Here is a 230,686-nt window from a genome sequence, read left to right on the forward strand (position 1 = left end):
TTTGAGTACTCCGGAAGGAATGATCAGTTGAATGAGAATTCTCTGAATACCGGCGGAATGAAGATAATTTCCAGTAAAGTCATTTTTGATGATACAAAATATGAATATAATAAAATACCATATGAAATTTATGATTTTAACTGGCTTGGTGATATAAGTGAAGAAAATATTGTTGGGCTTCGCTATAATCTTGTCTATTCGGAATAATGATGTAAGTTTTGAATGTCTCTTTTTAAGTTGATTAAACTTATGAAGAACTATATACTGTATTTAAGATTGTAAACGTTTCTAACAGCGTTTGATGGAGAGAAGTGAAAAAAGTCTTTTTTTTATTAGTGTTTGTTTTATATGCAAATCACTATGTATCAGGAATATCTTTTCAAATTTGTCCTTTCTCAGGTTTTGAGTTTGGAAATATATCTGAACTTGTATACGAAAATAATGTTGAAGTAAGTGAACTTGAATGGACCCAAATAACTCCCTATATTGGAATTACTACAAAAATTAATCTTTGGAATTTTTTATTTGATTTTACAATTAAAAATGCAATTCCTGTAGCACTTGGAAGAATAACAGATAAAGATTTTTCAAATGCTGGAAGTAGTTATGTTTCCCTTTATTCTGAACATAATTTGATAACTGACAAAGATTATTTATTTGATTTAAATATTGTTTATTTATTTAAAATAAATAAGTTGGTTGCCGGATTAGGTATTTCTGGTTTTTATTCAAATTTAAAAATGGAAGCAGTTGATGGTTATCTTCAGTATCCAGATGATAATACAGTTTGGACAGGTACTGAGAATAAAGACTATTTGAATGGAACTTCGATCTCATATGAACAACAAAAATTTGCCGGTGGTTTTTATTCGATTGTCCAGACAAACTTACAAAAATTCAATTTAGCTTTTTCATTCAATATTTATCCATTCATTAAAGTGGATTGTATAGATAATCATTTTTTTAGATCAATTCAATTTCTTGATAATATGACAATAGGATATTGTTACAGAGTTAATGTAATTGCAGATTGGAAAATTAGTAAAAATTGTATTTTATTTTTCTCTGTAGATTATTTTTATTTAGAAGCTTTTGGAACGACATCTATAAATCCATTAGGGCAAATTAATTATGGGACTCGTGAAACAAAAGACTCAAATAATTCTGCAACAAATGAAAGTAATTTTAATTTTAAAGCAGGCTTTAAATTATTTTTATAAATATAAAGGAGAAAGTTATGAAAAAAAATTGTAACTTAATTTTTTTAGGGTTGTTGGGATGTATAGTTGTTTTTACAACTTCATGTTCATTTCAAAGTAATTTATACAAAAATGAATTAAACATCACAGATATTTCTGAAAATACTACTTATTCAGAAATTATAAGTCAGGGGTTTATGGGAGGTTCTCTGATTTATAATTCTTCTGATAATGCTTTAGGACAACTTAAAGAAGGGGTTACCGTTGCAATTCGTTTAAGCAATGCAGATCGACGGGAAGTAGATGATTCCGAAGCAGTATTCAAAGAATGTAATGACTCGGCAGTTTATGGTCTTATAATTATCGATAAAATTAATACAAAAAGTATTTCATTTGAGTCAAAACTTTTTAATTTTGACGGAAGTATTCTTTTTCAAAAGGAAGTGTTATTGAATGAAAATGAAAATGCAGATTTGAATGACGACGGACATCCTGATATCAAATACAGTATGTCAAATTTAAAAAGAGATGGATATGAACAATCTATGTTTTTGTCTTTCTTGAGCTCTCAGGAAGAGTTAAATATTACTATGTATTCAGTTCTTAAAGAACAATACCCAGGGAAAAACTATCCTAATGGAATTGTAGGAATAAACAATGATAATCGTTTTATAGTTCAGAAATATACAAATACCGAAACAGCAGAACGTAGCGTAATATCAGGTATTTATAAAGGCGATTTTGTTATTGATAATCTGAAAAACAAGTATCAAAGAGTTATTAACAACAAATATGCAAGGTATGCAAGAAGCGTAAATGATGAAGACTTGGAAGACCTTGATGAAGACTTAGCCCTTGATAACGAAGTCTTCTATTTTACGGATAAAGATTTTGCTTTTTCTACTCCAGATGATTTTTTGAATGTTCTTCCTAAAGAAATAACCGATTTATATAAAGAATATTCAGGAATAGACAAAGCAAATAAAATACTAGAAGAACCTGAACTCATGAAAATAATTGATAATACTCAAGGTTCAATTCTTCCGTCAGACGAAAAAGAAGATATTTTTAATCAATTTGGTTTACTTTCTCAAGAAGAAGTTGTGCAAATAAACAGAGTCTTTCTTGAAAAAAACTTTCCTGTAAGTTGTCCTCAAAGAGTTACTGTTTCAAATGTAATAACAGAAGTTCTACCTCTTTCAAGTGTAGTTTTCACAAGTGCAGATGCAGTTGAAGATATTATTGATGATGCCTCACATTGTGCTTCAGATGCAATTGTGTCAATTGATAGAAATGCTTCAGCATCATTTATTGGGTGCAAATCTGTTGAAGAATATGAAATTAGAGAAGCGGCTTTAGAAAAAGATTATTCTAAATATAAAAGTTTATTTAAGATAAATGATTTTGAAATTCCTGTAAAAAAAATAAGTAATGATGATAAAACTGTAAATGCGAAAACATCTCTTTTATTAAAGAATTCATTAATTTCAATTGGTTTGAAAGGTTCTTTTTCATCTACATGGGGAAGTGTAAAATCCAGTCTTGGTGCAGCAGCATTTTTTAAGGTAAATGCAGATGTCGGGATAAAATTATACAGCGATTATAATAAATCATTTGATGAAACTTTTGAAGGTATAAAGGAAGAGACAAGCGAAGCAACTATTAAAACAGGAAGAGAAATAAAATTACCTTTAATCAAAAAAACTGTGAATTTGTATGAATTTGAGTTATGCCAAGCAACTAATATAGCAAATTTTTGTATTGGACCTATTCTTATTGGAATAAATCTTGATATGGGAATTGGTTTACCTATAACCATGGATCTTGAGATGGATTGCAATCTTTCGTATTCTGCATACATGACAGGTTTAGCCAAGACAGGCGTTTCTGTAGGAGTAAATTATGGTGTTACATGGAAAAAGAAATGGTTTATTAAAGTACCTAACCCTTATGTGGATTGGAGTGGAAATGCCTCTGCTTCTGCAGATGCAATTTGTTATTTTGATCAGAATATGGATACATTAAATTTTGAAGTATCTAAGTTAAAAGTAGGGGTAAGTGTTGCCCCATATATAAAAGCAGGATTAAGTATGAGTGTTGCTACTGTTGTACATGCAGGTTGTGGTATCAAATTCGGTGTTAATGGGTATGCAAATTTTGGATATTATGATCCTTATTTACAAATTTCATATGGTTTAAATGATACTTCATCAATTTATGCTAATGCTTATTTAGGTCTTAAGGGTGTAAAATTTTTAGGAATAAATATAGGAAATATTGGTAAGGGTTGGAATTGGGAACTACTTGATATGGATAAAACAGTAATACCAGAAACAACACTTTTTCAATATAAAATTAATTAAAAGAGGAGCATAAAATGGAAAAAAAAATTATTTTCTCAATTATTTTGGGTATAACTTTTTTTCTTACAGGTTGTCTTTATTCCGGAGGAGACCCTCAAATTGTTTCCATGAATTTTATTGGCGATGAAACCCTCGAATGGGAAACAACACAAGGAGATGATGGAAGAAGGTGTTCAAATGTAGGCTCTTGTTCGTTTTCTCCGAATAACGGATATAGTCGCAAGTATTGCGAATTTTCGTGGAGAACAGGGAAAATTTATTTTAATAAAAAAATCGCAGACGGCTGCACTGTTACTGTTGATTTTAAAGATGAAGATGGAAAATATATTTGTACAGAAAGTATCGTCAAAGGGCAGTAGAAAGTTGCGTATAAACAACACCTTCCGCTGCGGAATGTCCGTTTTGGAAGGTGCTGTGTTATTTTACAAAGTGTAAAATGAAATTAAAGCGGAATGTTTCCGTGCTTTTTGGCCGGTGAAACGTTCTGGCTCTTTCCTTCAAGGAACTCAAGGCTGCGTGCAACACGCTGTCTGGTTTCTTCGGGATTTATAATTTCACTTATGTAGTCGCGCTGTGCTGCTACAGTCGGCGTCATGATAGTATCTTTGTATTCCTGAGACTTCTGTGCTACAAACTGTGCCTGTGCGGGATCTTTCATCTCTTTTGCATAAAGAATCTCAAGTGCACCCTCAGCTCCCATAACTGCAATTTCTGCTTTGGGCCATGCATAAACAAAGTCAGCGCCCAGGTGCTTTGAACACATTGCAATATATGCTCCGCCGTAAGCCTTGCGTGTAATTACGGTTACTTTGGGAACAGTAGCTTCGCTGTATGCGTAAATTACCTTTGCTCCGTGTCTGATAATTCCCTTCTGCTCTTCCTGCGGACCCGGAACAAAACCCGGAACATCAACAAAGTTAACGAGAGGAACATTATAGCAGTCGCAGTATCTTACGAATCTTGCAATTTTGTCAGAAGCATCGCAGTTAAGAATACCGCCCAAACCGACAGGATTGTTGGCAATAATTCCAACCGGCTTTCCTTCTATTTTTGCAAAAGCAGTAATTGCGTTTGGAGAGAATTCCTGCATTACTTCAAACAGGCTGTCGTCATCAACTACGCAGTCAATAACGTCGTGCATGTCATAGGCCTGTGCACTGCGTTCCGGAAGAATTTCGGGAATCTTCTTTGACTTTTTTCTTTCATCGTACTTGAATTTTTCTGCAACGATTTCTTCACCGTAGTAGTGCGGAATGTAGTCCAGAAGGCGGCGTACCTTTTCGTAGCAGTCAACTTCAGACGGGCAGCGAAAGTGTGCAACACCGCTCTTCTGTGAATGGATTGAAGAACCGCCCAGATCTTCTGCAGAAATATCCATGAACATTACGCTCTTTACAACTTTTGGTCCTGTAATGAACATCTGGCTTATTTTGTCTACAGCAAAGATAAAGTCTGTAAGTCCGGGTGAATAAACTGCACCACCGGCACATGGACCTGCAATAATGCTTATCTGCGGAACAGTACCGCTCGCACGTACGTTCTGGTAAAAAAGATCACCGTAACCGCAAAGAGAGTCAACGCCTTCCTGAATTCTTGCTCCGCCTGAATCGTTGATTCCTATAACAGGACAGCGAGCCTGAATTGCCTTGTCTATAAGTTCTGCTATTTTCTGTCCGTGAACTTTACCAAGGCTTCCACCCTGAACAGTGAAGTCCTGTGCATAGACAGCAACTTTTTTTCCGTTGATTTTTCCGAATCCCGTAATTACACCGTCGTAGGGAATGTCTTTCTTTTCCATTCCGAAACTGGTGCAGTTGTGGCGGGCTGCCGAATAGATTTCATAGAAACTGTCTTTGTCGCAAAGCTGGTTAATGCGTTCAATTGCGTGGAACTTTCCCTTTGCGTGCTGTTTCTCAAGATTATAATTGTTTGTTGCCATTTTTATACCCCTGAATTCCAGTGATAGAAAGATTTTAGCAATATTTTCTTTTATAGTCAATATGACAAAAAGTGTAAAATTGTCAAGAAAATAAAGACAGTCGCTGCATAACTGTCTATGTCGTTACTTATGATCCGAAGATTCCGTTTTGCTCTATATCTGCTGCCGCTTCTTCGAGTTCAGACTGTGAAGGAACCCATTCGTATTTTGCATGGAGCAGTTCGGCTGCTTTTTTTGCGTCATCAGAAGAGTCTTTCATTGCTTTGGAATAGTCGGTGTAGAATTCAGTTTTTGAAATTTTGTTTTCTTCCTGAACTGTATCTGTACTTTTTATAAGCCAGCGGTTTTTCTTAAAGACGAGGTTAACTGTTTCGTCAATTTTTGTTACAAACATTTCATCGCTGCCTTCTGTTCGCAGCATATAGAATGAAACAGCGTATGTTTTTGTATCTCCGTTTTTAAGCGGAATATTGTTTTCCTGCGTAATTGCTTTTGGTGCGTGTTTGCGTTCGGCGCCCTTTGTGTAAAGAGTTGCCGGTTGTCCGTTGATTTTAAAATCCGCAAAGCCAAAAATATTGAACGTCGTCTGGTTGTAGCAGAACCATTTGGCCGGAGTCAGGCAGGTAAGTTTTGCATCAAAAAGTGCGCGGGTTTTTGTAGAAACATAAATGTTGCTCAGAATATTTACGCGGCCCTTCATTTCACCGCCGGCAGTACTGTTCTGTGCCGATTCTATGTCCAGACGGTTGGCGGCACCGTAATGCATTTCCACTGTCTGCTGTGAAGTAAGGCCTCTTGTCGTGGGTTTTTCCATCTGGCTGTCAAAATATGTTCCTAAAATAAAAACAGCAACCGCAGTAACTGCAAATGCCGTGGTAAGAGTCGCTCTGTGTCTTCTGAACCATCTGTGCCTTTTTACTGAATTTTCTTTTTTTGCATATTCTGCAGAAGTTGTCAAATCGCAAAGTGCAGGTTCTTCAGTCATTGTCTTTACAAAAGCTTCTGCCGGAAAAAGTGCCGCCGGTTTTTGTGATGATTTTTTCTGACGCGGAACAAGTCTGAGCGCGCTGTCAATTGTTTTTGCAAGCTGTTTGTCTGCCTGCGGAACAAGTAGTTCCAGTGGCTTGAAGTTTGCATCCAGAATATCTTCGCTTCTTTCTTTTGTATTTTTTGAAGGGAAGGGGAACTGGTGTGCAAGCATTCTGTACGCTATGACGGCCTGTGTAAATGCAAGCGAATCATCTTTTGTAAGATTTGCGTTTACATAAAGTCCCTGCATGTCACTGAACATTTCGTCTCCAAGACTTGAAGCCGCGGTCGTAAAGAAAACCTCAGGGAGAAAAATAATTTTTGTGCAGTCAGACGAGATAAAAATTCCTTCACCGCCGTTGTGTTCCAGATTTATCTTTTGAGCGCGCGCGCCTTCTATTGCGCTACAGACTGCCGCCGCTACCCCGCGCGCGCGTGTTTTGTTTTCATCAGAGTCATTTTCTGTGCAAAGAATTTCGCGCAGTGTATTTCCGGGGAATGCTTCTGCGGTAAAAGAAACTGTTCCGCCTGGAAGGTCAGAAAGCTGTGTTTCAGAAAAACTCCAGGGTTCAAAATTCCATGAGCTGCCGTCTTTTGATGCAATATGTCCGGAAGTTCCGATTTGTTCAGAAAAGCGGGACTTTGTAAATGCACTTTGAGTCATGCAGGTGTCGAGAATGAGTTTTGTTCCCTCAAAAAATACAATGCGTTTATTCATATTAGTTTCCGTCAGATGCGTAAAGGTATTTAAAGTAGTCCATGTTTGTACTGTAAGTTGTGTCAAAATTGTTCATTGTTTTCTTATAAGATTCCATGGTTTTCCAGAATTCATAGAACTGCGGGTCTCTGCTGTAAGCTGCTGTATAAATTGCCGCCGCTTCTGCATCTGCCTTACCTTTTGTTTCCTCACTTTTGCGGTAAGCTTCACTTTCTATCGTGCGCTTTTCGTTTTCGAGTTTTCCGAGCCATTCAGCTTTTTTACCTTCACCGAGGGAACGGTATGCCTGTGCAACCTGGTTTCTTTCCTTAATCATGCGGCTGTAAACGCTTTCGGTAAGCTCGTCGGAATATTTAATCTGGCGCGGAACAATGTCTATAAGTTCAATTCCATATTCGCCGACCATTTTGCGGGCTTCGTTTGCCATTTCCTGACAGAGTGCGCTTCTTCCTTTTGTTACGATTTCGTTGCTGCTGTTTACGTTTACAAGGGCTTCGAGTTCGGCACTGTCTTCTCCTTCTATTCCTGCAAGCTGGGAGTCGGCCGGAGTTGTGCGTTCGTTTATTCCGTTGCTGCTGCGTACAATTTCGCTCAGTCTGTTGCGAGTAATAATTGTTCTTGTAGAAGAGTCAATTATGTCGCTCAGTTTGTTGTAAGCCGCGTTGAGTGTTTTGAAAGACTGGTAGAAAAGCGCTGGGTCAGAAATCTTCCATCGACTTGTAGTGTCTACAATTATAAACTGGTTTTCCTTTGTCGGAATACGTGCATTGTCTCCGTCAAGAGAAAGTACGAGGCTGGGGTAAAAAGTTACAGTGTCTACAAAAGGAATTTTGGGGTAAAGACCGGCTTCTGTATGTGAAGCAACAATCTGTCCGAATCTTATTACAACAGCCTGGTTTCCTTCGCTTATAATATAGAAGGGACCTGCCGCAAAAAACAGAACCACAGCCGCAACAACAGCTGCCAGTCCCAGATAAAATTTTTTCATGGATTTCATATATTTTCTTGCTCCTATAATAGAGTTTGTGAAACAAACTTTAAGTAAAAAAAACTTATACTATTGTTTTGTTGAATCAAGATTCTTGAACGGAATTACATTGTCGAGTTTGCCGTCAATAAGAACCGGTTTTTTTCCGCTTTCGTCCGCAGAGAAAATTTCTTCCATTGTTTCAAGGTAGAGGCGTTCGCGTGTAATTGCCGGAGCTTTTCTGTATTCTTCGTAAACTGAATTGAATCTGGCAACATCACCTTTTGCCCTGTTAACGCGTTCTGCAGCATAACCGTCTGCAATCTGAATCTGGCGGTCTGCTTCACCCTTTGCCTTTGGAATTTCAGAATTGTAACTTTCCTTGCCTTCATTGATGAAACGGTTCATGTCCTGTGTAGCTTTGTTAACGTCTTCAAATGCATCCTGAACACCGGCCGGAGGAACAATATTCTGCAGTTTTACGGCAAAGACATTTATTCCCATTCCAAGTTGTTCAAACTGTTCATTCATCATTGTTACAGCAAGATTTTCTATGTTTGAACGCTCTGAACCCATTACGTCAAGAATTGCGCGGTCTCCTACAAGAGTATTTATTACCGAACGGCTTATGTCGCGTATTGTCTGCTGTTTTTCGTGAACGGTAAAAAGCCATGCGCGCGGGTCAACGATTCTGTACTGGATAATCCATTCAACATCAACAATGTTCAGGTCGCCTGTAAGCATTGTAGATTCTTTGACAATATTATTTTCGTACTGGTTTGAAGAACCGCTTTTTACTGTCTTGAACCCGAACTGTTCAGTCTGAACAACTTTGTTGCCAGGAACAATAAATTTGCGGTCTATTCCGAGAGGAAGCTTGTAATGCAGTCCCGGACCAAGGGTTTTGTAGTAGCGGCCGAATCTTGTGATTACAGCCTGCTCTGCCTGGTCAACAACAAACAGGCTTGATGCAACGGCTCCTGCAAGAATAACTGCGATAATCGCCAAAATTATAACAGACGGTCTTAAGATTTTTTTTACACCAGATTGCTCGGACATAATTCCTCCAATTTAAAAGTATTTTAAACTTAAGAAAATTTGTGTCTGCGGGCAAATTTTTTTAAACAGCTAGTTCTTCCCAGCGCGCATAGTCTTTTTCTAGTTTTTCGCACAACTGCTCGTATTCTTTTCCTGCTGCAGCCGACTTTTCGTAGTCTGAATCTGCCATCTGCTGTTCAAGAAGAGGTTTTTTGTCTTCTAGTAAGGCAATTTCCAGTTCCAGTGCTTCAAATTCTTTTTGTTCCTTAAAAGAAAGTTTGCGCGGTTTGTCTTCATTTTTTGTTTTCTGGGCAGGCGGTTCTTCTTTTCTTGCAGTTTCTTTTTTTGCCTTGAGTTCTTCTTCCTGAAGGGCCGTTTTTTCGCGTTTGTATTCTATATATTCGCTGCATTTTCCTACAAAACCGCTTATGCTTCCGTCGTCTTCCATAATAAAGAGCGTATCTGCGACCTTGTCCATAAAGTAGCGGTCATGGCTTACGATGAGAATGCATCCCTTGAATCCCGCAAGAAAGTTTTCAAGAATATTCATTGTAAAAATGTCAAAGTCGTTTGTAGGTTCGTCAAGAATAAGAAAATTCGGGTTGGAAATCAAAAGCCTTACCAGAAACAGCCGTTTACGCTCACCACCGCTTAGTGTTTCAAGAGGTGAGTGCAGAATTTTTCCTTCAAAGCCGAACTGTTCAAGAAACTGCCCCGAACTGAGCGTGGTTCCGTCATTCATGTGGATTATTTCTGCAGCTTCCTTTATGTATTCAAGAACGGTCATATTGAGGTCTTTGAAAACCGGATTCTGCATGTAATAGGCAATGGATGTGTTTTCGCCGCGCACAATTGTTCCGCTGTCACACGGAATATCGCCGGTGATTATATTAAGCAGTGTCGACTTTCCGCTGCCGTTGTCCCCGAAGATGCCGATTTTTTCGCCTTTGTTGAAAGTGTAGCTGAAGTCTTTTATTACCGGGGTGTTTTTTTCTGACTTTGAGTCGGCGTATCCTTTGGGAAAATTTTTTGTAATGTGATGGAGTTCAAGAATTTTTCCGCCGAGTCTGCGTCCTGCAACTTCAAAAGTAAATGCTTTGTCTGCACTGAATTTTTCGCGGTTAATAAGCTGTTCGTCACGTTGAATTCTGGCCTTTGCCTTTGTTCCACGCGCACACGGTCCCCTCATAAGCCAGTCGCGTTCAACCCTCAGCACCGACTCAATTCTGCGCTCTGTGTTGGCTTCAATTTCGCTTTCTGTTGTCTTTTTGTCCAAGTATGCGGAATAGTTTCCTACATAAAGTTTAATTTTGTTGCGGAAAAGTTCGTAAATGTTATTGCAGACGGCGTCAAGAAAGTAGCGGTCGTGGGTAACCATCAGAACAGAGCGCTTTGTCTGGGCAAGATAATCCTGCAGCCACGAAATTGTCGTTATGTCCAGGTGGTTTGTCGGTTCGTCCAGAAGAAGCAGTTTTGTGTCTTCTACAAGAACCTGCGCCAGTGCAACTTTTTTTACCATTCCGCCCGAAAGCTCACCCATTTTGCGGTTAAGGCTTCCTATTCCGAGTGTCGTTAAAATTGAACTAACCTGCGATTCGTAGTTCCACAGGTTTTCTTTTTCCATGCGGTTGTTCAGTTCGTCAAATTTTGTCTGAATCTGCGGGGTTGTTTCATTCTGCATGCGCTCGCAAATTTCTTCATATTCGCGTATTACTTCGAGCTTTGGTGAATGTGACTTGAATATGTGCTCGCGGATTGTATCGTCTTTGTTGTAGGAAGGGTTCTGTGGCAGGTAAGAAACACCTGCACTTGAATTTATTACTACGCTTCCTTCATCGGGTTCAAGAATTCCCGCTATTGTTGCAAGCAGAGTCGATTTTCCTGTTCCGTTGCGGCCTATAAGAGCTGCCTTGTCGCCTTCGTTAAGTCCGAATGTTACACCGGTAAAGAGCGGCTGTTCCCTGCCTATTCTTGATACATTACTTACAGATAGAAGATTCATGCTCTTATTGTATCAGATTGTACAAAAAAACAAAACAGTGTCTGGCGTTCCACTTGGTCGGCGTTTCGCTCACTTCGACTCCTGTTACTGACATTTGTTTTTTTTAAATAAAAAAAGCTTCAGTTTTTGAACCGAAGCTTTCTTTTACTAACTGGAGATAATCGGAGTCGCCTGAAATTGCAAAACCTCCTGTTTTTCAATTTCAGGCCTGTTCGCTGCACTGCCGCCGGCATCCGTGCCGGCTTTTCCTCCCACCTGGTCGGCGTTTCGCTCACTTCGACTCCTGTTACTGACATTTGTTTTTTAAAATAAAAAAAAGCTTCAGTATTTGGACCGAAGCTTTCTTTTTTTACTGGAGATAATCGGAGTCGCCTGAAATTGCAAAACCTCCTGTTTTTCAATTTCAGGCCTGTTCGCTGCACTGCCGCCGGCATCCGTGCCGGCTTTTCCTCCCACCTGGTCGGCGTTTCGCTCACTTCGACTCCTGTTCTTTACACTTGCTTTTTAAAATAACAAAAGCTCCGATTTTTAACCGAAGCTTTCTTTTTTTTACTGGAGATAATCGGAGTCGAACCGACGACCCTTTGATTGCGAACCAAATGCTCTACCAACTGAGCTATATCCCCTTGATTTGTTTTGGTAGGATATAGCTTTTTTCAAATTTTTTCAAGTGGGCACTTATTTTGTGGTCAGTTTTCCGCCCTGGTAAATCATGTTGGCTTTGGACAGGTAATCTTCCGGAATGGTTATACCGCATTCTTTTGCTGTATCCAAATCGAACAGAAGGTCAGAATCTTCGGGTTTGGTAATGAACTTTACAGGAATTGACGCGGGTTTTTTTCCGCCTATAAGTTCGGCAATAATGTCTGCTGTGGCAAGTCCCGCTTTGTAGTAATTGAAACCGCTGGCCATGAAAATTCCGCCCTGCTGTGCGCCTGTAACATCTCCTGAGAAAATAGGTTTCTTTGCTTTGTTGAATACGCCGATTACAGAAGCAAGTGCGCTGAATACCGTATTGTCTGTTGTGAGGTAAAGTCCGTCTACGCGTGAAACAATTGAATCTGCAGCCTGTTTTACTTCATCTGACTTTGTTATGCTCTGTGAAACAAGTTTAATTCCTGCCTGCTCACATCCTTTTTTTACCAGTTCAATACTGCTTATTGAATTGGCTTCGTTGCTTGTATAAATGTAACCGAGTGTTTTTATTCCGGCTATCTGTGCAAAGATTTTAATGTGTTCAACGGTTGGAATTGCGTCGCTCAGTCCTGTTACGTTTCTGTAACCGCTGTTTACGTCTGTTACAAGTCCTGCTCCTACAGGGTCGGTTACACAGCTAAAGATAACCGGCTTGTTTTTTATTGTATTTGCAAGTGCCACGGCAACAGGTGTCGCGATTCCGACTGCATAGTCTACTTTCTGTGACTTGTAGAGAGCTGCAATCTGTGCTGCTGTTCCTACATCACCGTTTGCATTCTGCAGATTATATTCTGCTTCAATTCCAAGTTGTGCAAGCCTGTCCTGAATGCCCTGTTCAATTGCGTCAAGTGCCGGGTGCTGTACAATTTTTGCGATTCCGATTTTAACTTTGGAATCTTTCTTTGCCTTTGCCGTAAGCGGTGCAAGTGCCGCAAAAACAGCCATAACCGCAACAATAATTTTTTTCATATACTACTCCTGTTATCTAGGTTTGTTTTTTTAGACAAGTTTGCGAAGCAAACTTGAAGTTATTGAAACAGATGCTCGCATCTGTTTCAATATACGTTACTCTTTATAGAAACAAAGATACTATATAGAGAAACGTTTGTCAACTACCTTCTTTAAAAAAAATGCGTTTTATGCTAATATCTGCGTGCCCGTAAACCGCCGGGCAAAAAAAGAGGTATTCATGAACACTCCAAAAATTTGTCTTACGCTTACAGGAAAAACTCTGGCAGAAGATCTTGCAGTCCTTGACCGTTACCGTGATTACGTTGACATTGCCGAACTCAGGGCCGACTTTCTGGACAGTGACGAAAGACTGCGCGTAAGAGATTTTCCCGAAATGGCAGGAATTCCCTGCATACTTACACTGCGCAGAAAAATCGACGGCGGCTGTTTTATAGAAGGAGAGGCGGCCCGTACAATTCTTTTTGCAAGGGCACTTTCCTTTGCCGCAGAAGACAAGCGCAAGAATTTCCATTACGTGGACTTCGAGGAAGATTTTCATATTCCAAGCCTTCAGGATGCCGCTCTTGCATTCGGAACAAAAATAATCCGAAGCGTACATGACATGAAAAATCCTGTTTCAAACATCTGCGAGCGCCTTGCTGCCCTTAAAACAACAGGATACGAAATTCCCAAAATTGCGTTTATGCCGCACTCACTTGACGACGTAAAAAATCTGTTCGAAGAAGCAAAAAAACTCAATGACAACGAACACATTCTTGTGGCAATGGGACCGCTGGGTGTTCCTTCACGCATACTCGGTGAACGGTTAAAGAATTTTCTTACATATACATCTGCGCCCGAATCTGCACAGGGACTTCCGTCTCTTTCACATATGGACCCGCGCACACTTTGCGAAGAATACAACTTCAAATCAATCAATTCAGAAACAGAACTTTTTGGAATAACCGGCTGGCCTCTGACTGCAACTTCAAGTCCGGCTCTTCACAACGGCGGTTACAAAAAACTCGGAATGAACTGTGCCTATATTCCCATGCGCGCAGAAAAATTTACGCAGGCGCTTTCCTTTGCAGAAGCAATCGGTGTAAAAGGAATGTCAGTTACGATTCCGCACAAAGAAGCCGTACTTGACTGTGGTTTCAAAACAGATGCAGATGTAGATAAAATAGGTGCAAGCAATACAATTGTACGGAACGGAGATACATGGAATTCCTACAATACCGACGCCTACGGGTTTGCAAAATCGCTGCTTGAATTTACCGGACTCAAATCGCTTGCAGGAAAAAAAGTTGCAATTATAGGAGCGGGCGGAGCAGCCAGGGCAATTGCGTATGCAGTTAAAAAACTCCGCGGAAAAGCATGTGTTTTTAACCGCACTGTAGAAAAAGCCGCAGAACTTGCCGAAAAATATCACTTCAAATATTCTGCACTCAACGCCGATGCAGTTTCGCTTTTGAAAAAATATTCTTCAATAATAATCCAGACTACTTCTCGCGGAATGAATTCGAGCGGCCCTTACAACGAAAAAGATGATCCTATTTGGTTCTACAATTTTAGCGGAAAAGAAATTCTTTTTGACATAGTCTATGTTCCCGAAGTAACACCTGTTATGGGAAGAGCCGCGGAAGCCGGATGCCGCGTCTGTAACGGTTACGATATGCTTCGTTACCAAGGTTACCGCCAGTTTGAACTTTTTACCGGAAAAAAATACGAAGGCTGAATAAAATAAATAAAAGAGGTGGAAAATGATTTCAAAAGATGAACAGAAAGTTCTTGCAGCGCGTACTGCAGTTGATGTTCTTGTAAAAAAGGGCAGAATTTTCAGCGGAATGAAAATCGGTCTCGGAACAGGTTCAACAGCAATGCCTGCCGTAAAAAGAATTGCAGAACTTATTGCAGACGGCACGCTTTCTGGAATTAAGGCTGTCGCTACAAGTTTTCAGACAACGCTTGCGTGCGAAGAGTTTGGAATTCCGGTTTACACAATGAATGACAAAGCCATAGGCGGAACCCTGGATCTTGCAATTGACGGTGCCGACGAAATAGGAAAGGGCAACTCTCTTATAAAAGGCGGTGGTGCTGCTCTTCTGCGTGAAAAAATAGTTGCTTATAATTCAAAGGCATTTGTTGTTGTGGCAGACGAATCAAAAGCCGTAGAAAACCACGGAACAAAGTTTCCGCTTCCTGTAGAAATAATTGCAGAAGCGCGTGTCCCTGTTGTACAGAAACTCGAAAAGCTTGGTGCAAAATGTGTTCTTCGTGAAGGTGTAAAAAAAGCAGGCCCTGTTATTACCGACAACGGAAACATGATAATTGACTGTACGTGGGAAAATCCTGTAGATGCCGCAAAACTTGAAGACACTATAAATGATATTACAGGCGTAGTTGAATGCGGTTTCTTTACAAAAATCCGCCCGACGGCATTTATTGCACATTCGGACGGAAGTGTAGAAGAGCGTTCTTAAAAAGAGACTGCCCTTTAATTAATGCTGAGGTTCTGCGTTTCTGTTCCAAGAACGTAAAGCCTCAGTGTTGTTCCTTTCTTTACTTCATACGGAATTGTAAGTTTCTGTCCCGGATGATTGAATGAAATAAGTGTAGAAACTTTTCCGTCAGAAGAAATTGCATCAAGCTGAACCGGAACGGCATACGGATATTCCGGAAGGTCATATTCAAAAATTCCCTGAACAATATCACTGTCTGCACTTTTTTGGCTTAATGCAAATTCTGCGTTGAGTCTTGTAAATGCAGGTGCTTCATCTCCTGAAACTTTGTCTTGGTTTGTTACCGTTCCTGCCTTTTCATTTTCTGCGGCAATGTGTGAGGTAAAGTCAAACGTAATTTTGTTTTGCGCCATTGCTTCAAGAACCTGCTTTATGTTAAGGCCTGCAACCGACGGCACTTTTACTGTTTCGATCATTGAACCGCTGCTTACCACAAACTGAACTTTTACCGGATCAACAATCGGCATTCCGGCTTCGGGGTACTGCGCAATAATTGTTCCTTCTGCTGAATCGTCGCGTACAAAAACCGGCTGCGCGACTATTACAAGAGGATGCTCGCCGCTGAACAGAACGTCCAGCTTCTTTTTGATGTCATCAATATTTTCTCCTGTGTAGTCTGCGAGCTCGTCAATGGCAACACCGCGGCTTACCGTAAGGGTTACGCGCCTGTATGCTTTTACGATTGCTCCTGCGTCCGGTGACTGTTCAAGAATTGTTCCCTGATCGCCGGGCAAATCAGAATAGCGTAACTGGATTTTTCCGTAGAGTTCCTTGGACTGAAGATCCAGAAGTGCGTTTGTAAGATTTTTTCCTACTACATTCGGAACCATGACTTTTTCTGCACCCTGAACCGTAAGAAAAAATACTGCCAGGAAAGCGAGAATCATTATGATAAACGCAACAATAACCGTTATCACAAGAGACTTTCCTCCGTTTTGAATCTGGGAAACCTGATCCTTGAAATTAAACCGCAGCTTTGAAAGTGCACCTGTTATTTTTTTACCGAAATTCTTTTTTTCTTCCATGCTGTTTTCCTTTTCAGTTTGAACCAAGAACTGTTCCGATAAAATTTCTGGAACCGTTCATGAATGATTTATAATCCATGGCTTTTTTTGCCTGCCATTGAAGTTCTGTTGCAATAAGAACACCGTCACCTGTTTGAATAAGAATTCCCCTCTGCTTGTTGAATTCAATTACTGTTCCCGGAGCAAGGTCTGTGTTCTTTTTGATTGAATTATCTTGGACTGCAATTTTAAGTGCGTCTCTTGCCTTTAGAATTTTGAGCGTCTGTCCGTTTGCGTATGTAAAACATCCGGGCCAGGGTGTGTATGCGCGAATCTGTGCGTCAATTTTTTCGGCACTGTCATTCCAGTTTATGAGACCGTCTTCTTTTTTTATTGTTGTACAGTAAGATGGTGTTCCTGCTTGCGGAACTGCGTGCGGTAAGTTTCCTGTTTTTGCAGTCTGTCTCAGGACATTTGTTATAGATATGGCTCCCAGAAGGGCGCTCTGGTTAAGAAGCTGCTCGGCGGTTTCTGTCCCGGTAAGTCTTGTTTCCTGCATATAAAGAATGTCACCTTCATCAATTCCGAGCGACATCTTTTGCAGCGAAAAGCCTGTTTTTTCATCCCTGTTCAGAATTGCAGAATTAACAGGAGTCGCGCCGCGGTATTTTGGCAGAAGAGAAGGGTGCAGGTTTATTCCGCCGAATTTAAAAAGAGAAAAAAACTTTGGTCCAAGAATGTGTCCGTATGCAAAACAGACAAAAATATCGGGATGCAGTGCCTCAATGGCAGTTCTTTCGTCCTGCTTTATGTGTTCCGGCGTAAGAATTTTTATATCATCACCGCGGGCTTCGTTCCATATTCTTGCATAAGCTTCCACTTCTGTCGGAACAAGCTCCTTATGGCGTCCCTTTGCAGACGGCGGGTTTGTAAGAACACCCACAATCTTGTACTGCTCGTCGGGAACAGAAGCAGACATGGCGCTGTCTTTAAGGATGAGTTCAAGAGACTTTGCAGATGCGGCGGGGCTTCCTCCGTATAGGACTCTGAGCATATTCTATTTACCTTTCTTTGCTTTTTTTGCAGCAATTTTTGCTTCTATGCTGGCTTTTTTTGCTTCGCGTGCGGCAAGTTTTTTTGCATTGCGTTCAACTCTTTTTTTGAACTGCTCTTCTGTCTGTTTTGCAAAATCACTGTCACCACGATCAATGTAAAGGTATCCGTCAAGATGATCGTTTTCGTGCTGGATAATTCTTGCAAGAAGGCCGTCTGCATTTTCTATTACAAACGGTTTTCCGAATTCGTTCAGGGCCGCAACAGATACTTTTACCGGTCGAATGATTTTTTCAGAAAATCCCGGAATGGAAAGGCATCCTTCTTCGTATTCAGAAGTTTCTGCAGAAGTTTTGGTTATCTCTGGATTTATGAATACGCGTTTTACATCGTCATCGGCAGTGAGTACAAAAAATCTTTTTGCTATTCCGACCTGCGGTGCGGCAAGACCCACTCCATTTGCGCTGGTCATCGTTTTGAACATTTCTTCAAAAAGAGCGCGCATTTCGTCGTTTATTTCTTCGGCCTTTACCGGCTCGCATTTCTGGCGGAGAATTTCTTCACCAAGTTTATAAATTTTCATATCTTCCTCTGTTTATTCAAGTCTGAGTCTTGCAGCTCTTGCGTGTGCGGCAAGTCCTTCTGCATCACCAAGATAACCTGCAGCGCGTGCAGATTTTTTTGCACCTTCAAGTTTATTGTCTGTTCTGAGGGTCGTTACGGTCTTAAGGAACATCCTTACAGAAAGTCCGCCTGTGAATCTTGCGCTTCCTGATGTTGGCAGAGTGTGGTTGAGTCCTGCAGAATAGTCTCCGAAAACTTCTGCTGCCCCGTGTCCTATAAAAAGAGAACCGTAATTGTGCACGAGTGAAACAACTCTGTCTCTTTCGCTTCCTTCATCCATTGCAATTTCAAGGTGTTCCGGGGCTTTTCTGTTTGCAAGTTCAGCGGCCTGTTCAAGGGACTGTGCGATGATTATTCTTCCGCAGGTGTCTATACTTTGTCTTGCAGTATTTTTTGTAGAAAGAGTTTCGATCTGTTTTTCTATTTCTTCTGCCGTGCGTTCTGCCAGAACTTTGTCTGTTGTAACCATAACCGGCTGGGCAACAACATCGTGTTCGGCCTGTGCAAGAAGGTCTGCTGCAAGCCATTTTGGATCGGCACTTGAGTCAGCAATAATGAAAACTTCTGTTGGTCCTGCAATCATGTCAATTCCTACTGTTCCGTACACAAGCTTTTTTGCTTCTGCAACGAATTTATTGCCCGGTCCTACAATAACGTCTGTACGCGGAATAGACTGTGTACCGAAAGCCATAGCGGCAATTGCCTGACTTCCACCGCAGGCGTATGCTTTTGTTACACCGCAGATGTAGGCCGCTGCCATTATGTTTTCATCGGCGTACGGTTTTCCGCCAACGTATGCATTTCCCGGTGTTCCCCTGCCTTCTGCATTTTTTTTGTCATCAGGGTGAACCCTCGGCGGTGTACACAGAATTATTTCTTTTACACCTGCTGCAGCGGCCGGTGTTACGGTCATGACTACTGTAGATACAAGCGGGAATCTTCCTGCCGGAACATAAACGCCTGCCTTTTCTACTGGAATATTTTTCTGTCCTGTAAAAACGCCGCTTTCAAGTTCAGTTTCAAAATCTGTAAAACATTCCTTCTGTTTTTTTGCAAACTTCAAAGCCATGTCGTGAGAGTAGCAGAGTGATTCATAAAGTTCAGGCTCGTTTTTTTTCATCTTTTCTGCAGCGGCTTTAAGTTCCTCCTGCGGAATAAGAAATGATGCCGGAGCCGATACGTCAAATTTTTCACTGTATTCATGCAGTGCAGAATCTCCGGACTGGCGCACATTGTTGAGTACTGTACGGACAGTGTCTATTGAGTCGCCAAAATCGCGGCCGTTAAAAAAGGAATCTTCAACCTGATCTGCACTTTGTATCTTAATCATAAAATATCTCCTGAAATTGCCGCTATTCTTTGTGTCTTCTGTCCAGTTCGTCGTAGACATCTTTCCAGGAAACACCTTCCTTGTACATAAGAACGCTTACAAAATAAAGAAGGTCTGCGGCTTCCCAGATTACATCTGCCTTTGTTTCGGCTTCGTCGGTAAGTTCTTCTGCTTCTTCCATAACCTTTTCGCGCACGCGCTTGTCGTTGAGTGTTGCCGTGTAACTTCCCGGCCTTGGGTTTGCAAATCTGTCTGCGATTGTAGAATAAAGGCGCTCCATGCTGCTCTTTGCGTCGGGGTCAGAACCAAAGCAGGTAAAGCTTCCCGTATGACATGCGCCTCCGTGCGGAATTACAGTTGCAAGAATTGTGTCTCTGTCGCAGTCTGCACGAAGTTTCTGTACTTCAAGAAAGTGTCCGCTTGTTTCGCCCTTTGTCCAGAGAACGTTTCTTGTTCTGCTGAAGAAAGTAAGTTTTCCGGTGTCAAAGGTTTTGTTGAGGGCTTCTTTGTTTGAATAACCCAGCATCAGTACTTCGCCGTCAGTGCTCTGTGCAATAACAGGAATCATTCCGCCGGTTTTGTTCCAGTCCAGGCATGCTGTAAAGCTGTCTTTAAGACTTACGGCACCTGTATAGAGGGCCATTCCAAGCTGAACGTCACAGCCGATTTTTTCGAGTTCTGCAATCTGTTCTATGGTATTTACACCGCCGGCTGCAACTACGCGGCATTTTACTGCTGCCCTGAGAGCGCGGCACATGTCCATGTCTGTTCCCTGCATGCAACCTTCTTTTTCTACGCAGGTAAACAGAAGTTCGCTGGCATATTTTTCTGCCTGAACGGCTCCTTCAATAAGCGGAATGCCCGAAGTTTCTGTCCAGCCTTTGAGAGCAATGTTTCCGTTTATGGCATCTACAGAAATAATAATTCTCTGGCGGCCGATTGCCTTTGAAAGTTCTTCAAGAAATTCAGTGTTGAGAACACATTCACCAGGTTTTGGGTTTGGTTTCCAGGCTGCAGAACCTATAATTACTTTTTCTGCTCCGAGTGAAACAAGCTGTTTTGCTTTTTTTACGTCACGGATTCCGCCGCCGACACGAACGTTTCCCTTTCTTAAAAGAGATTTCAAAAGTTCAGTATTGGCAGTGTTGCCTTTTTCGTCTGTATGTCGCATTGCTGCGTCAAGGTCAATTATTGCTACTTCTCCGTATCTGTTGAATTCAGTTATGAGGTTTTCTGCATCATCACGCTGTAGAACCAAGTCTTTTCCGTTCTTTAACTGGACAACGTGTCCGTCCTTTAAGTCTATAGAAGAAATTACCATGCAAAGATTGTAGCAAATATTGCCATTATTTACAATAATATACAAAAAGTTGTAGAATAAGGCGCATGTCACTTTTGGAAATTAACAGCGTTGAATATAAATATCCCCAGTCCTCAAAAAAGGCACTTGATAACGTAAGCCTTTGTGTGGAACGGGGTGAATACATTGCAGTACTCGGCTCAAACGGTTCAGGAAAAAGCACTATGGCCCGTCTTATGGCAGGTTTTTTCAAGCCGGACTCGGGTACTGTAAGCCTTCAGAAAGATGTACTTCCCGGAATTGTATTTCAGCAGCCCAAAGAGCAGATTGTAGCCGGAATTGTAGAACGTGATACGGCGTTTGGTCCGCAGAATCTTTCAATGACAAAGGGCGAAATTGAACTCAGGACAATAGAGTGTCTTTCTGTAGTTGGACTTGCAGACAGGGCTTCTTCCAGAACTTTTGAACTTTCACTCGGTCAGACGCAGCGTCTTGCCTTCAGCGGAATTCTGGCTCTTTTTCCTGACCTGCTTATTCTTGATGAAGTTACGGCAATGCTGGACCCGGCTTCAAGAAATGAACTTGTTGAATTCATAGACCGCTGGAATAAAAAAGGGCATACCGTTATTCACGTAACACACGACGAAGATGAAGCCCTTCATGCAAAGCGCATAATTGTAATGGAAAGCGGGCGTATTGTTTTTGACGGTTTGCGCGAAGAATTTATGGCCAGTCCACATGTAATAGAGAGTGTTTTTGGAAAAGATGAAGTTTTGCCAGAAAAAAAAGTTTCTTCTTCAGAGGAATCACTTTGCGTAAAAGATCTTTCATTCGGCTACCCTGAGCGAAAAATATTCAGCGGCCTTAACCTTTGTCTCAAAAAAGGAACGCTTACGGCTCTTACCGGACCAAGCGGCTGCGGAAAATCTACGCTTTTTGAGTGCCTGGCAGGTCTTAAAACTCCACAAAGCGGAACTGTCAGCGCAGTTTCAAGGCCGGTGCTGGCCCTTCAGGAAAGTGAGGCCGCTCTTTTTGAACCGTGCGCCGCCGATGATGTTGCGTTTGGTCCTTTGAATGACGGGCTTTCGGGAAAAGAACTTCTTGAGCGTGTCAAAGAGTCCATGCAGCTTGCAGGAATTCCGTACGAAGATTTTGGTGACAGGGCAACTTTTTCTTTAAGCGGCGGTGAAAAGCGAAAGCTTTCTCTGGCGGGAATTATTGCTTTGGACAGGGATATACTTATTTTTGACGAACCGACTGCGGCGCTTGATCCTTTGTCAAGAAAAAATGTCCTTCGTACAATGAAAGAACTGGCCTCACGCGGAAAAACCGTCCTTTTCAGCACGCACCGTTTTGAAGAAGCACTGTATGCCGACGAAAGCATAGCGTGGCAGGATCTTCTGGGCGGAACAGCTGCTTCTGAAGGCCGTGAACCTTCCGGAACAAAACATCAGGACAGTCCGGAAAGTGCAGGCGTAAATGAAACCGCTCCGGAACAGAAAAAACTTTCGGTACAAATGCCGCTTACAAATTCAAAGATGATAGAAAGTATTGGAAAAACCGCTGCAGCTTTTATGGCTCCGGCAAAAATTCCGCATTCTGCAGTGAGCGTACTTCCTGCGGCACTTAAATTCATTCTTTTTGCGGCAATTCTCTGTGTTTCGGTACTGGTATATTCACCTGCGGCCGGAATCTGCATGCTGGGCGTGAACATACTTTATGCTGTTCTTGCAAAGTATCCGATTAAAAAAGCTGCCGGTGCCTTTGTAAAACTTTTTCCGTGGCTGCTTCTTTTTATAGTTTTCGGAATGTTCTTTTACCCGACGCTGCCCGATGACAAAGTTATTTTTTCATGTGGAATATTTACTCTTTCGACAGGTCGTCTTGCCATGACAGGACGTACTTTTTTACGTGCTGCCTGCGCACTTATTTCTGCCGGAACATTTCTTTTTACAACTTCCGAGCGCGAAATTATGGACGGACTTACGGTTTTATTAAAGCCACTTTCTGTCGTAAAAATTCCGGTAAGGTATTTTGTTCTTGTAACCGGCATTATATTCCGCTTTGTGCCCATGCTTCTTGACGAATTCTGCGGAATTATAAAGACACAGCTTGTACGCGGCGCTTTCGGTGAAGCAAGGGGTCTTTCGAAACTCAAAATTCTTGTTCCGCTTTTTGTACCCCTTATTTTGCAGACTTTCAGAAAGGCGCATTATCTTGCCGACGCTCTGACTGCCCGTTATTTTTCATAAACGTTCTGAAAATTCTATTGACAAATAAGGTATTCTTATTTTACAATTTACGGGTAAAGTTAACTTTTAAACACAATATCAAAAGGGGAGTAGTTCCTCTCTGGAATCAACAGCCGGTTCTTTTCAGAATCTGGTTCCGGGGCTTCGCAAGAAGAAACAAGACCTTTTGCTTGAAGACAAATGCTCTTGCATTTTTTTTCAGGTGAAAGGTCTTTTTTTATGGAAAACTTTCTGTAAGGTGGTAAAAAAATGGAACAGCTTAAATGGGTTGTGCTTGCAATTGCAGTCGTTATGTATGCGCTCGTAATTGCATTTCAGAAGAAAAAAGTCTGGTTCACTTCAATAGCAGCCATACTTGTAATTATTCTGGGAATGATTTTTCCGGGTGGAATTTTCAGTATTCCCGAAGACATACTTGCGCTTGAGGGTTCGGCTCCTGCGCACATGTATTCGCTTGTCCATGCCTTTTTGGACATAATCAACTGGAACGTTATTCTTATTTATCTTGGCAGTATGATAATTGCCGCTCTCTTTATCTATTCCAAAGTTCCCGTTAAAATCGCCGATGCAATTGTAAGTGGCTGCAAAAATACCGGAATTGCGATGGTTGCTATTCTTGCCATGACCGGAATAATTTCTATCTTTGTAGAAAACGTTGCAACTGTTCTTGTAATGGCTCCCATTGCGCTTGCTTTGTGCAAAAAATTAAAGATAGACCCGACTTTCTTTATGATAGGACTTGCTGTAATGAGTAACCTTGAAGGAACTGCAACTCTGGTTGGTGACCCGCCGTCAATGATTTTTGCAAGTTACGCAGGTTACAGCTTCAACGACTTCTTTGTACACCAGAATACACTTTCAATATTCTTTATTGTTCAGACAGGAATGCTTGCAGGATGTATTTTCTTCTACTGCTTCTTTGCTAAAAACGGAAAAAACAAAATCGAAAGCGAGGGAGAACCTGTTGTATCCTGGGTACCGCTTGTACTTCTTCTTCTGATGATTTTTGGTCTTGCCGGTGTTTCTTTTATTCATACAAGCTTTGAATACACGAGCGGAATTCTTGTTGCAATTCTTGGACTCATAGGATTACTCTGGTACAAGTTCGTGCAGAAAAAATCCGCAGATGATGTACGCACTATGGTAAAAGAGCTTGACTGGGAAACAATTTTCTTCCTGCTGGGAATTTTTGTTGTCATAGGCGGAATCCGTGAAACAGGACTTCTTAACGACTTTGCGGTCTTCCTTGCGGGAATTACCGGCGGTTCAAAACTGCTCGGCTTTGTAATAATACTTGTTGTTTCTATCGTTATAAGCGGCTTTGTTGACAACGTTCCCTATATTATAGCCATGCTTCCTGTAGCAGAAAGTATGGCCAAAACTATGGAACTTAAGCCCGAACTCTTTATGTTTGCTCTTCTGGTTGGAAGCTGCCTCGGCGGAAACCTTACCCCGTTCGGAGCAAGTGCAAATATTGTAGCAATGGGAATTGTAAAGAAAGAAGGCTATCCCATGAAGTTCAGCGGATGGCTTAAAGTCGGTGTTCCGTTTACTTTGATTACTACAACGGCTGCGGCTCTTCTTCTGTGGGTTCTGTGGTCTTAGTCTGAATTATGGATTGCTTCAGGCAGAAATAGAAACTACTGTTCCTGCCTGGGGCAAGAGTCCGGTAAGCCCGTAATTGTTTGCGGCTGTTCCGGCTGCCACGGCATTTTTTATCTGCTGCTGGTAAGTTTTGATAAGTTCGTCTTTCTGCGCGTCTGTCATCTGTCCAATATCTTCCTTCGACAGCGTATCCTTTTTTTTCATTGCCACAAGCTGGTTTATGAGCGTGTTTAGAATACGCACTCTGTTTATGGGAACACCGTTCTGTCCTGAAGAAGCCGCTGTTCCGCGCACATAGTCAAACTGTGAATAAATAACGGCACTGGGCTTAACCGGAACAAACAGCGTTCCTGATGAGCTTGAAAAGAGATTTTTGTAAGATGCTGCATTAAGTGTAAGTCCGTTTGAATACATACGCTTCCTCATTCATATTATCGGAAAATAAAGCGTATGTTTTAGTAAAATCAGCGGATTCTGCTAGAAAAATTGCTTTGTCCAGTCGGAAATTCTTTCCTGAAGTGTTGCCGGCTCTTTCTGCGAGTCGGTGTTTGTTGTTTCTGTCAGATACGGAATAATTACGTTTGCCTTCAGGTTGTTCCAGCTGTGCGGAAGAATTTTTGGCATGGACAGATATTCCTCTGAAGGAAGATTTCCCAAAAGCTGTCTGTAAAAATTGGGATAATATTTTTCGTTGACAACCTTCAGCGAAGAAAATCCGCCTGCGATTCCAAAGTTTACGGTATCCAGCTTCATGTTTTCTGTGCGTTCAATAAGCTGCTTCTGGGTTCCTTCGTTGATAAGCCATGCAATGAATTCTTCGGCTTTTGATGTGTTTTTTGAATGTTTGTAAAGTCCAATAGAAACAATGTCATCTTCAACCGGAATTGTTCCGTCCTGTTCAATCCAGCGGAATGTAAGCCCTGCTGACTGTGTGCCTGTAAGCGTAAAAAATTCATCGCTCGGAATATAAACGAACAGACAGCGGTCGGTTGTAACCTGTCTGTACTTTGGCATGTAAAGGTATCTGAACTGGAAGTTCTGTTCCGAAGTAGTGTTTGTGTTTTTTTCTGAAGTCCAGTCTTTTATTTTCTGAATGGAACTCTGGAGGGCTTCGTCGTTCCATGTAAAGCTGTTTCCTTTTTCCATGTAGCCTGTGCCGTTAAGTTTTGTTACAAGATAAAGGAATTCTGTGTCCCACGAAGGTGCGTAACCCATTGAACTGTAGGCACCGGATTTGTATGTTTTGTTGAAGTTTCCCGCAAGGTCTCGTATCTGGTCAATGTTAAGAAGATGGTTTGTTTTTATAAGTTCTTCATCTTTTTTGTTAAATACAATTGCCGGCAGATTGAAACTGAGCGGAATAAGATACTGTTTTTCGTTGATTACGCCGTAATCTATTATCTTGGAATAAAAGGATGCGCGTGATATGGATTTTTCCTGAATAAGATAATCCAGCGGGGTAAAATATTTTCTTGTTCCTGAATTTTTGAGAAAAGGTGCAATCAGAATGTCTGGCTGAACTTCATCCTTTGCAGGCGGAAGTGAATGTGCCGGATCTTCCTTGTAAATGACAACGGCTTTTTCATTGTCATGTGAAAGATTGAAAAGTTCTACGTAAGAGACAATTTCGGGATTGTCAGTCCAGATGACAACGGGATCAGTTCTTTTGGAACATGAAACCGTTGTCACAAGAACTGAAGCTGCAGCAAACACCGCTGCAGTTCTTTTTATAAAATCAATTGCGGGCAAGTTCGTCCGCCGTTTCGTAAATGGCCTGGTAAACAATATCTATTTTATCCTCTTCCAAACTGGAGAATGCCACGCGCAATGTGCGGCTGTCAATTGATATTGTACCGATTCCGCGCTCTTTTAGCAACTTCTGGCGCAGAGTCTCTGCATTGACTTTTTTTGTGTCAAAGGCCATGAAGTAACCCGAGTTGAACGGCAGCGGAGTTATGTTTTCGCTTGTGTGGGTTGTCGTAAACTTTTTTACAAGTGCATAGCGTTTTTCAAGTACAGCGCGGAATTCTGCCTTTTCTTTTTCTACCTGAGCCGGATTCTGGAAAGCTTTGAGCAAAAGTGACTGTGGCGGGGTAGAAGAACATGAAACAGACGAGCGGATTGCTGCCATGAGTTTTTTTACAAGGGCATCGTACTGCTCTTCTGTAAGTCCCTTGCAGCCGAATGTAATGAAACCGCAGCGGAATCCCCAGGCGAAATCTTCTTTTGTGGGACCGTCAATTTTTGCTGCAAGAACATTCGGGCTCAAATCGCACAGGTGTGCAAAGAGAGACTGACTTTCGATGTCTTTTTCGTAGTTAAGGCCAAAATAAGCATCATCGCACCAGACCATTACTTTTGTTCCGGCGTCGGCCAGACTCTTTATAATGGAAACAATCTGTGCAGTTTCTGCAGAAGTTGGGCTGTATCCTGACGGGTTCTGCGGAAAGTTAAGGAGTACTCTTACAGAACCGGACTTTGCCTGTTCGCGCAGAACTTTTTCAAGTCCTGGAATGTTGAATTTTCCGTCTGCAAACATCGGAAACTGTACAAATTCTGCATTGCGTCTTGCGTTTGCGATAAGAACATAATTGTCCCACGAAGGGTCGGCCGCTACAAGAGGCTTTGTTTCGTCAAGAAAGAGATCTGCAAGGTATGAAATTCCTGCTGTAAGTCCTGGAACAACTACCGGAAGGGAGAATGACTTTCCTTCAAGCGACGGATTCTTTTTTATAAGAGCCTGTTTCCACAGTTCGCGCAGATCAGGGTTTCCGGCTGTAGGTGCATATGCAACAAGTTCCCTTGATGAAAGGTCGGGAATATATTTTTTTACTGAAGGAAGCATTACGGGTGTTCCGTCTATAACGGTCATTCCGATTGTTCCGTTCGCGGTTTTGCCGAGCTTTTTTGCTTCACCGCTCTGTGCAATAATTCCCTTGGGGAAATAGAGTCTTGTTCCTACATCTGAAAGAAGGACTCCTGGTGTAGTTCCTTTTAGCGTTTCGTTTAATTCTTGTGCCAATGCGTTTATCATGATAATTACAGTATCTTGAAATTGAAGTTGAATGTCAATAAATTTACTGTATATTTATGCATTTTCAGCCTGTTTTCATACATTCAGGGCTGTATTCAATTTAAGAAAAACTTTTCTTAAAATAAGCATAAAAGTTTGCAGTTTTACATACGGAATTATATGCAGATTGAAATATAATTGAATAATTTATATAATTTGCATACTATGAACAGAATAATTACAAAAGCAGAAATAGATGAGTGTGCGGAATATGTCAAAATCTGCCGTACAGAAGTTGCCAAACGTGTTGTAGGACAGTCAGAGGCTGTCGACGGAATTCTTGCGGCTCTTATTGCAGGCGGACATGTTCTTCTTGAAGGCGTGCCGGGTCTTGCAAAGACTCTTGCCGTAAGAACTTTTGCAGATGTTTCTGGACTTGAGTTCAAGCGCATTCAGTTTACACCGGATCTTCTTCCTGCAGACGTAAGCGGAACTTTGATTTACGAGCCGGGAAGCGGGCGCTTTAATGTACGCAAAGGTCCTGTTTTTGCAAACCTCGTTCTGGCAGATGAAATAAACCGTGCGCCCGCGAAAGTTCAGTCTGCGCTTCTTGAGGCAATGGCCGAACACCAGGTTACAATCGGTGAAACTACATACAACCTTCCGAACCCATTTTTTGTTCTGGCTACACAAAATCCAATAGAGCAGGAAGGAACATACAATCTTCCCGAGGCTGAACTTGACCGCTTTTTAATGAAGATTGTGCTTTCTTATCCTTCTCCCGAAGAAGAAATTTCCATTGTGCGTTCCAACGGATGTGCTGCAGATATTCCGGTCAGAAAAGTGTTTTCTGCTGATTCCCTTGAAAAATGCCGCAGTGCCGTAGATGCAGTTACTGCAGATGACAAAATACTTGCCTACATTGTTTCTATTGTAAATGTAACGCGTCCTGAGTCAGAAAAACGTGATGTGAAAAAACTTTCTGTTTCTGCTGCTGTACGCAAAAATGATATTCAGCATTATATTTCTTTCGGTGCTTCTCCGCGTGCAGGAATAGCCCTTCTTAAGTGTGCGCGTGTTCAGGCTTTGTTTGCTGGCCGCAGTTTTGTTCTGCCCGAAGATGTTCAGGCTGTGGCTACCCGTGTTCTGAGACACAGACTTGTGCTTAACTACGAGGCTTCTGCTGACGGTGTTGGCGCCGATGAGCTTATTGCAAAAATCATTGACCTGATGCCGGTTCCGTAAGAGAAAGCTAATGAACCGAAAAAATCTATCAAAGAGGGCAGAACTTCTTCATCTTAGTTCGGTTTCTCTTGCAGAAGGAATGCGCAACGGTACTTTCCGCTCTTTGTACAGAGGTACCGGTGTTGAATTCAGCGGAGTGCGCGAGTATCTTGCAGGCGATGATGTAAGGGCAATAGACTGGAACGTTACTGCAAGAATGGGAAAACCTTTTGTAAAAATATTTGACGAAGAAAAGGAACTCGATGTCTTTCTTGTTGCAGATAAATCCTTTTCCATGGACACAGGTTCCGGAATCCAGTCCCGCCTTGAAACTGCAATGGAATGTGCCTCTCTAATTACGCTTGCTTCCCTTCATAACGGAAGTCCTGTAGGTGCCGTTACTTTTGACGGTCGCATCGATTTTTCATGTCCGCCAAAGTCCGGTAAAAACAACGCAATGATGATGCTTTCACACTTTGAAAAAGGCGCATCTGATTTTTCAAGCCGCATAAACGGTTCGGCACTGGACAGCGCTCTTTCGGGTGCGTGCAGGCTTTTGAAAAAGCGTACCCTTGTAATAGTTATTTCTGACTTTCGTGTAGACGGCTGGCAGGATTCTTTTGCAAGGCTAGCCCATCATAATGACGTTGTTGCAATCAGAATTACTGATTCCGCAGATGAAAAACTTCCGCAGGTAGGTTCTGTTCCTTTTATTGATCCCGAAACAGGAGCCGCGTGCATTCTTCCTACTTCTTCTGCAAAATTTGCAAGAGCCTGGCAGGAAAATTACGAAGCAAAAACTGAAGAGTGGAAAAAAAACTGTTTGAGACACGGTGCTGTTCCGCTTTCAATAAGCACGACAAAAGATCCTGCCGGAGAACTTATTAAATTTTTTACGGCAAGGGAACGGTATTGAATATGAAGCGTGCTGCTGTTTTTTTTATTCTTTCTGTTTTTTCATTGTTCAGTGCGGTGTCCCAGAGTGCAAATTCAGATTTGGACTCAATAAGCCAGGTAATGGTTCCGAGAGATGTTTTTATTGGTGACAGCGGACAGATTCAGTATTCGTTCAGAAGTCCTGTAGATTTGTTTGCAATTGCACCGGAGTCAAAAAAAGATGCTGATGTTCTTGAGTTGAATTTAACTGCAGATGATTTTGTAACCGACCCGGAATCATGTACTGTAACGCGTGCAGTTCTTACACGTAACGGAGTGAACTACAATCTTTGCATAACAATAATTCCGTGGAAGGTAGGCGGAATAGAATTCAAAACTTTTGACCTTGCATCCTTTTGTTCTGCCGCGGGTGAAAGTTCCGGCAAAAATACTGGGGTTCAGGCTGCTTTTCCCATAACGCTTTCTTCGGTAACAATAGCTTCACTTTCTGAAAAGCTTCAGGTTTTTTCAATGAAAGAGCCGCTTTCTCCGGTGTCGCTTCCGGGAACAAATTACGCGGTTTGGGGAGCCGGAGTTTTAATTCTTCTTATTCTTATAGGAATTTGTTTTGTTCTTGCAAGACTTTCTTCAATAATTGAATTTGTTTCTAATCTTAAAGAACGTTTCGGAATGTACAGGAATTTATGCTTTGCAAAAAAAAGTTTAAAGTCCCTTCTTCGCAAAAAAATAGATGACTGCGAATTTGCAAAAAGATGTCAGAATATTTTTCGTACCTATCTTGAAAAAAGATTCTGCAGTTCTTTTGCTTCTGTTCCTGCCGCACGTATTGTTTCACGCATTTCTTCGCTGACAGGAAATTCATTGTCCGGCAAAGAGAGTGAAACTTTGGAAAAATTAAGCGCACTTTTTTTGCGTACAGATTACATTCGCTATGCCGCCGGTTCAATAGATTCCATGCTTCTTCCTGCAGAGGAACACAAGGCAGAATTTATTGACGGTGAAAAAAAATCTCTGATAGAAATGTCACTGAACATTCTTGACGGACTTGAGTGCGGTACAACGGAGGGTAAGTGATGTTTGGCTTTGACAACCCTGCAGCTTTCTTTCTGCTGCTTTTTATTCCGGTAATTTATTTTTTGCGTTATCTGAAAATCCTTTCGGGAATTTATTTTCCTCTTAATCTTGGTGACTGGAACGGCCGAAGTTTTTTGTGGAACAAAGGCTTCAGAAAAATTCTTTCGGCAACAGTGCGCGTGTTTGTCATGGCAGCTTACGTTCTTCTTGTGACAGCCCTTGCAGATCCTGTTATGAGAATTACCGAAAAAGTTTATACTTCGCGCGGCTCGGATATTGTTTTTGTAGTTGATGTAAGTCCTTCAATGGCTGCGAGGGATATTGGTTCGGGACAAAGACTTGATGCCGCAAAAGCCGCAATAAAACAGATTGCAGCTTCAAACAGCGGTGACAGTTTTGGTCTTGTAGAAATGGCTCAGACTGCTGCACTTGTTGTTCCGCCTACAATGGACAGAAAAAGTTTTTTTTCAAGACTTGACTCACTTGCCGTTGGAGAACTTGGTGACGGAACAGCAATTGGAACAGGATTGAGTTGTGCTGTTTATCATCTTGAAAATTCTTCTTCACCAAAAAAAAGTATCGTCCTGATGACCGACGGTGAAAATAATTCCGGGTCTGTTCATCCTCATACTGCCGCAAAATTTGCTGCGTCAAAAGGAATATCACTTTATGTACTTGGAATAGGAAAGAGGGGAACTGTTCCGCTTGAATATTCTGATCCCAAAACAGGACACGTTTATTCGGGATATCTGGAATCTGAATTTGATGGAACATCCCTTTCAAAAATTGCAGCAGAAGGCGAAGGAAAATATTTTGAAATTGATTCAATGCAGTCCCTTTCGCAGTCTGTTTCTTCTGTAAGTAAAAATGAAAATGTCGTTCAGACTTACTTTATTAAAAATAACGACAGAAAACTCTATTTTAATTTTATTGTAGCAGCCGCAGTTTTGTGTCTTCTTGCGTGGATTTTAAGAAGACTTTTTCTGCAGGAGGTTTTATGAATTTCGGAATAGAAAGACCGTGGATTTTTCTGTCACTTCCCCTGGTTTTTGCTGCTCTGGTTTTTACTCTCAAAAGATATAAGTTGCTTGAAAAAACACTGACTGAACGCAATGCAGTTCAAAAAGGTTCAACTCAGTTTGGAAGATTAAAACGCTGTTTTTATGCGCGTACTTACTGCCGGCTTGCAAGTGTTTTGTTTGCAGTAGCAGCGGCAGCAGGAATTTCGTGGGGACTTAATGTTGTTCCGGTGCAGAGAAGCGGACGTTCTGTTTCTATGGTTTTCGATATTTCTTACAGTATGGAAACTCCCGATGCTCCGGGTGGAATGACAAGACTTAAAGCCGCCGCAGATTATGCAGAAAAGCTGATTGAAAAACTTGACGGAACAAAAATTTCTGTTGTGCTTGCAAAGGGTGACGGAGTTATTGCCCTTCCTTTGACTGAAGACATGCAGGCTGTTGTTACACTTTTGGAAAATTTGTCACCGCAGTTAATGACAGCTGCAGGAACAAGCCTTGGTTCCGGAATAAAAGCAGCAGTCACTTCTTTTCCTGCGCAGTCTTCTGACGCAAACTTTGTCTGGCTTTTTACAGACGGCGATGAAACTGACGGAACTTTGTCTTCTGCTTTGTTTGAATGTGCAGAATACGGAATTCCCGTAACAATAATCGGATTCGGTTCAGAACGAGAAAGTGAAATTCTTGCCGGTGACGGTAAAACACGTGTGCGTACTGCCTTGCGTTCTGCTTCTCTTGAAAAAACACTGGAAGCTGCAAAAAGAAAAATTTCAGGGGGAAAACATTCAGATGAACTTCCTTCAATGGAATACATAGATGCTTCTGAGATGAGTTCTGCATGGAAACTTTTGGACAGTCTGAGTCTTGAAAACCGCAATGCCGTTGTGTCGTACGAAGTGCAGCGTGTAGAAAGAAGCAGTCTTTTTATTCTGCTGTCTGTTCTTCTGTTTGTTGCTTCTGTTATTGCCGGAGAATTCGATGTTAAATTCAGCCGGTTAAAAGCAGCTTCTGTTGTGGCGTTATGTTTTATGCTTACCGGTTGTTCTGAAAGATTCAATGACGGTCTTCTTATTTTAAAAGGCAAAATTGCATGGAACGGAAAAAATTACCAGCAGGCCGTGGCAGATTTTCTTACGGCTGCAGAAAATGCTTCTGAACGCAAAGACGATCTGGTTTATAATCATGCTGTCTGCAACCTTGCCACAACTTATCTGATGCAGGATGAAAATTCAGCGGCAATGGCGCGTTTTTCAATGATTTCAGATTCAGCACCGGACAATGTAAAATTTTCAGTTTATTATAATTCTGGCATAATCGAACACCGCAACGGAAATTATAAAAAAGCTTCTGATTATTTCAGAAAGGCTTTGGAAATTGACAGTACCAGCACTGATGCAAAAATAAATCTGGAACTTTCACTGAAAGAAGATGTTTCACAGCCGGCAGAAAATGTCCAGAATATGGTTCCTGTTTCTGAAAACTCACGCGAGCAGACTTTGGAAAATGAGTTGTATTCAATTATCAAGGAGAATGAACAAAGACAATGGAAAAACCAGCAGCAGAATTCCGAAAGTTCTTCCGCAGATTACTGATTTTATTTTTAACAGTTGTAACCTGTACAGAACTGTTTGCAAAATCACCGTCATGGGAATATATTCGTTCGCTCAGATTCAAAAAGGCACAGAAATATACATTTACCCAGTCCGACAGTTCGTTTTATCTTGATATAAAAGATGTGCGTCCCGAAAATGTACAGGTTTCTGTAAATGCACTTCCCGAAGGTGTCAGTTTTATTTCGTCAAAAAAAGAATTTCTCATGCCTTCAGAAGAAAACGGAGGCGACTTTGAAACAGGAACACATCTTGTTATGTGGTTTAAATTTTCAAAGACCGGACATTACAGAATACGCCCCGTCGATGTTGTTGTAAACGGAATTTATTACCGCATTCCGTTCGAGACAGTAGAAGTTTTTGAAAATCCCAAATTTATTGAGCCTGAACTTTCTGTCAGATTCGACACAGAAGGAATTCCGCAGAATGCAAAAAGAATTTCCCTTGCAGCCGGAACCCATGTTGTGTTTACTGTTTATGTAAAATATGCAGTAAGGATTCTTGACTTCAGCTGGAACATTCCCGAAGATTCTGTGTTTACTGAAGTTGTGCGCTACAATACTGATGCAATCAATGAAAAGGGTGCAAATGAATTTTCTACAAAAGAATATCCTGTCGCGACTTTTGACTGGCAGCCTCTTGTAGACGGAAATTATTCCCTTCCGCAGGTTTTTGTTGCAGCTACAGCCTACAGCGGAATACGTTTTGATCTGGCTCTTCCTGGAATTGAATTCAAAATTCAGCCTGCCGCTCCTTCAGATAAAAATATTCCTGAAGAAAAAGACAGTGCCTTTGCTTATGCATTTGCCGAGCCGCCAAAAAATACAACCGCTGTAAAAACAGATACCGGTTCTGAAAAAAATATTGAATCACTTCTGGCACTGTATAAAAGGGAAAGAAATGAGTTTCCCCTGTTTTCTGACGCGTACAATCAGCGTCGGCATCTTGAAGTAGAAATGGGACTTAATCCGCCGGGACGCCAGCTTAACAAATCTCTGCTTGTTATTCTTGGCATTGCAGCTGTTCTTCTTCTTGCTGTGTCTGTTGTTTTACTTGTGCTAAGAAAAATTCCTGCGGGCGCGGCTCTTATGTGCGTGTTTGTTCTGCAGGCTGTCGCTTTTTTGATTTATGGATATGGCTTTTCAAAAAAAACTGCTCTGTATAAAGGAGGTGAATTTCTTTCAATCCCCGAAGAAAACGCTCCACGCGGTGTTCCAGTTGCGGCAGGCGCCCTTGTGAATATCAGAACCAGGGCAGGTAAATGGCTTTTGGTAAACAGAGGCGACACTTTTGGCTGGGTTCCCGAAGATGACCTCTTTTTGATACAATATTGACAGGGTTAAAAAACGCAAGGCAGGTTAAATAAAATGAATTTCGGTGATATTTTGAATCAGTGGGATAATTCGCAGGTACAAAAAAAGCCTGTTCAGAAAGGGCCTCAGGTTTCGCACAAAAAAGCAAATGCTCCGACTGCCGAAGAAAAAGCAGCAGCAAAACAGGGCTACACTTACGAACAAATAATGGAAGCCGACTCAAAGCGCCGTGCCAACCCCATGGATGTCTGGCTTAACCGTTACGGAACCGTAGACAAGGACAAAATTGCAGATGATGCAGCGCAGTCAGAAAAGATGCACAGCCTTGAGTATTTGAAAAGTCTCAGGCCAGAAGCAGTGCTTGACCTTCACCAGTTGACGCGCGATGAAGCGTGGGAACGCCTGTCAGGTTTTGTAACGGACTGCTGCAGAAGGAATTTGCATAAAATACTTATTATCCACGGAAAAGGAAACCACAGCCATGGAAGTGACCCTGTTTTGGGACCAATGGTAAAGACTTTTATAGAACAGGACAGGCGTCTTGGAACTTCTGGGCATCCTGACCGCAATAATGGAGGAAACGGAGCAACCTGGGTAATTATTAAAAATTGATTTTAAAAAAATTAATTTAAACTTGTAATTATTCGGCTGTTTGGTTATTTTTATTTACAGGAAGCAAATGGAAGATTTATACAATACTCTCGGAATACAAAAAACTGCTACGGCAGAAGAAATAAAAAAAGCGTATAGAAATCTTGCCTTTAAGTATCATCCCGACAGAAACCAGGGTGATCCTTCGGCAGAAGAAAAATTCAAAAAAATCAACGAAGCCTATTCGGTACTGGGTGATGAGTCAAAGCGCCGCCAGTATGATATGTACGGCTCCCAGTCTGCACAAAATCCGTATTCTTCTTCTGGATACAGTGCCTCTTACGGTGCCGGACAACAGAATGCATCTTCTTACGGTTATTCAGGGGATCCTTTCTGGGATTTCTTCAATGACGCACAGACAGGCGCACAACGCAATGAACAGCCGCGCTACACTTACACATACACTTCCAGAAAGACAGAAGCGCCTACTGGAAGAAAAGCATGGCCTTTGTTCTTCAAGAGCCTGTTCCAGATGGCAATATCGGGTTTGGCTTTTGTAACAGTGGGATATTATTTTTTCCTGTTAAGAATAATCTGTATAATAGGATTTTTCAGAGGGGCTGTAGATATGGTTAATTCCCTCATGCTGGTATTCAAGGCCGGTCAAAAGCACCGCGCATAAGGCGATTGGCTTTTAACATACGGCTTAAGGAAGTAAAATTAGCGCTCGCGGAAAATAATACGTCCGCGGTTAAGATCATACGGTGACAGTTCAATTTTTACGCTGTCGCCCGGAACGATTCTTATGTAATGCTTGCGCATTTTTCCGCTCAGGTGTGCGAGTATTACGTGCTGGTTTTTAAGTTCAACACGGAACATTGTATTGGGAAGAGCTTCCTTAACAATACCTTCGACTTCAATAGCTTCGTCTTTATTAGCCACAATTCCTCCAACGAATTCATTTGCCTTTTTGGGAATTTATTCGTATACTAGTTAATACATTTTTGGTATTTTCCAGAAATGTTGTTATGGTATAGTGTATTCTATGAATCCGTATCTGGTTTTAGAGATTTTCTATATTATGTACAAAACTTAAAAAACTGTCAACAAGGGGTAAATTATGAAAAAAGACTTTCCTGACAAACAAAAAAAGAAGCTTATTTCGCAGAGAAACGAGATACTGGACGCTCTTGCAGGCCGCAACGAACAGCTTACAAAGCTTGTAGAAACAGTAGAGTCCGGTGATGATGCCGATATCGCTTCTGATGCAATAGACAGAACACTTTTGAATTCTCTCGGAGAGGCAGACCAGAGACGTCTTCTTATGATTGACCGCGCTTTGGACAGAATCCGCCAGGGAACATACGGAATGTGTCTTACCTGCGGAAATCCTATTCCCGAAGCAAGACTTGAAGCAATTCCTTATGCTGCTCTTTGCGTAGAGTGCCAGTCAAAGGAAGAGCGTCGCAACCGCTAGGTTTATATCTTCTGAAACTTAAGTTCGCCGGGTACAAGGTACGAAAGTTCTGTGTATCCGGCTTTTTTTGCATATGTTGCTGCTTCGTCAAATGCATAATCAAGAAAGTCAGGACTGTGTGCATCGGAACAGAGTATAATTGGAACGCCTTCTTCGTGCAAAAGTTCAAGAAAGTACGGTGACGGGTACGGTGTGTTCATATAGCCGCGTGCCATTCCGCCTGTATTGATTTCTGCACAGGCACCTGCTTTTAAAATGGCCTTTGCAGTTGCCTTGAGTTCCCTTTTGTACCACAATTCATTTTCGTCAAAAAAACGGCTTTTTGAATTCTGCTTTCGAATAAGATCTGCATGTCCTATGATAGAAAAGTTTCCTTTCTGAAGCATTTCTCGTTCAAGAGCAAAGTATTTTTGGACTGCAAGTTTTGTGTTTCCCTTTAAAAGAGATGCAACCTGCTGCCTGACCTGGTCCGGGTTTCCGTCGGCTTCAAAAAAACCGTCTTTGCACGGAATAAAATGTACAGAGCCTATAAGATAGTCGGGATTGAATTCTTTGTAGCAATCAAAATCGGGTGAGCATACTCCAGGAATATAGTCGGCCTCAAAACCAAGCATTATCTGCATTTTTGAAGCGTACAGTTTTTTAAGCCTTTCTATTTCTGCACAATAAGCGGAATGTTCCCTTGAAGCAATATGCCAGTCGCTCGAAAAAGGATACATCGAGTGGCCGCTGAAGCCAAGAATATCAAATTTTTTTTCAAAGGCAATGCGTGCAGTTTCTTCAGGAGAAGCCTTTCCGTCGCAGAATGTTGTGTGGGTGTGGTAATTGCATTTCATAGTGATGATTTCCATTTTTCTACAATATCTGTAAGCCTCAGAAAGTCCAGCGCAAATTCGGTGCGTGTAGCTTCAAATTCAACCATGTTTTTTTCTGAAATACTTTTCTGCATTTTTTGCGAATAAGAAGAAAATTTGTTTGCACTTACACTCATGCTGCTTCCTTTGAGAGTGTGAAGATACAGTTCAATTGTCTGAAAGTCGGGGTATTGTTTGGCAACTTCTTCCTTTAATTTGACAAGAATTGACCGCGTCTGGTCCATGTATTCGTCCATGACAGAAACCGAAAGTTCCGGGTCGTTGCCGGTTGTGTCCATAAAGTCAACGACATCCCATAGTTTTGACGCCATGTTGTAAACAGAAACAAGTGAAAGAATATCATTTTTGTCCTGAAATGTAAGAAGTGAATTCCACTTTTCTATTGTCTGCTGAATCTGATCTTTTTTGAACGGCTTTATAAGAATATCGTTGATTCCGATTTCTTTGTAGGAGTCAAAAATTGAAGGGTCGTTGTTTGCAGTGCAGGCGACGATTATTCCGCGGTAACCTTTTTTTCGTATTTCTACAGTTGCATCAAGACCGTTTTTTCTTGGCATGAGGATGTCCATAAAAATCATGTCTATTTCGGGATGGCGCTCTGTCTGTTCTACCGCTTCTATTCCGTCTTCGGCAAGGAAAATTTCTGCACCAAAGCGCTCGACAAATGTCTGCAAAAGTTTGCGGTTTACGGGATGGTCTTCTGCAATAAGAATGACAAGGCCTTTTGCAATTTTGGGGAAGGGTTGTGAACCGAACTGTTCCTGCGCCGTGTGAATTTGCATTGAGTTTTCGTGCGACAGAATATTTTTAAGCTGTTCCCTTTTTATGGGCTTCCTGATTACTCCTGAAAAAAATCCGCGTATTCCCGGAATGGAACGTGTTTCATTTGTACCTTCCGGAACCATCAGAAGGAATTCTGCATTGCGCAGATGTGGTGAGCACGAAAGATTGTTTGCAAGAAGTGCAGACTCTTCATCTGACTCGGGCAAAACAGAAAGTGCCGTGCTGAATTTTACATCGTTGTATTTTGCTTCGCTAAGAATGTGTTCTGCTTCGCTGCAGTTTTTTGCGCATACAACCATTCCTTGCGTGAGAACTGAAAGTTTTCTTGCCAGAGCCTTTCTTGCAAGTGCGCTCGATTCAATTACGAAAATATTGTCTTTGAGAGAAGGCGTTTTCTGTTCATCTGTCTGTGTAATTTCGGCACTTTCAAAAGGAACAGAAAACCAGAAGTTTGAACCTCCGCTCGGATTCTGAAGTACACCGATTGTTCCGCCCATCATTTTGACAAGGTTGTGGCATATTGCAAGGCCAAGTCCTGTACCGTAAGAGCGCCGCGCTGTACTGGAGTCTATCTGATAAAATTCATTGAAAACAAGATTCTGCTTTTCTTTTGGAATTCCTATTCCGCTGTCAATTATTTCAAAAAGAGCTTTTGCTTTGTTTACAGAAACTCTTACAAGAATAAAACCTTTTTCGGTAAACTTTACGGCATTTTTTACAAGATTCAGAATTACCTGTTGGATTCTTACGGGATCACCCATTATTGACGATGGAAGGGCTGGATCAATGTCTGTAATTACTTCGAGCCCTTTTTTAAAGGCTTCCATGCAGACTGTGTCAACAACGCGTTCTGTCAAAGTTGCCGCGTCATAGGGAATGCATTCCAGTTTAAAACTGCTGGTCTGCATTTTTGTAAAGTCAAGAACATCATTTGCCAGCTGAAGAAGTGCGTTCGCGCTTAATTCAATCTGCCTGGTGTATTCTGTCTGTTCTGTGTTCAGGGATGTTGCTTCCAGAAGTTCTGCAGAACTTATTATAGTCTGAATAGGTGTTCGTATTTCGTGCAGTGTGCTTGCAAGAAGTCGGCTTCCTGCTTCTATAGAATTTATATCCATAAAATAATTTGATTACGAAGCCGACGAATGCAGGACCTTAACAGCCCGCCTCAAAATTTCTTCAGGCTTTTTGGGTTTTTCTATAAAGTCTTTTGCGCCAAGACTCATTGCCTGGAAAATCATTTCGCGCTGTGTTGCCTGTGAATAGATGATGACCGGTGTCATAACATTGTGTTTCTGCAGTGTGCGTAGAATGCTCAGGCCGTCCATGTCGTTTATATAAAGATCCAGAATTATAAGATCAAATTTCTGTCCTGAAATAATTGCCTTTACAAATTCCGTGCCGTTCTGGTAAAGCGAGCAGTCACCGCTGATTGCAGAAAATGTACTCTGAAGAATCTTGCGTACAATAACATCGTCGTCAACAATTGCAATTTTAAGCAGGTTTCCGGTAGAAGCAGAAGTATCTTTTGTCTGTTCACCGAATCTGATTTCTGCACCGCCGTCATCTGTTCCTTTTTCTGACATAAGAATTTTGTCCGAAACAAAGTCAGTAATATTTGTTCCCGAAGAACGGCTTCCGTCAACCAGTGAATTGAGTATATGCTGCAGGTTGTGGGCCACTTCTATTCCGTGGTACTGCGGGTGCCCTTCTATAAGGTCTGCGACAAAATCATCGAGTGAAAGAACTTTTATATTCCGTTTGCTCAGGCGCTCATCGGCCGTAATGTTGTCAAACAGAAGTTCCAAGTTTGCGCCGTCAACAAAACTCAACTGAAGATTAGTGAGCATAAGGATTACTTTGGGATTGACAAGTTTGTGCAGCGTAATTATTTCTGAAATTTTGTATTTGATTAAAAAAAGTTTTTCCCTGTTGAGTCCGCGTGCTATTTCTACGAAAATAAGGTTTCCGTTAATGTGAATGTCAAGAATACATGGCGTTTCATCAAATGAAAAACTCTGTCTTAAAATTGAACCAATTGCTTCAAAGAAAACATCAAAGCGGATTGGCTTTGTGAAATATTTTACGACGCCGTATTCTACAAGAGTGGCGGCTTTTGAACGTTCAATTGTTGGTCCAATAAGAATAACCGGTTTGCGTCGTGCATTTGGATCATTACGTTTTTTTTCAAGAAGATCCATAATATCTGAATTCAGGCTGTCGTTTGCTTCAATTATAATTAACGATGGAAGCATTGTGATTATTTTAGTGTATGCATCCCTGTTTCCTGTTGCATTTTCCAGGTGAACCTGTTCTTCGGCAAGTTTTTCCTTGAGAAATTCACGGAACAGATGGGAGCCGTCTATCAGAAGAACTTCTTTCATATGTACATACTACTTTATTAAGGGTATAATTTCAAGGTGATTTTTTATGGGAGGAATAAATATGAAAGACGGAATAAAGCGTGTGGCGGTGCTTCTTGCAAACGGATTTGAAGAAATAGAAGCGCTGACTCCTGTGGATTATTTAAGAAGAGCAGGCGCAGAAGTTTCTCTTGTTGCGACAGGAACTTCATCGCGTTCGGTTACAGGTTCACACGGAATAAATGTTACTGCAGACATCAACCTTGATTCTTACCTTGCTTCGTTAAGGAACAGTCTGCCCGATGCAGTTATTGTTCCAGGTGGAATGCCGGGTTCGGTGAATGTTTCTGAAAGCAGGCGGGCTCTTGTTTTGATTAATGAAATGTTTAAGGCAGGAAAACTGGTGTGTGCAATCTGTGCTGCGCCCGCCGTTGTTCTGTCACGTACAGAAGTTCTTACCGGCAAGAAATGGACGTGTTATCCCGGCATGGAAAACCATAGCGAAGAGTCAAAGAAATATGCAGCCCTTCATGAAGAAAATGTTCCTTTTGTTGTAGACGGCAATTTGATTACTTCACGAGGTCCTGGTACTGCAGAACAGTTTGCAATGAAAATTGTAGAAACCCTGTTCGATGCCGCAACTTCACTTGAGATAGCAAAAACTGCAGTTCAGCGTTAAACGGCTGTATTGTCTTCCAGAACAAAGCTTGTGTTGTTGTAAATCATCAGAAATTCAACGCGGTCTTTTACTTCGAGAATTTTGTAGAGTTCCAGCATACGGGCTTTGAGTTTGCTTTCTGATATGTTGTGGAATGCAGCTATTGCGCTGTATTTTTCACCTGCCAGAACCCTTGTCAGAAAGTCAAGATCCTGGGGTGTGCATAAAGAAGAATCTATTTTTTTTTCAAAGTGCTGTGTTCCGAGTTCCTTTAAGCGCGGGTAAAACAAAAGAAAAATCAGCAGCATCATAAAAAGGGCGCCAAGAATGTGCATTGCAGAAATCCAGAACATGAGCTGGCCTTCGAAAAAAATCTGCATAAAGACGCTTGCAACCGGAATAATTGAAAATGCAATTATTTTAAGAACCATGTGTTTTTTGAAAAAGTTTATAAAATAAAGAAATACAGCGCTTGTAATTATACAGATAAGGCCGAGTACATTACCGCCGTCAAGAAAGTTTCCTATCCCGTAGACGTAAAAAACAATGACATGTGCTGTAAAATGAAGCGGGTTCAGCAAAAGATAAAGGTAACCTACGAAAGCTACAGTATTGATTGTAAGAGAGTCAAATCTTGTAACAAGAAAAGGTTCATTGATTTTATAGCTGAAAAACTGAAATATGCTTATTACAAGACATGCTCCGGTTATAAAAGTTCCTGCAATGGAAACTGTTTGCCATATTTTCTTTTCTTTTTGATCCATTTTTCGGTCCTGTAGTTTTCATGAACAACGCTATTCAAGTTGTTTATGAAAAACGTTGATTTTTTCAGGCACTCTCCGTCATGGATATAACTCTCTTTGGCTTTGCAGAATTATTTTGTATCTGCTATTACCTTTGTTATTTCTCCTATATACATTGTGTGAAAGTCGTTTTTTCTGTAATTCTGGTCACAGATATGTTCGTCAGTAAAAGAGAAAGGGTTAAGTTCCTGTGCATAGAGTTTTCTGCAGAAGAGAACAAGCCTTGCCTGTTTTATCCACGGTGTTCCGTTCATGTATTCTACATCGAGTTTTGCAGGGCGAAATTTGTCTCCGTCGCGGCCTGAATGACATCCGCAGTAGTCCAGTGCATTTTTGAATTTTTCGCTCAGAACGCTCAGTGAAAAAGTGTCTGTCTGGTCAATAATTTCTTTTGTGTAGCGTGTAGGGCGTATATAAATTGTTGCGACGGGTTTGTTCCACAGAATGCCTACACCGCCCCAGCTTGCTGTCATTGTATTCGGTCTTCCTGTGATGATTTTCCCGTCTTCGTCTTCTCTTTTTGTGCAGGCTGTAACAAGCATCCAGTCTTTGCCGATCATTTTGAACGGATTGTCTGTAAGCGCTTCCGGACGGATATTCTTCATCATAACGGGACTCCTACACCTCTACGTGTAAAATAAAAAAGGCGATTTGAACTTAATCAAACCGCCTAAAACGTGGAGATGAGGGAAGTCGAATCCCTTACCTCTTGCATGCCATGCAAGCGCTCTAGCCAGTTGAGCTACACCCCCATAGTTGTTCCAGTATACCCAAAACTGCCGTTTTTGGTCAATAGGGGGAAAGGCTCTTTTGTGGCTATTTTAAAAGTTGCGAGAAAGATTCGGCAAGTGAATTAATGCGGTCAAGGGATGAATCGTCACCGGAAAGAGTAAAAAGTTCTCCTTCACCGGACTTTGGATTTTCCATGACAATTTTCTTTCTTTCAAGAAGATGAATGCTCATTATGTCGCATACACCCGAGCAGAACCACTGTGCTGCATCAGGAATGAGCTCTTTTTTTACAGAAACTGTTCCGGCTTCAAGAAGTGCTTCGAATACTTTGCAGGTTTGCGCAGTTATTTTTTCGCGCTCGTCTTTTATAATCTTTGCGGCTTCGGGAGAAAAATATTTCTGGCTTTCAACAAAAGTATAAATCTGAAAAAGGGGTGATTTTTCGTGCATTTTAATATAGCGGCTTACAATTCCCTTAAGGACTGTCTCGGGAGGATACCTTTTTGCAACGGAATCTATGTCTGCCGGAATAAAACTGATTGAAGCCAGATATTCGGCACAGGATTCGGTAGTGCGCAGAATAAGGTCTTCCCTGCTTTCAAAGTGGTTGTAAAGGGACGCTTTTTTTATTCCGAGTGCGCCTGCTATGTCCGAAAGGCTTGTTCCGCTGGTGGAATGTGCAAAAGCCATATCCAGAAGAGCCTTGATTATGTCGTCTTTTTTGATTTTTTCACCCATTTTGAACCTCTGACTACCAAACGTTAGTTTTATTTTACAGCAAGGACGGCTGCTTGTAAAGGGCATGACATGTTAGTGAAGCATGTTGTCGACTTAAATTGAATTTTGTATTATCTTTACTATATGAGTATTCCGAATTTTCCGGAATTTGTTCCTTTGGACATGTCTTTGAAGGAAGAACTTGTTCCGTTTTTTAAGAATATCAGTAGCGGTATGTGCGAAAACACATTCGCTTCTTTAATTTTGTACAGCAGTTATTTTAATTACAGAATCAGCCGTTATTCAGATTTGACGCTGATTGTAACGTGCGAACCCAAAAACAGTGAACCGTTTTTTTATATTATTGGAAAATTTTTGCCGGCAGCAGAATATATTGAACTTTGTTCTTCTCCTGCAATGGAAAAATACAGAATAATGAGAAACGCACCTGCAGAAATTGTTCCGCAGTATGGGGAGGAGCTCTGCAAAGCCGGGTTTACCGTGGAACTTGACCGCGACAACTGTGACTATCTGTATTCCAGAAATGATCTTGCTCTTCTTAAGGGCAAGGCTTTCCATAAGAAAAAGAATCTTGTAAATCAGTTTTTAAAGCTTTATGATAAAGATGTACGTGAACTGGATGATTTGACAACAAAAGATGCTTTTTCTGTTCTGGACAAATGGAAACAGCACCGTTTGGAAGAGGGCGGTGATGACGGTGACTTTGAGCAGTGCACTCTTGCGCTTAAAAACCGTGTGTTTTTGGACTTAAAGGGTATTGTTGTCTATGCCGGCGGAATTCCTTCAGGATTTTGTCTTGGGGAATTTTCTTCTGATGAAAAAATGTTTATATGTCATTTTGAAAAGGGAATTCCCAAAGTTCAGGGAATTTATCAGGCAGTAAATAAATTTACTGCAGAATGGCTTCCTGAAAGCGTAGAACTTATTAACCGGGAGCAGGATCTTGGCGATGAAGGTCTAAGACATGCAAAAATGTCGTACAGGCCGTGCGCTATGTTGGAAAAATACCTGATTTATAGAGGTGAAAAATGCACTTTGTAAGCACGAGAGATGAAAATAATAAAGTCACATTCAAAAAGGCTGTCCTTGACTGTATGCCTTCTGACGGCGGGCTTTATGTTCCTTATGACACCGGGGATTTGAGGCGCTGGATTCTGTATGCAGACGAAAACACCAGTTTTGCAAGCCTTGCAGGTTCTCTTACTTCGGCAATGATCAATGACGAGTTTAGCCCCATAATATGCGAGGCAATTGCAACAGGAGCGTTTCCTGTAAATCCTGTTCTGAGGCCGCTGGATGAAAATCTGTTTATGCTGGAACTTTACCACGGTGCTACAGGTACCTTCAAGGATTTTGGCGTTTCCTACCTTGCGTCGGCACTGGAAACAATACTCAGAATGGACGGCGAAAAGGCAATACTTCTTGACGCAACAGCCGGTGAACTCGGTGCGTGTATGGCTGCGGCTCTTCGCGGAAAAAAGCTTGTAAAGTCGGTGCTTTTGTGTCCCAAAGGCAGGCTGCGCGGAATGGACGAAGCCGATTTTGTCTGGAACGGAGGAAACATTTATCCTGTTGAAGTAGACGGAAGTGAAGAGGACTGCCACAATCTTGTACGCAGAATCTTTGCAGACAGAAGCCTTTTAGAAAAGTATCATCTTACGGTGGCAAATACTGCAAATATAGGACGTCTTCTTCCGCAGGCATTCTTTTATACATTTGCATTTTCGCGCTTAAAGAAAATAGTAAGCGGCGATATTTTTTATGCTCTTTCAGCAGGAAATTATGGTAATCTTGTTTCAGGCCTTTACGGATGGAAAATGGCGCTCCCCGTAAACGGATTCGTTGTTCCTTCCACTGCAAATCTGCGGCTTGATGCACAGGGAGCATGCATGGTTTTGGACAGCATGGTTCCGCTCAGCAAGCGAACGCCGGCAGATCCTGCAGACCCGTCAAATATAGAGCGTCTGGAACAGATTTTTAATGCCAATTCCCTTATGTTAAGAAGTTTTGTATTCCCAGCTCCTGTAAGTGAAGAAGAAAAGATAGCAGCCTGCAAGGAACTGTTTATAAAGTACAAAGTTTATGCAGACAGCGATACTGCCAGTGCCTATGCTGCGGCAAAAAAACGTGGCGATGTTGTATGCGGTGAAGATGGAACGGTTGTGCTTGTTGCCAGGGATTCCCCGTGTCTTGACTCAAAGTTCATCAGGCGCAGTATAGGGGAAGAGCCGGAAGTAACAGAAAATGTATCCGGAGCATTCAGGCCTGTTTCGCTTACAAGACCTGCTATTGCTCCGGATGATATTGATTCCCTTGTTTCAGTGCTTAATTCTTTGAATCTTTTGAGGATTTTTTAGAAGCAAGTGCTGAACCAGCTGATTTTGTTTTACCGGTCGCCTTTGTTTTTGCAGGGGCGGCCTTTTTTGCGGTAACTTTGGCAACTTTCTTTGGTTTGACCGACTCTACAAAATTTTCGCACTTGTATTCTGACTTTTCAAGTGCTGCGCTAAGGGTTCTGTAAAGACGGAACATCTGTTCCCTTAAGATTTTTGCGCTTGCTGTTATAAGAACTGTTGTTCCGTACCAGAGCGTTTCTTCCATTCTCTCTTTGTTGAACCATTTTGTTCCGCCAAATTCATTTGCTCCTGAAAGAAGACCTGAATGTTCAGATAAGGCAAGAAGTTTTGCTGTTTCGTACGTTGACTTTACAAATCCCGATGCAGCGAAGTTCATGTCCCTTATTCCTGTAAAAGTAAAGATTCGCTCGAGAATATTTGAGGCATAATTTTCATCAGTGCCGGTTTTTGAAAGAATCTCTGCGAGTTTTCTTGTGTATCCCCATTTAAGGCAGTTTTCATTTCCGGCGCTCAGAACAGCAGCACTTGCAACAATTATTGCAGGTGCATCCTTGTACAGGTTAAGGCCTTCTTTTATAAGATCTGCGAATGCTGTATTTGCTTCTGTTGTTTTGTCAGAAGCCTTGTCTTTTGCAACAGGTTTTACTGCCTTTGCAAGGAATTCGACCTGTTTGCAGAAAGCGTCAAATCTTTGTTCCGCAGTTGTTTCTGTAATCTTTGCGGTTTTTCTGGTCTTTTTCTGTGAGGCTGTCGTGTCATCTGCAGAAATTTCCTTTGATGCAAATTCTGCTTCAAGGGTGTAGTATTCAAGGGCTGCTTCTTTTACTGCTGCACAGACAGTTTTTGCAGTTGCATTCTTCTTTTTCTTTGAGCCGCCCTCGGTGTCACTTGCAAATATTTCCCTGAGGGCGCTAATGAATTCCGCCGTAAGGAATTTTTTAAGAGAAGCATAAAGTTCCTTGTAGCGGTATTCAAGCCATGCAGCGTCAAGGTCCTTTGTTCCGCTTCCGTTGAGAAGTTCGTTGAGTTTTGCGTATTTTCCGTCTGCTGTGTCTTCTACCTGCTGAACGTCAAGATAAACCTGGTATTCAAACCCGTTAAGGCCTACAAACATTCCGCCGTTTATGATGTCATCGCTTTTTCTTACAAACCAGAGGCCTGCCTTGTGTTCCCTGAAGATACAGAAGTGGTTCTGACCGTAAGTAAGTCCCATTGCTTCTGAAAGGGATTTTGACTCTGTTCTTACATCACTTTCTCCGGGACCTGTTTTTACCGCATATTCGCAGGACTGTTTTATCCAGCCGCTTGCGCTTTCGTATTTGTTGTTATAGAACACGATTGTGCGCTCGTTACCTACGCTGTTTGAATAGGCAAAAATATTTTCGTTGACGCTTCCGTTGTTCCACACGTCGTAGAAAAGGAAGTTTTCTATCTGTGCAAAAAGGTATCTCTTGTGAAGGAGCGGGAATATGTCATGGCGGTGGCGCTGCATGAGCCCTTCATCTGGCTGTTCGTCTTTGTAGGCCCTGGTATATTCCATTCCGTATTTTTCTTCAAAGCCTTCGAGCTGTCCGTGGCCGAACATTGGAAGACCAGGCATGGTTATCATAAGCGTACATACGCCAAAATATTTGTCCCCTCGTCCAAACTGGGCAACTGCAGTTTCTTCGTCCGGATTGTTCATGAAGTTTACGAATCTTTTGAGAATCTGAGGGTCGAACTTTATTGTGTTCTTTATTGTGTCGCGGTACTTCTGGTTTTCTTCTTTTTTGAGCATATTCATGAATGCACTGTTGTATACGCGGTGCATGCCCAGTGTTCTTGTAAAGTAACCTTCCATCATCCAGAAAGCCTCTGCAAGAAGAAGAGTGTCGGGCATTTCGGCGGCGCAGCGGTCTACAACTTCGCGCCAGAATTCGTTCGGTATGCGTGCTTCGAATTCCTGCGAAGAAAGTGCGTAACGGCTGCGGCTGGCAATGTCTCCTCCGTGTCCGGGTTCGGGATACCAGAGGCGGCGTATGTGCTTTTTGGCAAGAACCATGGCTGCGTCAAATCTGATAATCGGGAAGTTTCTTGCAACTTTAAGAATCTGCTGCATTACCGCTTCACGGGCTTCGGGATTCAGGAAGTCAATCTGGGCTGTGTCATTCCACGGCATTCCAGTTCCGTCGTTACCGTGGTAAATGTATGTAACGTCGCCTGTCTGGTTGTCTACTCTCTTGAAGCAGACTGCGCAGTCACTTTTTGAATAGTAGTGGTCTTCAAGGTAAATTGAAACGCGACTATCCTGACTTAAGTTTTCTCCGTTGAACGTATAACTGGGGAACGGGCATTCCTTTGTTGTTATAAACAGATCGGGATGTTCTATGACCCATTTTCCGTCCATTCCGGTGTGGTTTGGTACCATGTCGCTTGCGAGTCTTATTCCGCGAACCCAGCATCTGTAGCGCAGATTTTCAAGTGCAGGCCATCCGCCAAGGTTTGAAGCAATTTCGTAGTCCAAAAGACTGTATGCAGAAGCCGCCGCTTCGGGGTTTCCGTTAATCTGCTTTATTCTTTTGCTGGCATAACTTCTTTCCCAAAGACCAATGAGCCAAAGTCCCGTAAAGCCTTCGTCCCTGAGTGCGTCCAGTTCTTCGTCAGGAATCTGGTCCAGACGGTTAATGTCGCGGTTGTATTTCTTTGAAAGCTGGTAGAGCCAGACAAGAACCGTTTTTGCCATGAGAACGACCTTTGGCATCCATTCGCGGTCGGGGCTGAACCTTTCGTATTCCTTCATGAGATTGTCGTAGGAATAAGGCGCCATGTCAGGGGAACCGCCGTTTGTCGGGTGCCAGGCAGCCTTTTCTTCTTCGCTGATAGTATCCATTCCGGCAAGAAGAAGTTTTATGAGCCATTCGCCAAGAAGTGTAGTCCAGTGTGTGCGTATATAGTCGAGCTGTCCTTTAAGAGAAGTAGGGGAAGCAACAACAGGTTCCTTAAGCATTGAAATAAGATCATTGTTTTTGGGACCGAACACCGGCTGTGTAAGAAAGAAAGCTTTAATCTGATTCCATGTCTTTATATAATCTGCATTCTTTGAAAGTTCAGTGTCATCAAAAAGAATCTGGAACGGGTGGAATGCGGGGTTTTCGTTTGCAAGATGAAGAAGCACCAGTTCTTCAAGAACCTGCTCGCGGTTGGTGCGCGGCTTTTTTGTTCCTTCGTCCATGCATGTCTGTGACAGATAGTCCTGTGCAGTAATTTCATTGCGGTAAACTGCAACTGGCGGAAACTGTTCCATGAATTCAAGAAGAAGGTCGTTTACTTTTTCTGAGCCAAAATAAGTGTCCAGATCTTCAAGAAGATTTTTGAATGAATCGGGTGCCTTGTCCCTTCTGAAAATCATGCATACGTAATGGAAAATTTCATCAATTAGACCCATTGCGTTAAGACTTCCTGCGGAAACTTTTTTCTGCGGTTCGCCGTTTTTGTCAAACAGGCTGTTCAGTTTGGTCTGGAATTCCTGTACAGCCTTTAAGTTGGCGAAAATAACGTTTCCAGAAGATGAAAACATTGATTCAGAAAATGCACATTCCTTTCGTACCTTGCGGCTTATGTGGAATTCATTGTAGGATTTGTTCATTGGTTTCCTCCGTTTTTTTCATTATCATGTATTTTTACAATTTCATTGATTTTATTGAGAAGAGCCTGATTCTGTTTAAGTTCTTCTATTGTACAAGGAATTCTGTATGTCCAGTTGAATTCGTTTACCGAACCTGGAACATTTATGCGCTCGTCCTGTGTATTTTCGAGATAATATTTGTGGTCAAGATACAGAAAGTCCTGCAGCGGATTGATTAACCAGCGGCTGTTGCAAAGGGCAGCCGTTTTGAGCGCAAATTCCGCAATTCCAGGGGTAAAGACTGAACGTACAGACGGCGGCTCCGGGCATTTTGCTGCATTTACAAAAGCCTGTACTGAATTTTTTTCATCATTCCACCACTGGCGTATTGTAGAACTGTCATGGACTGATGTTGTAGCCACGCTCTGTTCGGGGTATTCTTCAAACGGAATATAAGGTTGTCCGTCCCAATTCCATCTGCGTGTCCATCTTATTACTTTAAGCGAAAGAATGTTTAGCCGGGAAAGAACTTCGGGCATGCATGAAAGGCTTACACCAAGATCTTCTGCGCAGGCTGTCATTTCTGAAGCTTTTGTAATGGGGGTCAGGACAGAAAGTGCCTGGTTTTTCCAAAGTTCATCTTCGTTTTTCTGAAGGTCTGCAAAAAGTGAGTGCAGCCTGTTTTTTTCATCATCAGAAAGGGAGAGCCAGGCCGTTGAATTTTCGTATGTGTAAACCGGAACAAATTCATTTTCCTTAAGCTGAATAAGCGCACGATCGTTCCATTTACGGCCAAGAACTTTTTTTACCGACGAATTTTTTGCATTGTCGGAACAGAATTCGGTTCCGTATATTTTTTTGTCACCGTCAATTTCTTTTTTGAACAGCCATAGCTCTTCGTTCCCGAGTCTGTCGCAAAGTTTTGAAAGAAAACTTACGGCTTCGTCATAATTCCAGGTAATGTCCTGAATGAGCCCTGTAGGAATGTGCGGCTGGGAAAGCCATCTTATGCGCGCGTCATCAAAGCCAAGCGAATTAAGTGTCTGTCTTGAAACGGTTGCGCACGGGGAAGTATGTCCCAGATATGCAGTAGTGTTTTTTTCACTTGTTACCCATATTCTGAAAAAGCCCAGAATGTGGTCTATTCTGAATGCATCATAATACTGTGCAGCTGTCTTTATGCGCTGTGTCCACCAGGAATAATTGTCTTTTGCGATATTATCCCAGTTGTAGCTTGGAAATCCCCAGTTCTGTCCCATTGGATTGTCGCCGTCTGGAGGGGAACCGGCCCTTAGTTCCTGGTTAAAGTATTGCGGACAGGACCAGCAGTCGGCACTGTCTTCGTTCATAAGAATGGGAATGTCTCCTTTAAGGGTAATTCCCTTTTCGCGCAGGTATTCTGCCGCTTCTGAAAACTGTTGTGCAGCTCTCATCTGGCACCATACAAAAAAGTTGTGGCTTGACTTTAGAACACGGTTGTTCCAGCGCAGGTTTATCTGTTCTTCTGTCATGTGTGCAAGGGAATCTTCCCATGATTTCCATGAAGCCTGCATTGCAGAGTCTTTGAGATTTTTGAACACGGCGTATGCAACAACCCACGGATTTTTTTTTGCAAAATCTTCTGTCTGAAGCCGGACTGTTTCGTATTCGCTTATCTTTGACGCGGAAGAAATCTTTTTTTCTATGAAGTTGTACAGAAGGTGAAGAATATTGATTTTTGCAGAAGAAACTGCGTTGTAGTCAAAACGGGGTGAATATTTGAATTCTTTCTGGAATTTTCTGTATGCTGCGGCAAAGGTTCTGTCGTTTTTGAATGCAGCTTCAAATTCGGGAAGGGCTTCGAGCCTTATGTAAAGCGGGTGAAGGGCAAATGCCGAAAGTCCGCTGTACGGTGAAGAATGTGTTCCCGTGTCGTTTACGGGAAGAATCTGAATTACGCTTAGTCCTGACAGAACACAAAAATCTGCGAGCTGCTTAAGCGCCAAAAAATCACCTGCAGCTGGGCATTCCTTTGTAAAAAGGGCTGCAAGTGGAACAACAACACCAGTCTTTTTCTTCATAAATATACCTGCTTTTATATAACAAGTATATCATATCGCGCCCCATTTACCAGTTATTTTTTATTTAAATTTTAAAAAACAGCGTATATAACAAAAGTATTCATATTTAGGCTAGAAATCCGTTCTTCCAGTGCCAGACAGGGGTGGCAAGCGCATTGCTGAACGGCTGGGTACGGTTAAAGTCAGGCAGCCAGCTTGTGTCGTCACTTAAATCCTGATAGAAAAGATATTCGAATCCGTATTCGTCAATCATTTTTCTTAAATGACTGTCTTCTTCTTTGTTGACAAGCCTGTTTTGAAACGAAAGAAGCGATTTGTTCCGCTCACAGAGGCTGCCTTCATCTTCTGAAAAAGGAACAGGCGTATACTGCGACATAAGTGAAATGCAGGCGCGTCCGTCAGCGTGGGTCTTGAGCCAGTCAAGCGTAAGTTTTGTGTCGCCCTCTCTTCCCGGAAGAAAAAGATGTCGTATGATTACGCCCGAAAGCATTTTTTCCTTTGAGACACCGTTTTTATTTTCTTCTATTATGTTAAGGGCTGAATTTTCTATCATCCACCGTACAGCGCGCTTTGCAACCTGCGGATAGTCCGAGGCTTTGAAAAGTTCGCTGCTCATCATCGGGTTAAGAGTCTTAAGGTCCGGCAGCCATATATCAACAAGCCCTTTGAGAAGTTCCAGCGATTCAACCGACTCGTATGAACTTGAATTCCATGCAACAGGAATTTTAAGTCCCGAAACTTTTGCCGCCTCTATAAAATCGGCTATAAGCGGAATATGATGGCTTCCTGTAACAAGGTTTATGTTTTCTGCGCCCTTGTCCTGGAGTTTAAGGCATATTGAAACAAAGTCGTCTTTGCTTACAGCCTTTCCCATTCCGTGCTGGCTTATCTGGTAATTTTGGCAGAAAGCGCATCTTAGTGTACAGCCTGTAAAAAATATTGTTCCGCTGCCGCCGTGAACGGTAATAAGGGGTTCTTCGCCAAAGTGCAGGCAGGCAACAGCAATTTTGAGTTCCCGGGTTTCACCGCAGAAACCTGTTTTGCCTTTAGAACGTGCAGATCCGCATTTTCTGGGGCACTGTTCGCAGCGGCTGTAAAAAAGGCCGGGTTCTTCGGTCATCAGAAAACCTGCCTGTCTACAAAAATCATCATCAGTGAGTTAAGAACGTCAATCGGAATATCTTCGGCTTCCATATTTACAATCTGGCAGAGTTCCTTTAAGTCTTTGTCCGAAAGAGCATTGATCTGCTGGCCGTCATTGTCCAGAAGTGACTGCATTGCCGCGAGTGTATCAAGATTTTCTGATGTAGGAAGAGATTCCTGATCTGCGTTGCCAAGAATGTATGTATCCATCCAGTACTGTGCAAAAGCCGCTGCCAGCTGTTCAAAAGTTCTATTGTTGCGAATAAAAAGGTCACAAATCTGCTCGCAAACGGCTGTTCCGCTGTATTTACCGGGGTGTTCGGCCCTGTAATGCTTTTTTATTTTTTCTGCATCTGAAAGGAATTTCTGAATGTTGTCCATGTTTTTTAATATATAGAAGATAATGTAAAATTACAATTAAATTTGTCAAAAATATCTTTTTTTCCTTGACAAATTTATCGACTAAACATAAGATAGAAACTATGGACTTAAGAACAGTATTAACACCTGACACAGTAGATCTTCATCTTAAAGGATCTACAAAAGAAGAGATTATTGACGAACTCCTCGAAATCCTTGTAAAGGCTGGAAAGGTAACAGATAAATCTGCTGCAAAGGAATGTGTGCTTGACCGTGAGCGCAAAATGTCTACCGGAATGAAGCACGGAATTGCAATTCCGCACGGAAAGACAGACACAGTATCTGATTTGGTTGCATGTATCGGTATTTCTGACAAGCCTGTTGATTTTGACAGTCTGGATCAGGAACCCTGCCGTATATTTATTATGACACTTTCTCCGGTAAACAAAACTGGACCCCATCTTCAGTTCCTTGCTGAAGTGAGCCTTTTGTTCAAGTCCGCCGACAAGCGTGCACAGATTTTGAACACTCAGGACAAAGCAGAAGTCATTAAGATTTTGACAGAATAGTTTTGTAGATTGAGTTGGCAAAGCTCCTGACCTGACTGGCGGGAGCTTTTTTTGTTAGAGGTTGATTTTATGAAATTTGAAGCCAAATTCAAGGCTGAAAAAAACAAACTTTATACTCTGGACGGAACTCCGGTTGCCGCAGAGGGCTGCAGAATAATTACGGCTCGTCCCGGTGCTGCACTTGACTTGAATGACGGTGAGTTTGCCGGCCTTTGCGTAAACTGGAATGATGCAGGCAGGGACGAAGACAGCTACAATGAAGAATTTCTTGCCGGATTGCGTGACCAGCTTAAGGAACTTGAGGAACGGCATATTTTTGTATTTATTATTCCTGTGGCGGGCAGTAATGAGCCGGGATCGGCTGAGGAGGATGCGTTTATTGCGTCTTTCAAGCACTGCGCCCGCCGTATAAAAGACTGCGAGTGTGTTGCAGGATTTGCCGTTCCGGAGTGTGTAAATGCCGCCTGCTTTATTTCCGAACTGAGTGCAAAGCACGGACATTATATTTTCTTTTCAAAGAGTGATGCTCTGCTTGCTGACGGTGGCATTGTGCGTTACTAGACGGTATTATTCTGGTAAAATAAAAAAGGCCGGCCGTTCCGAATTGAACAGCCGGCCTTTTTATTTTTATACCCGCAGGTTTATTTTTTGAGCATCTGTGTTACTTTTTCAAGTCTTGCAAGAGCTTTTGCTTCTGCTTCGTCTGCATTCTTACGGAGCTTGTCTGTTACTGTATTGATATTGTTTACCATATAGACAGGCTGCAGTGTTGCATCAAGACAGTCGCGCCAGAGAGAACTTTCGGGGTCTACAATATTGCGCTTGAGGGTTGCCATTGAGATTGGAATGTGTACGTACTTGTCATGAACAAGGCCAATAACAATCTTTGTCTTTCCAGCCATTGCTGCATGTACGGCGTTGTTTCCAAGACGTTCGCAGTAAATTGAATCATTGGCTGTAGTAACAGCAGCGCGTACTTCGTATCCAGGATCAATATACTTGAGGTTGATGTGAATCTTCTTTGAAGCGAAATATTCAGTGATTCTGTCGCGAAGATAAATTCCGATGTCTGCAAGCTTTTTGTTTCCTGAAGCATCGGTCTGGTTTGTAGAAGTAAGAAGTTCCTGTCCTGCACCTTCTGCTACAACAATTACTGCATGATGGCGCTTTATAAGGCGCTGTTCAAGGTGTGCAAGAAGACCATTCGGTCCGTCCATATCGAACGGTACTTCAGGAATAAGACAGAAGTTTGTTTCGTGGCTGGCAAGGGCTGTTGCAGTTGCGATAAAGCCTGACTCGCGTCCCATGAGCTTTACAAGACCGATTCCGTTTATCTGGGAATGTGCTTCCATGTGGATTGAATTAACAGCCTGTGTTGCCTTTTGTACAGCTGTTTCAAAACCGAATGAACGGTCAATGAATTCAAGGTCATTGTCAACAGTCTTTGGAATTCCGACTACGGAAATTTTGAGCCCGCGCTTGTCTATCTCGTTTGCAATGTCGAGTGCACCGCGCTGGGTTCCGTCACCGCCGATGATGAACATCATGTTTATTCCAAGGCGCTCTATTGAGTCAACAATGTCATTTACACGGTCTCCGCCGCCTCTTGATGTTCCAAGGAAGGAACCGCCGATTTTGTGTATCGTATCTACATTGTCGGGGTTAAGGTCTATTGTTTCATAGCCCTGTTCGGTAAAGAAACCTTTGTATCCGAACTGGATTCCGCGTATTCTGCGCACACCGTAACGGTTCCACAGGCAGCGTACTACGGCTCTGATTACATCATTGAGTCCCGGGCACAAACCGCCGCAGGTGCAGATTCCGGCTGTGACATGGGCAGGATTAAAGTAAATGTACTCACGAGGACCGGCTTTTTCAAGATTGTTGGCCTTTGCGTCTTCTGCATCATCATTATCTTTGAAAACATTTACCTGTCTGCGCACAAAGGAACTGTCCTTTACGTAAGCTGCACGGAATGTACCATGGTCGAGGGAAAGTTCAATAGGTGATTTTACCTTGCATTCCCCAAGATTTTCTACTGTGAAGTCATATTTCATGGTGCTCATAATAACCCCTGAATTGAAAAAGTGACGCGTGTAAAATGACGCTATTATTAGAATATCTTTAAATTTCAAAAAATTCAATAGATATCTTGTAATAATTGGCTTTAGAGGAAGTCAAAAAATTTTGCAAATGCGCTTTTATTTGCTATACTTTAAGCATGAATAAATTCAGAACTTTACTTGCCGCGGTGGTTGTTTCGCTGACTGCCGCTTTTATGTTTACCGGATGCGGATACAACGGACTCGTTGAGCAGCGTGAGGCTGTTGATGCGCAGTGGGCCAATGTAGAAAACCAGTACCAGAAGAGAAACGATCTTGTTCCGAATTTGGTTGCAACTGTAAAAGGATATGCTTCCCATGAAGAGGGCGTATTTACTTCCATTGCAGAATCAAGAAGCAAACTCGGCGGAACTGTTGCACTGGACAGTTCTATAACAGAGGATCCTGAACGCATGGCTCAGTTCCAGAGTGCACAGAATCAGCTTGGGGCAAGCCTTTCAAGACTTCTTTCTTTGACTGAAGCCTACCCCGAACTCAAGGCAAATGAAAACTTCAAGGATCTGCAGAGTCAGCTTGAAGGAATTGAAAACCGTATTTCTACGGAACGCAAACGCTACAATGACAGTGTGCGCTCTTACAATACGGCAATTTCGAAATTCCCCGGAATGATTACTGCAAAAATGTTCGGATTCAAGTCAAAGGCTTATTTCAAGGCCGATGAAAGTGCTTCAAAGGCACCGGTTGTTTCTTTCTGAGCGGCCTATGAGAAGCGGAAACGTTGTTAAAAAACTGGGACTTTCCGGACAGGATTTTGAAGAAATAAAGGCTGCCGTCAGGGAAGCAGAGTCTCGTACTTCGGGCGAAATTGCGCTTGCCGTTGCTTCGGAAAGTTCGTCCTATGCATTCTGGGAACTGATTGCTTCAATTCTTACGGCCGGAGTTATGTTTTTGTGTCTTCTTCCTGCATCTTCGCAGATTTATGAGTGGATGTCCGGTCTTTTCTGGGGTGTAAAGCCGTGGTATCTTCTTGTATTTTATGCAGTGGCCTGCGGTATTGTCGTTTTTGCACTTTATTTCCTATATAATATTCCTGCTTTGGACTCGCTTGTGATTCCGTCTGCGGCAAAAAACAAGGCTGTTACAGACAGAGCCTTCAGGTATTTTTCTGAAAGCGGTGTCTACTGTACAGAGAACCATTCGGGAATACTGATTTTTGTTTCTTATCTTGAAAGGCAGGTCAGAATAATTGCAGACAAGGGAATAAGTGTAAAGATTTCGCAGGATTTGTGGAATCTTGTGGCCGATGAACTTACCGACTGTATTGCCGGCGGCCGTGTAAAAGACGGATTTCTTGGTGCGGTAAAAAAATGCGGGGAACTTCTTGCAGACAATTTTCCGGCTCAAAATGAAAATCCCGATGAACTTTCTGACGGACTTGTAATTCTGGAGGACGAAAAATGGGTATAATTGCACCTGAACGCAAAGCTGCAAAAAGTTCAAATACACCGGGCTTCGTCATAATGTTGCTCTTCGTTGTCGGAATTCCGCTTCTGGCAATTCACGGGGTAATGTCTTCTTCAAAGAAAGATGTTTCAGAAAAGAGAGCTGCGGTTGAAAAAACTGTTCCTGCGGTTTCGTACAGCTATGAAGATACGGCGGCTGCGTTTGAGACACAGAATTTTTCGCGCAGTTATTTAAAGGACAAAAACGGGCTTTACGAACTTACCGGTCCTGTTGTGGATGCGGCAAACCTTTTGTCTGACTCTGAGTACAACAGTTTGAGCACTTTTCTTTCAAAGTTAAGCCGCGATACGGGCGTTCAGATTGCTGTTCTTACCGTTCCCGATATGGGCGGAAGTGACATTGAGTCTTTCAGTATGGAGCATGCAGAAAAATGGAAACTCGGACAGAAAGGAAAGGATAACGGTGCTCTTCTGACTGTTGCCATGGATGAACATGCTGTGCGTATAGAAACCGGCTACGGAACCGAAGCGTCTCTTACCGATGCAAAAAGTTCGCGGCTTATAAGAAACGTGGTTGTTCCGGCTTTCAAAAAAGGAAACTATTCTGAGGGAATAATTGAATGTGCACGGAGCATGGCTGGAATAATTACTTCTGACCCCGAACTTGTTTCTGCGGCTGTTTCAAAAGATTCGTCTTCAGATGAACATTCTGAAATGCCTGTTCCTGTTCTTTTGTTTATGATTGTGTTCTTTGGAATTTATATTTCGCTTTTTGTTTATGCAGTTACGCGTTCAAAAAGAAGAAGACGCGGTCATTTTACTGTTATCCCACCTTTTGTGCCCCCTGTATTCAGGTCGGGAAACCGTGGCGGTTTTAGCGGCGGATTCAGTGGCGGTCACGGAGGATTTTCCGGTGGTGGCGGTGGATTCGGCGGCGGCGGTTCGAGCGGAAGCTGGTAGTTTTGTAATGAGGGGAATTTGACGGCGTTCACTCACAATTTGTTCCGTACTTGAGAATTCCCCCGATTTGCGGTATTCTGTAAAAATGGCATATGAAGTTACAGCGACCAGAAGAAGGCCGCAAAATTTTGAAAGTCTTGTCGGACAGGAATTTGTAGCAGAAACGCTTAAGAATTCAATTCAGTCCGGAAAAATTGCACATGCATATCTTTTCTCGGGACCAAGAGGTTGTGGAAAAACTTCTACCGCGCGTATTCTTGCCCGTGCGCTCAACTGCGAAAAGGGACCTACGGCAAGTCCGTGCGGACAGTGTCCGGCATGTCGTGAAATTGCAGCCGGTTCTTCCCTTGATGTTATAGAAATTGACGGTGCTTCGAATACCAGTGTAAACGACATAAGGCAGATTAAGGACGAGGTTCTTTTTCCGCCGAATTCATGCCGCTACAAGATTTATATAATTGACGAAGTTCATATGCTTTCTACAAGCGCCTTCAATGCACTTCTTAAAACAATTGAAGAGCCACCGCCATACGTTATTTTTATTTTTGCTACAACTGAACTTCAGAAAGTTCCCGCGACAATAAAATCACGCTGCCAGCAGTTTAACTTCAGGCTTGTTCCTGTAGAAAAAGTCAAGGAACAGCTTGCAGCCGCTGCTTCTGAAGCCGGAATTAAAGCTGATGACGAAGCTTTGTATTGGATAGCACGTGAAGCAACAGGAAGTATGCGCGACTCGTATACTCTTTTTGACCAGGTTGCGGCATTCAGCGACGGTGAAATTACTTATGAAAAGATACGCGACAAACTGGGGCTTGTTGGCGTTGACCGTCTTAACGAACTTTTTTCTCTTTGTGTAGATTCAAATTCAACTGATGCGCTTTTAAAGCTTGATGAATATCTTCAAAACGGAGTGAGCATTGAGCAGCTTATTTCCAACTGCACTGATTACCTCAGGAGTCTTCTGCTTATAAAGAGCGGCGTAAAAAAAGAGTCTCTTTTGGGGCAGTCCGCCGAGAGATATTCTGAAAAAGTTATTTCTGCGTGGAACAGTGTTCAGATGGAGCGCGCACTCGGAATTTTTCTTCAGTTATACCGCGATATAAGGTATTCGCTGAGTCCTCGTTACGAATTTGAACTGGCAGTGAGCAGACTCTGCTGGCTTAAGGATTATGTTTCTGCGGTCGAAGTAAAAAAAGCGGTGGACGCGGTTAAACCTTTGCTTATGAGAACAGCGGCTCCTTCTGCTGCTGTACGTAAAGCGGAGCCGGCGCAGTCCCAGACTGTGCGTCCTGTTTCTGCCGCGAAAATGCCCGGTGGAATGCCGACGTTCAGCGCTTTGGATGAAGAATCTGACGAAAGCGGGCCGACCGGTGAAAGTGAAGGCCCTTTTGATATAGGCGGAGCTGAACCGCCTGAAACAAATTCAGCCCGCGGTTCTTCGTGGTCCAATATTTCTGACAGTGAAGCCTTTGTTTCTGATGAAGCCGCTCCCGAAGATATGCCGCCTGTTTCTGAAGAGACTGTGCACGCGTCCGGAATTGATGCTTCAAGTGTGGAAAAGCTTCGTGAAACTTTGATTTCAGATCTGTCGGTTACGGACGGAATGCTTGCGAGTAATCTGATGCAGACGATGGACTGGAAACTTGAAGGAGATGAAGTAAGCGCCGTTACCGAAAACAAATTCGAGCATATGCAGATAATGCAGTCGGCGGCAAAAATTGCAGACTGTATTTCACAGGCATACGGAAGGCGCATTTCGTTCAAGATTTTATACCGTGAAAAAAGCGTGCAGAATTCCGTGGGAAAACTTCCTGAAGAAGTCGAAATTCTGCGTGATGTTTTTAAAGGCTCTATAATTGGCGGGGCATGATTTTAGTTACAGGAGATTTATATGAATCCGTTTGAGATGATGAAAAATCTGGCAGGAATGCAGACTCAGCTTAAAAATGCGCAGGAACAGCTTTCAAATATAACTGCTACCGGTTCTTCGGGCGGTAATATGGTTGTTGTTACACTTAACGGAAAATTTGAACTTGTTGATATTAAGCTTGATCCTATCTGTGTGGATAACCGCGATATTCCGATGCTTCAGGATCTTATACTCAGCGCTTTTCATGATGCAAGCCAAAAAATTCAGGAACAGATTAAATCTTCCCTTGGACCAATGCTTGCTGGAATGAACATGTAAGGGATTTCAAATTGAACGCTCTTGATGAAATAACTGAAAGTTTTTCGAGACTTCCCGGAATAGGAAAAAAATCTGCAGCCAGAATTTCAAATTACCTTTTGCGCACCGATGCTCTTTTTATGGAGCGCTTTTCGCAGCAGATTGCGAATCTTCAGAAAAGAATCAGGCCGTGTTCTGTCTGCGGTTCGTGGACAGAAAATGATCCCTGCCCAATCTGTTGTGACAGTACAAGAGACAGATCTGTCGTTTGTGTCGTAGAGCAGCCCCAGGATGTAGCAACAATTGAATCTTCGCATGAGTTTCACGGTCTGTTCCATGTTCTTGGCGGTGTAATTGCACCTCTTGAAGGAATTGGTCCTGACCAGTTGAGTATTCCGAGGCTTTGTGAACGCGTTAAGTCTGAGGGAATAAAAGAAGTAATTATTGCAACGAATCCGACTGTTGAAGGTGATACGACTGCCCTTTACATTCAGCAGATTCTCAAGGACAGCGGTGTGAGTATAACAAGACTGGCCAGCGGGCTTCCTGTTGGCGGTGACCTTGAGTATGCTGACAAACTCACGCTGGCAAGAAGTTTCCGTGGCCGTTCAAGTTTTTAATAGACCATGTATTTTCCGCTTAGAATAAGAAGGGAAAGAAGGTACTGCGTGTTGTCGTAATAGCGGTGCTTTCCGTTTCTGAGCGGCGTGTTCCAGAATCTTTCTACTGCGGCTCTGGCTTTTTCACGCATTTCGTTTTCTATTGGAGTTCTTCTTCTTTCAAGAACAATTGCTGCCTGGGCTATTGCCGAACAGAGCGCGACAGGGTGGCGTGAATGTCGTCTTCTTGGTGTTCCGTCGATTTTGTAGTCCATAAAGTCTGAAACCTGTTTTTTGTCAAAGAAATTGATCAGGTTTCTGGCTATTGTTTCAAAGTCGGGGCTGTCACCAAACCAAAGTGTATACAGGCTTATGTTTGAAGCAACAATGTAACTGTGTGTGAAATAAGAGCCGTGGTTCTTGAGAGGTGCGGGCATTCCGTTGTACTTAACGTATTCAGGTGACATTCCTGTTTTTTTGTTGCAGCATCTTACAATGAATTCCCTGCTGGCGGCTGCGGCTGTGCTCCAGAAATCTGCATCGGCGGTATCTGCAAACATGGCGAACAGTTCGTAAAGATGCGGCATGTTGTAGGAAATATCGCTTAAATCTTCATCGATTTTGTTTTTGATAAGAAAATTTTCTTTGTTCCAAAGCGGTTTTTTCGAGTGGATCACGTTATGAAGTATTTCAAGTGCCTGCTTTTCGTAGTCAAAAATTCCGTCTTTGCTGCCCCATCTGTGTGCCGCAAAAAGCAGTGCAGCGGCTATTGTTTCTTCGCCATCGGGGCGTGGGTTTTTGTATTTTTCTGTTCCGTCGGTATGGCATGCAAATCTGAAGTATCCCTTGAGTTCACCTTCAGAAATATACATGTAAGTGCGTGTCCATTTCCAGAGACGGTCAAATATCTGCTGTTTGTCCATCTGTACGCACATCATCATTCCAAAACCCATGGATTCTGTTCTTACGTCGTCAAAAAGAGTTTCGTAAATGTATCCTGTTTCATCAGCGGCCTCAAAGTAAATGCGCTGCGCTTTGTTGCCTTCAAAAAGTGTTTTCCATGTCTGTTCAATGCGTTCGTCAATCTGAGCGGCTGAATAACCGTATTCTTCCAATAGATTCATATTTTTTATACTCCTCCTAACTTTAAAAAATCCTTAAAACAGTCTTTATTATAATACGGTTTGTTGTTTTCTGCAACTTTTTTGAGGAAAAGGGCTATCGTATTGACATAAGTGAGGATTTTCGTTAACTTATATTTCCTTATGGTTAACGAGAGCCTGTCTACAAAAAATAAAGTTCTTGATATCCTCAGAAATTCATCAGAGTACGTTTCAGGCGAGCTGCTTTCACAGAAAACGGGTGTATCCAGGGTTTCTGTCTGGAAAGCGGTCCAGGTTCTGCAGAATGCCGGGTACGGAATTGTTTCTGACCGCAACGGATATTTTTTGCAGCAGGATCTTAAGGACAGTCTTTTTCCGTGGGAATTTGGAATCAGTGAAGGTGCATTTACCCATTTTTTGGAAACAGAATCTACAATGCGCGAGGCAAGAAAAATAATTCTTTCGGAAGAAAAAAAAGATTTGCCAAAAATAACTGTTGTTACCGCTGACCGCCAGACAAACGGGCACGGGCACGGGGATCACGGTTGGACTACGACGAAAGGCTCCCTTGCCTGTACTCTTGCAGACAAAGTTTCTGTTTCTTCTGCAGAAGCTTTCAGAATTTCCATGTGTGCACAGATTGCCGCGGTAAATGTTTTGAAAAAAACGGGCGGCAGGAATTTTTATGCAAGATGGCCTAACGATGTCTGGAGCGACTCGGGAAAGGTATGCGGAATTCTTGATGAATATCTTTCTTCGGGACAGAGATGCGAATGGGTAAATATCGGCATCGGAATAAATATGTATGCACGCCCTAAAATTCAGAATACAGACAAAGTGTTTGATTCAGAAAACGCTGCTTCCAGAAAAGATCTGCTTTCGTCTTTGTGTGCTGAATTCCTGCGTGTTGAAAAAACCGCCCTTGAAGATTCGTGTGCGCTTGAAAATCTTTGGAACAGTCTGTGCTGCGATGTAGGAAAAAAAATTATTCTTGAACAAAGTGGCGAAACGTTTACTTTTTGTGGAGTGAACGCATACGGATGGGCTGTTCTTGAAAGTGTTGACGGCAAAACAAAAAAAATCATTCCCCCGGGAGTGAATGTTTTTAAAAAATAAATGAATTTATTATGCGAGGTTTGAAATGAGTTCAAAAAAGAAATTGTCAGGAGTTATTCTTTCTGCATTGTTTGCCGCACTTATTTGTGCAGGATGTTTTATACAGATTCCGCTTCCTGGCGGAGTTCCTGTTGTGCTTCAGGATATGATGGCAATGCTTACCGGAATGCTTCTGGGACCAGTTTACGGAACTGCTGCCGTGTTTGTGTTCCTGGTTCTTGGTTCAATAGGGCTTCCTGTTTTTTCGGGCAAGGCTGGAATTTCTGTAATTCTTGCAGGACCTACAGGAGGTTTTCTTGTCGGCTATCTGCTTTCTGCTTTTGCTGCGGGAATTTTTCTTTCGCTCCTTCTGTCAAACAAAAAGGATAATTCAAATACAAAAGCGTGGCTTTTGATTACAGCCGCTGCACTTCTTGCAACAGTTGTCGTGTTTGTCTGCGGAATTATCGGCTTTATGCGTGTTACACATGCGGGAATTGCGAAAACTCTTTCTGCAGTTCTTGTTCCGTTTATTCCCGGAAACATTATTAAAATTATCGTAATGGTTCCTCTTGTAAAAAAACTGCGTCCGCTTATTTATAATTATATAGGCTGAGTCCGGGAATTGTTATGCAGACAAAAACCGCACTTGAAATAGAGCACGTGACAAAAATTTTCCCCGACGGAACAAAGGCTCTGGAAGACATAACTTTTTCTGCAGCCTGCGGGGAATTTATTCTGATTGCAGGTTCAAACGGTTCGGGCAAGAGTGTGCTTATGTCCCTGATTGCCGGACTTGACGAAGCTACTTCGGGGAAAATTTTTTGCGGTAATGAAAAAGCCGGGCTTGTTTTTCAGGATGCGGACTCTCAGATTCTTGGCGAGACACCGTGGGAAGATGTCGGCTTTGGTGCAAAAAACTGTGGCTTAAAAAAAGATGCGCTTAACGAACGTGTGGCTTCTTCTTTGGCAGCGGTCGGCCTTTCAGAAAAAATGCACTGTCCTGCAAGGCTTATGTCGGGCGGTGAAAAGAGGCGTCTTGCGGTTGCCGGCATTCTTGCAATGGACCGCAGTATAATTATTTTTGACGAACCGTTTGCAAATCTTGACTGGCCGGGTGTAAGGCAGGTTTGTTCAATTTTATCAGAGTTAAAGAAAAAGAAAAAAACTGTAATTGTTCTTACACACGAAATAGAAAAAATACTTGCCCTTGCAGACAGATTTATTGTTCTTGACAAAGGACGCATACGTTTTGACGGAACTCCCAGGGAAGGACTTGAACTGCCACTTGAAAACTGGAGCATAAGAAATCCACTTGTAAATTATTCAAGCGCGGAGGATATGCTGTGGCTGTAAAATTATTTTCTTACCGAAGAGGAAATACGCTGCTTCACAGAATTCCTGCAGGAATAAAAATTCTTTTTCTTATGGGAATAAGCATTGCAGTGTTTGCAGGAAAGCATGTGAATGTTTCTGTTACCGTAATTTGCGGCGCACTTTCTTTGATGGCATTTTTTTTGTCGGACGCAAAATTTTCTACTTTAAAATCCGTAACATTTGTTTTTGTACTCGGCGCGTTTGTAACTTTGTTTTCGGCTTTGGTTCTTCTGCCGCACGAAGGAGCAGTTGCCTTTTGTTCGTTTGCTGGCATAGATCCTGTTGGAATAAAATACGGGGCTTTGTATACCGTGCGTTTTTTTATAACTGCACTTGCAGCACAGTGTGTGTTTGAAACAACATCTGCACTTGAAATACAGAATTCTTTTGAGTGCGCACAGAATGCTGTTGCAAAAGTTTTTAAGCCTGTAAAAAAAATGAACCCCGCGCTTGTTCTTTCACTTGCAATAAATTTTATTCCGGAAGTTTTTGCAACATGGAACCGAGTGGATCTTGCAGTAAGGGCAAGAAGTGCTGCCAAAGGAAAAAACAAATTTTCTTTAAGAATACTAGGCGTAAGACTTACTGCATTTTTTCTTTGCCTTCTTGAGCGCGCGGAATCAAAACGTATGGCTGTTCTGAACCGCGGATAAGTTCATTCCGGGCAGAACATTTCAGTTGAAAAATCCCATTATAAGATTGTGTGCAACGGAACCTCGTTTTGGAATTTCGGGAAGATTGTCCCTGCTGAACCATTTAGCGTCATCAAGTTCTGATTCCTGAATTTTTATTTCACCCGACTCATAGTCAGCAAGAAATGCGAGCATGAGCTGGTCAGGAAAAGGCCACGACTGGCTTCCGGTGTATCTTATGTTTTTTATGCAGATTCCCGTTTCTTCAAGGACTTCACGTTTTACAGCCTGTTCAAGTGTTTCTCCAAGTTCAACAAAGCCCGAAACGCAGGCGTATGTATCGTATTTTCTGTTTTTGTTTTTTACAAGAAGTACTTCGTTTCCTTTTGAAACAAGAACAATTACTGCAGGTTCAATACGCGGAAAAAACTGTCTTTTGCAGCCGGGACAGACTTTTGCAGAAAATTCCGTATCGTCTTCGAGTTTTTTTCCGCAGGTGGGACAGAAACGGTGTGTTTCCCTGAGACGCAGAAGTCCGTGTGCACGTGCAGCAAGTGTTCCCAGATAAGACGGAATTCCTTTGCTTTGTTCTTCTGCAGTTTTTGTTCTCCAGAAAAATTCCCTCAGAGCAATTGATTTGCAGCCGCAGGGAAGGGGTGATTCGTTTTCGAGCATAAGTGCACTGTAGTTAAGGTCGGGTTCTGCAAACCAGTCGGATGCTGTCTGGTTGTTAAAAAATTTTCGGAGTATCTGTTCATCAGGCAGATTTTTTATGTCAAGAAAATTGTTCTGGTTCTGTTCGTTGCAGATTAGTATATCGTTTCCTGAAAATACAAAATGATGTTCACAAAAAAAATTGTTTGGATTACTTATTATCGGCATAATTTATTGTAGCACATAAATTTGTTTCGTGCCATAAAAATCGGATGAATTCAGTTTGTTGAATTTCCGGCGGTTTTGCGGTATATTTTTATGAAAATCCTGGTATTTTATCATATAACCCAATAAGGAGGAAATATTTACAATGAGTAGTCTGATTGACGAGTATAAAAGTTTTTTGAATGAAGGAAAAACCGAGCGCGAATGTGTTCATGTTATAGAAGCAGAGGCTTTAAAGAATGGATACAAAAATATTTGTGATACAGAAAAACTTTCGCCCGGAGACAAAGTTTATGTTTCCAAGTTTGGAAAGGCAATTGCACTTTTTGAAATAGGAACATCCAAAATAGAAAACGGAATGAATATTCTTGGTGCACATATCGATTCACCGCGCCTTGACGTAAAGCAGAATCCTGTTTACGAAAAAGATTTTATTGTTTACATGAACACGCATTACTACGGCGGAATAAAAAAATACCAGTGGCTTACAATGCCTCTTGCAATTCACGGTGTCGTGTGCAAAAAAAACGGAAGCGTTGTAAATATCTGTGTCGGTGAAAAAAGTGATGATCCCGTTTTCTGTATTTCTGATATTCTTCCGCATCTTGCACAAAAGCAGATGAAAGAAACCGCAGCAGATTTTATTCCGGGTGAAAATCTTGACGTGATTGTTGCAAGTGACTGCCCTTCTTGTGAAAGTGACAAAGAAAAGTCCAAAGAAAAAAATCCTGCAAAAAAAGCCCTTCTTGCACTTCTTAAGGAAACTTACGGAATAGAAGAAAAAGATTTGAGTTCTGCCGAACTTGAAGTTGTTCCGGCTGGAAGTGCAAGGGATCTTGGTTTTGACCGTTCGCTTGTTCTTGGTTACGGACAGGATGACCGTTCCTGCGCATTTACTTCTGTTAAGGCAATGTTTGAAACACGTGCGTCGGTTCGTACAAACTGCTGTGTATGTGTAGACAAAGAAGAAATAGGAAGTGTAGGCGCAACCGGTATGGGAAGCCACTTTTTTGAAAATGCTGTTGCCGAAGTTATTGCACGTCTTGAAAATTATTCTGATCTGACTTTGCGCCGATGCCTTAATTCCAGCAGTATGCTTTCGAGTGATGTCAATTCTGCCTTTGACCCGCTCAATGCAGATTTGTATGACAGGGAAAATGCTTCTTTCCTTGGCGGCGGAATTGTGTTTAACAAATATACCGGTGCACGCGGAAAGTCCGGAGCAAGTGATGCAAGCCCCGAGTTTATTGCAAGGCTCAGAAATGTTCTGGACCGTGACGGCGTTAAGTACCAGATGGCAGAACTTGGAAAAGTTGATCAGGGTGGTGGCGGAACAATTGCGTATCTTGCCGCAAAATACGGAATGTATGTACTTGATGCAGGCGTTGCTGTTTTGAGTATGCATGCACCATGGGAAATAACTTCCAGGTCAGATATTGAACAGGCCTTTGCAGCATACCGTTCATTCCTTACTTTGGAGTAATAAAATAAAAGCTGTCCCGGAAATGCGGACAGCCTTTATTTTTTTAGTTTGATTCTGCGGCGCCGGGAAGGCCTATGTCTTTTCTGTAGAACATATCCTTGAATTTTACGGCACCCATTGTTGAGTAGGCTTTTTTCCATGCTTCATCAAAGGTGTCTCCGTATGCTGAACATGCAAGAACGCGTCCTCCGCTGGTAACAAGGGATGGGGTTCCGTCTTTGTGTGCACAGCGTTCTTCAATTGCACCGGCAACAAATATCTTTGCGTCAGAAGCAATCTTTGCCTTTGCAATTTCTATCGGAATGCCTTTTTTGTATGACTTCGGATATCCTCCGCTTACGGCAACAGGAGCTACAACGTATCCTTTTTTCCATTTGAAGTCAAAAGATTTGAGTGAGCCGTCTACAATTGCGTCGCACATTTTTTTGAAGTCAAAGTCCATGAGCGGCAGAACAGCCTGTGTCTCAGGGTCTCCGAGACGAACGTTGTATTCAAGACATTTTGGTCCTTCGGCAGTAAGCATGAGACCAAAGAAAATGAATCCGCGGTAGTCATAGCCTTCTGCAACAAGTCCTTTGAGTGTAGGCTCAAGAATGTTTTTTTCAAACTGTGACATAATCAAAGGAGTTACGTCGTCTACAGGTGAGATTGCTCCCATTCCGCCTGTATTGGGGCCCTTTGCACCGTCAAGAAGCCTTTTGTGGTCGCGTGCACTCAGGAACGGAACAATGCATGCTTTTCCTTCCTTTGCATATTCAGGTGTAACACTTACGGCAGCAAGAATTGAAATTTCGGCACCGCGAAGGTACTGTTCGATTACAAGTTTTTTTCCTGCATCACCGACCATTCCGCCTTCCATAAGTTCTTTAACTGCATCTTTGGCCTGCTGTACTGTCTGGGCAACAATTACGCCTTTTCCTGCTGCAAGACCGTCTGCTTTTACAACAATTGGAGCGCCTTTTTCTTCTATATAAGTAAGTGCCTGTGCTTCATCTGTAAAAGTTTTGCTTTCTGCACACGCTACACCGTATTTTTGCATAAAGTCTTTTGCAAGGTCTTTGCTGGCTTCGAGCTGTGCGGCTGCGTATTTTGGACCGACTGCAGGAATTCCAGCTTTCCAGAATGCATCTGCCATTCCTTCTGCAAGCGGATTTTCGGGGCCTACAACAGCAAGTGTGCAGGAATTGTCCTGTGCGATTTTAACAAAGACGTCGTTTCCGGAAAGTTCACCGGAATATGATGACGGATCGATGTTTGTGCATTTTTCCTCAAGAGCTGTGCCTCCGTTTCCGGGAACGCAGATTACATCTGTAACGGAACTGCTTTGTGCAAGCTTCCAGGCTATGGCGTGCTCACGGCCGCCGTTTCCAATGACGATTACTTTCATACCTGGTCATAATAAATTAAATTCTCTTGTTTTTCAACAGTATAGGTGCAAGTAAACAGTGGCTCTTTTCTCTTGAAGAGTTGGTGCTTTTTATGTAAAATAATGTTATGGAAAAATTGAAGATTTTGTTGGCCAAAGGCAGAATTTACGAATCTGTCTACGAGCTTTTAAGTGATGTGGGAATTTCTATTAATCTTCCCGACCGCACATATTTTCCGACTACAAACCAGAAGGATCTTGCCTTTCAGGTAGTAAAGCCCCAGATTGTAAGCAATTTGATTGCCGGTGAAAAGGCAGATGTTGGATTTTCGGGAAAAGACTGGGTTTACGAAAATGGTGTTCAGGATGAAGTTATAGAAATCATGGATTTGGGTTTTGATCCGGTAAGAATAGTTGCCGCAATTCCTGATACATTTGACTATGATAAGGTTGTGTCTGCGCCGGTAACAATTGCGACAGAATACCAGAACCTCAGTGCAGGATGGGTTGCCGCAAAAAAAATCAAGGGAACAATTTTCCGCACGTGGGGAACAAGCGAAGGTTTCGTTCAGGATAACGAAGAGTCAATAGCGCAGATTCTTATTGACAACACAAGTACAGGTTCTTCACTGCATGCAAATCACCTTAAGATTGTTGACACTCTCATGGAATCTTCTACACGCATGTATGCTTCAAAGAAAGCCATGGCAGACCCCGAAAAAAAGCAGAAGATTCTTGAACTTAAGATGCTGTTCGAGACGGTACTCAATGCCCGTTCACGCGTAATGCTCGAAATGAATGTTTCCGAAGAAAAGTTTGAGTCTCTGGTAGCAGGACTTCCTTCAATGAGAAGCCCGACCGTAAGCCCTCTCTTTGGCGGAAACGGTTATGCCATTAAAATTGCAGTAAAGAAAAGCGATGTACCTGTACTTCTCCCGAAACTTCAGTCTCTGGGTGCAACAGACATTGTTGAATATGAACTGCGCAAAGTAATGATTTGAGGATTGCGATGCGAACAGCAGAAATCATAAGAAATACTTCCGAAACACAGATAAAACTTGCCCTCAATCTGGACGGAACCGGCCGCTGTGATGTTAAGAATCCGCTTGGTTTTTTTGATCACCTTCTGCGTTCCTTCTGTAAACACGGAATGTTCGATCTTACAGGTGAACTTAAGGGCGACCTTCATGTAGATGAGCACCATTTAATAGAAGATACCGGAATAACCCTTGGCATGTGTTTTGCAAAGGCTCTGGGTGACTGCGCCGGTATTTTCAGAAGCGGTTTTTTCATCTACCCGATGGACGAAAGTCTTCTTTCTGCGTCTGTGGATTTTGGCGGAAGACCTTATCTTTTTTGCGAAGCCGGTCTGTCAAACATTCCGCTTGTGTCAATGAGCCCCGAAGGCGTTCAGTCTTCTTTCCAGACAGACTGTTTTGAAGACTTCTGGCAGGGCTTTGTGTCTTCGGCAAGATGCAATCTGCATCTGGAAACACTGCGCGGAAGAAGTGATCATCATAAAATGGAAGGATTGTTCAAGGCTGCTGCCCGCGCAATCCGTTCTGCCGTGGAAATTGATCCGCGAAGAAATGGAGAGATTCCGTCAACAAAAGGACTTATTGTCTGAGAATCAGCTGCAACCGGAGGTAAATATGGACTGCTCTGAGGAAATTCTGAATCTTTTGCGTGATAATGCGCGCATCTCTATAGAAGATATTTCTGCAATGACAAAAAAAACGCCTGATGAAGTTAAGGCAATCATTCAGAAACTGGAAAATGACGGCGTAATAATGAAGTATGCTGCCATCGTTAATCCCGAAAAAGATGCCGGTGAAAAAGAAAAAGTCCGTGCCGAAATTGAAATTCAGGTTGCCCCTGAGCGCGAGCATGGTTTTGACGGTATTGCCGACAGAATTTACAGATTCCCGCAGGTAAAGTCCCTTTATCTTATGAGCGGCGGTTACGACCTTAAAGTTATTATCGAAGGCGAAACCCTTCAGGAAGTTGCACTTTTTGTTGCCAGAAAACTTTCTACGCTGGAAGGCGTTCGCTCTACAAAGACACATTTTATTTTAAAGACATACAAAGAAAATGACATTGTCTATGTAGAACAAAGCTCTGACAGTCGTGAGGGAGTGACTGCGTAATGAATACCAGACAGGACAAATTCAGCCGCTCAATGGTGGAAACTCCTCCAAGCGGAATAAGAAAATTTTTTGAAATGCTCATAGGCCATGACGATGTAATTTCGCTTTCTGTAGGAGAACCTGACTTTCCGACTCCGTGGCTTATGCGTGAAGAAGCGTTTTATCATCTTGAACAGGGACACACAAGTTATACAAGCAACTGGGGCCTTCTTGAACTGCGCGAACAGATTGCTGCCTATCTTGAACGATATGACCTTTACTATAATCCGCGCAAGGAAATTCTTGTTACTGTAGGAGCCAGTGAAGGTGTTGATGTTACGCTCAGGGCAATTCTTAACCCGGGCGACGAAATTATTGTCTGCCAGCCCTGTTATGTAAACTATACGCCGCTTGCTCATCTTACCGGAGCAAAGGTTGTTGAACTTGATACAAGTGTAAACGGCTTTTACCCGACCGCAGAGCAGCTCGAAAAAGCATGTACTCCGCGTACAAAAGCGGTAATGATGTGTTCGCCCAATAATCCGACCGGAACAATGATTCCGCGTGAAGAACTTGCAAAGATTGCAGAAGTTATAAAAAAGCATCAGATCTGGTGTATTTCTGATGAGATTTACTGCGAGCTGGTTTATGACGGAGCCGAGCATGTTTCTATAGGAAGTTTCCCGGGAATGAAGGATTATTCCATTATTCTGAACGGATTTTCCAAGTCTTTTGCCATGACAGGATGGCGCATAGGTTATATAGCCGCGCCTGATGATCTTATGGCCGAGATGGTAAAACTGCACCAGTACAATACAATATGTGCGCCTATAATGAGCCAGTATGCTGCAGTTGAAGGCCTTAAAAACGGCTGGTCAGAAGTAGAAAAAATGAGGCTCAGTTACCAGCAGCGCCGCAATCTTATGCACAGCGCTTTCTGCAATATGGGGCTTCCTGTTCCTGAACCGACCGGCGCATTTTATATGTTCCCTGACATTACTTCAACCGGAATGTCAAGCGAAGAATTTGCAACCGAGCTTTTCCGGAAGCACAGTGTTGCCGTTGTTCCGGGAAGTGTTTTCGGTGCCTGCGGTGAAGGGCATATAAGATGTTGTTATGCTACATCTGTTGACAAAATAAAAACTGCCCTTGACCGCATTGCAGAGTTTGTTGATGAATGCAGAAAAGGCAGCACACACTAACCAAAACGGCGTTTATTGCCGATAATTCATATTATGGATAGTGGAATATTTTCGTACCTGATTTCAGGCGTTGTTGTTATTGCCGTAGTCTCTGTTCTTGTCCTGTTTATGGGCCGCAAAAAGAATTCGTCTTCGGAAAAGCGCAGTTCAAAAAACCAGTCGCAGGTGATTCGTGATGCCAACAGAAAACTTGCGAAAGATCCCAATGATCCTGCAGGTCTTATTCCGCTTGGTGACATTTACTTTGCCAATAAACTCTGGGACAAGGCTTATCCTGTTTATGACAAACTTTCCAAATTTTCGATGGACAATCCTTCAATTGATGCACTTACGTCCTGGCTGCGGCTGGGAATATGTGCTGTAATGCTTAAAAAAAATCCTGAAGGAATTGCAGCACTGACTTCGGCATATAAAATTGACCCGCACGGTTTTGAAGTAAACTACTATCTTGGAAAAGCGTGTTTTGACAGCGAACAGTACGAAAAGGCAATTCCCTGCTTTAAGAAAGCGATTGTAGCGCGCCCTGAGGCAGAAGGAGTGTATCTTCTTTTGGGACAGAGCATGTACAAGTCTCACAAGTTCAGGGACAGCCTTCCGTGTTTCAGAAAAGCGCTGGACGAAGATCCTTCCAACAAGGAAGCTCTTTTTGACATGGCAGATGCAATGACCGAAGAAGGACACGGCGAAAAGGCAATCAAAGTGTTTATGCATCTTCGTCCCGATCCTGTGTACGGCGCGCGGTCCTGTCTTGCAGCGGGACTTTTTCATTCAAAGACAGGGGATTTGGAAAGTGCCATTCAGGATTACGAAATAGGTCTTAAGCATGAAAGTGCACCTGTTCAGACAAAGCTTGAAATTTCCTATAACCTTGCAAGATGCTATTTTGGTGTTTCTAACATTGCAAAGGGTGTTGCTCTCTTAAAATCTATAAGGAACATAAATGAAAATTACAAGGACGTTAATGCCCTTATAACACGCTATCAGGAATTGAGCCAGAATAAAAATCTTCAGATTTATCTTTCTTCGAACAGCAGTGACTTTGTTACCCTTTGCCGCAAGTTTATTGCAAAAAAATATTCAGGCTCGTCGGTTAAGATTCAGAGTATTGATGTTGACCAGCTTTTTACAGATATTCTTGCCGAGATTTATACGCCAAAGTGGGAAGATGTGGTGCTGTTCAGATTCTTCAGGACAAGCAGTGTTACAGGCGAAATGTATGTGCGCGATTTTCACGGCCACATGCAGGACGTTAAGGCAGCGCGCGGTTTTTGTATTTCTGCCGGAACTTTTACAGCAGAAGCCCACAAATATACAGAAGGCCGCCCGCTGGATCTTATAGAAAAGAACGATCTGTCAAAAGTTCTTAAGCAGATTTCTATCTAGACTGAACCGGCCACCTTTTTCTATGCACGTGGATCTTCTATGACAACAAGATTGCGCTCGTGGTCTTCGAGATACGGAACTTCGAGCGGGATTTTTTTGTATTCCGGAACCATCATTTTTATTTCCTGCATTTCGGCTTCAATTTTTTCACTGCGGGCTTTGTATGCAGCAAGTGTTCCGCCTTTTTTGAGCATCCTTAAAAGAAGTTTTACAATTTTTTTGTCAAAGGGATGAAATGCTCTGAATACTTCAAGGTCAAAGGACTCTGCCTCAACTGCATCTGCTGCAGAACAAAGAACCTTTACGTTTTTAAGCCCCATCTTTTTTACAGCATCTTCAAGAAAGACGCAGCGTTTTTCCATACGTTCAACAAGGGTAAAGGAAACCTGCGGAAATACTGTTGCAAGCGGAAGTCCGGGACATCCTCCGCCACTGCCGATGTCTGCTACCTGTACCGGTCTGTTTTGTGTCTTTGATTCAAGTCTGCTTACAATCTGTGCAAGTGGTGAATATGCTGCAAGGCTATCCAGGACGTGGTTTACTGCGATTTCGTCTTCTGTGTCTGCCCTTACCAGATTGTATGTTTTGTTGAATTCCATTACTGCATGAATGTAGGCTTCGAGGGACTGAATTTGACTTTCGTCTGCGTTTATTCCGAGTCTGTTTATTCCGTCAATGAGTTTTTGTGAATGTGCAATCATTTTATTGTCCTATATCAATTAAAAATTCCATTTTCCAGTCAGGATCTTCTGTACGCATCGTTACAAGATTGCCGACCCTTACGGCCTTTAAATCTTTTCTTTGAGAAAGCTGGTACAAAAAAGAGTATTTGTTTTCGTAATCCTGGCTTACAACCGCTGCCGCCGAATAGTTTGTAATTCCGTTTTCACCCGGAGCCGTTTTGAAAAGAATATGAAAGGTTTCTTCGCGCATCTTTTTGTCGCTGGTGTAGCGTCTGTCACCGGTAACAAGGAAGGCTCCGTTCGGCTGTACGTCTGAAATAAAGATCCGGCGGCATGTAGAAAGAATGTTGTATCCGTTTACCGTAAAGCGCAGAATATGCGGAACAGGACTCTGTGTGGAAGCTGCAGTTTGGGAAGGAACTGCAGCTGCAGCCGGGTGCTGTACTGTTGCATTTGTTTCTGTTTTCTGCGCGGTTTTGGAATCTTCTTTTATTGTTTCTATGTTGTCAAGAACACGTTCAAGAAGAACTTTTGTTTCTGCATCGTTCTGTGAGCGGTAGTCCGTGTCCATAATTTTAAGAAGACCCGAACTTTTAAGGGACAAAAGGTCTGTTGCCGTAATTTTTTTTGCAGCAGAAGATGAAGTTTTTTTTGTATCTGTTTTCTGCGTGCTTTCTGTTTTTTCTGATGCAGATTTTTCGCGGACGGTATTGTTCTGCTTTAAAGATTCTGCGCCGGTGTAAAAGTCAGGGGTGCCCGGTGTGTAAAAACTGCGTCCTATGGACGGGGCTGCAACTGACGGCATTGAAGGAAAGTCCGGTGACAGAATTCCGTCTTTGGACGAGTCCTGTGAATATGCGTTTTGTGCAGCCAGATGCGCGGTTAGAAGAAGCAGTGCCGCTATTTTACATGCCCGCAAGGCTTTCCTCCACGTATTCAAGACGCTGTGTAAGTTCGCTGATTGTTTTTGTAAGTCTGTCGCGTTCTTTTTCGAGCTTCTTTTTTGGGTCGGCAGTCTGTGCCTTTTTTTTCATAAGCGCTATTACGCTGTCGGGGCTTTTTCCCTGTTTTATTGCATCTGTTGCTTTTGCCCTGTCTTCGGCTTTTTTGCAGCTGGCAACAATTTTCATGTTTTCGTAACCAAGTTCGGCATCGTCTTCGGGAAGAAGTCCTACTTTTGTAACTGACTTTGCCGTTGTGCGCGGAAGCTGGAGTATTCTGTCCAGGTAGTCTTCGTAGCGTATGTTTGCCTGCTCGCAAAGAGTGTGGGCTTTGATAAGGTTTTTTCCCAGTTCCTGCATGATGTGGCCGTTTGGCTGAATGTATTTTTCGCGGATTTCTTTTGTGAGTGCATCGAGTTCGGGTGCGCCTGAAAGGTCAAGTTTGTAGTAGCCTTTTTCTTCTGCAATGTCCAGAAGTCCGTGGAATTTTGCCCAGAAATAATTTGTGTGGCTTCTTGACTGGCACGGAGGGTTTCTTCCGCCTGACTCTTCTATTTTTTCTTCGTTAATAAGATGATGCGTGTATTCGTGGATTGCCGTGTAAATTAACTGAGTGTCTGTATGGAAATTCTTGTTGTGAAGAAGAATTTCGCGTGTGTCGGGTTTGTAAAGACCGTTTACGCGTTTGCTTTCTTTTCCTGTCATTGTGACGGTAAAGTCCAGCTTTGACTCCTGGATGTCCAGAAGCATTTCTTTTATTTTTTCGTTGTCCATTTTTTATCCTTATTCTGATTTTTACATAACATTTATATCACAAAAAAAGCGCTCGCTCAATCTTTTTGACGTCTTATTCGAGCGCGCCCATTGCTCCAAGAATGAGAGACGCTGCTACTGTGGCTGCGGTTTCTGTCCTTAAGACGCGGTTTCCCATTCCCAGGCGCGCAAAGCCGTGCTGTTCCAAAAGAGCGCGCTCGCGGTTTGTCCAGCCGCGTTCACTTCCTATAGCCGCCGCAACAGTCTGGGGCCGGCCGTCTGTTACCGGCGGGTCTTTGGCAAGGGCGGAACAAAGGCTTGCGGCGGGGTTTATGTTGTCGAGCGCAATTTTTCTTAACGAAGGGCGCGCGAGCTGCAGTTCTGAAAGGCAGTCGTTAAGCGATGTGTGTATTTTTAAAAGAGGAACGTGTGTTCCGGCGGCCTGTTCTGTTCCTTCGAGAAGCATTTTGTATCCGGCGTCTGTTGTAGCAAGGTCTGACTTTAAATATGACTTTTCGCCCAGTTCTGTTGCGGTCAGGTGAATTTCACAAGCGCCCAATCCTGCCATGTCACGCAGAAGTCTTTTGAGCTGGATGGGTCTTGGAAAACCGATAATCATAATAAGCGGGTTCAGAGGTTTGCCGTCGGTAAGGGGAGTGAATGTGTAGGTGAGAAATCCTTTTGTAAAGGTTTTGCGGCCGTCAGAAGATGTGCCTTTCTGAGTCTGAACAGATGTAATTGTTGCTGTTCCGGCCATTCCGCCTATGATTCCTGCGGCAAAAGTGTCACCTTCTTTTTTGTGCAGAATTTTTATTATATGCAAAGCGCGTTCGTCGTTAAGGCTGAGCGGCTGTTCTATTTCTTCCTTCGTAAACAGACATATGTTCATGTGCAATATTATAGAAGAAAAAATAAATGCATTCAACAATGGAGAATGTACATCTTTTTACAGGTACAACCCATCTTTAAAATAAATTCCTACGGCCAAACCAAAATCAGGAATCACTTTTATTTTAGATTCGTGCCACGCAAATATTGTTTTTTCATATAAATATATTGAAAATCTTGAAATACAAAAATTAAAACCTATATCCAATGAACTTTTCCAAAAATAATATGGAGTTCCTTTTTCCCAGTAACAGGGAATTTTATAAGCCGGGTAAAAATAAATACAGGGACCTGCCAAAGAAGGTTGTTCGGGAATAAAATTATAAAATACTCCACTCCCGGCAGAAAGGAAAAGACTGCCACCTTCTGAACCTGTCTCTGTTTCCAGTCCATACCCTCCAAATCCAACAGCCCAGGAAAAAGCAAATTTATTTAAAGTTGTTATCTCTATTCTTGCCTCACCTTCCGCACTGAACCCTGATTCATTATCATTGCCCATATAATATAACGGTGAAGAATTTCCAACCCAGCTTACAGAATTTCCTAAAAAAGTTGGAAAATATAATTGTATGTTTCCGTCTGTCTTTGCAAATATAGAAAGCGAGTTTATCATAAACAATAAAAGAATTATATTTTTTTTGTTCATAATTTTTAGAATGGCAGTGCTAATTTTTTGATAGGAACACCCCATAAAGTATAATTTATTCCAGGCGGTAGAACAGAAAGAATTTTTCCAATTATTGCATCATAGGCCTTCACAACAGTTCCAATTATTGATTTTCCAAACGGTGTACAAATGCATGTAACTACAGGTACTGCTGTTAGTGATGAAATCAAAAGAGTTTTTTTGCCGAACTCTTTATCTTTATTTAAAATATTTGTTGCTTCCTTTCCATCTTTACCTATAACTGAAGTAATAAGGTTTGTAAAATCACTGTTTTTGGCCCAACTTAATAACCTAAAAGTCATAGCAGAGGCTCCTGCAGCAGCGGCTACATAACCTGATGCCTTTACCCATGGAATCCAACTGGAAGCGGCAATGAGTCCGGCAGATGTTGCTGCACAATAAGTTCCATACAATACGATATTTGCTGTACTAAAATCGCTCGAAAAAATGCTTCTTTCATTTGATTGATTTACATTTATATTTGAAGCAGAAATTCGAATACTCTCATTTGTAATATCTGACAGCGAGGATTCAATTTCAGATATAGATTTGCTATATTGTATTCCCATTTCTTCTGATTGTTTAGAAAAGGCTTCAGAGAATTTCTCAGTGGTTCCACCATTAAAAAACAAGTTTAAAAACTGGAGTTCTGTTTCTGCATATTCAGATTTTTTTATTTCATCGATTACTTCATCTGTATTGTTTATCAGACGGTAGATTTTTTTTTCGTCTTCTGAAATTTCTGATGAAGCAGTTCTGGCATATATATCCAAAATAGAATCAAAATAACCAGCATCTTTCATTGCCCCAATATTTCTTGCAATTTCAGATTTGTACACTTGTTGGCCTAAAGGTTCTGTTATGGACATTTGGGAACAATTAATAATCAGTAAACTTGATGCGATTATAAACACATTACTTAATTTTTTTGTACACATTTATTTCTCCTTACTATATCGCTATATAACAAAATTTTAAAAAATTAAAGTTATTGTTTCTGATTTTGAAAATATAACATAAAATTATACAATTTGTATGCTTCACTTTCTTCTGTTAAGAGATTATATGAGAATGTACATCTTTTTTCTACCGGCGGGGTTCACGGTTTTTGTCTTGACGGGGGCAAAATTGTTTTTTATTATTGAGGGAATGAGAAAGTTTTTGTTTACACTTGTTCTGGTTATGGTTTCGTTTTCATTTACAGGATGCCTTCAGTTTTTGCTGAGTATGATGTCATCGGACGAAAATGAATCTTCGCAGACAGATTTGGGAAATTCGGACTGGTATTATAATCTTGGTGACAATACCAGCGTCACTATAGACAATGTTCGGGACAAGGAAATTATCTTTGTAAAATTCAATAATTCCAACAATGTTATTCAGCGGGCAGACCAGAGAACTCTGGATTATACAGACGGAATTGATACTTCTTCTGACAAAATTGAATCTTATGGTGGTTCGAACAGTTATTCATACCGTTCTTTAAGTGACGCTGCAGACAAAGCTGCTGCTGTTGCTCAGGGGCCGGTTCATTTTGAGCATAACGAAAATTATGGTCCGGTTTATGCAGCTCCTTCTTCGCGCGCCGTCAGTACAAACAGCGTGAATTACACAGATTTTACTAAAGGTTACAGACGCAATTTTTGGGCAGACACAGACATTTCTTCTTCAATAAGCTATGAGCAAAAGGCATTTACCTTAAGAGCAGGAAATTCCAGCTGCCTTGTCTGGGTTGCAGATGACTGCTACATGGAAGGTGAAGTTGCCGCTTTGTCCAGCGGATCTAAAGTTACAACAGCGATTGCAGAATCCATCGCAGACACTTTTGTAAAACACTGCGGTTTTGAGCGCGAAGTTTTCGGAACAGAAAGCAGCATGATGATAGATGAATACAATTATGCAAAAATAGACATGGCTTCTAAAAGCCCCACCGGCACTCTTGTAAACATTCTTTTGTATGACATAGGAGACGATTATTCTAGTTCAAATGCAAGCGGTGTAATAGGATATTTTTCCAGCAAGGATTATTACGTGCGACGACCTTCTGCAACAGGAAACGAAAAGCCGTTAAGATATTCCAACGAAGGAAAGTTCTTTTACATAGACGCGCCGTTCTGCAATTATAACAGTTCGGCAACCGGTTCATACAAATTCGGCGGAACAGGTGGAGTGAGCCAGACTGTAATTTCTACGCTGTTCCACGAGTTCCAGCATATGATTAATTTCGGGAACAAGGTAATTGAAGGCGGTGTAAGCGATAATCCTTCATGGCACAACGAAATGCTTTCTATGCTTGCAGAAGATCTTATGGCGCAACAGCTTGGTCTTGATGCAAAAGAAAATGTTGCCGCAAACAGAATTCCTCTTTTTAACAGGGCTTATTATAATTCAGGTCTTACTGAATACCTTAAAGACACAGGCAAATCAATTTATTCCTATTCTACGGCCTATGCATTCGGCGCGTGGATTGCCCGCGAGTACGGCGGCCCTGCTTTTATAGAAAATATGAGCAAAAATGCAAAAACAGGAATGGACTCTATTACAGACGCAATTTATGCAACTACAGGAGAAAGTGTTTCGCCACTTGTTTTGTACAAGAAATTTATTCAGGCTTGCGTTTACAGAAACACATTTGCCCAAACTTACGGCTATCCGACTTTGTACAAAAAGATAGACAGTATTTTTGCAGACGGGATTTCTGCCGGTCTTGGACGCATAGATATTTTCAGCAGCGACTACAAGTACCAGTATTATGACCGCAGCTCGGACTATTACACAGGTCCCTGTCTTATAAGCTATGATGCTGCTGCAGATGAACTCAGACCACACGGCTTTACAATCCATTATGTGGGCAGGGCAACAAGTGACACCGTTGTTCTGGAATTTTCGCAGAGACAAGCAAGCGGTGAACAGATAATGATTTATGTTCAGGACAGTTTTAAAAACAAAATAAATTAAACGAGGAATAAAATGAAAATTCCGTTCTTTAAGGACAACGACAAAGAAAAAACACCGGCACAGACTATTGTCGAAGATGTGTGTGCAATAAAAAAAGGCGAGTCGGTTCTGATTATAGCAAACCCAGAAACTTCGGCAATTGCGCAGGATTTGTATACTGCATCTCTTGATGCGGGTGCATCGCCCTCACTTATGTTCCAGCCAAAAAAGTCTTCGCTTGACATGGCAGAAAAGGCCGTAATCTGTGCTATAAAAAGCGAACCCGATGTAATCTTTTCTATCTCGGCAAACAAGTTGGGCAAAGATGAAGAAGCGCTGGCAAATCCGTACACAGACGCGGTCGGACAAAAATATTCCAACATATTTGACTATCTGCTTTCGGGAAAAAAATCTGTTCGTGCTGTCTGGACTCCGGGGCTTACACAGGATATGTATGAGCGTACTGTTAATATTGACTACAGACTGCTTTCAGAACGCTGCAAAAAAATATGCTCACTTTTTGAAAACGCAAAGTCCGTTAAAGTAACTTCCCCCGCCGGAACAGATTTTACCGTTTGTGTAGAAGGCAGAAAAGCGCTTGTAGATGACGGTGACTTTACAAAACCCGGTACCGGCGGAAACGTTCCTTCGGGCGAAGTTTTTATAAGCCCTGTTGTAGGAAAGAGCAGCGGTGTTATTGTATTTGACGGAAGCATGACGTTCAGCGACGGTGATGCAATGCTTGAAACTCCAATCCGCGCCACGGTAAAGGATGGATTTGTTACAGACCTACAGGGCGACAAAGAAGCAAAGCGTCTTCTTAAAGACATAACGGCTGCAGAAAAACAGTCGGCAACTGACGAATACCGCAGAAATGCACGCAATATAGGCGAACTTGGAATAGGCCTTAACCCGGCTGCAAACATTACCGGCAATATGCTCGAAGACGAAAAGGCATTCCGCACGTGTCACTTTGCAATAGGCGAAAATTACGACGGCGATGCACCGGCTCTTATTCACTTTGATGGAATTGTATGTTCGCCTACAATAGAAATAGAGTATCCTGACGGAACATCGTTTGTTTTACTTGAAAAGGGCGACCTTAAAATTTAATCTGTTTTTGGAAAGGTGATGAATATGAAAAAAATAATTGCATTATGTCTGGCGCTAGCAGGACTCGGAACAGCGGTTTTTGCAGAAAAGAATGGCAAATCTGCGGTACAGGAATTCCGCGAGCAGATTCCGGCTATTACAGAAGGTGCGGGTGCTGCGGTAAAAGATCTTATTGACGGAATAGGAACTTCTGTTGAGTCTGCCGCAAAAACTATAGAAAATTATAAAATAGACAAAATAACCGGCAAACTCAAAGTGTGCGGCAAAGGTGAAGACATGGTTCTTACCTTAAAATGCGCCGGATGGGAAAACTATACAATAAAGACACCGTCACAAACGCAGAGTTCGCGCGACAAACTTGCAGTATTCAAAAACCGCCGCCTTACAATGAGCGGGGTGCTTAACCGTGAAAAAAAAGAATTCACGGTTGTGTCGTTTGAACTTGCAGAGTGACGTTATTTTTCAGCCTTTCTTTACAAAGACTTTATGGCTTCTGAAACCTGCTTTAACTGCTCGCGGGTCATGTCTTCGTTGTGTTTGAGCATTGAAGCAGGAAAGCCGTATGCCTTTTCGAGGTCAGCGTCTGTCATTACTTCTTCGGGAGTGCCGTAGTCCATGTTTTTGTTGGGGTGGATAAGAAGCACTTTTTCTGCATAGCGGCGGCTTAAGTCAAGTTCGTGCATTGAAATAAACATTGCAGTCTTTGTCTGGTCAGAGTATTGCCTCAGGTATTCAAGGGCAGCGTTTTTCTGTCTGTCTTCCATGGCAAACATGGGCTCATCCATAAAGACTGCCGCACTTCCGTACAGAATGCTGAATGCCAGAAGCACGCGCTGTGTTTCGCCTTTGCTCAGTTCGGTAAGTTTGCGTCCCATTATTCCGTCAAGTTCAAAAACATCTGTTGCTTCTGAAAAAAGGTCGCCGCTGGATTTTATTCCCTTAGCGTTTGCTTTGAGTGCACCGTTTTTATAGACAAATTCCAGTAATTTCTGGGTTTCGTCTTCGCTTTCAAATTCCATGTTCTGGTAAATTACAGAAGCCAGAAGATTTTTCTTTTCTTCATCAAGTGCGGCGACGTCCTGCCCGAACAGTGTTACTTTTCCTGTCTGCGGAACAAGTCTTCCTGCGGCAAGCATTAAAAGCGTGGACTTACCGCATCCGTTCGGCCCGATAACGCTTGTAAATGCTGCCGGTATGCTTCCGGTAAAGCTTTCGAATACAGGAGACGGAACAATCTGCTTTCCCTGTGCGTCTAGGTCGCCTTCAACTGCGGGATATGTAAAAGAAACATTTGTAAAATCAAGACAATTCATGCTGTCAAGAATATATGAATTTGCACTTCTGTACAAGAACAACGGTGGCCGGGCGGAATTTCTGCGGACACTTCTTTGTTGCGTTACAGTCGTTTTTTTTATATAATGAAGAAATGGCATTCGGTAATTTATTTTCGCGTCTGTTCAGAAAAAAGTCAGACAAGCGCATAGCCGTTAAAGGCAATATATCTACAAGTCTTGTGGAACGCATTAATTCTTCTATGGATCTTCTTGTAATGAAGAGCGTAAACCTTAACGAACAGTGGAATTCAGAGCGTGAAACTATTTTAAAGCTGCGTGATGATGCAAAGAAATTTGTTGAAGTAGACGAAATTCTGGCCGCCAAGTTTGAACAGGACATTCTGGGAAGCATAACGGCCTTAAGTTCTTCGTGTGATGCGGCCCTTGCAGGAAAAAGCGATGCTGATGTAAAAAAATCTCTCGCAGCGTTGTCATCTGTTATAAGCCAGAGACTTTCACTTCAGAAATAGCAGCAGTTCAGCCACTGTTCTGGTTTAGTTTTGATTCAGCCTTAATACGAAATGAATTGAGGAACAGCTGTTCCCTCTGTTTCGTTTACTGTAAGAAGACCGTATTTTTTGTCGGCAAGAAAGGCATTTACTGTATATTCGGTAAAACTTCCCAAATCGCTGCTTTTCTGCGTGTGGATATGCCCTGCCACAAAAGTTTTTGCTTTGTTTCGGTTAAGAAGGACAATAAGTTTGTTTCTTTCGTCGGTATTCTGCATTGAAAAATAAAAGTGACCGTTTGCATAAAGAGGCACGTGAGTAAAGAAAAATTTTGGCTTTGTGTCACCTGAAACTGCTTCGTAAAGGCTTTGCATCTGTGTTGTTCCGAGTGAGCCTCCTGCCGAATCAAGAAAATACCAGCTTATGTTTTTTGTGCTGAATCTGTAAAAGGATGTTGTTTCGCCGAGCACTTCTTTATAATACTTCCAGCCTGTGTTAAAAAGGTCGTGGTTTCCTACTACATTGAATGTGGGTATTCCTAATTTGTCAAGCTTATCCTGAATTTTTTCTTTGTAGTCCCGGAATTCACTTTCGTAACCGTGTTCGGCAATGTCTCCAAGACAGATGCAGAATTTTGGTCTTTGCGAAAGATTTTTGACCGAAGAAAGAAAGTCTTCATCGCGTCTGTTGTTTCCTTTTATGCCTGAATTTGCACCAAAGTGAACGTCTGTTATTACAAGCACTGTATATTCATCACCAAGCGATTGGAACAGGTCAGAAGGAAGCGTTACTTCTTTTATTGAAGCGGCCCTTTCGTCTGCGCGCGACTGCCTGTAAAAGGCTTCTTCCAGTCCGTAACGGCATGAAATATTTGCAAAAGAAAGAATTGCGGCTGCCGCAATGCAGATGTGTGTTTTTTTCATATTCTACAGCCTCATCTGAAAGTATGTTCTGAATGTGGCGCCTATAAAATTTGCGCTCAGTGTCATAAAGTCAATGTATTTTGCTTCAATGTCAATGCCGGCCGCCATTTTCTGTGAAATATTGAACTGCGTTGTAAACTTGAAGTTCGGTGCAAAAAAGAGCATGTAACTGTAGTATGAGTACGAGGACAGGGAAAACATAAACTGAATGCGCTCCGCGGGGTAAAGACCGAATTCCATTTTTGCGGCAAGGCTTTCATTGTTGAGTAAAAGCCGGTCGTCTTCGGAGACAAGAAGATTTGACCTTTTGTGCAGAAAAAGAACATCGGCTTCGAAAGAAAATAATTTTTTTGTCCTGTACTTGAAAAATAATCCCGGAAGAAAGTCAAATTCTGAAAAAACTTTTGGGGTCGAATTAAAGTGCGCAATTATTCCGGGGCCAAGATTGAAGCGCGAAAAAAATGTCGGTGCGTAAATAATCTGTGTGGTTATGTCTGTAACTTCGTTTGTCTGTTTTATTCCGCCTTCAAAAAGAAGCTCTTTGCAATCTATGCCCAGTCTGGCGTCTATTCCGCCGGCTTTGGGAACAAAATCTGAACCTGTTCTGAGTGAAATGCCGCTCTGAACGACAAGAGTCGGGGTCGGTGTAAAAAAATTGACGCTTTTTGCAACGGCAGGCGCTGCGGCAAGTGTTGATGCAAAAAAAACGGCTGTTAACAGGGTGCGTATTTTCACTATTCGTCCCTTTTTGTGCCTGCTGCCTGTACAGAAACTGCACCAAGCACTTTTCCAATGCTGTCATGAATTGCCAGGTCTGCGTTTGAGTCAAATGCGCCTGCATCCCGGTTGATGAGAACGAGTTTTGTTCCGCGGAAGTAGTTTACAAGACCTGCAGCCGGGTATACAGAAAGTGATGTTCCGCCGATTATGAGTGTGTCTGCCTTTGAAATGGCGTCAATGGCTGCGTTTACGGTATTTGTGTCCAGCGCTTCTTCGTAAAGTACAACGTCGGGTTTTATAACGGCACCGCATTCATCACAGCGTGGAACAAGATTTTCGTCTGAATGCGAAAGTATGTAGTCTAGGCCGAACTTTTTTGCGCATGAAGTGCAAGTGTTTCTTAAAACGCTTCCGTGAAGTTCAAGCACGTTTGTGCTTCCTGCTGCCTGGTGAAGCCCGTCTATGTTCTGGGTCACAACTGCAGTAAGTTTGCCTGCACGTTCAAGTTCTGCAAGTTTCAGATGCGCTGCGTTTGGTTTTATTCCGGTTACAAGCATCTTTTTTCTGTAAAACCGGTAGAATTCCGGGGTGTTTGCAAAAAAGAATGTTTTGCTCAGAATTTCTTCGGGGGCATAATCCCATTCCTGGTTGTAAAGACCGTCAACGCTTCTGAAGTCGGGAATTCCGCTTTCTGTAGAAACGCCCGCACCACCAAAAAAAACAATGCGGTGGCTTTCATCTACAATCTGCTGAAACTTCTGTTTTTGTTCTTTTGTTTCCATTTTTTCTCCGGATATATCTATTGTAGCATAAAATACAGAGATTTCAAAATAAAACATTGGATAAATTTATTAAATTGGACATTTTTGAGAAATGGTGGTAAAATATGAGTGCTTTTTTGTGAATTTTATTCCGATAAAGAAGAGGATTTTCAAAGTATTTCCAGAAACCAGGTTTTTGGATATTTACGGTTTGGAGCAGTCTATGAATAAAAAGTTTACAGTTTTATCAGTAATTATGGCTTTTGCATCGGTTTTTGTCTGGGCAAAGAAAGATGTATCAGAGATTTCTGTCGGTGCCAAAAACAGCTGGCAGGAAAAGTTTGATATAAACGAAAAAAAGCCCGGCAAGTACAACATTATGGTTACTGCAGAAGACAAAGCCGGTAATGTGGCCGTAGAAGGACCTTACAATATTTACATAGACCCCGAATCTGACCTTCCTGTAGTGGGAATAACGAATCCTGCCGAAGGAATGCGTGTGCCGGGTAACCTTAACATAGTCGGAACATGTATTGATGACGATACTGTTACCGGCGTTTACCTTGTTCTGGACGGCGATGAAGAAAACCCGGTTAAGGCAGAAGGCACTGAATTCTGGTCATATTATCTTCCTACAACCGAACTTCTTGAAGGACCGCATACTATAGAAGTTTACGGTGTCGATGACGGAAACCCCGGTGCGTACAAAGATGCGGACGGCAATGTTGATGAAACAAAGGTTGTCCCCAAGACAGGCCGCCGTGCCAAAGTTATGTGGCAGCTTGACCGCCGTGCCCCTGTTATTGAAGTTACAAACAAATACATGGGAGAACTTGTAAGCGGAAAAATGACCCTTGCCGGACGTGTTACCGACGGAAACGGCATAAAGAGCCTTGAGTACAGTCTTGACGGCGGAAAATACTATAAAGACGTTAAACTTAAATATTCAAAATACAAGGAAACCGACAAAAACGGAAACTCCGGCGAATGGAGGTTTGAAGTTCCGGTAGATACGACAAAGTTCGGCGACGGGGCTTCTGCCTGCTGGTTCAAGGCAACTGACTGCGCCGGTTCCATAGGAAACTTTGCATTCCTTTATTTTATAGATAATACCAAACCTGATGTAAAAATAGTGTCGCCTGCAGAAGGAGAAGCCGCAAACGGAATATTCACTGTCGCCGGATACGCAAAAGACATTATAGGGCTTTCAAAACTTACATGGCAGTGGGGAAGTGAAACCGGCGAATTTACCCTTACACCGGGAAACCCTTACTGGATCAAAGAAGTCAATTCAATAGGAAAGTCAAAGTCAGAAACCTTCAGTGTAACCGCCGTTGATACAATGGGGAACACAGTTACCGTAAAAAGGGTAATACCTTTGGACCAGGAAGCAGACAAACCTGTTGTAACTGTAGGATATCCTTCTGCGGGAACTGTCGTGGAAGGTTCAGACGGTTCACTTTACCTGCGCGGTTTTGTAACAGACGACGACGGTCCTGCAAGCGTGACATTTTCTGTAGACGGCGGTGAAGAGCATACACTGGACTGTTCCGGCGTATTCTATGCTTCTGTTCCGGGGGAATTTGCAGCCGGCAGCCACACACTTTCACTTTACGCAACAGACAAATTCGGTTTAAGGGGAAACACGGTAACATCTGCATTTGTTTCAAAAGGTTCACCTGTTTCTTTTGCACAGCCTGAATATACTTCTTCCGGAACAAAAACTGCATTTACCGACGGAATGACAGTAAACCCCGAAGCAGACGGAACCTACGGAATACGCGTTTCTTCTGACTGCGGGCTTTCTTCGGTAAGCTGGAGCGTGGACTGGGGCACAACCGGAACAATTCCCGGAAGCCTTACACTTGCCGGCGGTGAAAAAAGTGCATACGTAAGTATTCCGCTTTATGGTGACAACTTTCCGTGGGGCGTTTCAAAAATAACTGTTAAGGCAACAGACATTTACGGCCGCGAGTCGGTAAAAAATTCTATTGTTAACGTACTGGATCTTACAAAGATAAATACTTCTGCACCGGGCGTTTACTTTGACGACTCCTATGTAGAAGAAGACGGTGCAGTTCTGGCAGGAGACATTCCTGTTGCGGGATATTTTGCAGGCGGAACCATCGCTCTTGTAGAAACAGTTCCTGCAATGCGTGCGGTTTCTGTAACAAATGAAGGAAACGTAATTCTTGTTTCTTCGGCCGCATCTTCAAAAGAATTTTCCGTAAGGGTCACTACAGATGCTGGTGCTGTTTACGAGTCACGCGCAATGCACTTTTACGAAAAACCCGTGCTTCCTTCAATAACACTTGACCCGTCTGACTCTTACAATACAGAGCGCGGAATTCCGTTCAGCTTTGAAACAACTGACACCACACTTTCCATAAGCGGAAAAGTCACTTCTGCGGGAGCGGCTACACTTAAGTACAGAATTCTTGCGGTCAGGGCCGAAATGCCGTCTTCTGCAGGAGGTCTTGTTGTTTCTTCGGCTCCTGTAACTCCTACAGAATTTACAGATATTTCATTGAGCCGCCGCGGAAATTTTACGCTGGACAATCTTGGTTTTGATACTTTTGCAGACGGAATTTCTGTCGTGGAGTTTGTTGCAGAAGACGAGGCTGGAAACAAAACTGCAGCCGCGGTGTTTGTAAGAAAAATTCCGTATGCACCGGCTGAACCTGTTGTGGGTGCGGACGGAAAACCTGTAAAAAAAGATGTTCCGCGCGTGTACTGGCTTAGCGGACACGATTATTACGGCGTCTGCGTTTACCAGGGAACAGTCGACTCTGAGTTCAAATATGTGCGTGCAGATGAAGTGCGTGCAGATGCGGCCCCGATGGTATTTACCGTAACACCGACTGACCTTGAGGCAAACAAAAAAGCGTCTTCCTATTCTTCAGAGCCGCTGAGCGTACGTTCTGAAAGCAGACTTTCTGCAGCAATTTCTACTGTAGACGGTGCGGCTTACAAAAACGGAATGACAATTGTTCTTGACAGAAACACTTCTGCAGAAGCAGGCCGCAAAGCCGTTGTTCAGATTAAGTCAAATGCAGCCGTTTCAAATGTTGCATATAAAATAGAAGGAACAGAAACTGCCGGCGGAAACTCTTTGCAGAATGGTTCTGCCGCTGTGAAAACAATTACCGACGGACGCGAATACCAGGCAGAAATTCCGCTTGCAAATCTTCCTGCGGGAATTACAAAAATTTCTGCTGTGGTAACTGATGCAACAGGCGCAAAAAAGACTGCAACAGGAACAATTGTTATTTTAAGAAATCATGCAGTTCTGGACAGTGAGCCGCGCGTTTACTGGACTGCTTCTGACGGCGTGTACTTTGACAGTGAACGCAGTGCTTATGTTCTTAAAGACGGAGCTTCTCTTACAGGATACGCAAATGTTCCTTCAGAAGTTACGGCTTCTGTGCGCGGCGGAACAGCAGGTCTTGAAGTAAGCTGCGAGTCAAAGCTCATTAAGCTTAAGGCAACAGCCGACGGTGTTTACAAAAATGTGGCCGTAAGACTTACCGGAAGCGACGGTTCAAAATATGACGCATCTTCTGTAAATATAATTGCAGATTCAGCATTGCCTTCGATAACTCTTGCAAAGTCCTTTAACCTTAACTTTGTGGGAAGCAAATTCGACATAGAAGGAACGGTTTCTGATGCAAACGGAATAAACAGCCTTGAATATGCACTTTGGGATGAAAAACCTGCCGCTGTTCCGGCTGAAGGAAAATCAAAGTCTTCTGAAAAAACTCAGGCTTTGGAAGAACAGACTGCCGTTCCCGAACCAGTGTGGAATTCTGTCAGGGTTACAAAGAGCGGTGCTTTCTATTCAGAAATAAATCTTGACAGTTTTGAAGACGGATATGTTCCGGTTACGCTGCGTGCAACTGACGGTACTGGACGCGTTTCTTATTTTAACGGAACTGTCTTTAAGGACACAACTGCGCCTTTGGTAAGTGTTATTATTCCTGAAGCCGGTGCTGTCATTAACGGTGAAAATACAATTGCATTCTCTGTAAAGGATAACGGTCTTGTTCAGAATATAGTTTACAGGGACGACAACGGCGCAAACAAAAATTCATTTGACATTTACAAAACGCCTGATATGGTTCCGCTTAAGACAAAACAGGATGATGAAGGTACAGAAGTAAAATACCGCGACGAAAATGACATTAACGTTACGCTCAATTCTTCTATGCCGAATGCCCGCGTCGGAACAAAAATCATGCCTGTCGGTAACGGAATGTCTTTTGTGTTTACTGACGCTTTGGGGAATTCAACTTCTGTAAACAAGTGGGAATTCTCTGTTGACGAAGAGAGCGACAAGCCGCGTGCAGAAATTCACCTTCCCGAAGAAAACCAGGTAATTACTACTGACTTTACGATTACTGGTGTTATTTACGATGATGACGGTCCGTGCAAAGTTCTGTTCAAAATAGATGACGGTGAGTACCAGACTGTTTCTGAAGAACTTGCTTCGAGTTACAAAATAAATGTTCCGCTTGCTGCAATGACAGACAACGAACATACGGTTACTGTTTACGCAGTTGACATTAACGGTGTGCGCGGTGACAGTGTTTCACGTAAGTTCAGGATTTCGCTTGAAGAACCGAAGGGCGGTGTAACCCTTCCCGAAATAAGCAGCACCGTAAAGGAAACTGTTGAAATAAAAGGATGGGCAAGCGACAAAAACGGAATAAGTCGCGTCCAGGTTTCTGTAGATAACGGCGCTACGTTCAACGACGCAAAGGGTACTACGGAATGGTCTTATACTTTTGACACACGCATTATTCAGGACGGAACCCACGTTGTGTTCATAAAGATTTGGGACGGCTACGGAATTACCGGCCTTTATTCTTCGCTTATCAATATAGACAACACTGCGCCCAGTCTTTCATTGGAACTGCCGCTTGACGATTCCAAAACGACAAAAAATATTTTCTTTAGCGGTCAGACAACAGACAATATTGGTCTTACCGATCTTTACATTACGGTAAGAAGTCTTGACAACAAAAAGATTCCGGAGCGTCTTTCAAAGAGAAATCTTGTTCCTGATGAAATTATTTCACAGGCGCTCGATATTTCTGAACTGGACAACGGTTTCTACAATATTGAACTTACAGGAACAGATGCTGCCGGCAATATTACGCGTGTAAGCCGCAACATTCAGCTTGACAAGACAAAGCCGCTTGCAAAGATAGATCTGCTTTATCCTCTTAACGGTTCATCGCATTCAGGCATGTTCAACATTTATGGTACTGCAGTAAGCGAGCATGAAGACCCGGTTGTGAGCATTGACCTCTATCTTGACGGACATCTTGTTCCGGGGCTTGAAAGTGCACAGGTGACCCCGAGCGGATACTTTAAGTTCCTTATGAAACAGACATTTGCTACTGCCGGCCAGGAAGTTTCTGAACAAGATTCTTCTGAAGACGGAACAGAATCTGCAGTTGCAGAGCCGTTTGTTCTTAAGGATGGTGAACACAGGTACCAGGCTGTTGCTGTCACAAAAAGCGGAAAACGCATTATTTCGAATGAGCAGACTTTTATTTACAATTCTTACGGTCCGTGGGTTACGCTCGACACATTCACTTACGGCGACTTTGCAATGAACCGTCCTCTTCTTAAGGGAAAATCCGGTTATGAGGTAAGCCCCGAAGAAGCGGCACTCCTTAAGGACAAAGCCACGCCGAGTGAAGTAAAAGCTGCCATTGCCGCAAAAAAAGTACGCCAGGTTTTCATAAGCTTTAACAACGGAAAGACTTACGAGCCTGTTTCTGACGTTAACAAGGGTGCATGGCAGTACCGCGTTGAAAATCTTGATATTCCGGCCGGACTTCATTTTATGCTCATCAAGGCAGAAATGTATAACGGTGAAAATGCAATGACTAGGGTTGTTGTACAGGTAGACAGAACGCTGCCGTCAATAAGACTCATTTCACCGGGCGAAGGCGGAAGATACAATCAGGAACTCAAGTTTGACGGTCTTTCTTCTGACAACATTGACCTTAAGAACGTAAATCTTTTCCTGCGCAAGGGAGACAAGGCTTCTTACGAGGTTCCGGGATTCATTCAGGGACTTTACTTTGATGTTTCTATGTGGGGCGCAACTTTCTACAACGTGGGAATAGGCCTTACGGCCTTTGACAATGCCGTTAAAGTTCAGGCAAACTTCGGACAGTTTACGCAGGAACAGAGAGATATGGTAAGTGAATTCCTTGGCCTCGAAAAGTCATACCTGCGATTTGGCGGAAACGTAATAGGAGCGAAGATTATTGCACAGCTTGCGTATATTCCGTTCAGATATTTCTTTGGACGTGACTGGGACTGGTTGAGCGCAAGTGTTTCTATAGGCGCAAACTTCTCTTACTTTACTGATTCGGGTGCCTCTATCGTAACAGGCGAAAAAGTTCCGCAGATGCTTTCTGCTGCCCTTATGCAGGTTGAATTCCCGCGCGTGACTATACAGAACTGGAAGATGTTCAGAACCTGGTCGCTTTATGCCGAACCGCAAATCTGGTTTATTCCGTCTGATATTGCCAGCGATGATGCCCGCAAGTACTTGTTTACCGCATCATTCGGTTTACGTACAAGTGTGTTTTAATATTAAGGGGCTGCGGGGCAGCCCCCTTAATATTAAATAATATTTCGTTATGGCTCTGTGGCTTGCGTGCTAAAGACAAAAACTTTCTTATATTGTATAATATACGAATAGCAAAGTTTGAGGTAACAATGAGCAACGAACAGGATGACAATAAAAAAAAGGACAATGATCCTTACGACTTTTTTAAGCTTTCGATAGATGATCCAAAAGACGACAAAAAGGGCAGCAACGACAAAAAGCCAAAAAAGATGCCGTTCTGGACAATGCTACTGGTTCTTGTGGGAATTCTTGCAGTAGTAAATCTTCTTTTTGTATCACGCCCTGACAATCTTATTGACTTTTCTGAATTCAGAAATTATGTAGAACAGGGAAAAATTGTCCGCGTAGAACTGGGCGAAAATTATTTTATAGGCTACGGTTCAAACGCTTCTGTTCCGGCTGCACAAAAGAATTTTCCGTTTTTGGGAAGCCAGGCCGATTCTTCAGAAGTGTACAAGACAAGCGGCGTCCTTATGGAAAGTTTTATAAAACTTCTTGACGAAAAGGGCGTGGACTACAAGTTTGTTACAAGACAGAATAATTATTTTATACAGCTTCTTCTTAATCTCATAATTCCGTTTGGCTTTATTTTCCTTATGTACTTCTTTATCTTCCGCAAAATGGGCGGCGGAATGGGAGGCATGGGTTCTATTCTTGGCGGCGGCGGCAAGTCAAAGGCTGTTGATGAAGGCAAGGTAAAAACACGTTTTTCTGATGTAGCCGGTGTTGATGAAGCAAAAGAGGAACTTATGGAAGTTGTTGATTTTCTTAAATCCCCAAAAAAATATACTGATATTGGCGGTAAGATTCCGAAGGGTGTTCTTCTTGTAGGACCTCCGGGAACAGGTAAAACACTTCTTGCCCGCGCTGTTGCAGGAGAAGCAGGCGTTCCGTTCTTTAGAATAAGCGGCTCTGACTTTGTTGAAATGTTTGTCGGTGTAGGTGCCAGCCGTGTGCGTGATTTGTTCAGAACTGCCCGCGAAAAGGCTCCGTGCATTATCTTTATTGACGAACTTGATGCCATCGGCAAGAGCCGTGTAAACAATCTTGGCGGAAACGACGAGCGCGAACAGACTCTTAACCAGCTTCTTGTAGAGATGGACGGTTTTGACAACGAAAAGGGGCTTATTATTCTTGCAGCCACAAACCGCCCTGACATTCTGGACCCGGCACTTCTTAGACCTGGAAGATTTGACAGACAGGTTCCGGTAGAAAAGCCTGACGTTCAGGGACGCGAACAGATTCTGCGCATTCACGCAAAGAATGTAAAGCTCGATGACGATGTGGATTTTGTTTCTATAGCACACGGAACTACAGGATTTGCCGGCGCAGACCTTGCCAACGTGGTTAATGAAGCTGCGCTTCTTGCTGTACGCAACGGACACAAGAAAGTATGCATGGACGACTTTAACGAAGCAATAGATAAAGTAAGCATTGGTCTCAAGAAAAAGACGCGCAAGGAAAATGAAAAGGAAATGCGCCTTGTTTCTGTTCACGAAACAGGACATGCCCTTGTCGGTGCCTTTACTCCGGATTATCCGCCTGTAAACAAGATTACGGTTGTTCCTCGTAGCCATGGTGTCGGCGGATTCACCCAGTACCGCGAAGAAGAAGAGAAGAACTTCCAGACAAAGAAAGACATGCTTAACGAAGTAGACGCTCTTCTTGGAGGACGCGCTGCCGAACAGATTGTACTCGGTGATATTTCTACAGGAGCATCAAACGATATTGCTCAGGCTACAAATATTCTTAAGCGCATGATAATTGATTTTGGAATGAGCGACCGCTTTCGCAATATGACGCTCGGTAAGGGTGTGCTGGGTAACGCCGGCAGCGAACCTGTTCTTGTACGTGAATTCAGTGAAGATACGCAGAAGTTTATTGATGACGAGATTGCGCGTGTAATGGATGAGCGCTATACACACGTTCTTTCGCTTCTTGAGTCACACAAAACACTGCTTGACTATATTTCTTCGCGCCTTCTTGAAAAAGAAACCATGGACGGCAAGGAATTCATGGAAATAATCAAAGCAGAAGACCACTGCAAGGAACTGGAGTCGGCGGCAACCGCGAATGCTGCTGCCCAACAGAATGGTGGCGCAGAAAATCTTCCTGCAGTAACAGAAGAAAAACCGGCGCGAAAGCGTGCTTCTTCAAAGAAAGCAACTTCTGCCGCAGAAAAAGACGCGGGCGCAGAAACAAAACCTGCCCGCCGTGGAAGAAAGCCTGCAGCAAAAAAAGAAGATAAATAAGACAGACTTGTCTGACAAATGTTTTTTCAAAGGCCCTGTTCCGGTTTGGTTCAGGGCCTTTTTTTATATCAGGAATTCTTGTTGTGCTCAATAAATGTTTGTTGAAATTTCTCTAAAATGTCCAAAATACTTGTATGTCGCTTCGCGACGCTAAAAAACAAATCATTTCATACTTCCCCGTCCTCCTTCGCGCATTTTAACTTTCCATAAAATTGAACGATTGAGCAAGTATCAACTTGCGATTGAGTACAATTCGTACGCGTGAGCGTACACGTTAATAAGGGCAGTTGTGCAACAACTGAAGTTTTCATGAACAACGCTATTTGAGTTGTTCATGAAATACTTTCCATAAAATTGAACGATTGAGCAAGTATCAACTTGCGATTGAGTACAATTCGTACGCGTGAGCGTACATGTTAATAAGGGCAGTTGTGCAACAACTGAAGTTTTCATGAACAACGCTATTTGAGTTGTTCATGAAATACTTTCCATAAAATTGTACGATTGAGCAAGTATCAACTTGCGATTGAGTACAATTCGTACGCGAGAGCGTACACGTTAATAAGGGCAGTTGTGCAACAACTGAAGTTTTCATGAACAACGCTATTTGAGTTGTTCATGAAATACTTTTGCTAAGGGGTATCTTTTTAAAGGCAACGTCTTCCCGCGCGGACGTTGCGTTTACAAATACGCTTACATTACGCAACAAATCAAAGTTCAAAAATTTCCTAAAAAAGTTAGCATAAATTTTATCCAAAACAACAAATCAAAGCCTATATATATAGTAGACACAAATGTGTTAAATAAAATATAGGCAGGTAAGAAAAATTAAACCTATAGAAGAATTGACTTTTGCGGATGACTTCATGTTCGGGAAAGTGATGCAGGACAGAGAAATTTGTGCAGGTGTGATTGAGCGGCTTTTGGGAATAAAGGTCGGTAAGATTAAATACCCGAAGCTTCAGAAAGTAATTGCGCCTTATTACAGCACTCACGGCGTACGGCTTGATGTCTACGTAGAAAATAGCACAACAGTCTTCGATGTAGAAATACAGACGACACCGGTGGCAGCACTCGGAAAGAGAATGCGCTATTACCAGAGCATGATAGACATAGACCACCTTACGCAGGGGAATCCGTATGACGTACTTAAGGAAAGTTATGTCCTGTTTTTGTGCAAGAAAGTGCCGTACAAAGAAAAACGCAGTGTTTACAAATTTGAGCGTACAAGCGAAGGTATAAGCGCAGGTGACAATTCGCACTGGATAGTTTATAATTTGGAACAGAGTAAAGAAGAAAGCGACGCAAGCCTTCGTGCATTTATGGAATACGTGGGCAGCGGAAATTCTACAGAAAACGATGCTTTGGTAGAACGCATTGCGCATACTGTAGAAAAACTTAAAAGGAACGAACTGTTCAGGGACGAATACAGGGCAATGAATTTACACGATTACGACAAGTTATCACAAGGAAGAGCGCAAGGTCGCAAAGAAGGAATAGCGCTGGGACGCCAGGAAGGAATAGCGCAAGGGCTTCAGAAAGGAATGGCTCAAGGACGGCAGGAAGGTATATTGATGACTGCACGTGGATTGATAGAAATAGGTCTTTCTCTTGAGCAGATTACCAAAGTGACAGGCCTTAGTCTGGAACAGGTCACCGCGCTTAAAGATAAGAAGTAGAACAAGACGCGGGCTTGCGTGCATTTATGAAGTACGTGGGCAGCGGAAATTCTGCAGAAAACGATGCTCTGGTAGAACGCATTGCGCATACTGTAGAAAAACTATCGGGAGTCTCTAAAAATTGCAATTTTTAGAGACAACTTTGAAATGCGATGTTTCAAGTCGCGATATTATAGCGACTTGAAACTCGACGGCAATCTCTAAAAAGCCAGTTTGCTGGATTTTTAGAGATTGCCTCCTTAAGAGGAACGAACTGTTCAGGGACGAATACAGGGCAATGAATTTACACGATTACGACAAGTTATCACAAGGAAGAGCGCAGGGTCGCAAAGAAGGGATAGCGCTGGGAATGGCTCAAGGACGGCAGGAAGGTATATTGATGACTGCACGTGGATTGATAGAAATAGGTCTTTCTCTTGAGCAGATTACCAAAGTGACAGGCCTTAGTTTAGAACAGGTTACCGCGCTTAAAGAGAAAAAATAGGACTTGAACCGAACCCTCCGGTCGTGCACGTCCTGTGCACTCCCTGCGGGCGGCTGCGTTCGCTGTCGGCGACATCCTGTCGCCTTTTCGTGGCACTTGCCACGCGCTCACTTCGCTATTCGGTTCAATATTTTTTTCGTTAACAAAAAAAATAAGGTACCTACAGACATGTAAGTACCTTAACTAAAAGCCAACTTCCGGACTTGAACCGAACCCTCCAGTCGCACACGTCCGTGTGTGCTCCTTCCGGGCGGCTGCGTTCGCTGACGGCGACATCGTGTCGCCTTTTCGTGGCACTTGCCACGCGCTCACTCCGCTATTCGGTTCAATATTTTTTTCGTTAACAAAAAAATAAGGTACCTACAGACATGTAAGTACCTTAACTAAAAGCCAACTTCCGGACTTGAACCGAATACCTGCGCGTTACGAGGGCGCTGCTCTACCAGGTGAGCTAAGTTGGCACTTTATTTTCTTATTATAACAATTTTCTTTCGTTTACGTCAAGATTCAGGAAATTTAAGTGTCCGCGGCATGTGAAAATAGTACCAAAGCGATGGGTGGAAACGATTCCGATTTTTGTGTGAAAAAATAAAAATTTGTTTTTTCTTATAAAAAAAATGATTTTTCTGTAACCTGCGTTAACCGAATTTTGCCCTTGAATTACAAATATATAATAAAAGTATGAATTAATATTTCTAAATTCTAAATAACTACTTCATCAAAAAATGCTGCTCCTGAAAATTGGCGGGTGTTGTAATATAAATATAATAAAAGTATCTAAAACTATTCTAAAAATCATACATCACACTAAAATTATAAAAATCGTGCTTAAAATTTGACAGTCAAAATAGTATGACTTAATATTACGGCACGGTTTAAAAAATCCGAAAAGTGGTCGGATTCGAACCAAAGAAAAAATTGGAGGAAAGGATGAAAAAAATTATTGCTTTCATCTCAACTTTACTGGTGCTTTCAGCAGCTGTTTTCGCTGACGTATCTGTAAAGAAGCGTGACGACGGTAAGGTAGAAGTAACATTCTTCTACGGAAACCCTCGTGCTACAGAAGTTCTTCTTGCCGGAGATTTTAATAACTGGCAGGATGGCGCAGAAGCCATGACAAAGACCGACAAGGGCTTTACAATGACAAAAGTAGTTCCGGCCGGAACTATCATGAAGTATAAGTTCATTTCTGACGGAAACTGGACAGCAGACCTTAAAGCACCCGATACTGTAGATGACGGATTCGGCGGAAAGAACGGTCTCGTAGACGTAGACACACTCGTTGCAGCACAGGGTGGCGGAGACAGCGGAGCAAAGAAGTCCGGAATTAAATTCATTTCTTGGACAATGCTCGGAACCCAGTCAAACTTCAAGACACAGGGTGCTGTAGACAAGACAAAGAAGGGGTTTGATTTTGACAGCCAGTCTGTTGGTCTCAAGTCTTACAATAAACTTACAGGAAACGCACTCCCCGGAGTTCCTTTCTATGTAGAAATCGCCCTTGCAGAGCGCGAAATTGAAGACTATACAGGAGAAAAGAAAGTAACATATGTTGCAAAGAAGACTGATTCCAATGACTGGGAAATTGACCCTGTAGACGGACTCAAGCAGCTTGGTTCTGACCTTCTCAGCAGCCCTGTAGCTTATCTTGCAAATGCAACAGACAATTCCAACAGTGGAGCTAAAGGACCCGGAACAAACCCGTTCCTTGGACACCTTAAGTTTGGTTTTGACACTGCATGGGTAAAGTATTACACAGGATTCAACTATGCAAAGATGGAAGTTCGCCAGCCGGTTATCTGGAAGACAGTCGACGGTAACTGGGATGCAGGTTACAACCACGTTGGTGGATTTGCATCATTCAGCACAGGCGACAAAATCAATAATCTTTTTGCAGACTCTGGTGTAACTCTTGATGCAGGTTTCATTCCCAACAAGACAGCAGACCGCAAGGGAACAAAATACGGATACATCGGATGGCTCGGTGCTTCTATGCTCAACGGAGACGTTGTAGTAGACCTCCAGTCAAACGGTGCTTATGACGGAACACTCATTTTTGATGACCCGGTAGAACATGACTTTATCGTTGGTGCAAAGGCAAAGTTTGCAGACCTTGGACTTAAGGTTGCAGCACAGGCTCTTTTTGCAACACACCAGAAGTCAAGTGCAGATCTCGAGGCAGACGGAGCTTCCAGCGTTGCTGACTGGTCAGGATATTCAACAGATATCTGGTACCGCAATACAGAAAACGGACTCCAGAACCTTGCAGGAAACGTACAGCTTTCTTACGAGGACAGCGACAAGGTTTGGGGAGCAGGAGTTGAATACCGCATGCGCGGAGCACAGGCTTCTCTTCTCTATGTTCGCCAGAACCATGACGACGGAACCTTTGACCTTAGCAACATGCTTGGTGTAGCAAACAGCCAGCGCGTTGCAGTCAACGGATACTACAACAACGAAGACATTGGTCTTAACATTGGACTTAACGCTTCTGTAGAAATGCCACTCGAAAAGATTGGTATGAAAGACGAAGTTGCAGCAGGCTGGAAAGCAGAACTTGATAAGGTAAGTTGGTACAACGACCGCTTTAGTGGAAACTACGAACCGCTCTACGGAATCGAAAGCGGAATGGAAGTTGCAGTTACACCGACTGTTGCTTACACTCTTGATGACATGACATTCACAGCTTACGGAGACCTTTATTACAAGAACTACAAAGTAGAAGACGGATCTTCTTACATTGGCGAGAAGTACGGCTGCTCTGACAGCGAATTTGCTTTCAAGCGCGCAGGTCTTACATTCAACTGGAAAAACATTGGAGACGTAGTAAAGGCTCTTGATGTTAACTACGGTTACGATGACTCTAACGGAGCACGCATGTTCAACACATTGGTTGGACAGGTTACACTTCCTATGAGCATGAAGGCAAGCGTAGCATTCGGTCTTCGCACAGTTAAGTCTACAGAAGACGGAAAAAAATTCGTAGAAAAAGAGAACAACCCGTTTGCATTTGCAGTCGGATTCTCAAAGCAGTTTACAAAACTTGCAAAGCCAACTTTCTACACACAGTTCTGCTACAACATGGACCCGTACAAGCACTTTGGCGACGGACAGGATCAGCTTAACCTTGACCGCGCTAACGTAAACGGAAGTCACGAGAAGGAAGGTGTAGGATGCATTGACCCGGTAGACTGGTATGACGGACGCGGAGCATTCCGTGTAGGTATCCGCTGGGATATCTAATCTAATAAATCTTTGAAAGCGAGTTATTTATAAATTGTGTGGTGGTTGAGCTTGTCGAAACCACCACTAAAAAAATAATTCTTTTCAAATCAAACTTTAAGATTTCTTTGAAATCTAATAAACAACATTTAGGAGAAACTAAATGAAAAAAATATTAACAAGCGTAATTGCCGCTGCGGCTCTTCTTTTTGGATTTGCTGGTTGTTCTGGTGACTTGCACGATAAACCAGATGGTACAATTTTACAAGATGCAGGAATTATTGGTTCAATTAATGACTGGATCGCTGCAAAAATGACTGAAGTAGATGAATCAACATATACATATACATTTGTTGCAACTGAAGAAACTGCGCAGTTTTCTGTTCAAGAAGTATTTGATAAGTGGGCCACCAGATGGTGTGGAAATAACAGTGCAGGGGTACCTGAAGCTGCTGAGACTACAAAAATAGAACCTGGTTGTGATTTACAAAAAATGGTTTATTCTACAGAAGCGGATCCAACACATGTTCAAATTTCAGGTCTTTCTATAAATTCAGAATATAGAATTACTGTTAAAATAGATGATCCTTCCACAAAAACACTTTCTTGTAAAATTGAACTAACCAAAGAAGGCGGAAAACCTGCAGAATCTGCTCCAACTCCATACTATTTTGATGGACTCTATCTAGTTGGTAGTTGTTTCAAAATTGGTGATATGACAAATCTTTGGAGCTTTGGTCCTGCTAACTTAATTTATGGTGCTTCTGTTGATAAAAAAACAGGTATTGTAACTTATACAAAAGATATAGTTGCAGTAGCAACTGAAGGTGAAATGGGAATTAACGATTCATCTTGGAAGAATAAACAGAAGGGTTCTGGTGTAACAATTGCAGCAGAAGCAGGTTATGTTGAACTCAACGGTGCTGAAGAAGATAACTTCAAAGTTTCAGGACTCAAAGTAGGTTCTCCATATCGTGTTTATATCCAGACAACTCCAGAAAAAGTAGTTTCTGTAAAAATCGAAGAAATATGTTCATATACATTAACTTTTGAAATTACAGGACTTGAAGAAGGTAATGCTGCTTGGATTAACGGTGAGTTCTGGGGTAGTACATGGCCTAACGGTTGGCCAATGGCAGAATGGAAATCAGAACCAAATGCAACACTTAAAGCTAATATTCCTGTAGCTGGAGTTGATGGAGTTGCAACATTTAATGAAAAATGGAATGTTGTTTCTGTTGCAAAACCAGGTGAAGATCTTTCTTGGAGTTTCAAACCTGTTGCAGCTGATTCTTTGGAAAACTTTACTGCAGAAGCTAATTTAGTATTAAAACCAACAGATAATCTTACTTGTGAAATTACAAGTGTAGAAAGTTGTACTTACAAGATTTCTATTAATGCATTAAATGAAAAAGTTACTGTAACAAAACAATAATTTCTGTAAACACAGTAATTGATTAGTTAAACAGGGATTTCTTATGGAAATCCCTGTTTTTTGTATACACCTGTGTATGTTGTTTTAGACTTTAATCTGACAGGAGAAATGTATGAAAACTTTTAAGAAACTTGTTCTTCTTTGTTGTGCTAGTATTTTTCTTTTTGCTGGATGTTCTGTAATTCATAATGAAAAGGATGGGAGTTTACAGAATTATAATGCTTCGGTTTCAAGATCTGTTCTTGAACAGTCTTCAGATGATTATCAGAAAGATGTAATTTATTTTTTATTTGTAGACAGATTTTCTGATGGTGACAGTACAAACAATGCCGGTTTGAATCCTGCTCAGTATGATTCAACAAAAACAAACTGGAAAAAATATTGGGGTGGAGATCTTCAGGGAGTTAATAATAAGCTTGATTACCTTAAAAATCTTGGTATCAATTCAATTTGGGTAACTCCTCTGGTAGAAGCAATCGATACGCCCACTAATGCTGGTGACTCTCCATATCACGGTTATTGGGGAAAAAATTATTTTAATATAGACGAACACTGGGGAACATGGAATGATTTTGACAACCTTGTTTCAAAAATGCATTCTTCTCCTTACAATATGAAACTGATTTTGGACTATGCTCCAAACCATTCCAATCCAAATGATGAAGCTGAATACGGCAGTCTGTATAAAACGAATTATAATACGTCAGGAGAAATAATAAGTACAGATAAACTGACTGATTATCTTACAGATACGTCAGGTTCCTGGTATCACAGACTTGGCGGAATTGGTGATACAGAATGGGATGATCCATATTATTGTCGTTATAAAAATCTTTTTAATTTGTCAGATTTTAATCAGGATAATTCTGCTACTTACAGCTATCTTGCAGATGCACTCGAATTCTGGCTTAACAGAGGTGTAGACGGTGTAAGACTTGATGCCGTAAAGCACATGAACACTTCATTCACAACTTCTCTTGTAAGCGATATGAAAACAAGAACCGGCAGAGATATATTCTTTTTTGGAGAATGGATGGATGCCGGTGCCTGGGCTACAGGACTTAATACAGAAGGGCAGTATTTTGCGAATAATTCAGGCTGCAGTCTTCTTGATTTCGGGTACCGTTCAACAATAGAAAGTGTTTTGAAAAATTCCGCAACCATGAGAACTTTGGCTGCATATCTTTCTGACCGTGAATCTTACTGGAGCAATCCTCTTAAACAGGTTGTATTTCTCGATAATCATGATATGCCAAGAATCAATACTGTTCTAAGAAATAGCGCCGGTATGAGCGAAAGTTATGCTGCCGCACGTACAGATCTTGGACTTGCAATAACTATGACAATTAGAGGAGTTCCTTGTATTTATTATGGAACGGAACAATATACAGCTAATTTTACTACTAATTCTTTTGGACAAGTTGGAAGTGATCCTTACAATAGAGAAATGATGCCTTCTTTTAATACAGAAACTAGAGCATGTAATATTATTCGTTCTCTTTCTAATTTAAGGCAGACAAATACAGCTTTGCAAAAGGGTTCTTATACAGAAAAATGGGTTGATGATAATATTATCGCTTACGAAAGAAAGAACGGTTCTGATGTTGTAGTTGTTGTAGCAAATAAAGGTTCGTATAGAAATCAATCTATTTCAAATCTAAGTCTTCCTGACGGAGTTTACACAGATGTCCTTGGAGGAGATTCAGTAACAGTTACAGGCGGAACAGCTTCTTTTGAACTTTCTGAAAATGAAGTGGTGATTCTTGCAACAACTTCGGCCTTAAATGAAATGACGGTTTACTTCTATAATAATTCGATTACAAACTGGTCTGCCGTAAACTGTTATTACTGGAATTTGAATGGTCACACGTCAACGCCTGTTGCATGGCCAGGAAATTCAATGCAGTCAGATTCTGACGGCTGGTATTCTTTTACAATACCGAATGCTGCAAATGCAAGTCTGATTTTCAACAACTCAGGTTCATCACAGACAGTAGATCTTTCCAGAACCGGTAACGGATGGTTTGTTCCTTCAGGTTTTGAAAATGGTAAAATAACCGGAACTTGGTATGACACGAATCCTTATTCTGCTTCTTCAGGAACTTTAAATATAACATTTAAGGCCGGCAGTTCTTCAGAGAATGTAAGTTTTCCCGGTGATGCAAACGGATGGTCTCTTACAGAAAATGTTATTTCCGTGGGTTCGGGAGAGACAAAAACACTTTCAGTAAGTAACTGTATAAACTCTTCTTCAATTGCATTGGGTGATGATTCTTCTAAACTTGAATTAAAAATTGTTACGAATTCAAGTTGGGATAATCAGTGGTCTTTTGGTAGTTGGAGTAAATCGGAGAATATAACTTTGACGGATAATAACAGACAGATAGCCATCACCTGTATGCCTGGAGATTCTGTTAATTTAACAATTGATGTTTCAGCACTTTCATTAAGTGCTGAAGTTATTGCAAGTAATTGATTTTAAGGGAGATTTACATGAAAAAATTATTGTGTTTATTTACTGCTGTTTTTGCGCTTGGATTCTTCTCGTGCAAAAATGACACTTCAGAACCGAATGCACCCAGTCCTGAAACCCCTACTACAAAAGTAACATATCCGCAGTTTAGTCCAATAGGTGGTTTTTATAAAGAAGAGCAAACTGTAACAATCAGTTGTGAAGGTTCAACTGCCATTTATTATACAATTTTAAAACCTGCAATCGGAACAGACGGTAAATGGGATGAAACAGCCTGGCAGAAAGCTGTAAAAAATTCAAAACCGACAGAAAATTCTACAAAATATACAGAGCCTTTCAAGGTTTCTGAACAGTGTATAATTAGAACGATGGCTGTAAAATCAGACGGTTCAAAAAATTATGCAATGACATGTTTTGACTTTGATACTGACCGTTCAACAGATTTTTCGGGTCCAATGAGTCCTGATAATCCGGCAAGCGAAAACTGGCAGGATCAGTCAATTTATTTTATTCTTACAGACAGATTCTTTAACGGCGACACATCAAACGATAAAGTTCAGGGACTTAAAGATCAAAACGGCAATGCTTACGATGAAAGTATAGTTCTTCCCGGACAACCTGCTTCCAGCTATAATGGAGGAGACATTGAAGGTGTGCGCCAGAAACTTAAGTATATAAAAGATATGGGATTCACTGCAATTTGGATGACACCTCCTGTAAAATGTCAGATTGCAGAAAGTAATTATCACGGCTTCCACGGATACTGGGCAAGTGATTTTACAAAAGTTGATTCCCATATGGGCACATTGGAGCAGTACCAGCGGTTTGTAAAAGAAGCCCACAAAATGGGACTTTATGTAATTCAGGATATTGTTGTAAACCATACAGGTGATTATCAGAAAATCAACAAAGAATTTACATATGACATGGTAAAAGCTTCTGAAGGAAATATTTCAGAAAGTGACTTTTATCTTGAACCAAAATCAGTTCCGTTCAATCATCCTGAACAGCTTCCGTGGGCATTGAATAATTTGAATGACCTTACAGCAGATGAATTCAAAAACAATGCATTCTATCATTACAATCCCGGAATCAGTGATTTTACAAACCAGGCTACAATGTATACCCATTCTTCCAGCGACCTTGATGATATGGTTACAGAAAATCCTGTTGTAAGAAATCTTCTTCGCGGATATTTCAGATACTGGATTGACAAGTGTGGAATTGACGGTTACAGAATTGATACTGCAAAATATGTTGAACCTGATTTCTTCAATGATTTTATAAATTCAACTGAACCCGGAAACATGGGTGTAAGAGCATACGGAAAGTCATTGGGAAAAAGTGATTTTATAAACTTTGGTGAAGCGTGGGATACCAGCGAAACTCTTGTTGGCAGTTATACAAAAGATGAAAGCGGTAATCCCAGAATGGACGGTATGATTTACTTTCCGCTTAAATTTGTAATTACAGATACAATCAGTTCTGGAAGCAAGACAAGTGCAATTTCTTCGATTCTCGCTAAACGCTATACTAAAGGCTATTATGCCGATCCTAACAGACTTGTAACTTTCATTGACAATCATGACACAGACCGCTGGGGTCAGACAATGAAGGGCAACACAGAGTTAATGAAGGCTGCTTACGGAATTATTTATACAATTCCTGGAATTCCGCAGGTCTATTATGGTTCTGAACAGGGCTTTGACGGAGAATGTCGTGCCGGTATGTTTGCAGGAAGTTATCTTTCACCGGGATTAAAACAGACAGAAGACAAGTTTGATACAACCAATGACTGGTACAAGTATTTTACGAACCTTAACAAAATGCGCTCAGAAAACCGCGTGTTCCGCTACAACAGTTTGTATACTTTGCAGGATACAGATGACAGTGCTGGAATTCTTGCATATATAGTTCGTGAAAGTGATCCTGATGATCCCAAAAAATTCCTTGCAGGTGTTGGAAACAAAGCAATTTATATTATGAATACAGCACCTACAGATAAAGTTCTTGATGCCTCTTACCGCAATCTTGCTGCAGGAGATAAATTTGAACTTGTTCCTTACGAAGGCGTTTCTGTATGCCCAGCAACTGGAACTCAGATTACAAAATCATTTACAGCTACTGCTGACGGAACAAAAGGTAATGTAAAACTTGTTGTTCCTGCAAACAGTTGTGCAATTTATATTCTTACAGAAGCCGGTGCAGAAATTACACAGGCAGAATGTACTCTTACAGTTGACAGTGTTCCTACAGAAAATGTAACAGAAAACGAAATTACAATAAAAGGAACTTCTTCTGTTACAGGAACTGTTAAGCTTGTTCTTAACGGTGACTATTCTCTTGCTACAGGTATTGAAGCAACAGCCAATACTCAATTTTCTGTAAATATGAATGTGGGTGCATATTCTAACGGAAAAATTTCTATTCAACTTATTCAGATTGTTGACGGAATTACGTGTTATTCTGAAACATCATATTTTACTATTGAAAGACCGTTTAAACTTATAGCTAAAATCATAGATCCTCAGAATGATGACAACGGTGTTGGAATTGCAAAGGGAATTCTTAAAAAACCAACAGAAAAGACCTTCAAGGGACAGTTTGATATAGAAGGTGTTGATGTTTACAGAAGCGGTAATGATATTCGTCTTGGAGTAAAGATGAATTCAATTTCAAGAAGCTGGGATCCAGGTTCCAATTTCTTTGATCATGTTGTTTTCTTTATCTTTATTTCTGACGGTGATGATGACGGATGCGAATATCATCCAAAAAATAATTACAAACTTCCGGACTCATTCGGCAAGTGGGATTATATGTATCAGTGCAACGGTTGGGGAAGCGGATATTACTCTAAAGAAGGAGCAACAGAAACTTCTCTTGGAAAGGCTGTAACTCCTGCACCAAAAAATACACCTGCTGTTGCCTGGGAAAAACTTTCTGCAGAAGCCGGTCAAGATATAGTAGAAAAAGATTTGGACTGGTCTGACTATTCTCCTGAAATCGGTTCTGTTTGGGAAGATAAACCCGGAATGATTTGGTTTACAATCAGTGCAGCCTCTATTGGTTATCCAAAAAATATTGACGGTTACAAAATCTACATTAACAACTTTGACTTCGACATGGGAAGTCCGCGCGGAATGATAGATGGAGAGCCAGAAACTTGGAAATTCGGAACAGGTTCAATACCTAAAGATAACTGTCCTGCAGTTGTAGATGAAACTGATTCTGTAATTATTATTAAATAAAAAAGTGGAGTGATAAATATAGACGCGTGGGTTAATAGCTGCGCGTCACTCGTATTTGGAGGAAACTTATGAAAAAGAATGTTTTGACAAAAGCATTCCTCGCGCTTGTGGCAGCCTCATCAATATGTATGATAGGATGTCCCAATGGAACAACTGAAGAGCCTGATGGTCCTGATGTGGCAGTCGGAACCCTGGGAACTCCTGATCCTGTACTTTTAGCATCCGCAAAAGCAGCGTCTGAACTTGACCCTAAGAATGAAAATTTAATTATTTTCTACAAAAGAGCAGATTCTGATTATTCTAAATATGGTCTCTGGCTTTGGCCAGACGGAACCAGTGAAGGACAGAACGGCTATGATTTAACAGCAGGCAAAGCAAAGACAAAAACTATTGATGGAACTACAATTGCTTACTGGAATATAAGCGAACTTTGTGCAAGTGATACAAAACTTATGGCTTGCATTAAAGAAAAAGGAAAAATGGGAAAAATTATCCGCGATTCAGGATGGACAAAAGATCCTGATGGTGACCAGTTTATGGATATGTCAGAAGGAATGCATTTTTTGACATTGACAAAAGATCCTACTTTGTATATTGTTTCTGATTCATATGATCCGACAATTGCAGCTGCTTCTGCTGTTACTAAAGATTCTATTAAAGTATCTCTATCTGTAAAATACGGACTTGAAACTTCGGCTTCAAGCAACGGATTTACAGTTGTTGCAGCTGACGGTACAGAGATTGCTGTAAATGATGTTCTTAATTATAATGCACAGAACAATCGTAACAGAAACTTTGCAGATACTCTTCTTTTGAAACTTTCTTCAGATATTGATTTGGAAAAAGAATGGTATGTAAAGAATTCAATATTCAAGCCGGAGGCCGGAGTGAAGGTTTCAAAAATTGCCGCTATTAAAGCTGCATATAAAGATTATATTTATAAAGGAACAGATCTTGGTCTGACTCTTAACGGAACAAAAGCATCATTCAAAACATGGGCACCTGTTGCCAGTGATGTTCAGCTTTTGTTGTTTAAGGACTCATCTCAGTTGGTAACAGAAGATTCTGTTGTAAAAATGACTTCTGACGAATATGGAATCTGGAGCGTTTCTGACGTTGATGTTTCTTCATTCAAATATTATAAGTTCAGAATTACAAATGAAGGTGTAACAAGAGATGTTTGCGATATTTATGCAAAAGTTGCCAGCGGTGATTCTGTAGCAGCCCAGATTGCAGATATCAATGATGCAGAAACTCAGCCGGCAGGTTGGGAAAGTGCATATAGAAATCCGTTCTCAGGTGAGTATACAGATGCTGTAATTTATGAAATGCATATCCGTGACTGGAGCCGTGCCACAGTAACTGATTCAACAGGCAAATTCCTTGATATTGCAAATTCAGATGCTGTTATTAATCATCTTAAGGAGTTGGGCGTAACTCATGTTCAGATTCTTCCTATGTTTGATTATGCAGAAAAGAATGCTGATAAAAACTACAACTGGGGTTACAATCCTTATCACTATAATGTACCTGAAGGACGCTATGTAACTGAAGGTTATACAGATGGTACCCAGGCTGTTAAGGAAATGCGCGAAATGATTCTTGCACTTCATAAAGCAGGTATCGCTGTAAATATGGATGTTGTTTATAACCATACAAGCGGTACTGGAGAGTATTCTCTCTATGATTCTACAATTCCGTATTACTACTACAGAATGAAAGAAGACGGCTCATATTCAGACGGTTCCGGCTGTGGAAACGAAACTGACTCTGAAGCTCCTATGTTCCGCTCTTATATGATTGAATCTCTCAAGCACTGGATGAAAGATTACCATATTAACGGATTCCGCTTTGATCTTATGGGTGTTCACTCAAAAGAAGCAATGACAGAAGTCTACAATGCTCTTAAAGAAATTGACCCGAAGGTAATGGTATACGGTGAACCATGGACTGGCGGTGATTGTGCAGTTACAGACGGAATGACAGGTGCTATCAATGCCGGAGACTTTGGTGTTGCTGCCTTTGATGATGACTTCCGCGATGCAATTAAGGGTGCCGAATTCGGTGGTTTCAAACATGGACAAGTCCAGGGAACATACAATGACAGTGGTATTATAACAGGTCTTGTTGGAGATACAGGAAAGAATAAACGCAATCCAACAGGAAAGCCGGGGCTTGCTCTTCATTATGTTGAGTGCCATGACAACTATACACTGTTTGACAAACTTGCTATTTCTTACTGGCAGACACTGAATGATACTGACAAAGTAACTACAGGTAATTTATTTACAAAGATTGGTGCAGAGGGTCTTGCAACTGTCAGAGAGCAGGATAAACTTGCCGCTGCCTATGTATTCTTAAGTCAGGGTACTCCGTTTATTAACGGCGGCCAGGAATTCCTGAGAACAAAGCGCGGTGATGAAAATAGCTACAAGTCTAGTGATCAGAAAAATGCCATCGACCTCACCTTTAAAGACACTTACTCCGATGTTTACAATACATACAAAGGTTTAATCGCTCTTCGAAAAGCAAACCCATCTGCATTCGGAGCAAACACTTCTGCAAGTGCAACTACAGTTAAAACTGGTGTAACAAAGTACATAGCAGGCAACTTCCTCGTATACTTTAACGCAACAGAAGCGGATGTCGCTATCGATGCAACAGGTTACTCAAAATCCGTAGATGTATCTTCAGGTACTCCTACAGAAGTTGCTGTTCCTGCAAGTGTTGCTGCAAAATCATTTGTAATTCTTAAAAAATAATGCATGACAAAAGCAGGTCCTGACTTGCTTTTGTAAAACAATTCGTATGCGTTAACGCACGCCGCTGCAGATTATACTTCTGTACCGGCGTGCGTTTTTTTTGTGTGTTAATTTAACAGTTATTTAATTGGCTTAAAAAAAAGAAAAAACTTGGGAGTTAAGAATTCAAATATTCAAATGTAGATAAAGCCTTAATTGTAGAATTTGTAAAATCTTTTAGATGAAGGTATTTCAAAAATAGAAGGTTTTATTAAAAAATATTTTGATTAAAAAAATTGGTTAAAATTGTTCTTTGAAAAAAAATTATAGTTAGGAGTTATTATAAACTTTGAACCATAAAAATGCAGCCTTCATCGTATTTTGGTTTTACATGGTATTGAACAAATTTTTCCTGTTTTTGAGGAAGCCGTGCAAATCCTAAAGTTTTGTAATGTTCAATAAGTTTTTCTTGTGGCAGGGCATAAATATATAAAGAATTTATTCCCACAAATTTTGATAAACATCGAACTAAAGGCAAAATAAAATATTTAAAAGAATAACTTCCAATTCTTGAAATTTCCGGATGTTTTTGTCTGTATACATGATTAACAGCAAAATTAGAAAGTTCAATAGCTGGAATTGATTCAAAATATTCTTTATGAAGTTGCATTGTTATAAGACCAGTTTTTATTGAAAAATAGGAAACTAGTTCATTTGTTGATTTATCTTTTATAAGATATGTTCGACAATTATTTCCTTTTTCATCTAAAATTGATTGATTTTTCAGATAATTTTCAAGACCTATCGCATTATTCGGGACAGAAAATGACTTTATCAATTCAATATTTTCCTGGTCGTCGAGTAAATGTTCAATATAAAAATCTTCTGTGTCTAAAACTTGAAATTCTGCAATCATTGTTTTGAAAGTTTCCTTAAAAGTTCCCGTTCTTTAGCGTGTTCTTTTTTAATCCATTCTTCAAATTCTTTTGCTTCCTGATCCATCTTTGTAAAATCAGGTTTTGGCATATTAAGAATATACGCAATCGGATTATCTCCATTATTCAATTCATCAAAGTATTTTTTATCGTGGTATCTCATATAACACCTCCTAACATAAATATTATACAGATAATCACAAATGTCAAGATTTTTTCTTTTTAATCTATAGCATTCCCAAAAAGTGCTGGAAGTGGTGTTCCAAAAATAGTGGATGCCTTGAAAACGCATGCATTATGTAAATTGTAATTACATTTATCTTTTACATAAATACTTTTATCCAAAAGATATCTGCAAATATATATCGTACTATTGATAAAATAATGAAAATGATACCCAGTGATTTATATACATCAAATACAAGTGTATTCATGTCGTAAGCCGCCACAAAAACGGTTTCCGCAGCTCCTGTTTCACGGTTTCCATGTTCCCGGAACTGCGGTTTATTTTTGTCGGAATATTCAATATTTTTCACAAAGATAATAAATATTCATTTTTTAAGAAATTAAAAACTGATATTATTGATTCAGAAGTTTTTTGAATAAAACCTGCCGATTTTACCAACAGAAATCTGCCAAATTCACCAATAAAAGATTGTCAAATTAACCAACAAAGTTTATAATATTTTTATGAAAAAATATAGAAAAAGAATTTATGATACGCTTTTAGATTATAGATTAGAAGAAACAGGTGCTGTTGTTATTGAAGGACCAAAGTGGTGTGGAAAAACTACAACTGCAGAGCAAAAAGCTAAAAGCATTTTATATATGAATGATCCAGATTCTATTCAGCAAAATTTGGAACTTGCAAAAATTCAATCAAAACTGTTACTTCAAGGAGAAAATCCTCGTCTTATTGATGAATGGCAATTAGCTCCGAATCTTTGGGATTCTATTAGATTTGAAGTTGATCATAGAAAAAAGGAAGGACAATTTATTTTAACAGGTTCTGCGATTCCAAATGATAGTGATAAAAAAAGGCATACAGGAACAGGACGATTTTCTTGGATTATGATGAGACCTATGAGTCTTTGGGAATCAGAAGATTCTAATGGTCAAGTAAGTTTAACTGAATTATTTGAAGGCAAAACTGATATTTCAGGAATCAATAATAAAAAATTAGAAGATATTGCTTTTTTTGTTTGTCGTGGTGGTTGGCCAGCTTCAATTGATAAAAAAGAAAGAGCCAGTTTACATTTAGCTTTTGATTATTATGATGCTGTTGTAAAAGAAGATATTTCTAGAGTAGATAATGTTGAACGAGATAGTGAGCGAGCAAAACTTTTAATGCGTTCTTATGCTCGTAATCAAGGAACTCAAGCCAGCATTGCTTCCATAACACAAGATATTAGTGCAAATGATGACAGTAATCTTTCAGAAAATACGACTTTGTCGTATATAAAAGCATTAAAAAAAATTTTTGTAATAGAAGATATGAGTGCTTGGAATCCAAATCTAAGAAGTAAAAGTGCAATTAGAACAAGCGATACAAGATATTTTGTTGATCCTTCTATTGCTGTTGCAAGCTTAGGCTTAGGTCCAAAAGATTTAATACAAGATTTAAATACATTTGGTCTTTTATTTGAAACTATGTGCATAAGAGATTTAAGAGTTTATGCAGATTCTTTGGAAGGAACAGTTTATCATTTTAGAGATAAGACTGGACTAGAATGTGATGCTGTTATTCATTTACGAAATGGTTCTTATGGATTAATAGAAATTAAGTTAGGTGGAGAACATTTAATTTCTGAAGGAATAAAAACACTAAAATCTCTTTCTCAAAAAATTGACACAACAAAAATGAAAGAACCTTCATTTTTAATGGTTCTTACGGCTGTTGGAGATTATGCGTATAAAAGAGAAGATGGAATTTTAGTTGTTCCGATTTGTTGTCTAAAAAATTAATTTTTTTGTAAATTATTTTTGCCAAGTTTACCAACAAAATATAAAAATCTCATTTAAAAAACTGTGTAGCAATTTTGAATCAGTGTGACAAAAAAACGAAACTCATATTGCTTTTCATTATCAATACCAGTCTTTAATGGAGCATTCAAATTTAAATACAAACGTCGAGTAAAAAATATGTTTTTTTGTTTTTCCCAGTGATTTATATACATCAAATACAAGTATATTCAAGTCATAAGCCGACTGGAAAAAAGCGGGAAAATGGTTAGAGGATAGGCACACCAGAGAAGCGGCCAGAACATAGCCGCAAAAATGATGGAACAAGCAGCAGAAGTCACAACTGCCAGAAAACCTGACTGTCAAGATTTCTTCTTTTTCTTTTTAATCTTTTGCATTTATAAAAAGTGCTGTAAATTAAACGGAAAAATGTGTTTTCTGTTTTATTGTTCTTTGAAAAAAATTATAAAATTTTACCAATCTTTCCAAGAAATGTAGCCTCCGTGAGTGGGTGTTGCAGGAAAAGTTTGTTCTCCACTGTAAAGGACATTTATATTTTGTTTTGATATTTTAAATAAATCTGAAATTTTATTTAAAGAATTAAAGAATTTTTCATTTATTGTGCTTGATGATTTTATTTCAAATAATTTTATAGTATTAAATTCTTCTATCAATAGGTCTATTTCCAATCCGTTTGAATCTCTCCAGAAATATGCGTTTGGATTTTTTCCTTTGAAAAAACATTCTTTAATGTAATTGCTGATTATCATATTTTCAAAAATTCCTCCACGTAAATAATGCGTTTGGATTTGTTGAAAATTTTCCATTCCAAGTAATGAACATACTAATCCTGAATCAAAGAAATATAGTTTTGGAGATTTTACCAAGCGTTTTCCAAAATTTTTATAATAAGGTTTTAGTAAAAAAATTATTCCACTTGTTTCAAGAATTGAAAGCCATGATTTTACAGTTAAAACAGAAATTCCAGTTTCATTTGCAAGTTCTGTTGTGTTTAAGATTTGACCAGTTCTTCCGGCACATAAACATATGAATTTGTGAAAAACTGATAAATCTGAAATATTTTTTAATTCACGAACATCTCTTTCAATATAAGTCTTTATGTAAGAACGATAAAAATCGTGTGGAGAAGGATTTTGATTATAAATTCTTGGGTAAAAACCTGTCCAAAGACATTCGTCAATATTTTCTTTGAGTAAAGAAGCATTTTTAAGTTCACTTATTGAAAAAGTTGACAGATTTAAAATTGCACATCGACCTGCACGACTTTGAGAAATTGAATTCATCAGTAAAAAATTTTGAGAACCGGAAAGAATGTAAATTTCTGTTTTGTCTAATTCATCAATATGACTTTGAATGTAAGAAAATAAATCTGGAACGCGTTGAACTTCATCAAAAATTGTTTTTTCTGGATAAAGACTTAAAAAATATCGAGGATCATTTGTTGCAATTTGTCGAAAATCTAAATCTTCTAAAGAAACGTATTTCCAATCAGGAAAAAGTTTTTTAAGTAATGTTGATTTTCCACATTGTCTGCAACCTGTTAGAGTAACAATAGGGAAAGTTTTTATTAAGTTTAAGAGTTTTTCTTCTATTTTTCTTTCAATAAATTTATTTTCCATATTCAACCTTTAAAAAAGTATGTAAAACCTATAATTGATTATATAAATTACATACTTTTTGTCAAGTTTTCTTTTTAATCCTTTTCATTAAAAAATATGATTGAATCTCTTAAACACTGGATGACAGATTATCACATCAATGGATTCCGCTTTGACCTTATGGGTGTTCATGATACATCCACAATGGAAGAAATTTATAAAGAAAAGGTGTAACAAAATACACAGCAGGCGACTTCCTCGTATACTTTAACGCAACAGACGCGGATGTCGCTATAGAAGATGCAACAGGTTACACAAATTCCGTAGATGTTTCTTCAGGTATTCCTACTGACGCTGCTGTTCCTGCAAGTGTTCCTGCAAAATCTTTTGTAATTCTTAAGAAATAAAAATGAATTGTGCAGGTTTTAACTTGCGGTAAAATTCAATTCGTATGCGTTAACGCACGCTGCTGCAGATTCTCTTCTGTAACGGCGTGCGTTTTTTTGTGTGTTAATTTAACAGCTATTTAATTGGTTTAAAAAAATTGAGAGTTAAGAATTCAAATATTCAAATGGAGATAAAGCCTGAATTGTAGAATTTGTAAAATCTTTTGAATTACGGGTTATTACCAGACTGATTGAATTTTCAAGACACGTCTGGAATTGAACAGCATCTTCGTAATCATCCATTCCAACAGAAAAGGCCGTTTCTACCGTTGTCCTTTTTGTATCTTCTATTTCTATAAGTTTCAGAAAGTTTTGAATCTTTTGAAATCGCAAGGATTGGTCTGAAATGTATTTACGCAGTATATAGGCTATATCTGTAACAGAAGAAGCTGAAATACAGGGGATATGTGAACCTTTAAGGATTTTTAGGAATGCACCATAGGAGTCTCCAAAAAAGGGTTCTCTGGCAGTGAGAATGTCAATAACAATATTGGTATCTAATAAGATTTTCATTATCGGGAAATTCTTTCTCTTCTTTCTTTATCAAGATTTACATTTGAAGGAACAATTCCAACAAGAGAGTCCAGAAGGGATATCTTTTCAGATACCGTTGAAGGCATAGTTTTTGCTTCGTTTTCCTGTTCAGACAACAGATAATTTACAAAACTGTAAACAGTCTTTTGTCTTTCGGACGTAAGTAAATCAAATTGTTTTTCTAAGGTTGAAAAAGGCATAACGGTACCTCCCATAAAAAGCCAATGAGTAAATCCTTAGATTTAATGACTTTTTAAGTACATTCGCAACAAAATGATGGGTAGATAAAAGTTGTACAAATAGTGCAGCTTTTAACTTAATCACCTTTTATGAAAATTATAATATTAAATTTGTAAAAAAACAATGTATTTCACAAACAACTTAAATAGCACATGATAAAAGCAGGTCAGGACTTTCTTTTGTAAAACAATTCGTATGCGTTAACGCACGCTGTGGCTGCAGATTCTCTTCTGTAACGGCGTGCGTTTTTTTGTGTGCTGTGTTAATTTATAATCAGGCTTATTATAACAAAAGCTATTCAGCAACATCTACAAACGGCTTGAATTCTATATTCCAGAGAAGTAGTTTTTCCGTTTCTTTCGCAGTTAGTTTTTTATAATCTTTGCGGAATGATTTTGCTGTTCGAAGCTCATGTTTCATACGGACATTGCTGCCTTAAAATCTGCAAAGGACTTAAATGTTTCTACATCACCTCTTTCAACTTCTTCAATTGCTTCGTCAAGTCCGTTTTTATTAGACTCTTCTTTGCTTTTGAACAAAAGAAAATCTAAAAACTCTGAAACTTCTTCCATATATTTTTCAGGAATTGTTTTCAATTTTTCTTCTACAACTGCATATGGCATAGACGACCTCCTTCTATTTTTTTAATTATATCATAATGATAGTCTTTTATCCATTATATTGTTTGGAGTTATACTCTAATCGTAAAATCTGTAGAATCCTACGAAATAAACGATTGCATATGTATGAATTTTTCAAAGGACAATGAGGCCGTACGCAACATCGCTAAGCTTGCTACTGGAATCGAAGGTTCTGACAAAAACGGCGGTAAAAAAACTTTAAGCAGTCCCCGCGCGATGAGTGCAGAGGCATTTTTCACGAAGGGCCGTTTTTTACAATTTCCAAAAGTGTTCCATGTAGAATTTAAGTTGCATTTATGCTATAATCCGCCCGATGAAGCAGACTACCCGGACAGAACGGCTTGACAAAATACTTTCAAACAGCGGCTTTGGAACAAGAAAAGACGTAAAGCGCCTTGTACGCAGCGGTGAAGTTCTTGTCAACGGCGAACCTGTTAAAAATCCTGAATTCCATGTTTCAATAGAAAAAGACACTCTTTGTGTTGAAGGCGTGGATGTTAAGATCAAGTGGCATGCATATTTTATGCTCAACAAGCCTGCCGGATACATCTGTTCAACAAAATCGGGCGCGTATCCCACGGTTTTTGATCTTCTTGACGAAAGTGATCGCCGTACATATCTTGGCGGTGATCTTGGAACTATTGGCCGTCTTGATGCAGATACAGAAGGACTTTTGATTATTACAAGTGACGGCGATTTGAATCACAGGCTTACTTCACCAAAGTGGCGTGTTCCAAAGACTTATCTTGTTCACCTTGCAAATGAAGTTGATGAACAGGAACGTGAATCTTATGTAGCCGACCTTGCACGCGGTGTTCATATAGAGGCAGAAGCCAATGCAGAAGCCGTTGACTGTCTGCCCGCTCAACTTGAATGGTGTGATGTACAGGAGAATGACAAAACTGCGGCGGCTGTTTGTAAAATTACTGTTTATGAAGGAAAGTTTCACGAAGTAAAAAGGCTGTTTGCCGCTTTGGGAAACGAAGTTACATATCTTAAAAGAATAAGAATGAACAGACTTTTTCTTGATGAGTCTCTGGCGTGCGGTCAGTACCGTGAACTCACAAAAGAAGAATTTGATTTGCTAAGTACACTTAACGATGAGGGAGTATAAAAAAATCCGCCGAAATGTCGTCGGCTTTTTTAACTCAAAGTTCGCAATTCGAACTTTCTTATTGAACTGCGTTTTTCACTTTGTTGCAAAACGCAATAAAAACATTTTCGACTGTTGAAACAGTCTTCGAATATTTTTATAGGAGGATTTATGCTGTCGGATATTGAAATTGCACAGAAAAATGTTATGGATGAGATTACCGGGGTTGCAGAAAAACTTAATCTTTCGGCCGGGGATCTTGAAACTTACGGTAAATACAAGGCCAAGATTTCTTTTGAAAAGCTCCGCGAACTTCAGAACAAGGCACTGAATCCTTCAGAAAGAGGAAAACTCATTCTTGTTACAGCCATGACTCCGACAGCTGCCGGTGAAGGAAAGTCTACTGTAACAATCGCTTTGGGTGACGGTCTCAGGCATATCGGCAAAAAATCTGTTATTGCACTTCGCGAACCCTCCCTTGGTCCGTGTTTTGGTATAAAGGGCGGTGCATGCGGCGGCGGTTATGCCCAGGTTGTTCCGATGGAAGACATTAACCTTCACTTTACCGGCGACATTCATGCAATAACTGCTGCCAACAATCTTATGGCTGCTCTTATAGACAACCATCTTCAGCAGGGAAACGAACTGGGACTTGATCCGCGCACAATTTCCTGGAAGCGTTGCGTTGACCTTAACGACCGCGCATTAAGAAACGTAATTGTAGGACTTGGTTCAAGGATTGACGGTGTTCCAAGAGAAAGTCATTTTCAGATTTCTGTTGCAAGCGAAATTATGGCAATTGTCTGTCTTTCAAAAACAATTTCTGAACTCAAGGAACGCATTTCTGCAATAACAATCGGCGAAACTTACGCAAGGGTTCCTGTTACTTTCGGTCAGCTCAAATGTACCGGAGCGGTTGCGGCTCTTCTGAAAGATGCAATCCGGCCCAATCTTGTACAGACATTGGAGCATACTCCGGCATTTATTCATGGCGGACCTTTTGCAAATATTGCTCACGGCTGCAATTCTATCAACGCAACACTCTGTGCCCTTGCGACAGGTGACTATGTTGTTACCGAGGCAGGCTTTGCAGCTGATCTTGGTGCAGAAAAATTCATGGACATAAAGTGCCGCATGAACGGTATTCACCCCGACGCAGCAGTAATTGTAGCAACTGTGCGCGCAATAAAGATGCACGGTGGTGTTGCAAAGGCAGATCTTTCACACGAAAATCTTGAGGCCGTCAAAAAAGGTTTTGCAAACGTAAGATGCCACATAGAAAACATGAAGAAATTCGGCGTACCTGTTGTAGTTGCCGTAAACAAATTTGTAAGCGATACAGATGCCGAAGTTGCTCTTGTTGAACAGCTTGCTTCTGAATGTGACAGTACTGCAGTTCTTTGTGAAGGCTGGGGAAAAGGCGGCGAAGGTGCTGTTGCCCTTGCAAACAAGATTGTAGAACTCTGCGATTCTGAATGTGACTTCAAAAATATTTATTCACTGGATTCAACCCTTGAAGAAAAAATAGAAACTCTTGCAAAAGAAATTTACCGCGCTGACCGTGTAGAATTTGAATCAAAGGCACTCAAGAAATTAAAGGCCTACGATGCTGCCGGTTACGGAAAACTTCCTGTCTGCATTGCAAAGACACAGAATTCCATAAGCCACGACAAGTCACTTCTTGGTGCTCCGAGCGGCTATGTGTTCCCGGTACGTGATGTTCAGCTTTATTCGGGTGCAGGTTTTGTAGTTGCCTTTGCCGGTGACATAGTGGATATGCCCGGTCTTCCTAAAGCCCCGTCTGCATTGAACATAGATGTAGACGACAACGGATGCATTTCGGGATTGTTCTAATGTAAAAAAAAGTGCCGCTCCGTAAAGAAGCGGCACTTTTTTTATGCTATTTTTTAAGCTGTTCTTTTATTGCGGCAAGAAGTTCGCTGTAGTTTTCAAATGCCGGAATTGCAGGGTTGTCGGCCTTGATTTTGTCTGTACTCTTGAACAGAAATCCTGCCTTGCTTGCTTTTATCATTCCAAGATCATTGTAACTGTCGCCGCTTGCAATTGTGTCATAACCAATGGACTGCAGAGCCTTAACGGTTGTGAGTTTTGAATTTTCTATGCGCATCTTAAAGCCTGTGATTTCTCCTGAAGGTGCAACTTCGAGCGAGTTACAGAAAATTGTTGGCATTCCAAGTTTTTTCATAAGAGGGGACGCAAACTGTGTGAAAGTGTCGCTTATTATAATTACCTGGCAGAGTGAGCGCAGTTCGTCAAGAAATTCCTTTGCTCCGGGCATTGGGTCTATTGTTGCTATTACATCCTGAATCTGTTTGAGACCTAGTCCGTGTTCCTTAAGAATACCCAGGCGCCAGTTCATGAGCTTGTCGTAATCGGGCTCGTCGCGCGTTGTTCTCTTGAGTTCGGGAATTCCAGAAGCTTGTGCAAATGCAATCCAAATTTCCGGAACCAAAACGCCTTCCAAATCCAAACATGTAATATACATAAAATACCTCTGAATTTAATGATACAAAAAGTTTACCAAAAAAAGCATTTTCTGTACATATTAAGAAGTTTTGCCGGCATTAAGAGACTTAACATTTTGGAACTTTTTTGCTACAATTCCGCCATGGCAAAGAAAATTGAAATTTTGGACTCTACGCTTAGAGACGGTTCCCAGGGTGAAGGAATAAGTTACTCTGTTCAGGATAAAATTCATATAGTTCAGGCTTTGGACGAACTTGGAATAAAATATATAGAAGCAGGAAATCCCGGCAGTAATCCAAAGGATATGGAATTTTTTCAGAAAGCCCGCGAACTTAAACTTTCTACTTCTAAAATTGTAGCATTCGGTTCAACCAGAAGAAAGGACATTGCGTGTTCAGAAGACTCCAATTTACAGAGCCTTCTTTCTGCAGAAACAGAATATGTCGTAATTTTTGGAAAGACATGGGACTTTCAGGCTACAGAAATTCTTCACGCTACTCTGGAAGAAAACCTTGATATGATACGCGATACCTGCGCTTATTTAAAAAAACAGGGGCGCAATGTTATTTTTGATGCCGAACACTTTTTTACAGGATATTCCGCCAATGCAGATTATGCTATGAAAGCGCTCCAAGCGGCGGTTGACGGCGGTGCTTCTGTTCTTTCACTTTGCGAAACAAAAGGTGGCTGTATGCTTGACGACTGCGCCCGCATTACACGTGCAGTTACTGAACGTTTTGCAGACAAAGTTACTGTCGGTATTCACACTCACAATGATTCCGGTCTTGCTGTTGCAAATTCTCTTGTTGCAGTACAGAACGGCGCCACTCATGTTCAGGGTGTGCTTCTGGGATTCGGCGAGCGTACAGGAAATGCAAATCTTTCTACTATTATATCTGATCTTCAGCTTAAGATGGACTGCGAATGTATTCCACCCGAAAATCTAAAATCACTTACACCAATCTGCAAGCGTGTGGCCGAGATTACAAATATTACCCTTGAGCTGGGAATGCCTTATGTTGGCCAGAATGCTTTTGCACATAAAGCCGGAATGCATATTGACGCAGTGCTTAAAAATCCTGTCGCCTACGAACATATTTCTCCCGAAGATGTCGGTAACGAACGCGTGTTCCTTATGAGTGAAGTTGCGGGAAGAAGCATGATTATAGAAAAAATCCGCAAATTTGATTTTTCCATAACAAAGTCCAGTCCTGTTGTTGCAGAAATTGTCAATGAAGTCAAGGAACTTGAACACCAGGGTTACCAGTTTGAAGGTGCAGACGGAAGTTTTGAACTGCTTGTGCGCAAGGCTATAGGCAAGTACCAGCCGTTCTTTAATCTTCACTACTACAAGACAAGCAACGAAAAGCCGCTTATGGAAGAAAATCTTTATTCTCTTGCCCAGCTTAAAATTGATGTCGAAGGAAACATTCAGGTTGCGGCAGGTGAAGGAAACGGTCCTGTTAACGCACTGGATAATGCTTTAAGACAGGCACTCCAGTCCTTTTACCCCAGCGTGCGCCAGATTCACCTTACCGACTACAAGGTTCGTGTCCTTGACGGCAAGAGTGCAACTGCCAGCCGCGTAAGGGTTCTTATAGAAAGTTCTGACGGAACGGACAGCTGGACTACAATTGGTGTTTCCAGCGACCTGGTTGAAGCATCTTGGCTTGCTCTGGTAGATTCCTTTGAGTATAAGCTCATTAAGGATATAGAAAAAAAATACCAGCGTTTTATTTAACCTCGTATTGAAAATTTTTCAGGCTGAATTTGCCCTCTCTTTGTAAAACACAAGTACTTTACAAAAAGGGGGCGATTCATTATACTACTTTAAAAATACTTAATATTCTTTATTTATACTAAATACAGGAGCTTTTGTTATGGAAAAGACTATTGCTTTGATTCCAGGAGACGGAATTGGTCCGGATGTTGTTGCAGAAGGTGTAAATGTTCTTAATGCGGTTGCAAAAAAATACGGACACAAATTCAACTACAAAAATGTTATTGCCGGCGGTGCAGCCATTGACAAGTGGGGAAAGCCTCTTCCGCAGGACCAGCTTGATATTTGTCTTAACAGCGACGCTACTCTTCTGGGTGCTGTAGGCGGACCAAAGTGGGACAATGTAGCTCCCGAGATTCGCCCCGAGAAAGCACTTCTTGGACTGCGCGGCGGAATGAAAGTTTATGCAAACCTGCGCCCCGCTGTTATGTTCAAGCAGCTTAAGGATGCATGTCCTCTTAAGGACGAAATCGTTGGTGAAGGACTTGATATTCTTATTGTACGCGAACTTACCGGCGGAATTTATTTTGGCGACAGGGGAACAAGCGCTGACGGAAAAACTGCCTGGGACACAGAAAAATATTCCTGGGAAGAAATTGAACGCATCGTTCGCATGGGATTTGAGTTTGCAATGAACCGCCAGAAAAAGCTTTGCGTTATTGACAAGGCAAATATCCTTAACTCAAGCCGCCTCTGGAGAAAAGTTGCAGAAACTGTTCATGCAGAATTCCCCGAAGTTGAACTTTCTTTCCTTTATATAGACAATGCAGCCATGCAGCTTGTACGCAATCCGCGCCAGTTTGATGTTATTGCAACAAGCAATATGTTCGGCGACATTCTTTCTGATGAAGCCAGCCAGATTACAGGTTCTATCGGAATGCTTGCTTCTGCTTCACTTGGAGTCGGCGGTCCTGGACTTTACGAACCCATTCACGGTACTGCTCCTGATATTGCAGGAAAAGACCTTGCAAACCCGCTTGCAACAATTCTTTCTGCAGCAATGCTTTTGCGCTATAGTTTTGGTCTTGAAACAGAAGCAAAGGCTATTGAAAATGCAGTAAATTCTGTTCTTGACGCAGGTTACAGAACAGGCGACATTGCAGGTTCAGAACGAGAGGCTGTTAAGGCTGCAGGAAAACTTGTAGGAACAAAGAAGATGGGGCAGCTTGTAGTTGACTTTATCAATGCTTAAGGAAGTTTCTAAAAATTGCAATTCTTAGAGATTGCTCTTAAGTAAAATTACCTTATAAAAAAGGCCGCGGAAACTTTCTGCGGTCTTTTTTTTTTGCCTTATAATTTTTTATGTGGTATAATAGTTCGTTGAAATTGAACGATTGAACAAGTTTCAACTTGCGATTGAGTTCAATTGGTGCGCTTAAGCGCATATGTAAATAAAGGCAGTTGTGTAGCAACTTAACTTATTCTGGAGATAGTCGTGCAGGTTTCCGCGTCAGTTCACAGCAAATGGAATTCAGTTCTTGCCATGTTTGCAAAAGGAATTCATGCCGGGATTTTAAAAATAAATCTTTCTGACTGGACTTTTTCAAAACTCGAAGTTTCGCAGAGCGGCTTTGCTGACAAAAAAATCAATATTGGCTGGAAAAAATATTTTTCTGTTATGCTGCACCGTGTGTTCAGAATGGACCGCGACAGGTTTTTCAGATACCTTAGTCCTGACTCCCTTTCACTTATGGACGAAGGCGACCGGAATAAATTTCTTTTCAGAAGATTACGGCCTTTACTTGGCGGCAAGCACGCGTCTGTCTGGTTTTCTTCAGACATAATTATTCACGACGGTTTTGCTTTTGTTACATTTATGGATATTTCCGAAGAAATGCGACGCAACCATCTTATGGAAAATCGCCGCACTTTTAAGGAAGACGGGTACAAGCGCGCCATTGTTTCTGACGCAATCGCAATTTATGAATTCAACCTTACGCAGAATAAAATTATAGGAAGCCCTGTTCAGCGTATTGCAAAGCGTGAGATTCCGCTTAAGGAAGCACTTGCCCTTTCTGCAAACTGTTCCTATTCTGAATTTATAGAAGCGGTGTGCTGGGACATGTACGGTGCCGAAAAGAAAAAGTTTCTTTCCAAAATGAGCAGGACGCATCTTCTGGAATGCTATTCGCGCGGTGAATACGAAACCTGGTTTGACTACTGCAAAACCGGTTATGACGGCACGGAATTCTGGTCGCGCAATACTGTTATTTTAATGCGTGATGAACTTAACGGGGACATTTGCGGTATTTCTGTTGTAAAAAATATTACCGAGCATTATCACCAGGAAGAAGAAAAAATTTATCAACTAGAAGTTATCAATGCTCTTACCATGGAATACAGCAATGTGTTTATGGTAAATGTTATTACCGGCAAAATAAGGATTGTACGCCTTAACGACAAGTCCGGTTCTTTTTATAACGAAGCGTTCGGCAAGCAGGTGTACGAAGACGCAATTGACATGTACATAGAAACATCTGTTTATGAAAGCGACCGCGATATGATGAGGCTTGCGTTTTCCAAAGATAATATAATCAGACAGGTGGGAACGCACGAAACCTTTAGCGTAAATTACAGAACTTTTATTAACGGACAGCTGTCGTACATGAAGCTTAAGATTGTGCGCATAGGAAATCCTGACGAATACAGCGATGTTCTTTTTGGTTTTATGAATGTTGATGCAGAAACAAAATACGAAATGCACCAAAAAAAACTTCTCGAAGAAGCTCTCGCCTCTGCAGAAAACGCAAACAAGGCAAAGTCACGCTTTTTGTCAAACATGAGCCATGACATACGAACACCGATGAATGCAATTACAGGCTTTGTAACTCTTGCAGAAAAACATGCCGACAATCCTGTTCTGGTAAAAGAATATCTTGAAAAGTTAAAGTCCGGAAGCGAACATCTTCTTGGCCTTATCAATGATGTTCTTGATATGTCAAGAATTGAAAGCGGAAAATACTTACTTAATCTTGAACCGAACAATCTGGTTAACATAATTGATTTTGTAAACGACGTTGTTCAGCCCCAGGTTCAGAGCAAGAACTTAAGATATGTGTGTTTGGCTTCTGAAATAAGGCAGGGGGATATTATCTGTGACAGCCTTCGTTTGCGGCAGATTTTGATAAATCTTCTGGGAAATGCTGTAAAATACACAAAAGCAGGCGGAACAGTTTTTTTCAAGGTTGAACAGCTTGAACAGAATAAGGCAGACAGAGCGCTGTTCCGTTTTACTGTAAAGGACACCGGAATCGGAATGTCGCAGGAATACCAGAGTCATTTGTTTGAAGCTTTTGAACGCGACCTTAATTCCTACACGCGCAATGTTCAGGGAACGGGACTGGGACTTTCCATTGCAAAGAATCTGATTGATCTTATGAACGGTAAAATTTCTGTTCAGAGTGAAGAAGGAAAGGGAACGGAATTCAGGATTGAAATTGACTTTAAGCTTGCCGGTTCAAATGATCTTAAGGCTGTACGCGATTTTGAAAATACAGGCGTTTCTTTTTCTGCACAGGGACTCAGACTTCTTTTGGTTGAAGACAATGAAATAAACAAAGAAATTGCATATGAACTGCTTTCGGATCAGGGCTTTGAAGTTGAATGTGTTGTAAACGGCGCGCTTGCGGTTGCCAAAGTGACTGACCGGCCGGCTTTCTACTATGATGCTGTTCTTATGGATGTGCAGATGCCTGTAATGAACGGTTACGAAGCTACAAAAAGAATACGCGCGCTTTCTGACCAGAAAAAAGCAAGTGTTCCCATAATTGCAATGACGGCAAACGCTTTTGAAGAAGACCGCAAAACCGCACTTGAAAGCGGAATGAATACTTTTGTTACAAAACCGTTTGACTTAAAGAAACTTATGGAAACACTGGGCAAAACAATCCGCAGGGTAAATTAAGCTTTGCTTTCTATTGCCTTGAATTCTTTGTTCATAGAGATAAACATAATTAAGGCAATGATTATTGAAATTATATCTGCAATCGGTTGAGCAAAAATAATTCCGTTCTGACCGGCAATTGCGCGTCCCAAAAAGAGCATCGGCAAAAATACGAATCCCTGTCTGCTGGCAGAAAGTGCAAGTGCTGCACCGGCTTTTCCCATTCCCTGGAATGAAAAATTGAATACAAACATTATTCCAAGTACCGGCCCGGAAACCATAAGTGTCCTTAGCATTCTGCAACCTGTATCAATAACCTGTTCGTTGTCTATGAATATGCCCACAATATTTCTTGTGAAGGCAAGATAGATTGCCGTCATTACGGTACCGATTATCAGAACACATATCATGGAAAATTTCATTACATCTTTTAAACGCCTGAAGTTTTTGGCTCCGTAGCTGTAACCTATGAGAGGCTGGATTCCGATTGCAAGTCCCATCTGAAGGAATACTACGAGCATGTTTGCTTTCATTGCAATTCCCATACTTGCAACCTGAATGTCGCCGTAAGAAGCAAGGAATTTGTTCATTACAATGTTTGAAAGGCTCATCAGAACATTATTGAGTGAAGCCGGAATTCCGATTGCAATTACAGAAAGCGCAATTTTTTCCATTACCTTAAAGTCAGAAAGTTTTATTGAAAGCATTGATTTTTTGCCGCATGCGTGTACAAGAAAGAATACCAGCGAAACAACGTTTCCTATTACAGTGGCAATGGCTGCTCCCCGTACACCCATATTCATTCCCAGAATCATTATAGGGTCAAGAATAATGTTGGCGACTGTTCCTGCCATCATTCCTATCATAGCGTTGTTTGCCGCTCCCTCACCGCGTACAAGATTGGGAAAGGCTGTGGAAAGAACAACAGCCGGTGCGCCCCATGCAATGCTGTAAAGGTATTCTGCGGCATAAGGACCTGTCGCCTCACTTGCGCCGATCATTTTAAGAATAAGAGGCATTCCCAGAATAAAAAAAGCGCCTCCTATAATTCCGGTAAGGATTCCCGCGTAGAAGCAAAAAGAAGAAATGTGTTTTATTTTTTCTGTCTGTTTTTCACCGAGCGCGCGTGAAATAAATGTACTGCCGCCGATTCCGAAAATGTTTCCTGCAGCCATTAAAAAAAGGAATACAGGTGTTGCAATAGAAACGGCGGCAACTTTGTTGGGGTCACCCATCTGACCGACAAAAAAAGTATCGACCATATTATAGATGACTGTTACCAGCATGCTTGCTATTGTAGGAGTAGCAAGTTTTGCTATCGCAACCGGAACAGGATCGCTTTCAAAGATATGTATATTTTTAATCATAGAAAAAAAATTTACTGTTTGTAAAAGAATATGTCAATAGAGGCATATGTATAATAATTCGTTAACTAATAGTAAATTATATTACCTCCGAAACGGCATCTTCTATAACTGTGTTTTCACATTCTGCAGTTATGTCCACAGGTTTTGCAAATCTCAGGTAATATAAGATGCATTTGATTTTTGCTTTGCCGCCTGTTATCTGCAAAAGTGCCTGACGGTAACACGCCAGCTGTGAATAATAAATCTCGGGTGCAACAGACTGGTTTGTCTTGAAGTCCACAATCGTGTAGTTTCCCTGTTTGTCTTTAAAGACAAGGTCCATTGTTCCCTTAAGAATGCGTTCACCTTCCTTTGTATTTATTCTGCTTCTGAATGCCCATTCTGTTCTTTTCCAGGAAGACGCTAGTGCACAAGATGCCAGTTCTGTTTTTAAAAACTCATCGCGCATTTTTTCGCAGGCTTTCTTTATGGCAGCAAGTTTTGTTTTGCTTCCGTTAAGCCCGGTAATTTCTGACTTCGGAATCTCTGTCTGCATTCCTTCTATTGCATTCTGCATGTAAAGGTGGGCGATTGTTCCGAAGTTTGCAAAAGAGAATGCCGCTTCTCCTTGTGTTTCTGTTGATTTGACTATTTCATTTATTTCCTGGAAGGGCGCATCTTCTGCAAAATACTCTGTGTCTGCACGGGAAGTTTCGTCATCTGCAATGTGAATGTGGCTCGGCGAAATATGTATGTTTGGTACATCTTCTTTTTGTGTAACTGTTGCACACTCTATTTCTTCCTGCATTTTTTTTGCGGCAAGAATTTTATTGTCGCTGGTGTTTTCTTTGCAGGAATCTGTCTTTTCAAAAATTTCACTGCGGTCAATGCATTCTGTTGATTCAAAATTCCAGGGCGCAAGTTGTGAAATATCGGGTTTGCGTTCCGGACTAAAGTACTGGAAGAGCGGGCAAAGGACAGTAAAAATTGTTCTTGGAAACTCCAGACTCTGGTTTGTACTGTCATCGCTGTTGGGAATCTTTCCCGGAATATATGCGAATGGTTCAATTTTTTTTGAAGACGAAAACCTTCCTTCAAAGCAGCCCGTTATGTAAAGTTCATGCTCTGCGCGTGTAAAGGCAACATAGGCAAGTCTTCTGAGTTCTGCACTTAGCTGCGCCTGCGAAACGTCTTTTTGCGTATCGTAAAAATAATTTCTTTTTGCATCTATTTTGCCGCAGTCAATTTTTAAACAGAACGGAGCTGGCAAAGTATTTACAGAAAGACCGAATTCAGGACTCATGTAAACAGGCTCCCCGTTTTTTTCTTTTTGTCCTTCATATTCAATGTCGCATACAAATACAACGGGAAACTGCAGTCCCTTGCTTTTGTGAATTGTCATTATGTGAACGGCATCTCTTTGTTCAAGTGGAATATCAATGTCCTGAAGTTTTTTTGTTTCGTCCTGGTATGTGCGTATACCGTCAATAAAGGTAGCGAGGCTTTCGGGTACAAGGTCTGAATTGCGTGCCAGTTCAAAAAGAATATCATAGAGTGAACTGTACATTTTTACGCTTTCGTTCCAGAGCGTTTCGTACCTGTAGCCAAGATCGTACCAGAGCGTACTGAGCGTTTTTGTGAGCGGCTGGATTTTTGAAAGTTCCACTGTTTTGCGGAAATTTTCTGCAGCATTGTCCCACTTGGAAAGACTTTCGGCATTTACTGCCCCCCTCGCGCTGTCATCGAACGGGTCCAGATTCAGTGCAAGAACATTCTGCGCTTCTTCTTCGCTTAAGTTTACGAACGGCGAGCACAAAACCTTTGCATAAGAGTTTCTGTCCTGCGGGTAAACGCAGATGCTCAGATAAGAAAATAAATCGTTTACAGGTCCGTCTCCGAAAATTCCCTTGAATGTTTCTGTTGAATATGGAATGGAATGCTGTAAAAGCATGCGTTCAAAAATATTCTGGTTTGAAGTTGCTTTCAAAAGAATTGCAATATCAGAAGCTTTGTATTTTTTTTCTACATTGACGAGTCTGTCAATTTCAGAAGCAACCCATGCGGCTTCACTTTCTTTTGCGCTCAAAAGTTCTTCGTTTTTGCTGTCGTCTTTTTTTATCAAGTGAACCTTTACTTTTTTTTCTGCAAACGTGGCGGTTTTCTCTGCAAGAATTTCTACGCCGGAATAAAGCGCTTCGTAAGCAGGCGTGTTTTCAGGTGCTTGGGCTTCCGGCGTAAAGACAGAAGGAATGTGTCCCGGATCCTGTTTCTGTTGTTCAGTAAAATTCGGATTGTAAACTTCACCTCCGAATATTGTATTAAAGGCGTGTATGAGTTCTGCGTCGGAACGGTAGTTTGTTGTAAGCTCAAGGTTGCCGCCGCCGTCTTCTCCTTTAAGCGTGTCCTTTAATTTTCTGAAGACAGAAACATCTGCCCCGCGGAATTTATAGATACTCTGCTTTTCGTCCCCTACAAAAAACAATTTTTCGGGACAAAGATCTTCTGCACGCGCCGGACCTTCTTCGTTGACACTTTCTTTTTGCGCAAGAAGAAACAGCATTTTTCTCTGCAGTTCGTTGTTGTCCTGGAACTCATCAATCATAATTGCCTTGAAACGTTTTTTTTCTTCGGCGCGGATTTTTGGCTGTTCGGTAAGAATTTTGAGCGCAAGTTCAGAAATGTCGCGGAAGGTAAGAATTCCCGTAGTGCGCTTTGTGTCGTTTACTGCTTCCTGAAATTCTTCAAGAAGTTCAGCTGCTTTTTCTGCAGTAGAATAACCCCAGACAAAATTCAAAATGGAACACAACTGTTTGAGCGCGGCATAAAGTGAAGACAATGTTTCTTTGAATTCTTTGACAGTGTTTTTAACTGAACAGAATCCTGCCATAGAAGAAATGTATTCCTGCATTTTTGCAGTGTCACCGTTTTCTATATCTTCGCTGTTAATCACCGGTCGTTCAACTTTTGGAATACCGCTTTCTGTGTCCTCGTAATAATTTTCGAGCTGTGCAAATATTGCGGCTATGGTTGTAAGCTCCTGTCTTTTTTTGTCTAGCTCAAAATAAATTTCCCTCATTCTGTCAACGCAATCAGATGCTGCTTCGGAATATTTTCTCCATGCAGTGACGGCAGCGTCTTTTTGTTTTAACAGATCTTTTTTGAAATCAATCGGGTTTGCAACTGACGAATATTTTTGTACCGTGTCAGAAAAAAACTTCTGTGCAATTGCATCAAAGCTGTATTTTTCTGCCAGCATGCGTACTGCCGGATTATCGCGGTTTTTAAGAAGAAACGGAAGTGCAGTCTTAAGAATGTTGTCTTCTGCGCTGTCTTTGTCCTGCGTAAAGTCTGGTTTTATTCCGTAAAGGTGTGCACCCTGTCTTGCAACCGACGCGCAGTAACTGTCCAGTGTCATAATCTGCGCGTTGTTGAAATTTTCTACTGCTTTTTTTGCAAGATCGTTTCCGTTTTGTGCGGCTTCTCGGAGCGTAGTAAAAATTCTGCTTTTCATTTCTACAGTTGCTTTTTTTGTAAAAGTAAGAGTCAGAATCTGTTCAACGCCTATATTTTTTTGCGTTACCAGGTAGCAGAATCTTTCTGCAAGTACAGTTGTTTTACCCGAACCTGCACCTGCACTTACTACCGAGTTGCGCATAATTTCTTTTGCCTGAATCTGTTTTTTATCAAGTTCTTTTGCCATTTTATTTCCATCCTTTTTTTAAATTATCTTCCGCTTACGGTAAAGAACCTGCGGCATATTGCCCTGTATTTTCTGCAGTTTCTGTCAGTGCACACCGGATAATTCTGAATCTTTTCGTCAATTTCAAAATCTTCTGCCAGAATACGTTCCATGTATTCGTCCATACATTGTCTGAATACTTCCATCGTTGGCTCAAAATCTTTGTCGCACTCTTTTGTTTTGTTTGTAAAAGCATTTGTTACGCTTCCTTTAACAATAGTCGGTGCAGGATCTTTGATTGTAAAAAACACAGAATTTTCAATCTGCTTTCTTTTTTTCTTGTCTTGGTTTTCCATTAATTCAATATACATTGGCATCTGAAAGTCGGGCAGTGTTTCTGATGTTTCAGAATCATACAAAAGCGACTCTGCTCCCGGTACCGAATTGCTTGATGTCTTGTAGTCAACCAGAGTATATTCTCCTGTCTGCGTATTTTTCAAAACACAGTCCACGCGTCCGTTGAGAATATAATTTTTTCCTTCGGGTGCAAACCAGTATTGCTGTTCAGTTTCTGCAATTTCATAATCACAAAACCATCGTGAAAATTCAATTACGGCAGTTTTGAGCGCGTCATAATATTTCTTGCGTTTTATTTTAATCAAATCGCGGGCAATATTTGAAGTTTCATATTTATCAAGCGCTTCATCAACACTTTCAGAAAGAAGCTTTTCATATTCCGGAGCAAGGCCGTTTTCTTCTGTCTTTACAGGAAGGGAAAGTTCTTTTAATTTGTTGCAGTAAATTTCAAGAGCATTGTGATTGATTATACCGTCTGTAAAATCGTCAACAAGTTCAGTTTCGTTATTGAGCGGTGCCGTGTTTAGAATATATTTAAAAAGCCACAGACGCGGGCAGGTAAAGAATGTAGTCATTGCGCTCTGGCTTATTCTGTAGCGGCCCGATTTTTCGTCAAAGAGTTTGTTCCGGATAAGTTCAGAAAGATTTGCAGCTTTAGAGTCTTCTGAAATTTTATTTACGCACTTGTTCCATTTGTCAAAACCGTCGGCAATATTTTTGTAAGTGTGTGTGTCTTCAAAAAGTTCAGCCTTTGATTCTTTTAGAAAACCGTGTGCAAAAGCGTATCCTGTAAAAGTCTTTTCGGCAACAGAAAATACGCATTCTTTGCCAGAAGAAATTCTGTAAAGCGTCATGTAGTAATTTGTTGGATCTATATCTTCTATATTAAGTGCAGCGCGTTTTGTTTCGCTCAAAAAAGACATGCGTTTGAAAATTGCGCCCAGTGACATGGAACTCTGGCTTGCGTCAATTACAAAATGGTATTCGTATGGGGCAGTTGACGCCGGACGGTAAGGGTAAACTGTAACGCCGTTGGAATTTCCCTGCGGAATATAGCGTACTGTTTCGAGATAGTCATTAAAAAAATTGAATGCACACGGAACAGTGCAGTCCGGAAACTGTTCTTCGAGTTTTACCAGCGCTTCAAGTTCTGAAATACAGCGGCTTATAATGCTGTCTGCCTGGACAGTAAATTTCTGTGCGTCAAAGAATTTTTCCTTAAAGGCAAAGTATGCTTTTTTTACCTGCGCAAAAGTTTTTGCATTTGCAAGCGGAACAAGTTTTTCCTTTAACATTCCGTAAAGATTTTTTATAAGTTCAGTGGGTGCTTCTTTTTTAGGATTGAATTTTCTGAATGCATCTTCCCAGACATCATGTTTTTTTCCATTATATTCAAATGAGCACAGACAGTTGTTGTTTTTGCCAAATTCAATAAGTTCGGTATTTGCGGCTGGGTTTATCCACGGCAGCTGGTTGTTTAAGAGAAGATGCTTTATGCTGTCAAACGAAAAGTTGGTGTCGTAACAATCCCTGATTTGTGCAAAAAAACTGCCCGCGCCTGTTTTTGAAAGAGGGTGTCCTTCTCTTATGCTGAACGGAATTTCTCTTATGCTGAATTCTCTTTCTATATAGGGGGAATATGTTTCGAGGTCGCTTACACTCAGTGCCATCTGTGTCCACGGAACATTCTGCGCTTCATGAAGGCTGCGCATTTTTATTGCAGTCTGCGTAAGTTCCTTGCGTGAATCTGAATAGACATTTACTGCAGGTTGAACCTTGAGTTCGTTTTCGTCAAGATGCACAAGTGTTACAGAACGATCGTCGCAAAAAGGTTTGTCTTCTGAATATACGCTGCAATTTTGTGAAAGAATTTCGCTGTATTCCGCGTAGTCCATAAGACTTTTGGGGTAAAAAATAAAATAGCGGTTTCCGTCTTCGTGGAACTGCGGTTCCTGCCAGGCTGTTTCAAACAAAGCGTGCTCATCAAGAAAGGCTGAATATCTTTTGTAAATTTCTTCATAGTCGCGGTCTTCGTCATCGTAAGCAAGACTGACACCTTTTTTATCACGTATTTTTTTCCATTGCCCAAGCGACGGCAGAATACCTGCAATCCAGTTGGTAAAGCCGGCCGCTTTAGTGCAGTATTTTTGCGAAATAACTTCTCTTAAAAAAGGTTTTTGTGCATTTTCTTCTATTAAATTTGCTGCAAAAACAGAACGCATTAACGATGGCGCCGCAGTTTTGTCTTTTACCGACGCTTTGACCGACGCGGCCTTAAAGTCGTCCCATGCAATGAATCTTTCCATTGCAACAGCCGTTGTTCCGCTTATAAAAGTTGCCCTGTCTGCCCAAAGATCTGCCGACGCTCCTGTAGGAAAGACAAAAATACAGTTTTCTTCCATTATAAAGCGAGTGATTATGTGTTCAATTAAGTTTTTTGCCATGAAAAATTTCTCCAATTAACGGGATAGTTTGCAATTCAAAATTCAACCAGATAATATTTTCATTATTATAACATACACAAAGCGCCATTGAATGTCATTGTAAAAAATATTTTTATTTTTTTTGCGAAGAGCCCTGGTTTGTAACGATGTATAGATTTGTTTACCGACCAACAATTTCTTGCGGCAAGATATAACTGTGTTAAAACAGTCCCAAAATGCTTTATAATTTGCCGATAGCATGGTATAATCTTGCCATGGGATGCATAAAATATATTTCCATAGAAGAAACTGCAAAAAAATGGTGTATTTCAGAACGTAGTGTCCGCAACTACTGTTCGCTTGGGCGTGTTCCGGGTGCTGTTCTTGATGGCAAAACCTGGAAAATTCCTTCAACGTCAAAAAAACCCGAAAGGGCAGTCCGTCACGCTGTAAAAAAAGAACTGCTTCTTGAAGTTCTTAAAAGAGAAAAAGATTCAGCTCTTAGAGGCGGAATTTACCATAAAATTCAGATTGATCTTACATACAATTCAAATCACATTGAAGGATCAAAACTGAGCCACGATCAGACTCGCTTTATTTTTGAAACAAAAACTCTTGGTATAACAAAAGACAGTGTAAAGATAGATGATATTATTGAAACTGCAAATCACTTTCGCTGTATAGATCTGATTATCGAAAGTGCAAAATCCAGACTGACCGAAAGTTTAATAAAACAGCTTCATTTTATTTTAAAGTCAGGAACTTCTGACTGCCAGAAAATATGGTTTAAGGTTGGCGGATATAAAATGCTTGAAAATGAAGTAGGCGGTCAGAATACTGCAAAACCAGCTGAAGTGGCCGGCAGAATCAAGACTTTACTTTTGGATTATAATTCAAAAAAAGAAATTAACCTTGATGATATTCTTGATTTTCATGTTCAATTTGAATCAATTCATCCTTTTCAGGACGGCAACGGTCGTGTAGGACGCCTTATTATGTTCAAAGAATGCCTGAAACACAACATCGTTCCTTTTATAATTACAGATGAATTAAAGCTGTTCTATTACAGGGGATTGCGGGAATGGAAAAATGAACGTGGTTTTCTGCGTGATACCTGCCTGACAGCACAGGATTTTATGAAAGAAACTCTGGGTAACCTGGGAATTGAATATTAAAATTGATCAGCAACCCCGGCCATATTTTTTGTTAAATTTCTGTATCAAATTATATCAATAGTTGTTTTTCTACTTTCATTGTGTTATAGTTTAAAGTGTAAAATTCATAACACCACGGAGAAGCTTATGAAAAAAAGTTTATTTTCTTTTTTTCTGTTGGTTTCGGCGGCCTTTACTTTCTTTTTTGCATCCTGTTCTGCCGAATCAAAAACAGACATTCAGATTCCGCTCCAGAGTATGTTCAAACAGGTTTCTGCAGATGTTTCGTCTAAACCGTCAGACGTTTATGACGTAAATCTTTCTGTAACAGGAGACTACGAAAAAACACTTAACACCAGCGGAAAACTTTCTAAACTCAAAAATGCAACCTTTAATATAGAAGGAATTCCGCTTGGAAGCACAGTTAAACTTTCTGTTCTTATAGAAAAAGACGGAATACGCTTTTACGAGGGAAATTCTGCCGCATTTACTCTTGACGGTCGCGAAAATTCTGTAGAAATAGACCTTAAACGCTGTAACGGTCAGGCCGACGTAGAAATTACTGTTGCTGCTGATCCTGAAATTTATTCTGCTTCGGTAAATACAGATACACCTGTTTTTACAGTAGATTCCGACTGCCTTAAAAATAACGCTGCAAAGATAACTTTCTCTGTAAAAGAATCATTTAACTGGCCAAACGGAACAAAGTTCCTCTGGAAACTGAACGGAGCTGAATGCAGCAGTACCACTAACTCTGTTGAAATAGATGTGCTGACAGACGAAAATATTCATGAAGGACCCGGCAACGTTATATATGTTCAGGTAGAAACGCCGGAATATATAGTAAGCAATTCGTTTGAATTTGAACTTGTTATAAAATAGACAACAACCACAGAATAGGATGAGGTATATTATGAGAAAACTACTGACTTTTTTTGCTTTGGCACTTTTAACACTGGCTGGCTGTAAAAACAGTTTTGACGGCACCACTGCGGAACAGAAAATTCCCGCAAATGCAAATGTTGTTCTGACACTTGCGTCTCCTGCAAGAACAATTGCTCCGGGAAAGCTGTCAGAAATCCTTGCTTCTGCAGCAAAAACAGACGGAACAAATTGGACTTTTACTTTTACAAGAACAGATGATGTCCAAGATGTTATTACAAAAGAATATGCTGTTTCTGAAACTACTGCATCATTTACTCTGCCCACCGGAACCTACAATATAACAGCAGAACTTTCGTATACAGACGCAACGGCTGACAAACCATATACATATACAATAGAAGGAAAGTTAACCGGTGTTAAAGTTTCTGACACTCCTGTCAGAGAAACAATTAATATAGCTTTTAAAAAGACAGCAGGCGTAACAGGTACTTTGAACTATACCTTTGACTTTTCGAAATGGGGTCAGTTCTTTACAGGAAAGCCTGTGCTTCATTATGCACTCGTAAAACACGGCGGTGAATTGACTGATAAAGATTGGAATAAAAAAGAGCTGTATACAACTGCAGATGGGACTACCACTTACAAGTATAAATCTGCACTGGATATGTCGCTTGCTTCAGATTACTGGGATGTTTACGCGAAAGTTACGGGATACAATGCAGATGATCCAACTCTTGTATACAATATTCCAATCAATGACAACCTTGTAGAAATTGCAGACGATCTTACAAGTACAGGAAGTATTGTTGTGCCCACTCCTGATCTGGCAAAATCATATTATGTAACATACAACGACGATGAGCAGTCACTCAAAAACAACGGAACTTTTGAGTTCTCACGCGTTAATCTTTTGAAAGCGTTTGAAAAAGCCAAGTCTCTCAAAGCTTCTATTAAAAATGTAACTTTTAGTTTGGATAAACTAAAAGGTGATTCACTGGAACTTGATGCCTCAGTTCTTGCTACAGGCAAAACTATTCATTTCCAGATTGCTTCGGGTGCAAGTTTTGACATAACCCCCGAAGGATGCCTTGAGTCTGCCAGTGGATTAACTTCTGTTACTTTTGATACTGCTTCCGAAAAGAAAGAAACTGTTAATGTTGCAGACAGTTTTATTTCTAATCCTCTTAATGTCACATTAAAAAGTGGAGTTTCACTGAACTGCAAACTGTCAGAAGGTTCTAACGGTGTTAGAATGAATCTTCGTGTTTATGGTATTGAAAATTACCTTACATCACCTGTTATATCCCTTAACAGTACAACAGCACCTTGTAATACAACAATCTATGATGCAGATGGAAAAGACCCGACAAGTGAATATACGCTTTCTAAAAAGACTGTTGAAGCGACAGGTACAGAAGCTGCCAAAGCAGAATACTTTATTGTCCCGGCAGGAAGCGGTATTTTAGGTACACAAACAATTTCTGAACTTTCTGTAACATGCGCCTATGGCAGTGAAGCGCCTGAATTGACTAAAGATAAATATACGTACACAGGAACGACCCCTTACAATGATATCGCTGAAATTGCATTTACTGCAAGCGTAGCAAATGCTGTGTCATATGTCTGGTCATGCTATAACAGCGATACCGAACAGAGGGAAACTCTGTCGGTCACAGACACCTGCACAGTGAATATAAAAAACACTCCTGCAATTGATGAAAACGGTTTAATAACCATGCTGGTTACTGCAGCTGACTCAGATGGAAATGCGACTTCATATGAAGTAAAGTTTACAGTAACAGGTTCAACAATAAACAGCCGTAATATTTTGTGGGATCGCAGTACATATTATGCAGTTTCAAATGATGCAATGACTTCTGATTTGTCTTTGTCAAGCCAGACAAGTCTTGGCAACACTGTACTGGACTTTGGTTTTGATGCCAACAAGAACCTGTATACTTTGGATTCTGGTACTGATGCGAAAACATTAAATTATTACACGAACGTGCTTAAGGAATTTAGTATTACAAGTTCTGCAAATGCGTCAGATACAAGTATCTCAAAGATTGCAATTACTTCTAACAAAGTTTATGCTTCCGGTGGCTCTTATTTAAATGAATTTGATCTTCCTCTGGTTGAAGGTTCGACTGCAACTGATGTTACTTCTTCCTGGACTACTCCTCCTAGTTCAGAAGTAGGTATTGAAACTTATGCCTTGTCTTCACTGGCTGCTGACGACACTTATCTTTATATAGGTTGCAAAGATAGCAGTTTTGACCAGACACCTTTGTATGTAGTAAAATATGAATTAACTGATTTGAGCACCATTGCAGGAATAGCAAAGCTTGATACATCAAATCTTACATATGATAATAATGGTGCTGCAACTTCTTTGACAACAGATATTACAGATATGCTGGTACAGGATGGAAAGCTGTATGTTCTTGCAGCAGGTTATCATATGGATTCATACAGTTACTGTTCAGAGTTTAACGGCAATATGTATGAAATTGACCCGGCTTCTATAACAGATACGACAGTTACAAACGATATGACTGCTCTAGATCCGGTATTCAAATTCAGTGATCTGAAAGTTACTGTAAACGAATCTAAAATAACCATCTCTAATCCTTATCCTGCAAAGTTTGTTGCGGTAATGCCCAAAAAACTTAAGATAGCGATCGACGGAGGTCCTATCATTAAAACTTATACAACAGATGGTAATCTCAGTGATATTTCTGTAACAGATGAAGATTATGTTCTTACTTATGACATTGCAGGCAAAACTGCAACCGGTGTGAAATTTAACAACAAAATGTTTAACTTCTCTGCCTCTGGTAGTTCTGGCTTTCTTAAAAACTAATGTTCTTTTCTAAAAAAACGGCGCCCTTTGTTTCTGTATGCATACCCGTTTACAAAACAGAGGGCGTTCTTTTGCGCTGTCTTGAAAGTGTTGCCGCGCAGGATTTTGACGCAATCGAAATTATCGTTGTAGATGACTGCAGTCCCGGCAAAGATGAGCGCGGCCGTTCCTGTAAAAGTATTGCTGCTGCTTTTAAAAAACAGTGCAAGATTCCGCTTGTGTATATAAGGCATGAGCGCAACAAAGGTCTTTTGGAAGCAAGGCGCACGGCTGTTTTTGAAGCATCGGGAACGTACATAATGTGCCTTGACAGCGATGACTGTCTTTTGCCCGGTGCAGTACGCTCTTTGTACAGCGCGGCTCTCGAGTCCAAAGCAGATATTGTTCAGGGCAGGGCAAATGTTTTTTCAGAAGGCAGTGCTTCGGAGCAGCGTATTCAATCTGTAAAAGAAAAAATGAAAGTTCACGAAGGCATTCTTTCTGGCAAAGAAATTGTGTCTGACTGGCTTTTATCGCGGGAACATTCTTGTTTTTTGTGGGGACGGCTTGTTTCCCGCGAATGTTATCTTAACGCGCTGGAATGTATTCCGCCTGTGTGGTGTACAATGGCCGAAGACGTTCTGCAGTATTTTTTTATTGCGCTCAAGGCAGACTCTTACTGCGGAATAAATGCTGCGGTTTACGATTACTGTGTTGACCATGGCATTTCTTCATGCACAAAAATAGAAGACTTGGCGCGCTGGGAAAAAGTATGTTCTGCCTCTTCTGTGTTTACTGTAATTTTTTCTTATCTTGACGAACACCCGTCGGCAGTTTCTGAAAGCGTGCTTATTGAATTAAAAAAAATGTGTCTCTGGTATGTAAAAAACAATCTGGAGCAGCTTAACGCCACCGTTTCAGAAGAACTAAAACCCGCTGCCCTCGAAAAAATGTACGACTACTGGGGCCGCAGCCTGGTAGAAGAAGTACAGTTTTCTGATAGCATACAGTCATCTTGATGTTCTAATAAATTTGTTTACAAATATGAATTGATGTGTTACATCGTAATAGGAGGTTGGATATGCAGTCAAAAACTGTTACTGTAACATTTAGAACTGAGCCAGAAGTAAAAGAACGTGCAGAAAATATATTTAATTCTATAGGATTAACGCTATCATCTGCAATAGAAATGTTTTTACATCAAACTGTAAACACAAACCGATATCCGTGTTCTTTGGATACTGGTGTTACTTCAAATATTGAAGATACCAGCAATACTTATCCGCCGGGATTTTTTTCTTTATTTGGTTGTAATCCGCAGGATGAACTTGTAGTTCCTGAAGAACTGCCTTTTTCGTTTGATTCTCCAAGGGAAACTTTATGATTTATTTTATAGATACCAATAAAAAAGAGCCTGTCTTTTTATCAAGGCAGGCTCTTTAAGAATTAATCTTCTATTACGGACGGACGATTACGTCTGCGAGGTGCGGGCGTTTTTCCAGGTCCTTTTTAAGACCTTCTTCTCTTGCCTTGTTTACGTAAGAAGGATCCTGGAAGCTGTATGTAAAGTTTGTGTGAACGTCGTATGTTCCCTTCATTAGGGCATATGCGTCTTCTGTCATTACAAGCTCTTCGTCTGTAGGAATAACAAAAATCTTTGTTTCGCTGTCGTCTGCGCTTATGCAGGTTTCGGCATTTCCTGTAAATGACCAGTCATTCTTCTGTGCATCAATCTTAATGCCGTACTTTTCGAGTCCGCTGCATGCCTTGAATCTTGTAATAGGTCCGCGCTCACCAACACCGGCTGTAAATACGATTGCATCTACATGGCCAAGTTCTGCCATAAAAGCTCCAATGTATTTTTTGATTCTGAGCGCTTCCATTTCTATACAAAGCTGGCACTGTTTGTCGCCTTCGGCAGCGGCAATTTCTATATCGCGACGGTCAGAAAATCTTCCTGTAATTCCAAGACATCCGCTCTTTTTGTTAAGGGCAGTGTCCATTTCGTCTGCAGTCATTCCGGTTTTGCGCATGATGTAGAAAGGAAGTGCCGGGTCAATGTCACCTGAGCGTGTTCCCATTACAAGGCCTTCAAGCGGTGTAATTCCCATTGTTGTGTCATAGCACTGACCGTTTTTTACAGCGCACATTGAAGAACCGTTTCCGATGTGGCAGATAATTAAATTTGTATCTTTTGGAGCTTTGTGTAAAAGAACAGAAGCGCGCTTTGCGGTGTAAAGGAAAGATGTTCCGTGGAAACCGTAGCGGCGTGCGTGGTACTTTGTATACCATTCGCGTGGAATTGCATACATAAATGTTTCTTCGGGCATTGTCTGGTGCCAGGCTGTGTCCATAACTGCGCAGTGAGGAACATCTGGCATTACTTTCTGTGCAGCTTCAATTCCCATAATGTTTGCCGGCATGTGGAGTGGTCCAAGGTCAATTACTGAACGGAATGTATCAAGAACTTCGGGAGTAATAAGAACTGATTTTGTGAATTTGTCTCCTCCGTGAAGAACGCGGTGTCCTACAGCCTTGATTACAGACATATCCGGAATAACGCCGATTTCCTTGTCGGTGATTGTCTTGAGTATAAGCTCAATTGCTTCCTTGTGTGTAGGGCAGGGACTTTTGATTTCTGTTTTGTTTCCCTTTGCCTTGTGTGTGATTCCTGAACCGTCGATTCCTATTCTTTCGACGACACCATTGGCCAGAACATCTTTGTTGTCCCAGTCGTAAACCTGATACTTAGCGGAAGAAGATCCGCAGTTCAAAGTAAGGATTACCATAGCCATAAAATGCCTCATAATAAATGTGTTTTTAACGTGTTCCCATTATATAAAAAAAAAGCCGTTTTTGGAAGTAGTGGCACTACCGTAAAAAATATTGTATTCTGTTACTATGTCCAGTGAATTTTTACCTGTAACCTTAAAGGAACTCAATGAGCGCGGAATTGCGCAGCCCGATTTTGTGTTTGTAAGCGGAGATGCCTATGTAGACCATGCATCTTTTGCGGCAGCCCTTTTGGGAAGACTTCTTGAAGCAAACGGATATTCCGTGGGAATTATTGCACAACCCGACTGGCATTCCCCGCAGCCGTTTACGGTTTTTGGACGGCCGCGTCTGGCATTTCTTGTAAGCGCAGGTGCCATGGACAGCATGGTTTCAAATTATACGGCAAACAACAAGCCGCGTTCAGAAGATGCCTATGCCCACGGAGGAGTTGCCGGCCACAGACCAGACCGAGCACTTGTTCAGTATACGGCAAGAATAAGGGAAGCGTACAAGGGGGGTCCCGTAATTATAGGCGGAATCGAAGCGTCTTTACGCAGATGCGCACACTACGATTACTGGTCAAACACGGTAAAGCGCTCGGTGCTTCTTGACTCAAAGGCCGATCTTCTCATTTACGGAATGGGCGAACACGCAATTTTGGAAATAGCACAGAAACTTGCCGAAGGAATTCCTGTAAGACAGATTCGTGATGTACGCGGAACCTGCTGGTATACCGGAAAAAAAGACGAGCTTCCGCCATATGTAGAACCGCTTGAAGAACAGACGCTTGCTGTAGAAAACTGCAGCGCGCGCGAAATTCCCGAAGCGACTTTCATTGCGGCAAATGCAGGAAAAGAAGAATTGAAGAGCATGCCAATAATTGCAGCCGGCGTTCCACAGAACACAGCAATTATGCTCCCGCCGTTTGCCGCAGTTTCAAAAAATACATCATCTTCAAAAGAACTGTTCGCGCTCTCATACATTGTGCAGGAACAAAACACCGACGCCATAAACGGCCGCACGCTCATAGAACCGAGTGAAAGCCGCTATGTCGTGCAGAACCCGGCGTCGCTTCCACTTACGACAAAGGAATTCGACGCGCTGTACGAACTTCCGTTTACAAGACGCTGGCACCCTATGTATGATGTTCCGGCAGAAAACAAAAAGACAGGAGTACCGGCTCTTGCAGAAGTAAAATTCAGTCTTACGAGCTGCCGCGGTTGTTTCGGAGCATGCAGTTTCTGCGCAATAACTTTTCACCAGGGACGCAGAATACAGTCCCGCAGCGGCGACAGTCTTGTACGTGAAGCGCGCACAATGACAGAAGATGCCGACTTTAAAGGATACATTCATGATGTAGGCGGACCCACTGCAAACTTCAGGCACGATGCATGCGACCTTCAGAAAAAAAACGGCGCCTGTAAAAACCGCGACTGTCTTGGAACAAACCCGTGCAAAAACGTAAAGGCAGACCACACCGAATACCTGGACATTCTGCGCCGCTTGAAGTCCCTTCCTAAAGTAAAAAAAGTTTTTATCAGAAGCGGAATCCGTTTTGACTATCTGCTTATGGACAAAAACCGTGAATTTTTTTATGAACTTTGCCGCGACCATGTTTCGGGCCAGTTAAAAGTCGCACCGGAACACACAGATGACGGAGTGCTTCGTCTTATGAGAAAAAGTACGCATTCTGTTTACGAAGAGTTTTCGCGTGAGTATGCAAAAATAAATTCAGAGTTGAATAAAAAGCAGTATCTTGTTCCTTATTATATTGCGGGTCACCCCGGAGCCGGACTTAACGAAGCAATTGAAGTTGCGCTTTATTTGAAAAAGACAGGCTTTGTTCCCGACCAGGTACAGGACTTTTATCCAACCCCCGGAAGTCTTGCAACGTGCATGTATTACACAGGCTTTAATCCTCATGAAACAACTCCTGACGGTCATCTTGAACGTGTATATGTCGCAAGGGGAGGTCATGAAAGGCGTCTGCAGAGGGCGCTTCTTCAGTTCAACCGCAGTGAAAATATTCCGCTTGTAAAAGAAGCATTAAGAACTGCCGGCCGCGAAGATTTGCTTTCTGTTTTTTACCCGCGTTCTTTCAGAAGATAAAAAAACCGCCGCTCCCGAAAACAAGAGTGGCGGTTTTTTCTGCTGAATCTGAAAATTACAGTGCAGAAAGTTTCTTTTCTACAAGTTCTTTTGCCATTGCAGGGTTTGCCTTTCCGTGTGACTCTTTCATGACCTGACCCACCAGCCAGCCCAGAACGTTTGTTTTTCCGCTCTTGAAGTCAGAAACGGCTTTTTCATTTGCAGAAATTACCTTGTCTACAATTGCTTCTATTGCATTGTTGTCGCTTACAACTTCCATGCCTTCTTCTTTGATAATCTGTGAAGGCATTTTTGCAGTTTCGAGCATCTTTGCAAAAACAATTTTTCCCTGTGCAGAAGAAATCTTCTTTGAGTCAATTGCGTTTACAAGTTCAGAAATATGGGCCGGCGTAATGTTTACGTCGCTTATTGTTTTCTTTTCTTCGTTGAGCTTTGCAAGAAGTTCCGTAAGAATAATGTTTGCAGTTCGCTTGGCATCTTTTGTTCCGGCTGCGGCTTCTTCAAACCACATTGCAAGATCGCGTGAAGAAGTAAGTGTTTCTACATCAAAGTCAGAAAGACCGTACTCTTTTTTGAGGCGCGTTCTCTTTGCTTCGGGAAGTTCACCTACACGTTTTGCGGCGCGCTCGATGATGCTTTCTTCTACGGTAAACGGCTTTATGTCGGGCTCTACAACAAAGCGGTAGTCAACAAAAGAATTCTTTGTACGCTGGATAACGGTTTTTCCGTGTTCTTCGTCCCAGCCCATTGTTACCTTAAAGCCAGGATTGAATTCCTGTCTGTCTTCCTGAAATTCCTTAAGCTGTCTCTGTGCTTCGTATGTGCATGCGTCGCGGATGGAACGGAATGAGTTAAGGTTTTTGATTTCAGAAATAGGTGTGTGCCAGAGCTTTCCGTCTTCCCAGACATTAAGGTTAATGTTGGCATCGCATCTCATGTTTCCTTCTTCGAGGTTACCGTTTGTAACTTTTACATAGCGCAGAATTTCCTGAACAGTTTCCATAAAAAGGGCTGCTTCTTCAGGACTTGTCATGTCAGGTTTTGTAACAATTTCTATAAGCGGTGTTCCTGAGCGGTTGTAGTCAATGTAAGAATGTTTTCCCGGAAGGTGAAGCGATTTACCTACGTCTTCTTCGAGGTGAATCCTTTCTACGCGAACACGGCGGTATTTTCCGTTGTCAACGATGCAGTCGTCTCCCTTAAAGTTTTTGCTGCGGCATTTTGCACCGCCTTCACGCTCGTCTTCGGGATACTTTGACATTGGAAGGTCAACGTAGCCGTCAGTACACAAAGGAAGGTCGTACTGTGTAATCTGGTATCCTTTGGCAAGGTCGGGGTAAAAATAGTGCTTGCGGTCAAACTTTGTAAAGCGCGAAATATTGCAGTTGAGTGCAAGACCTGCGACAGAACCAAGTTCAACATAGCCTTTGCTTACACGCGGCATTGCTCCCGGAAGTCCAAGACATACAGGACAGACTCGTGTGTTTGGCATTCCGCCGTAACGGTTTTCACATGCACAGAATGCCTTTGTTTTTGTAAGAAGCTGGGTGTGAATTTCGCAGCCGATTACAATTTCCCATTTATCTATAGCCATAATTATTCAACCTCCGAAACGGGTTTTCCAGAGCCGGGATGTTCGTCTTCCCAAACCTGTGCAATGCTCAGAATCTTTGCGTCGCTGAACATTGGTCCTGCAAACTGGATTCCAACAGGCATGCTTCCGTTCGCTTCTGAAGTCTTTCCTGCCGGAACAGAAATTGACGGTATTCTGGAAAGATTTACAAAAGTGGTAAAAAGGTCGCTCAGGTACATCGAAAGAGGATCGTCTACTTTTTGTCCCAGTTTGAATGCAGGTGTAGGGCAGGTAGGACAAAGGATAATATCGTAAGATTCAAAAAGGGCAGCAATTTCCCTCTGGATTCTTGCTCTTACAGACATTCCTTTTTTGTAAGTATCGCCCGAGAACTGCTCTGAAAGAACATAGTTTCCTATAATTATTCTGCGTTTTACTTCGGGACCAAAACCTTCTGAACGTGTATCTATGTAAAGTTCATCATAGCCTTTTTCGTTGTCAACGCGGTTTCCGTAGCGGATTCCGTCAAAGCGGCTTAAGTTGCTGGCGGCTTCTGAAAGTGCAATTACATAGTAAGAGGCAATTGATGCTTCAAGAATGGGAAGATCAACTGTTTCTATTTTTGCGCCCTTTGATTCAAACCATTTGCGTGTGTCTTCAAAAACTTTAGAAACATCAGCGTCCATTCCCTTTGTTTCAAGGAACTGCTTTGGAACGGCAATCTTAAGTTTTGCAAAGTCGGCGTACGGCTTTAAGTCTGCAAGTGAGTGTGCTTCGGGAAGATCTGCCGAAGTGTCGTCGTACATGTCTACGCCGCTCATTACAGAAAGTGGAAGAGCAATATCCTGCGGAGTGTGGCCAAGAATTCCCACCTGGTCAAGAGAAGAACCGTAAGCTACAACACCCCAGCGCGAAAGAACACCGTATGTAGGTTTAAGACCGTAAATTCCGCAGTAACTTGCAGGAAGTCTTACCGATCCTCCTGTTTCTGTTCCAAGACCAAATAGAGCCTGGTTTGCGGCAACTGCAGCTGTTGATCCGCCCGAAGATCCGCCCGAAACATAGTCGCGGTTAATTGGATTGCGTGTAGGTCCGTAAACTGAATATTCCGTAGAAGAACCCATTGCAAATTCATCCTGATTGCAGCGTCCCAGCGGAATAGCGCCTGCTTCTGTAAGCCTGTTTATTACAGTAGCACTGTAAGGTGCAACATATCCCTTAAGAATTTTGGAAGAGCAGGTGAGTGCTTTTCCGCGCACAGAAATATTGTCTTTGTTTGCAAAAGGAAGTCCCAGAAGCGGCTTTTTGCTGAACAGCTCGTTAAGGGCTTCGTCTCCTTTTGCTCTGGCCGCGCCAATCTCTTCATCTGCCTTTGCAGCAAGTGAAAGTGCGTCATCATATATTTCAAGAAATGCGTTAAGTGGAAGGGCCGATTTTTTGTCTGCTTCAAAAACATCCATTGATTTTTTAACAAGCGCGGCGCTGGTCGTAGTTCCTGCCTTGAGAGCAGCGATGGTTTCTTTTATTGTCTGCATAATCAGGCTCCCTCTCCAAGAACTTTCGGGACCTGGAAGTACCCGTCCAAAAAGTGCTCGCTGACTTTTTTAACGTCGTGCATTTCAAGACCCTGAACAATCTGGTCTTCACGCAGTTTTTCGGCAGTAGTGGTCGGGTATGCGTCGTAAGGATTTTCGCTGTCATCGTATTTTGAAAGAATGTCGAAGTATCCGACGATTTCGTCTACCTGTTTCTTAAGTGTCACCATGTCGGTGCTTTCAGGTGAAAGTCTGGAAAGATACAAAAGCTTTTCGAGTGTATCTTCGTTAACTGTACGTTTTGTGTCGTTCATAACCTTCAATATACTGTATTTTATGACTTTATGGAATAGTAAGTAAAAGCAACTTTAACTGCGGTTTATGCAGACAGAAGTCTAAAAATCAGTATCTTCTACAAGAAGGGATGATGACTGGTATTTGGGAAGAAATTTTTTTATTCCGCCGGTTTCAAAACTTACGGTTACAACGTATTCCCCTTCGCTGTCTTTTGAAGTTGCAATAATTTCACCGTGACCGTAATCATCGTGGTAAACAAGAGTTCCTTTTTTGTATTTTTTTGCTTCAGGCGGAACATCATCTGCTCCAAAACCAAGGGATGCAGGTTTTTCACCAAGCACCCTTACGAGCGACGGAGCAATTTCTGCAAGAAAAGGACTTGGACTCATGTATTTAATCTGTCCGTAAAGTCTGCGGGAGCGACACGATGTAAAATAAAGTTCATCCTTTGCACGCGTAATTCCAACGTAAAGCAGCCTGCGTTCTTCTTCGAGTTCGGCTTCTGTTTTGTCTTCGCGCGGGAAAATTCCGCCTTCCATGCCGGTAATAATTACCCTGGGGAACTCAAGTCCCTTTGTGTTGTGAAGCGTGATAAGCGTAACGCGGTCTTCATCGGAGTTTTCGTTCTGAAGGTCAAGCGTGCGGTCAAGATTAATGTGGTCAAGAAATTCAAGAAGCCCCTGGCGCGTGCATTTGTACGGAACAGCGCTGTTCATAAGTTCGTGAAGGTTTTCTTCTTTCTGCGTACCGGTTATTTCGTCTTGTTCACGGTGGTAGTCCAGAAGTCCCGACTTTATTACAGCTTCTTTTACAAACTCAGACAGATTTGCCTCAGATTCAGACGTGCCGGTATTTGCTTCAGCAGATTCTTCATCGGGAATCATTTCATTGAGCGAGTTGAACAAACTGCAGAATTTTTCCATGCCTTCAGCGGCTTTTTTTGAAAGTTTCATTTTTTGTGCAGCAAATACAAGTGAAGAACCTGTTCCTGCAGCAACGATTCTGTCCTGTGTAGTGGCGCCTATTCCGCGGGCAGGTTTGTTTACAATTCTTCTGAAAGAAATTTCATCGCGCGGGTTTGCCGTAAACGAAAGCCAGGCAAGTGCATCTTTTATTTCTTCCCTTTCGTAAAACTTAAGCGAACCTACAATCTGGTAGGGAATTTTCTGGTGAAGGAATTCAGATTCAAAACCGAGTGACTGCGCGTTTGTTCTGTAAAGAACGGCCCAGTTGCTGTACGGAACACCGGCGTCTGCTGCCTGCATAATGAGTTCCGCGCAAAACTGGGTTTCATCATCCTGCGTCGGCAGAAAAACCATGACGGGCTTTTTTCCTTTACCGCGAGCTGCAACCAGCGTTTTTCCCAGCCTGCCCGAATTATTTTTTACGACACTGTCTGCACAGGCAAGAATTTCTGCATGGGAGCGGTAGTTTGTTTCAAGGCGTATAAGTTTTGTTCCGGGAAAATGCTCCTGAAAGTTCAGAATGTTCTGTACTTCTGCTCCGCGGAATTTGTAAATGCTCTGGTCATCGTCACCTACAACGCAGACGTATGTTCCCGAACCTTCGTCCACGCCTGACAAAAGCTGCAGAAACTTAAATTGCGCGACGTTGGAGTCCTGGTATTCGTCTACCATAATCACTTTGTAGCGGCTGTGGGTTTCGCGTCTTATAAATTCATTGTCGCGCAGAATTTCGTACGGAAGCATTATTAAATCCCCAAAGTCCACATTTCCTGTGTCGCGCAGGCGTTTCTGGTAAGAAGCATAAATGTCAGCAAATTCGGGGTCGGCTTCAATCTGTTCAAGTTCTGGAGAGTCAGGTGAAAGACAGTAATCTTTTGCAAGTGAAATTTTATGTGCCAGGCGTGAAGCATCTTTTTTTGTAAGGGACGGAACAGCCTTGCACAAAAGTGTTATCATGTCATCGTCATCGTAAACTGTAAAATTTTTGTCAACGCCTGCAAGTCCGGCATGCTTTCTTAAAAAATATGCACCGAATGAATGGAATGTGCGGATTTGTGCAAAACGTGCGCGTTCTTCTATGTTTACTGCGCGTTCCTGCATTTCAGAAGCGGCTTTTTTTGTAAAAGTAACTGCAAGAATTCCGACCGGGTCAACCTGGCATTCCCTTATGAGCCAGGCAATTTTTGTAGTAATAACGCGTGTCTTTCCTGAACCTGCGCCTGCCAGAATCAAAAGAGGAGAGCCTGTGTGTTCAACTGCGGCCCTCTGTTCACTGTTCAGTACGCCAAGATAGTCATCTGCCAACATAGTCTCCGCTAATGTCAACATCGCTCGAGCTTTGTGCCTGTACTTTTACGACAGCACCCGGAACAACGGCATTTACGGCATTTTCATCGTCACTGTCAAAGCGCACAACAACGCTTCCGTCTACTTCAGGGGCATCAAACCATGCGCGTCCTATTGCAAAACAGTCGGTTTCGCCTTCTGCCGGTGACAGAACTTCTTCTATAAGAACATCGTATGTTTTTCCGCAGCGTGAAGCAAGAGATTCTCTTGTAATCTGAGCCTGAATTTTTTTGAGTTCTTCTGCGCGTGCCTTTGCTTTTTTTGAACTTACGCGGCCTTTCATGGAATAAGCCGGAGTGTCTTCTTCTCTGCTATAGTCAAAACAGCCCGACCAGTCGCTTCTTATTTTTGCAAGGAACTCTTTTGTGGCAAGGGCGTTTTCCTCTGTTTCACCGGGGAAACCTGTAAGAAAAGTTGTGCGTATGCAGCTTTCGGGAAGTTCGCGTCTTATAAGGGCAACAAGTGCTTCGTAAGATTCTGCTGAACCTTTTCTGTTCATTGCGTGTATTATCTGAGTGTCACCCGACTGGAACGGAATGTCAAAGTAGGGCAAAAAGCGTGAATCTTTTTTCATTACTTCAAGAATGTCTGGGTTAAAGTGGTCGGGGTGAATGTACAAAAGCCTTATCTTAAAATCGCCTTCGAGTGCGCTTATTTTAACCATAAGGTCATGCAGCGGTGAATAACCGTGTTTTTTTGTAAAGTCTGCATCTGAACTGATAGGTGCTGCAAGTCCTTTGTAAATTACATCGTGCCAGTTTGCACCTGTTGCAAAAACGTCGTCGGTTTTTCCGCAGCCGTACGCAGCCAAATCCTGGCCAATAAGATTTATTTCTTTTACACCGCCATCAGAAAGCGATTTGATTTCTTTTACAATGTCATCTGCATTTCTTGACCGCAGTTCTCCCCTGATTACGGGAATTGCGCAGAAAGTGCAGCGGTTGTCGCAGCCTTCGGTAATTTTTACAAAAGCACTGCCTTTGAACGAAAGAAGCGTGTTCCGTTCGCCGCAGCATACGCCTTTTTGCGGTGGTGTAAGAACCGGCCTTTCGTCTTCAAAAAGAGACTGAACAGTACCGTCTATGAGAGAAAGATCTCCGTTGCCGAATATTCCGTCTGCTTCGGGAAGTTCTGTCCTGAAAACATCTGCATAGCGTTCGGCAAGACAGCCTGCCAGAAGAATTTTTGCTTTTGGGTGACATTTTCTTGCGTCCATGAGGGAATCAAGGCTTTCTTTTTTTGCGCTTTCAATAAAACCGCAACTGTTTACAATAATAATGTCTGCTTCACTGCTGTCACTGACTCTTTTTAGTCCCATGTTTTCAAGTCTGGAAATAATGATTTCGCCGTCAACCTGATTTTTTGCACAACCGTGCTGGTCAAGAAAAAAAGTCTTAGTCAAGTTCTACCACCACAAGCCTGTATTTTCCGTCATTGTCGCGTACCCATTTAATGTCTTCTACCTTAATCTGACCGGCTCTTCCTACTTCGAGGTCATAGGTTGAAGTATCTGCGATAATCTGAATTTTCATTGCATTGATGTTGCTCATCCAAAGGCGGATTCCGTTGCTTGCAGTTACGTTTACAATTCCGCCGCTCTTGTAGTAGTCTTCCACGCTCTGCTGTCTGTCTACCCTGTAGCGGAACACACATGAGCCTCTGAACGAAACATTTACTGTAAACGGATACGCTCTTGTATCTTCCAAAATTACAGTCTGCTTTGAAGTTGTTTTTACTACAGCCTGAACAGGGATTTCTGAAACGTTTGTCTGTTCTGCTTCGGTATCGTCAATCACAACAAGTGACGGATCTTTAAGGAACATTCTTGTTTCGGCACCGTGGGCACCGTCTTTTGAACTTACGTCGCTCAGGTAGATTACGATGTCTCCCTGTCTGTCACCGTCAATGTCCAGTTCGCGTTCTTCGCTCAGTTCAATAATCTGAGACCCCGAAGGAGTCTGGAGTGTAAGGTTGCCCAGAGTGTTGCTTACTGTAAGAATGATGTTGCCTTTGCCGGTTTTTGGTGCAATAAGAATCTGGTCGCCTTTGTAAAGCCTGCGTGTTTCTGGCTTGCCGCTGAAAGTGTACTGGTGCGTGCGAGACTTTTCTACAATTTCATTTTCTTTTTCGATTTTTTTCTGCGGAACATTAAAGAGACCAAAGTAAAGGTAAAGGCCTGTTGCAATAAGAACGGCAGCTGCCGCAATCCAGATAATCAAAACAAGATGCTTTGGCGTACTTTTTTCAAGAAGTTCGGTTGGTACAGGCTGTTCCTGAGTTTTTTTTGCTTTGAACAGACTGATTATTTTGGCTGAATCTATTTCAAGAAAGTCGCAGTAATTTTTAAGAAATCCTACGATGTAAGTTTCGCTTGAAAAAACATCTGTATCTTCTTTTTCAAGTGCTTCTATATAATTGCGCGGAATACATGTCTTCTGGGAAACTTCTTCAAAATCGTATCCCTTTTCTTCTCTTTGTTTTCTTAAAATTTCACCATAGCTTTCCATTCTGAATTACTCCGCAAAAAGAAAATTGTTGTAAGTGTTTGCGGATGAAGGCGGGTCGTAAATGAAGCGCTGGTCCGTCATGTTTGTATTGAGATTGTAATTGTAAAAGTCAAAGGTATAGGTTTCGTTCTGCGCAGTGGTTGCTACAACGCGTCTTATAAGCTTTTCGTCGGGACTGATAGAAAGCCTGATTGTAGAAAACGCTTCCGAAGTTGAACGGCTGTAAAGCATGAGGTTAACGACCATTTCATCGCTTCCTTCGTCGAGTGGAACAGAGTCCTGTCCGCTTTCATAAGCAATCGTGTAGTATCTGCGCATAAGGTTTAGTCCCTGTACAGTCGCGGCCGTAGCTCCGTTTTTGTCTACGGACTGCTCAAGAATTGCCTGTGAGCCGGGAAGGTAAATTGTAAGCATATCGCCGTTGAACAGAAGAACCTGTTCGGCAGGGTCTGTAAAGTCAATGCGCAACATTTCCGGCCGCTTGAAACTTACTTTTCCCTGCATTTTCTGCTTGCCTATAGAAATATCTGCATCAACCTCGTAGTCGTGGATTGTGGCATAATAGTCGCTTATTGTCTTAAAAAAATCTCCTGCCGTAGTAATTTTCTGCGCGCCAAGAACTGCACAGAAAAACATTGCTACAAAGGAAAGAATGTATTTTTTCATTTTATAAAAGCTCCGGAAAGAGGATAGTCGTTTTTAAAGGAATATTTCCCAATTCAATATAATAGATAAATATACAAAAAGCGTCAATCAGTTTGACTTTGCCCCGTGTTTGCGAACCGACTTTACTGCTTCTGAAAAAGACGCTTTATTTCTTCAAGAACGGCAAGCGCATTTATTCCGGACTGGATTGTAGAAAGAAGAGGCGCCCTGTTGTCCAGAAAGTCCACTGCATTTTTTATCATGTTTGCAAAGAAAAGCGTCTTTTTGGGAAGTTTTACGCTTTTGTCTGCGGCAAGGGAATAGAATCCGCTGTAAAGGGTTGAATTTTCACGCCTGTAGAGTTTAAGGTAGCCGTTTCCTATGCAGATTCTGCCTTGTGTTCCGGTAATTGTAACTTCGAAGGAAAAAAATCTTGAACGGCCGCTCATCGAGATTGTAATATCTGGGCAAAGTCCGTTGGAATAGTGCGCAGAAAACTGCCTTATGTTCTGCTTTTCGTCCCTGAATATTCCGGTAAGAACAGGTTCGTTAAGAAGTTGGCTTAGTGTAAAAGAAGGCTTTTGTTCGGTAATGCTTTTTGCCATTGAAAGAAGGCCACCCTTTTTTTCTTCGTGGTAAGCCTTTTGTATTGTTCCCGAAATCTGTGAGTCTTTTTCAAGAAAATACAGAACTGCGTCAACAAGATGTGTTCCGTCGTGAAGCAGACTGTATGCCCCGGAATTTTCTTCTGCCGGATTGTATACGCATAAACTTGAACAGAGACAGGCGTTTATTGACTGGACCGGCCCTATTGAAGACAGATATTTTTTTGCCGTTTTGAAGTCTTCTGCAAAGCGCCGCTCGTGGTTTACAAGAACAGGTACTCCGAAACTTTCTGCCACAGCTTGAATGTATTTTGCTTCATCCATGTTGAGCGCAACTGGTTTTTCAAGAATTACCAGTTTTGGTTTTGATTTGATTGCTTCTACGGCTTCTTTCTGATGTGCGTTTTCGTTTACTGCAATGACGATTATGTCGGGGCGGTGCCTGGCATAAAGGTTTGCGCTGTCTGTGTAGACTGCGGCCTTTCTGTTTGCTTCATGCCAGGCTTTGAGTGCGCATTCGTCCGTATCGCACCCGGCGATAATCTTAATGCGGGGATTGTCATTTAATGCCGACGTGTGGCTTGCGGGCTGCTCTCTTTTTTTGTCCAGTCCAAGGCTGTAACCTATGCGCCCCAAGCCAACGATGGCCGCAGTATATGGTTTTTCCGCCGCCATCGCTTATGCCTAGTTGTTTTTTTCCATAAGTTCTGCGTACTTCTTTGCAAGTCTGCGTGACTTTACGGCAGCGAGTCCGTGGTAGCGTGCAGGATCTTCGAAGAAAGTAGCCGGGTTTTCTACGCCGAGTTTTTCGAGCTGGGCAGTAATCTTCTGGTAAGCGTCTGTATGTGTTTTGAGAACTTCGAAGAATGTTTTTCCTGTCTGTTCTGCTTCGAGTGTAATCTTTCTGATAACTTCGTGACCGTCGTTGACACCTGCTTCTCCAAGAAGAATGTATGCCGGTTCTGCAAGTACACCGCCTTTTACCTTTCCGCCGGCACTTGCAAGGTTCTTTGCCATGCTTTCGTGGTCTGCCTGAAGTCCCGAAACAACAGACTTCATTCTTGAAACTGCCATTGTAAATCCTGCAACATAATCTGCAATAAAGCGCTGGCTTGCACTGTTTGTAAGGTCACGCTGGTGTTCTGAAATCTGATCCATGTAGAAAGTAATTACACGCGGGCACATTGCCTTCCAGAGAGACTTTACGTGTTCGCTGTTCCACGGGTTGCGTTTTTGCGGCATTGTGGAAGAACCGACCTGTGTGGAAGCAAAGTATTCGAATACTTCACCAATCTCGCTTCGCTGAAGGTTGCGCAGATCGTCTGCAAGGTTTGCAATAATTCCGAAGGCAACATTCATCTCAAGAAGAAGGCGAAGAAGGTATTCTGGTTCTACAAGCTGGTTTGAATATTCACTTGGTTTGAGTCCAAGGAATTCAAGGTAAATGCGTTCGAGTTCTTCTGGGTCTTTTACAATCATGCTGGGGCCGTTGTATGAACCTACAGGTCCTGCAAGTTTTCCCTTAAGCTGGTCGCTGAGTTCTTCTATGCGAAGAATTGATTTTCCAAGACGGCTTACGAATTCTGCAATTGACCATCCGAAAGTAATGGGAACTGCGTGCTGTCCGTGAGTGCGTCCTACCTGCGGGGTTTCTGCTTCGCGGTCTGCAATAGCGCACAGTGCCTTTTCAAGAGCCTTGAGTTCGGGAAGTACAACTTTTTTTGTAACATCTCTCATGCGGCAGGAAAGGGCAGTGTCAAGAATATCTACGCTGGTTGCTCCAAGGTGAACAAGCGGTCCCAGGTCTGCAGGAACCATTGTTTTCATTACGTTTACAAGAGCGCGGATATTGTGCTTTGTTTTTTCTTCTTCCTTATATACAGCTTCTGGATCTACTGAAGCGGCAATAACGTCTAGCTTGTCAGAGATGTCCTGTGTAAGCTGTCCGCGGATCTTGAGGTGTGCCTTTACAAGAGCGGCTTCTGCCTTTGCGCAGCTTCTGATGCTGGCCTCTTCAGAAATATATTTTGTGAGACCGTCGAAAACCGCAGATTCTGACTTTGAGTATCTGTGGTCAATACAAGAAATGTTTTCAAAAATATTGCGTGTTTCCATATTTGGATTATGGAACAAAGATATAAAAAAATCAATATATGAAAAAAGTTTGTTATTTTTTGTCATAATTAAAAATTGCCTTCTATATATAAGTTAGGGCAACTAAAGAAATCAAAGTTGGGTACAGACTTTCAGGAGGAAAAATGGAAAAGATTGAAAACGAACAGGAAAAAATCGGCACTGAATATCTTGAACAGTGCACGGCAGAAGATGAACAGCAGAAAGATACAGAAGATACGGTTATGGCGGCGGCAAAACGTGCATTCGGAATTTCGTACCTTTACCCGTGGCAGCGGCTTGTAATAGAAAACATTCTGGACAGCGCACAAAATCCCGAAAGCGAAGACGAGTTTTCGTGCCATGGAAAACAGATTGTACTTTTGCCTACTGGAGCTGGAAAATCAATGTGTTTTCTTGTTCCGTCACTGCTGCTCAAAGGGCCTACCCTTGTTCTATACCCGCTTCTGGCCCTTATGTCTGACCAGAAAAGGCGCATGGACGATGCCGGAATAGAAAGTGTGGTGTTCCGGGGCGGTCAGAGTAAAGAAGAGCGTGAAGAAAATTTTGCGCGCATACAAAACGGGGCAAAAATAATTCTTGCAAATCCCGAAGTTCTGCTTTCCGAAGGACTTGCGGAACGTCTTGCCCTGTGTAAAATTGCGCATGTTGCCATAGATGAAGCACACTGTGTAAGCGAATGGGGCGACACGTTCAGGCCTGCCTATCTTGAACTGGGCCGGATAATCAGAACGCTTGAGCCCAAAGTGGTTACGGCTTTTACTGCAACCGCGTCTTCCGGAGTTCTTTCGCGTATATCAGACGTGCTTTTCGGCGGCCCGGTGCATATAATAAGAAGCGACAGTGACCGCCCCAATATACGCTATTATGTGGTGAATGCCTACTCAAAGAAAAGGGCTGCATTCAGGCTGGCTGTCATGGAAAGAAAGCCGCTTATAATCTTTTGCGGAACAAGGGGAAATGCAGAAGACATGGCGCGTGAACTTGCTGCATATCTTGGAAGTGACAAAGTAAAGTTTTACCATGCTGGACTTGAGCGTGAAGAAAAGGATGCCGTAGAAAAATGGTTTTACCCCAGGGATGATGCGGTTTTGTGCTGCACCTGCGCTTTTGGAATGGGCGTGGACAAAAAGGACATTCACTGCGTAATCCATCTTGAGCCGAGCCCCACTGCCGAAGCCTATCTGCAGGAAGCCGGGCGCGGGGGAAGGGACGGTTCTGTTGCAAAGGCAATACTTTTGTGGAGCCGTGCAGACAGCGAACGGTATGCTTCTTTTAAGGAAGGAAGCCGCGAGCGTGTTCTTGCAAAGTTCGCCGAAAGCACAACCTGCCGCCGCCAGATATTGCTTGACGCTCTTGGAGGTGAACAGGCTGCGTGTTCGGGGTGCGATGTCTGTGAAAGGGGAGAAGCCGCACCTTTTGCCTCAGATGCAGGGGCCGTATTGAAACTTGTGGGACGCCGCAAAAAGTCCTACGATGCAGATTCCCTTAGTGCGGCGGCTGTAAGCGAGCTTAACCGGCGTGATCTGAATATTTTCGGCGAGTACGTGTGGAATCATGCCGATGCCGAGCGTGTTATCTTGCAGCTTATGGGCGAAAAAAAACTCAAAACATGCGGCTGGCCCTGGCGGGGTAAAATTACTCTTTGCCGTGACGGTTTTTTGCAGAATAAACGCAGCCGCAGTACTGCTGGCGGTACAAGCTGAATTGTTCACTCAGTTCCAGACTGCGCTTGAAGCCGCCCTTTTTCTTGAAGTCAGACCAGAGCCATTTTGGGCCCGAAGGATTTTGCTGTTCAAGTGCGGCGCCGATTGTGTTTATTTTGTCTGCGTCTTTAAAGGGACTTATGGAAAGTGTCGTGCAGAACCAGTCAAAGCCGTTTTCTGCGGCATAGGCATAGGCTTTTTTAAGCCTGAATTCATAGCAGCGGCGGCAGCGTTCACCTTTTTCGCTTTCAGAAGCAAGTGAAGGCTCTTCTTTTATGCGTATTGCCTCGTAGAATTCCTGCGGGATGTATTCGGTTTTCTGCAGTTTTACGCCGCATTCCAGTGCAGGAGGAAATTCACCAAGAAAGCGTTCAAGTTCTGAAAGCCGCCTTTCGTATTCTTGCGGGGGATAAATATTGGGATTGTAGTAGTAAACGTATATGTCAAAAAATTTTGAAAGATACTCTATTGTGTAGGAAGAGCACGGACCGCAGCAGGCATGGAGCAGAAGAGAAGGCTTGTGTTCTGCCGGGTTGCGTTGTGTTTCCTGTAAAATTGTGTCCAGTTTTTTCTGGTATTCGTTGGAAGACATACTTGCCCCGGATTATACCTTCATTTTTCGTCATAGGCAACAGAGCTGTGGTAAAGCGGAATTGTAAAACGGTTTCTGGTCAGGCAATCTCACCAAATTAACAATAGAACCTGTTTTTTTATCTATAAAGTGAGTTTGCCATTCTGAACAAATATAAAACCACTGGGCAGAAATAAATTCCAGAAGGGTATTCAGTTCGTTATTAGAGAGATATGCAGCATTGTTGGCAGGAATACAACCACCGTTTTTTATTAACCATATTTTTGTACCGTTTTGGAGAAGGTTTTCCTTTTGAAACATGTACATGAATTGGTTCTGTGCCTTTATCAGACCAAAAATAAATCTTATAACTGCAAACTGAAAAAAGACCAGACAATTTTCTTAAGGGTTATTTTAAAAGAAAAATAATTTTTCCAATAAATGCCGCAACAGTGTTTTATAAGTTTACTTTTGAAATTATACATTTTGTAATGCTGCATTATTCCAAGATGATGTTTCATAAAATGGTCAAATGCAGACTATAAATGTTGGGGCAGAGAATTCTACCCCATTTGGTTATTCCGGATTATCTGGCTTATTTACCGCAGGATTGGTTACCCGACTTTTAAGATTCCGGCCAGTCTGCCGCCTTTACAAAAAAATGTCTTTACATTTTTAATGTACAAAACCTGACTTCGCTCTGCTTCACCGTAGCAAAACAGAATCTGAGCCTTAACTGCACCCATACCTCCATAATAAAATTTTTATAAGGGGCTGTCTCAAAAGTACGAGACAGCCTTCATTATTTTAATGACAAACAAATTCATCTGTGCTAAAATTTAAATATGAGCAGAGGCGTAAGTGATAAAATCACATTCAAACCATACAGCCAGGAAGAAAGATGGCTGTTACCACCGAGTCTGGACGAGTTGATTCCGCAGAATCATTTAGTAAGAACTGTCAGCAAAACAGTAGATGAACTTAACATCGAAAAAATATTCGCAAAATATACAAAAGGTGGCGGAGCAAGCCGTTACAATCCGGTCATGCTTTTAAAAGTAATGATTTACTGCTACATGACAGGAGTTTATTCTTCACGCCAGATTGCAAAACAGTGCCGCGAAAATATCAATGTAATGTGGCTTGCCGAAAACCAGACTCCGGACTTCAGAACAATCAACAAATTCCGGGGAGAAAAACTGAAGGATGCAATCGAAGAGATTTTCATCTCAACCGTAAAACTTCTCAATATAAAAGGATTCGTCAGTCTTGAAAAATATTTTGTTGACGGAACAAAGGTTGAAAGCGCTTCAAACAAATATACTTTCGTGTGGAAAAAAGCAGTTGAGAAAAACGAAAAGAAACTGGATGAAAAACTCCGTGTATTCCTGAAAGAAGTTGAAGAAATAACAGACGTGGAAAACAGAGAATACGGCAACAAAGATCTCGCTGAACTTGGTGAAGACATTACCGTTACAAGTGAAGAAATCAAAGCTGTTGCAGACAAAATTAATAAGAAACTTGATGAAATTGCAGATTCAATCAACGAGGAATCAAAAGGCGTAAAAAAAAACTGAAAAAAGCAAAACGGCTGATTGAAAAAGACTATCTTCCAAGAAAAGAAAAATACGAAAAAGCAAATGCGACATTCAATGGAAGAAACAGCTATTCAAAAACAGATGAAGACGCCACTTTTATGCGCATGAAAGAAGATGCAATGCTCAACGGACAGCTCAAGCCGGGTTATAACATTCAGGTCGGAACTGAAAATAATTTTGTAATCGGTTATGATGTATTTCCGAATCCAACAGATACAAGAACTCTGAAACCTCATCTTGAAAATGTAATGAACCGCCTGGACTGCAAATTTGAAACAATAATTGCCGATGCCGGTTATGGGAGTGAAGAAAACTATGATTATCTTGAAGAGAATGGAATTACTGGTGCTATAAAATATTCAACTTACGAAAAAGAAACAAAGCGAAGTTTTAAAAAGAAAACATTCAATTTTGAAAACTGGAATTATGATTCAAATCAAAAACTGTATACCTGTCCGGCCGGAAATCCTGTTCCCTACAAAAAAACGGTAACAAAGAAAAATCATTCCGGTTATCTTCAAACTTATGATGTTTACCAGTGCGACAATTGTGAAGGCTGTCCGTTCAGGGAACTTTGCACAAAGTCGGAGTATGGAAGAATGGTTCAAAGAAATGAACACTGGCTGGAACAAAAATCAAAAGTAAAAAATCTTCTCGCAACAGATGAATATAAGAAACTCATGAAAAAACGTTCGACAGAGTGTGAGACTGTCTTCGGACAGATAAAAGCCAACCAAAAATTCCGCAGATTTCATCTTCGAGGTTCTGAAAAAGTCGGAACAGAATGGGGATTATTGATGCTTGGTTATGATTTTAAGCAAATTACAAGACAGAGCTAAGAAACCAACGAACAGGGAAAAGTCGATTTCTGGAAAAAAAGATTTTGGAATGAAAAAAAGGCTGTCCTTATGAAGTGTTGGATAACTTCTAAGACAGCCCCAAAAATAGTTAAATAGTTAAATCGCTTATGTTGCTAAGCAACAACGCTTTTAAAAGGCCCGCACACAACAAACACAATAAAGGTAGCTCTTGTAGTTGGTGGTGAGGTAGCCGTCACTGAAATCGAGTCTCCACGCGGTGTAGTCGACGTTATTGTACTGCGACGACGACCAATAGTAGTCATCGCTAATCTGCATTCCATTACAATTAGAAAGCGCACTATTAACAGCGTCTTTATTTCTGTAAATTTGCCTTAATTCTGCAATACTTGGTAAATACCAGCCTTCTGCATATTCTTCTGTACAGTTTAAATCTTGCTGGCTGTAAGTATTTGCATAATTAAAGGCAGGATAATTTGTCGCAGCATCAGCTGCGCCTTGCTCATCTGCAATACAAATCATTTGCCAGTTGTCGCTTCCGTCTGTGTCGCCACTAAATACAGCTGTATCGGCTGCTCCTGCTCCATATATGTCCGATGTACAAATAATATTATAGAAAGTTATGTTATGACCTGTCGTGTCATTTAGAGCCCACTGTAAAGAATAACTATGTTTTACCCCAACACCCAACGCAGCTCCGTAATCATTAAAGCCTATTACGACTGCAATCGGACTTGCACTTCCGGAATAAGTTTCATCTTTTGAAAGGCGTGTTCCGTCATTATAAAGAATGTCTCCAACTTCAAACTCAGAATAATCTTTTACAATAAAGTTTTGTTTTGCAGAAGTACTTCCGCTTGAAACTGTAATTTCGTATTCACCTGCTACACTTGGAATTGTAAACTCAACTTGAACAACTTTTGGACTTAAAATTTTAATTGATTCTTTTGTATTTTCTACAATTAAAGAATTGCTACAAGTAAATTCAAGATTCTTAACATTTAAAGCATCAAAATTGCTTCCTTTTACTAAAGCTTTTACTTTTAAACCGTTTTTACTAATTCCAGCTTTTGGAATTGAAATAGAATTTACAGTTGCTTGTGTGTCTACTCCTGTTACCCATCCTGAATAATCGATTTTAATTAAATCAAAGTTTCCGTCGTAGTAATCAGAAATAAAACTTGCATTATTGTTTGCACCGATTAAGTTTAATTCTTCAGTGTAAGCTGTTCCCCAATAATTACCTGTAAAATCTACAACTTGCTGATTACTATAACGAGAAGAACTTGCGTCAAGAATTATTCCTCCACAATCTGTAAATTTGTTAAAAGAGAATTTTCCACTGAATGAGCCTACTTTTATTGGAGTTTTTAATGCAATAATTTCGTTAGTTAAAATTTGAGTAGAACTTGAAATATTAAATGAAGTATTTTCTTGGAAAGTATTTCCACTAATCATAGCTACTTCTGAACTTAAATTAACAATTCCTGAAACAATATTATTTTTTACAGTTGAATATGAGCCAACGCTAAGTCCTTCAACTGTAGAAGAATCAAGATATGCATAGTTTTCAATATTTACATGCGTTTTTATTATTGATGATTTTATAACAGATTTACCTCCACTATAAAAATTACTTCCGTCATCAATATTCATATTTGAAACAAACGCAGAACCGCTTTCTGCTTTGTTAAATGGATAAATTGCTCCTTTTACATCGCAGTATTCAAAAATATTTCCGCTTATGTAATTTTGATTTGAATCAACATTTAAACTTGAAGATTTATCTGTTACTTGTAAACCGTTCCAATAATATTGCGTTGTATCATAAACCCAAGCATTTCCATCCCAATACCTATCATTATTTTCTATAAGTTCAGCGTCATCAGTTTTTGTAAAGACAATGTGTTCTTTTTCTGTTCCTCGAGCATTAATTTCACCGTTTATGCGTAAGTAATAATTTCCTGCAAAACGAATTTCAACACCTGGATCAATTGTTAAAACATTGCCTTCTTCAACTAAAATATTGTTTTCAACTCGATACGGGCTGTTTACTTTTGTAAGATGTAAATCTTCGCCGGTTAAAACACCTTTTAAAGTTTTTACTTGATCTGAAAGTGTAATTGAATCGCTTTTTTCTTGACTTTCATTACCGCTTAAATCTTTTAAAGTAATTATAATCTTATATTCGTCATTTCCACCGTAAATTGATTTTGGAAGAGAACTTATATCGTAAGTAAAATTTGCTTTAAAAGGTTCAAAACTTTTTTCTGTTGGATACAAAACTTCTTTTCCGTCGTCAGTTGTTCTATAAAGTTGAACAGCCATTTGACTTATTCCACTTCCTTCTTCTATTGATGTTATTAAAACAGAAAATTGTGGATTGTCAGTAAAATTTGCTCCTTCATTTAAAACAACACTTTCAATTACAGGAGAAGTTGTATCTTGCAAAATAACGCTTCCGCTTTCTGCAATAGTTCTTTCTTCTAATTTTGTAAGATTTTCTACAGTTAAATCTGAAGAATTCCATCCTGATTTACTAAATGTTACTGTGTGATTTACAGAAGCTAAAACATTATTTACAGTAAAAAATCCCGTTGAATCTGTTCTTGAAACAATATCGTCTTTTCCTTCGGTTTGAACAGTTACAATAATATTTGCATTGTCGTTCATTCCATTTAATAAAGCAAAACCTTTTAATGTTCACTGTCCGGAATTAATTCTAAACTTCCGCAATCTACAAAATCACAAGACACAACTTTAATTTCTTGAGTTACATCTGGAATATTATTTGATTTATAACGGAAAGTTACATAACCTAAAGGAATGTGATCAATTTGCCAAGAACCATCGTCATCTGTTGTTGTAGAAAATTTTTCAAAACCGTCGCCGTCAATTGTAATAGAAACAACATCTTTATAAGATTTTCCTTCTTCCCAGCCTGAAATGGAAAGTTTCCCTTTAACTGTTGCAGCAATTCCTTTCATTTCTACAGTCGGAACTCCATAAGTTGAATCTGTTAAAACTGTAAGAGTTTGGGCTTGCATTGTAACTTTAAAATCTTCTTTAGTAAAACTAACGCCACCGGGATAATTTCCACTTGGAACGCTAAATTCATATCTTCCATCAATATCTGTTGTAGTTGTGTAATCTGTTCCAACTAATTCAACTTTAATGCCTGAATGATTTGTGCAGCCTTCAAGATTTACAATTCCTGCAATTTTTCCGGTTGCTTTTTTTAATTCAATTTTTTCAATTTCTATAGAAGAATTATCTGTTAAAGAAACAGAAGAACTTGTTTTAGAAACATAACCTTCAAAAGAATAAGACAAAATGTATTCACCCGGTGTCATTCCAGCTATTGCGTAAGTTCCGCTTGAATTAGAAAGGGCTGAATAAATTTCTGTAGTTTCCGTTATTTTTGTTGCAGTTATGCGAACTCCTGTAAAATCAGTTTTATTTTCTAAAATTACAGTTCCAAAAAGACTTCTCATACTTACCTTTAACATTTGATCGGAAGGAATAGAAACTTCTCCGCTAGAAACAGTAAAAGGATCGCTAAGACTTGTATTATAACCAGAAATTGTTGCTTGAATGCGATAAGTTCCAGGTTTTATTCCAGATAAAGCATAATGCCCGTTTGAATCTGTAACTGTTGAATAAGTTGTATCAGTATTTTGATTAGAAAGTAAAATTGAAATTCCTTCAAAGCTGTCTTTTCCTTCTAAAGTTACGTTTCCGCTAACAATTCCTGCATTTGATTTTAAAACGACACTTTCTGCAACAGCAATTAAAGAAGATCCAACTTCAACTGTAACACCGGAATTTGTTAAAAACTCATTTCTTGAAATCGTAAGAATGTAAGTTCCCTGATTAAGTGAACTAAAATTGTAAACACCTTCAACATTTGTAACAGTGGTTTGTGTATCATTTGGATCATTTGCATTTGTAATTAAAATAGAAGTTCCTTCAAATCCACTATCTTGTCCTTCTAAAACAACACTTCCTGTAACAGAATAAGTTGTTTTTTCCATTGTGCCAATTAAACCTAAATCTAAAGTTTCTCCCATTAAAACTACAATTTCAGAAGTTTTTATTTTTGAATAACCTACATAAGTTGCACTAATTGTCCAAGTTCCAGGCATTACATTTTCAAAAGCAAAGTTACCTTCTTCATTTGTAAGAGCAAAAAGCATTTTTCCATTTGTATTTTCTGCTAAAACAGAAATACCGGTAAAATCACTTTTTCCATCGATTAAAACTTTTCCGTTTAAAGAACCGCCTATTACATAAAGACTTAAAAGAGGAACATTTGTAACCTTTGCACCAATAATTTGAATATCGCAAACAGTTTGACTTTCATAACCGTCTTTTATAAATTCAATTGTATATTTTCCAGGATAAACGTCCGTAACACCCCAAGATCCGTTTTTGTCTGTTATTGCAGAATAATTGTAAGAATTTGTACGGTCCGTTAAAACAACTTGAATTCCGCTAAAATCATCAATTTCATCGTTTAATAATACAGTTCCTTTTACAATTCCTTGACCAAAATATAAAGACAAAGCATCTGTAATTTCTGCAACAGGTGGATTTTCTTTATCTTCTTCTGACGCTTTAAGAAGAACATTTTCTTTTTGAGCAAAATTATAACCGGACAAAGTAGCCCTGATTGTATGTAATCCTTGTGGAACACCTAAAATTTCAAAATTACCGTTTTCATCAGTTAAAGCTACATAAGAAGTTCCAGGAATAAAAACAGAAATTCCTGAATTATCGCTTTCTTGTTCTCCTTTTACATTATACCTAAAAGCTTTTCCTTTTATTGAGCCGGTTGCATCAAGTTCAACTTCGCTTAAATCAACGCCGGCTCCTTCTTCAGGTTTTACATTTGAAATTTCAACCGCAACAATTGGATTTCCATTTTTATCAAATAAAGTTGCATTATAATCTATAGCTCGGCTATTTTTACTTTCTTGAAACACAGAAGGTTTATTATTTGTAAAATAAAAAGAATAAGATTTTGAAGTGTCTAATCCGTCAAAATAAAATTCTTCACCAACTTTTCCTTGTTTTACAACACCGGGTAAATCGTCGCTATAAATATAAATTTTTGAATCTTTTATAGCATTTTGAACATCTGGACTTAAAGATGGAGAAAGTCCAATTTTACCTGTAACAACACCCAATTGACTTTGAGTTTTACCTGCATTTAAATTAAAAACGGCAGTTGCAACAGCACTTTTAGTTTTTAAATCTTTTGAATAAGTTACAGCTTTAATAGTTTTTGAACCAATAATTGAAAAAGATTCAGTGTACATAGAAGAAGACGAAGAAGGTTCACTTCCGTCTGTCGTATAAAAAATTACAGAATTCGCTGTTTCGCTTGTTAAAGAAATTGTCTTTTTTCCTTCAGAATAATCTCCGCCACTTGGAGAAATTGACGGAATACTTAACACAGTTTCTTGATTGTTAAAATCTTTTGATGAATCATCTTTATCAGAAAAACTACAAGAAAAGTTTATTCCCAAAAAAAGAAAAACACATAACAAAAAATAAATTGGCTTTTTCATAAAAATACCCCCACAATATAATTTTTTGATTTAAAACAAAAAAAGGCACATTTCTTATGCATTATATAAAGAATATGCCTTAATTTTCCTATTTGAATTCACTACTGTCCAAGATAATCTCCAATCCCGAAATCCAGCACGGGCTGTCCGACAGGAGCGGAACATTTCTTAGGCGGAGTGCCAGAGAGCCATTCGAACAAATCCTTGCGCTCGAAAAGACAGACTGCAATCTCGCAGCAAAAATGTGTGAAGCTCTTTGACGACTCACGGCTCATCTGCCGGAGTTTCAGGTACAGCAGATAGACAATCAGCGCGATCCAAATCTGCGTTCTCACCGCATTCCCGCTCTGCCCGTAGAATTTCTTTATGCGAAGGTTCTGCAAAAAGCACCTAATTTATCTTGGACAGATGTGATTTGAATTATAAAAAGAGACAGTTATTTCAGAACAGAACATGTCGCGCTGCATAACTTACATCTCCCCTTAGTTTATTATGCATATTATAACACATAACAGAAAATTTATCAACTTAAATTCAATTTTCTACAATCTTCCATTCGCCAAGTGTACGCTTTTCTGCATCAAAACTTACGCCGATTTTTACCAGGCGTTTGTCATTGCCGTTTTTATCTTTTGTAACTGAATACGGAATCAGATATCCTTTTGAATCAATCTGCGTAAGTGCTTCTTCTACTGTTCCGTCGAGTTTGAATTCAAAAACATAAACAGCACTTTCTGTTTCTACAACCATATCACTTCGGCCGGCAGCACTTGCTTCTTCTGTGCGGACTACATACGGCGTGCACAATCTTGCAATTAAATAGAATAAAGTTTTGTAGTGATTTTCATCCTGCTTTTCTGCATTATACGGAATCGAAGACAAAAAGGCTTTCATTTCTTTTAGTGCATCTTCAAGACGGTTTTCACGAAAAGCCTTTGTTATTCTTAAAATAAAACTGTCATTTTGAATTTGATCTTCTGTTGCGTAATAAGGCATAAGTGATTTTACAAAGCCCAGTCGCACCTCATCATTTGGAAATCCAAGTGTATATTCATAGCCGTCATAATTTTTGATTGTAAGATATCCGCTCTGATAAAGCATAGGAATTGGATTTGTCGCCGTTTCTGTCGGAGCGTCAAACATTTCAAGTGTTGCAGGAAATCCTTTGTCAAAACTTTCAGGATCCATATTGTATTTTTTTATTAGACGCGTAAGAATTGTCGGTGTTCCTGTTGCAAACCAATAATTTGTAAGTTTACTGTCAGAAAGAGCATTGAGTAAACTGAACGGATTGAAAATATCAGGTGACTTTTCTGTAAAATGATAACCGTCATATTTTTGAGTAAGAGCAGCACAGGCTTCGTCATAGGTCATATTGTTTTTATCTGCAAGCGCCTGGATTTCGCTCTTCATTTGAGAAAAAAGTTCTTCTTTTGTAATTCCACAAACAGCAGCATAATCATCTTTCATTGTAATAACTTTTAAATTATTCAATTCACTGAAAATACTCAGTTGGCTGAACTTGCTGATTCCTGTCAAAAAAACAAATCTTAAAATTCCACCCATATCTTTTAACGGACTAAATAGCTTGCGCACTTCCTGTTTTAGAATAAGCTGGAGTTTAGGATTATCCATTGTATCCAAAAGCGGCGCATCGTATTCATCTACAAGAATTACAGGTTCTGTGCCAGATTGTTCGTATGCAGCCTTAAGAAGTTCTGAAAAACGACTTCCCCATTCATAACCGTTTTTATTTGTAATCTGATATTTTTCTTCAAATTCACCAAGTTTATAATTCATATAAATTTGAAAAGTTTGTAAATCTGTAAATTTTGTTCCTGCAAAACTTAAATGAAAAACAGGATACTTTTTCCATTCTTTTTCGAGTTTTTCGATTGCAAGGCCTTCAAAAAGTTCTTTCTTTCCTAAAAAATAATCACGCAATGTCGAAATTAAAAGTGATTTTCCAAAACGACGCGGACGGCTCAAAAAATAAACGCGGTCTGTATGTGTCATTTTATAAACAATGTCTGTTTTGTCTACATAATAATAACCGTTGCGCCTAATCTGAGAAAAATCCTGCAACCCAATTGGAAAAAGTTTTAATTCTGCCATACGATTATTATATCTTGAAAAGTAACTATATTCAATGCAGAATATACTAGGAGTCTGACCATCTTAACTTCTTAAAACACGCTCTTTTTCACAAATTAAAGAGCTTGTTTATTTTTTTTTGAATCTTGTCTTTTATTTGTTTTTTGCAAGATTCAAGGCATACATGCGGCTTAAATTGTAAGCTGTAGTAACCAAATCTTATTCAATGGAAATGTTATCAATCCCACGCATAAGAAACTGACGGAACCCCATGACCCGTTTTATAATTCCGAATACAGGTTCAGAAGTAATCTTACGTTTATTGTAAATTTTCTGTCCGGGTTTCGTCTTGAGTCTCTTTTGCATTTTGTCGGTTGTCATCTGCTCTTCTGGATTTTCTTCCGGCAGTGCAGAAGGTAGATTTTCAAAAAGCTGTTCTACAGTTTTTCCGTGAGGCTCGCGTTTTGTCGCGCAGAAGAAGGACTTTTACAAAAACTTCTCTGAATGCTTCCTTGTTATTTTTCCTGAAATTGTTGATTGTATTGTGGTCAGGATGTTTCATACAGGTTATGTACATTGTCGGAATATCTGTATAACTTGCCTTTTCAATTGCATAGGCAGAAAACCTCTTTGTTGAGTAACTGTACATAAGCAGTTCGGTCATCATTACAGGATTGAACTGCTTACTTCCGCAGTCTCTTTCATTTACATGATAAGTCACTGTCGGTGAAATTGCCTCAACTGCTTCTATTATAAAGTGTACTATGTGATCTTTTGGAACCCAGTCCCTCAAATCCTGTTCAAACAAAAACGGAGTGTCACGGTCTACATCAACAAATCTTTCCATATCTGGAATTTTATAAGATTTGAAATGATTTGCAAATTTTTATGCTAATAAGATGGTCAAACTCCTAGGCAATTTTTATACCGCCGCAGGCTGCGTACTTGTAAAACAAGTGGGCATTATCTTTTCCCCGTGGTTGAAAATATCTTTATGTTCTGTTAAAATGCGGCATATTTCCAGATGTTACGTTTGTGATGAACGGCGGCAGAAAACTACTGTCTAATGAGCTTACGAAGTCTCTTATCCCACATCAACGAGTATATCAACACTACATTTTCTTTTTTTCTCATGGAGGACGTGATGAACAAGTACGTCAAGCGGTATCTTATTGATGCTATGAGCGGAATGGCGCAGGGACTTTTTGCCTCGCTTCTTATCGGAACAATTGTAAAGACTTTCGGACAGCAGCTTTTGCGGCTCGGAACAAATCCTGTCTTTGAATTCCTTGTAAATGCAGGAAACTTTGCCACTGACCCTCATGTTGTAGGCGCTGCAATGGCTGTCGGAATAGGATATGCCATGAAGGTTGCACCGCTGGTTCTTTTCTGTCTGGTTGCTGTAGGTTCTGCAGCGAATGTTTCAGGAGGGGCGGGCGGTCCGCTTGCAGTTCTTGTTATAAGTATACTTGCGGCTGAATGTGGTTCCCTCGTAAGCAAAAAGACAAAGATAGACATAATTGTTACCCCTTTTGTTACGATTCTTTCCGGGGCACTTTTGACTGTTCTCTGTGCCGGAATCATCGGAAAAGCAGCCGCGTCTTTCGGCAACCTCATTGTCTGGGCAACAACACTCAGACCTTTTGTAATGGGAATGATTATTTCTGTCGTTGTAGGCGTGGCTCTTACACTTCCTATAAGTTCTGCGGCAATATGTGCAGCTCTTGGACTTACGGGGCTTGCAGGAGGCGCGGCGGTTGCAGGCTGCTGTGCACAGATGGTCGGTTTTGCAGTAATGAGCTTTAAGGAAAACAGGTGGAGTGGTCTTCTTTCACAGGGACTGGGAACTTCCATGCTTCAGATGCCGAATATAATAAAAAATCCGCGTATATGGATTCCGCCGGTACTTGCATCTTTGATTACAGGCCCCGTTGCAACATGTCTCTTTAAGATGGAAATGAACGGCGCTGCTGTTTCTTCGGGAATGGGAACCTGCGGTTTTGTAGGACAGATTGGCGTTATTACAGGATGGTTCCAGCCTTCTGCCGCTGCAGTCCTTCACGGTGCTGTTCCGGTAACACCAGGCTTTATGGACTGGGCTGGTCTTGTGCTTGTGTGTTTTATTCTGCCAGGACTTCTGTCATGGCTGTTTTCTGCCGCACTCAGAAAAGCAGGATGGATAAAAGAAGGTGATCTGGTCCTTCCAGAATAATAAATAAGGCCGGTTGTTCAATTCGGAACAGCCGGCCTTATCTTTCAAATAATAATAATCCACCATCAGGTAGAATAATCTTATTGTTACAGTGTCTTTATAAAGCGGTCCACGTAGTCTTTAAGGTATTCTACTGTTCCGTCTACGCCAAGGCGACTACTGTTAATGCACATATCATAATTGCGTGAGTCACCCCATTTTCCGTTGCAGAAATGGTTGTGGTATGCCTTTCTGTTTCTGTCATGGCGCTCTATGGCAAGAGCAGCTTCCTTTGCAGAAAGAGAGCGGCGTTCCATTACGCGGTCAAGCTTTGTTTCGTAGTCGCCCAGAATAAATACAGAAAAGAGACCTTTTACCTCTTTGAACAAATCTTCAGAACAGCGTCCGACTATTACAAAAGATTCACCAGCCGCCGCCTTTTCCCTCAAAAGATCAAACTGCATCTCGGCAATGTTGACTGACGGTGAGTTTGAAAACCCCCTGACGGTTCTACTCAGAAACATTCTGCTGGGTGCCTCGTCATATTTTTCAAGTTTCTTTGCGTCAACATTTTTTGCGTCAGCAATTTCGTCAAGAAGATTTCTGTCGTAGAAAGGAATGTCAAGCAATTTTGCAATCTTGCGTCCAATCTCGTGACCGCCACTTCCGTATTCGCGTCCTATAGAAATTATTATCTGTTTGTCCATATTTCCCCCATGCTGGTCTTAACCATAAAATTGTAAATCCTGTTGACTGTGTTTGCAACCCTGAATTTAAAAAACTGAGCTGGCCACGAAAAATTCGCAGTCAGTTTTTGGATAGTATTTACAGATATCGTATAAAAATAAACACAGTACAGATTGTCATTACAATAACGGTTGCAGGCAGCGATTTTTTGCAGTATTCGCCCCATCCGACAGGGTGTCCTGATTTTGCAGCAACTGAAGTACCCACAACGTTTGCAGAAGCTCCGATAGGTGTTGCACTTCCTCCTATGTCTGTTCCCATTGAAAGGCTCCATGCAAGTGTTTCAAGCGGAACGCCTGTAGAAACAGAAAGTGCCTGTACAACAGGAATCATTGTTGCGGCAAACGGAATGTTGTCTATAAAGGCACTGGCAATTGCCGAACCCCAGACGATGATTGCTATCATAAGGTAAGTGTTACCTCCGCTGATTTTTCCGATAAAGCCTGCAACTATATTAAGAATGCCAGTTTCTTCAAGTCCGCCTACGACAACAAAAAGTCCTATAAAGAAAAGTAGCGTCTTGTAGTCCACGCGTTTCATTATTTCGCCGGTATGTTTTATGGAAGTAAGAATTGTTGCAGCTGCTATAAACGCACCGATTGTGGCAACCGTAAGTCCTGTCATGGCGTGTGTTACGAGCATAACAACGGCACAAAGGAAAATAACGCAGCTTACGGCAAATCCTTTTTTGTCTTTAATGGCACTTTCGGGACTGGGGAAAGTAGAAGTGTCAATGTTTGAATCTGCAGACACAAGTTCCTTTCTGAACGAAAAGTAAAAGAAAATAAGCGTAAAGACAAGTGAAATTCCTGCCATGGCACCTGTATTCATTATAAAGTCGCCGAAAGAATAGCCGAACGAAGTACCAATAATTATGTTTGGCGGATCACCGCACATTGTTGCAGAACCGCCCAGATTTGCACAGAAAATTTCTGCAAGAATCATTGGCACCGGGTTGAATTTAAGCAGGTGTGAAAGTTCAACGGTAACGGCAGCAAGAAACAGAATAACCGTAATGCTGTCAATAAACATTGCCAGCACTGTAGACATAAGCATGAATGTAATGAAGATAAGCTTTGTTTTGTAGTTAACGGTCTTTGCAATAAGCATGCACAGCCATCTGAAAAAGCCTACGCGGGCCATTCCTTCTACCATGACCATCATGCCGGCAATAAAGATAATCGTAGCCCAGTTGATTCCGCCGGAAGATTCTGAGGCTGAACCCGACTGGTACCAGAAACCGGCAGTAAAAATGCTTCCGATGTTAAGGGTGTGCTTTACTGCTTCAAGGCTGTGCAGTCCCAGTCCGAATACAAGAAGCAGCGTAAGGGCGCCGCTGACCAGCGTTACATAGTGCCGTTCAAATTTTTCGCTTATAATCAATGCAAACATTGCAACGAAAATAACGACGGCCAGAATCTGTGCAAGCATAGTTTTGTCCTTCTTTGTCTGAATTTGCGGCAGAAAAAGTAATTTTTGTAACATTCTGCCTGTTGTGCTGTTTATAAACTGATGGTTCTTTCCGAAAAATCGATAATATTATAGTAAGAACAATGTCTGTATTCAATAATATCTGTGTTAAAAGTATAAAAACCGCGTTATACTCATGGCAGTATTCATAAATTATAAAAGTTTGTAAAATGCAGGAAGAGAAAAAATGAGTGAAATTAAAATAAGAAGTGCTGTTCCGGATGATGCAGAAAAACTGCTTTCAATTTACGCACCGTATGTTACAGAAACCGCAATTACCTTTGAGTATGATGTACCTTCAGAAGAAGAGTTCCGTGCAAGAATAGAAAAAACGCTGGCCGTTTACCCTTTCATCGTGGCTGTCTGTGACGGAACAATCGTCGGTTATGCCTACGCTTCAAGATTCAGCGAAAGAAAGGCATACGACTTCAGTGTGGAACTTTCTGTTTACATAGACAAAAACTATCACGGAAAAGGACTGGGCCGCCGTCTTTACAGCGAGATGGAAAACAGGCTCTCCTTAATGCACATAACAAACCTTTACGCAAAAATAGCCGCAACGCCGCGAAAAGATGACCTTTATCTTACAGATGGCAGTATTCTTTTTCATGCCGCAATGGGTTTTGAAACAGTGGGAAAATTCACTTCCTGCGCATACAAATTCGGCGAATGGTATGACATGGTTTATATGGAAAAAAGGATAGTGCAGAGATGAAAAACAGAGAGAATGTACAGAAGCGTTCCAAAAACAAATCTGAACGCCGCAACGGTCTTTTGAGGCTTATAGTCGCGGCGTTTCTTATTCTTCTTCAGGGAGTGTGGTTCGTACTTGCCTTTACAATACTTGGCCAGTATTACCGCTGGATTTCAATGGCTGTTACTGCACTTTCGTTTTTTATCGTTCTTGTAATCTACGGAACCCACATCAATTCGGCACAGAAAATATCGTGGACAATACTTATATTTGCGCTCCCTGTTCTGGGAATTTTTATGTACATCTGGTTTACGGTATACGAGTCAACGGGGTTTATGAAAAAACGCTATGCCAAAATGGACTCGCAGCTTTTTCCTCTTCTTCCTGCCGACGGTACTGTCTTAAAAAAACTGGAGCGCACAGATTTTACTGTTGCCAATATGTTCCGGTATGTTTCGACAAAATCGCACTTTCCGGTTTATGATGCAACTGACACAAAATTTTTTGCCCATGCCTCTGACGCATTTGAAGTTCAGCTTGAGGCGGTAAAAAATGCAAAAAAATTTATCTTCATGGAATATTTTGCAGTAGAAGACACCGAAGCCTTTCACGAACTGGAATCAATTCTTGTAAAAAAAGTTTCAGAAGGCGTGGAAGTGCGTCTGCTTTACGATGACATAGGCAGTATAAGCTACGTAACATATTCATTCAAAAAAAGACTCGAAGCCGAAGGAATAAGATGCCGCGTGTTTAACCCCGTTCTGTTCCCTGTATTCCATGTGTTTTTGAATCACCGCGACCACAGAAAAATAACCGTAGTTGACGGAAAAATAGGTTTTACAGGCGGATACAATATTGCCAACGAATACTTTAACATAACGCACCCGCACGGCTACTGGAAAGACACTGGGGTAAAGCTTGAAGGCGATGCAGTAAAAAGCCTTACGATGATGTTTCTTGAAACATGGAATGCCATAAATATTAAAGAAAGAAATATTGACAACTTTGACAAATATCTTTCGCAGAGTGAACCTTCTGCAAAAAGTGCCGGTTTTATTCAGCCTTATGCAGACAGCCCCATGGATCACGCCCACACCGGTGAAGACGTTTACATGAACATAATAAATGCCGCAAAGCATTACGTTTACATAAGCACACCTTATCTCATCATAATGGACGAAATGTCAAAGGCGCTTTGTCTTGCGGCCGAACGAGGTGTAGACGTAAGAATAATAACGCCCGGAATTCCTGACAAAAAAATTATTTACAAACTTACGCGTTCCTATTACACGCGGCTTGTTCGTAGCAGGGTGAGAATTTTTGAATATACTCCCGGATTTAACCATGCAAAACAGGTTGTAAGTGATGACTGCATTGCGACCTGCGGAACAGTAAACTTTGATTTCAGAAGTTTTTATTACCACTTTGAAGACGGTGTACTGATGTATAACTGTGACGCTGTGGGACAGATAAAAAGAGACTTTGAAATTACCTTCCCGCAGTGCCGTGAAGTAACAGAAAAATACAGAAGTGAGCGCAATATAGCAAGCCATTTTATAGACGGACTGTTCAGGCTGTTTGCGCCGCTGCTTTAGGCTGCCCTATGTTAACATACGCAATTGACAGGGACGGAACGCTCCCCATGTACCGCAAGCTGTACGAACTTATAAAAACAGACATCCTGCGCGGTAACCTCGCCGCCGGGCAAAAGCTGCCTTCACGCAGAGCACTCGCCGGCAATCTTGGCCTTGGGGTTTCGACTGTAGAAAACGCCTATTCCCTTCTGGAAGACGAAGGATATATCTGTTCTCAACCGCAACGAGGTTTTTTTGTCGCTGACATAACCGCAGCCGTTTCACATACAACCGGCGCCCGCACTTCTGTACCCCAAAAACACCCCTCTTCGGCGGCTCAGAATCTTTATGCAGACTTTTCGGCAAACAGGACTTCTGCAGATGACTTTCCGTTTTCTGTGTGGGCAAAAATTGTGCGCACAGTCCTTTCAGAAAACCGGGACGAACTCATGACGCCTTCACCGGCCGCCGGAACGCTTGAACTGCGCACGGCAATAGCAGAACATCTGTGTGCATTCCGGGGCATGAATATAGATCCGCTCTGTATTGTTGTGGGGGCGGGAACAGAATACCTTTACGGCCTTTTGATTCAGCTTCTGGGCTTTGAAAAAAAATATGCTTTGGAAAACCCAGGCTATTCCAAAATACAGAAAATTTATTCAAGTTACGGTGTATGCTGCAAAACTCTGGACATGGACGAAAGCGGAATAAAAATAGACGCGCTTAAAGAAACAGGAACAGAAGTTGTTCACGTGTCACCTTCACACCATTTTCCTTTGGGACTCGTAATGCCTGTTTCCAGAAGATACGAACTTCTTTCGTGGTCTTCACAGCAGAACGGCCGCTACATTGTAGAAGACGATTACGACGGCGAGTTCAGGTTTACGGGAAAGCCGTTGCCGACGTTAAAGAGCATAGACGCTTTGGGAAACGTAATTTACATGAATACATTTACAAAAACCCTGGCTTCTACAATCCGCATAAGTTACATGGTACTTCCGCCTCAGCTTATGGAAGAATTCAACAGAAGGCTGGGTTTTTATTCGTGCACGGTGCCTGCTTTTGAACAGTATGCCCTTGCGCGTTTTATGAAAGGCGGTTTTTTTGAAAAGCACATAAACAGAATGAGAAAAGCCTACCGAACAAAGCGTGATTTATTGATAGAAGGGCTTGAAAAAAATTCTTTGCACGGCGGAATAAAAATTCTTGAAGAAAACGCCGGGCTTCATTTCCTTGCAAGATTTGACCTTATCTGTACCGATCAGGAATTCAGGCAGAAACTTCTTGAACACGGAATAAAAATGGAACCGCTTTCTTCATATTATGAAAATCCTCCCGCAGTGGCAGAACATTATTTTGTAATAAGTTATTCGTCTGTCCCCTGCGAAAGAATTGCCGGTTGTGCTGAACTTATTGCAAAAACGTTTACTCAGTGCCGCCGGACTTGAGCGGTGTTATCGAAACAGAAAGATCTTTTCCTACAAGAATTGAATATTGTGCAGTTTCTTCGGGTTCGGAATCTTCCCACGGCCTTGCGTACGAGAATGTAACCGTTGTTGAACCCTCTTTCTTTGGAACTATTGTAAAAGTGTAGTTTGAAGGGGCACCTGTTACGCCGTCCTTTCCTGTATATTCACTTTTTTCGTTAATTTCAATGATTCCGGGTGAAGAAAATTCATAATTCCAAGTGTAGCCTGTACTTGGGTTTCCCTGAAGCTTAATTGTCATGTTTTCTTTTGCTGCGCAGGATGCAAGTATAAGACCGGCAAGTCCGAACATTCCTGCAGAAATAATGCCTTTATGTGATTGTTTTTTCATACTGATAATAAAACCTCCTGACTTTTGTAAAGTTACGTTGTTTGAAATGAATTTATCTTTGCAATGAACTGTTCCTGCGCGGGAAGCGTCTGTTTCAGAAGCTGAGTGGCGGCTGCAATGTCGTTTGCCCTTAAATAATCAGTGATTTTTGTGTAGGCTTCATACATGAATGTTACCGAAAGGTTTCCGGCCATTCCTTTGAGAGTGTGCGCATTTTCTGTTGCTGTTTTTATGTCGTTTTCTTCTATATATTTGAGAACTTCCAGATTTTGTACGCTTGCAGGCATTTTTTTAAGCATTTTTTCAAGAAAAGCGGTGTTTCCTATAAAGCGTTCGAGTGCATTGTCTGTATCTACACCCGAGTTTTTCATTTCTTCTATAAAGTCCATGTTTTTCTCCTTTTGACAGGCCGCAATGTCTCTTTGTAACTAAATAAATTATAAGGAGTTTTTTTGTTTTTCTCAATTATTTTTTTTGTTTCTTGTCTTAAAGTGCGTGTCTATTGGGTTTTCACGTGTTGATTGATGGCGAAAATTATATAAAAAAATTCCGCAGGAAACGTTTCCAGTAATTTTTTGCAGTTTTTGACGTATTTTTGATAAAAACATAATAAAATTCATTAAATTATATAAAAAAAAAGCTCTCAATATTATTTTTAGGATAAAAGTATATATTTTCTTGACAAATTATAATTGCAAATATAGGATAATATTATAACAGAAGTATCGCTTAACCTCCTTTGCGATATTTCGCCAGGTGGCAGTGCATTCATAGGATGTGTTTTACTGGCAGGCGGGGCGGGGATTTTCTCCGTTCCGCCAACTTTTTACGGGGAAACGATGAATATTTTTAGGAAAATTTACATACTGGTTCTTGCGGTTCTTGCAGGCATTTCTTTTGCGACGGCACAGAATGCTGTTCCGGGTACATTTGAAAATGCAGCTCCTGCAGGACTTGAGAAAATCCTTAAGGCAGACAAAAAAGTAAATCCTTCTGAAAATGAACTTGTTGTATATTATCTTCGAGATGATGCTTCTTACGAAAACTGGGCTTTGTGGATTTGGGCTATTCCGGGTGGAGACGGAAACTCTATGTGGAAATATTCACAGGACTGGAGCGTTACCGATGGCGTTGCATACATGCGCTTTGCACTTGACGGTTCTTCCAGCGGCGGAATAAAACCCGTTTCTTCTGACGGAACAGTAGGCCTTATTGTAAGACAGGACGGCGGCTGGACAAAAGACGGCAGTGATGACCGCATCTGGAATATAGAAAAATCAAATAAAGTTGCAATTATTTCGGGCGACCAGAATACCTATGCAGCAGAAGAGTATAAACCTTCTTTTGTGTCTGCAGAACTTCTTTCACAGGACAGTATAAGCCTTACGCTGTCAGGAAAATATGCGCTTTCTTTGGACGGATCTGATTTCGGTTTTACAGTAAAGAATAGGTCCGGCAAAGTTTACGATGTTCTTTCGGTAACAAATGCTGATTCTACAGATAAAAATGACAATTTTACTTCACGCATTCTTATAAAGCTCAACGAAAAAGTTTCTGTAAGTGACAGCCTGGCTGTTTCAAACGCAGCATTCCGCGGAACAGTTGCAGTAGACAGCCGCAAGCTTTCTGTAAAACTCGCAGAGTCTATGATTCCGGGGGCAGATGTTGAACTTGGAGCCGCTTATTCAAATGGAAAAGTGCGCTTTAATCTCTGGGCTCCGACATCTTCAAATGTACGCGTAAATATTTATAAAAAGGGTGATGCATCAAAGGCAGACTACACGGTTCCGATGACTTTTGATTCTTCTACCGGTGTCTGGACTGCGGAATTTTCCCGCGTAAACCCCGACGGAATGTTCTATGACTATACGCTTCAGAATTCAAAGGGTTTGGTAACAGTTCTTGACCCTTATGCAAAATCAATGGCGGCTTATAAAAATCTTGGCGGTTGTGGTCGTGCAGCAATTGTAGACTTGAACAGCCCCAAAGCTTTTCCCGAAGGCGGAATGGATGCTCCTTATTATAATCTTGCAAAAAGGGAGGATGCTGTAATTTACGAAGTTTCTGTACGTGATTTTACGATTGGAAACGATTCCAGTGTCAAAGCTGTTCCGGGAACATATAAAGCCTTTATAGAAAAAATTCCGTATCTTAAGGAACTTGGAATTACACATGTTCAGCTTCTACCTGTTCTTAACTTCTATAATAATGACGAAACAGACAAATCTTATGATAACCGCGGCGTCGTAAACGGCAGCAACTACAACTGGGGTTATGATCCGCACAATTATTTTACTCCCGAAGGCTGGTATGCCTCTGACGCTTCTGATCCCTACGCAAGAGTAAGGGAACTGCGCGAACTTATTAACGAAATCCATAAAGCTGGAATGGGTGTTCTGCTTGATGTGGTTTACAATCACATGGGAAATGCTGCTCTTCTTGACGATATTGTTCCAGGTTATTATTTTAGAATGAACGAAAACGGCGGTTTTAAGAGCAATTCTGGCTGCGGAAACGATACCGCAACTGAACGCGCCATGATGAAACGCATTGTGACAGATTCAACGGAACACTGGGTAAAAAATTACCGTGCAGACGGATTCCGCTTTGATCTTATGGGACTTATGGAAGCTTCTTCTGTAGAAGATTCATATAAAGCATGCGCCGCAGTTAACCCGAGTGTTCTTTTTGAAGGCGAAGGCTGGAAGATGTACAACGGTGAGCGCGGTACAGTTGGAATGGACCAGAACTACATGAAAAAGACAGATAATGTTGCTGTCTTTAACGACGAGTTACGTGATCTTGTAAAGGCAGGCGGCTTTAACGAAACAGGACTTGGTTTTATTACCGGCAAAAGCGTGAATACCGCGCGGCTGTTCAGCAACATATGCGGTGTTCCGACTGCAAACTACAGGGCAGACGACCCGGGCGACAACCTGCAGTATCTTGTGTGCCATGACGGACTTACTCTGCATGATGCTGTTGTAAACAATGTGCACCTTGCCGAACCGCAGAATACAGCCGAAGTGATAAGCAGAATAAAGCTTGGAAACGCGCTTGTTCTTACATCTCAGGGGATTGCCTTCCTTCATGCAGGACAGGAACGCGGCCGTACAAAACCGAATGTAAACAAAGCGCGTGCAGAAAGCATAAATAATTTTGTACGCAACAGTTATGATTCTTCTGACAACATAAATCAGATTGTCTGGACATTGGATGAACAGTACGAAAACCTTCTTGAGTACACTAAAGGCCTTGTTGCTTTAAGAAAAAACACAGAAGCGTTCAGACTGGGGGACGCAGACCTTGTACAGAAGTCGGTGAAGTTTATAAATACCGGTGATGAAGAAAGCCAGGTTCTTGCATATTCAGTTAAAGCAGACAAAAAAACTTACATTGTTGCATTCAACTGCAGTACAAAAAAAGTAACTGTCAAAACAAAGATGAATCTTAAAAATGCAGAAGTTCTTGCAGACGCAAATACAGCCGGAACAACTGCAATAAGCATACCTGAGGGAGTTGTTATAAAAGGAAAAAACGTAGTTCTGGAACCGCTTACGGCAACAGTTATCTGCGTTCAATAATACAGTAAGTTTTCCGGTAAAAACGCCGGCGAAATAGGAGGAAAAAATGAAAAAGACACTTTGTCTTATGGCTGCGGTCGCTCTTTGTGCAACAAGCGTATTCGCAAAAAAAGTAAACCTTACGGTTTGGGAATCTGACGGTCCTGAAAAGAGTTATATTCTTTGGGCAGCAAAGGAATACCAGAAACTCAACAAGAACGTTAAGATTAAGTATGAGCCTGTTGCTTCTACAGATGCACGCGCAAAAATTGAACTTGACGGACCTGCAGGAGTAGGAGCAGACATTTTCGTAGCTCCCCACGATCATATTGGTGCGCTTGTAAACGGAGGACACGTTCTTCCAATCGAAGATGCATCTTATATTGATTCATTTGTTGACGCAGCAAAGATGGGTGCTTCATACAAAGGCAGTGTATACGGACACCCACTCGGAATCGAGACATACGGTCTTTTCTACAACAAGGATCTTATTCCTGAACCACCAAAGACTTGGGACGATATAATCAAGTTTGCAAAGACATTCAATGACAAGTCACAGAACAAGTATGCTCTCGTTTGGGCAGTAGGCGACGGATACTACGGATATATGTTCATGTCATCTTTCGGAGCACAACTTTTCGGACCAAACGGTGATGATCGTGCTCAGCACAACATCAACAGCCCCGAAGCTATACAGGGTCTCAAGTACTTCCAGAGCCTTCGCTCACAGATTCTTGACGTTCCTTCAGCAGATATGACAGGCGACTTCTGCAACTCTTCTTTCACAGAAGGAAAGGCTGCAATGATTATCACAGGTCCTTGGAAGACTACTGACTTTAAAAAGAGCGGAATCAACTTTGGAATCGCTCCTCTTCCTGAATTCCCCGGACAGGGAAAACCTGCAACTTCTTTCTCAGGTGTACGCCTTGCATTCGTCAGCGCATACTCAGAGAATCCTGAAGAAGCAGAGGACTTTGCAAAGTTCCTTACTTCACGCGTAAATCTTCTTCGCCGCTTTGAGTTTACAAAGCAGATTCCACCACGCAAGGACATCTCAACAGATGATCCTCTCAGCAACGGAATCCTTGAGCAGACAAAGTACGCTGTTCCGATGCCAACTATCCCACAGATGGGCACATACTGGTCAGCAATGAACAGTGCTTACGGCGGAATCTGGGACGGAGACGATGTAGTAACCGATCTTAACAGTGCTGCAAAGGCAATGGAATCGGCCCGCTAAGCGTTTTCAAAAATAATAACTGCGGAGAGAGATTTTTTGTGCATTCTCTTTCCGCGGTTTTTTTTCGTAAAAATTAATTGCCACCATTGCAAAATAAAACAAGGAGTTTTTGATGAGGCAAAATGAAAACCCGTCAAAGGTTAACCCGGCTCTGCCACTTTATGCAACAATTGCTTCCTCTTGTTGCATGGGAATGGGCCACATTCTGTTCTTGAAGCAGTACTTCAGGGGCGCACTGTATCTTATTTTTGAAATTCTTATGATATTGGGCTGCACTCCGGTATTTGATTTCGGTATTCCAAAGTCAATTTATGGTCTTATTACGCTCGGTTCCCCAAAACCGGCCGGAACACCGGTAAGGCTGCTTGACCATTCAATTTTTATGATGGTAGAGGGAATCCTGACCCTCATTATTATTGCGATTTTTATTGTCTTTTATATAAGCAATATCCGCTCTGCAAGAAAAGATGCAAAGCAGATTGTTGCAAACGGACGTTTCCCCACTCTTGCAGAAACAAGAAACGAGCTTTCACAGACTGCATTCCCAATTATCGGAGTAGCACCGTCTGTTCTTATGATTGCTATTTTTACGGTTATTCCGCTTGTTTTCTCTGCACTGGTTGCGTTTACAAACTATTCTTCACCGGATCATATTCCGCCGAAGAACCTGGTAGACTGGGTTGGTTTTGAAAACTTCAAGCACCTTTTCGTTGGTAAAGGAATAGGTGCCAGCGGAAGTAACTGGCCTAAAGCTTTTGCACGCGTTGCTGTCTGGACTGTAATCTGGGCGGTTTTTTCTACATTTACTTGTTTCTTTGTTGGTTTTTTCTTTGCAGTTGTTCTTCAGGACAAGCGCATCAAGATTCCAAAGTTCTACAGAACAATTTTTATTCTTCCTTATGCCATTCCGCAGATGCTTTCGCTCTTTATCTGGGCAAACCTTCTTAACGGAACATTCGGACCTGTTAACCGCACGCTCCAGTATTTCGGAATTATCCAGAAGGCTATTCCGTGGATGAGCGACCCGAACATGGCAAAGCTTACACTTATTCTTGTAAACATCTGGATCGGATTCCCGTATTCCATGATTCTGATTACAAGTACAATGACTTCAATCTCTTCTTCAATGTATGAAGCAGCACAGATTGACGGTGCAAACAAGTGGCAGCAGTTTAAGGATATTACGTTCCCGCTCGTTATGTACCAGCTTAAGCCTACACTTATTATGCAGTTTGCCGGTAACATAAATAACTTCGGTGCAGTTTTCTTCCTTACAGGAGGCGGACCTGCTCTTAACATCGGAAACACAAACGTAAGTATTTCTACGCAGGCTGGATCAACGGATCTTCTTATTTCGTGGATTTACAAACTTACAATGTATTCGAATGAATACAACACTGCTTCGGTTCTTTCAATTCTTGTATTTATTGTTCTTGTACCGTTTGCCCTGTACAACTTCACCCGTACCAAATCATTTAAGGATAGCGAAATATGAAACAGAACAGAACGAACAGCAACTCACCGGTTGTCTGGTTTTTGACAATCATTCTGATTGTTCAGGTTTTGATGATTTTGTATCCGATTGCCTTTACAATCAGTTCTTCTTTGACAGAATCGAACTCACTTGCTTCTACAAGCATTGTTCCGTTCCCGACACATCCGTCCCTTTACCAGTATCAGAGGCTTTTTACAGAGTCAAGCTATCTGCACTGGTACGGAAACACGCTTTTTGTTGCCTGTCTTAACACAGTAATTACTGTAGTTATCTGTAGTTTCACAGGTTATATCTTCAGCCGTTTTACCTTTCCGTTCCGCAAGGGAATTATGGCTTCTATGGTTATTCTGCAGATGTTCCCGAGCTTTATCGGAATGGTTGCAACTTATGTAATTCTGTGGAAGCTTAATGCCCTTAACACTCTGTGGGGACTTGTGCTGGTTTATTCTGCCGGCAGCATTCCGTTTAACTCATGGCTTATGAAAGGCTACTTTGATACTGTTCCGAAAGACATTGCCGAAGCAGCCTACATTGACGGTGCTACTCCATTTACTGCTTTCATCAAGGTAATTGTTCCTTCTGCAAAGCCGCAGATTGTGTTCCTGGCGCTCACAAGCTTTACCGGACCGTGGATGGACTTTATCTTCCCGAAACTTGTTCTCAGAAGCGATGACAAAAAGACTCTTGCCGTAGGACTTTATGAAATGATCAGCGGACGTTCTGCCGACCGTTTCACAATGTTTGCAGCCGGTGCCCTTCTTGTTGCCATTCCGTTTACCATTCTTTTCTGCGCAGGACAGAAGACACTTCTTCAGTCTCTCGCTGGAACAGGTGGTAAAGAGTAATATAGTTTCCAACTTCCGCTGGTGGCGGAAGTTGGAAACGTTCAGAATTAACACTTCTGCTTTGCAGAATTGTTAATTCTGACAGGGCTCTGTTTTAAAAAGAACGGACGGTCGAAATTGCAAGAAACCGAATATAATCCGCTTTCTTGCGGACTAAGTTTGAAACTGAGCTGACGATTGAAACTTATAATTTAAGTGAGGATTTATGAAAACATCTTCTTTCAAAAGGCGCCCGTATTTTGCTGCGAGCGCCGTTTTTTTTGCAGCAGTATTTGCCGGCCAGCTTTTGTCCTGCGCCGCAACATCACCGGCCGCCAAAACAGTTGATCCTGCAAAGGCAGTAACAGAACTTGCACCTGTAACAAGACTTGCAGCCAAACCTTCAGAAGGCGTTTACTACAGCTTGTTCGTTCGTTCTTTTGCAGATTCAAACGGTGACGGAATAGGTGATTTTAACGGAATAACCGCAAAACTTGACTACCTTAATGACGGAAATGACCTTACTACAAGCGATCTTGGCATTACAGGCATCTGGCTTCTGCCGATATTCCCGTCACCTTCCTACCACGGATACGATGTAGATGACTATTACAACGTAAACCCCGACTACGGAACAATGGAAGATTTTGAAAACATGGTTGCTGAATGCAAAAAACGCGGAATCTCTGTAATCATTGATATGACATGCAACCATTCTTCCTCTTACAACGACTGGTTCAAGGCTTCACGCGACCCAAATGATCCCCATCATGACTGGTACCGCTGGGCAAAAGAAGGCGACCCCCGCTACAATTTAAAGCAGCAGATGTGGGGACATGATCTCTGGAACGAAGATTTCAAGAACAAGGGCTATTATTATGCCGGACTTTTTGGAAAGCATATGCCTGAATTCAATCTTGACAACAAGGAACTCCGTGCTGAATTCAAAAAAGTAATGAAATTCTGGTTTGACAAGGGCGTTTCAGGATTCAGATACGATGCTGCAGGACACGTTTACAACCGTGCCGAACTTGCTGCAGGTGAAGAGTCTGCCTCAAAAGCTGTAGCCTGGTGGAAAGAAATCATTGACTACAACAAAAGCGTTTACCCCGACCAGTATTCTCTGGGTGAAGTATGGGAAAACAATTCCGTTCGCGCGCAGTATGTTGCAGGCCTGGGATCATGCTTCCATTTTGACATCGGCGACAAGTACATTGCTGACGAACTCAAATACAATGATGCAGGAAAAAACACCTATGCAAATATGCTTGAGTCCGACCTTGGACGCTATGCGCGCTCAAATCCTGACTACATAGATGCACCGTTCCTTTCCAACCACGACCAGCCTAGAGTAGGCGGAGTGCTGAGGGGAGACACTGCAAAATTAAAGACTGCCGCTGCAATGTATCTTCTGTCTGAAGGAGTCCCGTTCATTTACTACGGCGAAGAACTCGGAATGAAGAGCGGAACAAAAGACGAAACAAAGCGCACACCTATGCTCTGGAACACAAGTAATTCTGCTGGCATACCAAAAGACAAAATGCAGACAACTTGGGCAGCCGCAAGTGACTGTATTTACAACAAAAAGACACTTTCTGTTGCAGAACAGGAAAAAGACCCGTCATCACTTCTTGAATATTACAAACGCCTGATCCGCGTAAAGACAGCACATCCGGCTTTGTTCAAGGGAAGACTTCACGCTGTAGATACAGGAGCGGCTGGAATTTCATCCTGGGCAATGGTATGCGACACTGAGCGTGCCTTTGTAATGCACAATCTTTCAAAAGAAGAGGTAACATTCAGCGTACCTGCAGACTATGCAGACCTTGCAGCCGTTTTTGTTTCAGGAACAGACGTTGCAGTTAACGGCAGCCAGATAACAATTCCTTCTCTCGGAACAGTTGTTCTGGCCGGAAACTGATTTTTGCAGACCGATTAAATCTTTTGTATATGCAGTGCGCAGCTTCTGAAGTCGCCCCAGATGCGCTCAATGCGCAGTCCGCAGTTTCTTAAAGTTGAGCCTGCATAGTTTTCCAAAGAGCGGCTTGTTCCGTCGTCGCAGTACATGCTCACGGAATAAGCCGCTTTTTCGTCAAGGCCGTGTATCTTAACGAATCTTGAATGAAAATTGGGTCTGTTCAAAACCTGTACGCAGACCGCGAAAGCCTGTGATCAGTCCTTTGCCGCAACTTACCAAACATCCCAGTCACTTTCCGATGCCGAACTTATCCTGCAGAGAGCCGCGCTTCCAAGGTCAGAAAGCTGGCGGTTCATGTCCCATTTTACATAAAAAATATCTGCCGACCTGATTATGCCGGACGCCCGTATGTGAGATTTGCGTTAAAAAAACTTTGCTTTTTTTAACATTCCATATTATAATTATATAAAAGGGCGGCAGTTTGCCGTATATATCAAAATAATAACAGGAGAAATAGTATGAATAAGTCAATATCTGCACAGGGATTTACATTAAAAAAGGATCAGTCTGATCTTATCAACCAGAAACTTCAGCGCATTGCATATGCCGAAAGCCATATTGTTGATTTAATCATTCATGTTAAAGAAGATAAAAAATTCTATTTTGATGCAACGGTTAATTTCCGCTGGGGTGCAAATGCTCATGTAGCAAGCGATGATTTTGATTTTGCCGCCGGAGTAAACAAACTCATGGATGTTCTTGACGTAAAGGTTAAGAAAGAAAAGGACAAGGTTCAGGAAAAGAAATAAATTGAATTAAAAAAAAGTCTTTTTTTGTGCGGACTTTTTCACGACGCCCTCTGAAAACGGTTAAATCTGTGAGTACTGGGGGCGTCTTTATTTTAAATGCGCTTTACTGCCCGTTTATCTTGTGTAGGAAGATTCTATTGAAAGATTTGCGCGGTATTTTGCAACTGTGCGCCGGGCTATTTTTATTCCCCTTTTTTCAAGTTTATCTGCAATTTTCTGGTCACTGAGCGGTTTTGCGCTACCTGCGTTTTGGGCGAGTATTTTCTTTATTTCATGCAGAATATTGTCCCGGCTTAAGTCGGCTTTGTCTGCGACCTGGTTTGTAAAGAAATATTTTATGTCAAAAAGTCCCCATTCGCACTGCAGGAACTTGCTGTTTGCCATGCGCGAGACTGTTGTTTCGTGAACGCCGAGTTCGGCAGCTACATCGGACTGCCTGAGCGGTGAAAGATGTCCGGGACCTTTTTCAAAAAATTCGTGTTGTTTTTTTACGATAATACAGCAGGCCCTGTGTATTGTTGACTCGCGGTATTTTATGCTTTCTATAAAATTACGTGCCTGCTTTAAGTTTTCCTGAATCTTTTCCGAGCCGGGCGTTTCTTTCGATGCCAGCTTCTGCAGTTCGGGGTTGACGGTTACAAGAGGAACATTGTCCTGTGAAAGCCGCACCAGCCAGGCGCGTTCCCCGTAAGTAACAATGCCTTTGTCAAAGTTGTCTGCATCAAAACTCTGTACAAGCGGTTCTACAAAAATGTCCGGTGCTATGTAGTGCGTGCCCGAACTTCCGAAATTTCTTGCAGGAAAAGGATCCAGCGTGCGTATAAACTTAAGCGCTTCTTCTGCTTCCTGTTCTGTTCCGGTTACGGATGCATATTTCTGGTCAGCGCTGTCGGCAATCATCTGTGCGCGTTCTTTCTGGAACTGCTTTATTTTTTTTGCTATTCTGTCTATTTTTGGCGGATCAAGAAAGTCAAAGTGCCCGTCCAGAATAAAAAGCGCACTCTGCGGTGCATCTTCCCTTAACCGCGCCTGGGCAAAAAGACTTTCTTCTGTTCCCGAAGTGCATGTGCCCACCGGATCCAACTGTTGTATCAAAAGAATTGTTTCTTTAAGAAGAGCCGGCGTTTGTGAAGGATCGTTTTTGTCAAGAAGTGACTCTGGGGCAAGAATATGAAAGCCCTTGTCGTTAAGGTTGTAGATGAGCCGCTCACCGATTTTTCTCTGTGCATCACTCATCCTCTGGCTGCGGAACTGTGAAAGAAGGTGATCCTGGAGCGACATTCTTTCATCGGCCTTTGCCTCAAGTGCTGCCTGAAAGTTTTCTGACGCAAGTTCTGCTGCGGCTCCTGTTGAAGAGGTAACCCTTGTGTAGTCAGAAGGACCGCGCGTATGCCCCACAGTAACTGCCGGATTTTTTTCGGCCTCGTCGTATACGGCTTTGCAAAGATCCATATTTCCCATGGCAAGAAGTTCAAGGGACTGAATCTGCTTTTGGCTCATAATCTGAACCTGAGTCTGTTTTTGCTGCTGTTTTAGCTCGAGGCCTGTCATACAGATACTATAGCACAAAAAACGCATTGGCGGTATACTGGAAGCCATGAAAAACTTTGAAGAATTCGGTCTTGAAATTCCCGAAATACTTTTACCAAAAGACAAAAACCTGGAAAAATGGAGCGTGATTGCCTGTGATCAGTACACACAGGACGTTGACTACTGGAAGCGTGCCGCAGAAATAGTGGGTAGTGCTCCATCGACCCTGAATATTATTCTTCCCGAAGTTTACCTTTCTTCCCCTGACAGAAAAGAAAGAATAGAAAAAATACGTTCAACAATGCGCAGTTATCTGAATGACGGCACGTTTGATCCGCCCAAAAAAGGCTTTGTTTATGTTGAACGCAAGACCGGCTACGGCAGAATACGCCATGGACTTGTTGCAGCCGTAGATCTTGATGCCTATGAGTGGAAGCCCATGAGCAGTGCCCTTGTACGCGCAACAGAAGCCACAATAGTTGACCGTATTCCGCCTCGCAAAGAAATAAGACGAGATGCTCCTGTAGAGAGCCCCCATATAATGCTTCTTGTAAACGACCCGGAACACAAACTTGTAGAAGCTGCCGGTGATTATGCAAAAAAGAATATGCCTGTTTACGATGGAGACCTTATGCAGAATGCAGGTCACATAACAGGATGGATGGTTTCTTCGGAAAGTGAAATAAACAGAGTATATGAAGCTCTTGATTATCTGAAGAAAGCCGGAACAGCATCTGACGGAAGTTCGTTCCTTTTTGCTGTAGGAGACGGAAACCATTCCCTTGCTACTGCAAAGGCAGTCTGGGATGAATACCGCGAAGAACTCAGGGCACAGGGCAAGTCAAAGGAAGAAATAGCCTCTTCACCGGTAAGATATGCGCTTGTAGAAATTGTGAATATTTATGATACAGGACTCACTTTTGAGCCCATTCACCGTGTACTTTTCAATACAGATGCTTCTGCCCTTGAACTGTTTGTCAAAGAAAAGCTTGGCGGTGTAATTACGCAGTGTGACAGTGAGCGCGAACTTGAACAGAAAGTCAGGGAATCAACGGCTTCGTTTGGTTTTGTTCACTATTGTGATGAATGTAAAAAAACTGTGTACGAGTGCCTTGAAACTCCTGTGACAGAACTTGCAGTAAGCCGTCTTCAGCCTGTTCTCGATGCCTTTATTGCGCAGAATACAGAAATACAGATTGACTACATACACGGAAGCGATGAAGTATTCCGCCTTGGCCAAAAGAAAGGCGCAGTTTCCATACTTCTGCCGCCTGTTGCAAAAGATTCGTTCTTTGACACAATCAACAAAAGCGGCCCTCTTCCAAGAAAGAGTTTTAGTATGGGTGAAGCAAGTGAAAAGCGTTTCTACCTTGAATGCAGAGCGCTGTTCCGCTAGATAATACCAGGCGCATACAGGGATGCATCTTGTGTGCGCTTAATTTTTTGTGATTCTGATTATAAAATACCCGAACTTTTCGGCTTTGGAATCTCCTATTCCGTAACATTCCTTGAGTTCCTGCTGCGACTTCGGCTTTTTTGTCGCTATGTCAAGGAGTGTTTTGTCTCCGAAAATGACATAGGGCGGAACATTGAGTTCGTCTGCCGCCATTCTTCTCCACCGTCTGAGTTCTGCTTCTATGCGTTTTCCTTCTTTATCATCATCAGGAATCTGCTTAGGTGCTTTTCTAAGGACAGCCGTGCTCTTTTTGGGAGAATTTTCATCAAATGACACCGGCAGACGGATCTCTGTTCGTGAACGCAGCGCCTGTTTACCAGCATCTGTTACGTAAAGGACCGAATGTTCTTCTGTTTTTGCAAGAAGACCGTATTCTATAAGACAGTCGCAGAGTTCCAGCCATTTCTGGCGGTCAAGGGTGCGGCCTATTCCCCAGGTGCTTATTTCATTGTGCCCGTTTTCTACAATGCGTGAGGCCTTTGATCCCATAAGAACGTCAATAACGTAATGTGTCCCGAACCGTTCCCCTGTACGAAGTACGCAGGAAAGGAACTTCTGTGCGCAGACAGTCATGTCTTTTTCTTCACCGCCGCCACTGGAACATATATCGCAGCACTGGTCAGTTGTGGCTTCCGTATTGAATTCCCCAAAGTAAGACAAAAGCTGCCGTCTTCTGCATGTGTGGGATTCGGCATATTTTATCATTCCCTGCAAAAGTTTTTCTGACTTTGTTCCGTCTGCATTTTCGCTGAAAAACCATCTTATTTTTCTAATGTCTGCAGGACTGTAGAGAAGAAGTGCTTCTGCGGGGCTTCCGTCACGGCCGGCGCGTCCTATTTCCTGATAGTACTGTTCAACTGACTTTGGCATGTCATAGTGAATTACGTAGCGTACATCGGGTTTGTTTATTCCCATACCAAAGGCAACTGTTGCTACAATCACGTCGGCCCTGTCGCTTATGAATGCTGCCTGGTTGCGGCTTCTCTCTTCGTCAGAAAGTCCTGCGTGGTATTTAAGGGCTTTTATTCCGCTTTCACAGAGGACAGCATGAAGTTCATCTACCTGTCTTCGTGAAAAGCAGTATACTATTCCTGTCTGGCCTTTGTGCGAGCGTATAAAATCAATTACCTGCAGGGGAGGATTGTTTTTTCTTCTTACGTCAAGAAAAATATTCGGCCGATTGAAGCTTGTTACAAGAACTGCCGGGTTTTCCATGCGCAGGTTGCGTACAATGTCATTCTGAACCTGTTTTGTTGCGGTTGCTGTCAGTGCAAGGCATGTTGCCCCTTTGAATTCTTCACGCACCGATGCAATTTCCATATAATCGGGCCTGAAGTCGTGTCCCCATTCGCTTATGCAGTGTGCTTCATCTATTGTAATGCAGCTGAGTTTTACGTTTCTTGAGTGAAGCAGATCGCGTATTCTTTCTGTAGCAAGACCTTCGGGTGAAACGTAGAGAAGTTTTATCTGACCGCGTCTTATTCTGTCGCAGACGGCCGTGTATTCGTTCCATTCCAGTGAAGAATTGATAAAGGCGGCGGCGATCCCAAAAGACTCAAGCTGTGTTACCTGATCCTGCATCAGGGCAATGAGCGGTGAAATTACAACCGTGAGTCCTTCTGACAAAAGAGCAGGTATCTGGTAGCAGAGAGATTTTCCGCCGCCGGTGGGCATTACGGCAAGAGTGTCCCTTCCGTCCAGAACATTCTGGATAACGGTTCTCTGCAACGGCCTGAAACTGTCATAACCGAACACGCTTTTGAGAATCTGTTCCGGTGTACCTTTATAACCGGACTGGACAGAATCATCCTGTTCTACAGAAAAATCATCACCCGTAAATAAAAAAGAAGTCTGTGCCGACAAGTCGCGAATTTTTGCCATAAGCAGATTATAGCCGACTTCGTTCATTTATTGAACCTCCGTTTTGGCATTTTTGGCTTTGGTACTTGAAAATAAATTAAAAATATGCTATAGTATCAAAACATGCCGGCTTGGTGAAATGGTAGACACGAAAGACTCAAAATCTTTTGCGCGCGAGCGTGTCTGAGTTCGAGTCTCAGAGCCGGTATATAGGGTTGCTCAAAAAGTTTGGGCAACCCTCTTTTTTTATTTTAAAGCATGCCCATGTCTGTGAGTGCATTTCCTTCTGCCTTTCTGAAGTCAACCGCTTCCTGCATACATTCTTCATCAATACAGAACTTTTCTGACATATCGGCTACAGTTCTTGCAACTTTCATGCAAAGTGACGCTGCCCTTGGCGAAAACCCCAGTTTTTCCTGCGCTTCGTTAAGTATTTTTTTGCGCCGTCAGTACAGCGGCAGAACTTTACAATCTCAGAAGCATTGAGTTTTGAATTCCTTTTGCCCTGTCTTTTCCTTTGCGCACTTACAGCCCTTGCTACCTGCACACGCAGCTCTTCACTTGAAACACCCTTTGTATTTTCGCCGGCGTTATTGTCTGCGCGCACCCTTAGTTCAATTCTGTCCAGAAGGGGCGATGAAAATTTTTTCCAGTACTGTTCCACGGCTCTTGCTGAACAAAGACACAGTTTGTCGGTAGAACCGTAGTTTCCGCAGGGACAGGGGTTTGTGGACATAAGAAGCTGAAAGTCTGCCGGAAAAACACTCGTGCGTCCGGCCCTGCTTAGCGTAATGCTTGTTGTTTCAAGCGGAACTCTGAGCATCTGCAGAACCGAAGTCCTGAACTCTGCCGCTTCGTCCAAAAAAAGTCCTCCGTTGTGGGCAAGTGAAATTTCCCCCGGAGTGCATTTTGGTCCTCCACCGCACATTCCTTCTATAGTAGCAGTCTGGTGCGGCTGCCTGAAAGGTGCTGTTCGTACAGAAGGAGAATTGTGGGGCAGTAATCCTGCAATAGAGTAAATTCTTGTAACGCTCTGAGCTTCATCCGGTGTAAGAAGCGGAATAATTGAAGGGAACCGCTGCATGCATAAAGTTTTGCCGCAACCCGGAGGACCGTATGCCAGAATGTTGTGCCCGCCTGCCGCCGCTATCTGCAAAGCTCTTATAAGTTTTGTCTGTCCGCGTACTTCCTTAAAGTCCAGTTCCGGACTGACCGGCGCAAAAAGAACTCCTTCTATGTTTACAGAACCTTCCGGTATTCCTGCCAGTGCGTTTGAAGAACCGCTTCTTTCTTTTTGCGTAAAAGCCTTGGAATCGTTAAGTGCGCAGAAAGCTTCTGAAAGTGTCTGTGCGCCGAATACACGCATTCCAGAAACTTCACGTGCTTCTTCTGCATTTGCTTCGGGAACAATGCACTTTCTAATACCACCGGCACAGGCAGTACAGACAGCAGCATGAACCGCGCGTACAGGTCTTATATTGCCGTTAAGTTCAAGTTCCCCCATGACAAGAACGGCATCCCCCGTATCTTCAGGACTTTCGGCTGTCCACATGCTGTCATCTTCATTTGTTTCGCGGGAGTTTTCCTTTGCAACAAGAACGGCCACTGCCACGGCAAGATCAAAACCCGCGCCTTCTTTTTTTAAGTCAGCAGGTGAAAGACTTATCAGAACCCGTTCCGCAGGAAATTCAAACCCAGAATTCGTTATGGCGCTCCTCATCCTTTCACGTGATTCCTTTACGGCACCGTCTGCAAGTCCTACTATGTCTACGGCAGGAATTCCTCTTCTTAAGTCAACTTCTACACTCACAAGCGAGCCTTCGTATCCGAATGGTGAAAAACTAAAAATTCTCATAATTGTTAATATGTCCTCTGTTATATATATATGCCGCGTTTTTTCATTTTCGCAAAATAAATGAAAAAAAAATTGAATTCTGCTATAATTTAAAAATGCTTGACATAACAATTTTATGCCGTGTCGTGGACAATTACGGCGACATTGGCTTCGTATACAGACTTGCGCGAGAACTTTCATCACTTTCTTCTATAGAAAAGACTCAGATAAGACTCATCGTAAGTGATTTGAAATCCTTTAACGCAATGGCTCTTCCACCCGGAATTTCTACATCGCTTGCAGTACAGAATTACAACGGCTGGAAAGTAATAGACTGGAATGCCTGTGCCGAAGGAAAGTGTGAATTTACAGAGCATCCGCCAAAAATTATTCTTGAATGTTTTCAGTGCGGGCGTCCTGAATGGCTTGATGAAATTTTATTTTCTGCGCAGACAACGCAGACTGTTCAGATTGTAAATGTTGAATATCTTACTGCCGAAGACTGGGCCGACGACTTTCATCTTTTGAAATCAGGAACAAGAAGTGCACTTGTAAAAAAAATAAATTTCATGCCGGGCTTTACAAAAAAAACAGGCGGCCTTGTACTGGACAAAAACTTTGTTTCCTGCGTACATTCCAAAACCGCGGCTCTTGAGTGTCTTAAAAAGTATGCTTCAAAAAAAACTGTCGCTCTGATAGAAGACACAAATTTATTCCGCGTGATTGCGTTCAGCTATGAAAGGAATTTTGAAAATGAAGCGCGTGCCCTGTCTGAGTTCGCCAAAAATTCAGGACGAAAAGTTCAGGTTCTGCTTGCACCCGGATTGGGAAATGCTCCATTTAAAAAGGCTGCAGCTGCCTTTAAAAATATTTCTGTTTACGACCTTGAATATCTTCCGCAACTTGCATGGGACGCTCTTCTGACACTTGCAGATTTTAGTTTTATACGCGGTGAAGATTCGTTTTCAAGGGCATGTCTTTCGGGAATTCCTTTTGTGTGGCACGCTTACCCTCAGGAAGAAGAGTTTCAGCTGGTAAAGGCAGACGCTGTCCTTAAGCGCATGGAACCGTTTTTTTCTGCCGGGAATATGTCTCTGGTAAAAAATGTTTGGCTTTCGTACAACAGAAAACCTTCAGTAAAAATGTGTGATGAAGCCTGCAAAGTTTACAATGAATGTACAGACGCGGGGTATATTCCGCTTTTGAGAATTCTTGAAAATTACGGCGGAATAAAAAAATCATTTGGGATGTTCGCACAGTCTCTTTTTGCAAACGGAAACCTCGCCCAAAAACTGCTTGCCTTTTTGCAGAACAGCGTGCAGTAGGGGTGGGCGGCGGACGTGTCTTAAACTGAATTAAGTTTTCAGTTCAAATTTACGCTGTTTCGTGATATTCTGATAAATAAGAAATTCCTGTCAGTAAAAATGACAGAAAACGAGTCTGCAATGTCAAGAGGAGAAATTATGCTGAACATAATTTTTGGAAAAATTGATGACGTTATTTACAATACAAGCGTTTTCTTTAAAAATACATATGAAAAAGAATGGCTTTTGGAAGAAGAAACAAAGCAGATGATTCTGGACATAGACAAATCCAAAGTTTTGGGAAACGGAGCGATAGAAAGTCCCGTTTTGGGAATTATTCCTCCTACATCTCTTTCTGGTGGTGTAAAAACCCTTATTCTGATTTCTCATATCAAAGATAAAATTTTTAATGCATCCAACTGCGGAAACAATTGTGCTTTCTGGCTTTTGAAAATTGCAAAAGAAAAAGATATTACCATAAACCTTCGGCATTTAATGGATTTTGGCAATGGTGAATTTGAAATCAATGTTGTAAATAAAAACAAAATTGTACATTCAATGAATGAACTTTTGGAAATTGTCGGGGATTTATTATGAAAGGCTCATTTTCAATTTCAGTTCAAAACAATACAGTAAAATACGCATTTTCTCTAAAACGGAATATCACCATAATTCAGGGTGACAGTGCAACAGGAAAAACAACTCTTGTAGATTTAATCCGTGAATACGAACAGAATGGAACAGATTCCGGCATTTCTCTTTCCTGCGAAAAAAAATGCAGGGTTTTGGAAGGAAACGACTGGAACAGTCATCTTTCACTGTTAAAAAACTGCATAATTTTTATAGATGAAGGAAACAGATTTGTAGAAAGCAAAGAGTTTGCTTCAGAAGTAAAAAAAAGCGACAATTATTTTGTTATCGTAACAAGAGAAGGTCTTGAAAATCTTCCGTACAGCATAGAAGAAATTTACGGAATCCACACTTCAGGAAAGTATTCCGATTTAAAACAGGTTTATCACGAGTTTTATAAAATTTACGGAAACTTTAATTTGGAAAACAAAATACAAAAACTGATTACAGAAGATTCAAATTCCGGTTTTGACTTTTTTAATTCAGTTTCACAGAAAAAATACATTTGCGAATCAGCAGGTTGTAAATCAAATATTTACAAAAAACTTCTGGAATCAGGCTCAGAAAATGTTCTTGCAATAGTTGATGGTGCTGCTTTTGGTTCTCAAATGAATCTTGTTTCAGAATTATTGGAAAAAAGAAAAAATCTTTCTCTTTTTGTGCCTGAAAGTTTTGAGTGGATTATTCTGAAATCCGGTGTTGTAAAAGATGTTGAGAAAATTCTTGAACATCCTGAAGATTTTGCAGACAGTACAGAGTTTTTCAGCTGGGAACAATTTTTTACAAAACTTTTAACAGAAAAAACAAAGGGAACATACCTTAAATATTCAAAACAAAAACTCAATCCCAATTATCTTTCTGATTCAATAAAAAATAAGATTCTGAATCTGGACTTACTTGCCTTTTTGCAGAACAGCGTGCAGTAGGGGCTGGCGGCAGACGGTTGCAATTATATGAAAATTTGTGTATACTAAAGTAACTCTTTTTATAGGAAGAATTAAGATATGTTATCAACTAATGAAATCAGAGTCGGAACAGCCTTTATGTATGAAGGCGCACCTTTTATCGTACAGCGCATGCTTGGACAGAAATCAGGACGTGGCGGAATGGTCACTCGCCTTCGTGTAAAGAACATCGTTACAGGTTCAACACAGGATCTAGGTCTTGATGCTGGAGAAAAATTTGATGATGTTGATCTTGAGGAAAAGAGCGTAAAACTTTCTTATGTTGACGGCGATACTTTCCACTTTATGGATCAGGAAACATACGATGACGTTCCTCTTTCAAAGGAAGATCTCGGAGACAACGCAGGATACATTTCTCCTGATGATGATTATGATGTTTCTATCACTTTTTACGAAGGAAAGCCGGTTGGAGTAAATCTCCCTGTTAACGTAACACGCACAATCACTTACTGCGAACCTGGAATCAAGGGTGATACATCAGGAAAGTCTACAAAGCCTGCAACTCTTGACACTGGAATGGAAGTTAAGGTTCCTCTTTTCTGCAATACTGATGACCGCATTGTTATCGATACTCGCGACGGTTCATTCGTAGAGCGTGCAAAAGACAAATAATCAATTAAGGCTGCCCGGTCAGACTTTGTTTCTTCGGGCAGTTTGTTCTGGCCCCCTAGCTCAATTGGATAGAGCGACAGCCTCCTAAGCTGTAGGTAGCGAGTTCGAATCCCGCGAGGGTCAATACTCCTGTTCTGTTACGGACAGGAGTTTTTTTGTTCTTATTTTATTCTCTGTAAAAGTATCCATACTTTCATTGCAGCCTTTTGTGAAAATATTTTTGACAGAAAGTGGGTCAACTTTGTGAAAATTCCAAAGACAGAAATATCTTTGCCACGGTCGGCATCTCTTAGTGCTTTTGCTGCTGCTTTTGAAGCATCTGTAATTCCCATAAAGTTGGTTACTGTTTTTGCAGCCCCTGTTTGTGCGCGTGAAAAAAAGTTTGTCTTCATCCAGGGCGGGCAGACGGCAGTTGCAGTTATTCCGGTTCCTTTAAGTTCAACATTGAGGGCGCGTGTATAGTTTCTTAAAAATGCTTTTGTTGCGCTGTAAATGTTCATGTACGGCAGCGGGAAAAACGATGCCTGTGAAGCAATGTTTATTATGCGGCTACCTTTTGCCATGTAGGGCAGGCAGACAAGTCCTGCTGCAACCGGCGCGCCCATGTTAAGGCTCATCATGTTAATGGACTGTTCCGCGCTTAAGTCTTTGTACGAACCGAATTTTCCGTAACCTGCGTTGTTTACAAGGTATGCCACGCGCGGCTTTTCTTTGGTGAGCATCTGTTCAAAAAGAGAAAACGAACTGCTTTCTGACAAATCTGCACTTACCGTACGTATTTTTGTTCCGAACTCTTCTTTAAGAAGATTAAGTTTTTCCTGATTGCGTGCAACAGCCCAGATTTCATCAATGCAGTCTTTTTTTAGAAGAAGCTTTACAAATTCTTTTCCAAAACCGCTGCTTGCCCCGGTAACAATTGCAATGTTTTTTTTGAGTCCTTCCATATTTCCCTCTGAATAAACTGTAAATAAATATTCCCCTAATGAAAATCTAATACAGCGCCTTTAGATTCTGTCTATCGATTAGAAAATAATTTATAGGAGATTTCTATGAAAATCAACATGAGAACAACAGCAGCTGTAGTTGCAGCTCTTACACTTGCAGTTTCTGCAGCTTCTGCAGAAGGATTTTCTGTTGCAGGAGACATCCGCAGCGGTATCGAATTTGGTTTCGGTGATGATGCAAAAGTAGTTTCAACATCAGACTACCATGACGGCAACTACTACGGAAACGGAAACACACGCCTTCGTCTTAACTTCAAGTATGAGAATGGCGATGCAGGAGCTGTATTCCGCTATGAGCATAAAGCCGGAAAAGCATGGTTTGATGAAGGAAACGCAAAGTATGCTATGGGATATGCAAAGCTCTTTGACGGAATTCTCGTTGCAGAAGCAGGAAAACTCAAGGACCTTTACACAGGTTCTGACGGACAGGAAGGATACGGTCTTACAGATATAGCTTCTGCCGGTGCTTACGGTGCAGGATTTACACTTCTTCCTGTAGACGGACTTGCTGTTCAGGCAATTGTTTCTGACAGTCTTGGAAAAGGTTTTGAAGCACGCAAAGACAACTTTACTTTCGGTGCAAAGTATGCAAACGATGTAATCAAGGTTGCCGGTGGTTACAACCTTTCTGGAAAAGCTTACGGTTATGTAGGAATCGGTGCTGTAGAAAACCTCGGAGTAGATCTTGAAGTATACTACGAGCAGCTGGAAGACAAGGATGATATAGTTGAAATAAACGAAGATATCAACTATGACCTTAACGACAGCCTTTCATTCGGTCTTCTTGCTTACCAGAAGTTTGGCGAAGAAGAAAAGCCGGTATTCGAGTTTAACCCACACGTTATGTTCGGAATTGATGACACATTCGCTGTATCTGCAGAAAGCTACATTACAGTACCAACTGCAGAAGATTCAAAAGTTGCATTCAGCGTAACTCCGGCTCTCTGGATTAACGTAAAGAAGGCAAAGGTTAACGTATACTACACATACGATAACGACGGAGAGAACAGCGCAAATTACGTTGGAACAGGAGTAAAGGTTTCTTTCTAAGCTGAACAAAGTAAATAAAGCAAAAGTCCTCCTTGCAGGCGCGGTTTTCCAATGCGAAGGCCGCGTCTCTTTTTTTTTGTCCCGTCAGTATATGTCTGAATTTATGTCCTGAAGTTTATGCGCGGGCCTGTCTTTGTAAATACAAAAAAATTTGTGAAAGAGTAAAAGACTGTCTGATTGCAGTGAAAAATTTTTAAGGTAAAAAAAAGACAACCCAAAAAGGATTGTCTTCAAGAAACGCCCCCTGCTGGGTTTGAACCAGCGACACACGGATTAACAGTCCGTTGCTCTACCGACTGAGCTAAGGGAGCAGTTGATGTGCTCAACGTATTTAAGATAATATAGTAAGACAAAAAAAAAGTCAATACAGTTATCTGAAAAATTGCAAAAAAAGTTCTGTTCACCCATTGGGGAACAGAACTTTTTTGATCTTACTTGGACAGCAGTGAATTCATTGCCTTAACAAAGTCTGCCGGATCCTGCAGTTCGCTTCCGCTAAGAAGGAGAGCCTGGTCAAGAAGAACTTCGCTTATGTTTTTGAGTTCAGCGTCGTCTGCCTGTGCAAGTTTTTTGACAATAGCATGGTCTGCATTTATTTCAAGAATAGGCTTTACAAGGTTTGCAGAACCCTGTCCCATTGCCCTCATCATTCTTTCCATCTGAAGGGACGGATCGTTTTCGTCAATAACAATGCAGCTTGGGCTGTCAGAAAGGCGCTTGCTCATAACAACATCCTTTACCCTGTCACCAAGAGCCTTTTTGATTTTTTCCTGAACAGGCTTGAATTCCTCTTCTTTCTTTTTAAGGTCTTCTTTGTTTACATTGAGTTCATCGTCACTTCCTGCGCGGTTAACAGACTTAAGCTCGAAATCCTTGTATTTTGCCAGTGCCGGAATAACAATGTCATCTACTTCATCAGGGGCAATGAGAACTTCAAAACCCTTGTTTTTGTATGCTTCAAGCAGCGGTGATTCGCGCAGATTCTTTTCGTCGGAACCGCTTATGTAGTAAATGTACTTCTGGTCTGTCTTCATTCTCTGTACATAATCTGCAAAGCTGGTCCACTTGTCGTCGCCTGTTCCTTCTCCTGCAGTGCTCTTGAATCTGATTATTTCTGAAAGCTCGTCCCTGTTTGCAAAGTCGGAATAAAGGCCTTCCTTGAGAGGACGGTTGTAATTCTTTACGAATGTGTTCCACTTTGCAATTACGGCCTTGTCATCGTCTGTCTGCTCTGCTTTTTTGGAAGCGGCGTCGGCTTCTTCACCGAGTTTTTTGAATTCTGACAAAAGCTTTTTAACGGACTGTGACTTAATGTTTTCAAGTATCCTGTTCTGCTGCAGAATCTCACGGCTTACATTGAGCGGCAAATCTTCTGAATCAATTACGCCGCGTACAAATCTTAAGTAAGAGGGCAAAAGTTCCTTGTCGTCGTCGGTTATGAAAACTCTTTTTACATAAAGCTTTACACCGCTTTTGTAGTCTGCCTGGTACATGTCGTAAGGAGCAGCTTCGGGAACGTAGAACAGTGTTGTGTATTCCTGTGTTCCTTCTGCATGCGTGTGGATGTACATGAGAGGATCTGTTCCGTCGTGTGTAAGGGTTTTGTAGAAGGCGTTGTAGTCCTCTTTCTTGAGTTCACTCTTGTTGCGCTTCCAGAGGGCACTTGCGCTGTTGCACTGTTCAATTTTATCTTCTGTGCCGTTTGCTTTTCCGTCTTTGTCATATTTTGTCTGCGTATAGTGCAGGTAAATGGGGAATGCAATGTGGTTGGAATATTTTTTAATAAGATCGTCAATTTTCCAGTGGCTGGCGTAATCTTTGGAATCGTCGTTGAGATGCATTTCAATTGCGGTTCCATAAGTGTCGCTCTTGTCGAAACCGTATGCTGCATATGAGGGATCTTCGGGTTTAAGCTCTTCAATTTCGTAAGCATTTGTTCCGTCAGAACTCCAGTGCCAGACTGTTCCGTCACCGCCGGCTTTTCTTGTGTAGACGTCAATTTTTGATGCTGCCATAAAGGCGCTGTAGAAACCTACACCAAACTGTCCTATTAAATCAGAATTGTTTGTTCCGCTCTGGGAAAGTTTTTCTATAAATGCCTTTGTTCCTGAGCGTGCGATTGTTCCAAGGTTGTCGTTCAGATCTTTTTCGTCCATTCCGAGTCCGCAGTCCTGTACGGTAAGTGTTTTTTTGTCTTCGTTGAACGAAATGTCGATTCTTGGATTAAAGATTATGTTTTTGAAATTTTCATCAGAAACAGTAAGATACTTGAGCTTGTCGAGCGCATCAGATGCATTGGAGACTATTTCTCTTAGAAAAATGTCTTTGTTGGAATACATTGAATGAATGATGAGCTTGAGCAGCTGGTTTACTTCTGTCTGAAACTGATATTTGGCCATGTTTTTTTCCTCACAAATTGATTTTATGATTTCGGGTATACCCCGTTTTTGACTGCATTAAATTTAATAAAAATCAATGCAGAAATCAAATTTTTTTGCAGAAGAAACGGCATATACATTTGTGCGCAATCTGTCTTTGCCGCAGATTATTTTTTCCAGAATGACGGTGAGAAAAATATTATGAGCGTAAAGAATTCAAGGCGGCCTGCAATCATTAGAAAACTGTACATCCATTTTGTGGCGGCCGGCAGAAAACCGTAATTGCATGAAGGACCCAGCGCGTTAAAGGCAGGGCCAATGTTTCCAATCATACTCAGTGCGCCTGTAAACGAACTGAGCAGATCAAGCCCGAAAAGCGATGCCGTAAAAGTTGCAATTGCCAGAACGAGCATGTAAATAAACACAAATGCCGCTACAGAAAAAACAATGTCTTTTCTTCCGGGTCTCCGGTCAATTCTTATTGTAAAGATTCCGTGCGGGTGCAGTGTTTTGAGTAGTTCGTTCCTTAACTGTTTGGCAAGAATTACCCAGCGTATTACTTTTATTCCGCCTGCAGTAGAGCCCGAACAGCCTCCTATAAAAAACAGAATAAAAATAACTGCCTGGCTTGCGGGCTTCCATTCTGTGTAGTCGGTAGTGGCAAAACCGGTTGTGCTTATAATGCTTGTTACCTGGAATGCGGCGTACCTTAAAGATTCGGCAATGTTTTTGTAAGTGCCGGACTCAATGAGTGTAATCAGAAGAATTGCAGCAGCGTTTATAAAAATATAGGCTTTCAGTTCCGTGCTTTCGCGTATTTCCTGAAACTTGCGTGTTATTGCGTAATAGTACAGTGAAAAGTTTATTCCCGCAAGAAACATGAATACCGTGCAAATCCAGTCAGCCGCTGCCGAAGAAAAGGCGCCTACGCTTGCGTTTTTTGTGGAAAAGCCGCCTGTTCCCAAAGTGGCAAAGGCATGACAGAGTGCGTCAATAAAATCCATTCCGGCTAGTTTAAGAAGAACTGTCTGTAAAGCCGTCATGCCTACGTAAATGAACCAGAGTGCTTTTGCAGTAGTTGTAATTTTTGCAGTAAGCTTGCCTTTTTCGGGACCGGTTGTTTCGGCTTTTATCAGCTGGAATCCGCCGACTCCAAGAATGGGAAGAAGGGCTACGGTAAGCGCGACAATTCCCATTCCGCCAAGCCAGTGCATCTGACAGCGCCACAAATTGATTGTCCTCGGAAGGGTTTCTATCTGCGAAAGAATTGTTGCACCTGTTGTCGTAAAGCCGCTTACGCTTTCGAAAATTGCGTCTGTGAAATCTGGAATTGCACCGCTTAAGTAAAGGGGCAGCGCTCCGTAAATGCTTACAGAAATCCATGAAAGTGCGACGACAACAAAACTGGATCGTATGGAAAGGGTAGTGGATTTTTTCCTGCCGACAACAATAAAAATTGCGGCTATAATCCAAAAGACAACCATTGGCACAAAAAAGTAAGGGATAAGCTGTGTTTCCCCGCAGTAAAGTGCAACGGCTTCAGGAATAAGATATGTTGTTCCGACTATGGCAACGATGAATGAAATAATCCTGAGTACGGTAAAAGTCATGCTAGTCTATCCTGCTGAATTTTTCCAGAACTTTGCGCTCTCCTGTCTGCTCAATAAGAACAAGATGGTCGCCTGTGTTAAGAACAGTGTTTCCGACGGGCAGTTCGTAGCTGTCGTTTCCCGGTTTTTTTACCAGAAGCATAAGGTAGTTTCCGGGGTCTGCAATTTCTTTAAGGGTTTTTCCGACCAGTTTGCTCGAAGAAGGAAGGTCGCACTCAACAATTTCAAATGCGCCGTTCGAAACAGTGTGGATTCCAGTTACGCTTTTTCCGTGAAGATGGCTCATTATGCTGTCTACAAGAGTGTCCCTTACTGGAACCGCAACGTCGACTCCAAGCTTTCGTGCAATGTCCCCGAATGCGGAATGTGCTACAAGTGCTACGGTTTTTTCTACACCCAGAGATTCAAGGTAAGCAGAAACAACCATGTTCATTTCGTGATTGTGTGTTGCGCAGATTACCAGATTGAACTTGTCCAGTCCTTCTTCCTGAATAAAGCCTTCGTCGGTAACATCTGCACAGAAAACTTTTGCACTGGGGAACCGTTCGCTTGCGGCTTTGCACAAAGACTGGTCGCTGTCAATTATTACAAAATCCTGTGACAGTTTTTTTGTTCCTGCAAATAATTTTTTTATTACCGAAGTTCTGTCTTTTTCTATTATGTGGTCGGCTATTATTGTTCCGATACGCCCGGCCCCTACAAGTGCAATTTTTTTTATTGCATCCACTTTTGTTCCGCAGAGTTCAAGCAGTTCCTTTATGTCTGACTTTTCTGCCAGAACGCCAATTCTGTCCCCTGCATGAAGAACTGTTTCTCCGCTGGGAAGACAACTTGTAAAAGTGCCGGTTTTTGTATCTACAGTTTCGGCATAGGCAATAATGAATTTTTTGTCAGAAAGAGAGCGTATGTTTTTGAGTGAAATTCCGTCCAGCCGTGAATCTTTTTCTATTCTGAGCGCTGTAATTTCAAACTCATCGTTTCCGAAAGTGACAACATCGCTTATTGCCCCGTGTTCTACAGCTTTTACAATTGCTTCGGCGGCTTCAACGTCGGGGTGAATCATGTAGTCAATTCCGTAAAGAGGACGGTGCTTTCCCAGAAAAGTTTCTGCGTGGTGAAGAGCAGCCGCGTTTGTGTTTACATAATATGCATAGTTTCTTACGCGAGCGATTTTAAGCAGGTTGGGGTAGACGGCATCTACGAGCGAACATGTTATCATGTTTATCTCGTCGCTTTCGGTAAGCGTAACAAGTGCGTCTGCCTTGTCTATTCCGGCTTCTTCTAGATTTTCGAGATTGTTGCCGTCTGCTTTGAACAGTTTGCAGTCAAGCCTGTTTCCCGCATGGCGGATTGTCTCTTCGTCATTGTCTATAAGCGTAACGTTGTTTTTTTCATTTATGAGCCGTTTTGCAAGCTGAATGCCTGTGAATCCGGCTCCGATAATCATTATGTTCATTGCACAAAAATTGTAGCAGATTGGTTAGTTTTTGTCTTCAATTCTGGACAGTTTTGATTTGCGTCCCTTTCCTGCAAAAATACTCAGCATGACTGTGGCCGTAAGAATGACTGCAGCGATTATTTCCCAAAGTCCGTTTGTTGCAAGTGTACAGGCAATGATTGCAGTAAAACCGCCGAAGCCTGTAAGTGCAGACATGTTGTATCCCATTCCTTCAAGCGTTTTTGTCATTCCAGCAAGAAGCGGTTCCCCATAGAAAATATAAATTGAACCCATTACCATAACCGTGTGCGCAAGTGTTCCCAGTCCTGCAGCAACAGAGCCCGAAATTATTTTGGGCATCTTTGGAATAAGGCACATGAGTTTAAAAATAAGCCATACAACTACAGGAAAAAGAATACGCGGTATAACAGAAACGCGCGGGTCAAGAAAGAAAGGTGTCGCTCCGCCGCCGTTCATTACGGTTCTCAAAAGGCTTGAAAGACCGAATATAAGACCTGTTCCAAGTCCCGGAACAAGACCTGCAATAACCGTTGCAAGAATTACCGGGATGTGCATTATTGTAAGGGTAATGAAACCACCAAGCTGAATGTATCCGAGGGGAGTAAGGCTCAGTACAATGCTCAATGCACCGAATGCTCCTGTCATTGCAATCTGCTGGTTAACTGAAAGTTTTTTCTCATTCATTTTTAGCTCCTGATGTTTATATTTTTATTCTGTTTTTTTTCAGAAATGAAAAGTCCCAGTATCGTAAGGAATGTTCCGAAAAGTCCTGCCAGAGATATTTTTTCACCAAGGAATATGAATGAAAAAATAATTGTTACGACACAGACCATGTAAATTGCTGCAGTTGTTTTTACTGTTCCCAACGCTTTGCAGGTTTTGTTCCACGCGACAAAGGCCAGTGAACTTGCAAATACACCTAGTATTACAAGGTTAAGAATATTTTTCCAGTCACTCCATCTTGCTGTGTTTTCGGCCGGACAGAAATTTATGGAAGTGCTCTTTCCTCCAAAGACAAGTCCGTAAACTGCCAGCGGAATCATGAATATGAGTGCCCAGAAAAAAATGCGTCTTGTAGAAGCAAAATTTCCGTGTCCCAAGGAATTTATTTTTGAAACAAACAGTGAGTAAAAGCCCCAGCATATTGCCGAACCGAGTGCCAGTAGATCACCTTTTGGACTCAGACTGAATTCAGAACTTCCGTTAAGTGTCACAAGCACGATTCCCGTCATTGCAATTACAAAACCCAGTACAAAATTTTTTGTAATTGTTTTTTCATGAAGAAAAATTGCCGCAATAATTGCTGTAAACATGGGACATGTAGAAACAATTATGCTTACGTTGTTTGCGGCTGTAAAATAAATTGCAATGTTTTCAACAAACTGGTAGATCGTAATCCCGCAGAGCCCTGCTCCCATAAAAAGAAGTTCCTCTTTTATTCCCGAAGTTTTGAGTGGCTTTGGTGAAATAATACAGAACGCAATGTATCCTGTTACAAATCTTAAAATAAGAATTTCCAGCGAGCTGAACGTGCGCAGAAGATATTTTGTGCATATAAACGACACTCCCCATACAAGAATGCAGAATGCCGCAAGAATATAAGGTAATGCCTGTTTTTTCATGAGCGAAAGTATAGCATATTAGTTTTTTGGTAACAAGTAGAGGAAGTTCTGTTTTTTAAGAAGCGCCGTAATAAACGGCCGTCCCATAAGAACAGTGGAAACCCCGTAAGAAAATGCTTTTTCCATGTCAGTTCCGTTTCTTATTCCGCCGTCGACCCAGATTTCATTGCAGTAATTTCTTATTTTGTCTGCATAAAGGGTAAGAAATCGCGCTGTGCTTCCTTTTTCTGTCTGAACTCTTCCGCCATGGTTTGAAACATACGCAATGTCAGGTTTTACTTCACGGAGCATCTGTATGTCACTTTCTGTAAAAATGCCTTTTACTGCAAACGGAATGCCTTTTTTGTTAAGAAGATTTTTTGTTTTGAGCAGCTGTTCCGAAGTTTTTTTTTCAAGATGAACCAGATTGCGCATTGTGGCAATGTTGTAACTGTCAATGTCTATTCCGCAGACTTCGGCAATGTCCTGTGAAAGTTCAATGCGCTCTTCTATTTTTTCATCGGGGTAGGGCTTTATAAAAACAGCGGCTTTTGCATTGTTCTGTCTTACCGCACTGCATCCCCATATAAATTTTTCATCGGGTGTGCCGTCTCCTACAGAAAGTGCAATTCCGGCTTCAATACAGGAGTTTATAATGTCTGTGTAGAACAATTTTTCTTCATGGTAACCGGCGTTTTCCACACCACCTGTCATGGGTGCAAGTCTTAGCGTACCTTTGTTCCGGGGGAAAATTCCTGCGGGAATGTTTTTCCAGTCCGCGCAGTTAAGAATAAAATTTTCATTGTTATCGGGGCCGCCCATTCCAGGAATCTGTCCTTTGCAGCCAAAGCCGTTGCATTCAGAACAGAGTCTGCATTTTTTTTCTGTCAATTCAGTCACCCAGACACGTTCCAAGTTCGCGGGCAGTTTCTATCATAAGATGATTCGCCGGAATGTTTTTTACTTTGCCTGCAATCATGTCAAGAGGAACACCTGTTATCTTTCCGTTCTGCAGGGCAACCAGTTTGCCAAAGTCACCTTCGGCAAGAAAGTGTGCCGCGGCCGTTCCGAACTGTGTTGCAAGAATTCTGTCATAAGAAGACGGTGTTCCCCCACGCTGCAGGTAACCAAGAACAGTAACTCTTGACTCAAGCGAAGTTGCCTGTTCAAGTTCGTGTGCTACACGGTATGCTATTGAATAAGGCATTTCGGCCCTTGCTTTTTTGAATGCTTTTTTGTCAAGAAGTGCTTCTTCTTTGCTTTTTGCGCCTTCAGCAACGACAATAATAGAAAAGTTTTTGCCTGCATCACGGCGTTCCATGACTTTTTTTGCCACCGAATTAATGTCATACGGAATTTCGGGAATAAGAATAACGTCACCGCCGCCTGCTATTCCGGAATACAAGCCCAGCCAGCCTGCTTTGTGTCCCATTACTTCTATTACCATTATTCTGCTGTGGCTGTGTGCTGTCGTGTGGATTCTGTCTATTGCATCTGTAGCAACATCAAGCGCCGTATGAAAACCGAATGTCATGTCTGTGCATACAATGTCGTTGTCAATTGTTTTTGGAAGTCCTATAACATTGAGTCCTTCGTGTGAAAGAAGACATGCTGTTGTATTTGTGCCGTTTCCGCCAAGACAGACCAGAGCGTCAAGATTCCATTTTTTGTAGTTTTCTTTTATTGCTTCTATAGGAAGAAGTCCCGACTCTGCATCTGGAACAGGATTTTTGAACGGTTTGTCGCGGGAAGTCCCAAGAATGGTTCCGCCTTCTGTAAGCAAACCTACAAGTGAAGAAGGGGCAAGTTCTTCCATGTCTCCTTCTACAAGACCCCTGTAACCGTTGTGAATTGCAACAGCCTGCATTCCGTACTGGATAGATGCCGTTCTGCATACTGCACGAATGGCTGCGTTAAGACCCGGCGCATCACCGCCGCTTGTAAGAATACCAAATCTTTTGACTTTAGAACTTTCCATGCGTTAATTATAGCAAACAAACTGTACGGTGTAAATAAAATTAAATAATTTAATCAGACTGTCAAAGATTTATGCTGCCGACAACAGTTTCGTCGCCCGAAGAATAATTTTTTTTGTCTCCAGCACGGTTTTCTGAGGCCGGAGTGCCTGTTTCTCTTACTTCTGTTTTTTCTGCTTTGCGCGGAGCATTTCTCTTTTTGGGCGCAACAAGGAATGCAAAAAGGCTTCCGCAAACACCGCCCGCAAGATCTACAAAAGTCGGAACATTCGCAGTCAGAAAAGGCATGAAACCTTTTGAAACCGGCGCCGCAATCTTTGCCGCAGTATACATTCTGTATGATATATATAGAAGAAAAATCATCAGCCATGAAAGAGGAATATCTTTTTTGGCCAGTGCCAGAAGCGATTCAAGAAGAATCATCATAAACACAATGGAACCGGCGCCCGCAGAAGGGACAGGAACGGCGCACGCAGTAAGAACTCCGGTAACAAAAGCGGTTATTCCCATCATTAAGGCGAGCATTGGTGAACCGTACCTTTCTTCAAGAGTGGGACCCAAAAGAAGAACAAAGGTCAGTGTCGTAAGCAGGTTTTCCCAACCGCCCGTGCCGAATACGTGAAGAATTGTCTTTGCATAATCTGCCGGGTTTGAAAAGTTGAATGCCGCTATATCTCCCAGAGCCTTTGTTCCTGGGCAGGTAAGGATATTTTTGACAAGAGATCCGTTCAGAAAAAAGAAATCCACAGAAAACGCCGCTGCCGAAACAAGGGCAAATGTAAGTGTAACCGGGGAATCATATCTTAAGCGGAAAGTCTTTTTTGCCATTTCTTAGATGCGGTGCATTGCCGAAAAAACTTTTTCGTTCATTACGTTGATTTCAATTCCGAGTGACTTTGACTCTTCTGTAAGTTCTTTTCTTGCAGTGTCAATATCTGTGTCTGCGTTGTCAAAGTCTACCATCATCATCATTACAAAGTTACCGCTCAGAATAGTTTGTGTGATGTCTGCAATGTTGATTGAATGCTTTGCGAGATATGCCGAAACTTTTGCTATTATGCCGACTTTGTCTCCGCCGACAACTGTAATAATTGCTTTCATAATTTTTAATTATAACAGACGTGCGTTTTTTTTACAAGATTAGGCGCCTTCTGTGCCTTCTGGAAGTGTTTTGCAATCTGTAAAATGTTTCTCTTGACAGAAACAAATAATGCGTTTATCATTTATTTTATCCTGCTTGGAAAAAAATATTATAGGACAAAAATATGCAGATTAGTGAAATTCAGCTTGAACAGGTCAGAAACCAGATACGCCGTGTAAAGAATTGCGGCAATCCTTATTACGAAAAGAAATTCAGCGGAATAAACCCTGAAGATATAGTTGATCAGCAGAGTTTTCAGAAGCTTCCGTTCAGTACAAAACAGGAACTCAGGGACGCCTATCCTTTGGGACTTGCGGCTGTCCCCGAAGAGCAGATTGTGCGCATTCATTCTTCGAGCGGCACTACGGGAACACCGGTAATTATTCCGTATACGCAGAAAGATGTAGATGACTGGTCACTGATGTTTGCAAGATGCTACGAAATGGCTGGAATCACAAAACGCGACAGAATACAGATTACACCGGGTTACGGGCTCTGGACAGCCGGAATAGGGTTTCAGCTCGGATGCGAACGGCTTGGTGCAATGGCTGTTCCGCTTGGTCCTGGAAACACCGAAAAGCAGCTGCAGATGATGCGCGATCTAAAGTCCACTGTTTTGTGCGCAACTTCATCCTATGCCCTTCTACTTGCCGAACAGATAGAAAACCGCGGCCTCAAGGAATCAATCAATTTAAAAAAAGGTGTAATCGGTTCAGAGCGCTGGGGAGACAAAATGCGTGCAAGAATCCGCGACATTCTTGGAATAGAGCTTTACGACATTTACGGTCTTACTGAATGCTACGGCCCCGGAATAGGAATAAGCTGTTCCGAAGACAACGGAATACATTATTTTGACGACTATGTTTACATGGAAATTCTTGATCCTCAGACAGGCCTTCCTGTAAAAGACGGTGAAGTGGGCGAAATTACACTTACAACTCTTGTAAAGGAAGGTGCGCCTCTGTTCCGTTTCAGAACACATGACCTTGCGGCTTTTATTCCGGGTAAGTGCAAATGCGGCTCTTCGTTCCCGAGAATTACCCCTATTCTGGGACGCAGCGATGACATGGTAAAAGTCAAGGGGAATATTATCTTTCCGAGTACAATAGAAGATGTCATTAAGTCTGTTCCGGGAACTTCAAGTGAATACAGGGCTGTAATTGAACACGTTGACGGAAAGGACGAACTTGAGCTTTCTGTAGAAGTAGAAGGCGGAACCGACCGTACAGAAGCAGCTCTTACCCTTGCACTGAATTTCAAGTCAAAGTACAACATGACACCCAAAGTCCGTATTGTTGGTGAAGGCGAACTTCCGCGCAGTGAAAAAAAGACAAGGCGCATAGAAGACAGAAGGTTTGAATAATACTTGAATAAATGCTATAATGCGCAGAATATTCTGTGTTGAGGTGTTTATGGCTGAACCGCATAAGTCCGGTGAGGATTATCTTGAAGCAATTTTGGTACTTAAGATAAAAAACGGAGCTGCACGCCCTGTTGATGTGGCCCGTCATCTTGGTGTCTCAAAGCCCAGTGTAAGCCATGCTATGGGAATACTTGAAGAAAACGGTTACGTGGTTACAAGTGATGTGGGTTTTCTTGAGTTTACAGAAAAAGGGCAGGCCCTCGCAGATGACATTTATGAAAGACACGTTCTTCTTACAGAATTTCTTCAGGTAACTGCAGGCGTTGACCGTGACCAGGCTGAACAGAATGCCTGCCGCATAGAGCATGACATTGATGAAGATGTTAAACGCGGAATAGAAAACTGGATGCGTAAAAATGCCGGGTATTCCGGCAGGCGAAAATAAATTCAATTGGAAGGATTTTGTATGGATTCAGACAAGACAGTTGTGAGTGGTGCTGAAAAGACCGCCGAAAAGCCCGTAAAGAAAACAACGCGCAGAACATCTGCCTCAAAAAAGACAGTTTCTGCCGCGGCTCCTGTTTCGCAAGTCAGTGACAATGTTCCACACGGGGCAATTACAGAAGACAATCACAAGGCACTCTGGAGCGGCCGTTTTAAAGAAGGTCCCGATGCGGCTGCCATTGATTTTGAAACTTCCATTCATGTAGACGAGCGCATGGCACTTGATGACATTCACGGCTCTATAGCACACGCGTCAATGCTCGGTGAACAGGGGATTATTCCGCGTTCTGATGCTTCGGCAATTGTAAAAGGCCTTAAGGGAATCGAAAAAGATCTTTCTTCGGGAAAACTTTCCATAGATTACAGCGCAGAAGATATTCATTCTTTTATAGAAGCAACTCTTACCGACAGAATCGGCGAAAGCGGAAAAAAGCTTCATACAGGCAGAAGTCGCAACGACCAGATTGCTTTGGACGAACGTCTTTATTTAAGGCGCGTTGTTCCGTCTGTACAGAACCAGATAATTACACTTGTGCAGACACTTGCAAAAATTGCTTCAGAAAACACCGATTCTCTTTTGACGGGCTATACTCATATGCAGCATGCCCAGCCCGGAACGCTTGCACAGCATCTTCTTGCTTGGTGTGCAATGCTTGTACGTGACTGGGAACGTCTTGAAGACAGTCTTGGCCGTATTTCAAAGTCTCCTTTGGGAAGCGGCGCACTTCAGGGGTCAACACTTCCGCTTAACCGCGAGTCCGTCGCAAAAAAACTGGGCTTTGCTGGAGTAACTGAAAATTCCCTGGACACTGTTTCTGACCGCGACTACTGCATTGAATTTACTTCGGACTTTGCGCTTCTTCAGTCGCATCTTAGCAGAATGTGCGAAGAACTGGTTCTCTGGTCAACTACGGAATTTTCATTTGTTGAAATGAGTGAAAGTTGGTCTACGGGCAGTTCAATTATGCCGCAGAAAAAGAACCCCGACTTTGCGGAACTTATACGCGGGCGTACGGGAAAAGTTTATGGTGATTTGATAAATCTTCTTACCATGGTAAAGGGACTGCCGCTTGCCTATGACCGCGACCTTCAGGAAGACAAGGAACCTCTTTTTGACGCGCTTGATACAGTAAGTGCCAATATCAGCGTCTTTACAAAGATGATTGCCAGTGCAAAGTGGAACCTTGACAGAATGGCAGCCAGTGTTGAAGGTGGTTTTGCCAATGCCACTGACGTTGCGGAATATCTTGTACGCAAAGGAATGCCGTTCCGCACGGCACACGGTGTTGCTGCGCGTACTGTAAGAATGGCGATAGATGCCGGTCTTGATAAAATAGAAGATTTGAGTATGGAAGAACTCCAGCTTTGTTCACCGCTGTTTGACGAAGATATTTACGCCCTTATAAGCCCGCGTGAATGTGTCGAAAACCGCAACACAACAGGAGCACCTTCTTCTGTAAAAACGCTTGAGCAGATTCGCGGACTTGCAAAATTCTGCAAAAAGAGCCTTAAGAAAATAAAATAATTTTGGAAAACATCGGAAAATTACAGTTTTTCGATGTTTCCTGCATTATAAAAGGAGTGAGTATAAAAAGCCCGTCGGTTGTCGCCGGTCTTTTTAACTCAAAGTTCACAATGTGAACTTTCTTTATTGAACTGCGTTTTTCACTTTGTTGCAAAACGCAATAAAAACATTTTCGACTGTTGAAACAGTCTTCAAATATTTTTATAGGAGTATTTTATGAAAAAAATTGCAGTTGTTGCACTGGCCGCAGCGGTTATGGTTTCTTTGTTCTCATGTGCAAAGAAAGAGACTTCATCAAAATTCATTCTTGGACTGGATGACTCGTTCCCTCCTTTGGGATTCCGCAATGAGTCAGATGAAATTGTCGGTTATGACATTGATCTTGCCCGCGAAGTTACAAAAAGACTTGGACTTGAACTTGTATGCCAGCCTATAACATGGTCAATGAATCTTCAGGAACTCAACACAAAGAAGATTGACTGTATTTGGAACGGCTTTACAATGACAGAAGAAAGAAAAGCTGCAATGGCATTTACAAAACCCTATCTTGCAAATGCACAGGTAGTAGTTGTACGCGCAGACAGCGGAATTGTTTCCCTTGCTGACCTTGCAGGTAAAAAAGTTGGTGTTCAGGCTGGATCTTCTGCAATGGATGCAATTGACGCAGCTCCTGAATTCAAAAATTCCCTCGGTGAAGTAGTAGAGTTCAAGGAAAACGTAACAGCCCTCAACGACCTTGAAATAAAGAGCATTGACGGTGTTGTAATGGATATGGTTGTTGCAAACTACAGCATCAAGCAGACAGGAAAGCCGTTTGTTGTACTTTCAGAAACACTTGCTGTAGAAGAGTACGGCATTGCATTCCGCAAGACAGATACAGAACTCCGCGACAAGGTACAGAAGACACTTGAAGAAATGAAGGCCGACGGTACTGTTGCAAAAATCGATGAAAAGTGGTTCGGAACAGACCTTTCTGTAATCGGAAAGTAATTTAAGTCAATCTCTAAAAATACAGAGCGCTTATGTTAGAAGCAGTTACAGCATATTTTACAAGAATAAAAATCGACAAGCTTCTTGTCGCCATGTTTCGCAGTACAGGAGTGAGCCTTGAGGTTTTCTTTCTTACGCTTCTGTTTTCTCTTCCATTAGCGCTTCTTATCTGCTTTGGCCGTATGTCCAAAGTAAAGGTTGTGGCCAAAGTAACAAACGTATTCATGCTCATAATCCGCGGAACACCGCTTATGTTGCAGCTCATTTTTGTTTACTTTGCGCCTCCTACTCTTTTTCATGTGGGTCTGGACCGCTTTACTGCAGCAATTGTTGCTATGGTGGTAAATTATGCCGCTTATTTTGCAGAAATTTACCGCGGCGGAATCCAGGCTGTTCCGGTTGGCCAGTACGAAGCTTCAAAAGTGCTGGGCTTTACAAAAACACAGACTTTTTCAAGAATTGTTCTTCCGCAGGTTGTAAAACGCATTATTCCGGCTATGGGAAACGAAGTTATTACGCTTGTAAAGGATACGGCTCTTGTTCAGGTTCTTGGCGTGGCTGAACTTTTCCATGTTGCGCAGACACAGAGCGGCCGTCTTGTAAGTGTTATGCCTCTTTTTATTGCTGGTGTTTTCTATTTTATAATGAACTGGGTTGTTTCAAAGATATTCGATGTTATGGAGAAAAAACTTGACTACTACAAATGATGTTATAACCGTTGAGAATCTCAGTAAAAGCTTCGGAAATCTTGAAGTAATAAAAAACATTTCATTTTCAGTACACCGCGGCGAAGTTCTGGGAATAATTGGTCCCAGCGGAAGCGGAAAATCGACTCTCCTGCGCTGTATATGCCAGCTTGAAAAAGTTTCGGGCGGTTCGGTTTCCATCTGCGGAAGTACGATGGTAAAAGACGGTGTGTATGCCGAAAAAAATGAACTTAGAAGAATAGGACTTGATGTGGGGCTTGTCTTCCAGAACTTCAATCTTTTTCCGCATTTTTCTGTTTTGCGCAATATTACCGAAGCTCAGCAGATTGTACTCGGACGCGACAAAGACCACTCACGTGAAATTGCGATGGATCTTCTTAAAAAGATGAATCTTGAAACAAAGGCTCTTTCTTACCCGTGTGAACTTTCCGGCGGACAGCAGCAGCGTGTAAGTATAGCGCGTGCACTTGCCCTTAAGCCTCAGGTTCTTTTCTTTGACGAGCCAACGTCTGCCCTTGATCCTGAACTTACCGGAGAAATTCTTTCTGTTATAAGGGATCTTGCAAAAGAAAAAATGACAATGGTCGTCGTTACTCATGAAATGTCTTTTGCCCGCGACACAAGTGATAGCCTTATTTTTATGGACGGCGGTGTCATAGTTGAACAGGGGAACCCGCGTGAAGTTATAGAGACTCCGCGTGAAGAAAGAACAAAAGCTTTTTTGCGTCGCTTCAATAAAAACTGATTTTTGTTTTCATTATTATAGAACAGACTAACGGCCACAAGCTCAATAGGTTTTCGTTTTTTTTGAATAAGAAAAATCTGCCTGGACAAAAAAAATACCCGCTCAGTAATGAACGGGTAAAGTTTCGGGAGCGAAGGGGCTCGAACCCTCGATCTCCGGCGTGACAGGCCAGCGCGATAAACCAGCTTCGCTACGCCCCCAAAAACGTATTGATACTATACAGACTATGTATTTTTTTGTCAATGACCTTGATCTGATTTTTCAAAAAAAATGGATTTTTTATGCAAAATTATGTCTGTTTTTATTCAAAATCAAGTGTCGACATTGACTAAAAAAGGTATTTTCAATAATATATACATTCGCACTATTGTGTGCAGAAAATTGTATTTTAGGTCTTAACCCCGTTCGTGAGAGACCTTTGGAGGACAAGAAAGTGGTAAAAATCAGACTTAAGAAGTTTGGTACAAACAAACGCCCCTTCTATCGTATCGTAGTTGTGGACTCACGCAAACCACGTGACGGAATGACAATCGAAGAGATCGGACAGTACCATCCTATCGACGTTGAAGAAAAGCAGGTTGCCTTTAAGGAAGACCGCGCAAAGTACTGGCTCAGCGTAGGCGCACAGCCTTCACCAATTGTAAAGAAGATTTTCAATACAAAGGGTCTGTCTGTAGCAGGAACAGCAATCACCAAGTAGTTTTCGGAGAGTAGGTAATGGAAAAAGACCTGATTGAATACATTGCAAAATCATTGGTCGATGATCCAGCTTCAGTCTCCGTAACGGAAACCGAGGGTGAGCGCGGACCTGTTCTTCAATTGAGCGTTGCCCAGAGTGATATCGGTAAGGTTATTGGCAAATACGGTCGTATTGCAAAAGCTCTGCGTACTGTTTTGAGCGCATCCGCTAACAAAGACGGAAGGCGTTACAGCCTGGAAATTCTGGACTGACGGCATCGATGGTAGAGCAGTTTGTAGTGGGCGTTGTTCGTGGTACACACGGTATCGCGGGCGAGTTAAAAGTAGAAAGCACTTCCGGCGAGTACGAACACTTTGTTGGTATGGAAGAAGTGACTTTGACACATGGAACGGAGTCAAGGCTGTTCAAGGTTGAATATGCCAAGCCGGCTTCTGGAACATTGTATCTTAAACTGGTTGGAATAAGTACACCTGAAAAAGCTGCAGAATACAACAGGTGGCAGATCGTAGTTCCAAGAAAAAACGCGCACCCTTTGCAGGAAGGTGAGTGGTACATTGAGGATCTTAAGGGATGCTCGGTGATTTATTATAACGGAGCGGTGGAACCGGAAGATGATTCCGAGTCTGTCGTTGGGACTGTCACAGACGTAAAGGAAGGCGGATCGGGTTATCTCGTTGAGATTTCGCTGTCCGAGAGTTGTTCCTTGCTGCGTGAAGATGTCAGAATGTCAAAGGGTTCAAAGCCCAGAAGCGTTTTTGTTCCATTCAATGATGAATTTATTGGAACAGTTGATGTTGAGCGTAGAAAGATGCGGCTGATGCACCTCTGGATTCTGGAGTAATTCCATGAAATTTACTGTGCTGACCTTGTTTCCTGAGATACCGCGTGCTTTTTTTGAAAGTTCGATCATGGCAAAAGCGGTGGAAAAGGGAATTATTGCCTACGATTTGGTGAATATCAGGGATTTTGCCTTTGATAGACACCGTACTTGTGATGACGCTCCGTATGGCGGAGGAGCCGGACAGCTTTTGTTGCCGGAACCTTTAGGACGCGCTTTGGACAGCGTAGAGGCTTATAAAAAGCAGAAGCATGTGGTTTATGTCACGCCGAGCGGAAAGCCTTTTACACAAAAAAAAGCACTTGAATTCAGTCGGATGGACGAACTTGTTCTTGTCTGCGGAAGATACGAAGGTATTGACCAGAGGATAATTGACACTTACGTTGACGAAGAAATCTCCATAGGGGATTATGTCATGTCAAGCGGTGAAGTTGCAGCCACAGTTATAGTCGATAGTGTTTATCGGCTGGTGGAAGGCGTCATAACCGAAGAGTCACTGGACGAGGAAAGTTTTACCGGCGCGCTTTTGGAATATCCCCAGTATACACGGCCGAATGTTTACAGGGGCCTGGAAGTACCCGAAGTTTTGACGGGCGGCAACCATGAAGAAATCCGAAAGTGGCGGCTTCGTAAGAGCCTTCAGAAAACGCTTATGAACAGACCTGATCTGATTCAAAGGGCAAGACTGACTGGTACTCTTTCTGAAGAGGCCGAAAAAATGATCGAAGAACTTGCGGACTTTGTTACGTACAAAAATGACCGCAAGAACAGCCGTAAGCTTAGAGCGTTAAGAGCCCGTTATGAGCGAAAATATTCTTCCAAAGCAAACGGTGATGACCAGGAGAAAAAAGATGGATCTTATTAAAACCATTGAAGAAAAGCAGAAGAAACCCAATGCAGAGACTTTTAAGGTAGGAGACACTGTAAAGGTTCACTTTGAAATTATCGAAGGAAAGACAAAGCGTATTCAGATTTTTGAAGGACTTGTTATTTGCATGAAGAATTCAGGAATCGGCAAGACATTTACTGTACGCAAGACAAGTTACGGTGTTGGTGTTGAGCGTGTATTCCCTCTTCACAGCCCGCGCGTAATGAAGGTAGAGCTTGTACGCCCCGGAAAAGTTCGCCGCTCAAAGATTTACTACGTTCGCGACAAGGTTGGTAAGGCTGCAAAGATTAAGGAACTTCTTGGACCTAAGGCTATGGCAGCATTTGCAGCAAACAGAGCCGCACAGAAGGCTGCAGACGCAGCAGAAGTTGCTCTCAATGCAGAGATAAAGGCAGAAGTTGCAGCAGAAGCAGCAGCAAACAAGGCCGCAAAGAAATAATTATTGAGCCGCTGGACTCAAAAAAGTTCAGCGGTTTTTTTATGTCTTCTATACAGGTACAGGGCCGTAATGTTTATGCGGCTTCAAATTCAAATTCTTCCATAATAAATGACGGTGATAGTGTTCTTGTGTGCGTAGAAAAGCCGCTTGGTGACGGTGCAAGCCTTGTTTTGCTGAACGGACAGCGCATAAAAGCTTTTTGTGCAAAAAACCTGGCGGCAGGAGAAACTTTCAGAGCCGTAGTTTCACATTCACAGGATGGGCGGCTCTTGCTTACAGTTTCTGAAAAGTCCGGCGCAAACAACAGTATTGAACCGCGGCTGGCAGATTTTCTTGTTTCAAATGCAATCCAAAGTGACGGAATTTCGGTACAGATTGTAATGCTTATGCAACAGTTTGGTGTAAAAATTGACTGCGGTATTCTGCGGCGTGCCCGTGAATTGTCTGCAAAATTTCCCGGAAAAGAAAAACTTGCAGCAGAAGCAGCCTCAATTCTTATGGAAAAAGGCATAGAACCAGAATATTCGCTTGTCTGCAGAATGCTAGGCATTACGGACGGCAGTTTTGATACCTCACCGCAGTCACAGAATCACGGGGAAGAGCAGAAGTTTGCAGACGGGGAGGGAACGTATTTTGGACTGTTCGGCAAAATTCCTCAGGCAAAGGAAGGACTGCTTGCTCTTTTGAACCACTCATCATTTTCTTCTGACAAACATTGGATTTGTGTTCCGTTTGAGCTGAACAATGCACATTTCAATGCAAAAGGTACCCTGTCTTTTTTACTGAATCTTAATTCAAAATTAACTGAAAAAATAAGAATTAAATGTAATACAGACTATACAAATTATATTTTTGTGCTATACTATAGCAAAAGCAAGGTAAAGGAAGTGCGGTTCTGTACATTACCGCCGCTTTTGACCTCACAAATTCATAACGAGGAAAAGTGGCTTGGAGACTTGTTTAGTTCCGGCATGAACACAAGCAATTCTGTGCCAGTAACCTATTCCTCCTTGACTTTAACTGAAAGCCTTTGCGCTGATGACCAAATTCCCATTACATTTGAAGATATTGTATGAGCATTAAAGAAGTTCTTTCGGCTGTTTCGCTGAAGTATCCCGGTGATGCAGAGGCTCCTTTTATTACGGCAAAATCAAAGGGTGAGCTTGCAAAAAAAATGATTGAAATTGCCCGCGATAATTCTGTTCCGATTGTGCGTGATGAGCTTTTGGAAAATGTTCTTTCGGTTGGTGAAATAGGTGAATGTATTCCCGAAGAGTCATGGAAGGCAGTTGCCGCTGTGTTTGCCATGATTTCAAGTCTGGAAGAGAGAAAAAGATGAATGTAAAGTTGGATTGTTCAAAGATAACTCTGGGAGTACGCTACAGTGCTCCTGTTTTTTTTGATGACGGGCAGAATATGTTTCTTGCTGCGGGTCATCCTGCAAAACCTTACCATATAGAAGCTCTTAAAAGATGGTCTGTTCCGTTTCTGCTGACAGAAGGACATCCTATGAGTGAAATAAGGCAGACTTTTGTTCCTGAAGATGACGGACTTGAAGAACTGGAAGAGTTTGAAGAAGATGAAGATATTGGCGAACTGGAGCCGCTTTGAGTTCAACAAGAGAAAAAGGAGTTTGCGGGGAAAACCGCGCTGCTGAATTTCTGGTTTCAAAAGGGTATAAAATCATTGACAGAAATTTCAGAAACAGGGGCGGTGAAATAGACATTATCGCTTTTAAGGAAGAGACTCTCGTTTTTGTAGAAGTAAAGACTCTTCCGAACGGAAGCCCGGAACTTCTTGCACACGAACTTGGCTATTCAAAACAAAATAAGATTATTAAAACCGCTAAATGTTACCTGCAAAAACATCGACAATATAGTAACGCTTATGTTAGATTTGACGTTCTGGCCCTGGATGTTCCCGGGCTGGAAAGTGTTCATCATATTGTCAGTGCTTTTTCGGAGTAATACATGCAGGTTGCAGAAAATGTAAAAAAAGATTTATCCCTTTCTCCCAGAATTATGGAACTTAGAAAGAAAATCAATGATGAAAATTATATAAACTCGGCGGTGGATCGGATTGCGGTTATTATGAGCCGGCATATTGTTGACTCGCAGGGTGTTACGGGAAACGGCGTTGATTTTCTGCTACGGAGATAGATTTTCTGCGCCTTTTTTAACGGCTTGTGGGTATGGAATATATTTTTGAATTGATTTATACTGAATATATATGAGCAGAGACAGACATTCCAGAAGACATGGAAATAATTGGCGCGGCGGCCAGAGACGTGACAGGGACGATTTTAACAGTGTTCCTGCCAAAAGTACATTCAGGCCTCCAAGAGCCGTTACCCCTGAACAGATAAGGGAAGATGAAAACGCCATAAGAGAATTCAAAAGCAGCAATCAGCCAGTCTGTCCAAAATGCGGATTTGCTATCGGGGATTTGACAAGTGCGCTTCCTGACAGAACTACCGGTGAACCCATTCACTTTGACTGTGCCCTTGATGAACTTATGCAGACAGAAAAACTTGCTCCCGGTGAAAAAATCGCGTATATAGGACAGGGACGTTTTGGTGTTTTGAACCGCCCCAATCCGCATGATGTAAAGCATTTTACGATAACAAGAATAATTGAATGGGAAGACAAGGATTCAAAGGGTGCGTGGCGCTCCGAACTTGCCGAACTGTTCAGCCATGTAAGATAATGCAGTTTTTTGGGAAACTAAAGTTTTTGTAGCTTTCCAGTATTTTTGGTTGCAATGATTTTCAAAATCTTCTATAATAGCAAAACATTCGCCAGGATGGTGGAATAGGTAGACACAAGGGACTTAAAATCCCTCGGCTGCAAACAGCCGTGCCGGTTCGATTCCGGTTCCTGGCAGATGTAAGACAGCCTCAAAAGGGTTGTCTTTTTTTTTGGGAAAAAATTATGTATACAGACACTCATTTTCACTTCAGTTACTTTTCACAAAACGGCGAAGACTTTGGTACAGGAATTCTTGAAACTATGGCAAAAGATTCTGCATTTTTGGGACTTGATGTCGGTACAAAATGTGACGATTTACTTAGCCGCCGCGATTTTATTTCTGACTGCATAGAAGCAATTTCTGATTCAAATACAAAGCATAAGTGTGAGAGGATGATAAGGTTTAGCGCGGGAATCTGGCCTGACGTGGAGTCTATTAAAAACCGTGAGTCCTGTATGGAAACACTGCGCGAACAGATTAAAGAATTCAAAGAAGAAGGTGATGTTTTTTCAAATCATCTTGTGGCAATAGGTGAAGCCGGACTGGATCACCACTGGAATCCTTCTGGTGCAGACGGAAGAAGCGAAGATGATTTTGATACCGCCGTTTATGAAGGTGAGCGCGAACTTTTTGCCATGCAGCTGGAACTTGCACGCGAACTTGACCTGCCGTTTATTGTTCATAGCCGCGACGCTTTTGACGATACGCTTGATGTAATAAAAAACTGCGGCTACAACAAAGGTGTAATCCATTGTTTTTCTTACGGAATGGAAGAAGCCAGAAAATTTCTGGATTTGGGCTGGTACATTGCATTCGGCGGCGGCGTCACTTATACAAAGAAAAGCCGTATGGATGAAATGAATGAACTTCTGCGCTTTGTTCCAGATGACAGAATTCTTCTTGAAACAGATGCACCGTATCTTGCGCCGGTTCCACTGAGGGGAACAGAAAATTCTCCTGTTAACGTGCGCTATACTTATGAATTTATTTCACAAAGACGCGGCGTTTCAATAAAAAAACTCTGCGATATTGTAGACTCAAACTGCAGGACGTTGTTCAATATGTAAAAAAAAGCACCCGCTGAGCGGGTGCTTTTTATTTGAAATAATAACAATCTGCCTCCTAGGCAGATTGTTATTCCTATTTTATAAGAAGATCTGCGTATGCCTTGAGAGCGCCGCTTGTTTCTCCTGCAAGAACTGACTTTGCAAGAGTCTTTCCAAGCTGGACACCTTCCTGGTCAAAACTGTTTACATTCCAGAGGAAGCCCTGGAACATTACTTTGTTTTCAAAGTGTGCAAGAAGTGCTCCTATTGATTCAGGTGTTACGCTGTCTCCGTAGATGAGGCTTGAAGGTCTTTCACCGGCAAAGAATTTGTTGGGGTTGGAGTCAGATTTTCCGCATGCAAAGGCTACAATCTGTGCTGCAACGTTTGCCCCCAGTTTTGCCTGACTTGTTGAACCCTGGATTACTACATCTTTTCCGGTCTGATTGTTTTTGTATGCAATGAACTGAAGCGGAATGATGTTTGTTCCCTGGTGCAGAAGCTGGTAGAATGAGTGCTGCCCGTTTGTTCCCGGTTCTCCGAAGATAACAGGTCCTGTAACGTAGTCAATCTTTTCTCCAAAGCGGTTAACGCTCTTTCCGTTTGACTCCATGTCGAGCTGCTGCAGGTGGGCCGGGAATCTTGAAAGTGCCTGTGAGTAAGGGAGAACTGCTGTTGAAGGATATTCCTGAACGTTGCGCTCGTAAACGCCGATTAATGCGTCAAGAAGTGCTGCATTCTTTGTTACGTCTTTTTCTACAGAAAGCTTGTCTTCTTCTGCCGCTCCCTTAAGGAAATCTTCAAATGCTTTTGGTCCGAATGCGAGGCTTAAAATTGCTCCGCCGACTGCAGAAGTAGAAGAGTAGCGTCCGCCGATGTAGTCATCCATAAAGAATGCTGCAAGATAGTCGGGACTTTTTGCAAGGGGACTTGTTTCGCTTGTAACTGCAATCATGTGCTTTGAAGGATCAAGGCCTGCATTTTTAAGATATTCGTTTACAAAAGACTGGTTTGTAAGGGTTTCGAGTGTTGTTCCGCTTTTTGAGACAAGAACGAAAATTGTCTTTGAAAGATCAATTGATGCAAGAACAGATGCGGCGTCATCAGGGTCAACGTTTGAGATGAAGTGTGCGTCCATCATGAATGTTCCCTTTGCCTTTGCCCAGTTTTCGAGTGCAAGGTAAATGGCTCTCGGACCAAGATCACTTCCGCCGATTCCTATCTGGCATACTGTTGTGTATTTTTCGCCTTTTTCGTTAAGGATTTTTCCTGAATGAACCTTGTCTGCAAAGGCTGCAATGTTTTTGCGCTGTGTTTCGTAGAAGTCGCGTTTGTCTGTTCCGTCTGCATTGACTGCCTCTCCAAGCTGTCCGCGTGTAAGCTGGTGAAGAACCATTCTTTTTTCACCCAGATTCACTACTTCGCCGTTGTAAAGCGCGCGGAATTTTTCAAGGAGCTGGTCTTCGTCTGCAATCTGCTGGAAAACAGAAAGAAGCTGTTCGTTTACCTGTTTGGCTGCGTAGTTGTAGGTGAGTCCGCCGCCCATGGGTACAGAATATTTTGAGACACGGACTGCGCCGTTTTCTCCCTGAAGTTCCTTTGCTACTGAAACGGAATTCTTTAGGCTCAGGAGTTTCTTGAAACTTTCGAGTTTGTCCAGATTGTTCCAATTGATTGTTGATGCCATAACTGCCTCTGTTATTTGATTTTGTGAAAGCCAAAAGCGGTTTTCACAAGCGAAACTATATCAGAAAATACTGAAATATGCTACAATACAGAAAAATATCGGAGTTAATATGACTAAAAGTAAATTTGTTAAACATGCATTTTTTGCCTGTATGCTCTTGTGTTCGGCTCTTCCTTCATGCGCGTCAAAGGTCAAGGTTCCGCTGCCGCCTGTTCTTCGCGACAATTCAGAAATTCAGGATGTAAACGGGTTCCTTCCGCAGAAAGTTCTGATACGGACAATGACTCAGTCTTACTGCAAGTATTATGATTTTGTTCTTGTAGACGGTCGCATCTATTCAAAAAAAGCTGGAACTGACAACTGGGAACTTTTTCTTAAAACAGGTCTTCCTTTTTCAAAGGGTGTGGGCAACAAATTTGAAACACCGTCAAAAATTTTTGAAATCTGTGCAGATGCCGACTCTCTTTATGCTTTTGACGATCAGGGGTTTATTTACGGAACCTTTATTGCCGATGGTGCGCCTGAACGTCCTTTCAGATGGAAGAAACTGTTCGGATTTCCAAAATTCAACAATCTTCAGCAGAATGATCAGGTTGTTTCAAAAAGAGGCTGGAGTATGGGATGCCGTCGCGGGGATATTCTCTGGTACGAAGACATTTACGGCAACCAGCACCACTACGGAACAATGGGACTTGAAACACTGTACTTTCTTACTTCAGACGGAATGCACATTCGCTTTACAGACAGCGGACTTCCGCCCGACTTCAGCAGACAGATTGAAGTTCCTCTTGACGGACGTTTTATAAGTGAAAATATAAGTGTTTCGGGTGATACGATTTTTCTTATAGGAAACCGCGGGACTATGTTCACAAGGCTCATTGACTTTGACACGATGGGCTGTGACCCGATGTTCTTTCAGTATACTTACGACAAAGTTCCGCAGAAATATTCCGGTCGCGAGTACCTGTCCAATTATTCCCCGTGGGCTCTTCCGGCAGAAGACTGGAAGCGTCAGGAAGGAATAAATCTCGAAGGAAAGGCACGTCTTACAAAAATGATCAGTATTGCCCAGACAGGACTTGGAAACGAGTCGCGTGAGTTAAGGGTTGCAGGAACTGACAAAGACGGAAAAACGGGCTTTTATTCAAAAATGCTGAATGCAGCTGAATGGAAATTTGTTCCGGCAGATCTGGTTCTGGACGAGTCGGTTTTTCTGAATCCCCAAAAGGAAGAAATCGGCCCCGAAGCAGAATTTTCCTACGAGGGATATCTTCTTAAAAACGGCACACGCATGAATGATGTGACCTGTTCAATTACAGGCGTGTCCCTTGCCAGCGAAGGCAAATGTTCTGTTTCTGTAAGGCGGGGAACAGAAGTTTTTGAAAGCACTCTTTTCTGCGTGGAAAAATGGACTTACATGAGAAGATATGATCCGGGGTTTGACGGAACTGCACGCTATTATTTTATTACACCGGAATTTGATGCAGCTGCCTTTGCGAAATATTCAGAAGGGTTCAGGGCTTTGCTTGAAGAAATTTTTGGTTCAAGAAACCATGAGCTTTTTGTATTTTCTGCAGAAGTTACGGAACATTATTTTCAGTTTGACGCATTCAGCCAGAAGCGAGACCTTAAGGATGTGATTGTCAATCCGAATAAATATACATTCTTTGCAGGACGCGGGGGAGTTTCGGTAAAGCCCGAACTGTTCAAGCGCGGAATTGTAATGGATATGCCGATTCTCAAAAAATCAACAGACCCGTCCCTTATGCTCGAACCAGGTAAAACTTACAGTATAAGGGATCGCTCTGAAATAGAAACAAAAATTGCAGGAAGCACAGCATACCGCGACGAAATAAAAGCCGAGATAAAAATGTACAAGAATTACGAAAACCGTGCAGGCCTTTCCCGCTGGGGATATTCTGTAGTGGATCTTCTTACAAAGCTTACTTTTTTGAACCAGATTAACTTTCCAAAGATAAAGCAGATTACTTCATTCGGTGACGAGCTTATGGAAACAAATGCAAATTCTTTTGCAAACCTGGCTTCATTCCGCGACTGGACTTATCCCAATATTATTGAACTTCTGGATGAGAGAATTCACTGCTACAAAAAACTGATTAAAGATTTTGACAATAACAAAATTGAATCGGTTCTGGATCCCAGACTTAAAAACAATTTCTCTGACTTTTACCAACAGGCGGGACTTCCTGTAAGTGCAGAAGAGTATTCTTCGCGTGGAACGGCTGTTATGCAGATGATTACAATTATTCCGTATTATCCGGGATATGTGTTAAGTACATATAGCGGTGAATTTGTGATGGTTATGCTTAAGGATTCTGTCAAAAAGACGCTTGACTATGTTCCGGGACAGAAACATCCTCTTAAGATAGAGACTTCATTTATTACGGTTTCGGCTGCAGACACAGATTCTGAAGAAAAACATCTTAATGATATAGACAAGGCTTCAGGAACGCTGGTCTGGGACGGAACAACGCTTTCTCTTTATTCCAATAAGAGAGTCGGAAAGCAGCTTCTGTTCAAAAGTACATCTGCGGAGTAGGCGTGTTTCAGCATCCTGTTTGGAAACAGGATGCTGAAACAATTATTCTGGATTAAAAAAAAAGTGCCGTTTCAAAAGAAGCGGCACTTTTTTTATTCTTCTTCGAGTTCGGGGATTCTAAGCTTCAGTGATTTAAGAAATTCATCACCGGTTACGCCTTCTCTGAGACAGGCAAAAATACAGTTGTCACCGGCGACGGTTCCGAGAATTTCGTCCATGTTCATTGCATCAAGCGCATTTGAAACGGCATCTGCATGACCGCCGAATGTTTTTATAACTACGATGTTTCCGCTGAAGTCTATGCTTACGTATCCGCGCAGAAAATCCTGTATGTAAATCTGTTCGCTTTCGTGGCGTTCGTTTTCGTCGGGCAGTGTGTAGACATAACCTGCGTGGCCGTCGCTGACTTTTCCTACCTTAAGAAGCTTTAAGTCTCTTGAAAGTGTTGCTTGGGTTACTTCAAATCCTTCTTTCTGAAGATGGCCCAAAAGTTCTTCCTGACTTTCGATTCTGTAATTTTTTATTAGTTTCCGAACCGTCTTAAGACGTGTAAGTCGCTCTTTCAATTTATGCCTCGTGAAAATGTATGCTTTTATTATGAATATTTATGCAAAATATGTCAAGATATGCAGTTTTTTGTTATGCCTGCGAGAATTTATTACATAAGCGTAACGTAGGTTTTTCCTGTTCCGCCTTCTTCGGGCATTGCAAAGTGGAATTCCTTTATTCCGGGGTAGTGTGAAAGAATGTCGCGTACCGCCTTCTGCAGTATTCCCGAGCCTTTTCCGTGTATTATCGAAAAACTTTTAAAGTTGTGTATTGCGCAAAGATCAAGCTGCTTTTCCAGTGCTTTTACGGCTTCTTCGTATCTCATTCCAAGAAGTCTAAGTTCAAATTTGGGACGTTCGGACTCTTCTGAAGAATCCTGCGCTTTGTCAAAAACAATCTGTGGCGTGCTAAAAGATGGTGTCGGTGTATTTACAAGCGGCTTTATTGCGCTTTCGGGAACACTCATTTTCATTGAACCGAACTGAACGCTCCAGTTTCCGGACTTTTCTTTTTTTAGAAGAACACCGCGTCTTGCTGCTGTTCCGGCAATGACTTCTGTTCCGGGTAAGAGAGAAACGGGTTTTGGCGGTTCTTGTCTTACGGCTCCTGCACTGAAGGTTGTGACTGAAGCGGTTTTAAGTGCTTCTGCGTTTGACATTTTCTGCCGCGTTTTTTTGTTTGAAGATGAACCACCGCTTCTTTGTTTTCCAAGTCTGATTCCGTTTTGAAGAAGGGTTTCATTCTGTTTTTTTATTTCTTCCTGCTGTTTTTTAAGACTGTCTTTTGTATTCTGTATATCAGTGGAAATTGCATCAAGACCGTCTGACATTCCGCTTATAAAACTTTTTACTGCAAGGGTTTTTTCGCGAGTAATTTCACCTTCGCGCAGTTCCCTTACAAGATTCTCGAGCTGTTTTCTTGTCTGCGAAACAAATTCTGATGCCGATTTTTTTTCTTTCTGTCTGAGTTCAATTTCCTGTTCTTTGAGAGAAACTTCCTTTTCCTGTATTTTAAGCTCTTTGACCGCAAGTTTCTGTTCTTTTTCTTTTTGTGTTTTTAGAAGGCTGTCAAGTTCGGCGTGTTTTTGCGTGAGACCCCTTATGAGCGTGCTTACGTCGGCCTGTTCCGTAGAAATATATTCGCGGGCTTTGTTTACTACACTTTGAGGAAGCCCCGACTTTAACGCGATGTCTATTGCATGGCTTTCTCCCGGTACTCCCATAAGAAGGCGGTATGTCGGTGCAAGCGTTCCCGTGTCGAATTCAACAGAAGCGTTTATGCAGCTTTTGTTTGTGTATCCGTAGTTTTTTAGGATTCCGTGATGGGTTGTGACAATTGTGAACGAACCTCTTTCTATGAGAGTGTCCAGTGTTGCCATGGCAATTGCGCCTCCTTCCTGCGGGTCTGTTCCGCTGGCAAGTTCGTCCAAAAGAATGAGGCTGTTGCTGTCTGCGCAGTTAACCATTTGTGCAGTTTTTTTCATGTGGCTTGAGAATGTACTGAGCGAGTCGTCGATTGACTGTTCGTCGCCGATGTCTGCAAATATTGAACTGAATACCGGAAGCCTTGTTCCTTCTGCTGCCGGTACAGGAAGACCTGCCTGATTAAGAAGTGCAAACAGACCGATTGTTTTTAAGGTAACGGTTTTTCCGCCGGTGTTGGGTCCTGTTATAATAAGTACACGCTTTGAGTCCATGAAACTTATGTCTACCGGAACAGCCTTGTCTCCAAGAAGCGGATGTCTTGCTTTGTAAATTGCAGGCGGTTCTTTTTGCATGTCACAGTCTTCTGCAAAAACGCCCCTTGTAGAGGACAGCCATTTTGCGGCAGCGCATGTTGTGTCAAGAAGCGTCATCTTTGACAAAGCATCTGTAAAATCATCCTTAAAGATTCCGATTTTTGCAGTAAGCTCGCGGAATATTCTTCTTAATTCAGATTGGAGCGCAAATTCCTGCTGAATAAGTTCGTTGTTTGCTCGCACGACTTCTTCGGGTTCTACGTATATTGTCTGGCCTGACGCACTTACTTCGTGTACAATGCCGCTTACCGCACTTCTGTGGTCGGCTCTTACTGCAAGAAGTTCACGGTCTGCACGGAACGCCGGTACGTTTGACTGAAGTGCACCGTTAAGGGCCGGGTCTGATGTGTATTTGCGTATGCTGCTTTCTATTTCTTTGTGAATGGATGCAATCTTTGCGCGTATGGTCCTGAGTTCGGGAAGGTCTCTTACATTCCCGTCTTTGTCCAGAACAGAAAAAATCATGTCGCCGGCTTCTTTTAATGAAGGCATTTCCTGCGCGATTGAGTTCAGATTTGGTATTTCAAATTCTTCTGCGGCAGATTCAATGAGTGTTTTTGCCGTCTGTGCTGCAGTGCAGAAAAGAGCGAGTGTAAAAAGCTGTTCCTGCGACAGTTGAGCACCGTCGATTCCAAGAAGAGGAAATACTGTTCCGACAGAAGGCCAGCCGTGAATTGCAGCCGGTCGCGTTGAATTCAGGTAAATGCTCCATTCGTGCCCGAGAGATTTGAGCTTTGTAATCTGTTCTTTGTCAGAAACCGCTTCACGCTGTTTCAAAAGCGCGCGTCCTTCTTCACTTGCCGCAAGCTGTGAGACAGTTTCGGTTATTCTGTAGAAGTCAAGTTCCTGTGCTATTGTACCTCTTAAAAAAATGTCAGTTTCGTTTGTTTCGTTTTGTATCATTTTTCTGTTTGTAAAAAATTGCGGCTGTCCCAAAAAACTATTGTACAGTGGATGCCTTATTTTAAGTTGTCAATAAATTCCGACGGCTTTTCTACAAGGATTGAAGCGCCGTGTTCAATAAGAAACTGCCTGCTTCTGAATCCCCAGCATACAGAAATGCACGGAATGCCTGCGTTTTTTGCCGTATCTATATCTACATCGGAGTCACCCGAATATACAGTTTCCGAAGCGCTTACGCCAAGAATGTCCATTACTTTAAGGACCGTGTCAGGCGCGGGTTTTCGCCTTATGCCCTGTGTTTCGCCAACAGCCGTCTGTTCACTTACATATTTTGAAAAATACAGTTCTGCAAGTTCCTTTACCTGCGGGTCGGGTTTATTTGAAACAATTCCGATTTTTATTCCCGCTGCATTCAGTTTTTCAAGAAGCTCAGGAATTCCGTCATAGGCTCTGGTTTTGTTTTTCCAGTTTGAGCCGTAATTTTTTTTGATAAGTTCAAATCCTTTTTCGTAGTCAGGATTTTCTGTTCCGCCGGGAAGTGCACGTTCAATAAGTTTGCCTATTCCGTTTCCTACAAACTGTCTTACTTCGTCCAAAGTGCGTTCAGGGTAACCCATCTGTTTTAATGTCATATTGCAGCTGTCTGCAAGGTCTTCGAGTGTGTTAAGTAGTGTTCCGTCAAGGTCAAAAATTACAGCTTTTGTTTTCATAAATTTTCCTTAGTATTTGAGCGTGTACACGCTGATAAGTCAGTTGTGTACCGCCCCTATTTTTTTGCCGTTAGTGAAAGTGCAAGGCATACCAGAAAGAATACGGCATTAACTAGCACAATTGTTGCCCCGCTGGCCGATTCTGCATAGTAAGATAAAATAAGTCCCGCTATTCCTCCGGCGAGTGAAAGAAGAACAGAAACGGCCGTATACTGGCGGCTTGTTCTGCTGACCATTCTTGCTGAAGCTGCCGGAAGAACAAGCAGACTGTTTATTACAAGAAGCCCTGTCCAGCGTATGCTTACTGTTACCACGGATGCAGTAACGAGGGCAAATATCTGTTCAACCGCAAACGTTTTTATTCCGCGGCTTTTTGCAAAGGAAGGGTGCAGTGATGTCAAAAGCATCTTGTTGTAAAAAACAATCCATACCGCAAGAATAACGGCACCGCATACAATCAGCAGAAGAATTTCTGAAGGCCTTATGCTTAAAATGTCGCCCACAAGATATTTCTGATATTTTGAAAAATTCCCTGTTGAACTCAGAAGCACAATTCCAAGAGCGACTGCCGCCGAAGAAAAAACGCCTATGATAGTGTCTGCAGAAGATTTGCCCTTTATTTTTACGGTAATTATGGCAAACCCCAGCAGAAGGGAAAAAATTATCATTGAAAGAGTTACGTCCCTTATTCCAAGAATAACGCCCAGTGCAATTCCTGTAAGGGCTGAATGCCCGATTGCGTCGCTGAAGAAAGACATTTTGTTTGAAACTACCGAAGTTCCCAGCATTCCGAAGATGGGGCAGGCAACCAGTACTGCAAGAAATGCATTCTTCATAAAAACAGGCGAACACCATTCAAAGGGAAAAAGAAAATCCAGTGCTGAATAAATTGAATTCATTGTGCGTCTCCTGCATCTTCTGTGTATTCACCCGTAAGCATTATATGGCCAAAAACTTCTGTAAAATCTTTTGATTTGTAGATTTGTTCCACTGTTCCAACCTGAGCTTTTGTGTCGTTTATAAACACTACACGGTCTGCATGTTTTGCTACAAGATCCAGATCGTGGCTTATGAGAAGAATTGTTATGTCGTAGTCGCGCCTGAGTGAAGAAACAAGTTCGTAAAAGCTTTTGAGTCCTGCACGGTCCACGCCGCTTACGGGTTCGTCCAGAAGCAGAATGTCAGGAACAGGGTTTATTGCCAGTGCAAGCATTACACGCTGAAGTTCACCGCCCGAAAGGTCACAAACCCTTCTTGCCGCAAGATTCTGCGCATTTGTGTAAGAAAGAATTTCTCTGACCCTTTCGCGGTCGGATTTTCTGTGCTTTATCCATACAGGACGGGAACTTATGCAGGAAAGCACCAGGTCTTCAACGCAGACGGGGTTTCCGCTTTCGGTAGAGAGTGACTGCGGGACATAACCGAATCTTGGCGTTTTTGGCGAACTTTTTTTGTGGCGCGGAAGAAATCTGTTCTTTCTGTCTACATTCGGGTCTGCACAATCTGCCAGCGTTTTTTCGCTTTCAAATCTTATAGTTCCCGTATGTGGAATTACGTTCAGGAGTGCTTTCATGAACGTACTTTTTCCCGCTCCGTTCCTTCCAATTATGGCGGTAAGTTCCCCGCAGTGAAGGTGCAGGTTTATGTCGTCAAGAATTGTTTCGCCTCCTGCTTTTACACCAAGATGTTCTATTATCGTGCAGCAGACGTGCTTTTTTCCCATAGGGCAGGACATCAGTAGGCCGCTCCTGTAAATGCTGTTTCAAGTACCTTAAGGTTTGTTTCCATTGCCTTGAGATATGCGTCTTTGTCAAGTTCGCCGGTAACTGCAGGGTCCAGTTCGTAAACTTTGAGGCCTGTTTCCTGTGCAATGACAGCGGCTGCTCCCGAAGAATACTGTGGTTCTGCAAAAAGTGCAATTTTTTCTCCCGAAGACGCGGCCTGTTTGATTAAAGAAATTATTTCTGCCA

The 230,686-nt window shown here is 41.8% G+C and carries 194 protein-coding genes, 8 tRNA genes and 2 pseudogenes (2 of these 204 cut by a window edge); 105 read left to right on the plus strand and 99 right to left on the minus strand.

Going from position 1 to position 230,686, the window contains the following annotated elements; all coding sequences use genetic code 11:
- The 4 genes from IWA51_RS02295 to IWA51_RS02310 all read left to right on the plus strand — a co-directional run.
- Positions 1–207: the 3' portion of a hypothetical protein gene (locus IWA51_RS02295; RefSeq protein WP_198442992.1), read on the plus strand. The gene continues 279 nt to the left of window position 1, outside the view; 207 of the gene's 486 nt are visible here — the last part of the coding sequence; its start codon lies off the left edge, out of view; the stop codon is at positions 205–207.
- 104 nt (positions 208–311) lie between these two features.
- Entirely contained in the window at positions 312–1,220 is a 909-nt protein-coding gene (locus IWA51_RS02300; protein WP_198442993.1) for an omptin family outer membrane protease, read from the plus strand.
- Positions 1,221–1,237: 17 nt separating this feature from the next.
- Entirely contained in the window at positions 1,238–3,562 is a 2,325-nt protein-coding gene (locus IWA51_RS02305; protein WP_198442994.1) for a hypothetical protein, read from the plus strand.
- A 14-nt stretch (positions 3,563–3,576) separates the two neighbouring features.
- Positions 3,577–3,921, plus strand: coding sequence for a hypothetical protein (locus IWA51_RS02310; RefSeq protein ID WP_198442995.1), 345 nt, complete (start codon positions 3,577–3,579; stop codon positions 3,919–3,921).
- A gap of 83 nt (positions 3,922–4,004) precedes the next feature.
- On the opposite strand, the gene IWA51_RS02315 is transcribed toward IWA51_RS02310, so the two are convergent.
- The 7 genes from IWA51_RS02315 to IWA51_RS02345 all read right to left on the minus strand — a co-directional run bounded on the left by IWA51_RS02315 (position 4,005) and on the right by IWA51_RS02345 (position 12,920).
- Positions 4,005–5,501: an acyl-CoA carboxylase subunit beta gene (locus IWA51_RS02315; RefSeq protein ID WP_198442996.1), complete on the minus strand. Its 1,497-nt coding sequence runs from the start codon at positions 5,499–5,501 to the stop codon at positions 4,005–4,007.
- Between the two features lie 127 nt (positions 5,502–5,628).
- Positions 5,629–7,248, minus strand: coding sequence for a hypothetical protein (locus IWA51_RS02320; RefSeq protein WP_198442997.1), 1,620 nt, complete (start codon positions 7,246–7,248; stop codon positions 5,629–5,631).
- Position 7,249: 1 nt separating this feature from the next.
- Positions 7,250–8,245, minus strand: coding sequence for a protease modulator HflC (gene hflC / locus IWA51_RS02325; protein WP_198442998.1), 996 nt, complete (start codon positions 8,243–8,245; stop codon positions 7,250–7,252).
- Between the two features lie 60 nt (positions 8,246–8,305).
- The gene (gene hflK, locus IWA51_RS02330) at positions 8,306–9,274 is read right to left on the minus strand and encodes an FtsH protease activity modulator HflK (RefSeq protein ID WP_198442999.1); all 969 of its coding nucleotides are present in this window, start codon (positions 9,272–9,274) and stop codon (positions 8,306–8,308) included.
- Between the two features lie 61 nt (positions 9,275–9,335).
- Complete coding sequence (locus IWA51_RS02335; protein ID WP_198443000.1) at positions 9,336–11,255, minus strand: ABC-F family ATP-binding cassette domain-containing protein; 1,920 nt, start codon at positions 11,253–11,255, stop codon at positions 9,336–9,338.
- Between the two features lie 553 nt (positions 11,256–11,808).
- Positions 11,809–11,881, minus strand: a tRNA-Ala gene (locus IWA51_RS02340).
- A gap of 52 nt (positions 11,882–11,933) precedes the next feature.
- Positions 11,934–12,920 (minus strand): ABC transporter substrate-binding protein, encoded by a 987-nt coding sequence (locus IWA51_RS02345; protein ID WP_198443001.1) that lies wholly within the window; start codon positions 12,918–12,920, stop codon positions 11,934–11,936.
- 220 nt (positions 12,921–13,140) lie between these two features.
- Here IWA51_RS02345 and IWA51_RS02350 point away from each other — a divergent pair, with 220 nt between their 5' ends.
- Entirely contained in the window at positions 13,141–14,640 is a 1,500-nt protein-coding gene (locus IWA51_RS02350) for a type I 3-dehydroquinate dehydratase (protein ID WP_198443002.1), read from the plus strand.
- A 28-nt stretch (positions 14,641–14,668) separates the two neighbouring features.
- Entirely contained in the window at positions 14,669–15,385 is a 717-nt protein-coding gene (gene rpiA, locus IWA51_RS02355; protein ID WP_374047834.1) for a ribose-5-phosphate isomerase RpiA, read from the plus strand.
- Between the two features lie 14 nt (positions 15,386–15,399).
- Here rpiA and IWA51_RS02360 read toward each other — a convergent pair whose 3' ends face one another.
- The 5 genes from IWA51_RS02360 to hisIE are packed head-to-tail and all read right to left on the minus strand — an operon-like array spanning position 15,400 to position 20,756.
- Positions 15,400–16,449 (minus strand): PASTA domain-containing protein, encoded by a 1,050-nt coding sequence (locus IWA51_RS02360; RefSeq protein WP_198443003.1) that lies wholly within the window; start codon positions 16,447–16,449, stop codon positions 15,400–15,402.
- 13 nt (positions 16,450–16,462) lie between these two features.
- Complete coding sequence (gene fmt, locus IWA51_RS02365; RefSeq protein ID WP_198443004.1) at positions 16,463–17,482, minus strand: methionyl-tRNA formyltransferase; 1,020 nt, start codon at positions 17,480–17,482, stop codon at positions 16,463–16,465.
- A 3-nt stretch (positions 17,483–17,485) separates the two neighbouring features.
- Positions 17,486–18,064 (minus strand): peptide deformylase, encoded by a 579-nt coding sequence (def, locus tag IWA51_RS02370; RefSeq protein WP_198443005.1) that lies wholly within the window; start codon positions 18,062–18,064, stop codon positions 17,486–17,488.
- A gap of 12 nt (positions 18,065–18,076) precedes the next feature.
- Positions 18,077–19,435: a histidinol dehydrogenase gene (gene hisD / locus IWA51_RS02375; RefSeq protein WP_198443006.1), complete on the minus strand. Its 1,359-nt coding sequence runs from the start codon at positions 19,433–19,435 to the stop codon at positions 18,077–18,079.
- Positions 19,436–19,457: 22 nt separating this feature from the next.
- Positions 19,458–20,756 (minus strand): bifunctional phosphoribosyl-AMP cyclohydrolase/phosphoribosyl-ATP diphosphatase HisIE, encoded by a 1,299-nt coding sequence (gene hisIE / locus IWA51_RS02380; RefSeq protein ID WP_177527246.1) that lies wholly within the window; start codon positions 20,754–20,756, stop codon positions 19,458–19,460.
- Positions 20,757–20,821: 65 nt separating this feature from the next.
- Between hisIE and IWA51_RS02385 the strand changes: the two genes are divergently transcribed.
- Together IWA51_RS02385 and IWA51_RS02390 are read left to right on the plus strand one after the other, a co-directional pair.
- Positions 20,822–22,987: an ATP-binding cassette domain-containing protein gene (locus tag IWA51_RS02385; RefSeq protein ID WP_198443007.1), complete on the plus strand. Its 2,166-nt coding sequence runs from the start codon at positions 20,822–20,824 to the stop codon at positions 22,985–22,987.
- A gap of 249 nt (positions 22,988–23,236) precedes the next feature.
- Positions 23,237–24,592: an ArsB/NhaD family transporter gene (locus IWA51_RS02390; RefSeq protein ID WP_198443008.1), complete on the plus strand. Its 1,356-nt coding sequence runs from the start codon at positions 23,237–23,239 to the stop codon at positions 24,590–24,592.
- Between the two features lie 18 nt (positions 24,593–24,610).
- Here IWA51_RS02390 and IWA51_RS02395 read toward each other — a convergent pair whose 3' ends face one another.
- From IWA51_RS02395 to IWA51_RS02405, 3 genes are all read right to left on the minus strand, one after another.
- A complete protein-coding gene (locus tag IWA51_RS02395; RefSeq protein WP_198443009.1) occupies positions 24,611–25,006 on the minus strand; it encodes a hypothetical protein in 396 nt (131 codons plus the stop codon).
- Positions 25,007–25,069: 63 nt separating this feature from the next.
- Positions 25,070–26,341 (minus strand): hypothetical protein, encoded by a 1,272-nt coding sequence (locus tag IWA51_RS02400; protein WP_198443010.1) that lies wholly within the window; start codon positions 26,339–26,341, stop codon positions 25,070–25,072.
- Entirely contained in the window at positions 26,328–27,626 is a 1,299-nt protein-coding gene (locus IWA51_RS02405) for an aminotransferase class I/II-fold pyridoxal phosphate-dependent enzyme (protein WP_177527241.1), read from the minus strand. The genes IWA51_RS02400 and IWA51_RS02405 overlap by 14 nt, the downstream gene beginning before the upstream one ends.
- A gap of 204 nt (positions 27,627–27,830) precedes the next feature.
- Here IWA51_RS02405 and IWA51_RS02410 point away from each other — a divergent pair, with 204 nt between their 5' ends.
- The 8 genes from IWA51_RS02410 to IWA51_RS12840 all read left to right on the plus strand — a co-directional run bounded on the left by IWA51_RS02410 (position 27,831) and on the right by IWA51_RS12840 (position 36,015).
- Positions 27,831–28,850 (plus strand): AAA family ATPase, encoded by a 1,020-nt coding sequence (locus tag IWA51_RS02410; RefSeq protein WP_198443011.1) that lies wholly within the window; start codon positions 27,831–27,833, stop codon positions 28,848–28,850.
- 10 nt (positions 28,851–28,860) lie between these two features.
- Positions 28,861–29,745 carry a DUF58 domain-containing protein gene (locus IWA51_RS02415; RefSeq protein WP_177527239.1) on the plus strand — a complete coding sequence of 295 codons (885 nt, stop codon included), beginning with the start codon at positions 28,861–28,863 and terminating at the stop codon, positions 29,743–29,745.
- Positions 29,746–29,747: 2 nt separating this feature from the next.
- Complete coding sequence (locus IWA51_RS02420) at positions 29,748–30,800, plus strand: hypothetical protein (RefSeq protein WP_215905260.1); 1,053 nt, start codon at positions 29,748–29,750, stop codon at positions 30,798–30,800.
- Positions 30,800–31,801: a VWA domain-containing protein gene (locus IWA51_RS02425; RefSeq protein WP_177527237.1), complete on the plus strand. Its 1,002-nt coding sequence runs from the start codon at positions 30,800–30,802 to the stop codon at positions 31,799–31,801. The genes IWA51_RS02420 and IWA51_RS02425 overlap by 1 nt, the downstream gene beginning before the upstream one ends.
- Positions 31,798–33,411 carry a vWA domain-containing protein gene (locus IWA51_RS02430; protein WP_198443013.1) on the plus strand — a complete coding sequence of 538 codons (1,614 nt, stop codon included), beginning with the start codon at positions 31,798–31,800 and terminating at the stop codon, positions 33,409–33,411. Before IWA51_RS02425 ends, IWA51_RS02430 begins: the two co-directional genes overlap by 4 nt.
- On the plus strand, positions 33,363–34,763 hold the full coding sequence (locus IWA51_RS02435; protein WP_198443014.1) for a hypothetical protein: 1,401 nt from the start codon (positions 33,363–33,365) through the stop codon (positions 34,761–34,763). The genes IWA51_RS02430 and IWA51_RS02435 overlap by 49 nt, the downstream gene beginning before the upstream one ends.
- Positions 34,764–34,796: 33 nt before the next feature.
- Positions 34,797–35,354, plus strand: coding sequence for a Smr/MutS family protein (locus IWA51_RS02440; RefSeq protein ID WP_177527234.1), 558 nt, complete (start codon positions 34,797–34,799; stop codon positions 35,352–35,354).
- A 67-nt stretch (positions 35,355–35,421) separates the two neighbouring features.
- Positions 35,422–36,015, plus strand: coding sequence for a J domain-containing protein (locus IWA51_RS12840; RefSeq protein ID WP_198443015.1), 594 nt, complete (start codon positions 35,422–35,424; stop codon positions 36,013–36,015).
- Between the two features lie 38 nt (positions 36,016–36,053).
- On the opposite strand, the gene infA is transcribed toward IWA51_RS12840, so the two are convergent.
- Positions 36,054–36,275 carry a translation initiation factor IF-1 gene (gene infA, locus IWA51_RS02450; RefSeq protein ID WP_177527232.1) on the minus strand — a complete coding sequence of 74 codons (222 nt, stop codon included), beginning with the start codon at positions 36,273–36,275 and terminating at the stop codon, positions 36,054–36,056.
- A 178-nt stretch (positions 36,276–36,453) separates the two neighbouring features.
- Here infA and IWA51_RS02455 point away from each other — a divergent pair, with 178 nt between their 5' ends.
- Positions 36,454–36,810, plus strand: a complete 357-nt coding sequence (locus IWA51_RS02455) for a TraR/DksA family transcriptional regulator (protein WP_177527231.1) — start codon at positions 36,454–36,456, stop codon at positions 36,808–36,810.
- Positions 36,811–36,812: 2 nt separating this feature from the next.
- Here IWA51_RS02455 and IWA51_RS02460 read toward each other — a convergent pair whose 3' ends face one another.
- From IWA51_RS02460 to IWA51_RS02470, 3 genes are read right to left on the minus strand one after another with little or no spacing between them, the layout of a single operon-like run.
- Positions 36,813–37,661, minus strand: coding sequence for a histidinol-phosphatase (locus tag IWA51_RS02460; protein WP_230402694.1), 849 nt, complete (start codon positions 37,659–37,661; stop codon positions 36,813–36,815).
- Positions 37,643–39,583 carry an ATP-binding protein gene (locus IWA51_RS02465; RefSeq protein WP_198443016.1) on the minus strand — a complete coding sequence of 647 codons (1,941 nt, stop codon included), beginning with the start codon at positions 39,581–39,583 and terminating at the stop codon, positions 37,643–37,645. Before IWA51_RS02465 ends, IWA51_RS02460 begins: the two co-directional genes overlap by 19 nt.
- A gap of 12 nt (positions 39,584–39,595) precedes the next feature.
- Entirely contained in the window at positions 39,596–40,849 is a 1,254-nt protein-coding gene (locus tag IWA51_RS02470; RefSeq protein WP_198443017.1) for a response regulator, read from the minus strand.
- A gap of 61 nt (positions 40,850–40,910) precedes the next feature.
- Between IWA51_RS02470 and IWA51_RS02475 the strand changes: the two genes are divergently transcribed.
- Positions 40,911–41,507, plus strand: coding sequence for a DJ-1 family glyoxalase III (locus IWA51_RS02475; RefSeq protein ID WP_230402695.1), 597 nt, complete (start codon positions 40,911–40,913; stop codon positions 41,505–41,507).
- On the opposite strand, the gene IWA51_RS02480 is transcribed toward IWA51_RS02475, so the two are convergent.
- From IWA51_RS02480 to IWA51_RS02495, 4 genes are all read right to left on the minus strand, one after another.
- Positions 41,504–42,250 (minus strand): hypothetical protein, encoded by a 747-nt coding sequence (locus IWA51_RS02480; RefSeq protein WP_198443018.1) that lies wholly within the window; start codon positions 42,248–42,250, stop codon positions 41,504–41,506. The genes IWA51_RS02475 and IWA51_RS02480 overlap by 4 nt on opposite strands.
- A gap of 110 nt (positions 42,251–42,360) precedes the next feature.
- Positions 42,361–42,897 (minus strand): flavin reductase family protein, encoded by a 537-nt coding sequence (locus IWA51_RS02485; protein WP_198443019.1) that lies wholly within the window; start codon positions 42,895–42,897, stop codon positions 42,361–42,363.
- Between the two features lie 70 nt (positions 42,898–42,967).
- Positions 42,968–43,041 (minus strand) — tRNA-Ala (locus IWA51_RS02490).
- A 64-nt stretch (positions 43,042–43,105) separates the two neighbouring features.
- Entirely contained in the window at positions 43,106–43,759 is a 654-nt protein-coding gene (locus IWA51_RS02495; protein WP_177527227.1) for a TetR/AcrR family transcriptional regulator, read from the minus strand.
- A 123-nt stretch (positions 43,760–43,882) separates the two neighbouring features.
- Here IWA51_RS02495 and IWA51_RS02500 point away from each other — a divergent pair, with 123 nt between their 5' ends.
- Both IWA51_RS02500 and IWA51_RS02505 read left to right on the plus strand, forming a co-directional pair.
- The gene (locus IWA51_RS02500; RefSeq protein ID WP_177527226.1) at positions 43,883–44,800 is read left to right on the plus strand and encodes a DUF2156 domain-containing protein; all 918 of its coding nucleotides are present in this window, start codon (positions 43,883–43,885) and stop codon (positions 44,798–44,800) included.
- Positions 44,788–46,116: a pyridoxal-phosphate dependent enzyme gene (locus IWA51_RS02505; RefSeq protein WP_198443020.1), complete on the plus strand. Its 1,329-nt coding sequence runs from the start codon at positions 44,788–44,790 to the stop codon at positions 46,114–46,116. The genes IWA51_RS02500 and IWA51_RS02505 overlap by 13 nt, the downstream gene beginning before the upstream one ends.
- Here IWA51_RS02505 and IWA51_RS02510 read toward each other — a convergent pair.
- The 4 genes from IWA51_RS02510 to IWA51_RS02525 form a co-directional block, all read right to left on the minus strand.
- Complete coding sequence (locus IWA51_RS02510; protein ID WP_198443021.1) at positions 46,085–49,741, minus strand: alpha-amylase family glycosyl hydrolase; 3,657 nt, start codon at positions 49,739–49,741, stop codon at positions 46,085–46,087. The two genes, IWA51_RS02505 and IWA51_RS02510, sit on opposite strands and share 32 nt — an antisense overlap.
- Positions 49,738–51,780: a 4-alpha-glucanotransferase gene (locus IWA51_RS02515; RefSeq protein ID WP_198443022.1), complete on the minus strand. Its 2,043-nt coding sequence runs from the start codon at positions 51,778–51,780 to the stop codon at positions 49,738–49,740. The genes IWA51_RS02510 and IWA51_RS02515 overlap by 4 nt, the downstream gene beginning before the upstream one ends.
- A gap of 106 nt (positions 51,781–51,886) precedes the next feature.
- On the minus strand, positions 51,887–52,900 hold the full coding sequence (locus tag IWA51_RS02520) for a radical SAM protein (protein ID WP_198443023.1): 1,014 nt from the start codon (positions 52,898–52,900) through the stop codon (positions 51,887–51,889).
- The gene (locus IWA51_RS02525) at positions 52,900–53,304 is read right to left on the minus strand and encodes a hypothetical protein (RefSeq protein WP_198443024.1); all 405 of its coding nucleotides are present in this window, start codon (positions 53,302–53,304) and stop codon (positions 52,900–52,902) included. Before IWA51_RS02525 ends, IWA51_RS02520 begins: the two co-directional genes overlap by 1 nt.
- Before the next feature lie 101 nt (positions 53,305–53,405).
- On the opposite strand from IWA51_RS02525, the gene IWA51_RS02530 reads away from it, so the two are divergent.
- Together IWA51_RS02530 and IWA51_RS02535 are read left to right on the plus strand one after the other, a co-directional pair.
- Entirely contained in the window at positions 53,406–53,852 is a 447-nt protein-coding gene (locus tag IWA51_RS02530; RefSeq protein WP_177527220.1) for a PTS sugar transporter subunit IIA, read from the plus strand.
- A gap of 69 nt (positions 53,853–53,921) precedes the next feature.
- A complete protein-coding gene (locus tag IWA51_RS02535) occupies positions 53,922–54,413 on the plus strand; it encodes a hypothetical protein (RefSeq protein ID WP_198443025.1) in 492 nt (163 codons plus the stop codon).
- A gap of 80 nt (positions 54,414–54,493) precedes the next feature.
- On the opposite strand, the gene IWA51_RS02540 is transcribed toward IWA51_RS02535, so the two are convergent.
- Positions 54,494–55,918, minus strand: a complete 1,425-nt coding sequence (locus IWA51_RS02540) for an ATP-dependent 6-phosphofructokinase (protein ID WP_177527218.1) — start codon at positions 55,916–55,918, stop codon at positions 54,494–54,496.
- A 155-nt stretch (positions 55,919–56,073) separates the two neighbouring features.
- On the opposite strand from IWA51_RS02540, the gene IWA51_RS02545 reads away from it, so the two are divergent.
- The 6 genes from IWA51_RS02545 (at position 56,074) to recR (ending at position 61,125) form a co-directional block, all read left to right on the plus strand.
- Positions 56,074–56,670: a LemA family protein gene (locus IWA51_RS02545; protein ID WP_198443026.1), complete on the plus strand. Its 597-nt coding sequence runs from the start codon at positions 56,074–56,076 to the stop codon at positions 56,668–56,670.
- A 7-nt stretch (positions 56,671–56,677) separates the two neighbouring features.
- Entirely contained in the window at positions 56,678–57,382 is a 705-nt protein-coding gene (locus tag IWA51_RS02550; protein WP_198443027.1) for a TPM domain-containing protein, read from the plus strand.
- A complete protein-coding gene (locus IWA51_RS02555; protein WP_198443028.1) occupies positions 57,373–58,338 on the plus strand; it encodes a TPM domain-containing protein in 966 nt (321 codons plus the stop codon). Before IWA51_RS02550 ends, IWA51_RS02555 begins: the two co-directional genes overlap by 10 nt.
- A gap of 85 nt (positions 58,339–58,423) precedes the next feature.
- On the plus strand, positions 58,424–60,208 hold the full coding sequence (dnaX, locus tag IWA51_RS02560; RefSeq protein ID WP_177527214.1) for a DNA polymerase III subunit gamma/tau: 1,785 nt from the start codon (positions 58,424–58,426) through the stop codon (positions 60,206–60,208).
- Between the two features lie 21 nt (positions 60,209–60,229).
- On the plus strand, positions 60,230–60,526 hold the full coding sequence (locus IWA51_RS02565) for a YbaB/EbfC family nucleoid-associated protein (protein ID WP_177527213.1): 297 nt from the start codon (positions 60,230–60,232) through the stop codon (positions 60,524–60,526).
- 11 nt (positions 60,527–60,537) lie between these two features.
- A complete protein-coding gene (recR, locus tag IWA51_RS02570; RefSeq protein ID WP_198443029.1) occupies positions 60,538–61,125 on the plus strand; it encodes a recombination mediator RecR in 588 nt (195 codons plus the stop codon).
- Here the strand turns inward: recR and IWA51_RS02575 are convergent.
- On the minus strand, positions 61,122–62,228 hold the full coding sequence (locus IWA51_RS02575) for a family 8 glycosyl hydrolase (protein WP_198443030.1): 1,107 nt from the start codon (positions 62,226–62,228) through the stop codon (positions 61,122–61,124). The two genes, recR and IWA51_RS02575, sit on opposite strands and share 4 nt — an antisense overlap.
- A gap of 141 nt (positions 62,229–62,369) precedes the next feature.
- Here IWA51_RS02575 and IWA51_RS02580 point away from each other — a divergent pair, with 141 nt between their 5' ends.
- From IWA51_RS02580 to IWA51_RS02595, 4 genes are read left to right on the plus strand one after another with little or no spacing between them, the layout of a single operon-like run.
- Positions 62,370–63,323 carry a biotin--[acetyl-CoA-carboxylase] ligase gene (locus IWA51_RS02580; RefSeq protein WP_198443031.1) on the plus strand — a complete coding sequence of 318 codons (954 nt, stop codon included), beginning with the start codon at positions 62,370–62,372 and terminating at the stop codon, positions 63,321–63,323.
- A 25-nt stretch (positions 63,324–63,348) separates the two neighbouring features.
- Positions 63,349–63,918 (plus strand): biotin transporter BioY, encoded by a 570-nt coding sequence (locus IWA51_RS02585; protein WP_177527209.1) that lies wholly within the window; start codon positions 63,349–63,351, stop codon positions 63,916–63,918.
- 14 nt (positions 63,919–63,932) lie between these two features.
- Positions 63,933–64,658, plus strand: coding sequence for an energy-coupling factor ABC transporter ATP-binding protein (locus tag IWA51_RS02590; protein WP_198443032.1), 726 nt, complete (start codon positions 63,933–63,935; stop codon positions 64,656–64,658).
- Positions 64,649–65,332: an energy-coupling factor transporter transmembrane component T family protein gene (locus IWA51_RS02595; RefSeq protein ID WP_198443033.1), complete on the plus strand. Its 684-nt coding sequence runs from the start codon at positions 64,649–64,651 to the stop codon at positions 65,330–65,332. The genes IWA51_RS02590 and IWA51_RS02595 overlap by 10 nt, the downstream gene beginning before the upstream one ends.
- A gap of 21 nt (positions 65,333–65,353) precedes the next feature.
- Here IWA51_RS02595 and nudC read toward each other — a convergent pair whose 3' ends face one another.
- Positions 65,354–66,193: an NAD(+) diphosphatase gene (gene nudC / locus IWA51_RS02600; RefSeq protein ID WP_198443034.1), complete on the minus strand. Its 840-nt coding sequence runs from the start codon at positions 66,191–66,193 to the stop codon at positions 65,354–65,356.
- Positions 66,194–66,326: 133 nt separating this feature from the next.
- Between nudC and IWA51_RS02605 the strand changes: the two genes are divergently transcribed.
- A complete protein-coding gene (locus tag IWA51_RS02605; RefSeq protein ID WP_268969638.1) occupies positions 66,327–67,673 on the plus strand; it encodes an aminopeptidase in 1,347 nt (448 codons plus the stop codon).
- Positions 67,674–67,716: 43 nt separating this feature from the next.
- Here IWA51_RS02605 and purD read toward each other — a convergent pair whose 3' ends face one another.
- Positions 67,717–69,060: a phosphoribosylamine--glycine ligase gene (gene purD, locus IWA51_RS02610; RefSeq protein WP_198443036.1), complete on the minus strand. Its 1,344-nt coding sequence runs from the start codon at positions 69,058–69,060 to the stop codon at positions 67,717–67,719.
- A gap of 107 nt (positions 69,061–69,167) precedes the next feature.
- Between purD and hisG the strand changes: the two genes are divergently transcribed.
- The 5 genes from hisG to IWA51_RS02635 are packed head-to-tail and all read left to right on the plus strand — an operon-like array spanning position 69,168 to position 73,750.
- Positions 69,168–70,040 (plus strand): ATP phosphoribosyltransferase, encoded by an 873-nt coding sequence (gene hisG, locus IWA51_RS02615; RefSeq protein ID WP_198443037.1) that lies wholly within the window; start codon positions 69,168–69,170, stop codon positions 70,038–70,040.
- A gap of 8 nt (positions 70,041–70,048) precedes the next feature.
- Positions 70,049–70,666 (plus strand): imidazoleglycerol-phosphate dehydratase, encoded by a 618-nt coding sequence (locus IWA51_RS02620; RefSeq protein WP_198443038.1) that lies wholly within the window; start codon positions 70,049–70,051, stop codon positions 70,664–70,666.
- A gap of 25 nt (positions 70,667–70,691) precedes the next feature.
- Positions 70,692–71,186 (plus strand): Lrp/AsnC family transcriptional regulator, encoded by a 495-nt coding sequence (locus tag IWA51_RS02625; RefSeq protein ID WP_177527201.1) that lies wholly within the window; start codon positions 70,692–70,694, stop codon positions 71,184–71,186.
- Positions 71,186–72,367, plus strand: coding sequence for a pyridoxal phosphate-dependent aminotransferase (locus IWA51_RS02630; protein ID WP_198443039.1), 1,182 nt, complete (start codon positions 71,186–71,188; stop codon positions 72,365–72,367). The genes IWA51_RS02625 and IWA51_RS02630 overlap by 1 nt, the downstream gene beginning before the upstream one ends.
- Before the next feature lie 33 nt (positions 72,368–72,400).
- The gene (locus tag IWA51_RS02635) at positions 72,401–73,750 is read left to right on the plus strand and encodes a tetratricopeptide repeat protein (RefSeq protein WP_198443041.1); all 1,350 of its coding nucleotides are present in this window, start codon (positions 72,401–72,403) and stop codon (positions 73,748–73,750) included.
- A 20-nt stretch (positions 73,751–73,770) separates the two neighbouring features.
- Here IWA51_RS02635 and rsmG read toward each other — a convergent pair whose 3' ends face one another.
- The 6 genes from rsmG to IWA51_RS02665 all read right to left on the minus strand — a co-directional run bounded on the left by rsmG (position 73,771) and on the right by IWA51_RS02665 (position 78,620).
- Positions 73,771–74,451, minus strand: coding sequence for a 16S rRNA (guanine(527)-N(7))-methyltransferase RsmG (gene rsmG / locus IWA51_RS02640; RefSeq protein ID WP_198443043.1), 681 nt, complete (start codon positions 74,449–74,451; stop codon positions 73,771–73,773).
- 1 nt (position 74,452) lies between these two features.
- Positions 74,453–75,352 (minus strand): hypothetical protein, encoded by a 900-nt coding sequence (locus tag IWA51_RS02645; protein ID WP_198443044.1) that lies wholly within the window; start codon positions 75,350–75,352, stop codon positions 74,453–74,455.
- Complete coding sequence (locus IWA51_RS02650; protein ID WP_177527196.1) at positions 75,339–76,148, minus strand: hypothetical protein; 810 nt, start codon at positions 76,146–76,148, stop codon at positions 75,339–75,341. Before IWA51_RS02650 ends, IWA51_RS02645 begins: the two co-directional genes overlap by 14 nt.
- Before the next feature lie 73 nt (positions 76,149–76,221).
- Positions 76,222–77,016: a 16S rRNA (uracil(1498)-N(3))-methyltransferase gene (locus IWA51_RS02655; protein WP_198443046.1), complete on the minus strand. Its 795-nt coding sequence runs from the start codon at positions 77,014–77,016 to the stop codon at positions 76,222–76,224.
- Between the two features lie 57 nt (positions 77,017–77,073).
- On the minus strand, positions 77,074–77,661 hold the full coding sequence (locus IWA51_RS02660) for a hypothetical protein (RefSeq protein ID WP_198443048.1): 588 nt from the start codon (positions 77,659–77,661) through the stop codon (positions 77,074–77,076).
- Between the two features lie 5 nt (positions 77,662–77,666).
- Complete coding sequence (locus tag IWA51_RS02665; protein ID WP_177528318.1) at positions 77,667–78,620, minus strand: hypothetical protein; 954 nt, start codon at positions 78,618–78,620, stop codon at positions 77,667–77,669.
- A 211-nt stretch (positions 78,621–78,831) separates the two neighbouring features.
- Between IWA51_RS02665 and IWA51_RS02670 the strand changes: the two genes are divergently transcribed.
- The 3 genes from IWA51_RS02670 to IWA51_RS02680 are packed head-to-tail and all read left to right on the plus strand — an operon-like array spanning position 78,832 to position 82,185.
- The gene (locus tag IWA51_RS02670; protein WP_198443050.1) at positions 78,832–80,640 is read left to right on the plus strand and encodes a hypothetical protein; all 1,809 of its coding nucleotides are present in this window, start codon (positions 78,832–78,834) and stop codon (positions 80,638–80,640) included.
- 12 nt (positions 80,641–80,652) lie between these two features.
- A complete protein-coding gene (locus IWA51_RS02675) occupies positions 80,653–81,732 on the plus strand; it encodes an aminopeptidase (RefSeq protein WP_198443052.1) in 1,080 nt (359 codons plus the stop codon).
- A 24-nt stretch (positions 81,733–81,756) separates the two neighbouring features.
- On the plus strand, positions 81,757–82,185 hold the full coding sequence (locus IWA51_RS02680; protein WP_198443054.1) for a hypothetical protein: 429 nt from the start codon (positions 81,757–81,759) through the stop codon (positions 82,183–82,185).
- Between the two features lie 20 nt (positions 82,186–82,205).
- Here the strand turns inward: IWA51_RS02680 and IWA51_RS02685 are convergent, their stop codons facing one another.
- On the minus strand, positions 82,206–83,045 hold the full coding sequence (locus IWA51_RS02685; RefSeq protein ID WP_177528322.1) for an ATP-binding cassette domain-containing protein: 840 nt from the start codon (positions 83,043–83,045) through the stop codon (positions 82,206–82,208).
- A gap of 113 nt (positions 83,046–83,158) precedes the next feature.
- Here IWA51_RS02685 and IWA51_RS02690 point away from each other — a divergent pair, with 113 nt between their 5' ends.
- Complete coding sequence (locus tag IWA51_RS02690; RefSeq protein ID WP_177528323.1) at positions 83,159–83,536, plus strand: hypothetical protein; 378 nt, start codon at positions 83,159–83,161, stop codon at positions 83,534–83,536.
- Positions 83,537–83,577: 41 nt separating this feature from the next.
- Here the strand turns inward: IWA51_RS02690 and IWA51_RS02695 are convergent, their stop codons facing one another.
- From IWA51_RS02695 to IWA51_RS02705, 3 genes are read right to left on the minus strand one after another with little or no spacing between them, the layout of a single operon-like run.
- The gene (locus IWA51_RS02695; RefSeq protein ID WP_177528324.1) at positions 83,578–84,438 is read right to left on the minus strand and encodes a metallophosphoesterase family protein; all 861 of its coding nucleotides are present in this window, start codon (positions 84,436–84,438) and stop codon (positions 83,578–83,580) included.
- 3 nt (positions 84,439–84,441) lie between these two features.
- Positions 84,442–85,173 carry a hypothetical protein gene (locus IWA51_RS02700; RefSeq protein WP_177528325.1) on the minus strand — a complete coding sequence of 244 codons (732 nt, stop codon included), beginning with the start codon at positions 85,171–85,173 and terminating at the stop codon, positions 84,442–84,444.
- Positions 85,173–85,940 carry an NAD-dependent protein deacylase gene (locus tag IWA51_RS02705; RefSeq protein WP_177528326.1) on the minus strand — a complete coding sequence of 256 codons (768 nt, stop codon included), beginning with the start codon at positions 85,938–85,940 and terminating at the stop codon, positions 85,173–85,175. The genes IWA51_RS02700 and IWA51_RS02705 overlap by 1 nt, the downstream gene beginning before the upstream one ends.
- A gap of 202 nt (positions 85,941–86,142) precedes the next feature.
- Between IWA51_RS02705 and IWA51_RS02710 the strand changes: the two genes are divergently transcribed.
- From IWA51_RS02710 to IWA51_RS02725, 4 genes are all read left to right on the plus strand, one after another.
- On the plus strand, positions 86,143–92,532 hold the full coding sequence (locus IWA51_RS02710; RefSeq protein WP_198443056.1) for an Ig-like domain-containing protein: 6,390 nt from the start codon (positions 86,143–86,145) through the stop codon (positions 92,530–92,532).
- 128 nt (positions 92,533–92,660) lie between these two features.
- Positions 92,661–94,823, plus strand: a complete 2,163-nt coding sequence (gene ftsH / locus IWA51_RS02715; protein WP_198443058.1) for an ATP-dependent zinc metalloprotease FtsH — start codon at positions 92,661–92,663, stop codon at positions 94,821–94,823.
- A gap of 866 nt (positions 94,824–95,689) precedes the next feature.
- On the plus strand, positions 95,690–96,502 hold the full coding sequence (locus IWA51_RS02720; protein ID WP_268969397.1) for an Rpn family recombination-promoting nuclease/putative transposase: 813 nt from the start codon (positions 95,690–95,692) through the stop codon (positions 96,500–96,502).
- A 277-nt stretch (positions 96,503–96,779) separates the two neighbouring features.
- On the plus strand, positions 96,780–96,986 hold the full coding sequence (locus tag IWA51_RS02725; protein WP_198443062.1) for a hypothetical protein: 207 nt from the start codon (positions 96,780–96,782) through the stop codon (positions 96,984–96,986).
- Positions 96,987–97,374: 388 nt separating this feature from the next.
- On the opposite strand, the gene IWA51_RS02730 is transcribed toward IWA51_RS02725, so the two are convergent.
- Positions 97,375–97,447, minus strand: a tRNA-Thr gene (locus tag IWA51_RS02730).
- A gap of 469 nt (positions 97,448–97,916) precedes the next feature.
- On the opposite strand from IWA51_RS02730, the gene IWA51_RS02735 reads away from it, so the two are divergent.
- From IWA51_RS02735 to IWA51_RS02755, 5 genes are all read left to right on the plus strand, one after another.
- Positions 97,917–100,229 carry a glycogen-binding domain-containing protein gene (locus IWA51_RS02735; protein ID WP_198443064.1) on the plus strand — a complete coding sequence of 771 codons (2,313 nt, stop codon included), beginning with the start codon at positions 97,917–97,919 and terminating at the stop codon, positions 100,227–100,229.
- Between the two features lie 142 nt (positions 100,230–100,371).
- Complete coding sequence (locus IWA51_RS02740) at positions 100,372–101,643, plus strand: hypothetical protein (protein ID WP_198443066.1); 1,272 nt, start codon at positions 100,372–100,374, stop codon at positions 101,641–101,643.
- 112 nt (positions 101,644–101,755) lie between these two features.
- On the plus strand, positions 101,756–104,119 hold the full coding sequence (locus IWA51_RS02745) for an alpha-amylase family glycosyl hydrolase (RefSeq protein WP_198443068.1): 2,364 nt from the start codon (positions 101,756–101,758) through the stop codon (positions 104,117–104,119).
- 17 nt (positions 104,120–104,136) lie between these two features.
- Positions 104,137–107,364 (plus strand): alpha-amylase family glycosyl hydrolase, encoded by a 3,228-nt coding sequence (locus IWA51_RS02750; protein WP_198443070.1) that lies wholly within the window; start codon positions 104,137–104,139, stop codon positions 107,362–107,364.
- A 68-nt stretch (positions 107,365–107,432) separates the two neighbouring features.
- Complete coding sequence (locus IWA51_RS02755) at positions 107,433–110,126, plus strand: pullulanase-associated domain-containing protein (protein WP_198443072.1); 2,694 nt, start codon at positions 107,433–107,435, stop codon at positions 110,124–110,126.
- Positions 110,127–110,445: 319 nt separating this feature from the next.
- Here the strand turns inward: IWA51_RS02755 and IWA51_RS02760 are convergent, their stop codons facing one another.
- From IWA51_RS02760 to IWA51_RS02770, 3 genes are all read right to left on the minus strand, one after another.
- Complete coding sequence (locus IWA51_RS02760; protein ID WP_198443074.1) at positions 110,446–111,021, minus strand: hypothetical protein; 576 nt, start codon at positions 111,019–111,021, stop codon at positions 110,446–110,448.
- Positions 111,018–111,203 carry a hypothetical protein gene (locus IWA51_RS02765; RefSeq protein WP_177812550.1) on the minus strand — a complete coding sequence of 62 codons (186 nt, stop codon included), beginning with the start codon at positions 111,201–111,203 and terminating at the stop codon, positions 111,018–111,020. Before IWA51_RS02765 ends, IWA51_RS02760 begins: the two co-directional genes overlap by 4 nt.
- A gap of 160 nt (positions 111,204–111,363) precedes the next feature.
- The gene (locus tag IWA51_RS02770) at positions 111,364–111,576 is read right to left on the minus strand and encodes a hypothetical protein (protein WP_198443075.1); all 213 of its coding nucleotides are present in this window, start codon (positions 111,574–111,576) and stop codon (positions 111,364–111,366) included.
- A 154-nt stretch (positions 111,577–111,730) separates the two neighbouring features.
- On the opposite strand from IWA51_RS02770, the gene IWA51_RS02775 reads away from it, so the two are divergent.
- Positions 111,731–113,005, plus strand: a complete 1,275-nt coding sequence (locus tag IWA51_RS02775; RefSeq protein ID WP_198443077.1) for an ATP-binding protein — start codon at positions 111,731–111,733, stop codon at positions 113,003–113,005.
- A gap of 470 nt (positions 113,006–113,475) precedes the next feature.
- Here IWA51_RS02775 and IWA51_RS02780 read toward each other — a convergent pair whose 3' ends face one another.
- From IWA51_RS02780 to IWA51_RS02795, 4 genes are all read right to left on the minus strand, one after another.
- Complete coding sequence (locus IWA51_RS02780) at positions 113,476–114,642, minus strand: ATP-binding protein (RefSeq protein ID WP_198443079.1); 1,167 nt, start codon at positions 114,640–114,642, stop codon at positions 113,476–113,478.
- A gap of 530 nt (positions 114,643–115,172) precedes the next feature.
- Positions 115,173–115,580, minus strand: coding sequence for a type II toxin-antitoxin system VapC family toxin (locus tag IWA51_RS02785; protein WP_198443080.1), 408 nt, complete (start codon positions 115,578–115,580; stop codon positions 115,173–115,175).
- Positions 115,580–115,801 carry a hypothetical protein gene (locus tag IWA51_RS02790; protein WP_198443081.1) on the minus strand — a complete coding sequence of 74 codons (222 nt, stop codon included), beginning with the start codon at positions 115,799–115,801 and terminating at the stop codon, positions 115,580–115,582. The genes IWA51_RS02785 and IWA51_RS02790 overlap by 1 nt, the downstream gene beginning before the upstream one ends.
- 456 nt (positions 115,802–116,257) lie before the next feature.
- The gene (locus tag IWA51_RS02795) at positions 116,258–116,464 is read right to left on the minus strand and encodes a hypothetical protein (RefSeq protein ID WP_177528329.1); all 207 of its coding nucleotides are present in this window, start codon (positions 116,462–116,464) and stop codon (positions 116,258–116,260) included.
- A 123-nt stretch (positions 116,465–116,587) separates the two neighbouring features.
- Between IWA51_RS02795 and IWA51_RS02800 the strand changes: the two genes are divergently transcribed.
- The 3 genes from IWA51_RS02800 (at position 116,588) to IWA51_RS02810 (ending at position 119,429) form a co-directional block, all read left to right on the plus strand.
- Positions 116,588–116,827, plus strand: a complete 240-nt coding sequence (locus tag IWA51_RS02800; protein ID WP_198443082.1) for a hypothetical protein — start codon at positions 116,588–116,590, stop codon at positions 116,825–116,827.
- Positions 116,796–117,596 (plus strand): pseudouridine synthase, encoded by an 801-nt coding sequence (locus tag IWA51_RS02805; protein WP_198443083.1) that lies wholly within the window; start codon positions 116,796–116,798, stop codon positions 117,594–117,596. The genes IWA51_RS02800 and IWA51_RS02805 overlap by 32 nt, the downstream gene beginning before the upstream one ends.
- A 150-nt stretch (positions 117,597–117,746) precedes the next feature.
- The gene (locus IWA51_RS02810; protein ID WP_198443084.1) at positions 117,747–119,429 is read left to right on the plus strand and encodes a formate--tetrahydrofolate ligase; all 1,683 of its coding nucleotides are present in this window, start codon (positions 117,747–117,749) and stop codon (positions 119,427–119,429) included.
- A gap of 46 nt (positions 119,430–119,475) precedes the next feature.
- Here IWA51_RS02810 and thrH read toward each other — a convergent pair whose 3' ends face one another.
- Positions 119,476–120,081, minus strand: a complete 606-nt coding sequence (thrH, locus tag IWA51_RS02815) for a bifunctional phosphoserine phosphatase/homoserine phosphotransferase ThrH (RefSeq protein ID WP_198443086.1) — start codon at positions 120,079–120,081, stop codon at positions 119,476–119,478.
- A 123-nt stretch (positions 120,082–120,204) separates the two neighbouring features.
- Between thrH and cimA the strand changes: the two genes are divergently transcribed.
- The 3 genes from cimA (at position 120,205) to IWA51_RS02830 (ending at position 125,746) form a co-directional block, all read left to right on the plus strand.
- Positions 120,205–121,803 carry a citramalate synthase gene (gene cimA / locus IWA51_RS02820; RefSeq protein ID WP_198443088.1) on the plus strand — a complete coding sequence of 533 codons (1,599 nt, stop codon included), beginning with the start codon at positions 120,205–120,207 and terminating at the stop codon, positions 121,801–121,803.
- 139 nt (positions 121,804–121,942) lie between these two features.
- On the plus strand, positions 121,943–123,034 hold the full coding sequence (leuB, locus tag IWA51_RS02825) for a 3-isopropylmalate dehydrogenase (protein ID WP_198443089.1): 1,092 nt from the start codon (positions 121,943–121,945) through the stop codon (positions 123,032–123,034).
- A gap of 243 nt (positions 123,035–123,277) precedes the next feature.
- Complete coding sequence (locus tag IWA51_RS02830; protein WP_198443090.1) at positions 123,278–125,746, plus strand: hybrid sensor histidine kinase/response regulator; 2,469 nt, start codon at positions 123,278–123,280, stop codon at positions 125,744–125,746.
- Here the strand turns inward: IWA51_RS02830 and IWA51_RS02835 are convergent.
- The 3 genes from IWA51_RS02835 to IWA51_RS02845 form a co-directional block, all read right to left on the minus strand.
- Positions 125,743–127,092, minus strand: a complete 1,350-nt coding sequence (locus IWA51_RS02835) for an MATE family efflux transporter (RefSeq protein ID WP_198443091.1) — start codon at positions 127,090–127,092, stop codon at positions 125,743–125,745. The two genes, IWA51_RS02830 and IWA51_RS02835, sit on opposite strands and share 4 nt — an antisense overlap.
- Before the next feature lie 76 nt (positions 127,093–127,168).
- The gene (locus IWA51_RS02840; RefSeq protein WP_198443092.1) at positions 127,169–130,771 is read right to left on the minus strand and encodes a UvrD-helicase domain-containing protein; all 3,603 of its coding nucleotides are present in this window, start codon (positions 130,769–130,771) and stop codon (positions 127,169–127,171) included.
- Positions 130,772–130,794: 23 nt separating this feature from the next.
- Positions 130,795–133,551: a PD-(D/E)XK nuclease family protein gene (locus IWA51_RS02845; RefSeq protein WP_198443093.1), complete on the minus strand. Its 2,757-nt coding sequence runs from the start codon at positions 133,549–133,551 to the stop codon at positions 130,795–130,797.
- A 215-nt stretch (positions 133,552–133,766) separates the two neighbouring features.
- Here IWA51_RS02845 and IWA51_RS02850 point away from each other — a divergent pair, with 215 nt between their 5' ends.
- From IWA51_RS02850 to IWA51_RS02870, 5 genes are all read left to right on the plus strand, one after another.
- A complete protein-coding gene (locus IWA51_RS02850) occupies positions 133,767–134,705 on the plus strand; it encodes a Fic family protein (RefSeq protein ID WP_230402696.1) in 939 nt (312 codons plus the stop codon).
- 126 nt (positions 134,706–134,831) lie between these two features.
- Positions 134,832–135,566 (plus strand): hypothetical protein, encoded by a 735-nt coding sequence (locus IWA51_RS02855; protein ID WP_198443095.1) that lies wholly within the window; start codon positions 134,832–134,834, stop codon positions 135,564–135,566.
- A gap of 31 nt (positions 135,567–135,597) precedes the next feature.
- The gene (locus IWA51_RS02860; protein WP_198443096.1) at positions 135,598–138,432 is read left to right on the plus strand and encodes a hypothetical protein; all 2,835 of its coding nucleotides are present in this window, start codon (positions 135,598–135,600) and stop codon (positions 138,430–138,432) included.
- Positions 138,432–139,430: a glycosyltransferase family 2 protein gene (locus tag IWA51_RS02865; protein WP_198443098.1), complete on the plus strand. Its 999-nt coding sequence runs from the start codon at positions 138,432–138,434 to the stop codon at positions 139,428–139,430. The genes IWA51_RS02860 and IWA51_RS02865 overlap by 1 nt, the downstream gene beginning before the upstream one ends.
- A gap of 62 nt (positions 139,431–139,492) precedes the next feature.
- Positions 139,493–139,795: a type II toxin-antitoxin system RelB/DinJ family antitoxin gene (locus tag IWA51_RS02870; protein ID WP_198443100.1), complete on the plus strand. Its 303-nt coding sequence runs from the start codon at positions 139,493–139,495 to the stop codon at positions 139,793–139,795.
- Positions 139,796–139,868: 73 nt separating this feature from the next.
- On the opposite strand, the gene IWA51_RS02875 is transcribed toward IWA51_RS02870, so the two are convergent.
- A complete protein-coding gene (locus tag IWA51_RS02875) occupies positions 139,869–141,200 on the minus strand; it encodes an acetate kinase (protein WP_198443654.1) in 1,332 nt (443 codons plus the stop codon).
- 112 nt (positions 141,201–141,312) lie between these two features.
- Between IWA51_RS02875 and IWA51_RS02880 the strand changes: the two genes are divergently transcribed.
- Positions 141,313–143,295, plus strand: a complete 1,983-nt coding sequence (locus tag IWA51_RS02880; RefSeq protein ID WP_198443102.1) for a YgiQ family radical SAM protein — start codon at positions 141,313–141,315, stop codon at positions 143,293–143,295.
- 55 nt (positions 143,296–143,350) lie between these two features.
- On the opposite strand, the gene gatB is transcribed toward IWA51_RS02880, so the two are convergent.
- The 9 genes from gatB to IWA51_RS02925 all read right to left on the minus strand — a co-directional run bounded on the left by gatB (position 143,351) and on the right by IWA51_RS02925 (position 154,884).
- Positions 143,351–144,889 (minus strand): Asp-tRNA(Asn)/Glu-tRNA(Gln) amidotransferase subunit GatB, encoded by a 1,539-nt coding sequence (gene gatB, locus IWA51_RS02885; RefSeq protein ID WP_198443105.1) that lies wholly within the window; start codon positions 144,887–144,889, stop codon positions 143,351–143,353.
- 2 nt (positions 144,890–144,891) lie between these two features.
- Positions 144,892–146,403 (minus strand): Asp-tRNA(Asn)/Glu-tRNA(Gln) amidotransferase subunit GatA, encoded by a 1,512-nt coding sequence (gene gatA / locus IWA51_RS02890; RefSeq protein ID WP_198443106.1) that lies wholly within the window; start codon positions 146,401–146,403, stop codon positions 144,892–144,894.
- A gap of 2 nt (positions 146,404–146,405) precedes the next feature.
- On the minus strand, positions 146,406–146,717 hold the full coding sequence (gene gatC, locus IWA51_RS02895; protein WP_177528553.1) for an Asp-tRNA(Asn)/Glu-tRNA(Gln) amidotransferase subunit GatC: 312 nt from the start codon (positions 146,715–146,717) through the stop codon (positions 146,406–146,408).
- A gap of 81 nt (positions 146,718–146,798) precedes the next feature.
- Positions 146,799–148,973, minus strand: coding sequence for an ATP-dependent helicase (locus tag IWA51_RS02900; protein ID WP_198443108.1), 2,175 nt, complete (start codon positions 148,971–148,973; stop codon positions 146,799–146,801).
- A complete protein-coding gene (gene rimO / locus IWA51_RS02905) occupies positions 148,960–150,414 on the minus strand; it encodes a 30S ribosomal protein S12 methylthiotransferase RimO (protein WP_177528551.1) in 1,455 nt (484 codons plus the stop codon). The genes IWA51_RS02900 and rimO overlap by 14 nt, the downstream gene beginning before the upstream one ends.
- Positions 150,407–151,519 (minus strand): helix-turn-helix domain-containing protein, encoded by a 1,113-nt coding sequence (locus tag IWA51_RS02910; RefSeq protein ID WP_198443110.1) that lies wholly within the window; start codon positions 151,517–151,519, stop codon positions 150,407–150,409. Before IWA51_RS02910 ends, rimO begins: the two co-directional genes overlap by 8 nt.
- Before the next feature lie 6 nt (positions 151,520–151,525).
- Positions 151,526–152,185 (minus strand): LolA family protein, encoded by a 660-nt coding sequence (locus tag IWA51_RS02915; RefSeq protein WP_177528549.1) that lies wholly within the window; start codon positions 152,183–152,185, stop codon positions 151,526–151,528.
- A gap of 122 nt (positions 152,186–152,307) precedes the next feature.
- The gene (locus IWA51_RS02920) at positions 152,308–153,444 is read right to left on the minus strand and encodes a Gfo/Idh/MocA family protein (protein ID WP_198443111.1); all 1,137 of its coding nucleotides are present in this window, start codon (positions 153,442–153,444) and stop codon (positions 152,308–152,310) included.
- 9 nt (positions 153,445–153,453) lie between these two features.
- A complete protein-coding gene (locus IWA51_RS02925) occupies positions 153,454–154,884 on the minus strand; it encodes a lyase family protein (RefSeq protein WP_177528547.1) in 1,431 nt (476 codons plus the stop codon).
- 143 nt (positions 154,885–155,027) lie between these two features.
- Here IWA51_RS02925 and IWA51_RS02930 point away from each other — a divergent pair, with 143 nt between their 5' ends.
- Complete coding sequence (locus IWA51_RS02930) at positions 155,028–156,608, plus strand: RecQ family ATP-dependent DNA helicase (RefSeq protein ID WP_198443112.1); 1,581 nt, start codon at positions 155,028–155,030, stop codon at positions 156,606–156,608.
- On the opposite strand, the gene IWA51_RS02935 is transcribed toward IWA51_RS02930, so the two are convergent.
- From IWA51_RS02935 to IWA51_RS12775, 3 genes are all read right to left on the minus strand, one after another.
- The gene (locus tag IWA51_RS02935; RefSeq protein ID WP_198443113.1) at positions 156,541–157,200 is read right to left on the minus strand and encodes an epoxyqueuosine reductase QueH; all 660 of its coding nucleotides are present in this window, start codon (positions 157,198–157,200) and stop codon (positions 156,541–156,543) included. The two genes, IWA51_RS02930 and IWA51_RS02935, sit on opposite strands and share 68 nt — an antisense overlap.
- A gap of 202 nt (positions 157,201–157,402) precedes the next feature.
- On the minus strand, positions 157,403–157,576 hold the full coding sequence (locus IWA51_RS12890) for a DUF4160 domain-containing protein (RefSeq protein WP_198443114.1): 174 nt from the start codon (positions 157,574–157,576) through the stop codon (positions 157,403–157,405).
- A gap of 217 nt (positions 157,577–157,793) precedes the next feature.
- Positions 157,794–157,925: a hypothetical protein gene (locus tag IWA51_RS12775; RefSeq protein WP_268969398.1), complete on the minus strand. Its 132-nt coding sequence runs from the start codon at positions 157,923–157,925 to the stop codon at positions 157,794–157,796.
- Positions 157,926–158,024: 99 nt separating this feature from the next.
- Here IWA51_RS12775 and IWA51_RS02945 point away from each other — a divergent pair, with 99 nt between their 5' ends.
- Positions 158,025–158,756: a transposase gene (locus IWA51_RS02945; protein ID WP_198443115.1), complete on the plus strand. Its 732-nt coding sequence runs from the start codon at positions 158,025–158,027 to the stop codon at positions 158,754–158,756.
- Between the two features lie 17 nt (positions 158,757–158,773).
- Positions 158,774–159,616 (plus strand): transposase, encoded by an 843-nt coding sequence (locus IWA51_RS02950; RefSeq protein ID WP_268969656.1) that lies wholly within the window; start codon positions 158,774–158,776, stop codon positions 159,614–159,616.
- A 150-nt stretch (positions 159,617–159,766) separates the two neighbouring features.
- Here the strand turns inward: IWA51_RS02950 and IWA51_RS02955 are convergent, their stop codons facing one another.
- The 5 genes from IWA51_RS02955 to IWA51_RS02975 all read right to left on the minus strand — a co-directional run bounded on the left by IWA51_RS02955 (position 159,767) and on the right by IWA51_RS02975 (position 168,109).
- Positions 159,767–162,268 (minus strand): Lcl C-terminal domain-containing protein, encoded by a 2,502-nt coding sequence (locus IWA51_RS02955; protein WP_198443118.1) that lies wholly within the window; start codon positions 162,266–162,268, stop codon positions 159,767–159,769.
- 23 nt (positions 162,269–162,291) lie between these two features.
- Entirely contained in the window at positions 162,292–165,168 is a 2,877-nt protein-coding gene (locus IWA51_RS02960; protein ID WP_198443120.1) for a carboxypeptidase regulatory-like domain-containing protein, read from the minus strand.
- A 534-nt stretch (positions 165,169–165,702) separates the two neighbouring features.
- Positions 165,703–167,283 (minus strand): ATP-binding protein, encoded by a 1,581-nt coding sequence (locus IWA51_RS02965; protein WP_198443122.1) that lies wholly within the window; start codon positions 167,281–167,283, stop codon positions 165,703–165,705.
- 198 nt (positions 167,284–167,481) lie between these two features.
- Entirely contained in the window at positions 167,482–167,643 is a 162-nt protein-coding gene (locus IWA51_RS12895) for a transposase (RefSeq protein WP_198443124.1), read from the minus strand.
- A gap of 43 nt (positions 167,644–167,686) precedes the next feature.
- Positions 167,687–168,109 carry a transposase gene (locus IWA51_RS02975; RefSeq protein WP_198443126.1) on the minus strand — a complete coding sequence of 141 codons (423 nt, stop codon included), beginning with the start codon at positions 168,107–168,109 and terminating at the stop codon, positions 167,687–167,689.
- A gap of 297 nt (positions 168,110–168,406) precedes the next feature.
- Between IWA51_RS02975 and IWA51_RS02980 the strand changes: the two genes are divergently transcribed.
- Positions 168,407–169,474 (plus strand): PTS sugar transporter subunit IIC, encoded by a 1,068-nt coding sequence (locus IWA51_RS02980; protein WP_198443127.1) that lies wholly within the window; start codon positions 168,407–168,409, stop codon positions 169,472–169,474.
- A gap of 86 nt (positions 169,475–169,560) precedes the next feature.
- Here IWA51_RS02980 and IWA51_RS02985 read toward each other — a convergent pair whose 3' ends face one another.
- Together IWA51_RS02985 and IWA51_RS02990 are read right to left on the minus strand one after the other, a co-directional pair.
- Complete coding sequence (locus IWA51_RS02985; protein ID WP_198443129.1) at positions 169,561–170,160, minus strand: cytidylate kinase-like family protein; 600 nt, start codon at positions 170,158–170,160, stop codon at positions 169,561–169,563.
- Positions 170,161–170,278: 118 nt separating this feature from the next.
- Positions 170,279–171,685 (minus strand): ArsB/NhaD family transporter, encoded by a 1,407-nt coding sequence (locus IWA51_RS02990; protein ID WP_230402697.1) that lies wholly within the window; start codon positions 171,683–171,685, stop codon positions 170,279–170,281.
- Between the two features lie 172 nt (positions 171,686–171,857).
- Here IWA51_RS02990 and IWA51_RS02995 point away from each other — a divergent pair, with 172 nt between their 5' ends.
- Genes IWA51_RS02995 through pdxR form a run of 3 tightly spaced genes read left to right on the plus strand, consistent with a single transcriptional unit; the run spans position 171,858 to position 175,386 of the window.
- Positions 171,858–172,385, plus strand: coding sequence for a GNAT family N-acetyltransferase (locus IWA51_RS02995; protein ID WP_198443131.1), 528 nt, complete (start codon positions 171,858–171,860; stop codon positions 172,383–172,385).
- The gene (gene cls, locus IWA51_RS03000) at positions 172,382–173,959 is read left to right on the plus strand and encodes a cardiolipin synthase (protein WP_198443133.1); all 1,578 of its coding nucleotides are present in this window, start codon (positions 172,382–172,384) and stop codon (positions 173,957–173,959) included. The genes IWA51_RS02995 and cls overlap by 4 nt, the downstream gene beginning before the upstream one ends.
- 8 nt (positions 173,960–173,967) lie before the next feature.
- Positions 173,968–175,386, plus strand: a complete 1,419-nt coding sequence (pdxR, locus tag IWA51_RS03005) for a MocR-like pyridoxine biosynthesis transcription factor PdxR (RefSeq protein ID WP_198443135.1) — start codon at positions 173,968–173,970, stop codon at positions 175,384–175,386.
- Here the strand turns inward: pdxR and IWA51_RS03010 are convergent.
- Entirely contained in the window at positions 175,364–175,756 is a 393-nt protein-coding gene (locus IWA51_RS03010) for a protease inhibitor I42 family protein (RefSeq protein WP_198443136.1), read from the minus strand. The genes pdxR and IWA51_RS03010 overlap by 23 nt on opposite strands.
- Before the next feature lie 32 nt (positions 175,757–175,788).
- Complete coding sequence (locus IWA51_RS03015) at positions 175,789–176,145, minus strand: Hpt domain-containing protein (protein WP_177528537.1); 357 nt, start codon at positions 176,143–176,145, stop codon at positions 175,789–175,791.
- A 450-nt stretch (positions 176,146–176,595) separates the two neighbouring features.
- Between IWA51_RS03015 and IWA51_RS03020 the strand changes: the two genes are divergently transcribed.
- The 5 genes from IWA51_RS03020 to IWA51_RS03040 all read left to right on the plus strand — a co-directional run bounded on the left by IWA51_RS03020 (position 176,596) and on the right by IWA51_RS03040 (position 184,799).
- Positions 176,596–179,340, plus strand: coding sequence for an alpha-1,6-glucosidase domain-containing protein (locus IWA51_RS03020; protein WP_198443137.1), 2,745 nt, complete (start codon positions 176,596–176,598; stop codon positions 179,338–179,340).
- 46 nt (positions 179,341–179,386) lie between these two features.
- Complete coding sequence (locus IWA51_RS03025; RefSeq protein WP_198443138.1) at positions 179,387–180,559, plus strand: sugar ABC transporter substrate-binding protein; 1,173 nt, start codon at positions 179,387–179,389, stop codon at positions 180,557–180,559.
- 112 nt (positions 180,560–180,671) lie between these two features.
- Complete coding sequence (locus tag IWA51_RS03030) at positions 180,672–182,054, plus strand: carbohydrate ABC transporter permease (RefSeq protein ID WP_198443139.1); 1,383 nt, start codon at positions 180,672–180,674, stop codon at positions 182,052–182,054.
- Positions 182,051–182,899, plus strand: a complete 849-nt coding sequence (locus IWA51_RS03035; RefSeq protein WP_198443140.1) for a sugar ABC transporter permease — start codon at positions 182,051–182,053, stop codon at positions 182,897–182,899. The genes IWA51_RS03030 and IWA51_RS03035 overlap by 4 nt, the downstream gene beginning before the upstream one ends.
- A gap of 205 nt (positions 182,900–183,104) precedes the next feature.
- Positions 183,105–184,799 carry an alpha-amylase family glycosyl hydrolase gene (locus tag IWA51_RS03040; protein ID WP_198443141.1) on the plus strand — a complete coding sequence of 565 codons (1,695 nt, stop codon included), beginning with the start codon at positions 183,105–183,107 and terminating at the stop codon, positions 184,797–184,799.
- Positions 184,800–184,813: 14 nt separating this feature from the next.
- On the opposite strand, the pseudogene IWA51_RS03045 reads toward IWA51_RS03040, so the two are convergent.
- Positions 184,814–185,038 (minus strand): annotated as a pseudogene (locus IWA51_RS03045) (GH36 C-terminal domain-containing protein); the annotation flags it as partial.
- A gap of 276 nt (positions 185,039–185,314) precedes the next feature.
- Between IWA51_RS03045 and IWA51_RS03050 the strand changes: the two are divergent.
- Positions 185,315–185,605, plus strand: a complete 291-nt coding sequence (locus IWA51_RS03050) for an HPF/RaiA family ribosome-associated protein (RefSeq protein WP_177528530.1) — start codon at positions 185,315–185,317, stop codon at positions 185,603–185,605.
- A 114-nt stretch (positions 185,606–185,719) separates the two neighbouring features.
- Here the strand turns inward: IWA51_RS03050 and rpoN are convergent, their stop codons facing one another.
- The gene (rpoN, locus tag IWA51_RS03055) at positions 185,720–187,156 is read right to left on the minus strand and encodes an RNA polymerase factor sigma-54 (RefSeq protein ID WP_198443145.1); all 1,437 of its coding nucleotides are present in this window, start codon (positions 187,154–187,156) and stop codon (positions 185,720–185,722) included.
- A 46-nt stretch (positions 187,157–187,202) separates the two neighbouring features.
- On the opposite strand from rpoN, the gene IWA51_RS03060 reads away from it, so the two are divergent.
- Complete coding sequence (locus tag IWA51_RS03060; RefSeq protein WP_198443147.1) at positions 187,203–188,531, plus strand: DUF1015 domain-containing protein; 1,329 nt, start codon at positions 187,203–187,205, stop codon at positions 188,529–188,531.
- 39 nt (positions 188,532–188,570) lie between these two features.
- Here IWA51_RS03060 and recQ read toward each other — a convergent pair whose 3' ends face one another.
- Positions 188,571–190,499 carry a DNA helicase RecQ gene (gene recQ / locus IWA51_RS03065; protein WP_230402698.1) on the minus strand — a complete coding sequence of 643 codons (1,929 nt, stop codon included), beginning with the start codon at positions 190,497–190,499 and terminating at the stop codon, positions 188,571–188,573.
- Positions 190,500–190,576: 77 nt separating this feature from the next.
- On the opposite strand from recQ, the gene IWA51_RS03070 reads away from it, so the two are divergent.
- Positions 190,577–190,659, plus strand: a tRNA-Leu gene (locus tag IWA51_RS03070).
- A gap of 43 nt (positions 190,660–190,702) precedes the next feature.
- On the opposite strand, the gene IWA51_RS12640 is transcribed toward IWA51_RS03070, so the two are convergent.
- Positions 190,703–190,885 carry a magnesium chelatase subunit ChlI family protein gene (locus IWA51_RS12640; RefSeq protein WP_329601802.1) on the minus strand — a complete coding sequence of 61 codons (183 nt, stop codon included), beginning with the start codon at positions 190,883–190,885 and terminating at the stop codon, positions 190,703–190,705.
- Entirely contained in the window at positions 190,825–192,306 is a 1,482-nt protein-coding gene (locus IWA51_RS03075) for a YifB family Mg chelatase-like AAA ATPase (RefSeq protein WP_230402699.1), read from the minus strand. Before IWA51_RS03075 ends, IWA51_RS12640 begins: the two co-directional genes overlap by 61 nt.
- Positions 192,307–192,401: 95 nt before the next feature.
- On the opposite strand from IWA51_RS03075, the gene earP reads away from it, so the two are divergent.
- From earP to IWA51_RS03100, 5 genes are all read left to right on the plus strand, one after another.
- Positions 192,402–193,610: an elongation factor P maturation arginine rhamnosyltransferase EarP gene (gene earP / locus IWA51_RS03080; RefSeq protein WP_198443151.1), complete on the plus strand. Its 1,209-nt coding sequence runs from the start codon at positions 192,402–192,404 to the stop codon at positions 193,608–193,610.
- 138 nt (positions 193,611–193,748) lie between these two features.
- Entirely contained in the window at positions 193,749–194,186 is a 438-nt protein-coding gene (locus IWA51_RS03085; protein ID WP_177528525.1) for a DUF4869 domain-containing protein, read from the plus strand.
- Positions 194,183–195,145: a hypothetical protein gene (locus IWA51_RS03090; protein ID WP_198443152.1), complete on the plus strand. Its 963-nt coding sequence runs from the start codon at positions 194,183–194,185 to the stop codon at positions 195,143–195,145. Before IWA51_RS03085 ends, IWA51_RS03090 begins: the two co-directional genes overlap by 4 nt.
- Positions 195,146–195,223: 78 nt before the next feature.
- Positions 195,224–195,796, plus strand: coding sequence for an elongation factor P (gene efp / locus IWA51_RS03095; RefSeq protein ID WP_177528523.1), 573 nt, complete (start codon positions 195,224–195,226; stop codon positions 195,794–195,796).
- A gap of 49 nt (positions 195,797–195,845) precedes the next feature.
- Positions 195,846–195,919 (plus strand) — tRNA-Arg (locus IWA51_RS03100).
- A 38-nt stretch (positions 195,920–195,957) separates the two neighbouring features.
- On the opposite strand, the gene IWA51_RS03105 is transcribed toward IWA51_RS03100, so the two are convergent.
- A complete protein-coding gene (locus tag IWA51_RS03105; protein WP_177528522.1) occupies positions 195,958–196,740 on the minus strand; it encodes an SDR family NAD(P)-dependent oxidoreductase in 783 nt (260 codons plus the stop codon).
- Between the two features lie 105 nt (positions 196,741–196,845).
- On the opposite strand from IWA51_RS03105, the gene IWA51_RS03110 reads away from it, so the two are divergent.
- A complete protein-coding gene (locus tag IWA51_RS03110) occupies positions 196,846–197,850 on the plus strand; it encodes a hypothetical protein (protein ID WP_198443154.1) in 1,005 nt (334 codons plus the stop codon).
- Positions 197,851–198,088: 238 nt separating this feature from the next.
- On the opposite strand, the gene IWA51_RS03115 is transcribed toward IWA51_RS03110, so the two are convergent.
- The 10 genes from IWA51_RS03115 to IWA51_RS03160 form a co-directional block, all read right to left on the minus strand.
- Positions 198,089–198,161: transfer RNA gene (locus tag IWA51_RS03115), tRNA-Asn, on the minus strand.
- Positions 198,162–198,281: 120 nt separating this feature from the next.
- Positions 198,282–200,249: a molecular chaperone HtpG gene (gene htpG / locus IWA51_RS03120; RefSeq protein ID WP_198443156.1), complete on the minus strand. Its 1,968-nt coding sequence runs from the start codon at positions 200,247–200,249 to the stop codon at positions 198,282–198,284.
- A gap of 146 nt (positions 200,250–200,395) precedes the next feature.
- Positions 200,396–201,838: a TrkH family potassium uptake protein gene (locus IWA51_RS03125; RefSeq protein WP_198443158.1), complete on the minus strand. Its 1,443-nt coding sequence runs from the start codon at positions 201,836–201,838 to the stop codon at positions 200,396–200,398.
- Position 201,839: 1 nt separating this feature from the next.
- Complete coding sequence (locus IWA51_RS03130) at positions 201,840–203,294, minus strand: NAD-binding protein (protein WP_198443159.1); 1,455 nt, start codon at positions 203,292–203,294, stop codon at positions 201,840–201,842.
- A 24-nt stretch (positions 203,295–203,318) separates the two neighbouring features.
- Entirely contained in the window at positions 203,319–203,981 is a 663-nt protein-coding gene (locus tag IWA51_RS03135) for an ECF transporter S component (RefSeq protein ID WP_198443160.1), read from the minus strand.
- 2 nt (positions 203,982–203,983) lie between these two features.
- On the minus strand, positions 203,984–204,919 hold the full coding sequence (locus IWA51_RS03140; protein ID WP_198443161.1) for a DMT family transporter: 936 nt from the start codon (positions 204,917–204,919) through the stop codon (positions 203,984–203,986).
- An 18-nt stretch (positions 204,920–204,937) separates the two neighbouring features.
- Positions 204,938–205,789 (minus strand): alpha-hydroxy-acid oxidizing protein, encoded by an 852-nt coding sequence (locus IWA51_RS03145; RefSeq protein ID WP_230402700.1) that lies wholly within the window; start codon positions 205,787–205,789, stop codon positions 204,938–204,940.
- 1 nt (position 205,790) lies between these two features.
- Positions 205,791–206,876 carry a 6-phosphofructokinase gene (locus IWA51_RS03150; protein ID WP_198443162.1) on the minus strand — a complete coding sequence of 362 codons (1,086 nt, stop codon included), beginning with the start codon at positions 206,874–206,876 and terminating at the stop codon, positions 205,791–205,793.
- A 61-nt stretch (positions 206,877–206,937) separates the two neighbouring features.
- Entirely contained in the window at positions 206,938–207,702 is a 765-nt protein-coding gene (locus IWA51_RS03155; RefSeq protein ID WP_198443163.1) for a rhomboid family intramembrane serine protease, read from the minus strand.
- Between the two features lie 3 nt (positions 207,703–207,705).
- The gene (locus IWA51_RS03160; RefSeq protein ID WP_177528513.1) at positions 207,706–207,975 is read right to left on the minus strand and encodes an ACT domain-containing protein; all 270 of its coding nucleotides are present in this window, start codon (positions 207,973–207,975) and stop codon (positions 207,706–207,708) included.
- 164 nt (positions 207,976–208,139) lie between these two features.
- On the opposite strand from IWA51_RS03160, the gene IWA51_RS03165 reads away from it, so the two are divergent.
- The 6 genes from IWA51_RS03165 to IWA51_RS03190 all read left to right on the plus strand — a co-directional run bounded on the left by IWA51_RS03165 (position 208,140) and on the right by IWA51_RS03190 (position 213,849).
- Positions 208,140–209,378, plus strand: a complete 1,239-nt coding sequence (locus IWA51_RS03165; protein ID WP_177528512.1) for a phenylacetate--CoA ligase family protein — start codon at positions 208,140–208,142, stop codon at positions 209,376–209,378.
- Between the two features lie 49 nt (positions 209,379–209,427).
- The gene (locus tag IWA51_RS03170) at positions 209,428–209,823 is read left to right on the plus strand and encodes a metal-dependent transcriptional regulator (protein WP_198443164.1); all 396 of its coding nucleotides are present in this window, start codon (positions 209,428–209,430) and stop codon (positions 209,821–209,823) included.
- A gap of 21 nt (positions 209,824–209,844) precedes the next feature.
- A complete protein-coding gene (gene argH, locus IWA51_RS03175; RefSeq protein ID WP_198443166.1) occupies positions 209,845–211,407 on the plus strand; it encodes an argininosuccinate lyase in 1,563 nt (520 codons plus the stop codon).
- A gap of 216 nt (positions 211,408–211,623) precedes the next feature.
- Positions 211,624–212,397 carry an amino acid ABC transporter substrate-binding protein gene (locus tag IWA51_RS03180; RefSeq protein ID WP_177528509.1) on the plus strand — a complete coding sequence of 258 codons (774 nt, stop codon included), beginning with the start codon at positions 211,624–211,626 and terminating at the stop codon, positions 212,395–212,397.
- 32 nt (positions 212,398–212,429) lie between these two features.
- On the plus strand, positions 212,430–213,104 hold the full coding sequence (locus IWA51_RS03185) for an amino acid ABC transporter permease (RefSeq protein WP_198443168.1): 675 nt from the start codon (positions 212,430–212,432) through the stop codon (positions 213,102–213,104).
- Positions 213,088–213,849 carry an amino acid ABC transporter ATP-binding protein gene (locus tag IWA51_RS03190; RefSeq protein WP_230402701.1) on the plus strand — a complete coding sequence of 254 codons (762 nt, stop codon included), beginning with the start codon at positions 213,088–213,090 and terminating at the stop codon, positions 213,847–213,849. Before IWA51_RS03185 ends, IWA51_RS03190 begins: the two co-directional genes overlap by 17 nt.
- Before the next feature lie 125 nt (positions 213,850–213,974).
- On the opposite strand, the gene IWA51_RS03195 is transcribed toward IWA51_RS03190, so the two are convergent.
- Positions 213,975–214,049 (minus strand) — tRNA-Asp (locus tag IWA51_RS03195).
- A gap of 233 nt (positions 214,050–214,282) precedes the next feature.
- Between IWA51_RS03195 and rpsP the strand changes: the two genes are divergently transcribed.
- From rpsP to IWA51_RS03260, 13 genes and pseudogenes are all read left to right on the plus strand, one after another.
- Positions 214,283–214,549 carry a 30S ribosomal protein S16 gene (rpsP, locus tag IWA51_RS03200; protein ID WP_177528506.1) on the plus strand — a complete coding sequence of 89 codons (267 nt, stop codon included), beginning with the start codon at positions 214,283–214,285 and terminating at the stop codon, positions 214,547–214,549.
- 17 nt (positions 214,550–214,566) lie between these two features.
- Positions 214,567–214,800 carry a KH domain-containing protein gene (locus IWA51_RS03205; RefSeq protein WP_177528505.1) on the plus strand — a complete coding sequence of 78 codons (234 nt, stop codon included), beginning with the start codon at positions 214,567–214,569 and terminating at the stop codon, positions 214,798–214,800.
- Positions 214,801–214,808: 8 nt separating this feature from the next.
- Complete coding sequence (gene rimM, locus IWA51_RS03210) at positions 214,809–215,390, plus strand: ribosome maturation factor RimM (protein WP_177528504.1); 582 nt, start codon at positions 214,809–214,811, stop codon at positions 215,388–215,390.
- Positions 215,391–215,394: 4 nt separating this feature from the next.
- Positions 215,395–216,252: a tRNA (guanosine(37)-N1)-methyltransferase TrmD gene (trmD, locus tag IWA51_RS03215; RefSeq protein WP_198443170.1), complete on the plus strand. Its 858-nt coding sequence runs from the start codon at positions 215,395–215,397 to the stop codon at positions 216,250–216,252.
- Positions 216,239–216,586 (plus strand): annotated as a pseudogene (gene rplS, locus IWA51_RS03220) (50S ribosomal protein L19); the annotation flags it as partial. The gene trmD and the pseudogene rplS, both read left to right, overlap by 14 nt.
- Before the next feature lie 170 nt (positions 216,587–216,756).
- A complete protein-coding gene (locus IWA51_RS03225; RefSeq protein WP_198443172.1) occupies positions 216,757–217,791 on the plus strand; it encodes a hypothetical protein in 1,035 nt (344 codons plus the stop codon).
- Complete coding sequence (locus IWA51_RS03230) at positions 217,788–218,054, plus strand: EscU/YscU/HrcU family type III secretion system export apparatus switch protein (protein ID WP_177528500.1); 267 nt, start codon at positions 217,788–217,790, stop codon at positions 218,052–218,054. The genes IWA51_RS03225 and IWA51_RS03230 overlap by 4 nt, the downstream gene beginning before the upstream one ends.
- On the plus strand, positions 218,051–218,326 hold the full coding sequence (locus tag IWA51_RS03235; protein WP_198443174.1) for a phosphohydrolase: 276 nt from the start codon (positions 218,051–218,053) through the stop codon (positions 218,324–218,326). The genes IWA51_RS03230 and IWA51_RS03235 overlap by 4 nt, the downstream gene beginning before the upstream one ends.
- Positions 218,323–218,682 (plus strand): YraN family protein, encoded by a 360-nt coding sequence (locus IWA51_RS03240; protein ID WP_198443176.1) that lies wholly within the window; start codon positions 218,323–218,325, stop codon positions 218,680–218,682. Before IWA51_RS03235 ends, IWA51_RS03240 begins: the two co-directional genes overlap by 4 nt.
- 3 nt (positions 218,683–218,685) lie before the next feature.
- Positions 218,686–218,874 carry a hypothetical protein gene (locus IWA51_RS03245; protein ID WP_177528497.1) on the plus strand — a complete coding sequence of 63 codons (189 nt, stop codon included), beginning with the start codon at positions 218,686–218,688 and terminating at the stop codon, positions 218,872–218,874.
- 70 nt (positions 218,875–218,944) lie between these two features.
- Complete coding sequence (locus IWA51_RS03250; protein WP_198443178.1) at positions 218,945–219,421, plus strand: hypothetical protein; 477 nt, start codon at positions 218,945–218,947, stop codon at positions 219,419–219,421.
- A gap of 90 nt (positions 219,422–219,511) precedes the next feature.
- Positions 219,512–219,597, plus strand: a tRNA-Leu gene (locus tag IWA51_RS03255).
- A gap of 48 nt (positions 219,598–219,645) precedes the next feature.
- A complete protein-coding gene (locus IWA51_RS03260; RefSeq protein WP_198443180.1) occupies positions 219,646–220,530 on the plus strand; it encodes a TatD family hydrolase in 885 nt (294 codons plus the stop codon).
- Positions 220,531–220,603: 73 nt separating this feature from the next.
- On the opposite strand, the gene IWA51_RS03265 is transcribed toward IWA51_RS03260, so the two are convergent.
- Positions 220,604–222,196, minus strand: coding sequence for a glucose-6-phosphate isomerase (locus IWA51_RS03265; protein WP_177528494.1), 1,593 nt, complete (start codon positions 222,194–222,196; stop codon positions 220,604–220,606).
- A gap of 109 nt (positions 222,197–222,305) precedes the next feature.
- On the opposite strand from IWA51_RS03265, the gene IWA51_RS03270 reads away from it, so the two are divergent.
- Positions 222,306–224,756 (plus strand): hypothetical protein, encoded by a 2,451-nt coding sequence (locus tag IWA51_RS03270; protein ID WP_198443181.1) that lies wholly within the window; start codon positions 222,306–222,308, stop codon positions 224,754–224,756.
- A gap of 92 nt (positions 224,757–224,848) precedes the next feature.
- On the opposite strand, the gene IWA51_RS03275 is transcribed toward IWA51_RS03270, so the two are convergent.
- From IWA51_RS03275 to IWA51_RS03300, 6 genes are all read right to left on the minus strand, one after another.
- Entirely contained in the window at positions 224,849–225,322 is a 474-nt protein-coding gene (locus IWA51_RS03275) for an arginine repressor (RefSeq protein WP_177528492.1), read from the minus strand.
- 92 nt (positions 225,323–225,414) lie between these two features.
- Positions 225,415–228,006 carry an endonuclease MutS2 gene (locus IWA51_RS03280; RefSeq protein ID WP_198443183.1) on the minus strand — a complete coding sequence of 864 codons (2,592 nt, stop codon included), beginning with the start codon at positions 228,004–228,006 and terminating at the stop codon, positions 225,415–225,417.
- A gap of 56 nt (positions 228,007–228,062) precedes the next feature.
- Positions 228,063–228,716: an HAD family hydrolase gene (locus IWA51_RS03285; protein WP_177528490.1), complete on the minus strand. Its 654-nt coding sequence runs from the start codon at positions 228,714–228,716 to the stop codon at positions 228,063–228,065.
- 56 nt (positions 228,717–228,772) lie between these two features.
- Entirely contained in the window at positions 228,773–229,615 is an 843-nt protein-coding gene (locus IWA51_RS03290; RefSeq protein WP_198443185.1) for a metal ABC transporter permease, read from the minus strand.
- A complete protein-coding gene (locus tag IWA51_RS03295) occupies positions 229,612–230,439 on the minus strand; it encodes a metal ABC transporter ATP-binding protein (RefSeq protein WP_230402702.1) in 828 nt (275 codons plus the stop codon). Before IWA51_RS03295 ends, IWA51_RS03290 begins: the two co-directional genes overlap by 4 nt.
- Positions 230,440–230,450: 11 nt before the next feature.
- A protein-coding gene (locus IWA51_RS03300; protein ID WP_198443187.1) for a metal ABC transporter substrate-binding protein crosses the window boundary here: on the minus strand, positions 230,451–230,686 show its end. 670 nt of this gene lie beyond the right edge of the window; the window shows 236 of its 906 coding nt (coding positions 671–906); its start codon lies off the right edge, out of view — the gene reads right to left on this strand; the stop codon is at positions 230,451–230,453.

Source organism: Treponema peruense (assembly GCF_016117655.1).
GTDB classification, from domain to species: Bacteria; Spirochaetota; Spirochaetia; order Treponematales; family Treponemataceae; genus Treponema_D; species Treponema_D peruense.

Coding starts and splice junctions, on each gene's coding strand:
- IWA51_RS02305 (WP_198442994.1), top strand. CDS start 1,238: ATGAAAAAAAATTGTAACTTAATTTTTTTAGGGTTGTTGGGATGTATA.
- IWA51_RS02310 (WP_198442995.1), top strand. CDS start 3,577: ATGGAAAAAAAAATTATTTTCTCAATTATTTTGGGTATAACTTTTTTT.
- IWA51_RS02315 (WP_198442996.1), bottom strand. CDS start 5,501: ATGGCAACAAACAATTATAATCTTGAGAAACAGCACGCAAAGGGAAAG.
- IWA51_RS02320 (WP_198442997.1), bottom strand. CDS start 7,248: ATGAATAAACGCATTGTATTTTTTGAGGGAACAAAACTCATTCTCGAC.
- hflC (WP_198442998.1), bottom strand. CDS start 8,245: ATGAAATCCATGAAAAAATTTTATCTGGGACTGGCAGCTGTTGTTGCG.
- hflK (WP_198442999.1), bottom strand. CDS start 9,274: ATGTCCGAGCAATCTGGTGTAAAAAAAATCTTAAGACCGTCTGTTATA.
- IWA51_RS02335 (WP_198443000.1), bottom strand. CDS start 11,255: ATGAATCTTCTATCTGTAAGTAATGTATCAAGAATAGGCAGGGAACAG.
- IWA51_RS02345 (WP_198443001.1), bottom strand. CDS start 12,920: ATGAAAAAAATTATTGTTGCGGTTATGGCTGTTTTTGCGGCACTTGCA.
- IWA51_RS02350 (WP_198443002.1), top strand. CDS start 13,141: ATGAACACTCCAAAAATTTGTCTTACGCTTACAGGAAAAACTCTGGCA.
- IWA51_RS02360 (WP_198443003.1), bottom strand. CDS start 16,449: ATGGAAGAAAAAAAGAATTTCGGTAAAAAAATAACAGGTGCACTTTCA.
- fmt (WP_198443004.1), bottom strand. CDS start 17,482: ATGCTCAGAGTCCTATACGGAGGAAGCCCCGCCGCATCTGCAAAGTCT.
- def (WP_198443005.1), bottom strand. CDS start 18,064: ATGAAAATTTATAAACTTGGTGAAGAAATTCTCCGCCAGAAATGCGAG.
- hisD (WP_198443006.1), bottom strand. CDS start 19,435: ATGATTAAGATACAAAGTGCAGATCAGGTTGAAGATTCCTTTTTTAAC.
- hisIE (WP_177527246.1), bottom strand. CDS start 20,756: ATGGTAATTTCTTCTATAGACTTAAAGGACGGACACGTTGTCCAGTTA.
- IWA51_RS02385 (WP_198443007.1), top strand. CDS start 20,822: ATGTCACTTTTGGAAATTAACAGCGTTGAATATAAATATCCCCAGTCC.
- IWA51_RS02390 (WP_198443008.1), top strand. CDS start 23,237: ATGGAACAGCTTAAATGGGTTGTGCTTGCAATTGCAGTCGTTATGTAT.
- IWA51_RS02395 (WP_198443009.1), bottom strand. CDS start 25,006: ATGTATTCAAACGGACTTACACTTAATGCAGCATCTTACAAAAATCTC.
- IWA51_RS02405 (WP_177527241.1), bottom strand. CDS start 27,626: ATGATAAACGCATTGGCACAAGAATTAAACGAAACGCTAAAAGGAACT.
- IWA51_RS02410 (WP_198443011.1), top strand. CDS start 27,831: ATGAACAGAATAATTACAAAAGCAGAAATAGATGAGTGTGCGGAATAT.
- IWA51_RS02415 (WP_177527239.1), top strand. CDS start 28,861: ATGAACCGAAAAAATCTATCAAAGAGGGCAGAACTTCTTCATCTTAGT.
- IWA51_RS02420 (WP_215905260.1), top strand. CDS start 29,748: ATGAAGCGTGCTGCTGTTTTTTTTATTCTTTCTGTTTTTTCATTGTTC.
- IWA51_RS02425 (WP_177527237.1), top strand. CDS start 30,800: ATGTTTGGCTTTGACAACCCTGCAGCTTTCTTTCTGCTGCTTTTTATT.
- IWA51_RS02430 (WP_198443013.1), top strand. CDS start 31,798: ATGAATTTCGGAATAGAAAGACCGTGGATTTTTCTGTCACTTCCCCTG.
- IWA51_RS02435 (WP_198443014.1), top strand. CDS start 33,363: ATGGAAAAACCAGCAGCAGAATTCCGAAAGTTCTTCCGCAGATTACTG.
- IWA51_RS02440 (WP_177527234.1), top strand. CDS start 34,797: ATGAATTTCGGTGATATTTTGAATCAGTGGGATAATTCGCAGGTACAA.
- IWA51_RS12840 (WP_198443015.1), top strand. CDS start 35,422: ATGGAAGATTTATACAATACTCTCGGAATACAAAAAACTGCTACGGCA.
- IWA51_RS02455 (WP_177527231.1), top strand. CDS start 36,454: ATGAAAAAAGACTTTCCTGACAAACAAAAAAAGAAGCTTATTTCGCAG.
- IWA51_RS02460 (WP_230402694.1), bottom strand. CDS start 37,661: ATGGAAATCATCACTATGAAATGCAATTACCACACCCACACAACATTC.
- IWA51_RS02465 (WP_198443016.1), bottom strand. CDS start 39,583: ATGGATATAAATTCTATAGAAGCAGGAAGCCGACTTCTTGCAAGCACA.
- IWA51_RS02470 (WP_198443017.1), bottom strand. CDS start 40,849: ATGAAAGAAGTTCTTCTGATAGACGGCTCCCATCTGTTCCGTGAATTT.
- IWA51_RS02475 (WP_230402695.1), top strand. CDS start 40,911: ATGAAAGACGGAATAAAGCGTGTGGCGGTGCTTCTTGCAAACGGATTT.
- IWA51_RS02480 (WP_198443018.1), bottom strand. CDS start 42,250: ATGGATCAAAAAGAAAAGAAAATATGGCAAACAGTTTCCATTGCAGGA.
- IWA51_RS02485 (WP_198443019.1), bottom strand. CDS start 42,897: ATGATGAAGAATATCCGTCCGGAAGCGCTTACAGACAATCCGTTCAAA.
- IWA51_RS02495 (WP_177527227.1), bottom strand. CDS start 43,759: ATGGGTGAAAAAATCAAAAAAGACGACATAATCAAGGCTCTTCTGGAT.
- IWA51_RS02500 (WP_177527226.1), top strand. CDS start 43,883: ATGAGTATTCCGAATTTTCCGGAATTTGTTCCTTTGGACATGTCTTTG.
- IWA51_RS02505 (WP_198443020.1), top strand. CDS start 44,788: ATGCACTTTGTAAGCACGAGAGATGAAAATAATAAAGTCACATTCAAA.
- IWA51_RS02510 (WP_198443021.1), bottom strand. CDS start 49,741: ATGAACAAATCCTACAATGAATTCCACATAAGCCGCAAGGTACGAAAG.
- IWA51_RS02515 (WP_198443022.1), bottom strand. CDS start 51,780: ATGAAGAAAAAGACTGGTGTTGTTGTTCCACTTGCAGCCCTTTTTACA.
- IWA51_RS02520 (WP_198443023.1), bottom strand. CDS start 52,900: ATGACCGAAGAACCCGGCCTTTTTTACAGCCGCTGCGAACAGTGCCCC.
- IWA51_RS02525 (WP_198443024.1), bottom strand. CDS start 53,304: ATGGACAACATTCAGAAATTCCTTTCAGATGCAGAAAAAATAAAAAAG.
- IWA51_RS02530 (WP_177527220.1), top strand. CDS start 53,406: ATGGACTTAAGAACAGTATTAACACCTGACACAGTAGATCTTCATCTT.
- IWA51_RS02535 (WP_198443025.1), top strand. CDS start 53,922: ATGAAATTTGAAGCCAAATTCAAGGCTGAAAAAAACAAACTTTATACT.
- IWA51_RS02540 (WP_177527218.1), bottom strand. CDS start 55,918: ATGAGCACCATGAAATATGACTTCACAGTAGAAAATCTTGGGGAATGC.
- IWA51_RS02545 (WP_198443026.1), top strand. CDS start 56,074: ATGAATAAATTCAGAACTTTACTTGCCGCGGTGGTTGTTTCGCTGACT.
- IWA51_RS02550 (WP_198443027.1), top strand. CDS start 56,678: ATGAGAAGCGGAAACGTTGTTAAAAAACTGGGACTTTCCGGACAGGAT.
- IWA51_RS02555 (WP_198443028.1), top strand. CDS start 57,373: ATGGGTATAATTGCACCTGAACGCAAAGCTGCAAAAAGTTCAAATACA.
- dnaX (WP_177527214.1), top strand. CDS start 58,424: ATGGCATATGAAGTTACAGCGACCAGAAGAAGGCCGCAAAATTTTGAA.
- IWA51_RS02565 (WP_177527213.1), top strand. CDS start 60,230: ATGAATCCGTTTGAGATGATGAAAAATCTGGCAGGAATGCAGACTCAG.
- IWA51_RS02575 (WP_198443030.1), bottom strand. CDS start 62,228: ATGAATCTATTGGAAGAATACGGTTATTCAGCCGCTCAGATTGACGAA.
- IWA51_RS02580 (WP_198443031.1), top strand. CDS start 62,370: ATGGTTAACGAGAGCCTGTCTACAAAAAATAAAGTTCTTGATATCCTC.
- IWA51_RS02585 (WP_177527209.1), top strand. CDS start 63,349: ATGAGTTCAAAAAAGAAATTGTCAGGAGTTATTCTTTCTGCATTGTTT.
- IWA51_RS02590 (WP_198443032.1), top strand. CDS start 63,933: ATGCAGACAAAAACCGCACTTGAAATAGAGCACGTGACAAAAATTTTC.
- nudC (WP_198443034.1), bottom strand. CDS start 66,193: ATGCCGATAATAAGTAATCCAAACAATTTTTTTTGTGAACATCATTTT.
- purD (WP_198443036.1), bottom strand. CDS start 69,060: ATGAAAGTAATCGTCATTGGAAACGGCGGCCGTGAGCACGCCATAGCC.
- hisG (WP_198443037.1), top strand. CDS start 69,168: ATGGAAAAATTGAAGATTTTGTTGGCCAAAGGCAGAATTTACGAATCT.
- IWA51_RS02620 (WP_198443038.1), top strand. CDS start 70,049: ATGCGAACAGCAGAAATCATAAGAAATACTTCCGAAACACAGATAAAA.
- IWA51_RS02625 (WP_177527201.1), top strand. CDS start 70,692: ATGGACTGCTCTGAGGAAATTCTGAATCTTTTGCGTGATAATGCGCGC.
- IWA51_RS02630 (WP_198443039.1), top strand. CDS start 71,186: ATGAATACCAGACAGGACAAATTCAGCCGCTCAATGGTGGAAACTCCT.
- IWA51_RS02635 (WP_198443041.1), top strand. CDS start 72,401: ATGGATAGTGGAATATTTTCGTACCTGATTTCAGGCGTTGTTGTTATT.
- rsmG (WP_198443043.1), bottom strand. CDS start 74,451: ATGATTGCACATTCACAAAAACTCATTGACGGAATAAACAGACTCGGA.
- IWA51_RS02650 (WP_177527196.1), bottom strand. CDS start 76,148: ATGGACAACGAAAAAATAAAAGAAATGCTTCTGGACATCCAGGAGTCA.
- IWA51_RS02655 (WP_198443046.1), bottom strand. CDS start 77,016: ATGAACATATGTCTGTTTACGAAGGAAGAAATAGAACAGCCGCTCAGC.
- IWA51_RS02660 (WP_198443048.1), bottom strand. CDS start 77,661: ATGAACAAAAAAAATATAATTCTTTTATTGTTTATGATAAACTCGCTT.
- IWA51_RS02665 (WP_177528318.1), bottom strand. CDS start 78,620: ATGTGTACAAAAAAATTAAGTAATGTGTTTATAATCGCATCAAGTTTA.
- IWA51_RS02670 (WP_198443050.1), top strand. CDS start 78,832: ATGAGAAAGTTTTTGTTTACACTTGTTCTGGTTATGGTTTCGTTTTCA.
- IWA51_RS02675 (WP_198443052.1), top strand. CDS start 80,653: ATGAAAATTCCGTTCTTTAAGGACAACGACAAAGAAAAAACACCGGCA.
- IWA51_RS02680 (WP_198443054.1), top strand. CDS start 81,757: ATGAAAAAAATAATTGCATTATGTCTGGCGCTAGCAGGACTCGGAACA.
- IWA51_RS02685 (WP_177528322.1), bottom strand. CDS start 83,045: ATGAATTGTCTTGATTTTACAAATGTTTCTTTTACATATCCCGCAGTT.
- IWA51_RS02690 (WP_177528323.1), top strand. CDS start 83,159: ATGGCATTCGGTAATTTATTTTCGCGTCTGTTCAGAAAAAAGTCAGAC.
- IWA51_RS02695 (WP_177528324.1), bottom strand. CDS start 84,438: ATGAAAAAAACACACATCTGCATTGCGGCAGCCGCAATTCTTTCTTTT.
- IWA51_RS02705 (WP_177528326.1), bottom strand. CDS start 85,940: ATGGAAACAAAAGAACAAAAACAGAAGTTTCAGCAGATTGTAGATGAA.
- IWA51_RS02710 (WP_198443056.1), top strand. CDS start 86,143: ATGAATAAAAAGTTTACAGTTTTATCAGTAATTATGGCTTTTGCATCG.
- ftsH (WP_198443058.1), top strand. CDS start 92,661: ATGAGCAACGAACAGGATGACAATAAAAAAAAGGACAATGATCCTTAC.
- IWA51_RS02720 (WP_268969397.1), top strand. CDS start 95,690: ATGTTCGGGAAAGTGATGCAGGACAGAGAAATTTGTGCAGGTGTGATT.
- IWA51_RS02725 (WP_198443062.1), top strand. CDS start 96,780: ATGAATTTACACGATTACGACAAGTTATCACAAGGAAGAGCGCAGGGT.
- IWA51_RS02735 (WP_198443064.1), top strand. CDS start 97,917: ATGAAAAAAATTATTGCTTTCATCTCAACTTTACTGGTGCTTTCAGCA.
- IWA51_RS02740 (WP_198443066.1), top strand. CDS start 100,372: ATGAAAAAAATATTAACAAGCGTAATTGCCGCTGCGGCTCTTCTTTTT.
- IWA51_RS02745 (WP_198443068.1), top strand. CDS start 101,756: ATGAAAACTTTTAAGAAACTTGTTCTTCTTTGTTGTGCTAGTATTTTT.
- IWA51_RS02750 (WP_198443070.1), top strand. CDS start 104,137: ATGAAAAAATTATTGTGTTTATTTACTGCTGTTTTTGCGCTTGGATTC.
- IWA51_RS02755 (WP_198443072.1), top strand. CDS start 107,433: ATGAAAAAGAATGTTTTGACAAAAGCATTCCTCGCGCTTGTGGCAGCC.
- IWA51_RS02760 (WP_198443074.1), bottom strand. CDS start 111,021: ATGATTGCAGAATTTCAAGTTTTAGACACAGAAGATTTTTATATTGAA.
- IWA51_RS02765 (WP_177812550.1), bottom strand. CDS start 111,203: ATGAGATACCACGATAAAAAATACTTTGATGAATTGAATAATGGAGAT.
- IWA51_RS02775 (WP_198443077.1), top strand. CDS start 111,731: ATGAAAAAATATAGAAAAAGAATTTATGATACGCTTTTAGATTATAGA.
- IWA51_RS02780 (WP_198443079.1), bottom strand. CDS start 114,642: ATGGAAAATAAATTTATTGAAAGAAAAATAGAAGAAAAACTCTTAAAC.
- IWA51_RS02785 (WP_198443080.1), bottom strand. CDS start 115,580: ATGAAAATCTTATTAGATACCAATATTGTTATTGACATTCTCACTGCC.
- IWA51_RS02790 (WP_198443081.1), bottom strand. CDS start 115,801: ATGCCTTTTTCAACCTTAGAAAAACAATTTGATTTACTTACGTCCGAA.
- IWA51_RS02795 (WP_177528329.1), bottom strand. CDS start 116,464: ATGCCATATGCAGTTGTAGAAGAAAAATTGAAAACAATTCCTGAAAAA.
- IWA51_RS02800 (WP_198443082.1), top strand. CDS start 116,588: ATGAATTTTTCAAAGGACAATGAGGCCGTACGCAACATCGCTAAGCTT.
- IWA51_RS02805 (WP_198443083.1), top strand. CDS start 116,796: ATGAAGCAGACTACCCGGACAGAACGGCTTGACAAAATACTTTCAAAC.
- IWA51_RS02810 (WP_198443084.1), top strand. CDS start 117,747: ATGCTGTCGGATATTGAAATTGCACAGAAAAATGTTATGGATGAGATT.
- thrH (WP_198443086.1), bottom strand. CDS start 120,081: ATGTATATTACATGTTTGGATTTGGAAGGCGTTTTGGTTCCGGAAATT.
- cimA (WP_198443088.1), top strand. CDS start 120,205: ATGGCAAAGAAAATTGAAATTTTGGACTCTACGCTTAGAGACGGTTCC.
- leuB (WP_198443089.1), top strand. CDS start 121,943: ATGGAAAAGACTATTGCTTTGATTCCAGGAGACGGAATTGGTCCGGAT.
- IWA51_RS02835 (WP_198443091.1), bottom strand. CDS start 127,092: ATGATTAAAAATATACATATCTTTGAAAGCGATCCTGTTCCGGTTGCG.
- IWA51_RS02840 (WP_198443092.1), bottom strand. CDS start 130,771: ATGGCAAAAGAACTTGATAAAAAACAGATTCAGGCAAAAGAAATTATG.
- IWA51_RS02845 (WP_198443093.1), bottom strand. CDS start 133,551: ATGGCAAAAAACTTAATTGAACACATAATCACTCGCTTTATAATGGAA.
- IWA51_RS02850 (WP_230402696.1), top strand. CDS start 133,767: ATGCTTTATAATTTGCCGATAGCATGGTATAATCTTGCCATGGGATGC.
- IWA51_RS02855 (WP_198443095.1), top strand. CDS start 134,832: ATGAAAAAAAGTTTATTTTCTTTTTTTCTGTTGGTTTCGGCGGCCTTT.
- IWA51_RS02860 (WP_198443096.1), top strand. CDS start 135,598: ATGAGAAAACTACTGACTTTTTTTGCTTTGGCACTTTTAACACTGGCT.
- IWA51_RS02865 (WP_198443098.1), top strand. CDS start 138,432: ATGTTCTTTTCTAAAAAAACGGCGCCCTTTGTTTCTGTATGCATACCC.
- IWA51_RS02870 (WP_198443100.1), top strand. CDS start 139,493: ATGCAGTCAAAAACTGTTACTGTAACATTTAGAACTGAGCCAGAAGTA.
- IWA51_RS02875 (WP_198443654.1), bottom strand. CDS start 141,200: ATGGTAATCCTTACTTTGAACTGCGGATCTTCTTCCGCTAAGTATCAG.
- IWA51_RS02880 (WP_198443102.1), top strand. CDS start 141,313: ATGTCCAGTGAATTTTTACCTGTAACCTTAAAGGAACTCAATGAGCGC.
- gatB (WP_198443105.1), bottom strand. CDS start 144,889: ATGGCTATAGATAAATGGGAAATTGTAATCGGCTGCGAAATTCACACC.
- gatA (WP_198443106.1), bottom strand. CDS start 146,403: ATGCAGACAATAAAAGAAACCATCGCTGCTCTCAAGGCAGGAACTACG.
- gatC (WP_177528553.1), bottom strand. CDS start 146,717: ATGAACGACACAAAACGTACAGTTAACGAAGATACACTCGAAAAGCTT.
- IWA51_RS02900 (WP_198443108.1), bottom strand. CDS start 148,973: ATGTTGGCAGATGACTATCTTGGCGTACTGAACAGTGAACAGAGGGCC.
- IWA51_RS02910 (WP_198443110.1), bottom strand. CDS start 151,519: ATGGAAAGCTATGGTGAAATTTTAAGAAAACAAAGAGAAGAAAAGGGA.
- IWA51_RS02915 (WP_177528549.1), bottom strand. CDS start 152,185: ATGAAAAAATACATTCTTTCCTTTGTAGCAATGTTTTTCTGTGCAGTT.
- IWA51_RS02920 (WP_198443111.1), bottom strand. CDS start 153,444: ATGGCGGCGGAAAAACCATATACTGCGGCCATCGTTGGCTTGGGGCGC.
- IWA51_RS02925 (WP_177528547.1), bottom strand. CDS start 154,884: ATGGAAACACGCAATATTTTTGAAAACATTTCTTGTATTGACCACAGA.
- IWA51_RS02930 (WP_198443112.1), top strand. CDS start 155,028: ATGGAAAAGATTGAAAACGAACAGGAAAAAATCGGCACTGAATATCTT.
- IWA51_RS02935 (WP_198443113.1), bottom strand. CDS start 157,200: ATGTCTTCCAACGAATACCAGAAAAAACTGGACACAATTTTACAGGAA.
- IWA51_RS12775 (WP_268969398.1), bottom strand. CDS start 157,925: ATGGGTGCAGTTAAGGCTCAGATTCTGTTTTGCTACGGTGAAGCAGAG.
- IWA51_RS02945 (WP_198443115.1), top strand. CDS start 158,025: ATGAGCAGAGGCGTAAGTGATAAAATCACATTCAAACCATACAGCCAG.
- IWA51_RS02955 (WP_198443118.1), bottom strand. CDS start 162,268: ATGAACGACAATGCAAATATTATTGTAACTGTTCAAACCGAAGGAAAA.
- IWA51_RS02960 (WP_198443120.1), bottom strand. CDS start 165,168: ATGAAAAAGCCAATTTATTTTTTGTTATGTGTTTTTCTTTTTTTGGGA.
- IWA51_RS02965 (WP_198443122.1), bottom strand. CDS start 167,283: ATGGCAGAATTAAAACTTTTTCCAATTGGGTTGCAGGATTTTTCTCAG.
- IWA51_RS12895 (WP_198443124.1), bottom strand. CDS start 167,643: ATGACAACCGACAAAATGCAAAAGAGACTCAAGACGAAACCCGGACAG.
- IWA51_RS02975 (WP_198443126.1), bottom strand. CDS start 168,109: ATGGAAAGATTTGTTGATGTAGACCGTGACACTCCGTTTTTGTTTGAA.
- IWA51_RS02980 (WP_198443127.1), top strand. CDS start 168,407: ATGAACAAGTACGTCAAGCGGTATCTTATTGATGCTATGAGCGGAATG.
- IWA51_RS02985 (WP_198443129.1), bottom strand. CDS start 170,160: ATGGACAAACAGATAATAATTTCTATAGGACGCGAATACGGAAGTGGC.
- IWA51_RS02990 (WP_230402697.1), bottom strand. CDS start 171,685: ATGTTACAAAAATTACTTTTTCTGCCGCAAATTCAGACAAAGAAGGAC.
- IWA51_RS02995 (WP_198443131.1), top strand. CDS start 171,858: ATGAGTGAAATTAAAATAAGAAGTGCTGTTCCGGATGATGCAGAAAAA.
- cls (WP_198443133.1), top strand. CDS start 172,382: ATGAAAAACAGAGAGAATGTACAGAAGCGTTCCAAAAACAAATCTGAA.
- pdxR (WP_198443135.1), top strand. CDS start 173,968: ATGTTAACATACGCAATTGACAGGGACGGAACGCTCCCCATGTACCGC.
- IWA51_RS03010 (WP_198443136.1), bottom strand. CDS start 175,756: ATGAAAAAACAATCACATAAAGGCATTATTTCTGCAGGAATGTTCGGA.
- IWA51_RS03015 (WP_177528537.1), bottom strand. CDS start 176,145: ATGGACTTTATAGAAGAAATGAAAAACTCGGGTGTAGATACAGACAAT.
- IWA51_RS03020 (WP_198443137.1), top strand. CDS start 176,596: ATGAATATTTTTAGGAAAATTTACATACTGGTTCTTGCGGTTCTTGCA.
- IWA51_RS03025 (WP_198443138.1), top strand. CDS start 179,387: ATGAAAAAGACACTTTGTCTTATGGCTGCGGTCGCTCTTTGTGCAACA.
- IWA51_RS03030 (WP_198443139.1), top strand. CDS start 180,672: ATGAGGCAAAATGAAAACCCGTCAAAGGTTAACCCGGCTCTGCCACTT.
- IWA51_RS03035 (WP_198443140.1), top strand. CDS start 182,051: ATGAAACAGAACAGAACGAACAGCAACTCACCGGTTGTCTGGTTTTTG.
- IWA51_RS03040 (WP_198443141.1), top strand. CDS start 183,105: ATGAAAACATCTTCTTTCAAAAGGCGCCCGTATTTTGCTGCGAGCGCC.
- IWA51_RS03050 (WP_177528530.1), top strand. CDS start 185,315: ATGAATAAGTCAATATCTGCACAGGGATTTACATTAAAAAAGGATCAG.
- rpoN (WP_198443145.1), bottom strand. CDS start 187,156: ATGACAGGCCTCGAGCTAAAACAGCAGCAAAAACAGACTCAGGTTCAG.
- IWA51_RS03060 (WP_198443147.1), top strand. CDS start 187,203: ATGAAAAACTTTGAAGAATTCGGTCTTGAAATTCCCGAAATACTTTTA.
- recQ (WP_230402698.1), bottom strand. CDS start 190,499: ATGAACGAAGTCGGCTATAATCTGCTTATGGCAAAAATTCGCGACTTG.
- IWA51_RS03075 (WP_230402699.1), bottom strand. CDS start 192,306: ATGAGAATTTTTAGTTTTTCACCATTCGGATACGAAGGCTCGCTTGTG.
- earP (WP_198443151.1), top strand. CDS start 192,402: ATGCTTGACATAACAATTTTATGCCGTGTCGTGGACAATTACGGCGAC.
- IWA51_RS03085 (WP_177528525.1), top strand. CDS start 193,749: ATGCTGAACATAATTTTTGGAAAAATTGATGACGTTATTTACAATACA.
- IWA51_RS03090 (WP_198443152.1), top strand. CDS start 194,183: ATGAAAGGCTCATTTTCAATTTCAGTTCAAAACAATACAGTAAAATAC.
- efp (WP_177528523.1), top strand. CDS start 195,224: ATGTTATCAACTAATGAAATCAGAGTCGGAACAGCCTTTATGTATGAA.
- IWA51_RS03105 (WP_177528522.1), bottom strand. CDS start 196,740: ATGGAAGGACTCAAAAAAAACATTGCAATTGTTACCGGGGCAAGCAGC.
- IWA51_RS03110 (WP_198443154.1), top strand. CDS start 196,846: ATGAAAATCAACATGAGAACAACAGCAGCTGTAGTTGCAGCTCTTACA.
- htpG (WP_198443156.1), bottom strand. CDS start 200,249: ATGGCCAAATATCAGTTTCAGACAGAAGTAAACCAGCTGCTCAAGCTC.
- IWA51_RS03125 (WP_198443158.1), bottom strand. CDS start 201,838: ATGACTTTTACCGTACTCAGGATTATTTCATTCATCGTTGCCATAGTC.
- IWA51_RS03130 (WP_198443159.1), bottom strand. CDS start 203,294: ATGAACATAATGATTATCGGAGCCGGATTCACAGGCATTCAGCTTGCA.
- IWA51_RS03135 (WP_198443160.1), bottom strand. CDS start 203,981: ATGAATGAGAAAAAACTTTCAGTTAACCAGCAGATTGCAATGACAGGA.
- IWA51_RS03140 (WP_198443161.1), bottom strand. CDS start 204,919: ATGAAAAAACAGGCATTACCTTATATTCTTGCGGCATTCTGCATTCTT.
- IWA51_RS03150 (WP_198443162.1), bottom strand. CDS start 206,876: ATGGAAAGTTCTAAAGTCAAAAGATTTGGTATTCTTACAAGCGGCGGT.
- IWA51_RS03155 (WP_198443163.1), bottom strand. CDS start 207,702: ATGGCAAAAAAGACTTTCCGCTTAAGATATGATTCCCCGGTTACACTT.
- IWA51_RS03160 (WP_177528513.1), bottom strand. CDS start 207,975: ATGAAAGCAATTATTACAGTTGTCGGCGGAGACAAAGTCGGCATAATA.
- IWA51_RS03165 (WP_177528512.1), top strand. CDS start 208,140: ATGCAGATTAGTGAAATTCAGCTTGAACAGGTCAGAAACCAGATACGC.
- IWA51_RS03170 (WP_198443164.1), top strand. CDS start 209,428: ATGGCTGAACCGCATAAGTCCGGTGAGGATTATCTTGAAGCAATTTTG.
- argH (WP_198443166.1), top strand. CDS start 209,845: ATGGATTCAGACAAGACAGTTGTGAGTGGTGCTGAAAAGACCGCCGAA.
- IWA51_RS03180 (WP_177528509.1), top strand. CDS start 211,624: ATGAAAAAAATTGCAGTTGTTGCACTGGCCGCAGCGGTTATGGTTTCT.
- IWA51_RS03185 (WP_198443168.1), top strand. CDS start 212,430: ATGTTAGAAGCAGTTACAGCATATTTTACAAGAATAAAAATCGACAAG.
- IWA51_RS03205 (WP_177528505.1), top strand. CDS start 214,567: ATGGAAAAAGACCTGATTGAATACATTGCAAAATCATTGGTCGATGAT.
- rimM (WP_177528504.1), top strand. CDS start 214,809: ATGGTAGAGCAGTTTGTAGTGGGCGTTGTTCGTGGTACACACGGTATC.
- trmD (WP_198443170.1), top strand. CDS start 215,395: ATGAAATTTACTGTGCTGACCTTGTTTCCTGAGATACCGCGTGCTTTT.
- IWA51_RS03225 (WP_198443172.1), top strand. CDS start 216,757: ATGTCTTCTATACAGGTACAGGGCCGTAATGTTTATGCGGCTTCAAAT.
- IWA51_RS03230 (WP_177528500.1), top strand. CDS start 217,788: ATGAGCATTAAAGAAGTTCTTTCGGCTGTTTCGCTGAAGTATCCCGGT.
- IWA51_RS03235 (WP_198443174.1), top strand. CDS start 218,051: ATGAATGTAAAGTTGGATTGTTCAAAGATAACTCTGGGAGTACGCTAC.
- IWA51_RS03245 (WP_177528497.1), top strand. CDS start 218,686: ATGCAGGTTGCAGAAAATGTAAAAAAAGATTTATCCCTTTCTCCCAGA.
- IWA51_RS03250 (WP_198443178.1), top strand. CDS start 218,945: ATGAGCAGAGACAGACATTCCAGAAGACATGGAAATAATTGGCGCGGC.
- IWA51_RS03260 (WP_198443180.1), top strand. CDS start 219,646: ATGTATACAGACACTCATTTTCACTTCAGTTACTTTTCACAAAACGGC.
- IWA51_RS03265 (WP_177528494.1), bottom strand. CDS start 222,196: ATGGCATCAACAATCAATTGGAACAATCTGGACAAACTCGAAAGTTTC.
- IWA51_RS03270 (WP_198443181.1), top strand. CDS start 222,306: ATGACTAAAAGTAAATTTGTTAAACATGCATTTTTTGCCTGTATGCTC.
- IWA51_RS03280 (WP_198443183.1), bottom strand. CDS start 228,006: ATGATACAAAACGAAACAAACGAAACTGACATTTTTTTAAGAGGTACA.
- IWA51_RS03285 (WP_177528490.1), bottom strand. CDS start 228,716: ATGAAAACAAAAGCTGTAATTTTTGACCTTGACGGAACACTACTTAAC.
- IWA51_RS03290 (WP_198443185.1), bottom strand. CDS start 229,615: ATGAATTCAATTTATTCAGCACTGGATTTTCTTTTTCCCTTTGAATGG.
- IWA51_RS03295 (WP_230402702.1), bottom strand. CDS start 230,439: ATGGGAAAAAAGCACGTCTGCTGCACGATAATAGAACATCTTGGTGTA.